The sequence below is a fragment of the Nonomuraea sp. NPDC050783 genome (assembly GCF_040802095.1).
Taxonomy (GTDB): domain Bacteria; phylum Actinomycetota; class Actinomycetes; order Streptosporangiales; family Streptosporangiaceae; genus Nonomuraea.
Genome location: NZ_JBFAHK010000003.1, coordinates 18,113 through 247,684, shown reverse-complemented (window position 1 = coordinate 247,684; position 229,572 = coordinate 18,113). Strand labels below are relative to the sequence as shown.

Genomic DNA, 229,572 nt, shown 5'->3' with positions numbered 1-229,572 from the left:
CGCCGTTCACTGGCTGGCCTTGGAGTTTGAGTGTTCCCCTGAGTCCCTGGCAGTTCGCCGGGTCCGCGTGGGCGGGTCCGGCGAGCAGGAAGACAAGTCCACCCAGGAAGGCCGTGAACGCGATCACGGCTCTGCGCAATGGTGCTCCCTCAAGTAGGTCAAGGCGGGGTTGTGCCCCTCCATCTCGACACGCGCGCATCGCAGGCACAACTGGGATGCAATGGCGGGAGCTTATTGCGGTGCCGCCCGTTTCAGTATCGTTCGTCACCAATTAGTGACACGTTGGTGTCACTCATGTGAGGAACCAATACGGCAGGTCAGGGGCTAAATGAGGGGAGACGCCTGGCGGCTGCCGGAAACGGAAAGGTAACGGATCACGGAGTGCGTGGACGAGCCCGCGGAGCGGCCTTTGGGGCCATGTAGGGCTTCCCCGGCCTTACACGTTATCTACCGGGCCTCCCCGCGGGCTCGCGTTCGGACCACCGTAGCGACCCGTGGGGGCGATGCGCAAAGAATCGGGCGAAGTGGCCGGTGGGACGGCGTGTTGCCAGTGCGGCGGGTTGCCGGTGCGGCGGGTGACCCGTGCGGCGGGTGGTCAGCGGTCGCGCAGCACGCAGGTTAGGCGCGAGGTGCACACGCGCCGCCCCTCCTCGTCGGTGATCTCGATCTGGTACGTCGCCAGCGTGCGCCCGCCGTGCAGCAGCGTCGCCACGCCCGTGACGTGCCCCGACCGCGCCGACCTGTGGTGCGTGGCGTTGATCTCGACGCCCAGCGCGATCCGCCCGGGACCGGCGTGGATGGCCGCCGCCACCGAGCCCAGCGTCTCGGCCAGCACCGCCGACGCGCCGCCGTGCAGCAGCCCGTACGGCTGCGTGTTGCCCTCGACCGGCATCCGGCCCACGACGCGGCCGGGCCCGGCCTCGACGAACTCGATGCCCATCCTGGAGGCCAGCGTGCCGTCGTGCATGCCGCTCAGGGCCGGGAGGTCCAGCGGGTTGGTCTGCGTCAAGGGGACGTCTCCACTCTTCCGGGCTCAGGTTTTCTGTCGCAGGGGCAGACTAGGCTGCGTACGTGCCGAAGAGTGAAGTGACCCCCAGCCGTCCGTGCCTGCTGCTGCTTGACGGGCACTCCCTGGCCTACCGCGCCTTCTACGCGCTCAAGGACGCCAACCTCATGACCACCGACGGTCAGCACACCGAGGCGGTCTACGGGTTCACCTCGATGCTGACCAACGTCCTGCGCGACGAGCAGCCGAGCCACGTGGCGGTGGCCTTCGACCGGTCGGAGCCGACGTTCCGGCACCAGGAGTACGCCGACTACAAGGCCAACAGGAGCGAGACGCCGGAGGACTTCCGCGGCCAGATGCAGCTCATCTACGAGCTGCTCGACACGCTGCGCATCCCGCGCCTGTCCAAGCCGGGCTTCGAGGCCGACGACATCATCGCCACGCTGGCCACCCGCGCCGCGGCCGAGGGGATGAACGTCCTGATCGTCACCGGCGACCGCGACGCGCTGCAGCTCGTCAGCGAGCACGTCACCGTCCTCATGACCCGGCGCGGCATCAGCGACATGACCCGGTTCACCCCGGAGGCCGTCGAGGAGAAATACGGCCTGACCCCGGCCCAATACCCCGACTTCGCGGCCCTGCGCGGCGACCCCAGCGACAACCTCCTGAGCATCCCCAGCGTGGGGGAGAAGACCGCGGCCAAGTGGGTGCGCGAGTTCGGCTCGCTGACCGCGCTGGTCGACCGGGTCGACGAGGTCAAGGGCAAGGTCGGCGACCGGCTGCGCGAGCACGTCGCCCAGGTGCTGATGAACCGCCGCCTCACCGAGCTGCTGCGCGACGTCGAGGTCGAGGTCGAGCTCGGCGACCTCAAGCAGGGCGCCTGGGACCGCGAGGAGGTCAACAAGCTCTTCGACAGCCTGCAGATCCGCGGCGAGCTGCGCGAGCGGGTGTTCAAGGTGCTCGGCACCGGCGAGCAGGAGCCCGACCAGGGCTTCGAGGTCGAGACCGTGCTCCTCGGCCCCGACCGGGTGGCCGGCTGGCTGTCCGCCATGCCCGAGGGCCGGGCCGGGCTCGCCTTCAAGTGCGTCCACGCCAGCGGCACCGGCCGCATCGACGGCCTCGCCGTCGCCTCGCCCGACGGCACCGCCGCCTACGTCGACCCCGTCAAGCTCACCGAGGCCGACGAGGCCGCCCTGCGGGCCTGGCTGGCCGACGAGGCCCGGCCCAAGGCCGTCCACGACGCCAAGGGGCCCCTGCTGGCCCTGTGGGCCCAGGGCATGGACCTGCGCGGCCTGAGCTGCGACACCGCGCTGGCCGCCTACCTCGCGCTGCCCGGCCAGCGCACCTTCGCCCTGGAAGACCTCGCCCGCCGCTACCTCCACCGCGACCTGCGGGCCGAGGCGGAGTCCGACGGGCAGGCCGCGCTGTTCGGCGACGACGAGGACGCCCCCGCCAAGGACCTCGCGCTGCGCGCCCACGTGGTGCGCGAGCTGGCCGAGAATCTGGAGCGCTTCCTGGAGGGGCGCGGCGGCACGCAGCTCCTCGGCGACGTCGAGCTGCCGCTGCTCACCGTGCTGGCCGAGATGGAGCGCGCGGGCATCGCGGTCGACCGGGAATACTTCGCCGGCCTGGAGGCCGAGTTCGGCGCGGCGGTCAAGCACGCGGTGGAGGAGGCCCACCGCTCCGTCGGCGAGCAGTTCAACCTGGGCTCGCCCAAGCAGCTCCAGGAGATCCTGTTCGGCCGCCTCAGCCTGCCCAAGACCAAGAAGATCAAGACCGGCTACAGCACCGACGCCGACCAGCTCGCCTGGCTCGCCACCCAGACCGAGCACGAGCTGCCGACGATCATGCTGCGCCACCGCGACCAGCAGAAGCTGCGCACCACGGTCGAGGGCCTGATCAAGGAGATCGCCGACGACGGGCGCATCCACACCACCTTCAACCAGATCATCGCCGCCACCGGCCGGCTGTCCTCCGAGAAGCCCAACCTCCAGAACATCCCGATCCGCACCGCCGAGGGCCGCCGCATCCGGCAGGGCTTCACGGTCGGCGAGGGCTACGAGACGCTGCTGACGGCCGACTACAGCCAGATCGAGCTGCGCATCATGGCCCACCTGTCGGGCGACGAGTCGCTGATCGCCGCCTTCGAGTCCGGCCACGACTTCCACCAGGCCACCGCGGCCCGGGTGTTCGACCTGCCGCCCGAGCAGATCGACGGCGAGCTGCGGGCCCGCATCAAGGCCATGAACTACGGGCTGGCCTACGGGTTGTCCGACTTCGGGCTGTCCGGGCAGCTCAACATCCCGGTGGCCGAGGCGCGGGCGCTGAAGGAGGAATACTTCCAGGAGTTCGGCGGCGTGCGCGACTTCCTGCAGGCCATCGTCGCCCAGGCGCGCTCCGACGGCTACACCGAGACGATCATGGGCCGCCGCCGCTACCTGCCCGACCTCACCAGCGACAACCGGCAGCGGCGCGAGATGGCCGAGCGGATGGCGCTCAACGCGCCGATCCAGGGCTCGGCCGCCGACATCATCAAGGTCGCCATGCTCCACGTCCACCAGGCGATCCGCGAGGAGGGGCTGGCCTCCCGGATGTTGCTGCAGGTCCACGACGAGCTGGTGTTCGAGGTGGCGCCGGGGGAGCTGGAGGCGCTGCGGCAGCTCGTGCGCGACCAGATGAACGCCGCCTACCACCTGCGGGTCCCGCTGGAGGTCACGGTGGGCGTCGGGCGCACCTGGGAGGACGCCGGCCACTGACGCGCGGGAGGGGCCGGGGCCGCGCAGGAACGGGAAGGGGGCCGGGGCCTCGCGGGAAGGGGGCCGGGGCGGTCCGGCATGTCGCCCGGGTCCCCGGTTTCCGTACAGATCTGGACTAGGCTGGAGTGTCGGTTTCCTCGGTCGACCCGGGAGTTCTGTGCGGTTACCAGCGTCCCTCACCCGGATCATCGGCATCGCGAACGTCGTTGTGATCACCGTGGCGGTCATCGGGCTCAGCCTCATGCCGCCGGCGGAGGGCCGCCCGCACGCCGGGCCGGCGGCGGCCGTCGGGATCGTGCGCAGCCCGGCCCCGCCCGCCGCGTCCCCGGCCGGCACCCCGCCCGGAGTGGTGGCCACGCCCGAGTTCGCCCGGCAGGTGAAGGCCAACGAGGCCGGGTTGGTGCCGGTCCTGATGTACCACCGCATCCTGCGCAAGCGGGTGGCCTCCATCGACCGCACGCCCGACCAGCTCAGGAAGGAGCTGGAACGGCTGGCGCGCGACGGCTACGTGCCGATCACGGCCGCCGAGTTCGCCGCCGGCGACATCCGGGTGCCCGCCGGCAGGTATCCGGTCGTGCTGACCTTCGACGACGGGCACTCCAGCCACTTCGCGCTGGACGCGAGCGGCAACCCCGCCCCGGACACCGCCGTGGCGATCATCCAGGAAGTGGCCGCCCGCTATCCCTCGTTCCGGCCGACCGCCACGTTCTGGATCATCCGGGAGCCGTTCGGGCTGCGGGACGAGGCCGCCCAGGCGGCCGCCGTGCGCTGGCTGACCGAGCACGGCTACGAGGTGGCCAACCACACCTGGAGCCACCCCAACCTGCGCACGCTGCGCAAGCGGAAGGTCAGCGAGCAGATCGTCCGCGTCGAGCGGCTGCTGCGCAAGCTCGGCGCGCCGCCGTCCCGGACCCTCGCCCTGCCGTACGGGTCGATGCCGCGCCCCAGGAAGGTCGCCAGGAGCGGGTCATGGGACGGCACCCGCTATGATTTCGCCGGCGTGTTCCTCGCCGGAGCCGAGCCGTCGCTTTCGCCCTACGCGAAAAAATTCGACAGGGGAGCGATCCAGCGCATCCAGAGCAACGGCAAGAAGGGCGAGTGCCGCAAGTGGTGCTCCCAATACTGGCTGGAGTGGCTGAACAAGCACCCTGGTGAGCGCTACGTCTCGGACGGGGATCCGGACCGGATCTCCATCCCCGCCTCACTTAGGGGTAATATCGGGGCAAAGCGAGGGCTCCAGCTCATCGCCTATTGACCTCGCCCCGGATTGACCCCGTGCCGATGGTCTCATATGCTGATCGCTGCGCTGTGGGCTCGCGCGCGCCTCAGACGGAGCGGGCTCGCGCTCGGTCACGTCGATGTCGTAATTCCTCGGCTTGATGCGGAAGAGGGCCTGCCGCGCGTCCGCCACATCGACATCCTGTCCGCGTTCGGAGCAATTCCACACATGACGTCCAGCACTGAGGCCACCTCGAGCACCCCGCAGGTAGCGGTCAACGACATCGGGTCCGAGGAAGCCTTCCTCGCCGCGATCGACGAGACCATCAAGTACTTCAACGACGGCGACATCGTCGAGGGCACCGTCGTCAAGGTCGATCGAGACGAGGTCCTTCTCGATATCGGCTACAAGACCGAGGGTGTCATCCCCTCGCGCGAGCTTTCGATCAAGCACGATGTCGACCCTGCTGACGTCGTGGAGGTCGGCGAACACGTCGAGGCCCTGGTTCTCCAGAAGGAGGACAAGGAGGGTCGCCTGATCCTGTCCAAGAAGCGCGCCCAGTACGAGCGCGCCTGGGGCACGATCGAGAAGATCAAGGACGAGGACGGCATCGTCACCGGCACCGTCATCGAGGTCGTCAAGGGTGGTCTCATCCTCGACATCGGCCTCCGTGGCTTCCTCCCGGCGTCCCTGGTCGAGATGCGCCGTGTCCGCGACCTGCAGCCGTACGTCGGCCGCGAGCTCGAGGCGAAGATCATCGAACTCGACAAGAACCGCAACAACGTGGTCCTGTCGCGCCGCGCCTGGCTTGAGCAGACGCAGTCCGAGGTTCGCCAGACGTTCCTCAACACCCTGCAGAAGGGCCAGGTCCGCAAGGGCGTCGTCTCCTCGATCGTCAACTTCGGCGCCTTCGTGGACCTCGGCGGCGTCGACGGTCTGGTCCACGTGTCCGAGCTGTCCTGGAAGCACATCGACCACCCCTCCGAGGTCGTCGAGGTCGGCCAGGAGGTCACGGTCGAGGTCCTCGACGTCGACATGGAGCGCGAGCGCGTCTCCCTGTCGCTCAAGGCCACCCAGGAAGACCCGTGGCAGCAGTTCGCCCGCACCCACCAGATCGGCCAGGTCGTGCCGGGCCGCGTCACCAAGCTGGTGCCGTTCGGCGCGTTCGTCCGGGTCGAGGAGGGCATCGAGGGCCTGGTCCACATCTCCGAGCTGGCCGAGCGCCACGTGGAGATCCCGGAGCAGGTCGTCCAGGTCGGCGACGAGATCTTCGTCAAGATCATCGACATCGACCTCGACCGTCGCCGGATCAGCCTGTCGCTGAAGCAGGCCAACGAGGGCGTGGGCGCCGAGGTCGAGTTCGACCCGACGCTCTACGGCATGGCCGCGACCTACGACGACCAGGGCAACTACATCTACCCCGAGGGCTTCGACCCCGAGACCGGCGAGTGGCTCGAGGGCTTCGACCGGCAGCGCGAGGAGTGGGAGCGGCAGTACGCCGAGGCCCAGCAGCGCTTCGAGGCCCACAGGAAGCAGATCGAGGAGGCCCGCAAGGCCGAGGCCGAGGCCGGTGAGGGCGGCGCCACGTCCTACAGCGGCGAGACCCAGGCCCAGCAGAGCTCCTCGTCGTCCTCCGCTCCCGTCGGCGGCGCGCTCGCCTCGGACGAGGCGCTCGCGGCCCTGCGCGAGAAGCTCGCGGGCGGCCAGAGCTGAGCAGGTAGGCAGCACAGCCGCGCAGAGATGAACGCGAAGGCCCCGCACGGTACGTGCGGGGCCTTCCGCGTGTCCGGACCGGCCTGGGGAGGACTGGCCCGAGGAGGACCGGCCCGGGCAGAAACGCGGAAGGGGGAGCGAACGCGGAACGATCCCTGCCGCATGGGCGCCTAGAGTCCGGTCCATGACCGAGCACATCACGCCGTTCCGCATCGCCGTCCCCCAGGAAGACCTCGACGACCTGCGCGACCGGTTGCGGCGCACCCGGTGGGCCCGCCGGCTCCCCGGCGGCTGGAGCCGCGGGGTTCCCGTGGCCTACCTGCGGGAGCTGGCCGACTACTGGGCCGGGGAGTTCGACTGGCGGGCCCAGGAGGCCAGGCTCAACGCCTTCCCCCAGTACACGACCGTCATCGACGGGCAGAGCGTGCACTTCCTGCACGTCCGCTCGCCGGAGCCGCACGCGCTGCCGCTGATCGTCACGCACGGCTGGCCCAGCTCCGTCGCCGAGCTGCTCGGCGTCCTCGGCCCGCTCGCCGACCCCCGAGCCCACGGGCTCGACCCGGAGCTCGCCTTCCACGTCGTGGCGCCGTCCCTGCCCGGCTTCGCCTTCTCGCCCTTCCCCGAGCCCGCCGACGAGCGGCCGTGGAGCGTCGAGCGAGTGGCCCGTACCTGGGCCGAGCTGATGCGCCGGCTCGGCCACGAGCGCTACGGCGCCCACGGCAACGACGCCGGAGCGCTGGTCACCGCGCGGCTCGCCGCCCTCGACCCCGAGCACGTCACCGGAGCCGTCATCACCGCGGGCCTCGGCATCCCCACCGGCGACCCGGCCGAGCTGGAGGGCGCGAGCGAGGAGGAGCTGGCCTGGCTGGGGACGGCGGGGGAGCGGATGGCCGGGGGCAGCGGGTACGCCCCCTACCTGGCGCACCGGCCGCAGACCCTCGCCCACGGGTTCGCCGACTCGCCGGTGGCGCAGCTGGCGTACCTGGTGGAGCGGTTCAAGGAGTTCGACGGCTGGCCGCGGGACGGCGGGCCGGTCGCGGAGCCCGTCGACCGGGACCTCGTGCTGACCAACGCCAGCCTGTACTGGTTCACCGGGACCGGCGGGTCGTCGTCATGGACGTACTACGAAGGGGCCGCCGGCATGCCGATCGACCAGCGTGCCGTCCCCACCGGGGCCACGCACGGCGGGCCCGCGCTGCTGCGCCGCCTCGCCGAGCGGCACAACGACATCGTGTACTGGGGGGACGGGAAGAGCCCCAGCCACATGGTCGCGATGGCGGCGCCGGAGTCGGTCGTGACCGGGGTGCGGGAGTTCTTCCGTGTTCTGAGCTGAGCGCGCGGGCCGCCGGTAAGGTGCTGATCATGACGATCGAACGGGCCGTGGCGGCGGACGCGGGAGAGATCCTCACCCTGCAACGGGCGGCCTACGTGAGCGAGGCCCAGCTCTACGGCGACCCCTACATCCCGCCGCTCGTCGAGTCCCTGGAACAGCTACGCAAGGTCATCGAGACGGGCGTCGTGCTCAAGGCGCTCGACGGCACCCGGATCGTCGGCGCGGTGCGCGGGCAGCTGTCCGGCGCCACCTGCCTCGTCGGCCGGCTGGTCGTGGCCCCCGACCGGCAGGGGCAGGGCCTCGGCACGGCGCTGCTGCACGCGCTGCACGAGCGGGTGCCGGAGGCCACGGCGTTCGACCTGTTCACCGGCCACCTGTCCGAGGGCAACCTCAGGCTGTACCGGCGCCTGGGCTACCGGGAGACCCACCGCGAGCGGATGGACGATCACCTGACCATGGTCCATCTGCGGCGGGAGCCGGATCGCTCCCCTCCGCTGTGACGACCGGCGCCGCCCGGCCGTGCGCGGCCCGCACGATCGTGGGTAGGCTGCTGCGGTGCTGAAGATTGGGCTCACCGGGGGCATCGGCTCCGGCAAGAGCGAGGTGTCCAGGCGGCTCTCGGCCCTCGGAGCCGTCGTGATCGACGCCGACAAGATCGCGCGCGAGGTGGTCGAGCCCGGCACGGTCGGGCTGGCCCGGGTGGTCGGGGTCTTCGGGGACGAGGTGCTCCGCCCCGACGGCACCCTCGACCGCGAGAAGCTGGGCTCGATCGTCTTCGCCGACTCCGAGAAGCTGGCCGCGCTCAACGGCATCGTGCACCCGCTGGTGGGGGAGCGGGTGGCGCAGCTCCAGAGCGAGGCCCCCGGCGACGCGATCGTGGTCTACGACGTGCCGCTACTGGCCGAGAACAAGCTCGCCCCCATGTACGACGTGGTGATCGTCGTGGACGCGGCCGACGAGGTGCGCGTCCGGCGGCTCGCCGAGCACCGGGGCATGGCGGAGGCCGACGCCAAGGCCCGCATCGCCGCCCAGGCCGGGCGGGAGGAGCGGCTGGCGGTCGCCGACGTCGTCATCCCCAACGAGGGGACGCTGGAGGAGCTGGACGCGCGGGTGCGCGAGGTCTGGCAGCACCTCCTGCGCCGCGCCGCCCACGGCTGACGCCCCGCCGCCGCCCCGCCCTTCGTGCCTCACTCAGGGGGTGGGTGATTCGGGAGCGGGTGGCCGTGTCTACCGGCGGGCGCGGGGGACGCCGGTGGTGGCCGTGCGGCCGGTGATCCTGCCCGGGACCCGCGGGGGCGGGGTGCGGGTCGCGGCGGAGCCCGGCGTGCCGTCCGTGGGGACGGTCGCCGAGTCGCCCTCCATGTGGCCCACGACCAGCGCGCTCCTCCTGGGACGGGCCGGCTGGGGGCGGATCGCGCGCGGGCGGGCGCTGCGCTCGCGTCCGGTGCGGGCGCCCTGCGGCCGTACCGTGCCCGGCGTGGTCGGGATGACGGGGGAGGAGGACGTACGGGACGTCGGCCGGGACTGGACCGGGGCGGCGGCGGCCGGGGACGGCGGGGCCCCGGGTGCGGCGGGTGCGGCGTTCGCGGTCACCGGGGCGGACGCGGGCACGGACGCGGGCACGGCCGGGGACATGGCGGGGGACACGGCGGGGGACCCGGTCCGGGGCGGGGTGGTGGCGGCCGGGCTGCGCCGCAGCGCGGCGGCGGGCGGTGTGGGCGGCACGAACCCCGGATGGGGGACGGGGTCCAGCGTGGTGCGGAACGCGGGGATGGCGATCAGCACCCCGGCCAGGGCCAGCAGGACCACGCCCATCACCACGGCCGCCGCCCGGACGGCCCGCGCGCGCCGCTCGCCGCCCCGCGTCTCGTCACCCTCCACCCCCGTCCCGGACGGCCACGCGGCGGCCTCCCGCCGCACCACCACCGGATACCCGCCACCGAAGCCCACCCCCGGGTCCCCACCCAGCCCCCCAGGCCCGCCCTCCAGGCCGGGAGCGGTCGTGGCCGCGGGACCCGCCGTCGAGCCGGAAGCGTCCGTGGCACCGAGACCCGCTTCCAAGTCGGGAGGGGCCGTGGCGCCGACGGCCGCCTGCGGGCCGGGAGGAGGCATGACGCCGAGGCCCGTCTCCAGGTCGGGAGGGGCCGTGGTGTCGGAGGTCGCCTGTGGGTCGGGAGGGGGCGCGGCACCGGGGGGCGCTTGCGGGCCGGGAGCGGCCGCTTGCGGGCCGGGAGCGGATGTGGCGGCCAGGGGCGCCTGGGGGTCGGAAGCGGGTGTGGAGCTCACGGGTGCCGGTGGGTTGCCGGGGGCCGGGTGCGGGTCGGTGGGGTGGGGTTGCGCGGGGGTGAGGGGGGCCGGGGCGGAGGCTGCCGGGTCCGGGGCGGGCCGGTCCGGCCGGGTGTGCCGTACGCCGGTCATGAGGCCAGCCTCCCGCAGGTAGCCATGCGCCATCCCTCCGCGATGCTCCGCGCCGCCGAAACGATCTAGCCCAGGATCCTCCCACAGTCCCGGGACCAGGAGCGGCAAACGTCGCAAATGACGCACGAGCCGGCCACCCAGGGGCAGAGCGGGACGGTCAGGGAAGGAGGTGACGGGTCAGATCGTACAGGCGGCGGGCGGCGGCGGGGTCGAGGGTGGGCAGCGACAGGTCCACCGGTTCGCGGCGGTCGTAGGCGAGCAGGCGCCCGGCGGGCGGGTTCTCGATCAGCTCGATGATCGGCTGGATGGCCCGCTCCACCGGCTGGGCGGCGAGCCTGGCGAGGATGCGGACGACGGTCCTGGCGGGCTGGGCGAGGCTGCGGGTGCCGCTGTCGGTGAAGCCCGGGTGGTGCAGGAGGAAGCGGGTGCGCCCGCCGGGGTGGGCGTCCGGGTAGGCGACGCCCAGCAGGTCCGTGGCGCGCCCGCCCTGGAGTATGGCCTTGATGGCGCCGTAGCCGTCCTTGAGCGACAGGTCGTCCCAGTGGATCGAGCCCTTGGTGATGCCGACGCCGCAGACGTTCACGATGATCGGCTCGCCGCCCCGCTCCAGCAGGCCGGTGAGGCCGTGGCTGAGCAGGAAGCGGCTGACGTAGTAGAGGGCGAAGACGGCCTCGAAGCCGTCCGGGGTCTCCACGCGGCGCGGGAAGGACCGCATGGCGGTGAGGATCAGGCCGTCCAGGGCGTCGTGGCGGGCCTTGATCTCCTCGATCACCCGGTGGTTCTCCGCCACCGACGTCAGGTCGGCCCGGACGAACGCCGCCCGCTCCCCGGCCCCCAGCCGGGCCGCCTCGTCGAGCAGGTCCTGCCCCCTGCCGGGGTCGCTGCCGACGACCGTCACCCGGTCGCCGGCCCGCAGGTAGTGCAGCGCCAGCCCGCGCCCCATGCCGGTCGTGCCGCCCGCCACCACGAAGGTCCGCATCCGTCGCTCCTCGGTTCGGAGAGTAAGTCATCGAACGATGACTTGGAGGACCGTAACACGCCGGGGCCGTAGGATGTCAACACCCGATGACTAGGAGTACGCATGCCGAAGAGGGACCGGGAGGCCACCAGGGCCCGCCTGCTGGAGACCGCCCGGCTGCGCTTCGCCCGCGAGGGCTACGACGCCACCAGCGTCCGCGACATCGCCGCCGACGCCGGCGTGGACGCCACCCTGATCTTCCGCTACTTCGGCTCGAAGAAGGCCCTGTTCGACGAGGCCACCGCCGAGATCCCGGCCGACCTCCTGGACGGCCCCCAGGACGAGCTGGTCGCCCGCATGGTCGAGGCCGTCGTCTTCCAGGACTGGACCCGCTACGGCGGCGAGCACCCGCTGGTCGCCATGCTGCGCTCCTCCCACCATGAGGACACCCGCCGCCGCATCCGCGAGGAGGTCTGCGCCACCTACGTCGAGGCCCTGGCCGGCCTGGCCGAGGGCGAGGACGCCGAGCTGCGCGCCGAGCTGCTCAGCGCCTGGCTGGTCGGCATCGGCATCCTGCGCTCGGTCGTCGCCACCCCGGCCCTGTCGGAGGTGGGGGCGGCCGGCCTGGCCCCGCACGTCGAGCGCGTGGCCACCGCGCTGCTCGGCCGCCCCATGCGGGGCGCGTCCTCAGAAGGGTGAGTCCAGCGGCACCTGCCGCACCCCCGGCAGGTACGGATCCAGCTCCCCCAGCTCGAACCGCGACATCCCGATCACGTGCCAGAACTGCCCGCCCGGCTCCCCCTGCACCTTGTAGCGGCCGTCGGGCGCCAGCGCCGCCCACCCCTCGGGCAGCCCGAGCAGCGTCGCCCGCCGCTCGCCGCCCGCCCAGAGGATCACCACGCCGTCATCGCCGGCGCTGGCCAGCAGGTCCTCGACGGGGCTGAAGGCGACCGACCAGACCCGCCGCGCGTGCCCGGGCAGCACGTGCAGCCGCCGCCCGCTCGCGGCCTCCCACACGCGTACGAACGTGTCGTCGCCCCCGGTGGCCAGCCGCTCGCCGGTGGCGTCGAAGGCCACGCTCCACAGCCGCCCGCCGTGCCCGCCGATCGTGTGCTCCAGGCGCGGCTGCCAGGGCTGCCCGGGGCGCAGCTCCCACACCAGGGCCCGCCCGTCGTTGCCGGCGCTGGCCAGCCGCCGCCCGTCGGGGGAGAAGGCCACGGAGTAGACCCGGTCGGTGTGCCCTTCGAGGGTGGCCACCCGGCCGCCGGAGGCCACGTGCCAGACGCGGACGAGCCGGTCGTCGCAGGCGGTGGCCACGTACGAGCCGTCGGGGCTGAACGCGATCGAGCGCACCCGCCCGCGGTGGTCGACCAGGTTGGCCGCCAGCCGGCCGGTGGGCCGGTACCAGATGCGGACGCTGTCGTCGTCGTTGGCCGTGGCCAGCAGGTCGCCGTCGGGGCTGAACGCCTCGGCCCACACGTGGTCGGTCTCGGCGTGCAGCTCGCGCTCGTAGTCGCCGGTGACGGCGTTCCAGAAGTGCACGCCGCCGTCGTTGCTGGCGGTGGCCAGCACCGGCCCCGCGGGCGAGAACAGCGCGGAGATCAGCCGGTCGGCGGTGCCCCTGAACTCGCGCAGCCGCTGCCCGGTGCGCGGCTCCCACACCCGGACGGTGCCGTCGTTGCCGCTGGTGGCCAGCATCGAGCCGTCGGCGCTGAAGCGCGCGGAGGAGATGCGCCTGCCGTGCCCGCGCAGCACCCGCTGGCACTGGCCGGTGGACGGGTCCCACAGCCGGACGGTGCCGTCGTTGCTGCTGGTGGCGAGCTGCTGCCCGTCGGGACGGAACGCGAACGGCCACACCGAGCTGCGGTGCCCGGTCAGCTCGATCCGCTGCCCGCCGCCCACCGGCTGCAGCCGTACCACGCCGCCGGAGTCGCCGGAGGCCAGGACGTGGCCGTCCGGGCTGAAGGCGACCTGGTAGACCGCGGCCGCGTGCGCGGTGTGCACGCCGAGCGCCTGCCCGGACGGGTCCCACAGACGCACGCCGCCCGCGGTGTCGCCGCTGGCCAGCAGCGAGCCGTCGGGGGAGAACGCCACGCAGTAGACGCTGCCGGCGTGCCCGGTGAGGGTGTGCAGGGGCCGCCAGGTGGAGGTGTCCCAGAGCCGGACCATCCCGGCCTCGTCGCCGGTGGCCAGCAGCCGGCCGTCGGGGCTGAGCACCGTACGGTAGACGCTGCCGCGGTGGCCGTCGAGGGTGTGCCGGACCTGGCCGGACTCCAGGTCCCAGACCCGCACCGCGCCCGCCGCGTCGCCGGTCACCAGCGCCGAGCGGCCGAACGCCATGGTGTAGACCGGCGCCTGGTGGCCCGCCAGCTCGTGCACGGCGCGCCCGGTGGTGCTCTCCCACACCCGCACGACGCCGTCGCCGCCCCCGGCCGCCACCAGCTCGCCGCCGGGGCCGGGGCGCACCGGCCAGACGCCGTCGGGGTGGCCGGTCAGCGTGCGCAGCCGCTCGCCGGTGAGGGCGTCCCACAGGATGACCTCGCCGTCGGCGGCCCCGGTGACCAGCAGGTCGCCGGCGAAGGCGACGGCGTAGACGCGGCCCCGGTGGCCCCGCAGCGTGCGCACCGGCGCGCCGCCCACGCACAGCAGCACGCCGCCGTCCTCGTTGCCGATGGCGACGGTGGCGCCGTCGGGGCTGTAGGCGATCGGCTCGGGCAGGCGGCTGGTCTGGAAGTGGTAGCCGTACGGGACGCCGATCCCGGCGGGGGCGAACTCCACCTCGACCGGCTGCCCCGGCACCACGGCCGCGCCGGGCAGGCGCGGCAGCGTGCCGGTGACGTTGATGAGCGTGGCCCGGTGCCAGCGGGCGCCCTCCACCGCCGCGTCGCTGAGGTCGGTCTGCGCCAGCCGCGCCCCCGACAGGTCGGCACCGGTGAGATCGGCCCCGGCCAGCACCGCGCCGTCCAGCCGCGCGCCGGTGAGCCGGGCGCCGCGCAGCACGGCACGCGACAGGTTGCTGCCCGCCAGCGTGGCCTCCGACAGGTCGGCGTCGGTGAGGTCCACCTCGCGCAGGTCGCGGGCCGACAGGTCCTCGCCCTTGAGGTTCGCGCCGCGCAGGTCGGCCCGGGCGGGGGTGCGCAGCCGGGCGGCGATCTTGACGGCGTTGGCCCGGGAGACGTCGTCGGCGGGCGGGGTGGCCACCCAGGCGCGCAGCGCCCGCACGTCCGCCAGGTCGCACAGGAACTCCACGGTCAGCGCCGACAGCGGGCGGCGGGCCAGCAGGGCGAGGTTGCCCCGCGCGAGGTGCCGGGCGATCAGCCACTCCATGACCGAGGTGTGGATGAACCCGAACATGCCCGCCTCGGTGCGGACCAGCAGGCTGCCCGAGCCCATCGCGTGCGCGGCGTGCGCGGCCGAGAGCTGGCCGCCGGCCAGGTCGGTCAGGGTCTCGCCGATCTCGGTCAGCTCGTCCACGCCGAGCAGCGCCTCGCCGGACTCCCACAGCCGCAGCGCCAGCGCCGTCACCGCCTGCCACAGCTCGTCGGCGGTCAGCGCCTCGGCCGAGCCGGGCACCCGCGCCCGGCGCTCCTCGAAGGCCAGCCACGAGCCGAGGATCTCCTCGTACAGCAGGGCCGGGCTGATCGTGTGGCGGGCCGAGGCCACGGTACGCAGCCGGTCGGCGTCGAGGTCGGCGATGAAGGAGAGCATGCGCGGGTTCTGGGCGAGCGCCAGGAGGTCCTGGATCTCGCTCATCAGCGACATGCGGGCGTGGGCCTCGTCGCCGTCGTCGAACCGGTTGGCCAGGTAGGAGCGGATCTGGTCGTGGGTGAAGTCCTCGACGCCGAGCACCCGGCGCTGCGGCAGCACCCCGACCATCTCGCCGAGCGAGGTCAGCACCTGGCTGTGCGACTTGAAGTGCTGGGTGCGGCTGGCCACCACGATCTTCGCCTTGTCCTCGGCCGCGGCCAGCAGCGTCGCCAGGTGGTCGGCCGCCCGGTCGTAGGTCAGCCGGGTCACCAGCTCGTCGAACCCGTCGAACAGCAGCACGATCCGCCCCTGCCGCAGCAGGTAGCGGAACGCCTTGAGGTCGATGACCTCCTCGCCGTGGGAGGCCAGATGGGCCGCCACCAGCGCGTCCACCGAGTGCGCCTTGTCGAGGGCGCGCAGCTCGATGAGGATCGGCGTCAGGTGCGGCAGCTCGGCCGGGATGCGCCGGGCCAGCTCGCGCAGTGCGAACGTCTTGCCGTGGCCGAAGTCGCCCAGCAGCAGCAGGAAGCGGCCGTGGTCGGTGGCCAGCAGCCGCATCAGCTCGTCCGTCAGGCCCTCCCTGACGTGGCTGCCGGGGCGGTCCAGCTCGCGGTAGCGCTGCGGGACGTACAGGTCGGGCGGGTAGCGGCGGTCGTCGGTCAGCCGGGCGGTCTGCTCGGCGACGTAGCCGGTGAGGTCGAGCAGGCCCTGGAACTCGGTGAAGCTGCGCAGCCGCACCCCCTGCCGCATCAGGTCGTCGCGGATCGAGCGCGGCGCGGGCGGGCCCTGGAAGACCAGCTCGGCGCTCAGCCCGGCGGCGTGCGCCCGCCGGGCGAAGGTCTCGGCGGCCTCCTCGGTCACCTCCCCGACGTGCGCGCCGATCATCGCCTGCCGCACGAAGCCGTCCTCGGGGTGGGTGACCACGAGGTGGGCCGGGAAGCGGCGGATCCTGGCCCGCTCGTGCCGCGCCTCGCACACCTCGGTGATGCGGTCGAGCAGCAGCTCGACGGGGCTCGGCTCGCGCTCCTCCGGCTTCGGCCGGGGCGGGGGCACGTCGGGGACGCGGCCGGTGAACGTGGCCTGCGCGCCCCGCCACCTGCCCGGCACGCGCTCGGGCACGTCCGCGTCGGGCCGCCAGACCCGCATGCCGTCCTTGGTGATCACGACGACCTGGTGCCGGCCGGCGCGCGGCGCGGCCACCCGGCCCTCGCCGCCGGGGTCGCCGGAGGGCGGGCCGCCGTGCAGGAGCAGGTTGAGCCGGTGGCCGAGCAGCCGCTCGTACGTCACCGCGTCCCGCAGCTCGGCCGGCGGGTGCCCCATCGCGCCCAGCCGCAGCCACCCGGCCTCCTCGTACGGCCGCAGCCGCTCGGCGAACCAGGCCGCCTGCCCCTCGCCCAGCAGCGCGTACGCGTCCCGCTCCAGGTGGCTCATCGCCATCGTCGAGTTGAGCCCCGCCACGACCACCCTCAGGTCGGGCACCTCGAACAGCGTCCACGGCTGCCCGCCGTCGAACACCCGGTCGTCCAGCCCCTGGTAGACCTCGCCGAACAGGCCGGCGAAGTGCCGCCACTTCGGCCAGTAGGGCGGCTGCGGGCTCACGTCGTCGGCCTCGCACGTCATGAAGTAGGCGCTGGCCGCCGCCTTGGTCACGTCGCGCGGCCCGGGCAGCAGCACCAGCCGGTGCGGCTCCAGCCCGAGCAGCAGCCGCAGGTCGGTCACGAACCTGGCGGCCTGCCCGAACTGCCGCAGGCTGCCCGACTCCGTCAGGTCGCCGCTGACGACCATGAGGTCGGGGCGGGGCATGCCCCGGTCGTACAGGGAGGTCAGGTCGGCCCAGATGCGCGCCTGCATGTCCTCCGGCGTGAACGGGTCTCCGGGGTCGGGCAGCGCCCGGCCGAACCGGGGGCCGCCGACGTGCAGCACGCTGATCGACTCCCGCCCGCCGCCGGGGCGCGCGGCCGGGGGGAAGGCGGGCGCGGTGACCGGCGTGCGGCGGGCCCTGGCCCGCTCGGCCGGCTCCGGCAGCGTCGGCACGGGCGCGGGCGCCTGCGTGCCGTCGGGGAAGGCGGGGGCCGACTCCGGCTTGGCCCGGCCGGCCAGCGCCTCCCGGACCCGGCCCAGCAGCAGCGCCCTGGCCTGGCCGGGGTCGGTGACGCCGAGCAGGTCGACCCAGGTGATCGTGGACAGCAGCCCTTCGAGCTGGACGTCCTCCAGCCGGATCGTGACGAGCTTGTTGGCGGGGTCGTCGGGGTCGGCCCGCAGCGCCGCCTGCCACTCCAGGCGGCCGTAGCGGGAGGTCAGGTAGTTGCGCGAGAGCACCGCGACGACGAGCTGGGCCTCGCTGACCCCGCGGTCCATGAAGTCGATGAAGTTGGTGCCGGGGACGAAGTCCCACGCCTGGATCATCGTCCGGTAGCCCGCCGCCTCCAGCTCCCAGGCGATCCAGGTCGCCCACGCGGTGTCGGCCGGGGAGTAGCTGACGAAGATGTCGGTCGGCCTGCCGTCACGTGCCATGCCGTTCAGTATCCCCCCGCGGGGTCGGGGTCTCGGAGCATCTATGCGATCATCGTACGGTGCTGCGGCGTCTTGGCGTGCTCGACTGGATCAGGATCGGGCTCCTGGTGCTCGGCCTGGTCTTCGTGGCGACCGGGCTGCTGCCACGGGAGGCCGCCGCCGAGAGCCTCGACGAGATCTGGCCGCTGCTGATCTTCCTGGTGGCGGTCATCGTGCTGGCCGAGCTGACCAAGGAAGCCCAGGTCTTCGACGCCATCGCCGCGCGGATGGCGGTGCTGGGCCGCGGCAACTACGCCGCCCTGTTCCTCCTCTGTACGGCTTTCGCGTCCTTCGTCACGATATTTCTGAACCTGGACACCACCGCCGTCCTGCTCACCCCCGTCATGCTCGCCCTGGCCCCCAAGGCCCGCATCGCCCCCCTGCCCCTGGCCATGACCACGATCTGGCTGGCCAACACCGCGAGCCTGCTGCTGCCGGTCTCCAACCTCACCAACCTCCTGGCCATGGGCAAGCTCCGCCTCGACGCCCAGGAGTTCGCGGCCCGCATGTGGGCGCCGCAGCTGGCCGCCATCGCGGTGACGATGGTGTTCCTGTGGGCGTTCTACTGGCGGCGCGGGGAGCGGCGTGACCTGCGCTACAGCCCGCCGGTGCTGGAGCCGGTGGCCGACCGGGTGCTGTTCGCCGCCGCGGCGGCCGGGTGCCTGCTGTTCATCGTCCTGCTGCTGCTCAACGCGCACGTGGCCGTGGCCGCGGGGGCGGCCGCCCTGATCGTCGTGGTGGCCTTCCTGCTGCGCGCCCGCGAGCGCCTGACCTGGGAGCTGTTCCCGTGGCAGCTCGTGGTCTTCGTGACCGGGCTGTTCCTGGTGGTGCCGACGCTGAGCCGGCACGGCCTGTCCGACCTGATGGCCTGGATGATCGGCACCGAGGGCGACCCCTACCGCACGGCCGCCGTGGGCGCCGGGCTGTCCAACGTGATCAACAACCTGCCCGCCTACAAGGCCGTCGAGGCCGTCATCCCGGCCGCCGACCAGGGCCGCCTGCTGTCGCTGCTGGCCGGCACCAACGTCGGGCCGGTCATCACCCCGTGGGCGTCGCTGGCGACGCTGCTGTGGTTCGAGTCGTGCCGCCGCCACGAGGTCCGGGTGCCGATGCGCCGCTTCCTGATCACCGGCGCGGGCCTGGCGGTGGCGGGGCTGGTGGCCACCGTGTGGGCTCTGACGTGGGCCCTCTGACGTGGGCCCTCTAAGTAGGCCCTCTGACGTGGCTCCTCTGAGCGAGGGTCAGGCGGCCGCGAGCTGGTAGGCGTCGGCCACCGCGCCGAGCGCCCAGCGCATGCGCCGCACGTACGTCTCGGGGTGGTCGCCGGCCTCCTGCGCCACCTGGGCCGCGCACCGCGCCGCGTCGCCGCCGCACGCGCACAGCCGCCGGTCCACGGCCTCGCGGACGGCGGACGGCGTGAGGGCGTCGGAGGGCTGCAGGGCGGTCGTGAAGAGCACCTGCGCCAGGTCGGTCGTGGTCATCATGTCGGGCTCCTCTTCCGTGTGCCGTCAACTAATAAGACGTCGAACGGCAGCGGAACTCATCGACATTCGACACACTTTCTCCGCGTATTTCTACGCACTGGAGCAGCCTCACCGGAGCAGGCCGAGCAGCCCCGGGATGGCCCGCGGGTGGGCGGCGACGAAGCTGCGCCGCTCGGCGGGGGCGTCGATGCACGCCTCGAACGGCCCGCCGTCGAGCGCCCTGATCTCGATGCCGGCCTCGCGCGCCAGCAGCACGCCGGCCGGCAGGTCGACCGCCTCGGCCCGGTAGCCCACGATGCCGTCGATGTCGCCGCGCGCCAGCATCGCCCACGACAGCAGCGGCGCCCAGAGCTGCAGGACGCGGCGGGCGGCCCGCTCGATGGCCTGCTTCAGCGCGTTGCCCCTGGCGTCGTCCCTGGCCACGTCGTACCCCTGGGTCCAGGCCAGCAGCGGGCCGTGCGGGCTCGGCGCGTAGCGCGGCGCGAGGCGCGCCCCCGTGGACCCCCTGGCCCCCCGCCCCAGGACGGCCGACCACGTCTGCCCCGACACCGGCTCGTGCACCACGCCCACCACCGGCCGCCCGTCGCGGCACAGCGCCACGCCCACCACGAACGCCGGCAGCCCGATCGCCACGTTGTTGGTGCCGTCGAGCGGGTCGACCAGCCACGTCCACTCGCCGCCCGCCGCGCCCACCAGCCCCGACTCCTCGGCGATCACCGAGTGGGACGGGTAGGCCGTCAGGATGCGCTCCAGCAGCAGCTTCTCCGAGGCCAGGTCGAGATCGGTGACCACGTCGCCGGCCGCGCCCTTGGCCCGGGTCCGGACCGCGGTCCTGGTGCCCTCCCTGAGCAGCGCCCCGGCGGCCTCGGCGGCCTCGACGGCGACCGTGCGAGCGTGGTCCAGGTCCATCGGGTACCTCTCAGGTCAGGTGCGCGGTGATGAGGCGGACGGCGAGCGCGGTCTCGCCGGGGTCGAGCGGCTGCCTGGACACGTGGTGCGGCCCGGCGTCGAGCGGCCCGAGCGACAGGTCGTGGCCGCCCGGCCGGCCCCGGCCGAGCGCGACCGTGGCGGCCTCGCCGCCCTCGGGCACCACGCTGCTGTGGAAGCGGCCGGCCGGCAGCGTGTAGGTGTCGCCGGGGCCGAAGACCTCCACCAGGCCGGTGGCGTGCCGCACGGTGCGGCGGGTGGGCGAGATGCGGTCGCCCCCGGCGTCGCTGACCACCTCGAACACCCGGTGCGTGGCCCGCGTGCCGGCGTCGGCCACCTCGACGTGCACGTTGCGCACCTGGCCGTAGAGCACGTGGCTGACGAGGTCCCAGCTGTGGCAGTGGATCTGGGAGGTGGTGCTCTCGGCGTGCGCGAACGCGTCGGACCACAGATGGACGCAAACGCCCTCCTCGCCCTCGCGCTCCAGCGGCAGGCAGACGAAGCCCAGCGGATGGCGTACGGCGCTCACCGGCCGCTCCAGCGCCTCCAGGGCCCATGTGCCGGCCTCACCGGCCAGCAGCCTGCGGTGCGCGTCGCGGTAGCTCATGATCCGTACGGGTCCACGGCCCGCAGCGCCTTGCGGGCGATGTCGACCACGTCGTGCCCGTTGTACGACTTGGGCAGGGGCAGCCCGACCCGCTCGAACAGCTCCTGCACCTCCTCGATCGTGGGCTCGTCGCTCAGCGGCACCTTCTTGTACATCTCCAGCGGCACCCGCCGCGCCTGCTCGAAGCTGAGCCGCAGCTCGGTGTCGCAGTTCTCGTAGTAGAACGTGCCCGACAGGGCCGTCATCGCCATGTTCGGGTCCTCGACCGTCATGATCAGCCGGGTGCTCGACAGGTCCCAGCGGAAGGTCGTCATCGTCCGCGACAGGCCCACGGCGATGTCGAGCAGGCCGTAGCGCTGGCGGTGCCAGAAGGCGGCCAGGATCGTCGCGTACGACTCCTTCCTGACCCGGTCGGTGGTCCACGTCTCGCCGGTGGCGTCGGGGGTGTCGGACAGCGAGCGGCGGTAGTGGGCGTAGCTCTCGCACACCTCGGCGTCGGCCGGATCGATGATCTCGATCCTGACCGTGAGGTGGCGTTTGTCCCGGCGGGCCGCCGCCACGCACGACGGCAGCGTGACCGCCCGCAGGTAGGTGCCGGTGCCGCCCTTGAAGCTCCAGCGTGAGGTGTCCTTGCGGGCCTCGGCGTGCGACTGGGCGATCTCCTGGCGGCTGCCCAGCACCCGGACGAGCTGCAGCGCGTCGAGGGCGCGGCGGGTGCTGTGGGCCAGGGTCTCGATCTGCTCCATGCGGGCCAGCCGGACCGGCAGCTCGGCCAGCGCGCCCGAGGTGATCGTCCGCTCGACCGGGGCCTGGCGCAGGCGGTCGCGCAGTAGCGCGGTGGCCACCAGGGCCAGGATGACCAGCGTCGCGGCGCTGACGAGCTGGTCCTGGATCTCCTTGCCGTCCTTGCCGAAGACCTCGTCGGGCATGACGCCGAGCACGCCCACCACGATGGCCAGGGTGAGCGCGATGGCGCCGTCGGCGTTGCGCGCCGCCCACGGGGCGGCCCGCTTGAACGCCCCCACCAACCGTGCCATCGCTCGCCCCGCCGTCCGACGATCAGTCAGTACCCGAGGTCATGGTAACGAGCGCGCCAGGAGACCACCAGAGAACGATCACCTGGCGAAAGATGCCGGGCAGGTCGCCCCGGACGGCACTCCCGCCCGGGGCGCGCCCGCCCAGAACCGGCCGCCCAGAACCGGCTTGCTCAGAACCAGCCGCGGTGGCGGGCCATCTGCTCCAGCCCGCGCTGCAGCGCCTCGTCCGCCGCGTGCGGCGGGCCGTCGTAGTGGACGGTGAAGCGGTTGTAGGCGTCGTGGCTGGAGGTCAGGAAGCCGCCGCGCTTGTCGGCCTCCAGGATGACGTCCATCTGCCGCGGCCCGGCGATGAACGTCAGCTCCAGCTCGTTGAAGTGGCGCCGCCACTGCCCGCCGGCGTAGTACTCGATCTCCTGGAAGAACGGCATCGTCGAGCCGTACAGCGTGCCGCGCTCCAGGTCGGCCTTCTTGAAGTGGAAGCCCATCCGGTCGAGCGCGGCGATCACGTACTCCTGGGCCGGCAGCGGGCTGACGAACAGCGGGTCGAGGTCGCCCTTGTCCAGCGCGCCCGCGAGGGCCAGCTCCGTCTGCACGCCCAGCCGCATCCCGTGCAGCGGGTGGCCGCCGATCGCGCTGATCGGCGTCTCCCACGGCATCGCGATCTCGAAGGGCTGTTGGTGCTGCGCCCCGGCGGCGAGCTGGAAGGTGCCCGCCACCTGCTGGCGCAGGAAGCTGTAGGTGGTCTTGTACTCGTTGTCGCCGGACTCCACCTCGACCACGGCGGTCAGGTCGATGTAGATGCCCTCGACCTTGTAGTCGGAGTTGCCGCCGCGGAAGTTGACGACGCCGCGCAGGATCTCGCCGGGCCGCACGTCCGTGCCGGCCAAAACCGTGTCTACCTCGACGCCCGCGCCGAACGCGGCCATCAGCTTGCGGAACACCATGGGGTTCTTCTCCTACGTGCTGGAGCTCTACTGAGTTCTACTGGGTTCTACTGAGTTCTAGGGAGCGGAAGGGGTGTGGCCGTTCTGGCCCGAGAGGCGGGGGAGCAGCTGGGCCAGGAGGAGGGTGGACAGCGCGGAGTCGGCCTGGCCCTGCTGCGTCCGCACGACCAGCGGCTGGGGGGCGTTCTCCGCGAGCTTGGCGCCCACGTCCAGGCGCCTGCGGGCCAGCTCGTACTGGAGCACGGCCCGGTTGTCACGATAGGACTCGGCCAGCCGGCGCAGCGCCTTGGCCTCGTTCTCGGCGGCGGTCAGCTCGGCCCGGCCGCGCGCCTCGATCTCCCATGTCACCCGCTGCGCCTCGGTCTCCTGCTCCTCCAGCATGCGCGCCACGTCCTTGCGCGCCTTGTTGTGGGCGGCCTTGACCTCGACCACGCGGGCGTCGCGGGTCTTCTTGGAGCGCTCGATCTCCATGAGCAGGGTGTCGATGCGGCGCTTGCGGGTCAGCTCCCACTCCCGCTCGTACGCCGACAGCTCCTTGGCCACCTTCTCCCGGGTGGCCAGGTGCTGCTGGTACTGGTCGGGGAGCTGGACGTCGGGGATGTTGGCGCCGGTGATGCGCACGCCGTAGCGGCCGAGCTGCCGGTTGAGCGCGTCCTGCATGTCGCCGACGTCGGAGCCGCGCAGGTCGTAGGCCTGCTCGGTGTTGACCCTGCGGCTGCGCTGGCGGATGGCGTCCTGCACGGCGCTGGACAGCACGAGGTCGAAGTTGCCCGCGCCGATCGTGCGGTGGAAGGCCACCGGGTCCACGATCCTGAACTTCAGGAAGAACTCGATCGACTTCAGCGGCACGTTCTCGGCGGTGGGGCAGGCCACGATCGGCGCCGAGTACGGGATCTCGGTGGAGGTGTCGACGACCGCGTCCACCCGGTCCCACGGCAGCCACAGGTAGTGGCGGCCCGGCGGGAGCGTGCCGGTGATGGCGCCCCAGCGGCTGCGCACGCCGGTGGTGCCCTCCTCGATCTCGATGATCGCCTTGCGCCACATCGTGACCAGCGCCAGCAGCAGGAACACCAGCGCCGCCAGCGCGGCGAGCAGCCTGAGGCCGGTCAGCGCGGCCATGCCGGCGAAGTAGACCGCCAGGAAGACCAGCGCCATCCAGGCGAAGCCGCGCCGGTCCTTGGGGATGACGACGGGCACGAGCTGGCCCTGCTCGCCGCCGCGCAGGAGCTGGCGGATCTCGCCCCAGGAGGCCAGGGACTCCTTGATCTTGGAGAACTCGCGGGTCATCGGATCTCCCCCTTGCCGGGCAGCAGGCGTTCGACGGTTCGCTCCAGGTCCTGGTCGGGCTCCGGCGGCTCCTGGGCCCCGCTCACGTCGGCGGCGGCCTTCCTGAGCAGGGCCGCGATCTCCGCCTCGCGGCCCTGGACGCGGGCGCCGATCTCGGCGAGGCGGGCGCGGATGGCGGCCATGTCCTCGGCGGAGAACAGCTGCGCGCCCTTGCCGCCCACGAGCTGCTGGGCGAGGGCCAGGAAGTCGATGTCGCTCTGCTCGCCCACCTGCACCACCTGCGGCAGCCGGGTGGCGACGGACTCCAGCTTGGCGAGCAGGTCCTGCTGGAAGCGGTAGTCGAGGATCTCGGGCGCCTCGGCGGCCGACAGCGCCCTGATGTCCAGCGCCTGCGCCTCCAGGAGCGCGGCGTTGGCGTTGGCCGTGGACTCGGCCTCGACCAGGCGCTGCCTGGCCTGCGCCTTGGCCTGGTGGGTGGCGCGCTCCAGCGCGGTGTCCATGCGGGCCTGGTAGCCGGCGATCTCCGCCTGGATGGCGCTCAGCGTCTCCTGCAGCCCGGCCAGCTCCTTGATCAGGTCGCCCTCGTTCTGCTCCTTGCGGAGCTGGAGCTCGTACTCGTAGGTGTAGGCCTCCTTGGCGACGCGGACCATCTCGGGGGCCGCCAGGTCCATGCGGTACTCCTGGCTGGACGGCTCGGCGTGGGTGATGTTCACGTCGGTGAGCCGGACGGCCGGCAGGAACTGCTGGTTGAGGCTCTCCAGCATGCCCAGGGTGCTCTCGCCCACCAGGTCGTAGATCTCCTCGGCGCGCTGGGCGTAGATGAGCGAGCGGGTGACCTCGCTGATGGCGTTCTGCAGCTTGGACTGGAAGCCGCTGACCGAGCCGAGCACGAAGATGAACTCCGCCGGGTTCTCGATCCTGAACTGCAGGAACAGGTCCACGCTGGCCTTGACGCCCTGCTGGGTCGGGGCCTCGCGGATGGGGGCGTTGAACGGGTACTCGCGAGTGGTGTTGACGATGTAGCTGACCCGCTTCCACGGGTTGAGCAGCGTCACCCGGCCCGGGTCGGCGATGTGCACCAGCTTGCCGAACTTGGTGATGAGCGCCTTGCAGCCCTCGGGCACCATCACCACGCTGCGCCGCCACCACAGGAACCCGGCCGCCAGGACCAACGTCACCCAGTAGTGCGGCCCGAAGAACAGGTCGGTGTTCGGGATGACGTTGCCGAGCGCGCCGATGAGGCCGAGCACGACCAGGATGCCCAGCGGCACGATCACCTTGGCGGTGCTGCCCTTGGGGATCACCACCGGGGAGATGACGTGCATGCCGTTCTCGGCGAAGCTGCGGTTGACGATCTCGCCGGCCTCGTTCAGCGAGGCCGACCGCGCCTCGATGAGCGTGCCGACGGACGCGCCGCCGTCGCGGGCGGCGGCGAAGTCGTGCGGGTTCAGCGTGAAACCGGGAGCCTGGCCCTGGCCCCCGAACTGGCCGCCCGCCTGCCCCGCGAGCTGGCCGGCCGCCTGTCCGACCGCCTGCCGTAGGTCACCCCCTTGGGCCACCGCTTGGGCTACGCCCTGACCTGCCTGGATGAGTGCCTCTCTGGGTCGTGACATCGAACCTCTCTTTTCCGCTACAGGCGAATCCGACCGTATCGGGTGTCACTTACTATTCGCTTGCAAAAGGAAGTCGCACCCCCTCTGCCGGTCGTAGCGGGCATGCATGGACGTAGCGGACCCGGCCGTCCACGACCGCGTCGCCCTGGGCCGATTCTGTCGGGCGGTCCGCCTACAGTGGCAGCATGCGTCCGGTCACAGATTTGCAGCGGAAGGTGGCGCCTTTCGAGGTCGTCACCGAGATGACTCCCTCCGGCGACCAGCCGACGGCCATCGCCGAGCTGGAGCGCCGCGTCAAGGCCGGGGAGAAGGACAGCGTCCTGCTCGGCGCCACCGGCACGGGCAAGACGGCCACGATCGCCTGGCTGATCGAGCGGCTGCAGCGGCCCGCGCTGGTCATGCAGCCCAACAAGACGCTCGCCGCGCAGTTCGCCAACGAGCTGCGCGAGATGCTGCCCAACAACGCGGTGGAATACTTCGTCTCCTACTACGACTACTACCAGCCCGAGGCGTACGTCCCGCAGAGCGACACCTACATCGAGAAGGACTCCTCGATCAACGACGAGGTCGAGCGGCTGCGCCACTCGGCCACCAACTCCCTGCTGACCCGGCGCGACACCATCGTCGTCGCCTCGGTGTCGTGCATCTACGGCCTGGGCACCCCGCAGGAATACGTCGACCGCATGACCCGGCTGCGCGTCGGCATGGAGATCGAGCGCGACCAGCTCCTGCGCCGCCTGGTCGAGATGCAGTACGCGCGCAACGACCTGGCCTTCACGCGCGGCACGTTCCGGGTGCGCGGCGACACCATCGAGATCATCCCCAAGTACGAAGAGCTGGCCGTCCGCATCGAGATGTTCGGCGACGAGATCGAGAAGCTGTCCACCATGCACCCGCTGACCGGCGAGGTCATCACCGAGGACGACGAGCTCTACATCTTCCCCGCCTCCCACTACGTCGCCGGCGAGGAGCGCATGTCCGCCGCGGTCGCGGGCATCGAGGCGGAGCTGGCCGAGCGGCTGTCGGAGCTGGAGCGGCAGGGCAAGCTGCTGGAGGCGCAGCGGCTGCGGATGCGCACGACGTACGACATCGAGATGATGCGCCAGATCGGCACCTGCTCCGGCATCGAGAACTACTCGCGCCACATGGACGGCCGCGCCCCCGGCAGCGCGCCCAACACGCTGCTCGACTACTTCCCCGAGGACTTCCTGCTGGTCCTCGACGAGTCCCACCAGACCGTGCCGCAGATCGGCGCCATGTACGAAGGCGACGCCTCGCGCAAGCGCACGCTGGTCGACCACGGCTTCCGGCTGCCGTCGGCGCTCGACAACCGGCCGCTGAAGTGGGAGGAGTTCCTGGAGCGCATCGGCCAGACGGTCTACCTGTCGGCCACGCCGGGGCCCTACGAGCTGGGGCGGGTCAAGGGCGAGGTCGTCGAGCAGGTCATCCGCCCGACCGGCCTGATCGACCCCGAGATCGTCGTCAAGCCCACCAAGGGCCAGATCGACGACCTGGTCCACGAGATCCGCGAGCGGGCCGAGCGCGACGAGCGCGTGCTGGTCACCACGCTGACCAAGAAGATGGCCGAAGACCTCACCGACTACCTCCTGGAGCTCGGCATCCGGGTCCGCTACCTGCACAGCGAGGTCGACACGCTGCGCCGCATCGAGCTGCTGCGCGAGCTGCGGATCGGCGAGTACGACGTGCTCGTCGGCATCAACCTGCTGCGCGAGGGCCTCGACCTGCCCGAGGTGTCGCTGGTGTCGATCCTTGACGCCGACAAGGAGGGCTTCCTGCGCTCCGAGACGTCCCTGATCCAGACCATCGGCCGGGCCGCCCGTAACGTGTCGGGCCAGGTCCACATGTACGCCGACAAGGTCACCCCGTCGATGGAGCGGGCGATCGACGAGACCAACCGGCGCCGGGCCAAGCAGGTCGCCTACAACGAGGCCAACGGCATCGACCCCCAGCCGCTGCGCAAGAAGATCGCCGACATCCTCGACTCGTTGCAGCGCGAGGACGCCGACACCGACAAGCTCCTCGGCGGAGGCGGGCGCCAGCAGTCGCGCGGCAAGGCCCCGGTGCCCGGCTTCGGCTCCCGGGCCGCCGGCCAGCACGCCAAGGCCATCGCCGGCGAGCTGCCGCGGGCGCAGATGGAGTCGCTGGTCGAGTCGCTGACCGAGCAGATGCACCAGGCCGCGGCCGACCTGCAGTTCGAGGTGGCGGCGCGGCTGCGTGACGAGGTCAAGGAGCTCAAGCGCGAGCTGCGCGACATGCGCGAGGCCGGCGTGCAGTAGGCCGGCGTGCAGGAGGGCGGCGTGCAGGAGGCCGGCGTGCAGGAGGGCGGCTCCGCTGACCTGCGCGAATGGACCGGGCTCCGGTGGGCAGCGGACCGGCATGAACAAGACGCTCACGGGGGTCCTGCTCGGCGCCGCGGTGCTCGCCGGCGGCTGCGGCCAGCACGCGGCGCACGAGGCGCACGGGATGGGGCGGCAGGCCGTCCAGCCGCCCTCCCCGACGGGAGGCGTCCCGTCCGGGGTGCCCACCGGCCCGTCCGGGCTGCCCACCGGCTCGCCGGGGGTGTCCACCGGCCCGTCCGGCACCGCTCCGGCCACCCCCACCAGTCCGCCGCCCGGCTCGCCCGGCTCCACCTCGCCCGGCGCGGGTGCGGGCGACCTGCGGCAAGCCGCCCGGGCCGCGCTCGCCGCCGTGCCCGGGGCCACCCTCGTCTCCATCGAGGCCGAGGGGAACGGCAGCCGGTGGGAGGCCCACGTCGTCGGCCGCGACGGCACCGAGCATCAGCTGGACGTGGCGGGCGGCAAGGTCGTCTCCGGCCCCCGCCGGGAGGACGACGACGCCGGCGACAAGGCCGAGCGCCAGCGGTTGCTGAGCGCCACGAAGATCGGCTACGACCAGGCCCTGGACAAGATCACCGCCGCCGTCCCCGGCGGCCGCGTCACCGAGCTCAACCTCGACACCGAGGGTGGCAAGCCCGTCTGGGAGGCCGACGTCCTCACTCCGGACGGCGCCAAGCGCGACGTCACCCTCGACGCCGTGACCGGCGCACCCGTCACCGCCACCCCGAGCTGACCCGCGCACCCCGCCCCGCCCCGCCCGGCCTCCGGCGCGGGGCCGGGCCGACAGTCAGGGGAGGCCGGGCGTCAGGGGAGGCCGGGAGTCAGGGGAGGAGGTCCCGGAGGGTCCGGGCGAAGGCGTCCGGGTTGTCGAGCATGATGGTGTGCCCCGACTCCGGGACGGCCACGACGCCGACGCCGGCCGCGCGCAGGCCGTCGGCGTCGTCCGGCACGTCGCCCTCCGGGTGCAGGAACGTGCGGGGCATCGGCAGCGACGTGAGCAGCTCGCGCGTCGTGGGCTCGGTGCCCCGGGCGAGCCCCACGGCCGTGCGGTGCAGGCCGCGCAGGTCGGCCAGCCGCATCGTGGACCACCAGTGCGGCCCCACCCGGTCGCGGACCTCCTTCCAGCCCTCCGCGACGAACTCCTCCTCGCCGTAGCCGGTGATCCCGCTGCCGCCCGGCGGCACCGGCACCAGGGGATAGGGGTCGAGGTCGGCGTCCACGAGGACCAGATCGGCGACGAGCCCCGGATGGCGGGCCGCCATGACGATGGCCACGGCCCCGCCCATGCTGTGGGCGATGAGGGCCGCGTCCGTGACCCCCGCCTTGCCCAGGGCCGCCGCCAGGGTGTCGGCGTGGGCCTCCAGCGTGTACGAGAAGTCGTGCGGCCGGTCGCTGATGCCGAAGCCGAGCAGGTCGATCAGGAGGGAGCGGCGGCGGGTCAGCAGCGGGTGGGTGGCGACCCCCGCGTAGTAGGGGGCCGAGGTGGCGCCGAGGCCGTGGACGTAGACGCGGGCCGGGCCCGGCCCCGGCAGCTCGACCCAGCGCATGCGGGCGCCGCTGGGGTGGACGATGGCATCGTGCATGGCGTTCTCCTCATATATCGGAGCCAATATACATCGGCACCGAGGTATGCTTCTGATCATGCTGGAGCTGGCGATACTCGGATTCCTGCGCGACCAGCCGCTGCACGGGTACGACCTGCGTAAACGGGTGGCGGCCCTGATGGGGCACGTACGCCCGGTGGCCGACGGCACGCTCTACCCGGCCATCAAGCGCATGGCCGCCGCCGGATGGGTGACCAGGAAGGACGAGCCGGGCGCCGCCGCCGCGCCCCGCCGGGTGCTCTACCTGACCGAGGAGGGGCACGCGGAGCTGGAGCGGCGGCTGGGGGAGCCGGCCGAGCCGGACATCAGCGACGAGAACCGGTGGTTCACGCTGCTGGCGTTCCTGCGTCACCTGGGCGATCCGCGCGCGCAGGCGGCCGTGCTGCGTAGGCGGCTGACGTTCCTGGAGGAGCCGACCAGCTTCTTCTACGAGGGCGACCGGCCGATGGCGGCCGAGGAGTTCGCGGATCCGTTCCGGCAGGGCCTGCTGGCCATCGCCCACGCCACCAGCCAGGCCGAGCTGGCCTGGCTGCGCGCCACCATCGCCGACCTGGACGGCCGATAATCCGGTGCGGGCGGCGGAGGCCGGCTTGTAGCGTACGGCTCATGCGGCGATGCGACGGGTGCGGGCACTGGGAGCCGGCCGGGGCGCACCGGTGCGAGCGGTGCGCGGCCCTGGTGGACGAGATCGTCGAGGAGGGCTGGCGGGCCTTCCTGGAGCGGGAGTTCGGCACGGCGGCGCCGCCCGGCGAGCGGCTCGTCGCCGAGATGGTGGTGGACGAGCCCGACCGGCACCCCTGGCGGGTGGTGGACGCCGCCTACGACCGGCTGACCTGCCCCGAGTGCGGCGGCCGGCTCAGCCGGGGCCCGGCCACGTGCGCCTCCTGCAACCTGGCCGACGGCTTCCGCTACTCGGCGATCGAGATCGACCGGCCGGGCGTGCCGCCGGGCAACGAGCACGCGCTGCGGGTGAACGTGGCGGTGACCCGCCGCCCCGGCGGCGTCTCGGCCGCGGAGGTCCTGCTGCGCCGCCTGTCCCTGCCGATCCTCCTGGACGGCCTGCTGCCCACGCGGGCCCAGGCCCAGGCCACGAAGGCGGCGGCCAACGACGGCGCGACGGAGGCCGAGCTGGCCGCCCTGGTCTACGGGGTGTGGGGGCGCGACTGACGGCGATGAGGGAAGCGAGCGCCCCGCCCTCTCTCCCGCGCGCCCCCGGTCACCAACGCGGGACCGCTCATCACTTCACCTTCCCGGACGCACCATGACGCGCCGGTCGGGCCGCCGAGCCGAACCGGCCGGCGAGAGGCGGGGCAGGGGGAGGCCGGGCAGGGGGAGGTCGGCTCTCGAACCCGCCGGCGCGTTCGTTCGAGGACGGGGTGCGGGCTGGGGAAGGGATCACGTCTGACTGCTGAGCGTGCCCGCGTCGCAGGGCCGGGTGTCGGGATCGCGGTAGTGGGCCAGCAGGCAATGGCCGAGCGCTTGCTGGCCGAAGGCGTTGGGGTGCATGGCCTCCTGCTGGTGTCCCTGGCTGATCTTCGCGCCGGCGGTGCCGTACCGCACCCACTCCATCGTGTCGCCGAGTTCGGCGGCGTCGTCCAGCGGGCCGGCATGTCTTGTGCCCCGCTCGCACAGCGCGTGGCCCTCCACGGCGCCCAGCATGCTCAGGAACTCCGCCCCGGTCGCGGTGGCGACCCGTCGCAGCATGGCGTCGATCGCGGGTGCCAGGGTGTCGTGCATCAGGTCGAAGTCGGCGTCCCACAGCGGGCAGCCGCCCACGAGCGTCCGCGTGGCGGTCTTGCCGCCACCGCCCTCGCCGTAGCGCACCTGGGCGGAAGAGGGCACCGGAGACGGATAGGACTGCAGGATCAGCCGGTAGCCGGCGGAACGAGCCGACGCCCGGCTCATCACCTGGCGGATCTTCTGAACGGCCAGGGCCACCTGCCGCTCCACCGCCGGTAGCGCGGCGAGGAATCGGTCGCCCTCGCCTGTGGAGGCGCAGGAGCGCTCGTCGCCCGCCATGTACATCTCGGCGCAGCGGCGCAGCATCCCGGACAGGTTCAGGTCGTTGCCGCCGATCGACAGTACGACCACCTCCACCTGCTGGGCGGCGGCGACCTGGGCGAGCAGATCGGCCTGGGAGACGGTGTTCTCCTTGAACGGCTCGTTGATGACGTGGCGGGTCTCCGCCCCTGAACAGGCGAGGTTGACCGGGGTGAGCCCGGCCTGGCGCAGCCCGGTGATCTCGGCCACATCGGAGCGGTGACATCCGGTGCCCTCTCCGTGCACGGCCGTGTTGCCATACACCCGCTGGGGGTCGTAGTGGCAGATCAGGTGCCTGCGGTAAGCGGCCCGGTCGCTCCCGCCGCGGGTGCAGCCCGCGGCGGCGGAGGCCGTGCTGTTGCCCCACCACCGGCCTGCCTCGCCGGAGATGAAGCTGTCTCCCAAGGAGACCGCCACCTGCTCGGCGGCCTGCGCCTGGACGGGTGCGGGAACGGTCAGGGCCGCGGCGCTCAGCGCCAGGATCGCCAGCACACGACCGGCGTGCCCGGCACGGCGCACGCGGCGGGGGAGGGCGGGAACGCTGGGGGAATGTTGTGGGACGGTGGCGCTCACTGCTGTTCCTTTCATGGTGCGTGGGAGACGCCTCTTGAGCCGGCCTTCGCTTGCTCGTCAGATGAGTGGGGTGATGCGAAGGCGTCCGGCCTCGCCGGAGCGTGTGGGACGAGCCGGGCCGGGGAGCAGGCGCACGACCTTTCTGCCGGACGATCACGTACACCCAGAGTAACGATCTGTAACCATGAGTTGATATACCGTTTGGGTGAGGAGACCCTGTTCTGTGACAGGGAACGTGTGATACCTGTCGTGCATGGCCTGCGCGGCCGGTGTCCGCCCAGCTCGCGCCGCGCCCTCCGGTCATCCCGGGAGCATGTGCCTTCCGTCTAGCCGGCGGCCCTGCTCAGGTCGAGGTCGAGGTCCACGTCGAAGCCGATGTCGGTGCGCAGCCGCTTGCGGTGGATGCCAGTGGGGACGTAGGCCCTGACGGTGGGTTCGAGTTCGAACGTGTGGACCACGGGCCGCGCCTCCTCCTGCTCGACTCGCCAGAAGTGCTTGATGCCCGCATCCGAGTACTTGATGGGCTTGGTGGTCCGGTCGCGCTCCTTGGACTCCTCGGAGACGACCTCGACGACCAGGTGGACGTCCTCAGGCCGGAAAGAGGTGGTCGCCGTGGTGAAGGCCGACCGCTTGACCAGGAGGATGTCGGGCTCGGGACGTTGCCGGAGGCCGAGCGTGACCGTCATCTCGCGTACGGTCATCAGCTCTTCCGGTGGGCGCAGGAACCGCTCGAACAGTCGGAGCGCCAGCATGTGGAAGCCCGTTTGGGGGGCCGTCACGACAAGTGACCCGTCGATCAGCTCGACGTGCCGAGGCGCGCCGGAGGGGAGGTGGTCGAGCATGTCGGCGGTCCAGCCGCCGGGTGGGCCGGGATGGAGCCACTCGGGAAGGGCCGTGGTCATCTGCGCCTCCTCGTGGCCATCGCGCGACGGATCCATGATGTCACGGAGAGTGGCCGCTAGGGGCGGTCGCGGCGCTCCTCCTCAAGGGAGCGGCGGTAGAGCTCGTCGATCTCGTCGAGCGGGTCCGGCGGGCGGCGGCGGGCCTCGATCTCCAGGTCCGTACGCGACGACAGGTCGGCGATGCCGGCGGCCGTGTGGTGGACCTGGTCGCCGAGCAGGTCGGCGCGGAGGCGGGCGCACATGGCGGTGAGCTTGGCCTGGTGCTCGCGCAGGCGGCCCAGCGTGACGTGGTCCACGTACGACGACACGCGGCGCTGCTGGGCGTACATGCCGAGCTGGTCGTCGTGGACGCGAGCCTGGGCCTCCAGGTCGGCGAGCAGGTGGGGCAGGTCGCCGAGACCCCAGCCCTGGCGCTGGGCCTGCTCCACGGCCTGGCGGGTGAGGGCGACCTCGCGGCGCAGGTCGAGGCGGAGGCGCTCGACCTCGGCGGCCTCGCCGGTGCCCATCGCGTTGACGTGCGTGCTCAGCCGCGTGGCGGCCTGCCTGGCCCTGCCGGCGGCCTTGCGGCCCAGCTTGACCAGCAGGTAGATGCCGGCGCCTCCGAGCAGCAGGAGGAACGCCAGGATCACCAGCACGACGACGAGGATTTCGCTGATCTTCGCCACCCCCTGTCGGTGTTGATGCCTAGAGGATAGTCGGCCCGGACGGCCCCGGCGCGCCATCGTCGTGGAGCCAAGCAAGCACTTGATCCAGATCGGGACTCGTGTTTCAGTGCACAGGGTCGGGGCTGATCGCGGCGGAAGGGCGGCGGGCGTGCTGGACGGCAAGGTTGTGATGATCACCGGGGGCGCGCGGGGCATGGGCGCGGCGACCGCCCGGCGCTGCGTCGCGGGCGGCGCGCGCGTCGTGCTCACGGACGTGCTGGAGGAGGAGGGCGCCGCCACCGCCAAGGAGCTCGGCGCCCGGTTCCTGCCGCACGACGTGACCGACCAGGAGCAGTGGGCGGCGGTGGTCGCCCGGGTGACGGAGGAGTTCGGGCGGCTGGACGGGCTGGTCAACAACGCCGGCATCGCCACCTTCCTGACCATCGAGCAGCAGTCTCCGGAGGAGTTCGAGCGGGTGCTGCGGGTCAACCTGGTGGGCGTCTTCCTCGGGCTCAAGGCCGTGGCCGGGGCCATGCGGGCGGCGGGCGGCGGGGCGATCGTGAACCTGTCGTCGGTCGCGGGGCTGTTCGCGCTGCCCGGGACGGGCGGGTACGGCGCGTCCAAGTGGGGCGTGCGCGGGCTCACCAAGATCGCGGCTCTGGAGTTCGGGCGGGACCGGATCCGCGTCAACTCGGTGCATCCCGGCATGATCGTCACCCCGATGACGCAGCCGCTCGGCGCCGTCTCCGGCGAGGGCACCTTCCCCCTGGCCCCGGCCGGTCGGTGGGGGGAGCCCGAGGAGGTCGCGGAGGCGATCGCGTTCCTGCTGTCGGACGCGGCGTCGTACGTGACGGGCGCCGAGCTGGCCGTGGACGGCGGCTGGACGGCGGGCGAGTCCGCCCTCCTCGGCTGGAGCCCGCCCCACCAGGACCCGGCCGGGAGCGGGACCGGGAGCGGGAGCGGGGCGGGCTGAGCCGTGCCGTACGCCGACGTGGCCGACGACGTCACGCTCTTCTACACGGACGACGGAACCGGCGACGGCGACCGGCCGCCGCTGCTGCTCGTCCACGGCTGGGGCACCGACTCCCACCAGTGGTCCTGGCACATCGACACCCTGACCGCCGCCGGTCACCGGGTGATCGCCCCCGACCTGCGCGGCCACGGCTACTCGTCGGTCCCGGCGGCGGGCAACACCCCGCGCGCGATGGCCGCCGACCTCAAGGCGCTCCTGGACCACCTGGGCGTCCGCCAGGCCGTCCCCGTCGGCCACTCCATGGGCGCCCAGGTGGTCTCCGTCCTGGCGGTCGAGCACCCCGAGCGGGTCCGCGCGCTGGTCGCCGTCGATCCCGGCTACGGCATGTCCGACGGGATCGCCCGGGGCTTCCCGCGCATGATCGAGGGCCTGCGCGGCCCGCGCCCGCACGAGGCCGCCGAGGCCATCGACGAGTGGTGCACGAACGCCGCCACCCCCGCCGTCGTCCGCCGCTGGCACAAGCGCCGCCTGCACGGCATGGCCCCGCACGTGCTGGCCGAGGCGTTCGAGGCCATGTTCACCGGCCCGCAGGCCATCGGGGTGCGCCCGGCGAGCGAGGCGTACCTGGCGCGCCGGCGCTGCCCGGTGCTGTCGATCTGGTCCGATCCCGGCCGGGCGGCCTGGGAGGCGGGGCTGCTGGAGGACCCGGCGTCCAAGGTGGTGTGCTGGGAGGGCTCCAGCCACCGGCTGCACGAGGAGCGGCCCGCCGAGTTCGCGCACCTCGTCCTCGGCTGGCTGCGCGGCCTGGGAGCGTGAAGGACCCGGCGGTACGCGTACCGCCGGGTCCTTCACCGCGTGGGCGCGACAGGGTCGGGGGGCCGCGATGCGCCCACACGCTGCGTTCGCTACGGCAAGGACTGTAGGGGGCGCGCGGAGGGCGGCGGATCAACCCGCAGGGGGATCGGGGATCAGCCTGGAGGCTGACTGCGGGCGGCCCTGCGGCGGGCGCGGAAGCGGCGTACCCGGCGGACGAGCCACCAGGCCAGCACGGCGAGCAGCGCCAGCGCGACGATCACCAGCACCGGCAGGAAGATCGCGATCAGGCTCATGCCGAGCGATCCGGCGTCCTCCACCGTGCTGACGACCGGGGCGCCCATCCCGGCGGTGCCGGCGTTGACGACGGGGCGGGCGGCGGCCTTCATCGCGTGCACGGCCAGCGCCACGCCGATGCCGAGCAGCCAGCCGGCCCACGGGTGCGAGGTCATCCAGGAGGACTTCTCCAGCTCGGCGGCGGCGCTCGTGGCGCTGAAGACCACACCGCCGGAGGCGGGGCGCACCACGGTCTGGATGACGTCGTTGACGCTGTCGACGGCGGGGACCTTGTCGAGGACCACCTCGGCGGCCAGCAGCACCGCGATGATCGAGATGACGCCCCAGTTCGACAGCCAGGCGTAGCCGTCGGGCAGCCGCACGGTGTCGGTGAGGTTCGACAGCACCCCGACGACCAGGAGGGGAATGTAGGCGTTGAGGCCGGCGGCCGTGGACAGGCCCAGGCCGGTCAATGCGGCGAGCATCCCTCCAGTCTGCCCACGCCTCAGTCGGTACGCGCGGCCTCGTCGAGAAGATCGGCGAGCCCGCCGCCGGTCAGCTCCGCCACGGCCCGCTCGTACTTCTCCATGCCCCACGACCAGAAGTCGAAGTCGATGGCGTCGCCGGCGCCGTCCCGGATGGAGGCCCACAACGTCCAGCCGTACTGCGCCACGAGGCCGAGCAGCCGGGCGCGGGCGATCTTGTGGCGCAGGCGGCGGCCGTAGTACGCGGTGACCAGCTCCTCCAGGTGGCCGGGCGGCAGGCCGCCCTCGCTCCAGATGTTGCCCAGCTCGAAGCAGGGGTCGTTGTTGCCGGCGTACTCGTAGTCGATGAGCCACAGGCGCTCGCCGTCGTCGAGGATGTTGCCCGGGAGCAGGTCGTTGTTGCAGGGGACGGTGCCTCCGGCACGCACCGCCAGACATTTCCGGATTTTCTCCATTTCGGGGATGAAATCCAGATACCGCGCGGGCAGCCGGAACCCCCGCTCCCGCACGATCCCCAGATACCGCCGCTGCACCTCGAACATGTCGAAGTCGCGCGGGAAACGCGGCCCCGCGTGCAGCCGCCGGCACGCCCGCGCCACGCGCGGCAGGTTCGCCGGGTCCCGCAGGTCCGCCTCCGTGAACGCCCGCGCCGGCAGGTACCCCACCACCAGCACCCCCAGCTCCGGCAGGTACGCGTGCACCGGCGCCCCCACCCCGGCGGCCGCCGCCGCGAGCGAGCTGGCGTGCTCGGCGTCCCTGTCGATGGCCAGCAGCGCGCTGTCGCGGGCCCAGACCCGCACCACGTACGCGCCGCCGGGCGTGACGACCTTGTAGTTGCGGTTGGTGAGCCCGCCGGGCAGCTCCTCGACGGCACGTGGCCCGCCGGACAGCAGCGGGATGCGATCCAGCAGGTCGAGCACCTCGGACGCGGCCATGGTCGATGCTAGGCCGCCCCCCGCTGAGCGGTCTAGACCTCTCGTGCCCCGGCGGCTAGCCTCCCGATCATGAGCGACTCGGCCCGCATCGTGATCGTCGGCGGGGGCGTCGGCGGCGCGTCCGTCGCCTACCACCTCACCCGGCTCGGCGAGCGCGACGTCGTCGTGCTGGAGCGGGACGAGCTGACCAGCGGCTCCACCTTCCACTCCGCCGGCCTGGTGGGCCAGCTCCGCGCCGATCCCACGCTCACCCGCATGAACCAGTACTCCGTCGAGCTCTACCGCACCCTCGACGCCGGCTGGACCGAGTGCGGCGGCGTCAAGCTGGCCTCCACGCCCGAGCGGATGGCCGAGATCCGCCGCCAGATCGGCTGGGCCCGCGCGGCGGGGCTGCCGCTGGAGGAGATCTCGGTGGCCGAGGCCGTGGAGCTGTTCCCGCTCATGGACCCGGCGGGCGTGGCCGGGGCCGCGTACCTGCCGACCGACGGCCGGATCGACCCCTCCCAGCTCTGCTACGCCCTGGCCGCCGGGGCCCGCGAGGGCGGCGCGACGATCAGGACCGGCGTCCGCGTCCTCGGCGTGCGCACCGCCGGCGGCCGGGTCACCGGCGTGCGCACCGACCACGGGGACCTCGACTGCGAGATCGTGGTCAACTGCGGCGGCATGTTCGCCGCCGAGATCGGGCGCATGGCCGGGGTGCGCGTCCCGATCATCCCGATGTCGCACCAGTACGTGGTGACCGACGCCTGCCACGACCACCCGCGCCTGCCCACCCTGCGCGACCCCGACCTGCTCGTCTACTACCGGCAGGAGGTGCGGGGCCTGGTCATGGGCGGCTACGAGCGCACCTGCGCCCCCTGGACGGCCGCCCCCGACGCCTACGACGCGGTGCCCGCCGACTTCAACGGCCGCCTGCTGCCCGAGGACTGGCCGCGCTTCGAGGAGATCTCTGCCAACTCCCGCGTCCGGGTGCCCGCGATGGCCGACGTCGGCATCCGCAAGCTGGTCAACGGCCCCGAGGCGTTCACCCCGGACAACGAGTTCTGCCTCGGCGAGAGCGAGGTCGCCGGGTTCTTCGTGGCCGCCGGGTTCTGCGCGCACGGCATCGCGGGCGCGGGCGGCGTCGGCAAGGTCATGGCCGAGTGGATCCTCGGCGGCGAGCCGCCGATGGACCTGCGGCACATGGACGTGCGCCGCTTCGGCCGCCACTACCGCTCCCCGTCGTACACGTTCAAGCGGGCCGTGGAGAACTACGAGACCTACTACGACATCCCCTACCCCGACCGGCAGCGGACGGCGGGCCGCCCGCTGCGCACCTCGCCCGCCTACCCCTGGCACGCCGCCCACGGCGCGGTCTTCGCCGAGAAGGCGGGCTGGGAGCGGGTCGAGCACTACGCGCGCAACGAGACCGGCGACGACGCCGGCGACGCGTCGGAGCGGCCCCGGGGATGGGCCGGGCGCGGCTGGTCGCCCGCGATCGGCGCCGAGCACCGCGCCACCCGGACGGCCGCCGGGCTGTTCGACGAGAGCTCCTTCGCCAAGATCGAGGTCACCGGCCCGGACGCGGCCGAGCTGCTGGAGCGGACGTGCGACAACCGGGTGGCCCGCGAGGTCGGCGCGGTCACCTACACCCAGGCGCTCAACCGGCGCGGCGGCATCGCGTGCGACTTCACCGTCACCCGGCGCGGCGAGGAGGAGTTCCTGGTCGTCACCGGCACCGCGGCCGGCCCGCACGACCTCGCCCTGCTGCGCCGGCGGGCCGCGTTGACCGGCGCCAGGGTCAGGATCGCCGACGTCACCGGCCAGTACGCCTGCTTCGCCCTGTGGGGGCCGCGCGCCCGCGACGTCGTCGCCGGCCTCACCCCGGACCCGATGGACCTGCCGGCCATGACCTCCCGCGAGACCACCGTCGGGGACGTGCCGGTGCTGGCGCTGGCGGTGACGTTCGTGGGCGAGCCGGGCTGGGAGCTGTACTGCTCCAGCGAGTACGGCCGCGCGCTGTGGGAGACTCTGTGGCGGGCCGGCCGGCCGCACGGCCTGGTCGCGGGCGGCTACCGGGCGATCGACAGCCTCCGGCTGGAGAAGGGCTACCGGGTGTGGGGCGCCGACGTCGGCCCCGAGACCACCCCGTACGAGGCCGGCCTCGGCTTCTGCGTCAGGCCGGACGGGGACTTCACCGGCCGCGACGCCCTGGACCCCGCCCCGGAGCGGCGGCTGCGCTGCCTCACCCTCGCCGACCCGCGCGCCGTGGCGCTCGGCCACGAGCCGGTCCGCCTGGACGGCCGGGTGGCGTCCCGGGTGACCTCCGGCGGTTACGGCTACACCGCCCGCGCCTCCATCGCCTACGCCTACCTCCCGGCCGGGGCGGGGCCGGGGACCTCGGTGGAGGTCGAGGTCGAGGGCGCCTGGGTGCCCGCCACGGTCGTCACGACCCCGCTGGTGCGGTGAGGCCGCCGCGCACTCATCCCGACAGCCGGGCCAGCCGCTCGACCGCCTCGCCGAACTCGGCGAGCATCTCGTAGACCACCTGCCGGGCGGGCTTGACCTGGTCGAGCTGGCCCACGACCTGCCCGACGAAGTAGTTGGCCAGCTCCAGCGCGCCCGGCTCGCCCCGCTCGGCCGCCGCGCCGATGCGGGCCATCGCCCCCTCGGCCAGCAACATCTGCAGCGGCATGTCCAGCGGCCCCGGGCTCTCCTGCGCGGAGTCCCACTCCTGCGTCCAGGCGGAGGCGAGCTGGCGGGCCGGCTTGCCGGTGCGGGAGCGGGAGCGGACGGTGTCCAGGGAGGAGGCGGCCAGCATCTTGCGCTTGACCGCGGGCGCCGTCTCGGCCTCCTCGGTGGTCAGCCAGACCGAGCCGCACCACACGCCCTGCGCGCCGAGCGCCAGGGCCGCCGCCATCTGCCGCCCGGTGGCGATGCCGCCGGCGGCCAGCACCGGCACCGGCGCGACGGCGTCCACGACCTGCGGCACCAGCACCATCGTGGAGATCTCGCCGGTGTGGCCGCCCGCCTCGGTGCCCTGCGCCACGATGAGGTCCGCGCCCGCGGCCACCTGCCGGCGGGCGTGCTCGACGGTGCCCACCAGCGCCGCCACCGGCACGCCCGCCTCCCTGGCCTTGGCGGTCATCTCCGGCGGGGGCGGGCCCAGGGCACTGGCGATCAGCCCGATCGGGTGCTTGAGCGCCACGTCCACCAGGCCCGTCGCGCCCGCCGCCGTCACCCGGCGGCCCAAGGAGTCGGCGGTCAGCGTCATCGGCTGCGCCGACCCGGTCACGCCGTACTTGGACATCAGGTGCGTGACGAAGTCGCGGTGCCGCTCGGGGACGAGGTCCATCAGGTGCCCGCCCTCCAGCGCGGCGGCGTCCACCCTGCCGGGGACGAGCACGTCCACCCCGTACGGCTTGCCGCCGACCCGCTCGTCGATCCAGGTCAGCTCGGTGTCGAGCTGCTCGGGCGAGTACGCGACCGCCCCCAGCACCCCGAACCCGCCCGCGTTGGTGACTGCGGCCACCACGTCCCGGCAGTGGCTGAAGGCGAACAGCGGGAACTCGACGCCCAGGCGCTCACAGACAGCGGTCCTCATGTCCAGACGCTAACCGACCGAAGGAAGTTCGGTCCATCCCTCAGGAGGCGGCGTCCACGGTGACGGGGGAGTGCCAGCCCAGCTCGGGCGTGTACCCGCGCACCCGGCGGGCCGGGACCCCGGCCACCACGCTGTGGTCGGGGAACGTCCCGCGCACCACCGCGCCGCCCGCCACCACGCACTGCCGGCCGAGCGTGGTGCCCGGCAGGATGATCGCGCCCGCGCCCAGCCACGAGCCCGAGCCGATCGAGACCGGGCTGTTGCGCGGCCACTGCCGGCCGATCGGCACGTCCGGGTCGTCGTAGACGTGGTTCTGGTCGGTGATGTAGACGTACGGGCCGGTGAAGACGTCGTCGCCGACGTCGATCGACTGGTGGGCCACGATGTGCGTGCCGCGGCCGATCGAGCAGCCGCGGCCGATCCGCAGGATGGAGCCGGTGCCGAGGTCCAGGCCGGGGTTCATGCCGCACGACAGCGACACGCGCTCGCCGATCAGCGTGTGCTCGCCGATCTCGATGTACGCCTCGCCGAAGATCGCGCCCGGCGGGAACGCGATGCTGGCCCCGTCGCCGAGCCGGCGGAACCGGTAGCCGCCGGGGGTCGCCGGGGTGATCGCGCCGGCGTGGCGGATCGCCGTGTAGGCGCGGTGGATCAACGCGTTCACGGCCCGCCGAACTAGTGACATAGGGACCAAAGTTACCGCTAGGTCATGCCGTTCGGGCATGTGAGGGGCGTTGTTTGATATCCTGAGAGCCCGTGGACACTTCGACCACACCTCGACCACGGGAGCCCCTTTGCGCAGCGCATCGCAAACCAAGCATCTGTTCGTCACCGGCGGTGTCGCCTCCAGTCTCGGCAAGGGGCTCACGGCATCCAGCCTCGGTCGCCTGCTCAAGGCACGCGGTCTCCGGGTCACCATGCAGAAGCTCGACCCGTACCTCAATGTCGACCCGGGGACGATGAACCCGTTCCAGCACGGCGAGGTGTTCGTCACCGACGACGGCGCGGAGACCGACCTCGACGTCGGCCACTACGAGCGGTTCCTCGACACCGACCTGCACGGCTCGGCCAACGTGACCACCGGCCAGATCTACTCCAACGTCATCGCCAAGGAGCGGCGGGGCGAGTACCTCGGCGACACCGTCCAGGTCATCCCGCACATCACCAACGAGATCAAGGACCGCATCAGGGGCATGGCCGGTCCCGAGGTCGACGTGGTCATCACCGAGGTCGGCGGCACGGTCGGCGACATCGAGTCGCTGCCGTTCCTGGAGGCCGTGCGGCAGATCCGGCACGAGGTGGGCCGCGACAACGTGTTCTTCCTGCACGTCTCGCTGCTGCCCTACATCGGCCCGTCCGGCGAGCTCAAGACCAAGCCCACCCAGCACAGCGTGGCCGCGCTGCGCAGCATCGGCATCCAGCCTGACGCCATCGTGCTGCGCTCCGACCGGCCCGTGCAGGCCGCGATCAAGCGCAAGATCAGCCTGATGTGCGACGTGGACGAGGACGCCGTGGTCTCCGCCGTGGACGCCGCCTCCATCTACGACATCCCCAAGGTGCTGCACGCCGAAGGGCTCGACGCCTACGTGGTGCGCCGGCTCGGCCTGCCCTTCCGCGACGTCGACTGGAAGGAGTGGGAGGAGCTGCTGCGCCGGGTGCACCGGCCGGCCAAGGAGGTCACGATCGCGCTGGTCGGCAAGTACATCGACCTGCCCGACGCCTACCTGTCGGTCACCGAGGCGCTGCGCGCCGGCGGCTTCGCCAACGACGCCAGGGTCAACATCCGCTGGGTCAAGAGCGACGACTGCGAGACCCCCGAGGGCGCCGAGCGCGAGCTGGACGGCGTGGACGGCGTGCTCATCCCCGGCGGCTTCGGCGTGCGCGGCATCGAGGGCAAGATCGGCGCCATCCGGCACGCCAGGGAGAACAAGATCCCGCTGCTCGGCATCTGCCTCGGCATGCAGGGCATGGTCATCGAGGCCGCCCGCAACCTGGCCGGCATCACCGGCGCCAACTCCACCGAGTTCGACCCCGACACCAAGCACCCGGTCATCTCCACCATGGCCGACCAGGAGGACGTCGTCGCGGGCGAGCGCGACATGGGCGGCACCATGCGCCTGGGCAGCTACACCGCCAAGCTCGGCGAGGACACCGTCGTGCGCCGCCTCTACGGCGGCAAGGCCAAGGCCGACGAGCGCCACCGCCACCGCTACGAGGTCAACAACGCCTACCGCGAGCAGCTCGAAGGCGTCGGCCTGGTCTTCTCCGGCCTGTCGCCCGACGGCCGCCTGGTCGAGTACACCGAGCTGCCGGCCGACGTCCACCCGTTCTTCGTCGGCACCCAGGCGCACCCGGAGTTCCGCTCCCGGCCCACCCGCGCCAACCCGATGTTCAAGGGCCTGGTCGGCGCCGCCCTCGCCTACGCCGACAGCCGGGTAGGGGCTAGGGTCGCCCAGTGATGATCGAAGACACGCCCGAGGCGTGGGACGTCGTGGAGAGCAAGGAACGGTTCAAGGGGTACGTCATCCGCGTGGTCACCGACACGGTGCGGATGCCGCGCGACGAGGTCGCCGACCGCGACTACGTGGTGCATCCCGGCTCGGTCGCCGTGCTGGCCCTCGACGACCGCGACCGCGTCCTGATGATCAGGCAGTACCGCCACCCGGCCCGGCGGCTCCTGTGGGAGCTGCCCGCCGGGATCCGCGACGTGGAGGGCGAGGCGCTGGTCGACGGGGCCGCCCGCGAGCTGGCCGAGGAGGCCGGCTACCGGGCCGCCACCTGGCACACGCTCGTCGACCTGCGCCCCTCGCCCGGCATGAGCGACGAGCGCATCCGGGTCTTCCTCGCCCGCGACCTGACCCCCATCCCGGAGGAGGAGAACGGCTTCGTCCACCGGCACGAGGAGATCGACATGCCGGTGGAATGGGTGCCCCTGACCGACGCGGTCGAAAAGGCGCTCATGGGAATGATCCACAATTCCCCGACCGTGGCCGGTATCCTCGCCGCATATGCGGCTTCGGTCGAGGGTTTCGCTTCGCTGCGCCCGGCCGACGCCCCGGAGGCGTGACGTTCGCGGGAAGGACCGTTTCGTGGAGGCAGTGCTCTCCAGCTACCTCGCCCATCTGGCGGTGGAGCGGGGCCTGGCCGCCAACACGCTCGCGTCCTACCGCCGCGACCTGCGCCGCTACGTCGAGCACCTGCAGGCGCGCGGCCGCGCCGACCTCGGCGAGGTGGGGGAGGCCGACGTCCAGGCCTTCCTCGCCGCGCTGCGCGAGGGCGACGGCGAGCATCCGGCGCTCGTCGCCAGCTCGGCCGCGCGCGCGGTCTCGGCGGTGCGCGGCCTGCACCGCTTCGCGCTGCGCGAGGGCGTCACCGCTCACGACCCCGCCCATCAGGTGCGCCCGCCGCGCCAGCTCCGCAAGCTGCCCAAGCCCATCACGGTGGACGAGGTCGAACGCCTCATCGCCGCCTCCGGCCCCGACGGCGCGCCGCTGACGCTGCGCAACCGCGCCCTGCTGGAGGTCCTGTACGGCACCGGCGCCCGCATCTCCGAGGCGGTCGGCCTGGCCGTGGACGACCTGGAGGACGACCAGGTGCGCCTGCGCGGCAAGGGCGGCCGCACCCGCGTCGTCCCCCTCGGCCGCTACGCCCGCGCCGCCCTGGACGCCTACCTCGTCCGCGCCCGCCCCGGCCTGCTGGCCCACGGGCACGGCACGCCCGCCGTGTTCCTCAACGCCCGGGGTGGCCCCCTGACCAGGCAGGGAGCCTGGGAGGTGCTCCAGGCCGCCGCCGAACGCGCCGGACTCCGCGGGATAAGCCCCCACGTTCTGCGCCATTCATTCGCAACCCATCTCATCGACGGTGGCGCTGACGTTAGGGTGGTCCAGGAGCTGCTCGGCCACGCCTCGGTGACCACCACCCAGGTCTACACCCTGGTCACGGTCGACAAGCTCCGTGAGGTCTATGCCGCGGCGCACCCACGTGCCCGGCAGTGATCTATAGTCGTTGCGTCGTGTGGCCGCCACGGCGTGCCGCCTTGCCGCGTTAAGTGGTGACGCCATAGTGTCCGTCCGGACGGTCCGGTTCGGGACCGTCAGGGAGGTTCAAGCTGGTGACTGTGGAGACCAAGGGTTCGACCCCGGGGACCCCCGACAACCCCTGGGGCGACACGAAGACCAACGCGCCCTCCAACGGCGTCAACCTGGGGCCCACGCAGCGGCCCCGGCCGGTGTTCCCGGAGCCGGTGCCGCCCGCGGTGCACGGCCCCGCGCGCGTGGTCGCGATGGTCAATCAGAAGGGCGGGGTCGGCAAGACCACGACCACCATCAACCTGGGCGCCGCGCTCGTCGAGTACGGCCTCAAGGTGCTGCTGGTCGACTTCGACCCCCAGGGCGCGCTCTCCGTCGGCCTGGGCATCAACCCGCTCCAGCTCGACCTGACCGTCTACAACCTCCTCATGGAGCGCGGCGTCACCGCCGAGGAGGTGCTGCTGCAGACCGGCGTCGAGGGCCTCGACCTGCTGCCCAGCAACATCGACCTGTCGGCCGCCGAGGTCCAGCTCGTCACCGAGGTCGCCCGCGAGCAGGTGCTCGGCCGCGTGATCAAGCCGCTGCTGCCGCACTACGACGTCTGCCTCATCGACTGCCAGCCGTCGCTCGGCCTGCTCACCATCAACGCCCTGACCTGCGCCCACGGCGTCATGGTGCCGCTGGAGTGCGAGTTCTTCGCCCTGCGCGGCGTCGCGCTGCTCATGGACACCATCTCCAAGGTCCAGGAGCGCCTCAACGAAGACCTGGAGATCGAGGGCCTGCTGGCCACCATGTACGACGCCCGCACCCTGCACGGCCGCGAGGTGCTGGCCCGCGTGGTCGAGGCGTTCGGCGACAAGGTGTTCCACACCGTCATCAACCGGACGGTGCGGTTCCCCGACGCCACCGTCGCCGGCGAGCCGATCACCACCTTCGACCCGTCCTCGCTCGGCGCCAACGCCTACCGCGAGCTGGCCCGCGAAGTGCTCTCGCGCTGGCCGGCACCTGCCACAATGGCCAGGTGACCACCGCCGAGCAGACCGACCCCCCGGGATTCCAGGTCCACCTGGACGTCTTCGAGGGCCCCTTCGATCTGCTCCTCGGCCTCATCGCCAAGCACAAGCTCGACATCACCGAGGTCTCGCTCTCCACGGTCACCGACGAGTTCATCGCCTACATCCGCGCCCGGGGCCCCGAGTGGGACCTCGACCAGACCAGCCACTTCCTGCTGGTCGCCGCCACGCTGCTCGACCTCAAGGCGGCCCGCCTGCTGCCCTCGGGCGAGGTGGAGGACGAGGAGGACCTGGCGCTGCTGGAGGCCAGAGACCTGCTGTTCGCGCGGCTGCTGCAGTACAAGGCGTACAAAGAGGTGGCGAAGATCTTCTCCGGGCTCATGGCGGAGGAGGCGTTGCGCTTCCCGCGTACCGTGCCGATGGAGCCCCAGTTCGCGAACCTGCTGCCCGAGCTGGTGCTCGGCATCGGTCCCGACCAGCTCGCCAGGATCGCCGCCCGGGCCTTCACCCCCAAAGCCCCGCCCACCGTCAGCATCGGGCACATCTACCAGCCGCTGGCCAGCGTGAAGGAGCAGGCCGCGATCCTGGTCATGCACCTGCGCCGGCTGCGCAGGGCCACCTTCCGCGCGCTGGTGGCCGACTGCTCCGGGACCTTCGAGGTCATCGCGCGGTTCCTGGCCGTGCTGGAGCTGTTCCGGGAGTCGGCGGTGACGTTCGACCAGGTGGAGCCGCTGGGCGACCTGCACGTCACCTGGACCGGGGCCGACGACGGGGACGTGGCGGTGGGCGACGACTACGAGGAACCCGCGGAGAGACCACGCCATGACTGACCACCCCGCCCCGCCCTCCGACGAGGAGGGCCGGCACGCGCTGCCCGCCTGGATGACCCTTCCCGGCTCCCTCGTCCAGCCGGAGGACGACCCGCCCCTCCCGCGCGACCCGCCCCTCCCGCCCGGCCCGCCCGGCCCCGCGCCTCGGGCGGAGGAGGACGAGGAGCCGGTCAGGAAGGAAGGGCCGACGCTCCAGGCGGCTCTGGAGGCCATCCTGCTCGTCGTGGACGAGCCCGTCGCCGAGGTGACGCTGGCACAGGTGCTGGAACGGCCCACCCACGAGGTCGCCACGGCGCTGCGCGAGCTGGCGGCGGAATACACCGCCCTCGGACGGGGTTTTGATCTGCGAGAGGTCGCAGGCGGCTGGCGGTTCTACACCCGGGCCGACTGCGCGCCCCTGGTCGAGCGGTTCGTCCGCGACGGCCAGCAGACGCGGCTGACCCAGGCCGCGCTGGAGACCCTCGCGGTCGTGGCCTACCGGCAACCGGTGAGCCGCGCCCGCGTCGCCGCCGTGCGCGGCGTCAACAGCGACGGCGTCATGCGGACGCTCGTCGCCAGGGGGCTGGTCGAGGAGGCCGGCACCGACCCGGAGAGCCAGGCAGTGCTCTACCGGACAAGCTCATACTTCCTTGAACGTCTGGGACTACGGGACCTGAGCGAGCTCCCTGAGCTCGCGCCCTTCCTCCCGGACGACGTGGAAAACCTCGAGGAGACGACAAAGTGATCAACAGGCGAAGCACCCCGTCCGGTGATGGACGCGGTCGTGGACGCACCGGCGGCTCGGACCGTAGTGCCGGCCGCGGCGGGCGTCCCGCCTTCCGCACGGAACGCGACGACCGCGGATACGGCGGCCGCACCGGCGGCGGCCGCGGCGAGCGGTCCTACGGCGACCGCGACCGCGGGTTCGGCGGCGACCGCGACCGCGGGTACGCGAGCGACGGCCGTTCCTCCCGCGACTCCCTCCGCGCCGACCGCTCGGGCGCCCGTTCCCGGTACGGCAGGCGCGACGGCGACGGCGAGGGCCGCTATACCCGCGAGAACCGCCCCGCGAGCCGTCCCGAGGGCCGCTACGGCAACCGTTCCGAGGGCCGTTCCGAGGGCCGCTACGGGAACCGTTCCGAGGGCCGTTCCGAGAGCCGCTACGAGGGCCGTTCCGAGGGCCGTTCCGGGAGCCGCTACGAGGGCCGTTCCGGCAGTCGCTACGCGAGCGGCGACCGCGAGCGCGGCTCCTGGTCGCGCGGTGACCGCGACACTAGGGACGCCCGCGGCGACCGGCCCGCCCGCCCCGCCCGTGACGACAGGTACGGCCGCGACGACCGGCCCGCCCGCGGCGACCGCTACGACCGCGGCCCCCGCCCCGAGTACACCCGTTCCGAGTACGACCGCGGCACCCGCTCCGAGCGCCCGCGCGGCGAGGGCTTCGGCCGCCCGCGCGGCGACCGCGACGCTGACCGCGGCGGCTACCGCTCCGACCGCTACGAGCGCTCCGACCGCCGCGACGACCGCGCCGGCTCGCGTCCCGAGCGCCGCGACGACCGGGGCGATTACCGTTCCGACCGCCGTGACGACCGCCGTGACGACCGCCGTGGCCACGGCTCCGACCGCCGCGACGACCGGGGCGGCTTCCGGGCCGACCGCGGTGGGCGCAGGGAGGACGCCGCCTCGCGGGACACGTCCGCCACGCGCTCGCGTTACGGCAGGCGCGACGGCGACGCCCCCCGGGCCGCCGTCCGGGCCACCGGCCGTGGCACCAGGCGCGACGACGTCCAGACGGTCGGCAGGATCGGCCGGCCCGACAGGCCCGACAGGCCGGCGCGGCCGGCCGGCACCGCCACGAGCAGGGGCCCCGGCAGCCCCCAGCAGGACCGCATCAAGGCGGCCCGCCAGCCCATCCGCGACCGCGACCTCTACCCCGAGGGCTACACCGACGAGCGCGACACCACCGAGGTCCCCGACGGCGTCCGGCTGCAGAAGGTGCTCGCCCAGGCGGGCGTGGCCAGCCGCCGGGCGTGCGAGGAGATGATCGGTGACGGCCGGGTCACCGTGGACGGCCAGGTCGTCCGCCGCTTCGGCGCCAAGGTGGACCCTGCCAAGCAGGTCATCCACGTCGACGGCAAGCGCGTCCCGACCGCCCCCGACCTGGTGTACTACGCGCTCAACAAGCCCATCGGCGTCGTGTCCACCATGGACGACCCGCAGGGCCGCCCGTGCCTGGCCGACTACGTCCAGGAGCTGGCCCCGAGGCTGTTCCACGTGGGCCGGCTCGACACCGAGACCGAGGGCCTGCTGCTGCTCACCAACGACGGCGAGCTGGCCAACCGGCTGACCCACCCCAGCTACGGCGTGCAGAAGAAGTACTGGGCGAAGGTCCCCGGCCCGATCCCCAAGGACCTCGGGCGCCGGCTCAAGCAGGGCATCGAGCTGGAGGACGGCATCGTCAGGGCCGACAGCTTCACCATCGTGCAGGAGCACGGCCAGCAGGCGCTGGTCGAGGTCGTCCTGCACGAGGGCCGCAAGCACATCGTCCGGCGCATGCTGGAGGAGGCCGGGCACCGGGTCATCGACCTGGCCAGGATCGAGTTCGGCCCGGTCAAGCTGGGCCGCACCAAGCCGGGCACGTTCCGCGCGCTGACCCTGAAGGAAGTCGGCGAGCTGTACGCGGCCGTGAAGCTGTAATCTGTCCCAACGCAGGAGCCCGTGCGTGGTTCGTCCCGCACGGGCTCTCCCGCTCTCTCAGAAGGGGACGAGACCACATGGTGCGGGCGGTCCGCGGGGCGATCCAGGTGGACGCCAATGATCGTGCCTCCATCATCGAGGGCACGACCGAGCTGGTCAGCACCCTCATGGAGCGCAACCGGCTGACCACGGACGACGTGATCAGCGTGCTGTTCACGGCCACGCCCGACCTGACGGCCGAGTTCCCCGCGCTCGCGGCCCGCAAGCTGGGCTTCCACGAGGTGCCGCTGATCTGCTGCACCGAGATCGACGTGCCGGGCGCGCTGCCGCGCGTGGTGCGCCTCATGGCCCACATCGAGACCGAGCGCCCGCGTTCGGAGATCCACCACGTCTACCTGCGCGGCGCGGTGGCGTTGCGGCAGGACATCGCGCAGTAGGGGCAGCAGGGCGCGCCTCACCAGGACCTCGACACTCCAGGACATCGAGATGGAACTTCGCACCGTGCTCGTCGTCGGCACCGGTCTCATCGGCACCAGCGCGGCGCTGGCGCTGCGCAGGCACGACGTGCGGGTCCTGCTCGCCGACCGCGACCCGGGAGCCGTGCGGCTGGCCCGGGAGCTGGGCGCGGGCGAGGAGTGGACGCCGGACGACCCGCCCGCCGAGGGCGTGGACCTGGCGGTGATCGCGGTGCCGCCGGCGTTCGTGGCGAGCGAGCTGCTGGAGCTGCAGCGGCACGGGGTGGCGCGGTTCTACACGGACGTGGCCAGCGTCAAGGCCGAGCCCATCGCCCGCGCCCGGCAGCTCGGCTGCGACCTGGCGTCCTACGTCGCCTCCCACCCGCTGGCCGGGCGCGAGAGGTCCGGTCCCGGCGCCGCCCGCGAGGACCTGTTCCTGGGCCGCCCGTGGGCGCTGTGCCCCACCGAGCAGGCCGGCCCCGAGGCGAAGGCCGCCGTGCTGCGGCTGGTCGAGCTGTGCGGGGCCAACCCGGTCGAGGTGGACGCCGGCGAGCACGACCGCGCGGTGGCCGTCGTCTCCCACGCGCCGCACGTCACCGCCTCCGCCGTGGCCGCGCGCCTGGCCGACGCCACGGACGTCGCGCTCGGCCTGGCCGGCCAGGGCGTCCGGGACGTCACCAGGATCGCCGGCAGCGACCCGGGGCTGTGGCTGGGCATCCTGTCCGGCAACGCCACGCCGGTCGCCGAGGTGCTGGAGGCCGTCGCGCGGGACCTGACCGAGGCCGCCGGCGCGCTGCGCGCCCTGGCCGAGGGCGACGGCACCGCCACCCAGGAGATCACCCAGCTGCTCAAGCGGGGCGTGGCCGGGCACGACCGCATCCCCGGCAAGCACGGCGGGCCGGCCTCCGCCTACGTGGCCGTCCAGGTCGTCATCGGCGACCGTCCCGGCCAGCTCGCGCGGCTGTTCCAGGTGTGCGACGAGGTCGGCGTCAACGTCGAGGACGTCCGCCTGGAGCACGCGCCCGGGCTGCCGCTGGGCATCGCCGAGCTGTCCGTGCAGCCCGACGCCGCCACCGCGCTCACCGCGGCCCTGCGCGAGCGGGGCTGGCAACTGCCCTGACGGCGACGCCGGGCGCCCGAGCCCGGCGACGGCGGCCGTTGGGCGCCCAGGCCCGGCGACGGCGGCCGTTGGGCGCACGGGCCCGGCGGCCTCAGCCCGGCGGTGGCGCGCGCGGCGGGTGTCGGTGGCCCGCCGCCGCGCGGGTCTCAGCTCACTTCTTGGTGACCGCCTGGCTGACGGCGTTCGGGCCGTCGTACTCGCGGTCCGGCATGCCCTCCAGGGCCTTGATGATGTCGTCGTCCGCGCCGTGCTCGCGGGCGGTCCTGACCAGGTCGTCCTTGCTGGCCGGATAGTCCACCCCGCTCAGGTGCTTCTGGAGCTGGATCGGATTCGGTGCTGTAGTCATACCGGCCTGCTGCCCGTCGTTCACGAGACGTAACGGCGGGCCTTGGAAGCCGCCTGCGCCGCCTCCAGGCTGGCCAGCCTGGCCTCCACCCGTGGCGGGACGCGCCGCCGCTCGGCCAGCACCCACGGCAGGCCGCGCAGCGCGTCCAGGGCGGCCAGGGCCGAGACGCGGTCGCGCGGCACCGTCCTGGCCAGGTGCGCCGTCCGGCGCAGCGCCGCGCGCACCGGCCGGCGCAGCCAGGTGAACCACAGCGTGTTGCGGATGCCGACGCGGCGCCGGTGGTGGGCGTCCCTGTTGCGCGAGGCGCGGTGGTGGACGGTCAGCTCCTCCAGGTAGCACAGCTCCCAGCCGGCGGTGGCCAGGTCCACGGCCAGCAGCTCCTCCTCGCCGCCCAGCCACAACCGGCGGCTGAAGCCGCCGCACCCCAGGAACGCCTCCCGGCGCAGCACCGACGCGCCGGCCAGGAAGCTGCCCAGCGCCGGGCCGGGCAGCCAGGCGGGGCCGGGGACGGGGGAGTCGCGCAGCTCCGCCACGATCGGGTCCTCGCGGGCGCCGGGCTCGGCCAGGATCCTGGCCGTGATGACGGCCAGGCGGGGATGGGCGTCGAGCACGTCGGCGGCCCGGGACAGCGAGCCGGGCTCCCACCAGGTGTCGTCGTCGGCGAAGGCCACGTACGGGGTGCTCAGGCGCTCCGCGCCCACGTTGCGGCCGACCGCGCCCAGGTTCTCCCGCAGCGCGACCACCTCCGCCTCCGGGTACGCCGCCGCGACCGCGCGGGCGGTGCCGTCGGTGGAGCCGTTGTCCACGAGCACGACGTGCGGGCGCTCGGGCAGGGCGAGCAGCCGGCCGACCGACTCCAGCGCCTCCTCCCGGCGGTTCCACGTGATGACGACCGCCCCGACCCGCCGGTCACCCATGACCCCATCCCCACGCCCGGGCCCCGGCCACCCGCTCCAGGCCGGTCGTGCCGGCCTGCCACACCGGGCCGGTCGCGTCGGAGCGCCATCCCGGGCCGGGCATCCCGGCCTGCCACGTCAGGTCGGTGGCGCGGGCCTGCCGCTTGAGACAGACGGCGGGCACGTGCGGCCCCACCGGCCGGGCCGCCTGCGCGTGCCGCGCCGTGCAACCGGCTCGCGCCCGCCCCCGGCCGGTCGCGCGGCCCGTCGCGTGGGCGGGCGTCCAGGAAGGGTCGGCGTGCGGGGGTCGTCGCGGTGGGTCGGGATGCGGGCTCCGGTCAGCCATCGATGCGCTCCAGCAGGCGGCGGTCACGTTCCACGGACGGTGGGAGGGCACGGCGGGCGGCCAGCGCCCGGGGCAGTCGGGGGACGGCGGCACGCAGGCCCTTCCAGCCCGCGGGCCCCCGGCGCAGGGCGTCGAGGAGGCGGCGGGCCACCACCGGCCACGGGCGGCGCAGCACGGCGGTCAGGAACGCGTTGCGGGCGGCCAGCGCCTGCCGTCCCCGCCGGTCCCGGGAAGGGGAGGGGTGGTGGTGGGCCACGACGTCGTCCACGTACGCCAGCCCCCATCCCCGCGCCGCCAGGTCCACGGCCAGCCGTTCCTCCTCCCCGAAGAAGAAGATCACCTCGTCGAACCCGCCCGCCTCCAGGAACGCCTCCCGCCGCACCACGACCCCGCACGCCAGGAACCCCAGCACGCTCGGCCCCGGCAGGTCCGGCTCGACGCCGAGCGGCGAGCGGGCCATCTGCTCCGACACCGGGTCCAGCCGCTCCTCCGGCCCGACCAGCACGCGCGCGCCCAGCAGGGCCAGCCGGGGATGGGCGTCGAGTACGTCGGCCGCGCGCGTCAGCGCCCCCGGCGCCCACCAGGAGTCGTCGTCGGCGAAGGCCACGTACGGTGTCTCGGCCAGGCGGACGCCGAGGTTGCGCGCGGGCGCGCCCAGGTTCTCGCCCGCCTCGACCACCCGCACGTCCGGGAAGTGCTTGCGGACGAAGCCCACCGTCCCGTCGCGGGAGCCGTTGTCGATGAGGATCACCGGGCGCGGGTGCAGGGGCAGCGAGCGGGCCAGCGCCCGCAGCCTGTCCTTGCTCGCCACCACGACGGTGACCCGAGCTTCGCTCACAACAGAGCACTTACCGCCCGTGCCGTCCTTAGTCATGGGCCGCGGGGTTGAAAGGTGGCGGGCGGAGGCGTACAAAGGAGGGTAACAACGTTACCGAGAAGAAACGGTGTTACCCGGCATGGCGGCTACCGCGTACCAGCAGGCCCAACGGGAAGGGCAGGACGTCGTGCGGACGGCGATCCTCGACGCCGCCAAGCACCTCCTCGTCACCGAGGGCCCGGGCGCGCTGACCGTGCGGCGCATCGCCGGCGAGGTCGGCTGCTCGACCAAGGTCATTTACACCCTGTTCGGCGGCAAGGACGGGCTCAGCGAGGCGTTGTGGCTGGAGGGGTTCGCCCGCTTCGAGCGGCGGCTGCGCGCCGTGCCCGGCGGCGGCGGCGACCCGCTGGCGAGCCTGCGCGCCGGCCTCGACGCCTACCGCGACTACGCGCTCGCCGAGCCCGACTACTACCGGGTCATGTTCCAGAGCGCCATGTCCGGCTTTCGTCCCGGGCCCGACGCCGTGACGGCCGCCCGCCGGTCGTTCGACCTGCTGGTCAGCAGCGTGCGGGCCTGCACGGAGCCGGGCCTGCTGCGCGGCGGCACCGCCGAGGAGATCGCCGACCTGCTGTGGATGGCCGTGCACGGCGCGGTGAGCCTGGAGATCACCGGCTTCTTCCGCGAGCCCGAGTCCGGCCGGCGCTACCGCGCCCTGTACTCCGCCGTCCTCGCCCCCTTCCTGCTGCCTCCCGACCTGCCCGACGACCTGCCCGACGACCTGCCCCCTGAGCCGCCCCGCGACCTGCCCCGCGATCTGCCTTCCGAGCTGCCCGGCACTGGATCCGGCACCGGGCCCGGCACCGGGCCCGGCGAAGTGCCCGGCGAAGTGCCCGGCGAAGTGCCCGGCATCCAGCCCGGGGCCCGGTTCGGCGGTCGGCCCGCCCTGGAACCCGAGGAAAGGACCACGCCATGACCACCACTCCCTACCGGGGCGGTTTCGCGCCCGTCGCCGAGGAGATCACCGCCTTCGACCTGGAGGTCACCGGCCGCATCCCGGCCGAGCTGGCCGGCCGCTTCCTGCGCAACGGCCCCAACCCGCTCAGCCTGGACGACCCGGGCGCGAGCCACCTGTTCATGGGCGACGGCATGGTCCACGGGGTGCGGCTGCGCGACGGCCGCGCCGAGTGGTACCGCAACCGCTGGGTACGCAGCGACGAGGTCGCCCGGCGGCTCGGCGAGCCGGCCCGGCCCGGGCCCACGCACGGCGGTATGGACTTCGCCGCCAACACCCACGTCATCGGCCTGGCCGGGCGGACGTTCGCGACCGTCGAGGCGGGCGCGCTGCCGTACGAGCTGAGCTACGAGCTCGACACGGTCGGCCGTTGCGATTTCGGCGGCGGCCTGCCCGGCGGGTTCGCCGCCCACACCCACGCCGACCCGGCCACGGGCGAGCTGCACGCCGTGGCGTACTTCTTCGGCTGGGACCACCACCAGCACCTCGTCCTCGGCCCCGACGGCACGGTGCGGCAGGTGCGCGACATCCCGATCGCCGACGCGCCGATGTTGCACGACTTCGCCCTCACCGAGCGGTACGTCGTGCTCTACGACCTGCCCGTCACCTTCAGCGCGGAGCACGCCGAGAAGGGCGCCCCGCTGCCGTACGCCTGGAACGAGGACCACGGCGCCCGGCTCGGCCTGCTGCCCCGCGACGGCGGCGAGGTGCGCTGGCTCGACGTGGAGCCGTGCTGGGTCTTCCACACGCTCAACGCCTACGACGACGGCGACGAGGTGGTGGTGGACGTCGTCCGCTACCCCAAGCGCTTCGTGGACGCCCGGCTCGACCTGGGCGGCATCCCCACGCTCGACCGCTGGCGCCTCGACCCGGCGACCGGCAAGGTCACCGCCACCCGGCTCGACGACCGCGCCCAGGAGTTCCCGCGCATCGACGAGCGGCGCACCGGCCGCCCCCACCGCTACGGCTACACCGCCGTCGCCCGCGACATCAACGACGTGGTGAGCCCCGCCGAGACCGAGCTGGAGGACCTGCCTGACGAGGCGTTCGACAACACGCTCATCAAGCACGACCTCGTGCGCGGCACGCAGGAGACCCGGCGGTTCGGACGAGGGGCGTACGTGGGCGAGCCGGTCTTCGTCCCGGCGGGCGAGGCCGAGGACGACGGCTACGTGATGACGTTCGTCAACAACCCCGACCGGGGAGCGGCCGACCTGGTCATCGTCTCCGCGCAGGACTTCACCGGCGCGCCGGTCGCCACCGTGCACCTGCCCGCCCGCGTCCCGCTCGGCTTCCACGGGAGCTGGCTCGCCGACTGAACCGGCTCCCTGACTGAACCGGCTCCCTGACCGGGCCGGATCGCCGACCGGGCCGGAAGCGGTAGCCTCTTCACGTCGAAACACACGTGCAGAGGGAGAGGCCGTGACCGGTCTGGTCGTCGCCATGGACGGTCCTTCGGGGTCGGGCAAGTCGAGCGTGTCGCGCGGGGTCGCCCGCGCGCTGGGCCTGCGTTATCTCGACACCGGGGCCATGTACCGCGCGATGACCTGGTGGATGCTCCGGCAGGGCGTCGATCTCGCCGACCCGGCCGCGATCGCCGCCCGCTGCGGCGAGCCCGGCATCGTCTCCGGCACCGACCCCGACGGCCCGGCCATCCACGTCGACGGCGTCGACGTCGCGGGCCCGATCAGGGAGGGCGAGGTGACCGGGGCGGTCTCCGTCGTCGCCGCCGTGCCCGAGGTGCGGGCGCGGATGGTCGCGCTCCAGCGCGAGATCATCGGCGCCGGCGGCATCGTCGTCGAGGGCCGCGACATCGGCTCCGTCGTCTGCCCCGAAGCCCCCGTCAAGATCTACCTGACGGCCAGCGCGGAGGCCCGCGCCCGCCGGCGCACCGCCGAGCTGGCGGGCACGACGGTGGAGGCGCAGCAGGAGGCGATGGCCAGGCGTGACACCCTGGACTCAACACGTAAGACCGACCCGCTCTCGATGGCGGCTGGCGCCGTCGAGCTCGACACCACCGCGCTGACCCTCGACGAGGTGATCGCGGAGGTGCTGAGGCTGGTCAAGGAGCGCACCTGATGACCATGTCAGGCGCGGTACTCACACAAAGGACGAAATATCGTGTCAACGGGGGACTGGGTCGAGGCTGAGTTCGACGACCTTGAGATCACCGAGCACGGCGACAACACGCCGCTGCCCGTCGTCGCCATCGTAGGACGCCCGAACGTCGGCAAGTCCACGCTGGTCAACCGCATCATCGGCCGCCGCGAGGCGGTCGTCGAGGACGTGCCGGGCGTCACCCGCGACCGCGTCACGTACGAGGCCAACTGGAGGGGCCGCCGCTTCACCGTCGTCGACACCGGCGGCTGGGATCCCGACGCCACCGGCATGGGCCTGCGCATCGCCGAGCAGGCCCAGGTCGCCGTCGAGCTGGCCGACGTGATCGTGTTCGTGGTGGACGCCACCGTGGGCGCGACCGACGCCGACGAGATCGTCGGCTCCGTGCTGCGCCAGTCGGGCAAGCCGGTCGTCCTGGCCGCCAACAAGGTCGACAACCAGCAGCTCGAACTGGAGGCGGCCGCGCTGTGGGCGCTCGGTCTCGGCGAGCCCTACCCCGTCTCGGCCCTGCACGGCCGGGCCAGCGGCGACCTGCTCGACATCGTGCTCGACCTGCTGCCCGAGACGCCGCGCGTCACCTTCGAGGCCGAGCGCGGCCCGGCCCGCGTCGCGCTGCTCGGCAAGCCCAACGTCGGCAAGTCCTCGCTGCTCAACAAGCTCGCCGGCGAGGAGCGGGTCCTGGTCGACCCGATGGCGGGCACCACCCGCGACCCGGTGGACGAGCTGGTCGAGCTGGGCGGGCGCACCTGGCGCTTCATCGACACCGCCGGCATCCGCAGGCGCGACCGCGAGCTGCAGGGCGCCGACTTCTACGCCGCCATGCGCACCCGCGCCGCGCTGGAGCGCTCGGAGGTGGCGATCGTGCTCATCGACGCCAGCCAGCCGCTCACCGAGCAGGACCTCCGCATCATCGGCCTGGTCATCGAGTCCGGGCGGGCCATGGTGGTCGCCTTCAACAAGTGGGACCTCGTCGACGAGGACCGCCGCTACTACCTGGAGAAGGAGATCGACCGGCAGCTCGTACGCACCCCGTGGGCGCTGCGGGTCAACATCTCGGCCAAGACCGGGCGGCACGTCGACCGGCTGGTCCCGGCGCTGGAGAAGGCGCTCGACTCGTGGTCCACGCGGGTGCCGACGGCGCGGCTCAACGCCTTCCTCACCGAGCTGGTGCAGCAGACGCCGCCGCCGGTGCGGGGCGGCAAGCAGCCGAAGATCCTGTTCGCCACGCAGGCGTCGACCGAGCCGCCCAAGTTCGTGCTGTTCACCTCCGGCTGGCTGGAGGACACCTACCGGCGTTTCGTCGAGCGGCGCATCCGCGAGGAGTTCGGCTTCGCGGGCTCGCCCATCGAGGTCACCATGAAGATCAGGGAGAAGCGCCCGAAGAAGGACAAATAACGTTTGCGCCGCGGGGGGCCGGCTCCTAAGATCGGCGGCAACGCGTTGAGGGAGACGAGTAGCCGCGGACCCGCACGGGTCCAGAGAGCCGCCGGTAGCTGGAAAGGCGGCCCCGCGCCCCGCGGCGAAGACACTCCTGAGCGCGGGGAGGAAATGCCCCGCCGGCCTGACCCCCGTCATCGGGTCCTCACGAGGCCGCCTCGCTCCGGCGGGGCGGCGAAAGTGCGGTGGCACCGGGAGCTCCCTTCTCCCCCGCACTCCCAAGGGATCACGCATATTCCGCAGAGGAGTTGTGATGATCTCTCGTGTCCTGTCCGCGGAGCTCGCCGAGCACGCGGGACGACGAGTGACGATCGCCGGCTGGGTCCATCGCCGCCGGCACCTGAAATCCGTGTCCTTCCTCGTGGTCCGGGACCGCGCCGGGCTCGCCCAGGTCGTCCACGGCCACCCCGGTCCCGCCCGGACGGCCGGGGACCACACCGGAAACCACACCGGGGGCTACGCCGAGAGCCACGTCGAGAGCCACGTCGAGGGCGCCCCGGCGGCCGGTGGCGGGTTGCCGGGGGAGGAGAGCGTCGTCCGGGTCACCGGCACCGTGACGCTCCAGCCCCAGGCGCCCGGCGGCGTCGAGCTGACCGAGCCGGAGATCGAGGTGCTGGCCGAGCCCGGCACGCCGCCCCCGTTCGACCTCTACCGGCCGGTGGTGCCCGCCTCGCTGCCGACGATCCTCGACCACGCGCCGGTCGCGCTGCGCCATCCGCGGCTGCGGGCGCCGCTGGAGATCTCGGCCGCGAGCGTGGCCGGGTTCCGCGAGGCGCTCGACCGGCTCGGCTTCACCGAGATCCACACCCCGAAGATCGTCGGCTCGGCCACCGAGTCGGGGGCGAACGTCTTCGGCATCGACTACTTCGGCCGGCCCGCCTACCTCGCCCAGTCGCCGCAGTTCTACAAGCAGGCCATGGTGGGGGTGTTCGAGCGGGTCTACGAGGTCGGGCCGGTCTTCCGGGCCGAGCCGCACGACACCGTACGCCACCTCGCCCAGTACACCAGCCTCGACGCCGAGCTGGGCTTCGTCACCGACCACCGGGACGTCATGGCCGTGCTGCGGCAGGCGGTGGCGGGCATGATCGAGTCCGTACGCCACCGGGCCGCGCCCGCCGTCGGCCTGCTCGGCGTCGCGCTGCCCGAGGTGCCCGCCGAGATCCCGGCCGTGCACTTCACCGAGGCGCAGCGGCTCACCTCCTCCGACGAGCCGGACCTGGCTCCGGCGCAGGAGCGGTGGCTGTCGGAGTGGGCGCTGCGGGAGCACGGGTCGGAGTTCCTGTTCGTCACCGGCTACCCCATGGCCAAGCGGCCCTTCTACACCCACCCCGACCCCGCGAGGCCCGGCTACTCCAACGGCTTCGACCTGCTGTTCCGCGGGCTGGAGCTGGTGACGGGCGGGCAGCGGCTGCACCGGTACGAGGACTACACGGCGGCGCTGGCCGCCCGCGGGGAGCCGGCCGCGGCGTACGAGGGTTACCTCCAGGCGTTCCGGTACGGGATGCCGCCGCACGGCGGGTTCGCGCTGGGCCTGGAGCGGTGGACGGCACGGCTGACGGGCGCGGCCAACATCCGCGAGACCACGGCCTTCCCCCGCGACCTCCACCGCCTGTCTCCCTGACGGAAGCACTCGGCCCGCCCCGGCCCGAGGGAAGGGGCGGGCCGGTCAGCGGGTCTCGGCGGCCGGGTCCGGGGCCTGGACGGCGGCCGGCACGCGGGGCGGGCGGCGCGGCATGAGGACGGCGACCGCCCCGCCCGCCAGGCAGACGAACGCGGTGACGAGGAACATCTCGGTGTACTCCACGTGCAACGCCGCCTGCACCCGGGCGGTGTACTCGGCGAGCTGCCGCTGGTAGGTCGCCGCGTCCACCCCGAAGGGCAGCGGCGTGTCCAGGTGGGCCGTCAGCGACTGGAACCGGTGGAACCCCCACGCCGACACCGTCGCGATGCCGATCAGCATGCCCATCATCCTGGCCACCACGACCGCCGCCGAGGCCACGCCGTGCTGGGCCGCCCGGCTCGCCCGCAGCACCGCCGACGACACCGGGGCGACCACCAGGCCCAGGCCGAGCCCGGCCACCACCAGGTCGGCGTCCACGACCAGCCCCGCGCCGGCCGGCTCCAGGGGCCAGCGGCTCATCAGCCAGTAACCGGCGGCCGCCAGCACCATGCCGGCCACCGCCACGCCCCGCTCGCCCAGCCGCCGGGCCAGGAGCCCGCCGAGCAGCGCCCCCACGGTCAGCGCGACCAGGAACCTGGCCAGCACGAACGCCGCCCCCAGCTCGTCCCGCCCCATGAGGGTCTGCGCGGTGAGCGGCACGAACACCATCGTGACCAGCAGCGCCGCCCCCGCCAGGAAGCTCACGCCCAGCGTCGCCAGCAGCGGGCCCTTGCGGACGCCGGTCAGGTCGAGGAGCCGGACCGGGGAGCGGATCTCCCACCACACGAACACCCCGGCCGCCAGCGCGCCCGCCGCGATCAGCGGCGCCCCCCAGGGCGGCAGGAACGCCTTGGCCGGGTCGGGGTTGTAGAGCCCGGCGACGAGCAGCGCCAGCGCCAGCGCCAGCAGGGCCGCACCGGCCCCGTCCACCCGCCGCCCTGCCGCGCCGGCCCCGTCCACCCGCTGCTCCGTCGCGCCGGCCCCGTCCACCAGTCGTCCTGCCGCGCCGGCCGGGCCCGCCGGCGGGCGTTCGCCGTCGGACGGGGACAGCCCGGGGCCAGAGCGGCCCCCAGCGCCCGCCCGGCCGGGGAGCGCGAGCTGGACCGCCAGGGCCGCGAGCGCCGCCAGCGGCACGTTGATCCAGAAGATGGCGTGCCAGCCGCCCAGCTCCACCCCCGCCACCACGACCGCCGGCACCTGCGCCAGCAGCCCGCCGTACAGCGGCCCGACCGCCGAGCCCAGCTCCTGCGCCGCGCCCACCGCGCCCAGCGCCACGGGCCGTTCCCGCTCGTCCCACAGGTCGCCGATGAGCGCCATCGTGATCGGCAGCAGCGCCCCGCCGGCGATGCCCTGCACGGTACGCCCGGCCACCACCATCACCTCGCCGGCCGCCAGCGCCGTCAGCACCGAGCCGAGCGCGAACGCCGCCAGGCAGGCATGGATCAGCGGCCGCCGCCCGAACCGGTCGGACAACTGCCCGAGCAGCGGCATCGCCGCGATGTAGCCCAGCAGGAACCCGGTGACGATCGGCGTGGCCCGCTCCAGGCGGTTGAGCGGCACGCCGACGTCCCCGGCGATCTCGACGAGCACGGTCACCACGACGTACGCGTCGAGCGCGGCCAGCAGCACCACCGCGCCGCCCGCGCCGAGCACGACCCGCCGGGCGGCGCTCATGAGCCGGCGGGCGGCGTGATCGTCACCGGCGCGTCGTAGTCGCTGAAGGACACCGTCACCGTGCCGCCCCGCAGCGGCAGGCTCGCCCTGGTGAGCCTGCTGGTGGCCTGGTCGATCCAGACCTTGCCGTTCACGTCCTGCGAGACCCCGGGCACGATGTCCTTGACCACCTGCGCGGGGAAGGTCGTGGCGACCCGGTACGCGCCGTCCTCGACGCCCTCCACCTTGGGGTTGACCGCCGAGGACAGCAGCTTCGCGATGCCCTTCGTGGGCTCCAGGATCACCGACGGATCGTAGAACTGCGCGAGCTGCTGCCGGGTCATCTTCTGGAAGCCGCCCGTCGGCCCCTTGAAGTGCACGGTGTCGCCGACGAGGGCGAAGGTGACCTCCTGCAGGTTGCCCAGGATGTCGATCGTGAGCGTGCCGTCGGCGTCACCGCCGGCGGTGAGCCGGCCGTCGGCCTTGCGCAGCGGCACGTTGGGCTTGCCCTCGGTGGCGATCGAGAAGGCGGCCGACTTGACCGCCTTCATGGCCCCGGCGGCCTTCGTCATGAGGTCGGGGCCGGCGGGCAGCTCGTCCCCGCCCCCGCCCCCACCGCCCGACGAGCAGGCCGCCGAGCAGGCCGAGAAAAGCGCGAGAACCGCCACGATCAGAAATCTTCTGAGCATGAGCGGATCGTAGCGACCGGGGGTCGAGGCCGCGCGCCGTCGCGGATATCGGTCGGGTATCGGGCCCCGCCGCGCTCAGCGCAGCTTCTTGAGCTGCTCCACGAGCGGCGCGTACGCCGCCTCGATCGCCTGGAGCTGGTCGTCGCTGAGCCGGTCCACGAAGTGCTCGCGCACGCTCGCCACGTGGAACGGGGCCACCCGCTGGATGGTCTCCCAGCCCTCGTCGGTCAGCACGGCGAAGGTGCCCCGCCGATCGTCGCGGCAGTCCTCCCGTTTGACCAGGCCCTTGGCCTCCATGCGGGAGATCTGGTGGGACAGGCGGCTGCGCGACTGGATCGTGGCGTCGGCCAGGTCGCTCATGCGCATGCGGCGCCCCGGGTTCTCCGACAGGTTGACCAGGATCTCGTAGTCGTTCAGCGACAGGGAGTGCTCCTGCAGCTCGCGGTCGAGCCGGTGCATGAGCAGCTTGTGCAGCGCCAGATGCGTGCGCCAGGCACGCTGTTCGGCGGATGAAAGCCAGCGAGGCGCGCTCATGATCTCCAATGTAGCGCACGTAGAGTGAACGTCATGGCGGACAGCTCGACTGACAAGAACGGAGACAGTCTCGGCACCGTGCTCGTGGCGGGCGCGGCCAACCTGACCATCGCCCTGGCCAAGCTGGTCGCGGGCCTGCTCAGCGGCTCGGCGGCGATGCTGTCGGAGGCCGCGCACTCGGCCGCCGACACCGTGACCGAGCTGCTGCTGCTGGTCGCGGTGCGCCGCTCCGGCCGGCCCGCCGACCGGCGCCACCCGTTCGGGCACGGCAAGGCCGGGTTCTTCTGGGCCATGATGGCGGCGGTGGCCACGCTCGTGGGCGGCGCGGGCTTCTCGATCACCCACGGCGTGCACGAGATCAGCCACGGCGAGCGGCTCGGCGCCCTGGGCCTGTCCTACATCGTGCTGGCCGTCTCCTTCGTCATCGAGTCCGTCTCGTTCGCCAAGGCGTACGCGCAGGTACGCTCCGAGGCCGCCCGCCACCAGATCAGACCGCTGCGGCTGGTGCGCGTCACCTCCGACACCGCGCTCAAGGCCGTGGTGTTCGAGGACGCGGCCGCGCTGGTCGGGCTGGTGATCGCGGGCGGCGGGCTGCTCGGCTCGCAGCTCACCGGCTCGGCCCTGTGGGACGGCCTGGCCTCGGTCGCGATCGGCGTGCTGCTGCTGCTCGTCGCGCTCACCCTGATCCAGTCGAACCTGTCGCTGCTCATCGGCCAGGCCGCGCCGCCGGGCATGGAGACCGGCATCCGCGCGGTGCTGCTCGCCCAGCCGGAGGTCGAGGACGTCGTCCAGCTCCTCACCATGATGATCGGCCCCGGCGACGTGCTGGTCGCCGCCAAGATCGACTTCAGGGACGAGGCCAGCGCGGCCGGCGTGGAGGTCGCCTGCGACGAGGTGGACCGGCGGCTGCGCGAGCAGTTCCCCGCCGTCAGCCTGGTCTTCCTCGACCCGACCCCGACCCGCCGCTCCCCGGCCTGACCTCTCACCCCGGCCCGGGGACCGGCACCCGGCGGGCGGGGAAGTCGGTGACCACCGCCACCCTGATGTCCGGGGCGGCGCTCCACTCCAGCAGGTGGCGGCCGGTCAGGTCGTCGCCGCCGGAGCCGATCCGGTCCAGCGACAGCTCGCCCCGCTTGATCAGCGCCTCCTTGCGGGTCCAGCGGCGGATCAGCTCGTCGTTGCCGGTGACCAGGGCGCGCTCGCGCGGCGTGAGCACCCGCTCGGCCAGCGCCTCGTCCATCGGGCCCGGCGGCACGCGCTCGGCGTCCGCGCCGACCCTGCCGGGGCCCGCGGCGGCGCAGACGTACCCGCGGGTGTGGCTGAGGCTCAGCCCCAGCTCGGGGGCCTGCTCGATGTACGGCCTGCCGTGGCCGGGGCCGTGCACCTCGCAGACCTGCAGCAGCGTCAGGCCGGCCGGGTCGGTGCCGTCGCCGAGCGCGGCGGCCGCGCAGAGCCGCGCCAGCAGGTGGGCGGCCACGAACGTGGCGCGGTCCGCCTCGAACCGGAACCGCGCGGCGCGTTCCCGTTCCACCTCGGTGAGCCAGTGTTCGGGCGCGCGCACCTCGTCCGGGTGGCCGCCCATCGCCAGAGGGCCGATCGTCAGTCCTTCTTCTCGCCGTCGTTCTTGCTGTCGTTGTTCTTGCCGTCGAGGGCGTACTGGTCGTCCGAGGCCGCGCCGAGCACGGTCACGTCCCGGACCTTCCAGACGCCCTTCTCCTTCACAAGAGCGATCTTAAGGTGCGAATCCTTCACCGAGCGGATCGCCTCGGAGGTGTTCACCTGCTGGTCCACGACGACGATCGCGTGCGCGGTGGCCTCGTCCACGTCGGCCAGGTACACCTCGCGGACCGTGGCCTGGGCGACGGCCTTGAGCTTGACGATGACCTGCGCCATCGCGCCGCCGAACGCCGAGTCGTAGGTGGCCAGGAAGTCGCCCGTGGCCTGGGCGCTCAGCGTGGCGCGGGTGGTCTGGAGGTCGCGGTAGTCGTAGCTGAGCAGGGACGTGCTGAACGCGCTCGCCGCCCCCGACACCTCCAGGCGCAGCGCCCGCTCGGCCGCCAGCGACTCCCGCGCCTGGTCGGCCCGGCTCGCGGCCACCCACTGCAGGACGGCGGTCGCGGCGAGCGCGGCCACCAGCATCGCCGCCACCGCGCCCATGACCTTGACCCGGGTGACCCGCCTCCGGCCCGCGCCGCCCGCGGCAGCCGGACCCGAGGGGGCGGGCCCGGAAGGGGAGGGGGAGGCCGCCTCCTCGGGGGTCTCAGGCGCCTCGGAGGTCTCGGAGGTCTCGGATGCCTCCCCGCTCTCAGATGCCTCCGCGGTCTCAGGCGCCTCCGGGGCCTCAGATGCCTTCGGGGGCTCGGAGGAGGTGGGGGCGAGGTCCTGTCCGGCAGTCATTCCGACTCCTCACGGCGGCGGGCCGCCCGGCCCGCCGCGGTCCAGCCCACGATGCCACCACTTGCCACCACGGCGAGAAAGATCGCGACAATCAGCGGGACGGTGTTCGTTGGGGTACGGGACGACGGGGCGGCCGCCCCGCTGGGGGACGTCCCGGGTTCGAGCTCGCCCACCTCGGAGGAGGAGGGTGACGGCGACGGCGAGGCGGGCCCGGTTTCCGCCGGGGAGGGCGACGCCGCCCCCGCCCGGCGACCGGGCTCGCCGCCGTCGTCCCGGCCGCCGCCGGGGTGCCGCGCGTCGGTGGTGGCGGCGGCGGCCCGCCGGGGGCAGGAACGCAGGGCGGGAACGGCCGGAGGCCCGATCGGCCCCGCGTACTCCTCGGCCGGCACCGGCCCGCCCGGCACGCTGAAGACGAACGTCGCCTTCCCGTACACCGTATCCCCCCGCCGGTCGCTGATGTCGTCGGACAGGCTGAGCGCCGTCGGCACGATGCCGAGCAGGTGACGGGTGTTGCGCTCGGTCGCGGCGGAGAACGCGGGCCGGTGCGGCAGCCCGAACGCCGTCAGCAGGCACGAGAACCCCGGCCGCGATCGCTTGATGGCGGTGTCGAGCTGCGCGAACACCCCGGGCCCCCGGTCGAGGAAGGCGTTCAGGTCGGTCCGCGAGGCCCGCAGCGCCGCCGTGACCGTGCTCAGGTCGCCGATCCCGGCGGCGAGGGCGTCCTTGCGCCCGGCCAGGGTGTGCGTGAGCCGGGTGAGCTGCACCGACAGGTCGTCGAGCAGGTCGGCGTTGTCGGCCAGGGTCCCGGTCAGGGAGTGGGCGTCGTCGATGAGGCCGCGGATCGCCGGTGCCCGCCCGTCCAGGGCGACGGCCAGCTCGTGGGTGATGGTCCTGGCGTCGCGGGGCGGGACCGCGTTCAGCAGCTTGCCGACGCCCTCGAACAGCTTCTTGTAGTCGAGCGGCACCGACGTCCTGGCCAGCGGGATCACGTCCCCGGCCGCCAGGGACGGCCCGCGCACGCCGCCCGGGGGCGGCGACAGCTCCACGTACGGCTCCCCGACGGCCGACTTGCGTCGCACCTCGGCCGTCACGCCCCTCGGCAGCCGTACCTCCCGGTCGAGGTCCAGCCCCACGACGATGCGGCCGGGCGCCAGCCGTACGTCGCCGATCCTGCCGACCCGCACCCCCAGGTACGCCACGTCGAACCCGCGCGTCAGCCCCGGCGAGGAGACGAACTCGGCCGACACCCGGTAGGGCCGCTCGATGGCGTCCAGCCGGATGATGGTGCTGAACGCCCAGATCGTCATGACGATCCCCAGCACCACGAAGAACCCCAGGTTGAGGTAGATCCGGTTCCTCATCGCGGCGGCTCCAGCAGCAGACGGAAGTCCCCGCGCCGGCCGGCCGGGGGCGGGTCGCCGGCCGGCGCGGGCAGCAGCAGGCCCTTGAGCCAGATGTAGGACAACATCTGGCCGTTGACCACGATCGGCGGCGCGTCGATGAACTCCTGGATCTCGGCCACCAGCCGCTTGAGGTCCTCCCTGCCCCGCTGCATCGACGACGAGATGGCCTCCAGCTCGCGCAGCAGCGTGCGCAGCCGGGCCGCGTGCCGCGGGTAGACGGTGAGGTTGGCCTCCTTGGCCAGGCCCGTCAGCGCGATCACGGCGGTCTTGATGTGCCGGCGCCCGTGCGCGAGCCGGGAGGTGGCCGCGGCGAGCGTGCCGGGCAGCCGGTCCAGCTCGCCGCTGCCCTCGGCCAGGTCGTCGCCCAGCTCGGCGAGCGCGTCGATGGTGGTGGCCAGGTCGGCGCGGGCGGCGGCGTAGGCGTCGGTGACCTCGGCGGTCTGCTCGATCAGCTTGTTGACCTCGTCGCCCTGCCCGGCGAACGCGGTCGCGGCGGCGTCCAGGACGGCGTTGACGTCCTGCGCGCCCAGCGCCTCGATGAGCGGCCCGGCCCTGGCGGTGACCTGCTCGATGTCCGGCTCGACGGAGGTCTCGGCGATGGTGTCGCCGTCGGCCAGGTACGGCCCCGTGGACAGGTCCCTGCCCGGCGGCGGCGTGAGCAGCACGTAGTTCTCGCCCAGCACCGACGTCTTGGCGACGGTGGCCGTGCTGCCCCGCGGCACCCGGTGCCCGTCCTGCACCGCCATCGTGACCCGGGCCCGGTAGCCCTGCAACCGGATGTCGGTGACCGTGCCCACCCGCACGTCGGCGATCTGCACGCTGTGCCCGGCCACCAGGCTCTGCACGTCGTCGAAGACGGCGTGCAGAGTCAGCTCGCCGCTCGTGGCGCCCAGCGTCCGCAGCGAGCAGGACGTGGTCATGGACGCGGCCACCGCCAGCGCGAGCAGCGCGGCCAGCAGGCGGGCCCGCGCCAGCAGGCGGGCCCGCACCGCCGCCCTCGCCCGCACCACCGCCCTCGCCCTCACCGCCGCCCGCCCCGCTGCTGGAAGGGGCAGTTGCTCAGCCCGGCGGGCAGGCACGGCACCGGCCCCAGGTTCAGCGCGTCGAACAGCGGTTGCAGCCAGGCCCTGGTCATCGCGTTGAGCACCACCCGGATCTTCAGCACGTGGTGCTTCCTGTCCCAGGAGTCGATCAGCACGTCGGCGAAGTCGGCGGCGCCCTTGACGGCCCGCGCGACCGACGCGCTGTTGGCCCGCAGCGTCAGCACCAGCTCGGCCAGCGTCGCCGTGGCCCGCGGCAGCCGCGCCGAGTACTGCTCGATGAGCACGTCGCCGCGCCGCACGAAGTCCGCCATGCCGGAGATGAAGCCGCGCAGCCGCCGCCGCTCCTCGGCGAGGATCGCACTGGCCTCGGCGAAGGAGTCGATGGCGCCGGTCACCTGGCGCTCGCGCCCGTTGAGCGTCGTGGCGAGCTTGTCGAGGCCCCTGGCCAGGTCGATGAGCTGCTGGTCCTGCCTGGCGAGGGTGCCGGTCAGCTCGGCGGTGTCGGCGATCGCGTTGTTGATCGTCTTGCCGCGGCCCCTGACGCTCGTGGCCAGGTCGCCCGCGACCTCGCCCAGCTTGTCGGAGTCGAGGGCGTCGGTCAGCTTGGTGAACGCGTCGAGCGCCTCGTCGATCTCGACCGGCAGCTCGGTGCGCTCCAGCGGGATGGTCGCCCCGGGCGCGGCCCGCCGGTCGCCGGGCTTCCACGGCGGGTAGAGGACGACGTTCCGCTCGCCCAGGGTGTTCTGCGGCGCGACCACGGCCCGCACGTCCGCCGGGAGCGGCACCTGCCGGTCCACCAGCAGCCCGACGCGCACCCGGTCGCCGTCGATGCGGATGCTGTCGACGTAGCCGGCGTCCAGGCCCATCACCTTGACCCGCGCCTGCTCGTACAGGGAGGGCGTGGCGCTGAAGATCGCCGTCAGCCGGTACGGCTGCGCGCCGAGCGCCGAGCACCCGGACGCGAGCAGCGCCCACACCGCCAGGACCGCCGCGAGCCGCCTCACCGCTCGTCCTTCCTGTCGCGCGCGACGGCGGCCAGCACCTCGGGGTTGATGGGGCCGAGGCCCGTGGCGATGGCCTCCAGCCACGGGCCCTGGCCGCCCATCGTGGACAGGCCCGTGAAGGTCGGGCCCGCCCAGGCCAGGAGCGCGTTGAACCGCTGGTTGCTGCCGCTGAGCCGGGTCGTGATGGCCGCGTTGTCGTCCAGCACCTGCACGAGCGAGCGCTCGTGCTCGCCGATCAGCCGGGTGGTGCTCCGCACGAGGTCGCTGCCGTCGCCGAGCAGCACGCGCAGCTCGTCGCGCCGCCTGCGCAGCTCGGTGAGCATGATCTCGATGGCGTCGATGAGCCGGACGAGCTGCTTGTCCTTCTTCTCCAGCACGTCCATGATCTTGTTACCGTTGTCGAGCAGCCGCTGGAGCTGCGGCTCGCTCCTGCTGATCGTGTCCGACAGGTCGCCGATGTCGCGCAGCAGCCGGGTGAGGCGGCCGTGCTTGGACAGGTCCACCTTGTCCAGCTCGCCGAGCAGGTCGTCCACGGCATCGGTGTCGAGGCGCTGGACCAGCCGGGTGGCGTCGTTGATGGCGTCGTTGACGAGCGTGGGCACGCCGGTGCGCTCCAGGGGGATGCGCCGCCGCGCCTCGGGGAGCTGGTCCAGGTACGGGGGCGACACGGCGCCGGTGAGCCTGACGTAGCGGCCGCCGAGCAGGTTCGACAGGGCGATGTCGGCGCGGGTGCCGCGGCCGAGCCGCACGCCGTCGTCCACCCGCCAGGTGACGACGACCTGGCCGTGCGCGTAGTCGGCGCGCACCTCGGTCACCTCGCCGACCCGCACCCCGGCCACCCGCACGTCGTTGCCGGTACGCAGCCCGCCGGAGTCGGCGAACACGCCCGAGACGGTGTAGCCGCCCTCCAGCAGGCCGAGGTTGCCGACCAGGAACGTGGCGAGCAGGATCGCGGCGACCGTGCCCATCGACACCAGGCCGACGGCGTACTTGTTGCGGTCCCTGAAGGATCTGCTCACCGGCCCACCACCAGCTTCCGCAGGTCCTCGCCGCTGCGGACCCGCGTGTTGCGCAGCGGCGGCGGCGTGCTCATCCCGTACGGGCACGGCGCCGGCCCCAGCGCCAGGCAGGGGACCGCGGTGACGAAGTAGTGGCCGCGGTCCACGGTCGAGTACGCCCGCGCGAACAGCGGCTGCAACGTGCTCACCATGCGGTCGATCTCGCCCACGTGCCGCCGGACGCCGCCGGTCAGCCCCCGCAGGTTGTCCACGAGCGCGCCCAGCTCGCCGGCGTTCCTCCCCAGCACCTGGTCGCCGGTGTGGACGGTGGCCGACAGCTCCACCAGCGCGTCGTCGATCAGCTCGCGGTTGCCGGCGAACGCCTCCGACAGCGTGACGAGGTTGTCGACGAGCTGCTCGATCTGCTTGTCGCGGCGGGCGACCACGCCGCTGACGGTCGCGTAGTCGGCCAGCAGCCGCTCGATGGTCTCGCGGCGCTCGCTGACGGTGGTGGTGATGGCGTTGACGTTGTCCAGCAGCCGCGGCAGGTTGCGCTCGTTGCCCTTGAGCGAGGTCGCGGCGGCGGTGAGGAGCTGGTTGATCTGGTCGGGGTCCAGGCTGCGGGTCAGCGGGCCGAGGTCGCTGACGAGCTGGCCGATGTCCACCACGGACGAGGTGCGGGCGATGCGGCCGCCCGGCGGCAGCCGCCCGGGCGCGGTGCCGGGCAGCAGGTAGACCACGCGCTGGCCGATCGCGTTGCGCCAGCGGACGGCCGCCTCGGTGTCGGCCGGCACCCGGACGGCGTCCTGCACCTCCAGGGTGACCTCGGCGCGGCCGTCCACCACCCTGATGCCCGCCACCTGGCCGACCGGCGCGCCGGCGATCTTGACCTGGTCGCCCTCGGCCAGCCCGGACACGTCGTCGAACCTGGCGGTGATCCGGTAGCCGCCACCCCCGCCGACCCGGGCGACCTGCACGGCGATCAGCACGATCAGCGCCACGGTCAGCCCGACGAACAGCGCGAAGCGCAGGAACGTCCAGCGGCGGCGGGCGCGCTCGGCGGAGGCGGCCATCTCAGCGCCTCCCGTCGGTGGGGCCGCAGACGCCGACGATCAGCTCGCAGACGTCGGTGGCGACGAACGCCTCCACCTGGAGCTGGTTCCTGCCGTCCGGGCCGGGCGCCTCGATCAGCTCGTTGAGCAGGCCGAGCAGCCGGTTCAGGCCGCGTACGCCGTCGCCGGCCAGGCCGAGCTGGGCGTAGACGAGCGCGGCCACCCGCTCGCCGGAGTGCACCCCGGCCCGCAGGTCCTGGCGGTGCTCGCGCAGGCCGTGGGCGCCCAGGTCGCTGATCGAGGTGACCTCCTGCAGCAGGGCGCGTACCTTGTCGGCGCGGCGCAGCAGGTCGGGGGTGATGGTGTTGACGTCGGCGGAGATCGAGACCAGCTCGTCGCCCTTGTCCGCCAGGGCCGTGCCGAGCGCGGCGGTGTCGTGCAGGAACCGGCGGGCGCGGGCGCGCTGCCGGTGGGCGACGCCGACGACGGTGCCGGCGTCGGCGATCAGCTCCCGCAGGTGCTCGCCCTCGCCGTCCAGGCCCTGGGCGAGGGTGTGGACGATGACGGTGACCTCGCGCGGGTCCACGGCGTTCAGGCCGCGGTAGGCGTCGCCGAGCGTGTCGGACAGGTCGAGCGGGCCGGAGGTGTCGGTGATGACCGCGCCGGAGGCCAGGAACGGGCCGGTGGTCTCGCCCGCCCCCGGGGTGAGCGCGACGTACTTGGGGCCGAACACCGAGCTGGGCTCGATGGAGGCGGTGGTGGTGGCGGGCAGCCGCAGGCCGGGCTGGAGGTGCATGGTGACCACGGCCCGGCCCCTGGCGTCGAGCGAGACGCCGGTGACGTCGCCGACCGTGATGCCGCGCACCCTGACCGGCGAGTTGGTGTCCAGGCCCTGCCCGGCGCGGACGAACACCGCCTCGATCCGCGTCCCGCGTAACTCGGTGACGCCGCGCACGACGTAGACCGTCGCCGCGGCCAGGACGGCGAGCGTCGCGAGGGCGATGCCCATCCGGGCGGCGAGGGGAAGGTCGAATCGGGCCAACGGCTCACCCCGTCATGTCAGCGGTATGTTGCCGCCGCCGCCCCAGAACAGGTACGACAGCAGCAGATTGAGCAGCACGATCGTGACGATCGACTGGCGGATGGCGCGGCCCGCCGCCACCCCCACGCCCACCGGGCCGCCCGTGGCGTGGAAGCCGTGGTAGCAGTGGATCACGATGACCGCGAAGGCGAACACGCCCACCTTGGCGACGCTGAACAGGATGTCGCTGACCGGCAGGTACAGGTAGAAGTAGTAGTCGTAGACGCCGGGCGCCAGCCCGAACAACGCCGTGCACATGAGCCGGGTGGCGAAGAAGCTGGCGAACAACGCGATCAGGTAGATCGGCACGAGCGCCAGCAGCGCCGCCACCACCCGGGTGCAGATGAGGTAGGTGAAGGCGTTGATGCCCATCACCTCCAGCGCGTCGATCTCCTCGGAGATCCGCATCGCGCCCAGCTCGGCCGTGAACGACGAGCCGACCTGCGCCGCCAGCGCCGTGGCCGCGATGATCGGGGTGATCTCGCGGACGTTGGCGAAGCTGCCGACCAGGCCCATGAACGACTCCGCGCCGATGGCCTGCAACCCCTGGTAGCCCTGCAGGCCGACGGTCGCGCCCACGACGAAGGCCATGGTGAACACCACGAACACCATGCCGCCGCCGATGACGGTCGCGCCGACCCCCACCACGACGTCGCTGACCTGCCGGACGACGACCTTGGCATACCGCAGCCGCAGCACGACGTCGCGGACGGAGTAGAACAGCACCTTCCACACGAACAGCGGCCAGTCGGACAACGACGCGAACCGCTCGGCGAGGTCCCGCCCCCGCAGGGCGAGCCGCAGGCCGGCCGTCCGCGTCGCCATCAGAGCGACCTCGGGGGATAGGCCAGGAAGTACACCGCGGAGATCACGTAGTTGAACGCGAACACCAGCATGAACGTCACCACGGTCGCCTGGTTGACCGCCCGCCCCACGCCGACCGGGCTGGTGGCGCACGTCATGCCCTTGTAGCAGGCCACGGCGGCGGCGATGAAACCGAAGATCCACGCCTTGAACAGCGTGACGTACAGGTCGGAGGGGACGACCAGGGACAGCGCGCCGTCGAAGTACGCGCCCGGCGTGACGCCCTGCACGACGACGTTGAAGAAGTAGCCGCCGCTCGCGCCCGCCAGGATGACCAGCGGGCACAGGCAGACCGCGATCGTGCTGGCCGCCCACATGCGCGGCGTGACCAGGCGGTGGATCGGGTTGACCGACATGACCTCCATCGCCGACAGCTCGTCGCGGATGTGCCGCGCGCCGATGTCGGAGGTCATGGCGCTGCCGCCGGCCCCGGCGATGAGCAGCGCGCTGGCCAGCGGCGCCACCTCGCGGATGAGGCCGACGAACACCGCGCTGCCGGTGGCCGAGCCGGCGCCGAGCTGCCAGGCCAGCTCGCCCACCTGCAACGCCACGGTCGCGCCCAGCGGCAGGGAGACCAGCAGCACCGGGACGCTGGTCACCCGGGCCAGGAACCAGCACTGGTCGACGAACTCCCACCACCAGCTCTTGACGTCCCAGCTACGCCGCAGCCCCTCCAGGGCGATGACGAACAGATCACCGACCTGCCCGAGCATCGACCGGGCCTTGCGCCCCACGAATCCGGACGCGGATCCGGGTACGGCCATGAGCTGACCACCTCCGCCGCCTACGGATCAGTCACCCTACTGACGCCCTGTCCAGTAGTCGACGCCTTCCTCGGAATTTGAGGAAAAGGTATGAGGCGCGGTCCGCGCCTTGTCAGCCCGGCACGAAACGTGATCGCTTCGTTACGGCCGGCCGCCCGCCAGGGCGCCCATCCAGGACTCCACCTCGTCCGGGTGCCGGGGGAGGGCGGCCGACATCAGGGTGGCGCCGTCGGCGGTGACGGTGAGGTCGTCCTCGATGCGGATGCCGATGCCGCGCAGCTCCTCGGGCAGCGTCAGGTCGTCCGGCTGGAAGTACAGGCCCGGCTCGACGGTGAGCACGTGGCCCTCCTCCAGGACGCCGTCCAGGTAGACCTCGGCGCGGGAGCGGGCGCAGTCGTGCACGTCCAGGCCGAGCATGTGGCCGCTGCTGCACAACGTGTAGCGGCGGTAGAGGCCGGTCTCCATCAGCTCGTCCACCGAGCCCTTGAGCAGGCCCCAGTCGAGCAGCCCCGCGCAGATCACCCGCATGGCCGCCTGGTGGAAGTCGCGGAAGCGGGCGCCCGGCCGCAGCGTGGCGATGGCCGCCGTCTGGGCCTCGTACACCAGCTCGTACGCCTGCCGCTGCACCGGCGTGAACCGCCCCGACAGCGGGAGCGTGCGGGTCACGTCGGCGGTGTAGAGCGTGTCGGACTCGACGCCCGCGTCCAGCAGCAGCAGGTCGCCGGCGGCGAGCGGGCCGTCGTTGCGGATCCAGTGCAGCACGCAGGCGTGCGCGCCGGCCGCCACGATGCTCTCGTAGCCGGTCGCGTTGCCCTCCAGCCGGGCCCGCAGCCCGAACACGCCCTCCAGGTACCGCTCGCCGCGCGGGTGGGCCAGCGCGTGCGGCAGGGCGCGCACGACGTCCTCGAAGCCGCGAGCGGTGGCGTCCACGGCCGACTGCAGCTCGCCGACCTCCCACTCGTCCTTGACCAGGCGCATCTCCGACAGGAACGTCTCCAGCTCGGCGTCCCCGTCCCCGCGCGGCACGCGGGCGTCCACCGACGGGTCCACGCCGCGCAGCACCCGGGCCGGGCGGTCCAGATCCAGGTCGCGGATGTGGGCGCACTCCACCTGGTACAGCTCGGCGGCCTCGGCCAGGTCGGGGCGGCGGCCCGCCCAGAACTCGCCGTAGCGGCGGTCGCGGTAGAACTCCTGGCCCTCGGCGCGCGGCGAACGCGGCCGCAGGTACAGCACGGCCTCCCCGGACGGCTCGATCACCAGCACGTCGTCCGGCTCGCCGGCGCCCGTCAGGTACGCGTACGCGCTGTGCGGCCGGAACCGGTAGTCACTGTCGTTGCTGCGGACCTTCAGCGTGCCCGCCGGGACCATCAGCCGCTCGCCGGGGAAGCGGGCGGCCAGGACGGCGCGGCGCTTGGCGGCCCAGGGGGCGATCGGCAGCGCCGTCACGCCGGTGCGGCGGGTGTCGGCCCAGCCCGTGCGCATGAAGGCGGCCAGCTCGTCGGTGATGGGCAGGTCATGGCTGCCGATGTTCAGCGGCTCGGTCATCTCACAGTGTCCCTGGTCAGGTGATTTCTTCGGGTCCGTCCGGCAAGCAGCCTACGGGACGCCTTGACGGGCTCCCCGCCGGCTTGTTTGCCTGGTCTCAGTTGGAAGACCGCCGAGGCAGGGGTGTGGTGCAACATGCTCATCCGGACGATCCTGCGCGCCAAGGGCAGCCAAGTGACGACCGTGGCGCCGACGGCGTCCGTCCGTGAGCTGCTCGCCCGGCTCGCCCAGCACAACATCGGGGCCGTCGTGGTCTCCACCGACGGCCACACGATCGAGGGCATCGTCTCCGAGCGCGACGTGGTGCGCCACCTGAACGAGCGCGGCGCCGGCGTGCTGGAGGAGCCGGTCTCCGCCATCATGACCGCCGGCGTGCGCACCGTCGGCCCCGACGACAACGTGGAGGCGCTGCGGCGCATCATGACGGACGGGCGGTTCCGGCACATGCCGGTCGTCGAGGACGGCCGCCTGGCCGGCATCGTCAGCATCGGCGACGTGGTCAAGAGCGCCATCGAGGAGCTGGAGACGGAGAAGGCGTCGCTCGTCGACTACCTGCACCGTTGACAGGGGTGGCACGCTGGGGAGCGTGATGTACGGGCCGCCGCCTCCTTCCGGATACCCGCCTGACTATCCGCGGGCGACGAGCAGCCCGCCGATCATCGTGCTGGTGGCGGGGCTCGCCGCGCTGCTGGGGTTCCTGCTGGGCGTCTTCGTGGGGTACGGCGCGGTGGGCGAGGAGTCGGCGGGCGCCGGGGGCGAGGCGGATCCGCGGGTGACGGTGACCGTCGAGGACACCGGCCCGCCGCTCCCCGGCGACCAGTCCACCCCTGGCCCGTCCTCCGCCGCCTCACCGGGAACGACCGACCCGGCCGCGACCCAGCCGGGCACCACGAACCCGGGCGCCACAGAACCAGGTGCCACGAATCCGGGTGCCACGAACCCGGGTGCCACGAATCCGGGCGTGGCCGACCCGGGCGCGACGCAGCCCGGGAACGGCCAGAACCCGCCGCCCACTGGCACCGCCCCGACCTCCGGCACCGCCCCGACGTCCGGCACCGCTCCCACTTCCGGCACCGCTCTGGGCTCCGGCGCCGGCATCGACCCGGCCTCCCTCCGCACCCTCGTCGTCGGCAGGGACATCCAGCCCGGCACCTACCGCACCACCGGCCCGACGTCCGGCTTCTCCATGTGTTTCTGGGCGCGGATGAAGAGCGCCTCGGCCGACCTCGACGCCGTCATCACCTCCGGCATGCCGTCCGGCCCCGCCACCGTCACCATCGAGGCGACCGACAAGGCGTTCTCCACGGGCGGCTGCGCGGAGTGGACCCGCGCCTGATCCTTCTGCGCCGCGAAGCCCGGACAAGAAGAGCGGAACGCGCAACTCCAGGCGCATCCAGGAGGGGCACGTCCGAGCGCGCAGGCGGAGAGCGGGGAACAGCGCGCGTCGCCACTTGTCCGAACCACCTGGACGCCCTGACCGGGCCTGGCCTGGCCTGGCCCGCCACGTCCACGTGCCGCCCTTCTTCCCGCAACCGGCCTTCCCGCAACCGGCGCCGGCCTCCTCGGGGATCGAGCGTGTTTGCACTGGTGGGGCGGGGCGTAGGAGGATGCGCTCAGCCACCCGAGGAGGATGACATGCCGGTCCTGAAGAGCTTCCTGGACAGCGTACGCAGCGGCGCCATCGAGGTGATCGACCTCACCGCGCCCCTCTCGTCCGACACGCCGATCCTCCAGCTCCCCGAGCCGTTCGGCAACACGATCCCGTTCCGGCTGGAGGAGATCAGCCGCTACGACGACCGCGGCCCCGCCTGGTACTGGAACGACATCCACACGGGCGAGCACACCGGCACCCACTTCGACGCGCCCGTCCACTGGGCCACCGGCCGCGACGGCGAGGACGTCTCCCAGGTCCCCGCCGCCCGGCTCATCGCCCCCGCCGTCGTGCTCGACCTCGCCGACGAGGCGTCCAAGGACCCCGACTTCCTCCTCCAGATCGACCACGTCAAGGAGTGGGAACGCGCCAACGGCCCGCTGCCCGACGGCGGCTGGCTGCTCTACCGGACCGGCTGGGACGCCCGCTCCGGCGACCAGGCCGCCTTCCTCAACGCCGACGAGACCGGCCCCCACACGCCCGGCATCTCGGTCGAGTGCGCCTCCTGGCTGGCCACCGAGACCCCGATCCTCGGCCTCGGCGTCGAGACCGTCGGCACCGACGCCGGCGCCGCCCACTCCTTCGACCCGGCCTTCCCCTGCCACTCCTTCCTTCTCGGCGCCGGCAAGTACGGCCTGACCCAGCTCCGCAACCTCGACCGCCTGCCGGTGACCGGCGCCGCCGTGGTCGCCCCGCCGCTGCCCATCGTCGGCGGCTCGGGCAGCCCCGTCCGCGTCCTGGCCCTGGTGGAGCGTTGATCGTCGCCGAGGCGGTCGGCCGCGCCCTGGCGGGTCGCGGCGCCCGCGTCGTGTTCGGCGTGGTCGGCAGCGGCAACTTCCACGTCACCAACGCGCTGGTCGCGGCCGGCGCGCGGTTCGTCGCCGCCCGGCACGAGGGCGGCGCGGCGACCATGGCCGACGCCTACGCGCGCGTGAGCGGGCGGGCCGGCGTCCTGTCCGTCCACCAGGGGCCCGGCCTGACCAACGCGCTGACCGGGATCGCCGAGGCCGCCAAGAGCCGTACCCCGCTCGTCGTCCTGGCCGGCGAGGCCACCGACCGCCGCTCCAACTTCCACGTCGACCAGCACGCGCTGGCCGAGGCGGTGGGAGCCGTCGCCATGCGGGTCACCTCGGGGGAGGAGGCGTGGGCGCGGGCCGAGGAAGCCCACAGGACGGCGACCGCGGAACGCCGTACCGTCCTGCTGAGCCTGCCCCTCGACGTCCAGGCCCTGCCCTGCCCGGACGTCGCGCTCGCCGCCGCGCTCGCTGCCGGGCCCGCCGCCGGGCCCGCCGTCGCGCCCGCCGACCTTGCCGCCGACCCTCCCGACGAGAGCCTGCCGCTCGCCGCCGAGCTCGACGCCCTCGCCGGCCTGCTGGCCGGGTCGTCCCGCCCGGTGTTCATCGCCGGCCGGGGCGCCCGGCACGCGCGGGGGGAGCTGGAGGCGCTGGCCGACCGGGCGGGAGCCCTGCTCGCCACCTCGGCCGTCGCCCGCGGCCTGTTCCGGGGCAGCCCGTGGGACCTGGACGTCTCCGGCGGCTTCGCCACCCCGCTGGCCGCCGAGCTGATCACCGGGGCCGACCTCGTCATCGCCTGGGGCTGCGCGCTCACCATGTGGACCACCCGCCACGGCTCGCTGGTCCCGGCCGACGGCCAGATCGCGCAGGTGGACCTCGACCCCGCCGCCCTGGGCGCCCACCTGCCCGTGGACCTCGGCGTGACGGGCGACGTGGCCGCCGTCGCCACGGCCCTGGCCGCCCGCGTCCCGGCCGTCCCCGGCTACCGCTCGCCCGCCGTCGAGCGCCGGATCCGCGCCGAGGGCCGCTGGCGCGACGTCCCGTACGAGGACGGCGGCGCCGCCGGCCGCATCGACCCGCGCACCCTCACCATCGGCCTGGACGACCTGCTGCCCGCCGAGCGGATCCTGGCCGTCGACAGCGGCAACTTCATGGGGTACCCGGCGGTGTTCCTCGACGTGCCCGACGAGAACGGGTTCTGCTTCACCCAGGCGTTCCAGTCGGTCGGCCTCGGCCTGGCCACCGCGATCGGCGCCGCCGTGGCCCGTCCCGACCGGCTGCCGGTGGCCGCGCTCGGCGACGGCGGGGCGTTCATGAGCGCCGCCGAGCTGGAGACCGTCGTCCGGCTGGGCCTGCCGATGGTGGTCGTCGTCTACGACGACGAGGCGTACGGCGCCGAGGTCCACCACTTCGGGCCGCACGGCCACCCGCTGGACACCGTCCGCTTCCCGCCCGCGGACCTGGCCGCCGTCGCCCGGGGGCACGGCTTCGCCGCCGTGACCGTCGGCGGGGAGGCCGACCTGGCGGGGGTGGCCGACTGGCTCAAGGGGCCGCGCGACCGGCCGCTGCTCGTCCACGCCAAGGTCACCAGGGAACGCGGCTCCTGGTGGCTGGAGGAGGCGTTCAAGGGCCACTGACGTGCGGCGTCACAGCTTGTGGAAGACGCGCGACTCCTCGGCGGCGGCCACCACCTGGGACAGGGGTAAGCCCGCTCCCGCCGCGACCGCCGCCGCGATCGCGCCCTCCACGAACGGCGCGTCCGCCACGACGACCCGCCCCGGCTCGGCCACGAGCCGGGCGGTCAGCACCGAGCTGCCCAGGTCGGGCACGAGCAGCACGCCGTCGCCCTGGTCGGCGGCGCGCACGGCCGCCTCGATGAGGTCCAGGCTGGTGCCCAGCCCGCCGTCCTCGGTGCCGCCGGCCGCCGCCACGGGCACCTCCGGGCCCGCGATGCCGCGCACCAGCACCACCGCCTCCCGCGCCAGCCCTGCACTGTGCGACACCAGCACCACCCCCACCGTCATCACCCACCCCCCGCCGTCACCTGACCGCCCGTCACCTGGCTCCCCGTCACTTGGCCGCTCGTCACTGGGCCGCTTGTCACCTGGCCGCCTGTCACCTGGCTCCCCGTGGCTTGGCCGCCCGTGGCTTGGCCGCCCGTGACTTGGCCGCCCCTCACCTGGCCGCCGCCACTGTCGCCAGGGCGGACATGAGCAGGGCCGAGGACGCCGCGCCCGGGTCCTCGTGCCCGGCGCTGCGCTCGCCCAGGTAGCTGGCCCGCCCCTTGCGCGCCTGCAACGGGATCGTCGCCTCGGCCCCCTCGGCGGCCGCCCGCGCCGCCAGCGCGAACGCCTCCCGCGCCCCCACGCCGTCCCGCAGCGCCAGCGCCAGCGCCCGCGAGGCGGGCACCAGCGCGTCCACCATCGTCTTGTCGCCGAGGGCCGCCTTGCCGAGCCGTTCCAGCGCCACCACTCCCGCCTCGAACGCCGCCGCGAACCGCGCCAGCGTCACCGGCTCCTCGATGGTCCGGCCCATCTGCCGGAACACCGACCCGTACAGCGGCCCGGACGCCCCGCCCACCTTCCGGATCAGCGTCGCCCCCGCCGCCGTGAGGGCCTGGCCCGGCGAGCCCGGCGGCGACCCGGCGAAGGCCGCGACCACCTCGCTGAGCCCCCGATCCAGGTTCGCGCCGTGGTCGGCGTCCCCGATCGCGGCGTCCAGCGCGGTCAGCCGCTCGTGATCCCGCCGGACCAGCCTGGCCGCCTCCTCGAACCACGCCACGAAGAACCCGGCGTCCATCACCGGACCGTCCCCGCCCGCGCTCCTGCCCGCGTCCATGCCCGTGCCCCTGCCCGAGTCCATGTCCGGGCTCCTGCCCGCGCCCGTCCCCGCGATGCCCATCACCGCCCCCAGCGCAGCCCCGGCGTCTCGACCGGCGCGTCCCACAACCGGGCCAGCCTGTCGTCGAGACGGCACACGCTGACGGAGAAACCCTGCATGTCCAGGCTCGTCACGTAGTTGCCGACCAGCGAGCGCGCCACCCGCGCCCCCTTCCCCTCCACGAACGCCGCCACCTCGGCGAACACCACGTACAGCTCCATGAGCGGCGTCCCGCCCATGCCGTTCACCATGACCAGCAGCTCCCCGCCCAGCGGCAGGTCGCCGTGGACCGCCTCCATCGCGATCCCCGCCAGCTCGCGCGCCGGGCCCAGCGGCGCCCGGGCGCGGCCCGGCTCGCCGTGGATGCCGATGCCCAGCTCCACCTGGTCCTCGGGCAGGTCGAAGGTGGGCTTGCCGGCGTGCGGCGTCGTACAGGAGGTCAGGGCGATCCCGAAGGAGCGGCTGCGCTCGTCCACCTCGCGTGCCACCGCCGCCACCTCGGCCAGCGGCGCGCCCTCCTCGGCGAGCGCCCCGGCGATCTTCTCCACGAACAGCGTCGCGCCCGTGCCGCGCCGGCCGGCTGTGTACAAGGAGTCCTGGACGGCCACGTCGTCGTCCACCAGCACGCTCGCCACCTCGACGTCCTCGGCCAGCTCGGCGGCCATCTCGAAGTTGAGCACGTCGCCGGTGTAGTTCTTCACGATGTGCAGGACGCCCACGCCGCCGTCCACGGCCTTCGTGGCGTCGATGATCTGGTCGGGCACGGGGGAGGTGAAGACCTCGCCGGGACAGGCCGCGTCCAGCATGCCGTACCCGACGAACCCGGCGTGCAGCGGCTCGTGCCCGGAGCCGCCGCCCGAGACCAGGCCGACCTTGCCGGGACGCGGGCCCTGAGCCCGGTAGACCACCCGGTCGCGGATCCGCAGCGACGGGTGGGCCGCCGCCATGCCGTTCAGCGCATCCTCAACGACGGAGCCTGCCGTGTTGATGAGCTTTTTCATGGTCACAACATCTGCCCGTTCCCGGCGGGACGCAAGCGTCGTAGCGTGGAAGGGGTGGAAGTCGTCTACACCCCGTACGACCCGTCGGTCAACGACGACCCGTACCCGGTCTACGCCCGGCTGCGCCGCGAGGCCCCGCTCTACCACAACCCCGAAGCCGGCTTCTGGGCACTGTCCCGGCACGCCGACGTCACCGCCGCGCTGACCGACAGCGCGCGCTTCTCCAGCGACCACGGCCCCATGATCGACCCTGGCGCCTGGACCCCGAGGGCCCGGGCGTACCTGTCCTTCATCGCCATGGACCCGCCCGACCACACCCGCATGCGGGCGGTCGTCTCCCGGGCGTTCACCCCGCGCCGGATCGCCGCGCTCGAACCCATGATCCGCGAGATCGCGCGCTCCTACATCCATGAGGGCCTGGCGCGGGGCACCTTCGACTTCACCGCCGACCTCGCCGCCAAGCTGCCGCTCGACGTGATCTCCGAGCTGATGGGCGTCCCGTCGTCCAGGCGGATCAAGGTCCGGCGCAGCCAGAGCGTCCTGCTCAAGCACGACCTCGCCGGCACCCTCACCGAGGCCGGGCTCGCGAGCCTGCTGACCCTCGGCGACTACTACGCCTCCGTCGTCGCCGAACGCCGCCGGGAACCGCGCGACGACCTCGTCTCCGCGCTCGTCGCCGACGGCGACCTGACCGACGAGGAGATCGTGGCGTTCCTGTTCCTGCTCATCGGCGCGGGGTCGGAGACCACGACCCACCTGCTCGGCGCCGCCTGGTACTGGGCCTGGCGCAACCCCGGCCAGCGCGACCTCGCCTTCGGCGGGGACATCACGCGGTGGGTGGAGGAGTCGCTGCGCTACGACACCCCGGCGCACGGCACCGCCCGCCGCCTGGCCGAGCCGGCCGAGCTGCACGGCACGCCGGTGCCGAAGGACGCCAAGATGTGGCTCCTCATCGGCTCCGCCAACCGCGACGAGGAGGTCTTCCCCGACCCCGACGTCTACGACCTCGGCCGCGACACCTCCCGCACCCTCAGCTTCGGCGTCGGCCGCCACTACTGCCTCGGCGCCGCCCTGGCCCGCCTGGAGGCCCGGATCACCCTGGAGGAGCTAACCGACGCCGTCGCGCCCGGCTACCACGTCCACGAGGAGGGCATCCGCCGGACCTCGCACGGCAACTTCCGCGGCCTGGTCTCCCTCCCGACCACCGTCAGACCTGCCTGAACCGTCGGAGCAGCCCGGAGAGGCTGCTACCTTCTGCACATGGCTGAGATCGTGTACCCGCCGGTGATCGCCGCCGCGCGGACCCTCTTTCGCGCGCTCGACATCCGCTTCCACATGGAAGGGACCGAGAACGTGCCGCGGAGCGGCGGAGCGGTGCTGGTGAGCAACCACATCAGCTACCTCGACTTCATCTTCGCCGGGTTCGCCGCGCACCCGGCGGGGCGGCTGGTGCGCTTCATGGCCAAGCAGGACGTGTTCGAGCACCGGATCTCGGGGCCGCTCATGCGGGGGATGCACCACATCCCGGTCGACCGGGGGGCGGGCGCGGGCTCGTACGCGACGGCGCTGCGCATGCTCAAGGCCGGCGAGGTGGTGGGCGTCTTCGCCGAGGCCACGATCAGCCGCTCGTTCACCGTCAAGGAGATCAAGAACGGCGCCATCCGGATGGCCCAGGCCACCAACGTGCCGGTCATCCCGCTGGCGCTGTGGGGCAGCCAGCGCTTCTGGACCAAGGGCCGCCCCCGCAAGCTGCTCCAGCGGCACATCCCCCTGACCGTCCTGGTGGGCGAGCCGATGTACCCCAAGCGCGGCGATGACGTCACCAAGCACGTGACGGACCTGCACGAGCGGCTCTCGGGGCTGGTGGACCGGGCACAGCGGACGTACCCGGAGATCCCGCCGGGCGTGTGGTGGCAGCCCGCCCACCTGGGCGGCACCGCCCCGACCCCGGAAGAGGCCGCCGCCCTCGACGCCGCCGAAGCCGCCGCCCGCGCCCAGAAGGACTGACCCGGCCTCCACAGCCCCTCGCCGCCACGGGTCACGCGCGGCGCCGGAGCAGCCGCGGAACCCCGGCGAGCAGCCGCGAAATCCCGGCGAGCAGCCGCGGAACCCCGGCAGCGGCCTGGCGGGGGCCCGGCGTGCTCCCGTGCGTTCCCGCCCGTTCCCGCGCGTTCTCGCGTGTTCGCGGTGTGCCGGGGCTCCGCTCGCGCCATCATGCCGTATGTCGAACGCGCAGGTCACGGGCGGTTTTCTGGCGGAACTAGGACGCAACGGGCTGCTGGTCATCGCGGCGCGGTCGTTGCGGACCTTCGGTTACGGGTGCACCAGCGTGCTCCTGGCCGACCTGCTCGCCCAGGACGGTGACGCGCCCTGGCAGACCGGCCTGCTGCTGGCCGTCGCCTCAGCCGGCTCGGTGCTCGCGAGCCTGCTGCTGGGCCTGTTCGCCGACGTCTGGGGACGGCGGCGAACGCTGATGGTGTGCGGCTGCCTGATGGCGGTGACCGGCACCGTGTTCGCGCTCAGCGAGTCCTATCCCGTCCTGGTCGCCGCCGCCTTCATCGGCACGATCTCGCCCTCCACCAACGACAACACCCCCTTCTCGGGAGTGGAGCAGGCCATCCTCGCCCAGACCTGCCCCGAGGCCCGCCACACGTTCGCCTTCACCTGCTACAACGTCAGCGCCATGGCATCCGGCGCGCTGGGCGCTCTGGTCGCCGCCGCCCTCGGGCTCCAGCCGTGGACCTCGGCCCCCGACGCCGCCTTCGCCCTGTACGCGGCCCTCGCGGCCGGCACCGTGACGCTGTTCCGGCACTTGACGCCGTGCGCCGAGGCGCCCGGGACCGCGCGCCCCGCCCGGGGCGGGCACCGCCGCCCGCGCGTCCCCGGCCAGGTGCGCCTGCTGGCCGGCCTGTCCGCCCTGGACGCCCTGTCCGGAGGGCTGGCCGTCCAGGCCGTGCTGGCCTGGTGGTTCGCCCACCGCTACGGCGCCACCACCGCGCAACTGGGCCTGGTGTTCTTCGCCGCCAACCTGCTGCCGGCCCTGGCTCAGCTCACGGCGCCGCTGCTGGCCGCCAGACGCGGGCTGCTGGCCACCATGCTCCTTCCGCACGCCGCGGCGAACCTGCTGCTGGCCTGCGTCCCGTTCGCGCCGAACCTCGCCACCGCCGTCGCCCTGCTGCTGCTCCGCCAGACACTCTCCAAGATCGACGTGCCGGCGCGGCAGGCGTTCGCGACCGCGATCGTCCCCTGCGCCCACCGCACGGCCGCCGCCAGCCTGACCAGCCTGGCCCGCGGCGTCGCCGTCTCGGCCGCCCCCATCGCCGCCACCACGTTGCTGACCGGCACCCTCGCCGCAGTGGGCGCCCCGATGCTGCTCGGCGCGGCCCTGGGACTGGGCTACGACCTCGCGCTGTGGCGCACCTACCGCGACGTCCCCCTGACCGGAGGCTGAACGCCCGACACGAACACCACCACCACGACCATGACCACCGGCACCGCCACCGCCACGGGCACCGCCACGGGCACCGCCACCGGCACCAGCACCGCCACCGGCGCTGGACCGCGAACCCTTCCCCGCCGGGCTCGGCTCTCAGCCCCGCCGGGCTCGGCTCTCAGTCGGGCTCTCAGCCCGGCGATGCCGTCCGGCTGTCAGATGGCCGCCTGGTACGCGCTCGCGCGCATGCCCGCCAGCAGCCCCGCCGTCTGCTCCAGCGTGAACCGGCGGATCGGGTCGTGATGGAGCAGCCCTTCGAGCAGGGGCCGCATGACACCGGCGCGGCGCGGCGGCGGGTACGGCCCGCTGCGGGCCATGCCGAGCACCGTGGCCGCGTCCTGCCCCGGGTAGGGAGGCTGCCCCTCGACGGCGCTGTAGAGCGTGGCGCCGAAGGACCACATGTCGGCCTCCTTGCTGGCCGGCCCGCCGTGCAGGCGCTCGGGCGCCATGAAGGCGGGTGTGCCGCGCAGCCGCCGCGACGTCGTCATGCGGATGTCGCCTTCGGCCGTGGCGATGCCGAAGTCGGTCAGCACCACCCGGTCGCCGGTCAGCATGACGTTGGCGGGCTTGACGTCGCGGTGCAGCACCCCGGCCTGGTGGGCCGTGCGCAGCGCGGCGAGCAGGTGCTGCCCGATGGCCGCGACCGACTGCGCCGGCAGCGTGCCGACCTGCGACAGCAACTGGTGCAGTGAGAGCCCGTCGAGGTACTCCATCACGATCCAGAGCTTGCCGCCCTCCTCGATGAGGTCGTGGACCGTGACGATGTTGGGATGCGTCAGCCCAGCAGCCATCCTGGCCTCACGCAGCACCCGGCGGCGTACCATCTCGACCTCACCGGCCAAGGTCAGCTCCTTGAGCGCCACCGTACGGTGGAGGAGCTGATCGAACGCACGCCAGACGACTCCCATACCCCCACGACCGGCCTCCTCGTGCAGGAGGTACCGTCCGCCGATCTTCCGCATACCATCCCCTCAGACTCGGGGATAATCATGTCACTTCAGCACAGCTCATAGGGTGCCTAAGATGATCCGGGTATGTCAGAAAGTGCGGCTTGGCTGGTCAAGGCCCCAGAAATTCGATCCGACAGGGCGTGCCGCACCAGCCAGACAGCGGCCACACATACCCCCGCAGCCCCCAACAAAACGGCCGGAAGCCCTGCGAACTCCGCCACAACACCTCCAAGCGCCGCCCCTAACGGCATTCCCCCCATCCCGACGAGCCGGTACGCCGAGTTGACCCGCCCCAGCAGCTCCGACGGGATCAGCCGCTGCCGCGTGGAGATCACGAGCACGTTGGCGGCCGCCCCGGTGATGCCCCACAACACGGCGACCGGGTAGAGCGCCCACGGGGACGGCACGACGACCGGCACCACGAGCAGCAGGCTGGAGGCCAGCCAGCAGCCCATCAGCGTGCGGGACTCGCCGAAGACGCCGCTGGCCCGCTCCGACGACAACGACCCGAGCACGGCACCGGCCGCGAACGCCGACATCATCAGGCCGTACGCCGCCGGCTCCAGGCCCATCGCCGACCCGTCGCCCACGACCCACAGGACGAAGACGGCGAAGTAGGCGGAGTTGGCGAGGTTGAGCAGGCCCGCCGAGATCGCCAGGCCGCGCAGCACCCGGTGGGCGACCAGGTAGCGCAGCGCCTCGCCGATCTCCTGCCGTAACGGGCGCCGCGCCGGGTGCTGCGCCGGGAGGCCCGGCGGGTCAGGCGGCGAATCGTGCGTACCTGCCGGGATCGGCCGGTACGTGCCGCGCATGCCGCGCAGGAGCAGCGCCCCGGCGGCGTACAGCAGGGCGGGGGCGCCGAAGACGGCGGCGGGCGCCAGGCCGACGAGCAGGCCGGCCACGGGCGCGCCGGCGAACTCGTTGCCGATCATCTGGGCGCTGGAGACCCGGCCGTTGGCCCGCGTGAGCTGCGCGGACGGCACGGTCATGGGCAGGATGGACTGCGCCGAGGTGTCGGCGAAGACCTCGGCCACCCCGGCCGCCAGGACGGCCGCGAGCAGCACCCACAGGTCGAGCCACCCGAGCACGCCCAGCAGCGCCGCGCCGGCCAGGACCACGGCCCGGCCGGCCCCGGCGACGGCCATGATCCGGCGGCGGTCGGCGCGGTCGGCGACGGCCCCCGCGGGCAGCGCCAGCAGCAGCCAGGGCACCGTGGCGGCCGCGCCCACCAGGGAGACCAGGGTGGGCGACCGGGTCATCGACACCGCCAGCAGGGGCGCGCCGGTCTTGAGCACGCCGTCGGCCAGGTTGGACAGCGCGGTGGAGGACCACAGGAACGCGAAGGACCGCCCGAGACCTTGGCCTGCCACGGCTCACCCCCGTTAGTGTGTAGGCGTACAAGGAAAAGTGTGCATGGATTTCTTTGCAAAGATAGGCTTGCACGTGACGAGAGGCAAGAGGTTTTCCGCTCATACGCTCGACGCGAACGCGCTGAAGTCGTTCGCGCACCCGCTGCGACTGCGCATCTACGAGCTGCTCGACGAGCGCGGCCCGTCCACGGCGACCGGCCTGGCCGCGTTGCTCGGGCAGAACAGCGGGGCGACCAGCTACCACCTGAGGGAGCTGTCCAGGCACGGGATGATCGAGACCGTGCCGGGGATGGGGCGGGGGAAGGAGAAGTACTGGCGGGTCGTGCCCGGCGGCTTCACCTACGGCGACACGTCGCAGGACGGGGAGACGGCCAGCGCCCTGGAGCTCCTGCTCGACGACCTCGTCCGCCAGCGGGGGGAGGAGCTGGCCAGGTGGCGGGAGGGCACGTCACGGGCGCCGGCGGAGTGGGTGGCGGCCAGCGGGTTCGGACGGCGGTCGCTGCGGCTCACCGCCGAGGAGACGGCCGGGCTGCGGGACGAGGTGCTGGAGGTGCTGGAGCGCTACCGGACGGAGTCGGACCGCAGGGAACGCGAGTCCGCCGAGGGGCGCGATCCGTCCACCGGGCACGTGGTCATCCACTTCGACGTCCTTCCGCTGGGGGTCCTGCGGGACGACGGCGCACCGGACGACAGCGCAATGGACGACGGCGCAATGGACGACGGCGCAATGGACGACGGCGCAATGGACGACGGCGCACCCGACGATCCGGCCGGTCCGGCCTGACGCGCGGCCGTCACCGGGCAGGCGGGCAGGCGGGCAGGCGTGTGGCGGGTGGGTGGACGTGTGGTGGGTGGACGTGTGGTGGGTGGGCGTGGCGGGAAGGCGCGTCGGCGAGGACCCGCGAGGCCGGGCCCGCGAGGGTCGGCATCCTAGGGATTTCCCTAGGTCCCGCCCTGACGTCAGAGGCGCGCCGCGGCCGTAGTCTCCGACATCACACCGGCCTTTCCGGGCACCGAGCACCACCGCACCCGGCGGAGGAGCGTTCGTGACACGAGCGGACGCCGGACGGTCCCGGCATGGTGGAACGCTCCAGCCGGTCGGCGTCATCGGGCTTCCGGGCGGGGAGGCCGGGCGCGGCGGCGCCGGCTGAGCGGGCATCGCCCGGCGGCGCCGCGCCCTCCCCGGCGCCCGCGGGCCGTACGGAGCTCCGGGCTGCCGGACACCGAGCCCGGACGGCGGCGCCCCCGTCCCGAGCTGGAGGGACGGGGGCGCTCGCCGTGCCCGTGGCCGCGCTCCCACCGGCCGCGGTTCAGGTGATGAGGTGCAGGGCACGGTCGGCCAGACCGGCCGGAGCGGTACGGAGGGAACCGGCGTCGAAGGGCGGCTGCGGGTCGTACTCGATGGCCAGTTGCACCGCCTGCGCCGCCTCCTCGCCCCCGGCCCGCCCCAGCAGCTCCAGCGCCATGTCGATCCCCGCCGACACCCCGGCCGCCGTCACCACGCGGCCCTGGACGACGACGCGCTCGTCCACCGGCTCGGCCCCGTACTGCCGCAACATCCCGGCCACGGCCCAGTGGCTGGTGGCCCGCAGGCCGTCCAGCAGCCCGGCCGCGCCCAGCAGCAGCGAGCCGCTGCACACGGAGGTCGTCCAGCTCGCGTGCTCGTGGGCGTGGCGGATCCAGCCGAGCAGGGCCTCGTCGGCCAGCACGTCGAAGGTGCCGATCCCGCCGGGCACGACGACCACGTCGGGCTCGGGCAGGTCGGCGTAGGAGGCGGTGGCGGTCAGGGCGAGGCTGCCCCGGTCGTCGGCGACCGGACCCGGCTCGGCGGCCACGAACGTCGCCGTCCACCCGGGCGCGAAGGCCAGCACCGTGTACGGCCCCACCGCGTCCAGCGCGGTGAAGCGGGGATAGAGGGGAATGGCCACGTGCATCGTCAAAGCTCCTTGGGCGGTGAGAACCGGCGGCGGTGCTCGCCGGGCGAGACCCGCCAGTGGCGGCGGAAGACGCGGTAGAGCGTCTCGGCGGTCCCGAGCCCCGACTCCCTGGCCACGGTCTCCAGGGGCTGGTCGGTGGCCTCCAGGAGCCGCCGGGCGGTGTCGGCGCGGCTGCGCTCGACGTAACGGCCGGGGGAGAGCCCGGTCTGGCGGGTGAAGACGCGGGAGAAGTGCCGCTCGCTCATCCCCGCCCGCGCGGCGAGGGCGGGCACGCTCAGGTCGGCGCGGGGATGGGCGTCGATGTAGGCCTGCAGCTCCCGCAGCGGCTCGCTGCGCGGCGTCAGCGCCCGCATCGGCAGGCTGAACTGGCTCTGCCCGCCGGGCCGGTGCAGGTACACCACGAGCGCCCGCGCCACCCGTCCCGCCACCTCGTGCCCGAGGTCCCTGGCCACCAGCGCCAGCGCCAGGTCCACCCCGGACAGCACCCCGGCCGACGTCCACACGCCGCCGTCCTCGACGTAGAGCGGGTCGGCGTCCACCTCGACGCACGGGTAGCGCTCGCGCAGCTCGCTGGCCGACAGCCAGTGGGTGGTGGCCCGCCGCCGGTCCAGCAGCCCGGCCTCGGCCAGCAGGAACGCCCCGTTGCACACCGACGCGGTACGCCGGGCGGCCCCGGCCAGCGCCGCGATGCCGCCGACCAGCTCCGCGTCGGCCAGTTGCTCCGGCACCGACAGGCCGCCCGCGACCATCAGCGTGTCGACCGGCCCGGCGACCTCGCCCAGCGTGCCCGCCGCGACCACGACGCCGTTGCCCGCGGGCACGAGCCCGCCGCGCGGCGCCACCGTCTCGACCCGGTAGGAGCCGGGCACGAGCAGCTCCGCCGTCCCGAACACGTCGGCCGGCCCGGCCAGGTCGAGGAGCTGGAACCCGGGGAAGACGACGACCACGACCCGCCGCTGCATGCCTTCATGCTGGTCGCGGCGGCCTCGTGGCGTCAACGACACGAACCTTGCACATTACGCCAGGAGTACGGGCGAGGTCCGGCGGTAACGGCTGGCGCGTCCATCGCCGGCCCGGCACTCTATCTTGAGATCATCCGCTCCGCCGGAGCCGCGACGAGGTAGGGGGAAGGCATCTCATGATCCAAGCCATCGCCAAGGTACGTGGCCTGCCCACGGCATTGGTCGCGTGCTCGTACGGGGCGGCGGTGCTGACGCTGACGGGGCTCACTCGGGACGGTCATCTCGGCGACGCGATGTACGGGGTGGTGCGCATGATGCTCATGGCCTTCCCGCTTTCTCTCGCCGGCGGCTCCTTGTACGGGACACTCGAGCAGCTGATCTACAAGAAGAAGCATGACGACCCCACCTATGGGATGGACTACCCATACGGCTTGGATCACTTTCTCATGGCGTGGCCGGGGATCGTCATGGCGATCGTGCTGGCGTTCCTGCTGGCGTGGCGGCGCACTCGTACGGCGGGACACGTCATGGGGTGGTTCCTGGCCGCCGCTGTCATCGTGGTGGGAGTGACGACCACCTTCGACGGCTGGGGGCCACGCCGGCCCTACGGCTGGCCGTTCCTCGTCTACGGGCTGATCATGATCACCGGGTTGGTCGCCGCGAGAGGACCGGCCATGAAGGAAGCCGTCACCCCGACCGTCTAGTTCGCCGGCCGCCGACGGCCGGCAGCCGAGCCGGACACTCGGCCGGGGTGTTCTCGTTCGAGCCGCGCTGCCAGGGGCCGGCCGGATCGCGGATTGGGCTTGTTCGGCTTCCAGCCCCGGAAGGAAGGGTCCTTCCGGGGCTCCTGGCGTCGAGCGGGCTCAGCCCATGTGCGGGTAACGGTGGTCGGTCGGCGGGACGAACAGCTCCTTGATCGTGCGGGCGTTCACCCAGCGGATCAGGTTGAAGATCGACCCGGCCTTGTCGTTGGTGCCCGAGGCCCGCGCGCCGCCGAACGGCTGCTGGCCCACGACCGCGCCCGTCGGCTTGTCGTTGACGTAGAAGTTGCCCGCCGCGAAGCGCAGCCGCTCCGAGGCCGCCGCGATGGCGTAACGGTCCTGGGCGATGAGCGAGCCGGTCAGCGCGTACGGCGCCACGCCCTCCATCTGGTCCAGCACCCGGTCGAAGTCGCCGTCCTCGTAGACGTGCACGCCGAGGATCGGCCCGAAGTACTCCTTGACGAAGATCTCGTCCGTCGGGTCGGCGCACTCCAGGATCGTCGGCCGCACGAACCAGCCCACGCTGTCGTCGTAGGAGCCGGTGAGCACGTCGATGTCCGCCGCGTCCCGCGCCCGGTCGATGGCCGCCTTGTGCTTGGCGAAGGCCCGCCCGTCGATGACCGCGCCCATGAACGTGGACAGGTCGGCGGTCACGTCCCCGACGGTCAGCGACTCGGCCGTGGCCACGAAGTCGTCGCGCATGCGGTTCCAGACCGAGCGCGGCACGTACGCCCGCGACGCCGCCGAGCACTTCTGCCCCTGGTACTCGAACGCGCCCCTGATCAGCGCCGTCGAGAGCACGGCCGGGTCGGCGGAGGGGTGGGCGAGCACGAAGTCCTTGCCGCCGGTCTCGCCGACCAGGCGCGGGTAGGAGTGGTAGGAGGCGATGTTCTGGCCCACCGTGGCCCACAGGTGCTGGAACGTCGCGGTGGAGCCGGTGAAGTGGATGCCCGCCAGCGCCGGGTGGGTCAGGGCGGCCTCGGAGACGGCCTGGCCGTTGCCGGTGACCAGGTTGATGACGCCCGGCGGCAGCCCGGCCTCCTCCAGCAGCCGCATCGTGAAGTGCGCGGCGAACTGCTGGGTCGGCGACGGCTTCCATACCACGACGTTGCCCATCAGCGCGGCCGAGGCCGGCAGGTTCCCGGCGATGGCCGTGAAGTTGAACGGCGTGATCGCCAGCACGAACCCTTCGAGCGGCCGGTACTCCATCCGGTTCCACACGCCGGGGGAGGAGATCGGCTGGTCGGCGTAGAGCTGGCGCGCGTAGGAGACGTTGAAGCGCAGGAAGTCGATCAGCTCGCAGGCCGAGTCGATCTCCGCCTGCTGCACCGACTTCGACTGGCCGAGCATGGTGGCGGCGTTCAGCGTGGCCCGCCACGGCCCGGCCAGCAGGTCGGCCGCCTTGAGGAAGATCGCCGCCCGCTCGTCGAACGACAGCGCCCGCCAGGCGGGGGCGGCCCGCAGCGCGCTGTCCACGGCGTCCCGCACGTCCTGGGCCGTAGCGTCGTTGGTACGGCCCAGGACGGAGGCATGGTTGTGCGGCTGCACCACGTCGATGGGGGCGCCGCCGCCCATCCGCTGCTCGCCGCCGATGGTCATGGTCAGGTCGAGGGAGGCGCCGGCCAGCTCCTTGATGCGGTCCTCCAGCGCGGAGCGCTCGGCGCTGCCCGGCGCGTAGCCGAGGATGCGCTCGTTCGCGGGCGCGGGGACGTTGCTGATGGCATCCATTTACTTACCCCCAAGGGCACGAAGGAAGAAGGCGACGTTGGCCGGGCGCTCCGCCAGGCGGCGCATGAAGTAGCCGTACCAGTCGTCGCCGTAGGGGACGTAGACGCGGACCGTGTGACCGGCGCCCGCCAGGGACTCCTGCCGGTCGGTCCTGATCCCGTAGAGCATCTGGAACTCGTGGTCGCCGATCGCCCGCCCGTACCGGTCGGCCAGCGTCTCAGTGATCGTGATCAGGCGGTCGTCGTGCGTCGCCACCATGGGGTATCCCTTCCCCGCCATGAGGATCCGCAGGCATCGCACGTACGCCTTGTCCACCTCGGTCTTGTCCTGGTGGGCGACCGAGGCGGGCTCGCGGTAGGCGCCCTTGACCAGCCGCACCCGGGAGCCCTCCGCCGCCAGGTCGCGGCAGTCGTCCTCGCTGCGGAACAGGTACGCCTGGATCGCCACGCCCGTCGCCGGGTGGTCCTCGCGCAGCTTGCGCAGGATGCCGAGGGTGGAGTCGACGGTGGTGTGGTCCTCCATGTCGAGGGTGACGGTCGAGCCGCCGGCCGCGGCGGCCGCGCAGATCTCGCGGGCGTGCTCCAGCGCCATCGCGTCGTCGAGCCGCTGGCCCACGGCCGACAGCTTCACCGACACCTCGCCCCGCGAGCCCAGCTCCAGCGGGCGCAGCGCCTCCAGCAGCGTGATGTACGCCCGGGCGGTGGCCTCGGCGGCCCGCGCGTCGAGCGTCTCCTCGCCGAGGTGGTCGATGGTGACGGCCAGGTTCGCGTCGCGCAGGCGCTCGACGGCGGCGCGGGCCTCCGCGACGCTCTCGCCCGCGACGAACCGCTCGACCACCTTCTTGGTGAGCGGGAAGCCTGACACGGAGCGGCGTACGAGGTCGCTCCTGGAAGCGGCGAGCAACAGTTGACCGAGCATGCTTCCCAGTCTAGAAACCGCAGGTCAGCGGGGGCTATCGACGGGCGTAACGGGAGGTGTGGCAGGCTGTCGTACAAATGTATGACCCGGCAGACCTACAAGAGACCGTCGACGAGATCGCCGCCCGGCTGGGCGCGTCCGCGACGCTGGAGGACCGCTCCTTCCGCCTGCTCGCCTACGGGGCGCAGCACGGCGACATCGACACGGTCCGCCAGGAGTCCATCCTGCGCCGGCGGGCCAGCGGCGAGGTGCGCGACTACTTCGAACGCTACGGCATCGCCAGGGCCGACGGGCCGGTACGCATCCCGGCCGACGCCGCGCTCAAGGTCCTGGCCAGGGTGTGCTGGCCGCTGCGGCACGGCGAGGTCACCTACGGCTACCTGTGGCTGCTCGACTCCGGCGCGCTCACCGACGAGCGGCTGGCCTCGGCCGCGCCGCTGGTGGCCAGGGCCGCCGCCGCGCTCGCCCAGGAGGCCAGGAGCCGCAGCGACCTCGGGCGGGGGCTGCTCGCGCTGCTCTCGCCCGACCCCGAGGAGCGCGCCGGGGCCGCCATCGACGCGGCCGGCCCGGTCACGGCCGTCGCGGTACGCGAGTCGCCGGAGCGGGTGGCCGCCCTGTGGACGCTGCCGCGCGGGGTCCTGGCCCGCCCGGGCTCGCCGGTCGCGCTGCTCGCCCCCGCGCACCTGGCGGGGGAGGTGGCGCAGACCGTGCAGAGCGCGTACGGCACCGCCGCCGGCGTGGGCGGGCCCCGTCCCGACCCGGCCGACGCCTGGCTGAGCTGGCGCGAGGCCCGCCAGGCGCTGCGCATCGCCGAGCACTTCCCCCGCTACGCCCCGGTCGCCCGCTGGGAGGACCTCGGCGTGCACCGCCTGCTGGCCCGGCTCGGCCTGCCGGACCTGCGCGAGCTGGCGGCCGAGACCGCGGCGCTGGACGCCGAGCTGGCCCAGACCGTCGAGGTCTACCTCGATCTCGGCGGCCACGCCCAGAAGACCGCCGCCGAGCTGGGCATCCACCGCCAGACGTTGTACTACCGGCTGGGCAAGGCCGAGCGCCTGACCGGCCGCGACCTGGCCGACGGCGACGACCGCCTGGCCGTCCACCTGGGGCTCAAGGCGGCCCGGCTGTGCCGGTAGCTCCTCGTACGGCCGGGAGCCGGTAACTCCTCGTACGGCCCGGAGCCGGTAGCTCCTCGTACGGCCGGGAAAGCGGACGGCCCCGGCAGGAGGTCCTGCCGGGGCCGGATGGCGTCTCGCGCGATGGTCGGTCGTCGGGGTCAGGCGCAGGCCGCCTCGTACACCCGGACGAGCTCCTGGCTGACGCGCTCCCAGGAGTAGCGCGAGCGCGCCCGGTCGGCGCCCGCGTACCCGAGCGCGGTGCGCAGCGTCGGGTCCTGCAGCAGCTCGCGGGCGAGCCGCGCGGTACGGGCGGGGCGGTCCGGCGGCACCAGCAGGCCGGTGACGCCGTCGATGACGGAGTCGAGGTGCGCGCCGACGGCCGAGGCGATGACCGGCACGCCGCAGGCCATGGCCTCCAGCGCGACGATCCCGGTCGTGGCCTCGCGCGGCACCGACACCACGGCGTCCGCGCCGCGCATGAGCTTCGGCACCGCCGCGCGCTTGACCTGGCCCAGCAGGGTCACCCGGTCGGCGACGCCGAGCTGCTCGGCCAGCACCCGCAGGCGGCGGGCGTCGCGGTCGGCGTCCAGGTCCTCGGGCTCGGGGCCGCCGGCGATGACCAGCTCCACGTCCTGAAGGCCCTGCAGCGCCCGCACGATGGTGTGCGCGCCGCGGTCCGGGGTGAGCGGGCCGACGTGCAGCAGCCGCTTGCGCGAGCCGCGCGTGACGGCCGGGCCGCGCCGCTGGAAGCGCTCGGTGTCGACGCCGTGGGGCACGATCGCGATGTTGTTGCGCGGCACGCCGAGCCGGATCAGCGCGGACTCCTCGTCGCCCGAGCCGGCGATGACGGCGCGGGCGCGGCGCCCGAGCGCCCGCTCCACGTCCTTGTGCGCGGTGTCCACGGTGTGGAAGGTCTGCGTCACGGGCACCGACAGGCCCTGCGCGCCGGCCACGGCGGCCAGGCCCCAGGTCCAGGAGTGCGCGTGGATCACGTCGGGACGGTCCTGGCTCCACCGCTTCGACAGGTGGTCGCCGATGTCGTTGAGGTACGGCAGCACGGCGTCGGCGGGCAGGTCCTTGGCCGGGCCCACGTCCAGGTGCTCCAGCGTGACGCCCGGGGCCACCCGCGTCTTGGGCTTGCTCTCGGTGTTGTCACGGCGGGAGTAGATGGTGACGTGGTGCTCGCGGCCCAGCTCGCGGGCGACGGCGAGAAGGCGGTGGCGCTGGCTGCCTCCGGCGGAAGCGACGATCGCGATATTCATGGCACACCTCAGCAACGTGAAAGAGCGTCAGAAGGTGTGCCTGCGTCTTAGGCACGGAAGTCTGTGAGAGAGAGGATACCCAGGTTTGCCGCGATCGCAAACCCCCACTAATCAGACACCCCGCAGCGCGAACACCACGATCTCATCCCATACCTGCCCACCGGAGAAGAGATTACGATCCTCCTCCACCGCCTTCACCACCGCGGAGGGCGCCTGACCTGCGCATCTGCCGAGAACATCGGCCAGCCGCTCCTCGCCGTACGGCTCGCCGCGCTCGTTCCTGGAGGAGATCAGGCCCTCCGAGTACAGCACCAGCGTCTCCCCGGGGCCGACCGTCAGCGTCTCCACGCCGGTCTCCGCCTCGGGCGCGATGCCCAGCGGTACGCCGCCGCCGGCCGCGTACCGCACGCCGCCGTCGGGCTGCAGCAGCACCGCCGGATGGTGCCCGGCCGACGACATGCGGATCGTGCGCCCCTTGACGAAGCCCGCCGCGGCCATCACGAACATGCCCGTGCCCTGCGCCACCAGCGCCTCGTTGACCTTGCGCATCACCAGGCCGGGGTCGGACTCCCAGACGCTGAGCACGCGCAGCCCGCCGCGCACCATGGCGCTGACCGAGGCCGCCTCCTCGCCCTTGCCGGCCGCGCCGCCCAGGGCGAAGCCCCAGCCGTTCGCGATCGGGAACACGTCGTAGAACTCCGCGCCCACCGACGAGCCCGGGTGGTAGACGGCCGCCGCCTCGTAGCCGGGGATGTCGGGCAGGTTGCGCGGCGCCACGCTCGCCGACAGCGCGTCCGCCGCCCGCGAGCGGCTCTGGTAGCTGGTCTGGGCGCGTACCGCGAGGCCGAGCTGAAGCCCCACCTCCTGCAGCACCGCCAGGTCCGCCAGCGTGAACGGCGGCCGGTCGTGCCCGCGCACCAGCGTCAGCGCCCCGTCGCCGACCCCGATCGGCACGCACACCATCGAGCCCGCGCCCATCACCGTCAGCAACGGCCCGTCGGGACAGAAACCCAGCAACGTCTCGTCGTCCACCATCTCCTGCACCACGCCGCTGCGCCGCTCCAGCACCTGCAGCACCACCTGGCTGCCGGCCGGGTCGGCCCCCTCGACCTGGCGGATCACCCCGGCCACCGGCTGGTTCTTCGGCCCCATCACCACCGAGCGCCGCGGCAGCCCGTCGCGCAGGATGTCGGCGATGACCCAGTCGGCCCACTCGGCCGCCAGCAGGCGCGTGGCCCGCGCCACCGCCACCGGCTGCAGCAGCGCCTGCTCGTCCAGCAGCAGCTTGCCCATCTTGACCAGCAGGTCCTGGCGCTTGGCCGCGGCGATGAGCAGCGCGCCGTCGGACTGCTCCGGCCGCGCGCCCGGCTCGGGAAGCTGCACCTCGGTCGGCAGCGCCACCGCCGCCACCATCTGCTGCGGCTCGCCCGGCATGGTCAGCCTGGTCAGCGCCACCTGCACCGTGTGGGTGCGCCCCTGGTGCGCCAGCCGGGTCTCGAACGCCGACGGCTGCCCCGTCTGCAGCACCGACGTCAGGTGCGAGCGGAACGCCGCCCGCCGCGAGACGTCCACCAGCAGCGGGAACGAGCGGCCCACCAGGTAGCCGTCCGGGCTGCCCAGCATGCGCGAGGTCTCGGGGTTGATCCGCCGGACCACGCCGCCGCCGTCGAGCACGATCACCGGCACCGGGAACGCCCGGAACACCTGCCGCAGCAGCTTCAGCTCGCGCTGCGCGCCGTCCTTCCTGCTCGCGGTCCGCTTGGGGGCCTTGCGCAGCTGCTCGCGCGCCTCGGCGAGCAGCTCGGTTGCGGTGTCGAGCTCGGCGAGGGCGGCATCGAGGGTTGGCGCCAGGTCGTCCGGGTAGGCGGTCCTCGCCTCACGCAGTGAGGAGACGCGCCCGGCCAGCGCGTCCAGCGCATGTTCGAGGTCCGGCATGGTCATCCTCTGACGCTACGCTACCCAGGATATTGGTTGCCATATGGGGTAGAGCCTTATCGCTATGGAATCCACCACGTTGATCACTCCCGGGCTCGCTCGCGACCTCGCCACGCTGGGCCGTCTCGGCGAGGACACCTCCATGGAGAGCGTGCTCCGAGGTCTCACCACGGCCCTGGCCGCCGGCGTGCCCGGCTGCTCAGGAGCCTCCGCCGAGCACCGGCGCGACCAGCGGGTGCTGGTCGCCGGCTCGCACAGCGAGCTGATCCTGCTCGTCGAGAGCGAGCGCGAGCTCGGCGAGGGCCCGTCCGTCGAAGCCAGGAAGAGCGGCGCCCGAGCCTCGGTGTCCGACGTGCTCACCGACGGCCGCTGGCCCCGCTACGACGCCCTGGCCACCCGCTGGGGCGTGCGCTCGGCCCTGCTGGTGCCCATCGACGTGGCCCAGGCCCAGCTCGTCATCGGCCTCTACTCGGTGCGCCCGGGCGCGTTCTCGCCCCAGGGCGCCCACTCGCTCGCCGACATGCTCACCGAGCAGCTCGGCGTCGCCATGGCCAACATGTGGGAGTTCGAGGAGGTGCGCACCGACGCCGCCCAGCTCCAGGAGGCGCTGGCCGGCCGCGCCCTCATCGACCAGGCCAAGGGCATCATCATGCAGACCAGCGGAGTCTCCGCCGAGGCCGCCTTCGAGGAGCTGCGCAGGATCTCGCAGCACCACCAGGTCAAGGTGGCCGACCTGGCCAGGCTCCTGGTGGAGGAGCACCAGCGCAAGTCGCGCCGCGGATCCGGCGCCGGCCGCCCTGGCGGCGCCATCGGGTAGCGGGGTGCTATCCGATGGCGGCCAGGGCGTCGTCCAGCGTGTCGTACAGCGGCAGGCGCTGCGCCAGGCCCGTGATCCACATCACCTTCGACTTGGAGTACTCCACGCCGACCAGCGCGAACCTGGAACCAGAGGCCAGGCTCGTCTGCCAGTGATGCACGATCAGGCCGAGCGCCCGCGAGTCCATGAACGTCACTCCGGCGAGATCGAGGATCACGTCGGAGCCTGCCATCGACAGGTAATCGGCGAATTGCTCGCGCGTGGTCGCGTCGAGCACGCCGTCGACGCGGATCACGGTGATCCCGTCGACGGCTGACGACGTCAGGCTCAGGGCCGCCGCGGTCCCGTCGCCGTTTTCCGGCATTGTCACGCAGCAACCCTACTGTCACCACACGAGGGAGGAATACTTCCGGCGCGATGGGGGACACTGGAGCCGAAGTCCAGCAGCGGGCTTTCGTCTCGAGAGTTGAGCGAGGCGTGCCTCTGCATGGGCTTTTTCTCTGTCCCGCGCGAGGCCGCCTGCATCCATAAGAGGAGCAGCGATGGCTGTGCAGGAATACGTCCTCGAGGAGATGTCAGCAGAAGAGCTCCTGGCCGAGATGGTCCGGGAGGACACCCCCGACAGCCTCAGAGAGCGGTTGCGCGAGCGCATCGTCGAGATGCACCGGCCGCTCGCCATGGAGATCGCCCGCCGCTACCGCTACCGGGGCGAGCCTTTGGAGGATCTCCTCCAGGCCGCGTATGTTGGCCTGATGAAAGCGGTCAACGGCTTCGACGCGAGCCTCGGGCACGCGTTCAGGGGCTACGCGGTCGTCACGATGACAGGGGAGGTCAAGCGCCACTTCCGCGACCGCACCTGGGCCATCAGGGTGCCGCGCCTCTACCAGGAGCGCCGCTCCGAGCTCAACAGGCTCGTCGCCGACCTCAGCCAGGACCTCGGCAGGTCGCCCACCGTCGCCGAGCTCGCCGCGAAGATGAACATCACAGAGGAGGACGTCCTGCTCACGCTCGACGCCTCCGCCGCCTACAGCACGCTCTCGCTCGACGCGCCCCTCGGCACCGACGACGACGCCGCCTCGCTCGGCGACGTCATCCCCGAGGACGACGACACGCTGAGTACGATGGTCGACAGGGAAGCGGTCAAACCGCTCATCGACGCCCTCCCCTCGCGCGAGAAGCACATCTTGCTGCTACGGTTCTTCGGCAACATGACGCAGGCGGAGATAGCCGCCGAGTTCGGCATCTCCCAGATGCACGTCTCGCGCATCCTCAGGAAGGTACTGGACCAGCTACGCACCGAGCTGGTGGGTTGAGAAGAAGGACGCCGGGTGAACGAGGAGGTCGAGCCTCAGTCGGGCTACACGAGCCCGCCGCCCGGCGCGCCCGTGCGACGACTCCGGTTCGGGCTGGGGGACCTGCCGCGGGTCCGGCAGTTCGCCGAGGACGGCGCCCGTGACGCCGGCATGCCGGAGGAGGCCATCGGCGACTTCGTGATCGCCGTCAACGAGGTGGCCACCAACGCCGTCACCCACGGCGCCGACCGGGCCGTCATGCGCACCTGGACGGTGGGCGGTGACCTGATCGTCGAGGTTCACGACGAGGGCACCTGGAAGCCGGGGCCGATGCCCGGCGCGGTGGGCGGCATGGGGTTGTGGGTGGCCCGGCTGCTGTCGTCCGACCTGACCCTGCGGGTGGGCAGCGGCGGCAGCACGGTGATCATGCGATTTCCCGGCAAGTAGCAAGACGCGGGCCCGGTCTTCGGGACGTCCGCATGTCTCGGGACGTCCGCGTGCCTTTCGGGACATCCCCATGCTTTTCGGGACGTCCGCATGGAACAGCCCCCCGCCGGATCGCATGCGGTGCGATCGGTGCGGAGGGCCGTTCCGTCGGGCGGGTCGACCGGTCAGCGCCGGGCGCGGCCTCGCCAGTTGCTGTATCCGCTACGGATGCTGGCCGTGCCGACGCCTGCCTGATGCAGAGCCAGCAGGCACAGCCCCAGCAACGCGAAGGTCATGCCCGAGATCCCGCCGGGGATCCGTGCGCCTACCAGGTCGAGCAGGAATCCCAGCCCGAATATGATCGCCGCGACTACCGCGAGCATCTCATCCTCACCTCATCCCTGATCCGGGGAGCCGTACGTGGAGCCGTACGTGGAGCCGTGGGTACCGCCTGGGGTGGAGCCGTACGTGGACGCCTGCGGGCCGCCGGCCCCCGAGGCGGGCGCCGAGGCCGACGACAGGGCCAGCAGGCGCTCCAGGACGTTCCTGTACTCGCGCAGAGCCTGCCTGAGCTGCTCGGTGTCCGGCGCCTCGACATCCTTCCAGCGCTCGCGCAGGGCCGCCGTACGGCTGGTGAGGCTGCTGGTCAGCGACTCCACCACCTCGCCCAGCAGGCCGTCGGCCCGCTGCACGGCGTCGCTCGGGTCGTCCACGAACCCGGCCTGCAGGTCGCGCCAGCGGGCCTGCACCTCGGCCGGGTCCTGGTCGAACAGGGTGACGTCGCTGGGAGCGGCGTGCGCCGGCGTCTCGGCCGGAACCTCACCGGCCGCCGCCGGGGTCAGCCCGTCACGCTCGTCACGCTCGTCGTGCTCGTTGCGTTCGTCGTGCTCGTCGGCCTGGGTGCCGTCGCCGCCGGTCCCGGGGTAGGGCTCCCGGTAAGGGACGTCGTCGCCCCCCGCGGTCACGGCGCCGGGAACCGCGGTCGCGTACGCGTCGTCGCTCCGCGGGGGCGGCGACGGGACGGTGGCCTGCTCGCTGCGGGCGAACTCGTCGTCGTCCACGTCCACCGCGCCGGCGTCCCGCCGGCGCTCGTCCGCGGAGTCCCGCTCGTCCAGGTGATCCCGCTCGTCCGCGGGCTCCTGCCCGCGCGGGTAGACCCGCTCGTCGGCCGGAACCCCCGAAGCCCGCACATCCGAGGCACCCGTAGCGTCCCGGGTGTCGGCGGTGTCAGTGATGTCGGTGGTCTCGGTGGTGTCCCTGGTGTCCGTCCGGCCGGCCTGGGCCTGCCGCTCGTCCTCGTGACCGCGCTCGTAGCCGTGCTCGTAAGCCTCGCGCGGGCCGTCCTCGGCCCGCTGTTCCTCATCGGGCCGCCGCGCCGGCACCTTCAGCTCGTCGCTGCTGCTCATATGTCTTCACCGTCCTTGGGCGGTTTCCTGGAGCAGCTCCTCGAACAGAGCGCGATAGTGCACCATGGCCTGGCGGAGCTCCTCGGTGGAGGCCTCCTTCCTGGCCGCGCGCCCGCTGATCTCGTGAGCGGCCCGGTAGTGGTCGAGGGTCGAGGCGTGCCGTACCGACAGGTCGGACAGCCGCTGCTCGAAGTCCTCGGTGGGATAACCCCGCTCGGCCATGACGGACGTGACCAGCTGGTCGGCCTCCGTCACCGCCGCCATGGGGGCGTCCACGAAACGCTCCTGCACCGTGGTCCACCGGTTCGCGTATGCGTCACGGGCCTCCGGGGCGAGCGGGCGGATGTCGAGCTCGTTGAGCCGCTCCTCACGGGCGAGCAGCTCCTGCTCGGCCTCGCGCCGGTTCTCGCGTTCGGAGACCACGCGTTCGTACTCCGGGCCGAAACGTTCGCGGAGGTGGTTGCGGCGCTTCTGCCGCTGACCCACGAAGTAACCCACAGCGGCGAGCGCCACCACCGCGACCACGACGACGGCCACCCATACAGAGGTGGTCATGATGTTCGCCTCCGGTCTCTTTTCTTGAGACCAGCGACTTCCCTGGGGAGGGTACATAAAACTCGTCCCACCCCACTAAAAGGCCCAAATTTCCCCGCCGGACCCCCGCCGGACTCCCGGCGGAACCACCCGCCCGGAACGGCCATCTGCGCGGCTCATCCGGGACGGCCCGCCCGCGACCACCGCGACGCCACCTCCCCGCCACCACCGCGGTACTACCTGCCTGCGACCGCCCCGGCACTACTCACCTTCGAACGCCGCGGCGTCACCTGCTTCGAGCGCCGCCCGCGCCTCGGCCAGCACACCCGCGACATGAGACCCGGAGCCCGCGGCCGGAACCTCACTGAACCCTTCAACGGCGTCGTACCGGACGTCCAGCCCGGCGTCCACCAGCCGCTGCGCCCACCGCAACGCCGTATTGAGCCGCTCGGCCGCCGGTGGCCGCCCTTGCGCCGCCGCCGACAGGTTCCGCAGATTGGTCGCCGGCCCCGACTGGGCATGCGCCCGCGCCAGCTTCCACGGCACCGCCCGGCTGTGGTCCATCATCGGCTTGGCCAGCCCCGCCGCCCGCTTGGCTTGCAAGATCCCCGACTCGCTCACGCCGAAATGCTCCGCCAGCTCCTGCACGCTCATGCCCCGGCCGACCAGCCTGGCCAACTCAGCCCGGTCGATCGTCGCCCTACGCCCCACCAGGCGCCCTCCGCTCCCGTTCTCCGTGTGCGCGTGTACCTCCGATGTGCGCTAAGGTTATGACGTCCCGCCCCGCAGGGGGCGGCCGACACAACCGGGACGTAGCGCAGCTTGGTAGCGCACTTGACTGGGGGTCAAGGGGTCGCAGGTTCAAATCCTGTCGTCCCGACCAGGTTTTCGCTGGTCGATGAGGGTGTCACTCGGAAGGGTGGCACCCTTTCGCATGAGTGAGTGACCAACTGAGTGACTGCGGGGGCGAAGATCGCGTCCATTGCCGCAGCTCCTTGCAGCAGTACGGGGCGGATCTGCTTGCGGTAGACGGCCTCGGTGACCGCCGTCCCGCTGTGGCCGACGAGCCGGGCGATGTCCTCCAAAGGGACGCCGGAGTCGGAGAGCAGTGAGACGAAGCTGTGCCGCATCTCGCGAGGGGTCCAGTAGGACGCGGGCATCCCCGCGTCCTTGACGATCCGCCGGAAGACGCGGCGCACGTTGGGCGCGTCGAGCGGCGTGCCGACGAGCGAGGCGAAGACGAGCCCGTGCTCCTGCCACTTCTCGCCCGCCGCCTTCTTGTCCTTCCGCTGCTGCTCGCGATGCTCCTTCAGCGCTTCTACGCAGCGCTGGGGCAGGGCCAGGGAGCGCCGTGAGCGCCGGGTCTCGGTGTCTGCGCCTGCCGACAATTCCATCCACGCAGGTCACGCCGCTTGTGAGTACTCATGGAGGACGCCGCCGAGCCGGTCTCGCCGGCGTACATTCATGTCGATTTGCTCTGGGGCCGTGATCGGACCGGGGACGGTGCGCAGCGGGGCGGCTTGGTTCAGGGTTTGATGTGCTCGGTGCTGGTTGTAGAAGTGTTCATATTCGCGCAGGGCGTGCCGTAGGTGGTGTTCGTTCCAGGTCAGACAGCGGTCGAGAAGCTCGTGACGGCATGACTGCACCCACCGCCCCATGATTGAGTTCATCCGTGGCATCCGGATGCCGGTGAGCACCTTCTTGATTCGGGAGATGAACTGCGTTCTGCCGACGAACTGGCGGGCGCGCTCGGCGATGAGCGTGCCGAACGCGGAGGGGGAGTGGCCGGCTCCCCGCGTGCGCTCTTCGATGGCCCCCAGGAGCGCCAGGGTCTCGTCGATCTTGCCCAGGAGCGGCTCAAGGCGGGTGAGTGCGGCGACCGGAGTGCGCGCTGAGCTCGAAGATCCGGCTGAAATGGGCGTAGGCGGCGAGGGGAGCGAGTTCGCCGCCGTCCATCGCATCCCTGGCGACCCCGTCGGTGATCCAGAACGTGAGCGCGTCGGCGAGCTGTGCACGATCCACGGGGAACGCGTCGAGTTCGGTGGCGGTGTCGATCAATGCGTGCACCAACTCGCCGATCTCCAGGAAGCCAGGTCACGGCGGCTGTGGGAAGGGGGTAAGAATGAGGCGTGAAGGCTCCGACGATCTACGACGTCGCACGGCATGCCGGCGTCTCCCACCAGACGGTGACCAGGTTCCTCAAGGGCTTCCAGGGGATCCGGCCGGAGACGCGTAAGCGGGTGGAGGAAGCGCTCATCGCGCTCGACTACCGCCCGAACTCGGCGGCGCGGCTGCTGCGCTCGCAGCGGACGAACCGCATCGGGGTGCTCGCCGACAGGATCGATCAGAGCGGGCCCGCGCGCATCCTCACCGGGGCGGGGGAGCGCGCGCACGAGCTGGGGTATGTCCTGGACGTGGTGGTCGCCGACGGCACCAGCGCGGGTTCGGTCGCAACGTCGCTGGCCACGATCACCGAGCACCAGGTGGCCGGGATCCTCGCCACCGCGCAGACCGAGATCGTGCTTGAGGAGCTGCGCAGGCAGGCGACCGCGGCTCCGCTGATCATCAGTCCGCAGCCCGATGCAGGGACGGACGAGCCCGGGGTCAACGAGCTGGCCGGGCGGTGCGCGGCGGACCACCTGATCGACCTGGGGCATCGCGTCATCGGTTACCTGGCGGGGCCTGACATGTGGCTGGCCGCGCGGGGGCGCATGTCAGGGTTCACGCAGCGGGTGGCCGAGCGTGGCGGGCGGGTGGCCTGGGTGCGGCACGGTGACTGGTCCGCAGCGTCGGGGTACGCCGCCTACGGCAGCCTGAGCGAGGACGAGCGCGCCGTGACGGCGATCGGCGTGGCGAACGACAGCATGGCCATCGGGGTGGTCTGCGCCGCGGTCGAGTCGGGCGTACGGGTTCCCGAGCAGCTCAGTGTCATCGGCACCGACGATCTGCCGGAAGCCCGCTACGTGCTGCCGTCGCTGTCGACCGTGGCGATGGACTTCGAGGGCGAGGGCCGCTTCCTGATCGAGGAACTCATCGCCAAGATCGAGGGCGCGCAGGCCCAGGAGCAGGCACTTCCGGCCCTGCCGCACCTCATCGCCCGCGCTTCCACCTCGCAGCTCGTTACCAGGCCGTAACTGACGGGACGTTGCGGCCGATCTTCTACCCGGAGTACGGTCGCGAACAAATGTTGTCGACAACATAGAGACGACATCGAACGAGATTGGATCACGAATGGCTGTTGCTCCCCGGTTCTCCGGCGTCCTGTTCGGCGCCGCCTACTACACGGAGTACCAGCTGGAAGACCGTCTCGACCGCGACCTGGACCTGATGCGCGAGGCGGGCTTCACCGTCATCCGGGTGGGTGAGTCGGTGTGGTCGACGTGGGAGCCGCGTGAGGGCGAGTTCGAGCTGGACTGGCTACAGCCGGTGCTCGACGGGGCGCACGCGCGCGGCATCGGCGTCATCCTCGGGACGCCGACCTACGCGGTGCCGCCGTGGCTGCAGCGCCTGCACCCGGAGATCGCGGTGGAGGCCGAGACCGGCCGCCGCAACGGCTTCGGCGCCCGCCAGGAGATGGACCAGAGCCACCCGGCCTACCGGTTCTACGCCGAGCGGATTGTGCGCAAGGTCGTCGAGCGGTACGCCGGCCACCCGGCCGTCATCGGCTACCAGGTCGACAACGAGCCGGGCCTGCACCTGCCGCGCAACGAGCACACCTTCCAGCGGTTCGTGAACTGGCTCAAGGACCGTTACGGCACCGTCGAGGCGATCAACGAGGCGTGGGGCCTGGTGTACTGGTCGCACCGGTTGTCCGACTGGGCCGACCTGTGGCGGCCGGACGGCAACCTGATGCCGCAGTACCAGCTGGAGTGGCGGCGCTTCCAGTCCACGCTGGCGACGGAGCTGATCGCCTGGCAGGCGGACGTGGTGCGGAAGTACGCCCGCAACGACCAGTTCGTCACCACCTGCCTGTCCTACTCGCGGCCGCAGGTGGCCGACGACGAGCTGGTGCGCTCGCTCGACGTCGTGGCCGGGAACCCGTACTACCGGATGCAGGCCGGCCTGGACTGGCACCGGGAGTTTCCGGCCGAGGCGCTGTGGTGGCATTCCGGGGTGTGGGCGCTGTTCGCGTGGGGGGACCGGGCCTGGTCCTCGGCGCAGGCGCCGTACCTGGTCACGGAGACCAACGCGCAGTCGATCGGTGACGCCTGGCAGAACCTGCCGCCGTATCCGGGGCAGCTCAGGCAGGCGGCGTTCGCGCTGCTGGCCCGCGGCGGCCGCATGATCGAGTACTGGCACTGGCACACGCTGCACTTCGGCGCGGAGACGTACTGGGGCGGGGTGATCCCGCACAGCGGGCAGCCCGGCCGCATCTACCGGGAGGTGGCCGAGCTGGGCGGCGCGCTCAAGGCGCTCGGCACCGCGCTGGACGATTACATGCCGGACGCTGACGTGCTGCTGCTGTACTCGACGGACACGAAGTGGACGTTCGAGTTCGCCCCGCCGCTGGCGAACCAGGACGGGTCGCCCAACACCGGCGCCTACCTGGACATCTTCAATGCGTTCTACCGGGGCTTCTTCGAGGCCGGCGCGCAGATCCGCGTGCAGCACCTGAGCCAGTTCGTCACCACGGACCCGGCGGAGCTGGCCCGCCGCTTCCCGGTCCTCGTGGCGCCGGCGGTGTACGTGGCCGATGACGCCGTGCTGAACCACCTGCGTGCGTACGCCGCCGCGGGCGGCCATCTCATCGTCGGGATTCGTACCGGTTACGGCGACGAGCTGGCCCGAGCGCGGGCGGCGGTGGCCCCGGCGATCCTGGGCGACGCCGCCGGCGTGCACTACGACGAGTTCAGCAACCTCCTGGAGCCGCTGCCGGTGACGGCGACCGCTCTCGCGCTGGAGCCGGGTTCGGCGGGGATCGGGTGGGCCGACGTTCTGCAGGTCGACGACGCGGAGGTGCTGGCCGCGTACGCGCCGAACGAGATCGGCGCGTCGGCGGCCCTGACCACCAAGGCGTTCGGGGCAGGCCGGATCAGCTACCTGGGCACCGTTCCGAACACGCCGTTGTCCCGCAGCATCGCCCACTGGGCCGTCCCCGAGACGGCCAAGCAACAGTGGCAGGCCCCCGAGGCCGTCACCGTCGCCACCGGCTCCGGCAATCTCGCCTTCATCTCCAACTGGTCGTCCGAACCGGCCGGCGTGGTGGCTCCCGCCAAGGCCGTCGATCTCCTCTCCGGCGCCGGCTACGCCGCCGGCGACCGCCTTCCTCTCGCGGCACGCGCCGCGATCGTACTCAAGCTCCAGTGAAAGAAGACCCATGAGAACACTACGCACGGCGTTCGGAGCGATCACCCTGAGCGGCGTCCTGGCCCTGTCCGGATGCGGCTCACCCAGCACCACGCAGTCCACCGCCCCGGCCACCGCCAAGGCCGTCACCCAGGCCGAGATCGACAAGGCGATGAACACGCCGACCACGCTGGACTTCTGGGCATGGGTGCCGGACATCCAGAAAGAGATCGACCTGTTCCAGCAGAAGTACCCGAACATCAAGGTCAACCTCATCAACAACGCCGGGGCGACCCAGCAGTACGTCAAGCTGCGCGCCGCCTTGAAGGCCGGCAAGGGCATCCCCGATGTCGCGCAGATTGGCTACGACCGCATCCCCTCCTTCACCCAGACCAAGAGCCTGCTCGACCTCACCCCGTATGGGGCCGCCAAGCTCAAGCCGGACTTCGTCGAGAGCGCCTGGACCCAGGTCGAGCAGAACGGGGGAGTGTGGGCCATCCCGCAGGACTCCGGCCCGCTCGGCACGCTGTACCGCACCGACCTGTTCAAGAAGGCAGGCGTCGAGGCCCCGAAGACGTGGGCGGACTTCGCCACCGCCGCCCAGGCGGTCAAGTCGAAGACCGGGGCCTACATCACGAACCTGCCCGGCAACGACATGCCCCAGATCCTCGGCTTCTTCTCCCAGGCCGGCGCCACGCCCTTCTCCTACGACGGCAAGACGACCGTCAGCGTGAACCTGGACACCGAGATCACCCAGAAGGTCGTCGGCTACTGGCAGGACCTCATCGGCAAGGACCTGGTGTCCACCGACCCCGACTTCACCGACGAGTGGTACCAGGGCCTGTCCCGCGGCAAGTACGCCTCCTGGCTCACCGCGGCCTGGGGCCCGACGTTCCTGCAGGGCACCGCGAAGAACACCAGCGGCAAGTGGGCGGCCGCCGCGCTGCCGCAGTGGGAGGCCGGGCAGAGCATCTCGGCCAACTGGGGCGGCTCCTCCAACGCCGTCATGGCCGCCTCGGACAACCCCATCGCGGCGTACATGCTGGCCGAGTTCATCAACCACGACCCGTCCTCGACGCTGAAGCTGGCCAACGAGCAGTTCCTGTTCCCCACCACGAAGGCCATCCTGACCGACCCGAAGTTCACCGGGCAGAAGTCGGAGTTCTACGGCGGCCAGCAGGTCAACCAGTTCTTCGCCGACGTGGCCGGCACCGTCGCGCAGAACCAGCAGTGGCTGCCGTTCATGGACTACGTCAACTCCAGCCACGACGAGACGCTCGGCAAGGCGATCTCCGACCACGGTGACCTCAAGGCCGCCCTCACCGCCTGGCAGCAGCAGGTCGTCGACTACGCCAAGCAGCAGGGCTTCACCGTCAAGTGACCGACCGGGGGCGGGCGGACGTCCCCGCCCCACCGCACCATGAGAGCAGTCATGACAGCCCAACTCACACGCCGGCGTCGCAGCGGCGTCCGCGCCGGCCAGACCCGGACGGCGTGGCTCCTCGTCGTTCCCTTCCTCGTGGTCTTCGCGGCGTTCTTCATCGTGCCGCTGGCCTACTCGGCCTACCTCAGCACGTTCACCTCGAAACTCGTCGGCGGCGAGGTGTTCAGCGGGCTGGCCAACTACGCCAGAGCCCTTGAGGACCCGAGCTTCTGGAGCGGCCTGCGCCGCGTCGCGCTGTTCCTGCTCGTGCAGGTGCCGATCATGCTTGTCGCCTCCATCTTCTTCGCCCTCGCCCTCGACAGCGGCAGGGTCCGCGGCGGCAAGGCCGTCCGGCTGCTCATCTTCGTGCCGTACGCGGTGCCCAGCGTCGTGGCGACCCTGATGTGGGGCTACATCTACGGGGCCGACTCCGGGCTCATCACCCAGCTCTTCCACGCGGTCGGGCTGGACGCCCCGAACCTGCTGACGGCCGACACCGTGCTCGGCTCCACGATGAACATCGTCTGGTGGGAGTTCATCGGCTACAACATGATCGTCCTGTACGCGGCGCTGCGCTCGATCCCCGAGAGCCTCTACGAGGCGGCCGAGATCGACGGAGCCGGCCAGTGGCGGGTGGCGTGGAGCATCAAGCTGCCGGCGCTACGGCCCACCATCCTGCTCATGGTGATCTTCTCGATCATCGGATCGTTCCAGCTCTTCAACGAGCCCAGCCTGCTGTTCAACATCGCGCCCAACGCGATCGGGACCGACTTCACCCCGAACCTGTACGCCTACAACCTCGCCTTCCGCAGCCAGGACATCAACTACGCGGCCGCCATCGCGTTCCTCCTTGGCCTCGTCATCATGATCGTCTCGTTCGTCGTGCAGATGGCGGCGAACCGTAAGGAGCGGCAGGCATGAGCGCGACCCCCGTGAGAGCCACCACGAACAGGACGCGTCACCGCCGCCCCGTCGCGCGCGGCAAACGCCGCAGCTCGGTGCTCACCGTCCTGGTCTGGGTGACGGTGCTGTACTTCATCGTGCCGCTGCTGTGGCTGGTGCTGTCGACCACCAAGGACAACGCCGGCCTGTTCACCTCCTTCGGGCTGTGGTTCGGCGAATCCTTCGCGTTCTTCGACAACCTCGCCGCGCTGTTCCGGTTCCAGGACGGCATCTTCGCGCAGTGGCTGCTGAACACCGTCGGGTACGCGGTGATCGGCTCCGTGGGCGCGGCGGCGCTCGCGACGATGTGCGGCTACGCGCTCGCCAAGTACCGCTTCCGCGGCTCCGGCCTCGTCTTCAACGTCATCCTCGGCTCCATCATGGTGCCGTTGACCGCGCTGGCGATCCCCACGTACCTGCTGTTCGCGGCCGGCAACCTCACCGACACCCCGCTCGCGATCATCCTGCCCTCCCTGGTCAGCCCCTTCGGCGTGTACCTCATGCGGGTCTACGCCGCCGACGCCGTGGACGACAGCCTGCTGGAGGCGGCCCGGATCGACGGGGCGGGGGAGTTCCGCATCTTCCGTACCGTTGCGCTGCGGTTGCTCGGCCCCGGCATCGTGACCGTCCTGTTGTTCCAGCTCGTGGCTACCTGGAACAACTACTTCCTGCCGCTGATCATGCTGAACACGCCGTCGTACTTCCCGGTGACGGTGGGCCTGGCGCACTGGCAGAACGCCGCCGCGGCCGGCGGCGGCGGGCAGGTGCTGTTCTCCACCGTGCTCACCGGGTCGTTCGTGTCCATCGTCCCGCTGATGATCGCCTTCCTGTTCCTGCAGCGGTACTGGCAGTCCGGGCTCGCCACCGGAGGGGTGAAGGGCTGATCCTCCTCATCCGTGATCCCGTCGCATCCCCCAGATTCACATCCGACACCTCGAAAGGACAGCGGATGAAGAGTAGGTACAGAGCAGCGCGTATTCTCGCAGGGGCGCTTGTCGCCGCCATGGGAATCAGCCTCGCGATAGTGTCGCCCGTGTCGGCAACCTCATCGACGGCCCCGCCCGTGACAATCCCGGCCCTGCGCACGTGGACCGCGGGAACGGGGCAGTTCACCTTCACCGGCAAGGGCCGGGTGATCGTCCATCCTCGCGATCTGCCCAAGCTCAAGCCGGTCGCCGCCCTCCTCGCCTCCGAGCTCGGCAACCGGTTCGGCTCAACTGTCGAGGTCGTGTGCAGCGACGACGGCCCCCGCCCGGGCGACATCGTCCTGAGGCTGCAGACCGGCATCCCCGGCATCGGGGACCAGGGCTACCGGCTGGCCGTGGCCAGGAGCGCCACGGTGACGGCGGGCACCGTGGACGGAGCCTTCAACGGCACCCGCACGATCCTGCAAGCGCTGATGAACGGGGACACGATCCCCGCCGGCACCGCCGACGACTGGCCGACCTATCCCGAGCGCGGCGTCATGATCGACCTCGGGCGCATGTACTTCTCGCTGGACTGGCTCAAGGCCCGCGTCCGCGACATGGCCTACCTCAAGCTCAACACGCTGCACCTCCACCTGACCGATGACGAGGGCTGGCGCGTCGAGAGCGACCTCGGTGTGCAGTCGGCCCAGCATCTCACCAAGAACGAGATCAAGAGCCTGGTGGACTATGCGGTGAAATATCGCATCACGGTGATCCCGGAGATCGACATGCCCGCCCACCTCGGCGCGCTGCTGCAGAAGTACCCGCAGTACCGGCTCGTCGACAAGGACGGCAACGTCTCGCCAACCAAGATCGACTTCACGATTCCGGCAGCGTGGGACCTGCTGAAGAGCGTCATCATCGAGTACCTGCCGCTGTTCCCCGGCAAGTACTGGCACCTGGGTCAGGACGAGTACCTGGCCAACAGCCAGTACGCGCACTACCCGCAGCTGGAGCAGTACGCCAAGGCCACCGTCGGCCCCGACGCCACCGCCAAGGACGCAGTGATTCAGTTCGCGAACGAGATGAACGCGTTCGTCCGGAGCAAGGGCAAGATCGGGCGCGCGTGGAACGACAACGTCGGTCCCGGCACCACGATCGAGGTCGACACGAACGTCGTCATCCAGTACTGGACCGACTCCGACAGCGAGGACCTCTTCGGCCCGAACGGCCCCTACACGCCGCAGACGCTGCTCGACAAGGGCTACCAGATCGTCAACGACAGCTTCCTGCCCACCTACGCCTACCCGTCGGGCGGCCGGACGCCGCAGATCCGCGTCGGCTACCTGTACGACTCCTGGTCGGCCGAGCAGTTCTACGGCTACCTGTACCGCGACCAGGACGGCACCTACGTCAAGTACCTGCCGACCAAGACGACGGCCGTCGGAGCCCCGGGCCACCGCGGCTCCATGCTGAACGTCTGGAACAGCGGCGGAACCTGGACTCAGGACGAGGCCGCCGCGGACATCTACCCGCGCATGCGGATCATGGCGCAGAAGACATGGAACTCCCCGCAGCCCGCGGCCGACTACGCGGGCTTCCAGTCGATCACCGACCAGGTCGGCTCGCCCGGCAACTGAGTGAACGAGCCGAGGCCGCCCGCTACGGCGGGCGGCCTCCGACCAGAAGGACTTCGATGCAGCGCTTGCCCTTCAACGACGGCTGGCAGTTTCGGCAGAAGGTGAACCCCTTCGACGAACTGAGCGGCGCGGTGCCGCCCTACGTCGACGTCTACGTCCCGCACGACGCGATGATCGAACGCGAGCGCGATCCGCAGGGGGACCGGGCGGCGGCCTACTTCCCCGGGGGCACCTACGAGTACCGCAAGACGTTCACGCCTCCCGAGGGGGAGCGGATCGTCCTCGAGTTCGAGGGCGTCTACCGGGACGCGGCGGTCTTCATCAACGGCGCCTTCGCGGGGCATCGTCCTTATGGATACTCCCTGTTCACCATCGACGCCGACGAGTTCCTGCGCCCCGGCGAAGAAAACGTCATCCGGGTGGAATGTCGCAACGGACAGGATTCCCGCTGGTACACCGGCGCCGGCATCTACCGCGACGTCTGGCTGCACGTCGGCCCGCCGATCCACATTCCCCCGCACGGGCTGCGCGCGAGCGCGCCGGACATCGACGAGGCCGGCGCCGTCGTGGAGGTGGCGGTACAGGTCGCGAACGCGACCAATCGCCGCGCCACCGTGGACGTCGCCGTCAGCGTCGCAGACCCGAGCGGAGCCGAGGTCGTGTCCGGGACGGTGCCCGTCACCGTGCCTCCGCACGGCAGCTCGCTGAGCAGGCAACGCCTCTACGTCCGAACGCCCGAGCTCTGGAGCGCGGAAAACCCTGCGCTCTACACGGCCGTGGCCCGGATCGAAGGCGACAGCACAACGACGACGTTCGGCATCCGCAAGCTCCAGGTCGACCCGGTCAACGGGCTGCGCGTCAACGGCGAGACCGTCAAGTTGCGCGGCGCGTGCATCCACCACGACAACGGCATCCTCGGCGCCGCCACGATCCCCGAGGCGGAGGAACGCCGCGTCCGGCTGCTCAAGCAGGCGGGCTTCAACGCCATCCGTTCCGCTCACAACCCCATCAGCGTCGCCCTCCTCGAAGCCTGCGACCGGCTCGGCATGTACGTCATCGACGAGACCTTCGACATGTGGGCCGCCCCCAAGATGGACCACGACTACTCCCTCGTCTTCCCCGAATGGTGGGAACGCGACGTCGAGGTGCTGGTCGCCAAGGACTACAACCACCCCAGCGTGCTCATGTACTCGATCGGCAACGAGGTGACCGAGACCGGCTCACCCGCGGGCGGCCTGATCGGCCGCGCGCTCGCGGAGAAGGTGCGTGCACTCGACCCGACGCGTTTCGTGACGAACGCCATCAACGGGCTGCTCGCCGTGATGGACGACGCCAAGGCCATCGCCGCCCAGCGCGGCACCGACGCCGACGACGCCACCGGCATCAACACCCTCATGGCCGGGCCGCTCGACATCATGAACGAGATCAGCGCCTCCCCGCTCGTCACCGAGAAGACCGCCGAGTCGTTCGGCCTGCTCGACATCGCGGGCATGAACTACGTCGACTCGCGCTACGTCCTGGACAAGGAGCTGTTCCCCAACCGGGTCATCGTCGGCACGGAGACCTTCCCCACCAACATCGACCGCACCTGGGCCCTCGTGGCCGAGCACGCCCACGTGATCGGCGACTTCACCTGGACGGGCTTCGACTACCTCGGCGAGGTGGGTCTCGGCCGCGCCCAGTACCTGGCCGAGGGCGAGGAACCGTCCCACGCCCCCTACCCGTGGATCGCGGGCTGGTGCGGCGACCTCGACCTGATCGGCGAACGCCGCCCGGCCTCCTACTACCGCGAGATCGTCTTCGGCCTGCGGCGCGAGCCCTACCTCGCGGTACGGCGCCCAATCAAGGACGGCAAGGTCCTCTCCGCCGGGCCGTGGGCGTGGAGCGACAGCATCGGAAGCTGGACCTGGCCCGGACAGGAAGGCCGCACGCTCGCCGTGGAGGTGTACAGCGACGCGGATGAGGTGGAACTCTCCCAGAACGGCAAGGTGGTCGGCTCTGCGGCAGCGGGCCGAGCGAACCGCTACACCGCAGTGTTCGACGTTCCCTTCGAGCCCGGCACGTTGACGGCGACGGCCATCAGGGAAGGCGTCCGGGCGGAGACCTTCAGCCTCACGACGGCCACCGGACAACCGCGCCTGGCGGTCACGGTCGAGGACATGGCACTACACCTGTTCGCCCGCATCGCGATCGTCGACCCGTCAGGGGCCGTCTTCACGGGCGCGGACCGCGACGTGCAGGTCGAGATCGCCGGACCTGCCGAGCTTGTGGCGCTGGGCAGCGGAAACCCCGCTCCTCACCAGACCTACAAGTCCGCCCGGCACGAGACGTTCGACGGGCGGGCGCTCGCGATCGTGCGACGCACCGGTTTGGAAACGGTCGCCATCCGGGTGACGGCCGAGGGCTGCGAGCCGGCAGAGGTCCGTCTCGACGGCGGCGCTTGAGCGATGCGCGGCCCTGCTCGCCGCTCACCGGTCATGGCCGACGTGGCCGAGGCCGCCGGCGTCTCCCATCAGACGGTCTCGCGCGTGCTCAACGGTCACCCACACGTGCGCGAGGAGACGCGGGCCAGGGTGCTGCAGGCGGTCGAACGGCTCGGCTACCGCCGCAACATGCAGGCCCGTGCCCTGGTCACCCGGCGTTCGCGGACGCTCGGCGCCGTCGTGTTCGGTACGACGCTCCACGGGCCCGCAAGCACGCTCTACGGCATCGAGCAGGCGGCCCGGGCAGCCGGCTACTTCCTCAGCATCGTCACCCTGAAGACCCCAGATCGACAGGAGACGCAGGAGGCGCTGAGTCACCTGGCCGACCAGGGCGTGGGCGGGATCATCGTGGCGAGCCCGCAGCTACTGGCCGGTGCGGCGCCTGCGGGCATGCCGGTGGTCGTCATCGAGGGCGGGCACGTGGCGGAGGCGCCGGTGGCCTGCGTGGATCAGGCGGCGGGCGCGCGCTCGGTGACCGAGCACCTGCTCGCGCTGGGACACGAGACGGTGTGGCACGTCAGCGGACCACCGGACTGGTCGGAGGCGGCGAGCCGGGCGGCGGGCTGGCGGACGGCCCTCGCCGCAGCCGGCCGCACGACGCCCGAGCCGGTGCCGGGAGACTGGAGCCCGCGTTCGGGCTACGAAGCAGGACGCCGCCTGCTGCGCGAGCCGGGGGTGACCGCCGTGTTCGCGGCCAACGACCAGATGGCGCTGGGCCTGCTCCGAGCTTTCGCGGAGGTGGGAGTGAGGGTCCCCGCGCACATCAGTGTCGCGGGTTACGACGACATTCCCGAGGCCGCGTTCTTCTCGCCTCCCTTGACCACTGTCCGGCCGGACTTCGAGTCGGTCGGCCGGCAGGGCTTCGAGCTTCTGCTGGAGCTGATGGAGGGGAGACAGGCGGAGGCGCCGGAGCGTCGCGTCATCGAGCCACTGCTGATCACGAGGCAGAGTACGGCCGGTCCGGCCACTCATCGACGAGAAGAAGTCCGCTGCGATGGCTGAGGATCATCGTCAGGCGCGCCCCTGCCTCGGCACGGAGCACGTTCAGGCGGGGATCCGATCGCTGGGTGTGGTCGCGAGGTGGTCGATGATGTCGGCGAACGCTTGGGCGACGGGGGCCAGGTCGGATTTGTGGACCTTGTCGAGGGTGTCGGCCTTGTCGTAGAGGTAGAGGGGGCCGCTGATGAAGCTGATGGTCGGGATTCCGGCGTCGTAGACGAATCCCGCGTCGGTGGGGAGTTCACCGATCAGGGGGACCAGCTTGTCGCTGGGCAGGCGGATGGTCCGCTGGAGGTCATGACGGGTGATGGCGTCGTCGATGACGGTCTTCAACGGCGCGCTCACGTTCTCGAAGACGGCGCGGTATTCGGGAAGGTCGTGGATCTCAAGCTGTCCGTCCGGCCCGATCTCGGCTTGCTTGGCGATGTGTTCGAGGGTGACGTTGGCGACGATCCGATGAGGGGTGGCCGGGCGGGTGACGAAGGTCTCGACGAAGTGCTCGTGGGCCTGGTAGCCGGTCCAGTGGCTGTCCATCAGGACGAACATCAGGGTCTTGGGCCGGTGTTCTTGCGGGATCCGGCTGTAGTAGCGGGCCAGCGCCAGCACTTCGGCGGTGCCTGAGGCGTCTTCGACGCCGCCGTCCCAGGCGGCGTCGTGGTGGGACTGAATCATGATCGTGTCGGTGCTGCGGCCGGGCAGGTACCCGATCACGGTGCGGGCTGTGGTCGGAACGCGCGCGCCTTCCAGGTGCATGGTCGCATGAGCGGCGCCGGAGGCGGTCAGGGCGCGGATCCGGGCACCGGCGCGCTTGGTGACCCACAAGCCCGGGATGGTGATGCCCTCGGTGTATTCGGGGCAGATGTCGTGAGAGTCGAAGTAGTCGGCCAGGACGCCGACGAAACCGGCCGCGCCCGCGTTGATCGCCCGCTGCAGAACGTCTTCGAAGTTGGTGAGGTAGGGGTTGGCCGTGTCCAGGTCGGTTGCGTTCACGCTGTCGTGGGGGTCATGGATGAACTCGCCACCGGCCAGCAGCAAGCTCCTGGGGACGAGGAATCGCAGGTTGAACAGCACGATTCTGCCGGTGACGTCGACCTGGGCGAAGTCGTCCTCCTTTCCGTCCCCTACGTCGGCGAGCGGCGTGGACAGGCCGTCCCGGCCGGTGGAGAAGGGGCCGTTGCCGTCGTGGGCGTTGAAGGAGAACACGGCGGGAGAGTGCGGGATCGGCGTGGCACCGACGATCAGCTTCGACCGGGAGGCCCGCCAGTGGAAGGACTCGCTCTCCTGCACCTGGATGCCGGTGAGTCCGAAGTCCTTGAAGGCGCCGAGGAGGTAGTCGACGGACCGGCGGTCGTCCAGGGCGTTGGTGCCGCGCCTGCCGAAAGCCGCCAGGTCACTGACCCACGCGAAGATCGTCTCGTTGTTCGGCATGATCGCTTCCTGCGCCGTGCCGCCGGGCTGAAGGCCCTGCTTCTCCAAGGTCAGTTCCTCGTCTCTCTCCACGCCGTCCCTGTTGAGAACTGGCGATGTAGCCCTGTGCGGGGATCCGTATTGCGAGCGCTCAGCCGTTCGCCGTAAGGTTGCGACACGCTCATTATATATAACGTTCGTTACATGTAGGCGGGTGGGATGAGTAACTTGTCTGTGCCCGGTGGCCGGTTGGTGGGCCGCGTCCGGGCCGGGGGCCCGGCCGCTTGCGAGAGAAGGTGCCAGATGTCCGAGCAGTGGCCCCAGCCGGGGTCCGGCGTTCTCCTCGCCCCGGCCGCCGGACGTGAGAGAGGCCGATGAGCCGCACGTCGCCGGTCCGGGTGATCGGCGTCGGGGTGTGCGCGGCCCTGGTGGCGGGGGCCACGCTGGGCAATGTCGGCGCCAATGTGATGCCCGTCCTGCTGCCGGGGATGGCCGAGCGGTTCGACCTGTCCCACACCGCCTCGGGGGTGGTCGCGACGGTGCAGTTGCTCGCCACGGCAGTGGCGGCGCTCGTGCTGGCGCCCAGGGCGGCCCGTCCCGGCCGTACCCGCCTGGCCAGGGCCGGGCTCGTCGCCACCGTGGCGGGCTTCGTCCTGGCATCCACCGCGCCGGGCCTCGGCCTGCTCATCGCGGGCAACGCGATCGCCGGCGCCGGACTCGGCGCGGTCTGTGCCGCCGCCATGGCGGCGATCGCCGCGACCGGCGACACCGATGCGGCCTCGACCGTCACGGTGCTGGGCGGGACCGTCGTCATCGCGATCCTCATCATCGTCATCCCCATGGCCAACGACGCCTGGGGCGGTGCCGCCGCCTTCGCGTGCCTGGCGGCTTTGTGTCTCCCGGCGTACTGGCTGGTCCGTGCGTTGCCTGAGGCGGCCGAACCCGGTCGCGGTGCTTCTTCCGGCAGGCCGGTGCCGCTGGTGTTCCTGCTGGCGCTGGTGCTGCTAGGGGCGACCGAACAGGGCGCCTGGTCCTACGGTGAGGTCCTGGGCGAACACCACGCGGGCATGTCGGCTGACGCCGTCTCGATCGTGCTGTCGGTCGTCGCCGTGGTGTCGCTGGCGGGTGCCGTCCTCTGCCCGGTCGCGTGCCGCCGATTCGGGCGGCCTACGGTCATGGTGGCGTTCGTCGCGGTCGAGATCGCGGCCAAACTGGTGATCGCCGTCGTGCCCTGGGCCGTCTCCTACACCGTTGCGGCGATCATCTGGCAGGTCAGTTATATGGCGCTACTGGTCCTGGTGCTCACGGTCGCGGCTTCCGCCGATCCCAGCGGACGGTGGATCGCCGCCGCGAGCGGGGCGTCGGCGCTCGGCGCCGGTCTCGGACCGGCTCCCGTGGGCTGGATCCTGGACACCTGGGGAGCCCTCGGGCTCGGCGTGGTCCTCGCTGCGGCCACCCTGCTGGCCGCGATCCCCATCGTGCGCACGATCAGGGCCGTGAGCACCGGTCTCGCCGAGCCGCTCAAGCTCGCGGAGGCGGGGGAGTGATCTTCAGAGGGCGGCGACCGGCAGATCGATCAAGTTCATGAAGTGACGCAGGGCCTCGATCTGGCGTTCGGGGGTCCACAGTTCGGGGTGTTCGACGGTGGAGAGCACGACCCCGCTGGTCCACAGGCGGATCAGGTCGACGGTGGCATCGAGCCGGTGCCGGCCGATGAAGTCCTGGATGGCGGTCCGGATCAGCTCTCGCATCACCGGCTCGACGAGATCCAGGTAGTGCTGGATGAAGGGCTCGACGTCGCGGTGGCTGGCCAGGGCGACGCGGGCGCGTTCGATGGCCAGCGCTTCTTCGTCGATGGGCAGGAAGTACCGCACGGCGGCCTCCAGCCGATCATGCGGATCCTCGATCGCCGCCAGTTCCTCCTGGGTTGAGCGGGCGTCGTCCAGCGTCTGCTCGAGCATCTTGGTCAGTAGCGCTTCGCGGCTGGGGAAGTAGTGGGTGACCAGCGTGACCGAGCCTCCGAGCCGGTCGCTGACCGCGCGCAGGGAGAAGTTGGCGAAACCGCGCTCCCCGAGAACGCGCATGGCCGCGTTGACGATCTTCCCGCGCCGCTCGTCGTGATCGACCTGGATCGGCACCGGCACCTCCTGACGGATTCTGTTATACAACGAAGATTACATCCTCGGGCGATCAGAGGATGCCGGTCCCGTGGCGGACGACCTCAGTACACGTCCGTCGCGTAGCGTCCGGCCTTGCGGAGCTCCTCCAGCCACGCAGTGCCGTCCTGGCCATCCGCGATGGTCGCGCCGATGCGCCGGAGCGTCTCTTCGACGGCGTGTCCCATGCCCGCCGCATCGCCGCAGACGTAGATGTGCGCCCTCTCGCTGATCAGCGCGCGCACGTGCTCGCGCTGTTCCCAAAGCCGGTCCTGAACGTAGCGGCGGTCGCCGTCACCTGGTTGGGAGTAAGCCCGGTGGACCTCAAGACGACCGGCTTCCTCGTACGGGGCGAACTCGGCGGCATACAGGTCGTCCTCTTCGGGGTGCCGGCAGCCGAAGAAGAGCACGGTCTGCCCGGCTGCGGCGGCGGTCATGCGCGCCCGGATGAAGCCGCGGAACGGCGCGATGCCCGTACCGGCGGCGATCATGACGATCGGGGTGCCGGCGTCAGCCGGGGGCCGGAAGGTGTCCGGAGGGGAGGCGACGGTGGCGACGATGCGATCACCGGGGCGAACGCGCTGCAGGTAGCTCGATGCCGTGCCGCGGAACGTGCCTGCTCCCGACCGGGCCGGGCCTTCCAGCACCGACACGGTCAGCGCCGCCTCGCGCTGCTCTTCGGCGGCGGAGCTGATGGAGTACTGGCGCGGCCGGGGCGCCGGCAGCAGTTCGAGGGCGAGGGCGAGGTCCACCTGGCACGAGGCGAACCGCTCAAGTAGGTCGAGCAGCGTCACTCGGGGGCGGAGGACGTGCTCGGTATGGTCGTCGCCGGCGAGGCGTTCGAGCTCCAGCCGTTCCGGCGGGCAGCCGGTCGTCCGGGCCAGCCGGGCCACGACGCCTGGAGAGGCCGGGGCAGCCAGGTCGGTGTGCCGGGTCAGCAGGTCGTCCACGCGCAGTGCCCGTCCGATCGGGATCGATCCTTGTGGTACGTCCGACTCGATGGTGATGAGCCGGTCCGCGCGCGTGCCGAGGCGTTCGATCATCCTGGTGACCAGGCCGGGGTCGTTGCAGGGCAGGATCGAGAGGTAGTCGCCAGTGCGGTAGCGCATGCCGTCGGGCAGGCGGAGCTCCAGATGCCGCTTGGACCCGCGGCCGGGAGGGCGGACGAGCTCGCGGTTCTCCAGCACGACCGCGGTCGGGTGGCTCGCCTCCTGCTCGCCTTCCGCCTCGATGACGCGGAAGCGGGGACCGCTCTGCGCGATCGCTTCGACGCGGTACTCGGCGGACAGGAGGGGCCACAGCGGTTCGTACCAGCGTTCCCAGTCGCCGAAGAAGTCGGTACGGGCGTCGATCGCGCCGCGGTCCCGGATCCGGCGCGCCCCCGCGGCGGCCATCGCGTCGTCGACGAGGGTGGGAACGCGCTGGTAGGTGGCCGCCCAGTCCAGGCTGCCGCAGCCGAGGACGAGGTAGTGAACGCCGCTCAGGTCAGGTTCTTCCGTGGTGAGCCAGGTGAGGAAGCGGCGTGCGTTGTCGGGCGGGGTGCCGTTGTAGGAGGAGGTGACGATGGCCACCGGCCCGGTCGTGGGCAGGCGTCCGGCGTATTCGTCCAGCGGCGCCACGGTCGTGCTCCAGCCGCGCAGGGTCCCGTCGGCGGCGATCGTGCGGGCCAGGCTCTCGCCGCTTCCGCCGTTCGAGCCGTACAACACCAGCAGCGGGGTGCCGTGGCCGGGGATGTCCGTGTTCGCCGGGGAGGGTGGTGCCGGCCTGCGCGGGCGGGCGCGACGGGGGGTGGCACGGATGGCGAAGTTCTTGGGTTTGATCGTCAAGGACTCTTGGATGACCAGGTCGTAATCGGGGTCGGCGAGTTCGAGGTCGAAGCGCTGCAGCATCATGGCCAGAACCAGCGTGGCCTCCTGGAGCGCGAAGGGGCGGCCGATGCAGGCGCGGGCGCCGTGGCCGAACGGCATCCACGCGTACTCGGGGATCTCGGTCATCCGCTCGGGGGCGAAGCGATCGGGGTCGAAGCGGTCGGGGGAGTGCCAGACGGCGGGGTCGCGGTGGAGCGTGGGGAGCATGATGAGCACGTCCTCGCCCTTGCGCACGGTGTACCCGCCCAGGGTGGTGTCCTGGCCGGGGGTGAGCGCGAAGGCGGGCGCGGTGGGGTGCAGGCGCAGCGTCTCGCGGAGGATCTGGCCGAGGTATCCGAGGTTCGCGAGGTCGTCGAAGCGGGGGGTGCGCTCGCCCAGGACCTCGTCCACGGTCTGCTGGGCCCTGCGCAGCACGTGGGGGTGGGTGAGCAGCTCGTATGTGACGAAGGAGAGCAGGCCGGAGGTCGTCTCGTGACCCGCGATCAGGAAGGTCGCCAGCTGGTACTGGATGTTGTCCGCCGGCAGCTTCGCACCGGTGACGGGATCTACCGCGGTGAGCATGCGTTCGAGCAGGTCGTCGGGGCGGGCGTGGGAGGGTTGCGCGGTGCGTGCCGCGACGATCTCCTCGGTGATGCGGCGCATGGTCGCGATGTCGTCCCGGTAGCGGCGGTTGGTCCTGAACAGCAGCGGCTGCAGGGCGGCCGGCCGTTCGCTGCGGGCGCCGGCTTCGACGAGGCTGCGCACCATGGCCCCGACGAACGGGTGCAGCTTCTCGGAGTAGAAGGAGTTGAGCCGGAGGTCGAAGGCGCACAGCGCGATCGTGTCCAGGGTCAGGCGGGTCATGTCGTCGGGGACGTCGATGCGGGTGTCCGGCCCGAAGCGCTCCCAGCGGGTGAACAGCTGCTCGGCGATGTCGAGCATGGCGGGGAAGTAGTCCTTCATCGCGACCGGCCCGAAGGCGGGCATGAGGAGGCGGTGGGCGATCGCCCAGTTCGGCTCATGGTTGTAGGCCGTGAACAGGCCGTCGCCACCGAAGGCGCGCACCTCCTCCAGCGCCGCGTGGACCGACTTGGCCCACAGCGGGCTGGAGCACATCTCCGCGACCAGCTCGTAGCTCGATGCGAAGATCATGCGTTCACCGGCGACGGTCAGCGCGAAGATCGCGCCGTACCTGCTGTGGTACTCCTCGGCGAAGTCGACGCTCGTCTCGGCGGACGTGGTCAGCACGTCGGCCAGGTTGCCCAGCAGCGGCAGGGCCTTCGGCCCGGGGATCTCGACCGCGGACATGGGGAGCTCCTTTCAGTGGCGGTGGCGCCGGAGGGTGACGATCGCGGCGACGGCGGTGGCGCCCACGATGAGCGCGGCGGTCGTGAAGGTCTGAGCCATGGCGTCGACGAAGGCGCCGTTGACGACGGAGAGGAAAGGGCCGGCCTGCTCGGGTGGTAGCTGGGCGGCGGCCTGGTTCGCGGCGCCGAGGGTCTGCGTGGCGGCGTCGGTGATCGCGCGCGGCGTCCCGGCGGGCAGGCTCTGGAGGGCCTGGTCGCGGTAGAGGCCGGCGCCGATGCTGCCCAGGACGGCGGTGCCCAGGGCGCCGCCGATCTCGTACGCCGTCTCGCTGATGCCCGCCGCGGCCCCGGCTTTCGCCTCGGGCGCGGTGCCGATGATGACGTCGTTGGTGAGCGTGTCGGCCAGTCCGACCCCGACGCCGAGCAGCGCCCCGCCGGCGAAGGCGAGAGCCATGACCTCGTCGGCGCCCAGCAGGCTCAGCAGCAGGTATCCGCCGGCCGCGGCGGCCAGCCCCAGGCCGATCACCCAGCCCGCGGGAACGCGGCGGGCGACGGCCGGGACGGTGAGCGCGCCGAGGATGGCCCCTGCGGCCAGTGGCAGTGACCACAGCCCGGCCTCCAGCGGCGAGTGCCCCAGAACGAGCTGGACGTACTGCGGGAAGAAGTACATGACGCCCGTCATGGCGAACACTCCGGCGATGTTGGCGAACACCGCGACGGTGAACGGCAGCGACCGGAAAAGCCCCACGTCGATCAGGGGATGAGTCAGGCGCCGCTGCCGGACGACGAAAAGCGCCGCGAGCAGCACCCCGCCAAGCAGCGCGGCGATCGGAGCGAGGCCCCAGCCGTGCTCGCCCGCCCGTTTGAAGCCGAAGATCAGCGCGAGGACGGCGGCGATCAGCATGAACGCCGAGACGACGTCGAACGGGCCCGGGTTCGGGTCCTTGGACTCGGGCAGCAGGAACGGCCCCGCGAGGAGCAGCAACGCCATGACCGGCAGGTTGATCAGGAACACCGATCCCCACCAGAAGTGCTCCAGGAGCAGGCCACCCACGATCGGCCCGAGCCCGGCGCCGCCGGCGAAGGCGGCGGCCCAGACCGAGATGGCACGGCGGCGTTGAGCGGGGTCGGGGAAGATGTTGCGGATCAGCGACAGCGTGGACGGCATCAGGGTGGCGCCGCCGAGCCCCAGCAGCGCGCGGGCCAGGATGAGCACCTCCGCGCTCCAGGCGAAGGCCGCCAGCGCCGAGGCGGCGCCGAACGCCAGCGCACCGGTCAGCAGCAGGCGGCGGCGCCCGATCCGGTCGCCGAGCGACCCCATGAGGATCAGCAGCCCGGCCAGGAACACGCCGTACACATCGATGATCCACAGCAGCTGCGTCGCCGTCGGGGCCAGCTCCTCGCTGAGCACGGGCACCGCCATCGACAGCACGGTCAGGTCGATGCTCATCAGCAGCACCGGCACGGTCAGCGCGGCCAGGGCCCAACACTGGCGAGCCCTGACCGGTCTCGAATTCTTGGTCACGGTCATGTGAATGCGCTCCTTCGCGATGACCCTGACCATAAGTTGGCCAGATGGCCAAGTCAAACGGCCGAGTCGTGTGGCCAAGTTCCTGGCTATCCTGAAGGCATGGCTACGGCACCGGTGGACAAGGCGACGAAGAAGCACGTCAGCGCGGACGTCCGGCGCGAGTTGCTGGTGGCCGCGGCGCTACGGGTGATGAAACGCGACGGCATCGCCGCCGCCACGACGCGGGCGATCTGCGCGGAGGCGGGCATGCCGCACGGCGCCTTTCACTACTGCTTCCGCGGCAAGCACGAGCTCTACGCCGCCCTGCTGTCCACCGACATCAACATCGGCCTGGACGCCGCCTGGCCGGCCATCACGCCCGAAGCCGAGCCCGTCGAGAACATCCGGACTCTGCTACGCGCCTACTGGGCAGTCGTGGAGACCGATCCTGAGGCGCAGCTCGTTCTGAGCGAACTGGTCAATTTGGCTTTGCGGGATCCGGAACTGAGCGAACTGCCGGCTTGGGAGCACCGGGCGTACCTCGACAAGACCGTGTCCTACCTGGAGCGCTTCGCGGACGAGGCGCGCCTGGAGCCGACCGTCGACACGCGGCTCCTCGCCGAGATGATCAACTCGATGGTGAGCGGCGTGATCTCCTCCTGGGCCTCCCACCGTGACAACGCCCTCGCCTTGGAGACCCTCGACACCTTCGCCGCCCTCCTCGCGACCCTCACTCGCCCGCGCCGATGAGCGGAGAACGACGAAAGGCCGGGATCTGAGGTGGGATCCCGGCCGTTGTCCGCCTCTCAGAGGGCGGGGTGGCGAGTGTGCCAGCCGGTCGCGCGCTGGTAGCGGGCGGCCACCGAGATCACGTCGGCGTCGGCCCACAGGCGGCCGATGAACTGCAGGCCGATCGGCAGGCCGTCGGCGTCGAAGCCGCCGGGCACGGAGATCGCGGGAAGCCCGGCGTGGCTGGGCGGCTCGGTCATCGAGTGGATCAGCAGGCCGAGCGGCGGAACCTCCTGCCCGTCGACCAGGCGGGTCGGGCCGGCGGCTCCGTCGTGTGGGAAGGCCGGGACGGGGGTCGTGGGGGTCACCAGGACGTCGGCGCCGGTCATCGCGGCGGCGAAGGCGTTGTAGATCTCGGTCTTGCCGCGCCGGAAGGCGGCGCTGACCTGCCGCCCCGTGACACTCTTGGCTCGCTCGGCCACTTCCGCGATCATCGGCCACAGCTCGACGCCGCCGGCCCGCATCTCCTCGGCGAACTCCAGGTACTCGTATCCGTTGAGGTGGTCGAAGAACAGCATCGTGTCGGGCAGTTCGATGCCGACTTCCTCGACGGTGGCGCCAGCGGCGCGCATGTCGTCCAGTGCCTGGGTGAAGAGCCTGCGCACATCGGGGTCGAGGACCTTTTGTCCGAGGTCGTAGCAGGCGGCGACGCGCACCCCGGTCAGGTCGCCGGGGGTCAGGGCGGCCTCGACGTAACTGCGGGTGTCGCGGGGCACGGAGAACCGGTCGGAGGGGTGGTGGCCCGCGGTCGCCTCGAACACCATCGCCGCGTCCAGCACGGTCCGGGCGATGGGGCCGTCGGTGCTGTCGCCGTCGGTGTTGTCGGCGGTGGGGATGCGGCCGATGGACGGCTTGATGCCCACGGCGCCGCACAGCGACGACGGCACGCGGATGGACCCGCCGCCGTCCGAACCCCAGGCGACCGGGCCGACGCCCGCGACGACGGCAGCGGCCGCACCGCCGCTGGAGCCGCCCGCGTTGTAGCCCGGCCGCCAGGGAGTGCTGGTCGAGCCCGTCAGCTTGCTCTCGGTCACCCCGAGCAGCCCGAACTCCGGGGTCGTGGTCTTGCCCAGCAGGATCACGCCCTGTTCCTTCAGTCGCGCCCAGCCGATCGCGTCCTCCTCCGGCACGTAATCGGCGAAGGCCGCGCAGCCGTAGGTGGTGCGCACTCCGGCCGTCTCGGCGAGGTCCTTGACCGTCATCGGCACCCCGAACAGCGGCGGCAGGTCCTCGCCTGACCGCAGCCTTTCCTCGGCCGCCTTGGCCTGCTCGCGGGCCTGGTCGGCGGTCACGGTCACCATCGCGTTGATCTTCGGGTTGACGCTCTCCAGCCGCTCCAGCACGGCCTCGACGACCTCCACCGGTGACACCTGGCGGGCCCGGTAGAGCTCGCCGAGCTCCCGGGCGCTCTTCCAGAACAACTCCTCCGACATGGGGTGCATCTCCTTCAGACGGGCTTGTGTGACGTAGCGAACAACACATCGCTGTGGTTTAGCAAGAGATGTCTTGTGGGTTATACGACAACCGTTATATGTTCACGGTCATGTCACCGGCATGACCTAGGTCACATGCAGGAAGTCAGGAGATGCCATGGACCTTGCCCAGAGCGCCGGGAGCCGTCTCATGTTCGCGGCCATGGCCCTGATCGTGAGCACCACGGTGGCCGCTTGCGGCGGAAGCCCTACCGAGGTCCCCGCCGCCCCCACGATCGATCCCGCGAAGCTCATCTCCTCCCTCCCGGCCGCCAAGGGGGACGTCGACAATGTCGTCTGGAATCTCACGGCAGGCGAACCCGACACCCTGGACCCGCGCAACGCCGCGAACTACAGCTCCGGGCAGATCGTCAAGAACGTGTGCGACTCGCTGCTCGCCGTGAAACCCGACTTCAGCACCGGCCCCGGCCTGGCCACCCTGGATCAGCGCTCGCCCACGGAGCTGGTCTTCACCCTCCGCGACGGCATCACCTTCTCCGACGGAACCCCGGTGACGGCCGACGACGTCGTCTACAGCCTGAAACGCTCGGCCGACCCCGCCTCCGTCGTGAGCTTCGTCTTCCTCTATGTCGAGGCGATCAAGAAGACCGGTGACAAGGAGGTCACGGTCACCTTCAAGCAGCCCGACGCGCTGTTCGCCGGCGGCATGGCGACGATCTCGGGGGCCGTCGTCAAGAAGGAGTGGGCAGAACGGGCCAGGGAGAACGTGGGCACGCCATCGGGCGGGCTGGTGTGCAGCGGCCCGTTCACCCTGGGGGAGTGGCGAAGCGGCAGCGGCCTCACCCTCAAGCGCAACGACTCCTACTGGAACAAGGAGCTGCGGCCGTTCGCCAAACAGGTCGCCTTCACGTTCGTCACCGACGCGACCGCCGTGGCCCGGGCACTGGACGCGGGAGAGATCGACGGCGCCTACGAACTGCCCGTCACCGCCGTGCCGAGCCTGCGCAAGTCGCAGAAGGGCCGGCTGGTCTTCGGGCCGTCCACGCAGAGCGTCTCGCTCGGCGTCGCCCGCCCCGACGGTCCGCTGGCCGACAACAAGCTCCGCCAGGCGCTGCAGCGGGCCGTCGATCGCGAGGGCCTGGCCAAGGTGGTCTTCCAGGGCGCCGCCGAGGCGAACTACACCCTGCTTCCCCCGGCCACGTGGCCGAACGCCCAGCGTGATCTCTACCGTGCGGCCTACGACAAGTACGTCAAGGAACGCGCCTACGACATCAACGCGGCCAAGACCCTGGTTCAGGGGTCGTCGTACAAGGGCGAGCCGGTCGTCCTCGCCACGATGGCCGGTGACGAGACGATGTCCAGAACGGCCCAGCTCGTGCAGCAGCAGGCCAAGGCCATCGGAGTGACCATCAAGATCCAGACCATGCAGCCCCTGGTCTGGGCCGAGGCCGGCTACGACGCGTCCAAGCGCCAAGGCGTGGACCTGATGCTGAGCAGCAACTTCAACGCCGGTCAGAATCCCCTCGAACCGCTGGGCTTCGACCTGCTGCCGGGCCAGCCGTACAACTACACCGAATACGACAATGCCGAGGTCACCAAGCTGCTGACGGAAGCCAGGCAGACGCTCGACCCGGTGGAGAGCGCCCAGAAGATCATCAAGGCGCAGGAGATCTACGAACCGAACGCGAGCACCGTCCCGTTGTTGTCGACCAACACCATCACCTTCCTGAACCACCGACTGACGGGCGCGGTGACGTCCTTCGCCTACTGGTCGATGCCGCAGATGGCCTACGTCGGAGCCGCAGGATGAGGCGGACCATCGGCGCGGTGTCCGGCGCTCTGGCCACGATCGTGGCCGCTTCCTTCGTGATCTACGCCGGGCTGTCCGTGGCACCGGGCGACCCTGTCGCCAGGATCCTCGGCCCGCGGGCGACCGACGAGGCGCGGGCGGCCGTGCGAGCACAGCTGGGGCTGGACGACCCGCTGCTGGAGCGCTACTGGCACTGGCTGACCGCCGCCCTGCAGGGTGACCTGGGCAGGTCGTTGACCTACCGGCAGGAGGTGGCCGGGCTGCTGGGGCCGCGCCTTGAGACCACGCTGATGCTCGTCGCCATGGCGGCGTCGCTGGTGCTGGTCGTCGGGGTCGCCGTCGGGGTGGCGGGTGGTGTCGCCCGCCGGGGGCGGCCGGTCGTGGCGGGGCTCGTCGCCCTGGGCGTCGCTGTGCCGAGCTTCGTCGCGGCCAACCTCCTCATCGGGGTGTTCGCCGTCCAGCTCGGCTGGTTCCCGACGTACGGGGCCGGTGACGGTTTCTGGGACAAGATGTGGCATCTGACGCTGCCGGCCGTCGCCCTGTCGATCGGGTACGGCGCCTACGTCGCCCAGCTCACCTCCGCCGCGGTCGAGGAGGAGTCGGGCAAGGAGTACGTGGAGACGAGCCGGGGCCGCGGCATCCCCGCCGGGATCATCGTGCGCCGGCACGTGCTGCGCAACGCCGCGCTGCCCGTGCTGACGGCCTCCGGCCTGGCCGTCGCGGGCCTGGTCTCCGGGACGCTGATCGTGGAGCAGGCGTTCGGCGTGGACGGCATCGGGGCGCTGCTGGTGCAGAGCGTCTCCAGCAAGGACTACGACGTGGTCACCGCGGTCAGCCTCCTCATCGTCATCGTCTTCGTCGTCATGACCACGATGATCGACGTGGTGCAGGTGGCGCTCGACCCGCGCGAGAGAGCGGGTACGTGATGGCGCTCGCCTGGAGCAGAGTGGTGCCGCGCGCGGCCGGTGCGGGCAGCCCGCTGCTGCTGGTCTCCGGCGCCGCGGCGGGCCTGCTCACCCTGCTGGCCGTCGTGGGTCCCTGGCTCACGCCGTACGAGGCCGACGCCACCGACGTGCTGGCCGCGAGCCAGGGACCGGGCGCGCAGCACTGGCTCGGCACCGACTCCCTGGGCCGGGACATCTTGTCCCGCGCGCTGGCCGGCGCCCGGCTCAGCTTCGCGGGGCCGGCCCTGGTCGTGCTGATCAGCGCGGTGCTCGGCACCGCGCTGGCCCTGTTCAGCGCCTGGCACGGCGGCTGGGTGGACCGGGCCTGCAACCGGCTGCTGAACGTCATGTTCGCCGTGCCCGGCATCCTGGTGGCCGTGCTGTCCTCGGCGGTGTTCGGCGCCGGGTTCTGGGCGCCGGTGCTCGCACTCGGCCTCGTGTACGCGCCGTACATGGCCCGGGTGGTACGCAGCGTGGCCGTGCGGGAGCGGCACCGCGGCTACGTGGAGAGCCTCCAGCTCGCCGGCATGTCGCCGCTGCGGATCGGGCTGCGGCACCTGCTGCCCAACGTGTTCCCCATCCTGCTGGCCCAGGCCACCTACGGGTTCGGCACCGCGCTGGCCGACTTCGCCGCCGTCTCCTTCCTCGGGCTGGGCATCCAGCCGCCCGAGGCCGAATGGGGAGTCATGGTCGCCGAGGGTCGGTCGGAACTGCTGGACGGAGCCGTGCAGCAGAGCCTGGTCGCCGGGACGTTGATCGTCGTGACCGTGGTGGCGTTCAACGTCCTCGGCGCGCAACTGGCAGGAGGCCGTCGATGAGCAGTCTGCTGGCCGTGCGCGAGCTGTATGTCAAGGTGGCGGATCGCGTTCTGGTCGACGGGGTGAGCGTCACGGTCGGCGCCGCCGAGTCGGTCGGGCTCGTGGGGGAGTCCGGGTCGGGCAAGTCGTTGACGATCAAGGCGGCCATGCGTCTGCTGCCCCGCGGGCTGAAGGCGTCCGGCGAGATCGTCTTCGACGGCCAGGATGTCCTCACCTCCTCCCGCAAGGAGCTGGCCCGCTACCGTGCCGGTGACGTGGGCCTGATCCACCAGGACCCCCGCGCGCACATCAACCCGAGCCGGACCATCGGCCAGTTCGTCACCGAAGGCGTGGTCGACACCGGGCAGATGACGGCGGCGCAGGCACGGGAGGCGGCCTGCGCCCTCATGCGGGACGTCGGCATCGGCGACGCGGAACGGCGCATGCACCAGTACCCGCACCAGCTCTCCGGCGGACTGCTGCAACGGGTCATGATCGTCGCGGCGCTGCTGCCGGGCCCACGGCTCATCTTCGCCGACGAGCCGACCACCGCTCTGGACGTCACGGTGCAGTCGGAGGTCATGGCCATCCTGCTGGAGCAGATCCAGGACCAGGGCCGCAGCCTGCTGTTCGTCACCCACGACCTCGACCTCGCCGCCGCCGTCACCGATCGGCTCGCCGTGATGTACGCCGGGACGATCGTCGAGACCGGCCGCTCCGAAGAGCTCTGCGCCCGGCCGCTGCATCCCTACACGGCCGGCCTGCTGCGCTCTCGCCCGTCGACCACGCAGGTCCGCCGCCTTGAGGCGATTCCCGGACGGCCGATCGCCGCCTACGAAGTAGGCACCGGTTGCCCCTTCTCCGGCAGGTGTGCCTTCACCGAGGACCGCTGCCGGATCGAACGTCCGGCGCGGCGGGAGCTGGAAGGGCGGGAAGTGGCCTGCCATCGGGCCGAAGAGCTGCGGGAGTGTGTCTCATGAGCGCGCTGCCACGTGACGAGGACTGCACGGTCAGCCCGGCAGGGATCGACGGCGCGCCGGTGCTGGAGGTGCGCGGCCTGTCGAAGACCTTTCCTGTGCGCCGGGCACCCTCGCACGTCGCCCTGCGGGACGTGAGCTTCTCGATCGCCCGCGGCACCTGCCTGGCACTGGTCGGAGAGTCGGGCTCGGGCAAGACGACCGCCGCCCGGATCATCGCGGGCCTGGAGCGGGCGACCTCGGGAACGGTGGTGCTCAACGCGGCACGACGGGTCCAGATGGTCTTCCAGGACCCGTACGGCTCGCTCGACCCTCGCCAGACGATCGGCGCCGGCCTGCACGAGCTGCTGTCGCTGCACGGCGTGCGCCGCCGCGAACGCGCCGAGCGAGTGACCAAGCTGCTGCACGACGTGGGGCTGGACGAACGGCACGCCGGGCAGCGGCCGAAGTCGTTGTCGGGCGGCCAGCGCCAGCGTGCGGCCATCGCGCGCGCCCTCGCCCTGGAGCCGGCGCTACTCATCCTCGACGAAGCCGTCTCGGCTCTGGACGTCAGCGTGCAGGCCCAGGTGCTCAACCTGCTGGCCGACATCCGCGAACGCAGCGACATCAGCTACCTGTTCGTCTCCCACGACCTGGCGGTCGTCCGGCAGGTGAGCGACACCTGCGTGGTGCTCCAGCACGGTCGCGTGGTGGAGCAAGGACCGACGGCCGACGTCCTGGACCGCCCGGAACAGCCCTACACCCGGGCGCTCATCGACGCGATCCCACGACCGGGCTGGCGCCCTGGCCGCCGGACGGATAGATAATACAACGCTTGTTATGTAACATAGACAACATAAAGGAGGTGTGATGGGCGTCGACATGACCGACACGTCCGAGGTCGTCATCCTGACGGTCCCGCGACCGAGCGACCTGCCCAAAGCGGTCGGCAGGACCTTCACCACGCCGTGGTTCACCATGGACGCCGACCGCTCGGAGCAGTTCGAGTTCGCCACGTACCTGGACAGCTACCCCCACCCCTACGGCGTGGCGGGCGACGACGGGTACGGCGAGGGCCTCGTCGAGGGCTACCACCTGCTCGGCATGCTGGACTACCTGCTCAACCACGTACTGGTCTCGCAGGTCCCGTGCACGCCGTGGAACTACGGTCTCGACCGGGTGCGCTTCGTGTCCGTGGTCCGGCTGACCGACCGGTTCCGGATCACCGGGACCCTGCGCGAGGTCGTCGACCGCGGAGAGCAGGGCTACCTCGTCGTTCTGGACCTCGTCGGCGAGGTCGAAGGTCGCGACAAGCCCGGCTTCGTGGCCACCCAGCGAGTCCTGTGGACCCCGGCCGCCCCTGAGGAGAAGCCCCATGTCTGACGCTGCCCTCGCAGGCCTCACCGAGCACCAGCGTGCGCTGCTCGGCAAGACCATGCCCGACGCCTTGGACGCCGCCGCCGACCGCTGGGGCGATCGGCTCGCCCTGCACGAGATCGAGGGGCTGCGGCGCTCACGCACCTGGGGGGACTTCCGGGCTGAGGTGAGCGCGCTGCGCTCGGGGCTGGAGGCCGCCGGCCTGGAGCCCGGCGCCAAGGTCGGCGTGCTGATCCGCAACCGGATCGAGTTCCCCGTCACCTGGTTCGCCGTCGTTGAAGCGGGCGCCGCCATCGTGCCGCTGAACCCCAAGTACACCGCCCGTGAGATCGACTTCGTGCTGTCCGACGCCGGGGCGACCTGGCTGATCGGCGAGGGTGACCTCGTCGACGAACACCTGGCCGACGGGAAGATCGGGCCGGTCGCGGCGGAGCGCGTCGTCGCCATCGGTTCGGGCGCGGGCCTGGACTACACGGGGCTGCTCGCCACGCCGGTCACCGAACGGCGCCACCTGGCCGACCCCCTGGACGTGGTGAACATCCAGTTCACCTCCGGCACCACCGGCCTGCCCAAGGGCTGCCTGCTCACCCACGAATACTGGCTGGAGCTGGGCGTCTACGGGGCGGCCGCCTCCGCGGAGCCGCAGCGCATGCTGGCCGACCACCCGTTCTACTACATGCAGAACCAGGCGTACCTGATGGCGGCCATCACGTGCGGCGCGGCCCTGTACATCACGCCCGGGCTGAGCCGGCGCAAGTTCATGAACTGGCTGCACGACTACCAGATCGACTTCGCCTGGATCGACGAGGACATGCTGGAGTACCCGCCGAGCGACCTCGACCGGAAGCTGGCCCTCACCGGGGCGCCGGTCGCCGGGCTGCCGAGCCAGGCGTACCCGCTGCTCGAGGAGCGCTTCGGCATCAAGGCCCGCGAGTGCTACGCCAGCACCGAGATCGGGACCGGGACGACGGTGCCCCGTGACCGCGACGACCTCGCCGGCAACGGTTCGATGGGCCTGTGCGCGCCCAACCGGGAATCGAAGATCATCGACGAGCACCTCAACGAAGTGCCGCCCGGCACGCCCGGCGAGCTGTGCTTCCGGGGCCGCGGCATGATGCTCGGCTATCACAACCGCCCCGAGGCCAACGCGGAGCTCTTCCTGCCGGGCGGCTGGTTCCGTACGGGCGACCTGGCGATCAAGACTGAGGACGGCCAGCACTTCTTTCTCGGCCGGCTCCGGGACATGATCCGCCGCAGCGGGGAGAACATCTCCGCCGCCGAGGTCGAGTACTACTTGAGCGCGATGCCGGAGATCGCCGTCGCGGCCGCCGTGCCCGTGCCGGACCCCGATCGGGAGGAGGAGGTCAAGGCCATCGTGGTGCCCGCCGAAGGCGTGACGCTGACGGCCTCGCAGGTCGTCGAGTGGGCCGCGACCGGGCTGGCCCCGTTCAAGGTGCCGCGGTACGTGGAGTTCCGGGGCGAACTGCCGTACACGCCCAGCGGGAAGATCCACAAAGCGGCGCTGCGCGCCGAGGAACCGCTGCACGACGGGGTCATCGACACCAAGGCGTGAGAAAGATCAATGACCGGAAGGGTGCACCCCTATGATGTGATCGACGTTATATAACCAAGGTGGAGGAGGGACTGTGCCGATCTACGTCGACCACGACGCGCGGCGTAAGCAGATCATGGACGCCGCGGTACGGGTCCTCGGCGACGAGGGACTCGACCAGTTCACGCTGCGCAAAGTGGGCCGGCGGCTCGGCGGGTCGGTCACCCTGGTGACCCACTACTTTCCCAGCCGGGGCGCCCTGATGAAGGCCATGCTGGAGCGGACACTGGAGGACGCGCACGCCATGCGCGACGAGCTGACCGCGATCGAGGACCAGCACGACCGCCTCGAAGCGGTGCTGCGAGGCTTCCTCCCCGACAACGAAGAGGCGCTCGCGCAGGAACGTGCGCGAGTCGCCCTGGTCAGCCACCGGAATGTGGATCCCGACGTGGACGAGTTCTTCGCGCGGATCGAGCCCAGCATGCGGGACGTCATCAGGAGCGGCATCGAGGGCTTCGTCGATCCGGACGAGCTCGACGCCATGGTGGACCTGGTGCGGGTCTGGGCCAGCGGCATGGTCCTGTCCGTGATCGAACACCCCGAGATGTGGACGCCCGAACGCCAGCGTCAGGCGTTGCGGCACTTCGTGCGCGTGCTCGAACTGCCGGAGCGCCAGCGCACGGCCTGAACTCGCATTCCGGACTTGGCGCGCTCGACATCAGCACTTCGCACCAAGGACGTGACAACGGTGACGTGGCCCGAAGGGTCATTCGATGACTCCGTACTGAAACCCCTATGGCTCGACAACCCGGACAGGCCGCCGGCCAGGGAATCGCTCGACCAGCCGGCCGAGGTGGATCTGCTGATCGTCGGCGGCGGCTTCACCGGGCTGTGGAGCGCCCTGCGCGCGGTCGAACGCGACCCCGCCGCCCAGGTGCTGCTCATCGAGGCGGACCGCATCGCGGACCACGCCTCGGGGCGCAACGGCGGCTTCTGCGAGGCCAGCATCACGCACGGCGCCGCCAACGGCCGGGCGCGCTGGCCCGACGAATACGCCACCCTGCACGAGCTGGGAGTGCGCAACCTCAGCGAGATCGTGACCACCGTCGAGCGTTACGGCATCGACTGCGGCCTGGCCCGCGGCGGCGTCCTCACGGTCGCCACCCGCGAGCACGAGATCGCCGACCTGCATCCGGGGACGGCGGGGTTCCTCGACGCGGCGGCGGTCCGGCAACTGGTCGACTCGCCGACCTACCTCGCCGGCCGTTACACCCCGGACACCGGCGTGCTGGTCGACCCCGCCAGGCTCGCCTGGGGGCTGGCCGGCGCCGCCGAGCGGCTGGGGGTACGGCTGGCCGAACACACGCGGCTCGTCTCACTCGACGACCGGGGCAGCCACGTCGAAGCCGCCACGGACCGGGTGGTCATCCGAGCCAAGAAGGTGATCATCGCCACCAACGCGTTCCGTAACCCGCTGCGCCGCCTGCGCCTGCCCGTCGTGCCGGTATACGACTACGTCCTGGCCACCGAGCCGCTGACCGACGAGCAACTGGAAGCGATCCGGTGGAACCCCGCCATGGGCGTGACCGACTCCGGCACCCGCTTCCACTACTACCGCATCACCCCCGATCGGCGGATCCTGTGGGGCGGCTACGACGCCGTCTACCACTTCGGCCGCTCCATCAGGGCCCGGCACTACGACCGCCGGGAGACCTTCGCCAAGCTGGCCCGGCACTTCGCGCGGACCTTTCCGCAACTGGCCGGCATCCGCTTCACCCACCGCTGGTCCGGCGTCATCGACACCTCCTCACGCTTCTGCGCGTTCTTCGGCACCGCCCACCACGGGCGGACGGCGTACGCGACGGGCTTCACCGGACTCGGCGTCGGCGCCTCACGCTTCGCCGCCGACGTCATGCTCGACCTGCTCGATGGCCGGCCGACCGAGCGGACCCGGCTGAAGATGGTACGCAGGAAACCGATGCCGTTCCCGCCCGAACCGCTGGCCTGGATCGCCATCCAGATCACCCAGTGGGCCATGCGCCGGCAGGACCGCACCGGCAAACGCAACCTGTGGCTGCGCGTGCTCGACCGCTTCGGCCTGGGCTTCGACTCGTGAACGCACCTTCGATCGCCTCGGCGCGGCTGATCAGCGCGAACGTGCTGGCGGAGGTGACGACGCCGGACGGCGCCTCGGAGCCGCTCGCGACTGCCCACGTGGTGCTCCGGCAGAGCTGGACCTCTGACGTCGGCCTCTGGGAGGCGGGCCCCGGGACCGACGTCGACGTCGAGAGCGACGAGCTGTTCCTTGTCCTGAGCGGGGCGGGCACCGTCACGTTCGCCGACGGCAGCCGGATCGACCTGCGGCCGGGCGTCCTGGTCCAGCTTCGCTCCGGGGACCGCACCACCTGGGAGATCACCGACCGTATGCGCAAGCTGTATCTATCTGGAGGTGAGCGGCGATGACCGAACGGTTCAGCTTCGCCGACATCCCGCAGCGAACCGGCAGCACGTTCACCAGCCCCTGGATCACTGTCGATCAACGCCGGATGGCACTGTTCGACGAGTCGACGTTCTACGATCCGGCGGAGTACGGCTGGGACGTCGACAGCTTCCCCGACGACATGCTGGAGGGTTTCCACCTCCTCTCCCTGGTGCCCTACCTCGTCAACCTCGCGGCCAGGCTCGACGACCCGAGCGCGTTCACGCTGAACTACGGGCTGGACCGGGTACGGTTCGTGACGCCCGTCTTCGCCGGCGAGCGGCTGCGCGCCCACGGAGTCGTCGCGGAGGTCCGATCGAAGCGCGATGGCTACCTGGTCCTCAACCGGATCACCGTGGAGGTCGAAGGACGCGAACGGCCGGGCTTCACCGCAGACCTGTGGGCACTCGTGCTGCCGCGCATCCCAGAGAACCTGTCCACGACATGACTACGACATCCGAGAACGCGAAGGCGGGCAGCACCGCCTGGCTCCCGCAGCGGCTGCGCTTCACCCCGGGAAGCGCGCGGGGCGAGTACGTCGGCGCCTCCGACAGGGTGACGTGGCTCGACTCCGGCCGCAGCTCCGCCATCGAGGGCTGGTGCTCCGAGCCCAGCGTGCGCGCCGGCGAGCGGCTGGCCGTCCACGTCAGCACCGCTCCCGCCGCCGAGTTCACGCTCGACGTCTTCCGCATGGGGTACTACGGCGGGCTCGGCGCGCGCCACCTGGCGACCTTCGGCCCGCTGCGCGGCTTCGAGCAGCCCGGCCCCCTACCTGGGGAAGGCCGCCTGATCGAGTGCGCGTGGGAGCCGTCGCACGCGTTCACCGTGCCGGACGACTGGCCGAGCGGCGTCTACCTGGGCAAGCTCACCCGGCTCGACAGCGGGATCGAGTCGTACGTCATCTTCGTCGTACGCGACGAGCGCGTGGCCGACCTCGTCGCGCAGACCTCCGACTTCACCTGGCAGGCCTACAACCGCTGGCCGCACGCCCACTCCCTCTACTCCAACGGAGCCGACGACCTCACCGCCTATTACGGCACCGACGTCGCGGTCAGCTTCGATCGGCCTTACCTGTCCACCACGTACTTCACCTCGCCGCTGCCGGGCACGGGGGAGTTCTTCGTCTTCGAGTACCCCTTCGTGTTCTGGCTGGAACGCCTGGGCTACGACGTCACGTACTGCTCCAACCTCGACACCCACCGGGGCACGGCCGCCTTCTCGCGGGCCAGGGCGTTCCTGTCGATCGGTCACGACGAGTACGTGACCCTCCCCATGTACGACAACCTGATGACGGCCCGGGACGCCGGAGTGAGCCTCGGGTTCTTCACCGGCAACAGCTACTGCTTCCAGATAGACCTGCGCGCCGGAACCGGCGGAAGGCCCGACCGCGTCTTCTCACGGTTGGACGCCTTCGGCCCCGACCGTTCCCCCGAGTCCGGATATGTCCCCCACCCCGACGAGGCGGCCTACGGCGACTTCTACCCGTTCCCGCTCACCGCTCCCGACGAGGGCCTGCTGATGGGCGCCCGCAACCACTGGCCCATGGAAGGGGTGGGCGACTGGGTGTGCAGCCTGCCCGACCACTGGATCTTCGAGGGCACGGGCATGCGCGAGGGAGAGTCGATCCCGAACCTCGTCGGTCACGAATGGCACGGCAACCCCGCCGCCATCCCGGGCCTGGAGGCCGTGTCGCGGGGCCGTACCTGGGAACCGGGCCTCGGCGACGGGGAGTACACCGCCACCGTGTACCCGGGGCCCGCCGGCAACGTCGTGTTCAACGCGGCCACCTGCTGGTGGGGGAGCGGCTTGTCGCACCCGCCCGGCTTCCAGCGCCCCACCTGGCACGGCATGCCGTGCGGCCTGCCCGACGACCGGGTGCAGCGGATCACCCAGAACATATTGGATCGGATGATCGCATGACGGACGGACTCCAGGTGTTCTGGGACGACCGGGTGCTGCTGAACGACACCGGCCTGGCCTTCGGAGAGGTGCCGGTCTCACCCCTGATCGACGTCCAGGCGAAACACGTCGAGAACGCCGACCGGGTCGTCAACATGCGATCGGTGCTCCAGCGGGGCCAGATCCGGGACCACCTCGTCTGGCGCGACGGCCGCCTCGCCACCATCGACGAGATCGCGGCCTCACACCCGCGGGGCTACATCGACGCGGTCCGCGCCTTCGTCGACGCCGGAGGCGGATACATCGAGGAGAACACCGTCCTGTCGGCCGGCGCCTGGGAGGCGCTGCTGGCCGCCGCGGGCACCTCGATCGAGGCGGCCGACGCCGTCCTCCGTAGCGATACTCTCCGGGCGTACGCGCTGGTGCGCCCGCCGGGGCACCACGCCCAGCCCGAGCAGGCCGAGGGGTACGGCGTCTTCAACCACGCGGCCCTCATGGCCGAGCGGGCCCTCGCCTCGGGCATGCGCCGGGTCGCGATCGTCGACTGGGACGTCCACCACGGCAACGGCACCCAGCAGTTCTTCTACGAACGCGACGACGTCCTCTACCTCTCTCTCCACATGCGCCACGGCACCTGGAGCCCGACCCACCCGCAGACCGGCTCGCCGGCCGAGATCGGCGTCGGCCCCGGCATGGGTTACAACGTCAACATCGAACTGCCCCTCGGTTGCGGAGACGCCGCTTACGCAGCGGCCTGGCGCGCGATCGTCGAGCCGATCATGGAGCAGTACGGGCCCGAGCTCATCATCGTCTCCTCCGGGCAGGACGCCTCCGCCTACGATCCGAACGGCCGCCAGTGCCTCACCATGAAGGGCTTCCACCGGCTCGGCAGGCTCACCCGTGACCTGGCCGACCGGCTCACCGGCGGGCGGTTCGCCGCCGTGCAGGAGGGCGGCTACCACCTGTCCTACGCCGCCTACTGCCTGCACGCCACCTGCGAGGGCTTCCTCGCCCGGCAACCCGAGCTGGACGATCCGATCGGCTACCTCCCGGACGACCCCAGGCACGGCGACGCCGGGATCGCCCTCGTCCAGACCTACCTCTCACGCTTCTGGGAGTTCCCCCGATGACCTCTCACGCCGACCAGTTCCTCGCCGCCGCCTACCCGGAGCAGGAGCTCGGCTTCTCCATCGGCGAGTACCGGGCACGGCACGCCCGCCTGCGCCAGGCCATGTCCGAGGCCGGCCTGGACCTGCTGTACCTCTCCTCACCCGAGGCGATCTGCTGGCTGACGGGCTACCAGGCGGAGTGGTACCACGGCCAGTCCTCCACCCAGTGGCCGGCGTTCTCGGGCGTCGCGGTACACGTCGATCACGATCACTGGCTGCACTTCGAGACACGGGACGAACTGCTCCTGACCCGCATCACGTCCGTGTCCGAGCACGTTCACCTCGGGGGCGACACCGACCTGCTCGAATCCGTCATCGGCGGGCTCACCGGCGAGAGCTGGCTGCGCCCAGGAACCCGGGTCGGCCTCGAAATGGGCAGCTACCGGCCCAACCGCAACCAGAGCCAGGAGTTCCAGGCCGCGATCGAGTCCGCCGGCGGCGTCGTCGCGGACGCGACGAAACCGGTGCGCGCCGCGCGCCGGGTGAAGAGCCACCAAGAGCTCGCCCACGTACGCACCGCCCAGCGCATTGCCGACCTCGGCATGGCCGCCGCCCGGGCGGCGCTCGCGCCCGGGGTGACCGAGCTCGACGTGTACGCCGAGATCGTCTACGCCATGGCGAAGGCCGGAGGAGAGAACCCTGGCATCACCATGCCCGTCGCCTCCGGCACCAAGAACGCCTGCGTGCACGCCCTGGCCTCCCGCCGCAAGATCATGCCGGGCGACATCGTGAACGTCGACGTCAGCGGCGTGTACTTCCGCTACCACGCCAACCTGGCCCGCACCTTCTCCGTCGGCGAGCCGGATCCGCGCGTCGCCGACTACATCGACCGCACGTTCGGCGCCCTCGACGTGGTCCGGGAACACCTGAAGCCGGGCGCCACGATCCGGGACGTTCTCCGGCCTCTCGAGGAGTTCTACCGCGAGATCGGCGCCTGGGAGAACCGCTGGTGGGTCGGTGGCTACGAACTCGGCATCGCGTTCCCGCCGGACTGGGTCGGCGAGTTCGTCTACGACGAGGACTCCCCGCCCGATCAGACGTTCGTCGAGAACGAGGTGCTCAACTTCGAGGCGAACTTCTACCTGCCCCAGCACGCGGGCCTGACGATGGGCGTCAACACCCTCATCGTGACCCCCGGCGGCGCCGAATTCCTCCACTCGACCCCGGACGAGTTCTTCATCGTCAACGACAGGACCACTTCGTGAGCATCACTCCCGCCGGCTCGCTCTGGAACGACACCCCCGCACCGATCGACGCCCGCGCCGACGCCACCACGCTGCCCTCGCACGACGGGACACGGCTGGCCACGGACGTCTACCTGCCCGACTCCCAGCGCAGCGACCTGCAGACCGTCCTGATACGCCTGCCCTACGACAAGTGCGGCCGCTACACCTTCATCCCGGCGATCGCCGCCTACCTCAACGCCCACGGCTTCGCGGTCGTCGCCCAGGATATCCGCGGCAAGTTCCGCTCCGAGGGCGAGCGCTTCCCCTTCGTCAACGAGGCCGCCGACGGTCACCGGACGATCGACTGGATCGTCGCGCAGCCGTGGAGCGACGGCACGGTCGGCATGCTGGGCGACTCCTACTACGGCTTCACCCAGTGGGCCGCGGCGGCGAGCGGCCACCCCGCATTGCGCGCCATCGTGCCGCGCGTCACCGGCTCGCGGTTCATGGACATGTTCTCGCCTGCCGTCGTGCCCAAGCTCCCGCTGTACGAGTGGGTCCTGCACACGTTCACCACGCCCGGCATGCTCGACGGAGCCGTCCTGCCGCGCGAACCGCTGGCCGGGTTCGACGCGTTGCCCGGCTACGCGGCGCACATGGCTCCGCTGCTCACCGGCCTCGTCCGCGGCTGCGGCGACGGCACGCTGCTGCGGCGCTCGTTCCCCACCGGCCCGCCCGCCCCGGCCATGCGGCTCCCCGCCCTGCACATGGGCGGCTGGTGGGACAACCTCCAGCGCAGCCAGCTCGACGACTGGCACTGGACCGGCGCGTCACCGGCCGCCGCGCACCAGTTCCTCCGCATGAACGCGACCGATCACGAAGACTTCGAGCTGCGCGAGGACGGCCTCCCGCACGAGGACCACGAGGCCGACGACGACGCGCTGGCCCGCTACCTGCCCAGGATGCTGGATGAGCCCATCCAGTTCCTGGACCACTACCTGTCGGGCCGCCCGGGCCGGTGGCGGGCTCCCCGGGTGCGCTATCGGGTCGCGAACTCCGGCTGGCACGTCGCCGACCGCTGGCCCACCGGGGACACCGGCCTGGTGGAACTGCACCTGACACGGGGAGACCGCGCGCTCTCCAGCGCCGACGGCGGCGCGCTGCGCCGGGCGGCGGACGGCCCGGCCTCGTGCGTCTCCTGGACGCACGACCCGCTCAACCCGGTCCCCTACCTGGTCGAGGACGAGTGGAGCCAGCTCTCAGGCCTTCCGGACGAGCAGCTCGTCCACGCCCGCGACGACGTGGCGACCTTCACGGGCGAAGCGCAGGACACGCCGTTCGACATCGTGGGGCCGGCCGAGGTCGTGTTGCGCGTGGACACCGACGCGCCGTCCACCCATGTGATCGTCAGGCTGCTCGACGTCTACCCCTCCGGCCGGGCGCGCGTGGTGTTGGAGGGGGCTGAGCTGGTATCCGGCTCGGCGCAGGTACGCGTGCGGCTCGGCGACACCGCCTACCGGGTACGCCCTGGGCACCGACTGCGCCTGGCGATCAGCAGCTCCTGCTTCCCGCTCTATCTTGTGCATCCAGGCAACGACGAGGACCCGTGGCACGTGTCGCGCTTCCGACCGGCGCGGCAGACCTTGCGTCTCGGCGGATCGCACGGCGCGGTCCTCCGCCTTCCCATCAGAGGGCGGCTGGGGTGACCGGCCCGCCCGTACGGCAACGCGACCTCGGCACCCTTCGTGTGCAGTGGCCGTCCCGACCGGGAGGCTGCCATTCGCCTGCGTTCCGCCACCCGGAATGGTCAACCGTGCATGCCCCGGCGCAGGAGCGACCACGCCCGGGCGGCGGTGCCCCGCCGCGCCGGCGCGGGCCTCTTGGCGAGCACCCCGGTGAGCATGGTGACCAACGAATACCACCTGCGGCACGCCCCGCGCGAGTACGAACACTTCTACGACCAGCACCGAGCCCATCAAGCCCTGCACCAAGCAGCCCCGCTGCGCACCGCCCCCGATCCAATCACGGATCCCGAGCAATTCACCGACCTGAACATATGCCGACGAGACCGGCTCGGCGGCGTCCTCCACGAGTACTCGCAAGCGGCTTGACCTGCATGGATGGAATTTTCGGCAGGCGCAACCCTGGGCGCGCCGTGACACCTCCCACAGACATGGCTGAGTGTCGCTCTGGCGTACCGGATGTCTCTGTACGCAGAGGAGTCAAATTTCTGGCTGGCACCGACTCGGGGGCTGCACTTCCAGGTGACCATCCAGAACAGCAGGGGCAGCGGGGGCACCAAGGGACAGAGCGTGTTCCCGTGGGTGCCCTGACCCCCGATGACAGCCTCTCGTCTCCTGCCCGCCCCACCTTCATGGAGGGCGTGGTTGATCGACATGACCGGACGTGTCTTCCTCTTCCGAGGAACGATCAGCGCGAGCATCCTTGGACGAGCCGACAGAGGACAGGGCATGATCAAGGTCCTGGTGGTGGACGATCAGGTGCTGGTCCGCGCCGGCCTGGCCGCGCTGCTGCGCAGCGCGGGGCTTCAGGTGGTGGGCGAGGCCGCCGACGGTGAGCAGGCCGTGCGGATGGCGGCGGACCTCGAACCCGAGGTCGTCCTCATGGACATCAGCATGCCCCGCATGGACGGCATCACCGCCATGGAACGCATCCTCGCCACGGCCCAGGGCGCGCCGCCCAAGGTGCTCATCCTGACCACGTTCCTTGCAGCAGTACGGGGCGGATCTGCTTGCGGTAGACGGCCTCGGTGACCGCCGTCCCGCTGTGGCCGACGAGCCGGGCGATATCTCGCGACGGCCTCGGCGGCCTGACGATCGGACAGGTCGAGCAGGAACTGCAGCACGCAGACGGTGGCCGGCTGAGCCGGTGACAGCCTGGGCCGCCCGTCCCGTGGATACCACTGCGTGAAGTCCTCGTCTTTCCACAGCCCGTCCAGCCGGTCGCGGATCCACATCGCCGGCGTGCCGGCAGGGTTGCTCGCGCGGGCTACCTGCGCAGTCAACAGCGGGATCTGGGCCTCAGTACGAGGACGGACGGACATGTGACACCTCGGGGAGAAGGCCGACTTCACCGACTCTCCGGAGTTTGTCGGATACCTACCGTCAAACGATCGGCTTCTCAAGATTCCCCACAGAGTCAAGCTTAGATCTTCCTTTCTGCGAGCTGATGTCCCAGGAGCTGTGCTAGTCAGGCCCGGCGGGAACAGGCTGTTCCGGCTCCCCGGCGGAGGCATGCTCGCATCATCCGCCCCCGGCCAGACGGCTGCAGCGGTGCGCGAGGTGGCCGTAGCCAGGTGGTTGGATACCAATGACGTGCCCGCGTCACCTCCAAAGGTGGCGCGATCGAGTATGTGCACTGGAACACGCCGTGGCCCGGCTGCTGGCCGGCCGCACGAGCGGGCCGGTGTTCCCGGCTGAACGGCGCGCTCCTACCTCAGAGTGCCGGCGGACGGCTGGTCCTGGAGGTCCATTTTCGGGATCGTCGGTGCGGTGATCGGGCTGGCGGCCACGCCGGCGCTGCCCGACCGGTCGAAGATCGACATCTCGCACGACGCGGCCTACCGCGCCGGCCGGGCCTGAACGAGGCGCCCGCCGGGGCAACCATTGCGGCGGAGGAGGCGGCGGCTTCCGTGCGCGGCGTCCTCCCGCGATACGCGTCACTGCGCGGCGTTCTCCCGGAGGCGTCTCAGAGCGGTGGCCTGTGACGGACACTGCGACGGGTCAACCCTGAGGTTGATGATCGTCCGCGGTCAACCCGCGGGAGCATCCGCAGTTCGTTCCGGCGCACGAGCCGTCCGGCGAAGATCGCTGGAAGGCTCCTCGTAGGACTTCGACCCCTGACGAGGAGACCCTTCATGTCAGCGTTCACGCGCGTGCACAGATACCGAGCCGCCGGGCTGGGGCTCGCCGCCGCCCTGCTGGCCGCGCCTGCGACCCCGGCGTCGGCAGCCCGTACCACGGGCCCGGCGACGGCGACGGCGACAGCCGCGACGGCGGCCTCCGCCATCAGGTTCAGGCTGCCCGCCCCCACCCTGCGGCGCCCGATCGGCACCGTCGCCCTGCGCCTCGTGGACCGTTCCCGGCCCGACCCGCTCGTCACCTCGCAGTCGTACCGGGAGCTCATGGTGAGCGTCTGGTACCCCGCCCGCCGCTCGGACGGCCTCCCCCTGGCGCCGCAGATGCCGCCGCTCGCCGCGGCCGACTTCGACCGGGACACCGCCGCCGACCTCGGCGTCAAGCCGGGACAGGCGGACTGGGCCGCGACCAGGACCCACGCCCGCGCCGGAGCCGCCGCTGACCGGAGCGCGGGCAAGCTGCCGGTGGTGCTGTTCTCGCCCGGTTACCAGGCGCCGCGCGCGCTCAGCACCGTCCTGGCCGAGGAGCTGGCCGCCCGCGGCTATGCCGTCGTCACCGTGGACCACACCCACGAGCCGGACCAGGTCGAGTTCCCCGGCGGCCGGGTCGAGCACTCCAAGCTGCCGCCCGTGAAGACGGAGGAGGACCAGGCGAAGCTCTTCAAAGTCCTCCTGGAGGCCAGGGTGGCGGACCTGAGGTTCGTCCTCGACGAGCTGGCCCGCCTGAACCGCGGGAGCGGGCCAGGCGCCGGACGCGGGCCGCTGCCGGCCGGGTTGCCCGGCGCGCTGGACCTGTCGCATGTCGGCGCGTTCGGCCACTCCATGGGCGGCGCCACGGCCGCCCAGCTCCTGCGCGACGACCCGCGCGTCGACGCGGGCGCCAACCTCGACGGCATCCTCCTCGGGCCGGCCGCGACGCTTGGCGTCACCCGGCCGTTCCTCCAGGTGGCGGGAGGGACGACCACCCGCGACAGCGAGCCCACCTGGAAGTCGTTCTGGAACGCCTCCACCGGCTGGAAGCGCGAGGCGCGTTTCACCGGTGCCCAGCACTTCTCCTTCTTCGACTTGCAGGCGATCTACCCGCAGCTCGCCGGCCGGCTGAAGGGCCTCCCGATCGCCGAGACCATCGGCACCATCGACCCGGAACGCTCCATCGCCGCCCAGCGCGCCTACCTCACCGCGTTCTTCGACCTACACCTGAAGGGGCGGCGCACCCCGCTCTTCGACGGGCCGAGCCGGGTGTACCCGGAGGTCACACTTATCCCCTGACCTCTCCACCCTGGGTTGTACGCAGATCTCCGACCGGGGGCGGAACCGGGCCGGGCGGCCGATCCCTATCGTTGGTCGGGTGCTCGCCCGAATCCGCGCTCGCGTCCACGCCTCCACGGCGCGCCCCAGCGTGTCGAAAGACGTCATCCTGCTCGCGCCGCTGCTGCCGCTGTGCGTGATCCAGGTGGCGTACGCCGGCTCGTCGGCGCCGCTGTGGGCGGTGCTTGCTCTGCACGCTGCCCTGCTCGCGCCGCTGCTGCGACTGCGGCGCGACCCGCTCGCCGTCTTCGCGGTCACGGCGGCGGTGAGCTTCGCGCAGTGGGCCGCGGGCATCGACCTGCTGGCCGCCAACCTGAGCGTGCTCATCGCGATGTACCGGGTCGCCGCGTGGCGTCGGCTGCCCTGGGCCGTCGCCGCGGGCGCGGTCGCCGAGCTGGGCGTCCTGCTCCTGGTGGCGCGGCCGGGCGCGCCGCTGGGGGTGCTGGTCAAGGAGTACGCGGCGTTCTCCGTGTTCGTGGTCGCGATCTGGATCGCCGGGATCCACGCCGCCACGCGCCGCCAGTACGTGGCGAGCCTGGTGGAGCGGGCCGAGCAGGCCGAGCGGGAACGGGGCCAGCAGGCCGTCATCACGGCCGCCGCCGAGCGGACGCGCATCGCGCGCGAGCTGCACGACGTGGTCGCCCACCACGTGAGCGTCATCGTGCTGCACGCCGAGGGCGCCGGGTACGCGGTTGCGAGCGAGCCCGCGCTGGCCCAGGACGCGCTGGCGACCATCGCCACGACCGGCCGACAGGCGCTGGCCGAGATGCGGCGGCTGGTGAGCGTGCTGCGCGACGAGTCCGGCGCGGGTGAGCCGCGTACTCCCCAGCCCGGCCTGTCGCGGCTCGGCGAGCTCGTCGAACGCTCCCGCGCGTCCGGGCTGCCGGCCGTCCTCACCGTTCACGGGACGCCCCAGGATCTGTCCCAGGGGCAGGAGCTGGCGGTCTATCGGATCGTCCAGGAGGCGTTGACCAACGCGCTCAAGCACGGCGGGCCCGGCACGCGCGCCCAGGTCGAGCTCCGCTTCGGCCCCGGCGAGGTCGCGCTCGACGTCACCGACGACGGCCGGGGCGCGGCCACGCTGACGACCGGGAGCGGCCACGGGCTGACCGGCATGCGCGAGAGGGCGGCGATGTATGGCGGGACGGTCGAGGCGGCGCCCCTGCCCGGCGGCGGCTTCCGCGTGTCGGCCCGCCTCCCTGCCGCGCGGGACGATGTCTCGGAGAGGGGCGGGGAGGGCGCGCGGGCTCGCGACTTCGGAGGTGTCCGGGAGGGCGCGGGGCCTCTGAGCGGCGTGTGCGAGGCGGCGTCGTGATTCGGATCGTGCTGGTGGACGACCAGGAGCTCGTCCGGGCCGGGTTGCGGCTCATCCTGCGCTCCCAGCCGGAGGTCGAGCTGGTCGGTGAGGCCGCGGACGGCGCGGCGGCGGTCGAGAAGGTGCGCGCGGTCGAGGCCGACGTGGTGCTCATGGACGTGCGCATGCCGGGGATGGACGGCGTCGAGGCGACTCGCCGCATCCGCTCCGGCGCCACGGCGGCGACGCCGAAGGTGCTCATCCTGACGACGTTCGACCTGGACGAGTACGCCTTCGCCGCGATCAGGGCGGGCGCCTCGGGCTTCCTGCTCAAGGATGCTCCGGCGGCGGACCTGTTCAGCGCCGTCCGGTCGGTGCACGCGGGCGATGCCGTGGTGGCGCCCAGCACGACGCGCCGCATGCTGGAGCGGTTCGCCGTGCATCTGCCGGACGGCACACCGCGGCCGGACGCGGACGGGCTCACCGCGCGCGAACGCGAGGTGCTCCTCCACGTGGCGCGCGGCCTGTCCAACCCGGAGATCGCCGCGGAGCTCGGCTTGGCCGAGGCGACGGTGAAGACGCACGTCAACCGGATCCTGGCCAAGCTAGAGCTGCGCGGGCGCGCCCAGGCCGTCGTCTACGCCTACGAGAGCGGATTCGTCACCCCGGACCGCCCGCCGGGCTGACGCGCCTGGCTGTCACGGGCGGCGGGATCGGCCGTGCCACCGCCTGTTGGGTGAGCGGTAACGCCCAGGATGTGCACGCGTCGCGTTTCCATCTCCATCACGAACAACACGCACAGGCGCTTCAAGAAGACCGTGTCGACGTGGAAGAAGTCGCAGGCGAGCGATCCTTTCGCCTGCAGTCGCAGAAACGTCCGCCAAGAGGTGTCGAAGCTTCGTGGCGCCGACCGGTGCCTGCGTGAACGTAGGATCCGATACACGGTCGCTTCACCCACATGCACGCCGAGTCGAACCAGCTCACCATGTACTCGCCGGTACCCCACCTCGGGTTCTCGCGCGCCAGGCGGAGAACCAGATCCCGAACCTCTTTGCTTGTTCCGGGACGGCCGGCGCGGTGTGGGTAGGCCCACGAGCGTTTGATCAAACGACGATGCCAGGCCAGGAGGGTGCGGGGGTTACGAGCCGATGTGTTCGCAGCACCGACGGCAGGAAGCGGGCCAACGCCGCCAAGAGCGCCCGGTCGGTCCGGTCCGGCCTTGGCCGAACGACCTGACGCTCTAACACGGCAACCTCATGTCGGAGGACCATGATCTCGACATCCTTGGACGCCTGACCACGCCCCAGCAACACCAACCAGCCGAACACCCGAATCAAGGTCAGATACAGCAGACGAACCGGCACGGACCCGCGATCTTGCCCTTGGGGCCTACGGAGGTCAAAGCCGCAGATCAAGCACCACGCGATGAGTTATGAACCAGTACAGGTCTCCTCGCCGGCGTGGGCGGTGAGGAGGATGACCGGCAGTGCGGCGAGGTTCGGGTCGGCGCGGACGGTGCGCAGCAGCGCGAAACCATCCAGGCCGGGCATCCTCACATCGGAGAGCAGCAGGTCGGGCTGCTGGTGGCGGATCAGCGCCAGGGCCTGAGCCACGTCGGCGGTGGTGGTCACCCGCCGGCCGGGGCGGGCAGCCGGGGCTGGTAACCGGGCCTCGACCAGGGGCGGGGCCATCCCCGCGTGCGCGGGAGCACAGGACGGCAGCGGCGGCCGGCATGAGCGATCCGGCCGAGGGGAAGCGAGAGCCTGCGTGGTGGCAGGCCGGCCGTAGTCGTAGCCTGCCCTCCGCCCTGCACCTGGCAGTTCGGGGGTCTGCGCACCCGCGCAGGACGGGGGCAACTGGTGCCACGTTCGTTGACGGCACCCCTATGTGTCTGGACCGGCGTGATCGTGTCAGCTCGCGGCCAGGAACGCGGCGAGGTCGGCGGCGATCTCGTCCGGGTGTTCGCCGTTGATCGCGTGCGAGGCGCCGGGGTAGACCTTCACCGTCCCCGATCGCAGCACGCGCTCGGCGACCCCTCGGGAGGACCCGGCATCGTGCATCACCGAGTCGCCCGCCAGGATCGCCAGCACCGGGATCTTCAGCTCGCCCAGCGCGTCCTCGCCGATGCGCGCGGGTTGCGGCAGACGCAGGGTGTAGTTCCTCATCCCGGACTCGATCATGTCCGCCACCGGCACGTCCGCCACCGGCGCGCCGCCCGCCGTGTAGGAGTTGAACGAGTCGCGCCAGGACTTCGGCAGCCACGGCACGGAGGCGGGGATCGCGCGGATCGCCGTGCCGGCGGGGATGTCGGAGAAGGTGTACACCGGGTCGATCAGCGTCAGGGTGGCGACGTGCGCCGGTCGGCGGACGGCCAGGTTGGCCGCCGTCCATCCGCCGATCGACAGGCCGACCACGTGGAAGGACTTCTCGGGCAGCTGTGCGAGCACCTCGTCCAGCCATGCCGCCTGGTCCGCGTCGGAGGTGATCGGCACCTCCTGCACGCTCCTGCCCGGCTCGCCCAGCAGGTCGATCGTGTAGACGTCGCCGACCTTGAGCAGGGAGGGAAGGTTGCCGGCCCAGACCGGTGACGCCGATGCCCTGCCGGGCAGGAGTACCAGCGGCTCGGCGCGCTCCGGTTGGCCCTCGTACCGGTAGACGCGCACGATGCCGAAGCCGGTGCGTACGTCGATCGTGCTCGCCGCCCGGGGCATGGCCGCCATCGCCTTGTCGTACGCGGCCAGGTAGTCCGCCTGGCCCTGGGTGCTGTTCCAATGCCCGACGGGCGACGGCGCGCGCAGGGCGAAGGTGAGGGCCACGGCGGCGACGGCGACGGCACCGCCCGCGATCTTCAGCACCCGGCGGCGACGTGCCTTGCGCCGGTGCCTGACCTCTGCCTGCTCGATGTCATCACTCATCGGAACCTCCGCACTGAACACAGGTCAATTTTTTGACCGATGTTCAGAAGCATACGCGGCGATGCGGTACGGTCGGGACCATGGCAGCACGGCGTACCGCATCGGACAGCAGCGACAGGCAGCTCAGCCTCATCGAACGGGCGCGTCGCGATCAGATCATCCAGATCACGATCGACCTCGTCGCCGAGCACGGATACGCCGCCGCCTCGCTGACGCGCATCGCGCAGACCGCCGGGATCACCAAGGGTGCCGTGCTGTACCACTTCGCCTCCAAGGACGCGGTCGTGGCGGCGGCCCACGAACGCGTCCTCGGCGAACTCGTGGCCGCCGTCGGCGCGGCGGTCGACACGGTTCCGGCCGAACAGGCCCCGGCCGCGTACGTACGACGGATGGTCGGGCACCTCACCGAACGCCCCGACCACATCCGCATGATCATGGGTTCGGTGATCATCGGCGACGTCTCCGACGCGTCGGCCCGCTGGAAACCCCTCGCGTCCCTCCTCCATGACGCCCGCCAGGCCCGCGGCCTGCCCCCGGGCCCCGACCTGCGCACGCTCGCCGTCCTCACAGGCGGGGCGATCGACGGCATCATCGGAGCGCACATGCAGGATGGCGACTTCGACGCCCGGGACGCGGCGGAAACGCTCATTGCGATGCTGGAAGGCGCGCTGTTCGCATGAGGCGGGCTGGTCCACGGTGCTGTCATGGCCGATGATCGGCTGGTCGTCACGTTCGCCGGGTACGAGGAGGAGGCCACGCGGCCAGGACGTCAGCGCCGTTGGATCCAGCCATGTCGATCACCGTTCCTCCCTCCTGATGGGGACGGCGTGAGAACAGCGGCGGAGTCGTCGGCTGCTACGGCACGAAGGGCAGGGCCACGTCAAAGGGTGCCTCATCACCCTGCTCGCCGCCCCGGCCATCGGTGTGCTCAACCCGCCTTCCGGCAGGCGGAGCCCGGCACGCGGTCGAGGACGGGACTGGGTGGACAGCGGATTCGTCTTCACCGATGAGATGAGGCGACCGCTGCTCTCCCGATGGGGTCTCGTGTCGAGATGGTCACGTTCGCGTTCAGGAGCATGGCTGGTCGTCGCTCGGCGGAAGTGGCAGCAGGCAGGTCAGTACGGTGGTCAACGCTCGTTCGACGGTCTCGGCGTCGACCGCGTCGGGATCGGCGATGTGCTCGTTGACCAGGCCGTTGGTCAGGCAGTGCATGATGAGCGCGGCTTGGTCGAGATCGACGGCGGGGTGGACGCCGGTACGCTCGGCGATCTCGGCGATCTCGGCGATCTCGGCGATCTCGGCGATCGAGCGGGCGGCCCCTTCGCGCTGGGCCCGGCGCGTCGGGGTGAGAACCTGTCTGGTCTGCTCGTCGCGGGCCGCGCGGGCCGCGAACTCCAGGCCGAGGTGCCCGCGGCCACTGTCCGCCACGATTCGCCGGGTGACCAGCGACGCCACCCGGCCGATCACCGCGGGAAGGTCGTCGAGGTCGTGGATCTCCTCCCGTACGGCGGCCAGCTCGGTTTCGGCGCCGCCGCCGAGGATGGCGCCGAACAGTTCCTGCTTGCCGCCGAAGTTGGAGCAGACGGCCCCCTTGGTGAAACCGGCGCTGGCCGCGATGTCCTCGATGCGGGCGTCGTCCTCGATGCGGGCGTCGGCGTAGCCGCGTTCGGCGAACACCCGTGCCGCCTCGGCCGGCAGCCGGCGGCGTACCTCCTCGCGCGGCGGGCGCCAGAACTACATCGACTGGTTGCGCGACCTGGGCATCCTGTTCCTGTTCCCGTACCACACCGCGCGGGTGTTCAACGACGGTGCCTCGTTCTACGTCAAGGGCGGGGGTGAACACCTCTTCCACCGTGCTGGTAATCGTGCCGCCGCAGGCGTACTACGTCCTGCGGTTCCACCGTGGCTACGAGGGGTCCTACGCCGGTTTCCTGTGGAGGTACTTCACTGACTTCTCCGACTGGTCGGAGTACGCGGGCGGGATCTCGCCGGCGCATCTGCGGTTCATCCTGTTCCTCTTCCTCATCTCGGCCGCGCTCGCCCGGCCGATGCTGGCCCTGGCCCTGGTCAGGCGGGGATACGCGCCAAGATGGCTGCGGCAGCCCCTGCCGGCTCTGCTGCCCGTCGCGTTGCTGACCGCCTTGTCGTACCTGCCGGAGGTGGGCGGCAAGAACATCCTCGTCTTCGCGGCCTACTTCATGCTGGGTTTCCTCGTCGCCACCGACGATTCGATCATGGAGATGGTCGAGCGGTGGCGGGGACTGTTCCTGGCGCCGGCGGTATGCGGGGCCGCGAGGTTCTTCTGCTCGGCTACGGCAGGCGGTGCCTCAAAGGCGGGTCGTTCGCGCTGAGCCTGATCACCTACGAGCCCGCGAGGCGCTGGGGCCTCACCAGATTCGGCCTCGGCCTCGGCCGCCGGAAGCCATCGGTCGTCGCCGGATCCGGCTCAGCGGACGGCGGCTGGGTGGGCAGAAGCGTCAACTGATCAGGGGGCCGTCCAAGGCCGTTCCGTAGAGGTGTGCCACTCGGAGCCTGATGATCAGGCGCCGGTCTCGCACCATCTGCTCGAAGAACTCCGTTTCGTCCGTCGAGCTGATGGTCCCGAACAGTGACAGCAGCTCCTGGCCGATGGCGTCGCCTGGCCGCGTGGTGACTTCGGAGACCTCGGCCTCGCCCTCGGCTACGGCATAGGAGAGAACGGTCTCGCCCTGCACCTGGAACGTCGCGCGCGGGTCCTTGAGGAGGTGGCGCGCCTTGATCCGGCCGGCGACCGACGGGATCCGGATGATCCGCTCCTGCGGGTCCCACGCGTAGACCATCGAGGCCAGGTGCGGCTGACCGTTGCGCTTCAGAGTGGCCAGCACGCCGAATCGCTGCCCGCCGAGCAGCCGAGTCGCCTCCTCCTCGGTGAGCGCGCGGGGGCTGGGTCCCTGGCCGGGACGGAATCCGGCGGTGTTGTCGGTCATGTTCGATCAAGCCCTCTCTGTGATCAATAGAATGGATGATAGCAGATGATACCGTTGTAGATAATCTTTTTATGATCTAATGCCGGTCGGCGGCGGAGGCGCTTGCAGGGTCGTTCCACCCGATCTCGCCGACCCGTCCGATCCACGACTTCGAGCCGATCTTCAACGCGCCCTCGCCGGGATCCACCGCTCCCTCGTCAGGCAATCGGCGGGGCGCGTCGAGCACAGCCCCCGAGGACGAGGTCCTGACCCTCATGGCGCGACGGACCGGCACCGTTCTGGCGCGAACGTCGCGATCGCGGTCGAGAGGACAAAGGGGCTCGCCAAGGGGACGTTCATGAATGATCAGGCTTGGGCGCCTGAAACGGGCTGGACCAGCGCTCTATGGTGTGGCCAGGGCTTCTGCCGGGGACAGCCGGGAGGCGCGGATGGCCGGGTGGAGGCCGGCGATGGCGCCGATGAGCAGGGTCGCCGTGAGCCCGCCGATTGTGGCCCAGGCCGGGACGATCGGCGGCCAGCGCATCGGACGGGCGGGAGACGTCCACCTCATTCGGCGCCTCCGGGTTGGCCGTGCCCGCCAGCACTTGGCGAACGTCCTCCAGCTTGGCCTCCTCCGAGCGGGTGTAGAGGGTGGTGGGGTGGCCGTCGAAACCGAGCCGTGACTCCGCCACCGGCCAGCCGACCAGGACACCGCTGTCCAGCTCGGTGGCCGGCGCCACGGGCTCCAGGATGCCGATGACCGTGAAGCGGATGCCGCCGACGACGATCTGGGTGTCCGGGTCCGCCGTGCCGATGCCGAGCCGCCGCGCGGTGGAGGCCCCGATCACGGCGGCCGGGTAACGCTTGGTGGCCGCGTTCAGCCAGGTGCCGCTGCTCAGGATCGCGCCGACGGTGGCGGGCAGGTCGAGGCGGGCGGCGTAGGCGTTGAGCCCGTTCGTCGCGGCCTTCGGGATCTGCTCGGAGCGGTAGACCCTGGCCTCGCCGACCTTGCCGATGGACGAGACCGCCTCCACCGGCCCGATCCGCTCGACCACGGCCTTCGGCGTCCACGGACAGCTGGGCCGCCTCGCCCGAGCTCGTGGAACCGGCCGAAAGGGTGAGCAGGTTCGTGCCCAGCGCCGACGACTGGCGGTCGAGCCCGGCGCCCGACGACGAGGAGAGGCCGACCACGCCGACCATGGCCGCGATGCCGATGGCGAGCCCAGCGCGGACAGAAGCGCCCGCAGCGGACGCGTCCGCAGGCCGACCGCGCCGACGCGTATGACGTCGCGTGGCCGCATTCTGGCCGGGGCCGGCCGAGGCCGCTGGACTGTCGTCATCCCGTCACCCCTGAGTTCATCGGCCCAGACACAGGATGGTGGTGCCGGCCGCGCTCAGCTCGTGCAGCAGCTCCATCACGCCGGCGCCGGAGACGGAGTCGAGGGCGCCGGCGGGCTCGTCGGCCAGCGGCAGCGGTGGGTCGCCCGCCACGGCTCTGGCGATGGCGGCGCGCTGGCGTTCCCCGCCCGACAGCTCGTGCGGCTCGTGGTCCATGCGGTGCTCCAGCCCCACCCGTTTGAGCGCGGCGGCGGCGTGGCGGCGGCGCTCGGGCCTGCTGATGCCGGTGTAGACGAGGCCGCCGGCCACGTTGTCCAGCGCCGAGACCCTTGGCCGCCAGGTGGAAGGACTGGAACACGAACCCGATCGTGGTCGCGCGCAGCGCCGAGAGCTGGTTGTCCGACAGCTTCGACACGTCGTACCCATCGATCTGGACGGTCCCCGACGACGGCCGGTCGAGCGTGCCGACCACGTCGAGCATGGTGGACTTGCCGGACCCGGACGGGCCGACGATCGCGATCAGCTCGCCGTGGTCGATCCGCAGCGACGGAGACCTCGACCTTGCCCCCGGCGAACAGCCCCGTCTTGACGGCGATGTGGCGGGACGTGCCGCCCTCGACGACCTGCAGGCCGAACCCGCCCTCCCGCAGCGCCACCAGCGCCGCCACCGGCATCGGCACCGGCACCGTCAGCACGTTCTTGCGCGGCGACGCCGTGAACGTCACGTCCACCGAAGCCTTGTCCAGGCCCTTGGCCGGCCTGGCGTTCCCGATGGAGACCAGTGCCTCCACCCGCGTGTCCGGCTCGTCCTGGCCCTCGCCGGGCACGATGACCGTGGCCATCTCGGTGACCTTGCCGGTCACGCGCCTGCCGTCCGGCAGGATGACCTGGACCTCGGCGCCCTTCCTGGCCATCCGCTGGTCCTCGGCCTCGACGTCCACCGTGAAGCCGTCGTAGCCGAGCTTGCGCAGGTTGTGCTCCAGGTTCTCGACGTCCTTGCCCTCCACACCGATCTTCAGGTCGCGGTAGGCGGGCGTGTCGCCGTACAGGAGCGTGATGGGGCTGTTGTCGAGCCGGTACAGCGATCTGCCGCGGGTGACCGTTGCGCCGCTGCCGGGCAGCCACGTGATCGTGCCGGGCTGACGGGCCACGGCCCCGAGGTCACCGGGCCGTAGCCGAGCTCGCCGTCGGCGTCCCTGGTGCCGTTCAGGGTCTGCCCGGTCACCGTCGTGGTGGCCGGGGGCATGACCGCGGCCGATCGGGTGGCGCCACCGGCTCTGTCGTGCCGTCGATGGTGACCCTGTCCACCACTGGCGCCATCATGAGCCTCCCGGGCTGGCGGCGGCCGACTCCTTCTGGCACTTCTCCTCGCCGGACTTGAGGTCCGGGTCCTCGGCGGCCTCCTGGGTGATGCGCATCATGCTGCCCTCGGGGTCGGAGTAGGACTCCACGCCGTTGTCGCGCATGCACGGGGCGAACTTCAGCGCCTTGTCCTGCGCATCCGCGCTCGGCGGCGCGCCTGCCGCGGTCTGCTTGCCGGGGCCGGAGCCGCAGCCGGTCAACATCAGGGGGAACGTGATCGGCGCCGTGAGCAGCACGCCGAGGATCCGTCGTCTCATGGACGCTCTCCTTGCCGGATGAAAGGGCGGATGACCTGCGGTCATCGGCCGGGGCAGAGGACGGCTCCGGCGGCCTGCTTCATGGCGTCGCCGACGGCCATGGCCTGCTCGTTGTCGATCTTCAGCGTGGCGGCCATCGCGAGCTGGGTCCGGCCGTCGGCCGAGGAGAAGGTGACGGAGCTGATCCCGGGCAGGCCGCCCGAGGCCGAGGAGACCGTTCCGCCGCACAGCTCGGGGAAGGGCCGCGGCAGCTGCTTCGACAGCTCCGACGGCACCAGCTTGCCCTGGTTGAGCGCGCGGAAGAAGGCGCTGACGTCGTGCGCGGTGGAGATCGCTCCTTCGACGCCGTAGCTGGTGGCGTTGAGCCGGTCGACGTCGCGCGGCCTGCCGTTGGCGTCGGGGTAGTAGCCGTGCCCGTGCGGGCCCTTGATCTGGTCGGACACCTTGGTGGCCAGATAGGTGTGCTTCATGCCGAGCGGGGCGAACAACCGCCGCTCGAACTCGGCGGCCCGGTCGTGGCCGGTCACCTTCTCGATGATCATGCCGAGGAGCACGTAGTTGGTGGTGGCGTAGCGGTATTGCCCGAGTTCGCCCTGAGGAAGGGCGCGCGCGGCCTTGACCAGGTCGATGGGCTTGTAGGGGGTGGTGAAGTCGAAGACGTCGAACTTCCCGGCTTCGCCGGAGTCGGGGATGCCGGAGGTGTGCCGGATCAGGTCCCGCACGGTGATCTTGTCATCCCCCTCCCCGTACACCCCGGGCAGGACGTCGCCGAGCTTGTCGTCCAGGCCGAGCCTGCCCTCCCCGGCCAGTTGCAGGACGACTGCGGCCTCCATGAGCTTGGTCTGTGACGCGATCCGGTAACGCGAACCCGGGGGGATGCGCCCGCCCCTGCCGCCGATCAGGCGTGTCCCCGCGCTCGCCTGGCCCTTCCGCCTGCCGTCGACGTACAGCTCGCCGACGACGCCCACCACGCCGTCGGTCCTGGCCACGTTGTCGATCGCCTGCTGGATGTCTGCGGGCTTCACCTGGCCGGCGGCGTTGGCCGGCGTCTGGAGGCTCGACGCCAGCAAGGCGAAGGCCAGCCCGGTCATGCCGGCCGCTCGTGCAAGGCTCATTTCCTGCGATCCTCTCTACGGGAACGACGAGGTGATCACATCTATCGACCGGCACGTATCGGCGGGCGATCGGCGCGCCATATGTGGTCCATATGCGGGTGCCTGCGACACTCCCCGCGGGCAGGTCGTCCCGGGCCGGGACCCGCCGCACGGGCGCGACGACCAAGCGGTGCCGCCGAGCGCACGCCCACTTCATCAACGAAGTGACGCAACCTCCTGGGGAGCTTGTGCATGTAGGTGATATGAAATCCGAGATCATCCATCCCCCACCCGGTGTTCCGGGCGGCGAGGCCTCGGCCGACGCGGTCGTCACCGAGTTGTTCCTCGCCCACCGCCTCGCGCTCGTGCGCCTGGCGTTCCTGCTGGTGGGTGACCAGGAGAGCGCCGAGGACGTGGTGCAGGACGCGTTCGCCGCGGTGTATCGCAGGTGGAGCCGGTTGTCCGACCGCGGGCAGGTGTTGCCGTACCTGCGGGCGGCCGTGGTCAACGGATGCCGGATGGTGCTGCGCCGCAGGACGATCATCGGGCGGTTCCGCGGCCATCGCGAGGTGCCCTTCTGGTCGGCGGAGGCGGCGGCGCTGCTGGGGGAGACCCGCCGGCAGGTGTTCCTGGCCGTGCGGGCTCTGCCGCGACGCCAGCGCGAGGTGCTGGTGCTGCGGTTCTACCTCGACCTGCCGGAGGCGGAGATCGCCCAGGTGATGGGGGTCAGCCGCGGAACGGTCAAATCGACGGCATCGCGGGCGCTGAAGGCGCTCGCCGCGACACTGCAGGAGGAGCGATGACCCGCGACGTTGAAGACCGGCTCCGTGACGCCTTTGCCGCAGGAGCGGAACTGGTGTCCCCACAGAGCCTGAAAGCCACCGGAACTCCTGCCGCCGTCCGACCGCGCAGAGGCGTGCGAGGGCTGCCGGTGCTGGCGGCCGCCTCCGTCGCGGTGGTACTCGGGGCGGTCGCGATCGTCCCCTCACTGCTGGGTTCCTCCGCAGCCCCGCCTGGGGGCTCCGCCGAGGCTCCGACGAGGTTCACCGCGGTCGTGGACGCGCTGGCGCGGCGGGCCGAGCAGCCGCGTGCGTACTGGCGCAGCGAGTCGGAGACGCTGACGTGGGGGCGGCCGGCCAAGCAGGCGTACAACATCGAGGACAGCGTCCGCCGGGTCTTCTGGTCGACTCCCCGCGGCCCCGCCGTGGAGACCACGCCGCTCTACACCCGGCCCGACACGGCCGCCGACGAGCGGAAATGGCGTGCCGCGGGCGCGCCCGACCTGTGCGGCTTCCAGGTGGGCTGCGAAGGCGTACGGGACCGGCGCGGCCGGGCGGACTACCACTTCCCGAAGGGCTTCGAGATCGGCGGTGTGTCCCTGACCCGTGCCCAGTTCCTCGCGCTGCCGCAGGACCCGCGGCGGCTGGAAGCGGAGCTGCTGCGGCTGCAGGCCCCCACGCACCAGGAATCCACCGGTCCCAGCGGTTCCTTCGTCAAGCAGTACTCGGAGCAGGACACGCTGTGGCTGATGGGCGAGGGAATACTCATGAACACGCCTGCACCGCCCGCCGTGCGGGCCGCCGCCTTGCGCATGATGGCCGCGTTGCCGGGCGCGCGGACCGTGGACCAGGCCAGGGACGCCGACGGGCGAACCGGCATGGCCATCGTCCGTAAGGTCGATCGGGACCCGCTGGAACGGCGGCTGGTGATCGATCGCTCCAGCGGCGACGTGCTCGGCACGACGACCCTGGTGGCCGGGCCACTGCCCGAGAGCGCCGGCCTGGAGGTCGGGGACATGGCGGCCGCGCAGGTGGTCAGGGCACTCGGCTGGACCGGCGACGGGCCCCGGCTGCCCGAAGGATGCGTCCAGCAGGCCGGGAAGACCTGTGTCGGCTCTTAGCGGGCCGTCCGCGTGAGGGGTGTCGAGTCGTGCGTGCGTTCACGTGCGGCCAGGTCGATGGTGATGTCGAGGCCGCCGCCCGGGCGGGCGGTGATCGCGAGGTTCCCCTGATGGGCTTGGGTGATCGCGCGCACGATGGACAGCCCCAGGCCCAGGCCGGGGCTGTCGGCGCGGACACGGGTCAGGTGCCCGCGCACGAACGGTTCCAGCAGCGTCCGCACCGCCTCGGGCACGATCTCCCGGCCGGTGTTGCCGATCCGCAGCACGGCGCGCGCGCCCGCTGTGCACGTCTCGACGACGATGTGCCCGCCGGTGTGGTTGTGGCGCAGCGCGTTGTCGACCAGGTTGCCGACCAGGCGTTCCAGCAGGACGGGCTCGCCGGTCACCGGTGCCGGCCGCAGCCTCGCGCGTACGGCGATGCCGGCGGCCGCCGCTCGCTCCTGGGCGGCGTCGAGGGCTTCGGCCGTGATGGCGGCCAGGTCGGCCGCCTCTCGCGGGCCGGCTCCGGCCTGGCTGCGGGCCAGCAGCAGCAGCCCGTCCAGGACGCGCTGCATGTGCTCGACGGCGTCGCGCACGTCGCCGGCCATCGCCAGCAACTCCTCCCGGCTGGGCCGGCCGTCCAGGGTGACGTCGATCGCGGTACGCGCGGTGGTCAGCGGCGTGCGCAGCTCGTGGGCGGCGTTGGCGGTGAACAGCCGCTGGCCGTCCAGGGCGCGGTCGCGCTCGGCGACGCCGCGCTGGATGCGGTCCAGCATGTCGTTGACCGTGCCGGCCAGCGCCGACAGCTCGTCGGCCGGGGCGGTGACCGGCACTCGTTCGGTGAGGTTCTCGGCCGACAGCCGCCGGGCGGCCGAGGAGATCACCCGGATCGGCCGCAGCACCCGGCCGGCCACCAGCCAGGCCAGCACGGCGGCCAGGGCGGTCACCACGGCGAGCGCCAGCCCAGCCTGGGGGAGCAGCGCGGATAGGGTGTCGGCCTGCACCCGGTCGGCCAGCTCGCGCAGGTCCTGCGGCTGCGGCACCAGCCGCAGGGTGCCCTGCGCGTCGGGGCCGTCCGGGTCCAGGTGGGTGACCAGCGCGGGACGCCGCTTCATCAGCAGGTAGGTCAGCCCGGTCAGCGCGGCGCCGGCGGCCAGGACGAGGGCGGTCTGCAGGACGGCGAGCCGGGCGCGGGCGGTCAGCCGCACGGGCCGATCCGGTAGCCGGCGCCGGTGACGGTCTCGATCAGCGGCGGGTCGCCGAGCTTGCGGCGCAGCGTGCCGACGGTGATCCGGACCGCGTTGGTGAACGGGTCGGCGTACTCGTCCCACACCTTCTCCAGCAACGTCTCCGCACTGACCACGTCGCCGCCGGCGGCCAGCAACTGCCGCAGCACGCCGAACTCCTTGGGCGTCAGCCGCAGCAGCCGGCCGTCCCGCTCGGCGCTGCGACGGGCCGGGTCCAGCATCACGCCGCCCGCGCGCAGCACCGGCGGGCGGGCCGGCGCGCTGCGCCTGATGAGCGCGTGCACGCGGGCGACCAGCTCGGAGAAGGCGAACGGCTTGCCCAGGTAGTCGTCGGCGCCCAGCATCAGCCCGCCGACCCGGTCCTCCACGGCGTCGGACGCGGTCAGCATCAGCACCCGCGACTCGCCCCGCTGGACGAGGCGGCGACAGACCTGGTCACCGTGCACCTCCGGCAGATCCCGGTCCAGCACGACCACCTCGTACGGGGTCAGCTCGCACTTGTCCAGCGCGCTGCGGCCGTCGAGGGCGACGTCCACGGTGAAACCGTGCTTGCGCAGCCCGGCCTCGACGTAACGGGCGAGGGGCTGCTCGTCTTCGACCAGGAGCACACGCATCCGCGCAGTATCGCAACGTCCACATATGGACCACGTATGGTCCACCGATCGCCCGCCGATACGCGCCGACCGGTAGATGTGATCAGCCTCGCCATTCCCCTAGAGAGGATCACAGGAAATGAGCCGTGCACGAGCGGCCGGCATGACCGGCCTGGCCTCGGCCATGCTGGCGCTGGGTCTCCCCACCTCCGCCACCGCCGCTGTCGAGACCAGGCCGGCAGACGTCCAGCAGGCGATGCAGCGCCTCGCGAAGATCGACGGCGTGGTGGGGGCCATCGGCGAGTTGTACGCCGACGGCCGGCGCAAGGGCCAGGGCAGCGCGGGGACCCGCCTGCTCGACGGCAAGGGCGGACACATTCCCGCGGCTTCCCGTTACCGGGCCGGGTCCCAGACCAAGCTCATGACGGCCACCGTGGTCCTGCAACTGGTCAAGGAGGGCAAACTCCGCCTGGAGGACACGCTGGCCGCCGTTCTGCCCCAGGTGGCGCGGCAGGATCTGGTCGAGCGGGCCGGCGAGATCACCGTCCAGCAGCTGCTTCGCCACAGCTCCGGCGTCCCCGACTTCTTCACCTCCGGGAAGTTCGACGACGCCTTCGACTTCACGACCTACTACGCCCCGATCGACCTGGTGAAGGCATCCCGCGAGGTCCCCCGCACCGGCGAGCCGGGCGCGGGGTTCGCCTACTCCAACACCAACTACGTGCTCCTCGGCCTGATCGTCGAGAAGGTGACCGGCCGCAGCCTGTCCGCCGAGCTGGAACGGCGTCTTTTCGTACCGCTGGGGATGAAACACACCTATCTGACCACCAAACCTCCTCAGGGAATCAAGGGCCCGCACGGGCACGGCTACCACCCCGACGCCAAGGGCAGGCCGCGCGACGTCGACCGGCAGAACGCGAGCTTCGGCGGCGCGGCCGGAGGAGTGGTCTCCACCTCCGGCGACCTCAGCTCCTTCTATCGCGCGCTCAACCAGGGCCGACTGCTGCCGGCAGACCTGCAGAAGGCGGTCGGACAGCTGCGGCCCGATCTGTGCGGCGGGACGGTCGCGGCGGCCGCGGGCAGCGGCCCCGGCTTCCTGGCCGTGACCTACACCTCCGCCGACGGCCGGACCCAGCTCGCGGTATCCACCACCTTGAAGATCGACAACCGGCAGGCCATGCCCGTCAACGACGCCATGAACAAGGCCGCCGCGAGCGTGCTCTGTCCCTAGCAGGGCCGCGGTGGCGACAGCGCGATGCAGCCCCCTGTCCAGGCACTATCGAAAGGAACATCCCCGTGGATGTCAGCCGCAGGACTTTTGCCGGCGGAGCGTTGCTGGCGGCGCTCGCCGCCACGGGACGGCCGGTCGCGCAGGCGGCCGCTGCTCCCTCACGAGAAGACTGGCGTGCCTTTCATGCCTACCTGAAGGACCTGACCGCAGCCGGGAAGTTCTCGGGAGCCGTCCTGGTGGCCAAGAACGGCCGGACGATCATGTACAACGCCTACGGCATGGCCGACAAGGCCAGGAAGGAGATCAACACCACGCGGACGCGGTTCTGCATCGGCTCCATGGGCAAGATGATCACCGGCGTCGCCGTCGCCCAGCTCGTCCAGCAAGGCAAGGTCGCCTTCCAGGACACGATCGGCACACACGTCAAGGGGTTCCCGGACGAGATCGCCGACACGGTGACCGTCCACCACCTCCTCACCCACACCTCGGGTCTGGGTGAGATTCCGGGAAACGACCATGCGCAGACCGACGTGGACGTCCTGATGAAGGAGATCGTCAAGCAGCCGCTGACGTCGAAGCCCGGCACGAAGATGCAGTACAGCAACGCCGGCTACATCGTCCTGGGCGCGATCATCGAGCAGGTGAGCAAGCAGGACTACGCCGGCTACGTCCGCAAGCACATCCTGACGCCCGCGCGGATGCACGAGACCTCCCTCGGCCCCTGGACGCCCGCCAAGGTCAGGCACATGGCTCATCCCTACGCGCTGTTCGACGCGAGCGGCCGGTGGGTCGGCATGCCGACGATGGACGGCACCACACCGAAGGGCGAGCTACGCGACCTCGGCGACCAGCCCGACGGGGCGTCGCCCGCCGGCGGCGCCATCTCCACCGTGGGCGACATGCTCAACTTCGCCCAGGCCCTGCAAGGACACCGGCTGCTCAACGCCAAGCTCACCCGGACCGTCATGGAAGGCAAGGTGCAAGGCCTGAACAAGGACAGCAAGTACGCCTACGGCTTCAGCGACGAACTGCGGGACGGCGTGCGCGTGGTCGGCCACAACGGCGGCATCCCCGGCTACTGGAGCGAGCTGGACATGTTTCCCACCAAGGGTTACACCATCGTCATCCTCACCAACCAGGACCTCGCCCTCTTCGAGCCACTCAGGAAGGCCAGAACCCTCATAACGGGCTGACGCCACCGAATTTCGCCACCACTCCTATGCAAGTGACTCATCCACCCTTGCCGAGGAGGCACGATGCCCAAGGTACGTAAGCTGTTCATCGCCCTGACGACCGCAGTCAGCCTGGCGGTGCTTCAAGCCGTTCTGCTCAACAACTCCTCCTCCTGATCAGGGTCACATCCACGGATGTGGTGGACGAATCGACGTCGACGTCGCCGCCGAATTGAACGCCAGACCAAGAAAACGCTCGACTGGGATACCCCAGCCGAGCGTCTCGCCATGCTTCTCGCAACCAGTAACTAAAACCCGCTTTCAAGGGCGAGAACTGGGTTCTGGCCCACCTTTCGTGATCGGCATGGCTCTGCCGGACAGATGATCACAATTTGCTCGTTTCTCCAGGCAGGGCGGCCTGCCTGGAGATCGCTGACGTCCCGAAGGGCACGTCAGCGAGGGTTGTGGTAGCGGCTGAGCACCCCCACGGCATTCAGCCGATCGACGATCTCGGTTCTGGTGGGGTTGTAAGAGATCCCCACGTCGGGGAGCCCGAGCAGCAGGTGTTCGGTGCCGAGCGCGCTGCGCCCGTGGGATCGGGCATGCTCGCGTGCCAGATCGACGACGTCGCGCGCCTGGCCGCTGAACCCGTCTCGACCACGGTCTCATCCTCCCGGGCGGCGTCCTACGCACCCCGCCGGGAACCGTGTCCGCCGAGGAAGACTCTCATGAGGAACAGGAACGCTGATCCGGTGGACCTTGTCCTCTTCGCCGGGTGGCGCAGGCACCTGCGGCTCGGAGCGGGCGGGACGTCGACCGCCTCTGGTCTGGGGCCTATGCGCTGTCGGCGGTCTGCGCGGGCACAGTTGTCGCCTTGAAACCACCCCGGTCGGCTTCATGTCCGCCCACGTGGGCCGATCCTCTGGCTTCGGCTGGGGTTCCGTACTTCCTGCAACTCGAGGAACAGGAAACCCCAGTCGGCTCGCTCTGCTGGGCGTGCTGTGACGATCACCTCCCCCGCTACCTCGCCTCCCGGCCCCGGCGCTGAATCATTGCCAGGATGGCAGTCCGGGTTTCTTGGAGGCCCTGGTTTGTCGGTGTCGGATGCGAGACTCCGCACATGAATGTCCTTCTTTCAGGCGGCCGGCGTGAACACCTTTGAGCGGTTCACCCTCGAGCCGACGCACGAGGAGTGGCGAAGCGCGAGGGTCGCTCGCGGGCAGCTCCGTGACCAGCGCTTCCAGTTGCCCACCGGTGTGACCGATGTGATCTTCGACCGCGCGCGGCTGGTGAACGTCGACTTCACCGAGACGCGGTTCGTCGGCTTCAACGCCTACGGCAGCGATTTCGACGGATGCGACTTCTCCGGCACCGCCTTCGAGCAGCCGTTGATGGGCAGCACCGGCACGGGCATCGGCGGACAGGAGTGGGACGGCGCCACGTGGCCGCAGACCGTCTTTCGCGACTGCACCTTCCGCCGTACCCGTTTTGCGCAGCAGACCTTCTTCGGCAACGTGCGGTTCGAGCGGTGTGTGTTCGATCGATCCCGGCTGCGGAACCAGACGTCCACCTTCGAGGCCGAGTTCGTCGAGTGCGTCTTTCTCGGTCGCGTGCGGAGCATGAACTTCTGGGGCCGCCCGGCGGGCCGCGACCAGGCCGTGCTCGGCAGGGATCACAACGACTTCACCGGCAACGACTTCACCGATGCCGAGCTCGATGACGTCTCCTTCCGCCACATCGACCTGCGGGCCCAGCGCTTTCCCGGCCTGCCCGGCTGTGCGCTTCTCGACCGGATCATCGAACGGGTAAGGGCGGTGCTGCCGCTGGTCGACAGCTGGCCGGAGGCACGGCACCGCGAGGAGGCCCGCTCCGCGCTGGAGTTCCTCGCCGGCACGGCCCGCGAATGGAACGACGATCAGGCCCTGGTGAGCCCGGCGCGGTTGGGCCGCAAGCTGCCGCCCGCGCTGCGGGAAGAGCTGTTCGCCGCGTTCAGACGCACGACCAGCGATACATCCCCTGATCGAGCCGCCTCGCCTCGCGGGCCAGGTCCCGCAGGGCGGTGATCCGTTGGACCTCGTACTCCTCGAGCAGTTCGTCATCGGCGTATTCGCGCAGCCGCGCATCGTCCACATCGGCGAGCGCGGCGACGGTCTCCGGCGCCATCCGCTCCACGCCCGCCGTCTCGCCGTCGTCCACGACGTCCTCGCTGTCGCCGAACTCGCTGAGGTCACGCCCGCTGATCTCAGCGACCAGCGTGTCGAGCTCGTCGATCCAGCCCTTGCAGTCGACATAGGGCAAGTTGATGGCTTCTGGCCCGCCGAGCAGAGCCTGCCGGGCCAGCTGCTCGGATTCCGCGGTGAAGTAATCGACCAAGACACCCATGGCCGATCACCTTATCGATCAAGCCCGTATCGGCACAGAGGCCATTCCCGGCCTGCTCGAGTTCCGTTTCGAGCTGCTGACTGCCGGTCGCTTCGGTACAGGTGGCGGACCTTTCCGGATGACAGCGGCCACGACATACTGGCTCCAAAGGCCATGGACGAACGTCTGCCCGCTCAGGCCCACCACCAGCCCGGCCGCCTGCGTCCTGGCTCAGGTGTCCTTGATCTGCTGGTGCAACAGCCCGGTGGAGGCGTGATCGAGCTCGCCGGCCGCGCGCGCGACGACGAAGTCCTCATGCAGACCGATCGAAACGGTGAACCGCTCGGCAGCTCCGCCGTCATCGTCACTCATGGATCATCATCCTTGAGCCTCACCCCGCAGCACGCAACCCGAGACCGCCCTGAAGGCAGACCGGAACCCCATGATCACGGCGACCCGGTCCCGCTGGACGGATGTCGCACGTGGGCGTTCTGACGCGCCGCACCGTCGGGTTCATCGGCGTCAGGCAGGGAAGAGCACAGCGGCTCATCCGCGGCCCGGTCCTGGTCGAGGCGTCCGCACAGCACCTCGGGCGCCGCGCGATCCCGCACCCTCATCATGGCGATCGCCTTGTCCAGAGGGATATGAGGCTCCGCGGCCGAGAACCTGAGCACGCCACCGGATCCGGTCAGCTTGGGTGCTCGCGAGGGGCGGGCAAGCTGGTACAGGACGTCACCGCGGTTGGGCAGCACTTCTTGCTCTCCGTCAACGCCATCGATCCAGTAGGCGGCGCTGGCTGCCTGGTAGACGACGTTGGCGGCGTCGTAGGTGAGGATGAGCTTGTCATCGGGGAGGCCGTCGTAGGCGGCGCTGCGCTGCAGCTTGCTGATGAAGCCGGTGGCCGAGGCGGGCGACCACCAATGCCGGCTCGCCAGCGACACGTAGTAGACCTCGACCTGTCGCAGGTCGTTGATGTCGTTGTGGTGACCGCTGACCATGTTGACGACGTCGTCGGAGGCGATGACTTTCACCTTGCCGCAGGCATGGCTCTCGAGCGCGAGCAGGAAGGGGCGGAACTCCAGTGCCCGGCCCGCGTAGATGATCACGCCCGGGTGTAAGTCGCATGCCTGCCGCGCGGCGGTGGACAGGCCGCCCGCCTGATTGGAGTAGCGGATTCGCGCCTTGACCTCGATGTTCTGCTGCTGGAGCGCGCGATCGAAGTCGTTGGCGAGGTTGCGGGTGTAATTGTCGGAGGCCGACCCGTCCTCGATGATGACCGAGGATGGGTGGGCGGCGTCGTGCAGGAGCTTGAGGCGGGCGTAACGGGCGCCCAGCGCCGCCTCGCGGCGGTTCTTCGGGGCCACGGTGAAGTAGTAGGGCGACGGGCTGACACTCTCGCCGGGCTTGCCGGGGTTGTTGATGTGGCCCAGCGTGTCGGCGGTCGCGGTACTGGTCACCATCGGGATCTTCGCCCGGTGCAGCACGTCGATGGCTTGGCTGACACCGACCACGCTGGCATGCATGCCCACGACGGCCAGCACGTGCGGGTCCTGTTCGGCCAATTCGGTGACGAGCCGGGCCGCCTTCTGCGCATGCTCGAAATTGTCGCCGGCGTTCGCCAACAGCACGCGCAACCGGGGGGTGGCGGCGACCCCCGCCTGCACTTCCTTGATCGCCATGAGCTCGGCCAGTGCAATGGAGACATGGGGATCGTCGGCGCCCCGATCCTTGAACGAGAACTCGCCGATCAGGACCACGCTGACGTACCGTCCGAAACTGGTCGCGGAATCATTGTTCCTGCCGATGTCCTCCATCAGCGTCCTCACCCCACCGGTGAACGAGGGGTCGAGCTCGGCGTCGGTCGCGTTCACGATGCCGACGCACTCGCCTTCCACCCGCTCGACCCACGGCAGGCCGCCGCAGTGCAGCTCCATGTCCCATTGGACACCGAAGACCGCCGCGATCGGGGCGGCCACCAGCAGCATGATCACTGCCCAGTACGCCCAGGCCCGCATACCGCGCGGTGGAGGCGGGCGGTACTGCGGGCCGTACGACGGAGGATCAGACGCCTCGACGACCAGGCGCAGGTCAGGAACCGCCCTCCTGACCGTGCTCCGCCAGCCGTCGACCGCTTCGTCCAGCCGGCCAAGCCGCTCCGGCACCGCCTGCGGCCGAGGAGGAATCTCCAGCACGGACGCCAGCACCACGACCGGGGCGAGCAGGTGAGCCTGCTGGGTAACTTCCTCGACCAGCTGCAGGAATCGCGCGTTGGTCCCGGAGGGGTTGTTCACTTCGAGGGCCAGGAGCGCGTAGCGCCCCCGTCCCCAGCTCGGCCACGGGATGAGCCACTTCTTGTACGCGTCCCGCAGGTCCTGCATCAACGCCTGCACCAGCACACGCTCGAACACGGCTACCGGTGCATCCGCCAGGCGCAGTGCATACTGCGCGAGCCTCTCGAACCGCTTCCGGCGCAACGCGGACGTCGTACGCAGCCAGCGCATGAACAGCGAACCCCGGATCGACAACACGCCTTGGGCCCCGGTGCCGGCCAGCGCCACTAGGGCGCCCAGCAGCCAGGGCAGCACGCCCACCAGATCAGAGGCACCGCCCACCCACCAGACCGCCAAGGTGCCCACTGGAACCCAGGTGGTGGCCGCGCGCGTGAGAAAATCGGCCGTGGTCCACACACCGCGCCCGCTGCCGCTGGTGCGCCTGTGCCAGCTTCTCAGCCGGATCTTGAACTCCCGGTATCCGGTGTGCGACCGCGGCTCGGGCGGCCACACACCACCGCTCTCCGGCGGCAGGTTGCGCTGCTCTCTGGCCCACAGCACGAACTGGGCGACCGGAAAACGTGGCGGCGGCAGGAGCGACCCGCCGACCGGCTTGCCGAGTTGGCCGTGCTCACCGGCCAGCGACTCGACCAGGTCCTGGATGGACTCGTGTTCGCCGTCCTGGACGAAGGCGTAGGGAAGACTGTCCGCGAACGGTTCGGCAAGCGCCTTGACCGCGGCGAGCGCATGCTCGCCGGTCACCAGCACCATGGGGAGCGGCGGATCGGCGCGCCAGAACGCGGGCCGACGGACCAACCTTTCGATGACATCTCTCAGATCGGCCACCCGAACGCCCCTTCCGCCGTCCGCCCGGCACGTGGCAGGGGCGCCCATATCCACGGTAACTTCAAAGCGTACTTGTCCCGCTACTTTTGGTGCCCGCTGTCTGGCATGAAATCTGGTCGCCCGAGGAGCTCGGGCATCGACATCCACCGGGCGCCACCCGGGTCCGGCACGCCTGGCTGCGGCTGGCGGTCGGGCAGCACCTCGATCTCGGGCGGGTCCAGCCGCGCGCCGGTGTGCTCCGGAGTTGAGACCGGCAGGAGTCGTTGATCGAGTGATCGGTATTCGTTGGGTTGCTCGTTCAGGCGATCACTGTCAGGGGCACCTGCCGGGCGCGTTTGCCCTTCGTCCCCTGGTCCATCAGGCCGCCCGGCCCGGGCGTCGTCTGCCGGCGCACCGTCCAGGTCCAGGTGCCGAGGTCGAGGTCGCCGGCCCGTACGCCGGAGACCTCCCCGATACGGGCAGCGGTGCAGGCGGCGAACGATGAGGCCGTCCCGGAGCGCCTGCTCGATGACCCGGGCCAGGATGGCGAGGCTGTTCTTGATCGTTGGGCGGCTGCACCCGTCGGCTGATGACAGGGCCGCCGAGGCCGCGGACACGATCCATGCCGCCACGGTCGAGCTGTTGCGGTGACGTCATGCCATCCCTGATCACCTGGCCTGCGCCCGGCCCGGGCGGGGAAGCGGATCGCGTCAGCTCCGGCGCGAGAAGCGGACGGCGTCCGCGACGACGTAGCCGCTCGCGGTGTCGCTGAGCTCGACCGCGCCGCCGATGCCCGCCGCGAAGTCGAACGTGCCCAGCGACACCCACTCGCCGCCGCGGGCGTCGGGCGTGCCGCGGACGGTCTGGTCCACCGCGACGGGGGTGCTGCCTCCGGCGTGGTGGACGACGTACGTGGCGGTGCGGGAGCGGTTCGAGGCGGCGGTGTAGGAGACCTTCACCTCGTAGCGGGCGGCGGCCGGAAGGGCCGGGCGCCAGCGGACCGTGGCGGTGCCGTCGCCGGGCGCGTGGGAGGCGTAGTTGCCGCCGTAGAAACCGGCCACGCCGGTGCCCAAGGCCCAGGTGCCGGAGACCACCGTGTAGCCGAGCGCCCCGTTGTCGACGGTGATGTCGTCGTTGACGTCGGCCCGGGCCGGGGCCTGGATGAGGCTCAGCTCGTCCAGGGAGACGGCCTGCCCGCCGCCGCGGCCCGCGCCGGCCAAGGTGAACCGCACGGTGTGCCGGCCGGGGGCCAGCCGCATCGTGCCGAGAAGCAGGACGTCGTAGCCTTCCGCGTGCTCCGAGGTCGTGTCGATGACGTGGTTGCGGGGGTTCGTGCCGTCCACGGTCACGTCGACCAGGCCGCCGTCGGGGGAGCGGTAGTAGCGCAGGAGGAGGTCGTACTCCGCGCGCCGGGGGACGGCGACCCGGTACTCCAGGTGGTCGCCCACGGCGGCCGGGGTGAAGACCACGCGGGCGCCGCCGCGGGCCGTCGCTTCCTTGACGACCGCGACAGAGCCGTTCGAGGGCCGCACGCCGGCCAGGCGGGCGAGGTCGACGGCCTGCTCGCTGATGCGCGGGCCGCTCGCCGTGCTGTCGCGTCCCTGGGTGAGCCATTCCAGGTTGAAGCGGCAGACGTTCACCTTGAGCGGGAAGCTGGCGATGTCGCCGTCGCAGCCGTAGATGAGGAGGATGGTGCCGTCGGACAGCCGGGCGAGGTCGGAGTAGTAGGAGCGACCGGGGTTGACGACCCGGTTGTAGCGGAAGGAGTGGCCGTCGTCGTAGCTGACCGAGACGGTCATGTTGGCGCGCACCGGCGCGTCCGGGCGGCTGAACAGGACGCGGTCCCTGGAGTAGCCGAGCAGGCCCGCGTCCACCGCGTTGAACTGCCCGGTCGAGCCGTCCAGCTTCGGCGGCGACCAGGTGAGGCCGCGGTCGTGGCTGACCGAGATGATCCGCTGCCGGTTGCCGCCTGCGGCCGCCCGGCCGTTGACGAGCACGGACCCGTCGGCGCGCTGCACGAGCCGGGCCTCGTTGACGGGGTAGTCGGCGGAGACCGGCACCGCGCCGGTGGCCTGCCAGGTGCGTCCGTGGTCGTCGCTGTAGACGGACGCGATCCCGTACATCCGCTCGGCCACGCTGTTGCCGACGATGACGCGCCGGTGGGCGACGTTCATCAGCAGCCGCCCGTTGTCGAGCTGGATGCCGTGGCCGGGGCCGGGGGAGTGCAGCGCCCACTCGTAGCCGAAGCGGGCGAACAGGTCGTCGAGCACGCGCGGCCGGCCCCAGGTGAGGCCGCCGTCGGTGCTGGAGATCACGTGCAGGCTGCCGGTGTCGCCGGAGCAGGAGGTGTTCTCCGGCAGGCGCGCCGACAGGTTGTAGAACAGGAACACCTCGCCCGTGGTGCGGTCGTGGACGAGCGCGGGGTTGCCCCACGACTGCCCGTCGACCGACGGCACCACGACCTGCGTCGGGCTCCACGTCCTGCCCTGGTCGGTGCTGCGGCGCAGCAGCAGGTCACGCGGGCCCGCGTCGCAGACCTCGTGGCGGCCTTCGCAGAAGGCGAGGACCGTGTCGTCCCGCAGCACGGTGAACCCGTGCACGTGGTAGTTGGCCAGCGTTCCCGTCGAGGAGTCCCACAGGGTGGTCTCCTCGAAGAACGGCTCGGCGCGTCCGGTCGCGGCGGCCGGCGCGGCGGTGCCGGCCAGGGTGGCGCCGGCGACGATTCCCAGCGTGAAGGCCCTGCGGCCGATGACGGGGTCGATCATGTGGTGCTCCCGGGGTCGGTGAGGAGGTGGGGGGCCAGCGGTTCCACGACGCGGGCGAGCTCCTCGATCTCGTCCGGCGTGCAGGCAGCCAGGGGCGGGGCGGAGTGCGGCGGGCACAGCCCGCGTGTCGCCAGGAGTGCTTTGACGGACGGCACGCCGGGGCGTACCGCGTGGATGCGGGTGAGGCGGGTGGTGAGGTCCTGCAGCCGGTCGAGCTCGGCACCGTCGTCGCGAGCGGCGAGCAGGTCCAGGGCCAGGCGCGGCGCGAGGTTGGCGGTGCCGGGCGTGATGCCGTGGGCGCCGGCCCGCAGCGCGTCGGCCAGGCGCCGCTCGTCGCCCTGGCTCACCTGGAAGCCGGGCCGGCGGCGGGCCGCCGCGATCAGCTGGGCCAGCAGGCCCGGATCGCCGGACGAGTCCTTGATGCCGACCACGTGCGGCAGGCCGGTCAGGGCCGCCACGACCGCCGGGGTGAGCGGCGTGGCGTAGCGCGGCGCGTTGTACGCCACGACGGGCAGTCCCTGCCCGGCCATGGCCGCGTAGTGGGCGACGACCTCGTCGTCACGGTGCCGGAAGTACGTCGGCGGGCTGAGCACGAGCGCGTCGGCCCCGGCCGCGGCGGCGTCCTCGGCCCGCCGCCGGGCCTCGTCGGTGCCCGCGGCGGTGACGTTCACCAGGATCGACCCGCCGGGCACGAGATCACGCCAGCGGCCGGTCACTCCGGCGACGAACGCGCCCGCCCGCTCCGCCGGGATCAGCGGGCCCTCGCCGTTGCTGCCGAGCAGCATCAGCCGCCGCACCCCGGCGCGTGCCATGGCCCGGAGCAGCGGCTCCCCGGCGTCCGCCGACGGCAGGCCGGGCTCGCTCATGGGGGTGACCAGCGGGACGACGAGCCCGTCGAGCAGTCCTGCCACGGTCAGTACCCCCGCACCCGGGGCCAGGCCAGCTCGAAGCCGTCGGCGATCAGCTCGCTCTGGAAACGTTCGAGTGCCACGGGGTCCTCGTGCACCTGCTCGGGCTCCAGCCCGTGCTCAAGGCAGTGCGCCGCCAGCGCGCCGGCCGCCTCGCCGACGTTCCACTCGACCGGGTGCAGGCGGTAGCAGCCGTTGGTGATGTGCGTGGTGCCGAGGTTCTTGCCGGCGGCCAGCACGTTGCGCACCCGCTGGGGCAACAACGCTCCCAGGGGGATCTGGAAGGGACAGCTGGCCACGTCGATGTAGTTGTCGCCGCCGGTCGAGGGGTGCAGGTCGATGCGGTACATGCCGATCCCCACGCTGTCGGGACAGGCGACCGCGCCGTGCTCGCCGCGCACCGCGAGCGACAGGTCGTGCTCCACGATCGTGCGGCGGGCCCGGATGCGCCGCGACTCGCGGATGTAGGGGGCCTTGGCCAGGCCGTCGGGGGTGCCCATGACGTCGGGCCGCAGCCGCAGTCCCGGCCAGCCGGTGCCGCCGTCGGGCCGGGGCGCCTCCGTCTGCAGCCAGTACAGCATGCTGAGGGACTGGTCTCTCGCCCCCGCCAGGTGCGCGTCCCGCTCCTCGTCGGTCACCCCGATCAGCGGGCCGGGCAGGTAGTCGATCTGCGGCCAGTTGACGATGACGACATCGCTGGCGGCGAAGCCGGGCTCGAACACCTCGCGGCACACGATCCGCCGGAACACCCACAGGTCCGTGTCGCCGGGGTCGCGGCTCTGGTCGGCGACGACCGGACCCGCGGGGGCGTTCGGCACGAACCTGCGCGGTTTCGGCTCCAGCGTGCGCGGGTCGGGCGCGACCAGGCTGAGCAGCCGGTCGGGCCAGAACGGCGGCCGGTAGTCGCGCCAGAAGGCGTAGTCGTGCGGCCGGTCGACGGTGTGGTCCTCCCCGTCGCGGTGCTCCACGGCGAACACCCAGGAGAATGCCTGCATGTTGGCCGGCTGCGCCTCGCCGGGGGCGCTGGGCTCGCCCGTCTCCTTGCCGGACTCGAAGCCGGTGACGTGCTCGATCGCGGCCAGCGGCAGCAGGTCGCCCAGCTCGGTGGCGTCCAGCACGTACGGCGCCCGCACGTGGAACCGCTCCCCGTCCGGGCCCGCGAAGGTCACGCCGGTGACCCGGTCGCCGTCCACGTCCGCCGCCACCGGCCGGTGCCGGTAGCGGATCGTCAGCCGGCCCGCCGCGAGGTAGGGGCCGACCATGGCGGCCAGCACCGAGGCCGCCACCCGGGGCTCGCAGCAGAGCCTGCTGACCGTGCCGCGGCCGGGGTTCAGGTCGGGCGCGGCCAGGGACTCCCTGGTCAGGGGATACCAGGTGCGGTAGTGCTCGCGGATGGAGTCGCGCAGCCGGCGGTAGGAGCGGGTCGCGCCGAACTGCTCGATCCACGGATGCTCGTCCGGCGGTACGCCCTGGCTGGTGAGCTGCCCGCCCAGCCAGTCGCTCTCCTCGGTGAGCAGCACGGTCCGGCCGCGCCGCAGCGCGGCCAGCGCCGCGGCGACCCCGCCCATGCCGCCCCCGGCCACCAGGACGTCGGCCCGAGCCTCCCTCATGCCGCGCCGCCCTTCGAGAAGAAGCCGATCTCGCCGCGTTCCATGAGGACGATGAGGCTGAGCAGGGCCCCCCAGGTCTGGAACGGCTCGCTGTTCGGCTTGTCGCACGCGCCGCCGTGGATGCTGGAGTAGTTCTCGTGCACGTGGCGGTGCTGGTTCCACTCCTTCAGCACCAGCCGCGAGCTGCCTTCGGCCAGCCATCCGGCCGCGCCGCGCTCCCCGGCCCGCAGCAGTCCCAGGTAGACCAGGAAGTTCACCGGCGGCCAGGCCCGGCCCGACCAGTAGCTGCCGTCGCTGAGGTCGACCGGCTCATGGCGCGGGGAGGACGGCAGGATCCACTCGCCGCCGAACCCGTCCTCGGTCAGCAGATGCTCGGACACCATCCGGGCGGCCCGCTCGCCCAGGCCGACACCGGCCAGGAGCGGGTAGAAGCTCATCGTGGACAGCCGCTCGGTGTGCAGGCCGGTGTCGGTGCGCCTGCTGCGGTAGATGCCGCTCGGCTCGTCCCACAGCGACTCCATGGCCGCGGTCACGGTCGCGTGCCGCTCGCGCAGCTCCGATGCGGCCTCCCGCTCGCCGAGGACGTCGGCGATGGCCGCCAGCGCCTCGCAGTCGGCCGCGTAGAGGCTGTTCAGGCCCACGTCGTGGGCGGCGAGCAGGCTCTTGGAGGTGTCGAAGGGCACGTCGTCGAAGACCGGGTGCCCGTCCCAGCCCGTCTCGCACGTCGCGCCGAAGTGCTGGTGAATGCGGGGGATGTCCTGCGGCGAGGGGAACTCGGGGTCGAAGTACGTGGAGCCCGCGCACAGCAGGTCGCCGTCCCGGCGTACTCGCCACCACCAGCGGTTCCAGGCCAGCAGCGGAGCGAAGGTCTCCTCCAGGAACCACCTGTCGCCGAAGCGGCGGTAGAGCTCCAGGACCACCAGCGAGCCCACCGGCGGCTGCGACCCGTCGTAGGTCTTGCGGCCCGTGCCCTGCTCGACGTTCGGGACGAAACCCTCGGGCGTGAGCGCCCTGAGCATCTCGATCGTGTTGACGTAGGCCAGCTCCCTGCTCGACACGGCCGCCAGCAGCGCGTTGAAGAACGCGTCCCAGCAGAACAGCGCGTAGCCGCCGCGCTTGCCGACGTTCCAGAGCCGGCTGACGGTGGTGATCACCCTGGATCTGGCCGGCTCGAAGATGGTGTTCCAGGAGATGGCGTCCCTGACGATCTCGCGGTGCTGGGCCAGCGGGTCCGCGCCGGCCTCGCCGAGAGCGGCGGAGGCCCGCGCGACGATCCGCGCGATCTCCGGCAGGTCGCGGGCGCGGCCGGTGCTGATCCCGAGCGCGCCGGTCAGCTCCATCGCCAGGTACGGGCCGTCGATGTCGGCGTAGGGGTCGTCCACGTGCGTGGCCGTGCCGTGGACGGTGACGATCCCGCCGGGACCCTCGGCGGTCAGCCGCCCGCCCTCGCGGCTGACGGTGCCCGGCCGGTTCCACAGGTAGCCGGCGGCCACGGTCAGCAGCGCGCTCTTGGGCTGATTGGCGGTGGGGGTCACCAGCACGACCAGGTCGTCGCCCGCGTGCGCGGTCTGGACGCGGATCGTGATGCCCGCCCAGCTCACGGTCGTCTCGGTGTAGCTGCCGTCGTAGGCGTGGCGGCCCAGGGTGACGGTCTCGGCGCCGTCGGCGCGGCGGCCGATCTGCGCGGTGCGCAGGGACGTGCCCCGGTAGTACTCCTTCAGTCCGAGCGACAGACTCAGCGCGTCGGGGAGGCGGACCTGCGTGAGCACGCTGCGCGTGTCCCAGGTGTTCCAGCCCCGGGCGAGCGAGGACTGGACGGTGGCGTAGTGCGTCATGTCATCCCTATGTCGTTCAGTTCCAGGGCCGCGTCGAGCAGCGCCCGGGTGTACTCGTGCCGTGGGTCCGCGAACACCGTGCCGGCGGGGCCCTGCTCGACGATCCGGCCGGCCCGCATGACCACCACGCGGTCGGCGATCTGGTGGACGACGCCGAGGTCATGGCTGATGAACAGCATCGACAACCGCCGCGTCTCGCGCAGCTCGACCAGCAGCCGCAGCACCTGCGACTGCACCGACACGTCCAGCGCGGACACGGCCTCGTCGCAGACGAGCAGCCGCGGTGACAGCGCCAGCGCGCGGGCCAGGCTGACCCGCTGGCACTGGCCGCCCGACAGCTGGGCCGGGTAGCGGTCGGCGGCCTCGCCGTCCAGGCCGACGCCCGCGAGCGCGGCCTCGACGGTGTCCGCGCGCGGCCCCGGCGGCGCGACCGACGGGTGCGTGAGCCAGGCCTCCTCGATGATCGCGCCGACCTTCATGCGGGGGTTGAGCGACGACCGCGGGTCCTGGAACACCATCTGGATCGCCCGCTTCAGCTCGGGCGGGCGGCGGGCGGGCAGCGGGGCGCCCTCGAACGTCATCGCCCCCGCGTCGGGACGCCGCAGGCCGACCACGCACCGGGCGAGCGTGGTCTTGCCCGACCCCGACTCGCCGACCACGGCGACGATCTCGTTCTCGCCGACGGTGAAGGCCGCGTCATCCACGGCGGTGAACCGGGCCCTGCGCAGCAGGGAGCCCCGTACGGGAAACGTGACGCGCAGGCCCTCCACGGCCAATACCGTCATGACAGCACCTTCTCGGCCTCGTGGCAGGCGCTCCACCGCCCGGGGGCGACCTCGCGCGGCCGGGGGATCTCGGAGCGGCAGCGGCCGGTCGCGAGGGGGCAGCGCGGATGGAAGGCGCAGCCGGACGGCCGCCGGGCGGGCACGGCGGCCGTGCCGGGCAGCGGGTCGGCGATCGCGGTCCTGGTGCGGACCGCGGGCACGCTGCGGACCAGCGCCCTGGTGTAGGGGTGCGCGGGGCGGCCGAGCACGGAGGCGGCGCTGCCGCGCTCGGCGACGCGGCCGGCGTACAGGACGACGAGGTCCTGCGCGACGTGCGACATCACCCGCAGGTCGTGGCTGACCAGCAGCATCGCCGCGCCCTCCTCGACCTGCAGCTTGCGCAGCAGCCCGAGGACGCGGGCCTGCACGGTCACGTCGAGCGCGGTCGTCGGCTCGTCGGCGAGGACGAGGGACGGGTGCGCGATCATCGCCATGGCGATCATGGCGCGCTGCCGCAGCCCGCCGGAGAACTCGTGCGGGTAGTCGCGGGCGCGGCGAGCCGGATCGGGGACGCCGACCCGGTCGAGCATCTCGACGACCCTGTCACGCACCTCGGCCCGCGGTACCCCGGAGCGCCGCAGCACCTCGCCGACCTGGCGGCCGATGCGCTGGGTGGGGTTCAGCGACGCCATCGGGTCCTGGAAGATCATGGAGATCTCGTGGCCGCGCAGGGCACGCAGCCGTTCCGGACCGCAGGTGACCAGGTCCGTGCCGGCGAACGAGATCGACCCGCCGACAGCCGCCCCCTCGGGCAGGAGGCCGATGACGGACATCGCGATCATCGTCTTGCCGCTGCCGGTCTCGCCGATCAGGCCGACGGTGACGCCCGCCGGGACGTCGAACGACACCTCGTCGATGACCCGCACCGGGCCGCCCTGGCCCGGAAGGTCCACCGACAGGCCGGTGATCCTGAGCAGGTCGTTCATCAGTTTCCCGACCCGGTGGCCTTGGAGAAGTCCGGGTAGCCCAGGGCGTCGAGGGTGAAGCCGGACACGTTCTCGTTCCACACGTAGGAGACCTTCGACGTCATCGGGAACATGCCGACCGCGTCATCCCAGATGATCCTGGATGCCTGGGCGTACAGCCCCTTCCGCTCGTCCTGGTCGGTCGCGGAGCCCGCCTTGGCCAGCAGCTCGTCCAGGTCGGGGTTGCAGTAACCGGTGCGCTTGGCGGCGCACGGGTACAGGCGGCCGAGGTTGGTGGCGGCGTCGTAGCCGGCGGTGCCGAGGAGCTGGAAGTTGACGTCCCACTTCATCGCCAGCAGGTCCTCGATGAAGACCGCCTGCTCCTTCTGCAGCAGGTCGGCCCTGACCCCGATCTTCGCCCAGGAGGAGACCACCGCCTGCAGGAACGGCTTGAACTGGGCCTGCCCGAACTGCAGGCGCAGGGGCTTGTCGAAGGGGTAGCCCGCCTCTTCGAGCGCCTTCTTGGCGGCGCCGGGGTCGTAGGCGATGGGCGTCTGCGGCGCGTACCCGAAGACCGTCGGCGCCAGCGGCGAGTCGGCCGGCTGGCCGGTCACCGGGTAGAGCTGCTTGATGATCGTGCCGAAGTCGACCGCCTGCCACAGAGCCCTGCGGACCTTCGCCTCCTTCAGCGCCGGGGTGCCGGAGTTGAACCACATGGTGAAGTTGCCGTTGCTGGGCACCGCCTCCACCTTGAGCGAGGCGTCGGAGCGCAGTGCCGGGATCTGGTCGTCGGGCACGCCCCAGACCACGTCCACCTCGCCGGTCCGCAGCGCGGCGAGCTTGGCGGCCACGTCGGGGATGCTGCGGATCGTCAGGGACTTCACCGTGGGCGCGCCGCCCCAGTAGTTGGGGTTGGGCACCATCTTGAGCTCGGCGCTCGGCTTGAACGACTCCACCATGAACGGCCCCGAGGCGACCGGCTTGGCGAAGTACGACGCGGCGTCCGCCGGAACCCCCGACGGCAGCACGAACAGCGTCGTCAGCTTGCCCGGCAGGGCGGGATCCGGGGCCGGCGAGGTGAAGGTGACCGTGGTGTCCGAGCCCGCCTTGGCGGTGACGCCCTTGTAGTTGGCGGCGTACGGGCCGTTGATCTGGATCAGCCGGTCGAACGAGGCGACGACGTCCTCGGCGGTCAGTGGACTGCCGTCGGAGAACTTCAGCCCGCCGCGCAGGGTGAAGTCCCAGCTCCTGGCGTCGGCGCTCGGCTTCCACGCCTCGGCGAGGTCGGGCACGAGCTTGCCGGAGGCGTCCGGCTTGGCCAGCCGGCCGTAGATCTGCTGGCCGGCCAGCTCCTTGCCGGCCGAGCCGCCCTGCGCCGAGCCGGGGTCGATGTTGTCGATGACGAACGTGCCGCTGGCGACGATCGCCTGACCGGCGGCGTTCCGCCCGGCTCCGCCGCCGCTGCCGATCGAGCAGGCGGACAGGGCCAGAGCGATCGTGAGGAGCCCGGCGGCTCGCAGGCATGGGGTGATGGACATGAGCTTGCTCCAGGAATCCGGGGGTTTCGTGCACTACCGGGATCGGGCGCGGCCGTACCGGGCGGTCAGGGTGTCGCCGAGCAGGCCCACGCTGATGACCAGCACGGACAGGGCCAGGCCAGGCGCCGCGGAGATCCACCACGCCGAGTTGAGATACTCCTTGCCGTTCGCGACGGTCTGGCCCCACGACACCGAGGACGCGGGCAGCCCGATCCCCAGGAAGCTCAGGCCGGCCTCGGCCAGGACGACGAGGGCGAACTCGAGGGTGGCCATCGCCACCAGCGGGCCCACCGTGAAGGGCATGATGTGCCGCCCGAGCAGGCGCCGGGGACGCACGCCGAGGAGCCTGGCCGCGTCGACCCAGTACCGCTCGCGCACGCTCAGCACGACGCTCCTGGCCACCCGCGCGAAGGAGATCCAGCCGGTGACCGACAACGCCAGGATGATCACCCACAGGCTCGGCGTGAACACCCCCGCGATGACGATGGCCAGCAGGATCCCGGGAAAGGCCTGCAGGATGTCGACCAGCCGGGTCAGCACCGAGTCCACCCAGCCCCGGTAGTAGCCCGCGACGCAGCCGATCGCCACGCCGACCAGCAGGCACACCGTGACCGTGGTCAGGCCGATCAGGACCGAGGTGCGGGCGCCGTAGACGACCTGGGCGAACACGTCGCGGCCGAGCGCGTCCGTGCCGAGCGGGGCCGTGCCGCCGGAGGAGGTGACCGCCCCGGGGGACAGCAGCCGGTCCTCCAGCGGCGTCCGCACGGGGTCGTAGGAGATGAGCAACGGACCGGCCACGGCCACGAGCAGGTACAGGCCGATGACGACCGCCGGGACGAGCCCGCTTCGCCGCCGCGCGCGCCGGGCCGCGACGAGACCGGAGAGGAAGGCGGGCACGACCGTCATGACGCCGCCCTGATCCGCGGGTCCAGCTGCGCGTACAGCAGGTCCGCGAGGAGGTTGAGCAGCACGATGATCGCGGCGATGGTGAGCGTCGCCGCCTGCACGACCGCGTAGTCGCGGTTGCCCACCGACTCGACGACGAGCGTGCCCAGGCCCGGCCAGGCGAAGACGTTCTCCACCACGACCGCGCCGCCGAGCAGCGCGCCGATCTGCAGCCCGACCACCGTGGTCACCGGGATGAGCGCGTTGCGCAGCACGTGCCCGGTCAGGACCTCGCGCGGCGTGAGCCCCTTCGACAGGGCCGTCTGCACGTACGGCTCCGCCATCGCCTCCGCGATGCCGCTGCGCGCCACCCTGGCCACGATCGCCGTGAAGGGGAACGACAACGTCACCGCGGGCAGCACGAGGCTGCTGAGGCTCTGCGCCCCCGACGTCGGCAGCAGCCGCAGCCCCAGGGCGAAGACGAGGATCAGCATGATGCCGATCCAGAACGTCGGGAACGATTGCAGCACGATGGTCAGCGTCGTGACGATCCGGTCCTGGCCGGAGCCGGCCCGGATGCCCGCGGCCGAGCCCAGCAGCAGCCCGGCGAGGACGGAGATCACCGCCGAGGTGAGGGTCAGGTCGACCGTGGCGGGCAGCCGGGACACCACCGCGTCCATCGCCGAGGTCGCCAGGCGGTAGGAATCGCCGAAGTCGAGGTGCAGGGTCCTGCCGAGGTAGTCCCCGTACTGCAGCAGGATCGGCCGGTCCAGCCCGAGCCTGGTACGCAGGGCCGCCATCTGGGCCGGCTCGGCGTCCGGGCCCAGCAGCACCGTGGCCGGGTCGCCGGGGGCCACGCGTACGATCAGGAAGATCAGCGTGGCGGCGCCCCACAACACGACCACCCCGGCCAGCAGGCGGCGGATGACGAGGGTCAGCATCGCGTGACCCGTGCGGGACAATGGATGATCACGTCGGAAATCTCCCGTCCACGTGAGCGGAATAGGGCCGGTCGAGCAGCGCGCCGCCGGTTTCCAGCGCGGTGCGGAGCTCGGCCACGTCGATGTCGGCGGGCGGCCGGCCGGACCCGGCCGCGATGGCCGCGGCCGTCCCCGCCGCCTGTCCCATGGCCATGCACTGCGCCATCGACCGGACCGAGGCGTGCGCGTCGTGGGTGGCCGACAGGCACCGCCCCGCGACGAGCAGCCCCACGACGTCCTGGGGCAGCAGGGACCGGTACGGCACGCCGTAGGTCAGCCCGGCCGGCTCGCCGCCGACGTAGCGCCAGATCGTCGAGGAGCCGGCGGCGTGGTCCTCGATGGGCGCGCCGCACTGGGCGATCTCGTCCGGGAAGCGGCGGCCGGACAGCACGTCGTCGCGGGTCAGCACGTGGCGGCCGATCAGCCGGCGGCTCTCGCGCACGCCGATGCGGGTGGAGACGCCCATCAGGTACGCCCGCTCGTAGCCGGGGACGCGTTCGCGCAGGAAGCGCACGTATTCGCGGACCTGGCGACGGCCCTCCCGCTCGGCCTCGGACAACTCCCAGGGGTCCAGCGGGTTGACGTCGCTGACGCGGGTCATGTTCGTGTGCACCACGCCCGGCGACACCGTGCGGTGGGCCGAGCCCTCGGTCCGCGGCAACGCGTACGCGCCGGACTCCGCGGCCTCGCGCATCAGCCGGTGCAACTCCGCCGTGGGCGTCGCCGTCAGGTCCACGCCGCCCAGCCGGAAGGTGGCGGTCAGCGGCTGCACCCGCTGCTCGCCGTCGGGCCGCTCCACCGCGGCGCCGGCCCGCCAGGCGATCTCGGCGTCGCCGCTGGCGTCCACGAACACGGTGGCGGTGATCCGCCCGCTGCCCGCCTTGGTCTCGGCGACGAGCCCGGCGATCCGGTCGCCGTCCATGACGACCCGGCAGGCCGTGGCGTGCAGGAGCGTCTCGACGCCCGCCTCGCCGGTCAGCTCGTCCCAGGCCAGCTTGAGCGCCTCCGGCTCGTACGTCACGCCGGTGCCCGCGCCGTAGGTGTTGGGCCGCTCGAACGCCTGCTCCCAGCCCAGCAGCCGCTCGCACAGCTCCCAGCCGATCCCGCCGACCACCCGGTCGGCGCGACCGGGGGCATAGAAGCCGTAGAACGTGTCGAGCACGGCCGCGCCGGTGCCGCCGAGGAACCCGGCGGCCTCCACGAGCAGGGTACGCGCGCCGGAACGCGCCGCGGCGACCGCGGCGGCGCACCCGGCCGACCCGCCGCCGACGACCACGACGTCGCCCTCCCAGAGCTCCCTCATCGCAGATGCCACCCCCCGTCCACGGGGACGACCGCGCCGGTCGTCCGGCCGGCCGCGGGCGACAGCAGCCAGGTCACGGCGTCCGCGACCTCCTGCGGCGTGCACGGCGTGCCGCCGAGCGGCATCAGCTCGGCCATCCGCGCCACGATCCGCTCGGACTCCAGCGCGCGCCTGGCCATGGGGGTGTCCACCAGCCCGGCGGCCACCAGGTTCACCCGGACCCCCGCCGGCGCGGCGTCATAGGCCGCCGAGCGCACCAGAGGGATCAGCGCGCCCTTCGCGCTGGCGTACGCCACGGTGCGGAAATCCCGGTCCAGGGACGTGGCCAGCGCCGAGCCCACGATCACGACGGAGCCGCCGCGCCCCAGCCTCGGGATCGAGGCCCGCAGCAGGCGGAAGACGGATTCGTGGTTGACCCGGTGAGTCTCCGCCCACGCCTCGTCGGTGCACTCGGCGACGCGGCCGTCACCGAGCCGGCGGCCCGACATGCCGATCGCGTGGACGACGCCGTCGAGCCCGCCGAGCGCTTCGCGCGCCTGCTCGACGGCCGCCTCCGCACCGCCGGGAAGGGTGACGTCCGTCGTGCCGGCGTCCACGCCGTACACCCGGCCGCCCGACTCCCGGACGGACTCGGCGCACGCCCTGCCGATGCCCCCCTGGTCACCGGCCACGAGAACCCGCATCGCCCACCTCCTCACCGGCTCCGCGCAGCGCCGCGGCCGCGCGCCGGGCGAAGTCGTGATAGGCCGCCTCGAACAGCTCGGAGCTGCGCGCGTCACCCACCAGCCGGGAACTGGTGATGACCGGCGGGACGCCGCCGTCGGCGGCCAGCAGGCGGGCCGAGCGCACCTTGATCTCGTTGACGACCGCCACGGCGGTGAGCGTGCTGACCGGGCCGATCGGCTCGGCCACCCCGTCCACGGGGCACAGCGCGTCGCCGACCGGCGAGCACAGGTCGATCACGACGTCCGCGTGGTCGGCCAGACGGGTCCCGCTCGGGTGGCGGGCCGGGCTCGCGTGCGTCTCGGCGAGGGAGGTCACGGCGATCACGGGAAGGCCGGCCTGCCTGGCGCCCATCGCCATCTCGATCGGGACGGCGTTCAGGCCGCTGACGCTGAAGACCATCAGGCTGTCCTGCGGCCGGAGCCGGAAGTTGGCCAGGATCTGGCCGGCGAGCCCCTCGACGCGCTCGATGAACATGGCCTGGCGCTGCCCGTTGGCGCCGACGACCTGGTTGTGGAAGGTCATCGACAGCTCGACGATGGGATGGAATCCCGGGAACGATCCGTAGCGAGGGAAGATCTCCTCCACGGGCATCCGGGAGTGGCCGGTGCCGAAGGCGTACACGACCCCGTCACGGGCGATCGAGCGCGCCGCCAACTCCGCCGCCCGCGCGAGGGCGTCCTCCTGCGTGCGTTGGACCTCCTCCAGCACCTTCATGGCCGCGGAAATCCAGCTCAAAGTCATCAGATGTCTCCGTTGGTCGAGTGAGGCGCACGGGGCGCCGCGGCAAGGGCGGCTCCGAGTGCGCCGGCTCCGGAGCCCAGCTCGGCCAGGCGAAGATCCACCCGTCCCACCAGCCGCACGCGGGTGGCCAGCTCCGCCTCGACGGCCGGCCTCATGAACGTGAAGGCAGGCGCCACTCCACCGCCGATGACGACGGCCGAGACGCCCGAGTAGGCGACGACGTTGCCCAGGACCAGCGCGAGCGCGCTGCCGGCGGTCTCCAGGACCGACCGCTCCAGACCGTCGGATCGCTCGGCTTCGCGGACCACCTCCTCCGGGGTCCCGGCCCGGCCGCCGCCGGCGCGTACCGCGGTGACCAGCGCGGAGCCGCCCGCGACGGCCTCCAGGCAGCCCTGGGAGCCGCAGCCGCACGCGGGCCCGCCAGGGCGGCAGATCATGTGCCCCAGCTCGCCCACACGGTCGCCGCCGGCCCGCAGGACGCGCCCGCCGAGCGCGAGCGCGCCGCCGATGCCCGTGCCCATCGTCACGAACAGGACGTCCTGCCACCCCCTCGCCGCCCCGAGCTTGAGCTCGGCCAGCGCGAAGGCCCGCGCGTCGTTGACGAGCCGCACGCGCACACCGGTCCTGGACTCCAGCTCCGCTGCGAAGGGCAGCCCTTCCCACGGGCCGGGCAGGTTCGGCAGGAGGCGGACGGCACGCAGATCGTCGGTCAGGTGCCCGGGCACCGCCACTCCGGCGGTCCCGGCCTTGCCGCCGCCGACCAGCTCGGCGACCGCGGACAGCACGGCGGGCGGGCCCGAGCGCGGCGTCGGCAGCTCGCCGTGGTCGAGCACTCCCGCGCCGGGGGACCAGAGCACCCACTTGATCTGAGTGCCGCCGACGTCCACGCCGAGAACAGCGCTTTCTTCGTCCACGCTCAAGCTCCCGTATCGACCGGTATAACCTGTCTAGACTGGTGCCTGAAGGTAGCTTTCGGATCCGGGCTTCGTCAAGGGGTCTTGTGGCCACGGCAACCCGTCTAGACTGGCCCGCATGATTCGTGGACGAGCAGCTATGGGGCGGCCATGACGCGCAAATCGATTCCTCGGCATCAGGCCGTCGAGCGACACCTGCGTAGTCGCATCGCCAACCTCCGCCCCGGCGACGCCGTCGAGTCCGACTCCGAGCTGTCCGCCCTGTTCAACGTCAGCAGGATGACCGTGCGGCAGGCCGCGCAGCGCCTGGTCGACGAGGGGCTCATCTACCGGGTGCCCGGCGTCGGCACCTTCGTCGCCGAGCCGAAGGTGCACCGCGACATGGCGCGGCTGCGCTCGTTCACCGAGGAGATGGCGCGGCGCGGCGCGGTCGCGGGCTCCCGCGTGCTGTCGGCCGAGCTGCGCGCCGGCACGGCCGACGAGCTGGCCGCGCTTCATCTGGCCCCGCGTTCGACGGTGACGCACGTCCGCCGGCTGCGGCTGGCCGACGGCAGACCCGTGGCCATCGAGAACGTCGTCCTGCCCATGTCCTGCAGCGCCGTGCTGAACGAGGACCTCGAGCACAGCTCGCTGCACGAGGCGCTGCGCACCCTCGGCGAGATCCCCACCAGCGCCACCGGCACCCTCGTCGCCGTCAACGCCGGCGCGGAGGACGCCGAGCTGCTCCAGGTCGAGCCGGGCGCGGCGCTGCTCGTCGAGGAACGGCTGATCGTCAACCAGAACGGCCAGCCCCTGGAGAAGACCCAGACGCGTTACCTGGGAGACGAGTTCGTCTTCCACGTCACGCTGGCGCGCTAGCGAGCGGAGGATCTGACGTGAGCGAGGTCATGACGGTCCTCGGACCGGTGGCCGCCGCGGAACTCGGCTACGTCGACGCGCACGAGCACCTGTTCCTGCGCACCCCGGCGCTGCCCGGCGACGAGTTCATGGACGCGGCGAGGTCCACGGCCGAGGCGACGCGGGTCCGGGCCAGCGGCATCGGCACCGTCGTGGACCTGACGCCCATCGGCCTGGGCCGCCGCCCGGCCGAGCTGGCCGAGCTGTCCGTCGCGTCGGGGCTGCACGTCGTGGCGGCCACGGGCTACCACCGCTCGGCCCACTACCCCGCCTCCCACTGGGCCCGCGAGGTCCCCGACGACCTGCTCCTCGACATCGTGCTCACCGACCTCACCAGCGGCATCGACGGGCGTGACTGGGCGGGCCCGCGCCCCGTGCCGACGACCGTCCGTGCCGGGATCGTGAAGCTCGGCGCCTCCTATCAGCGCATCACGGCCGACGAGGACCGCTGGTTCCGGGCGGGCGCGCAGGCCGCCGTGCGAACCGGGGTGCCGGTGGCCGTGCACTGCGAGACGGGCACGGCGGGCCACGAGATCCTCGACAGGCTGGCCGAACTGGGCGTCGCCGCCCCACGAGTCCTGCTGTGCCATCTCGACCGCAACCCGGACCTGGAGCTGCACCGCGAGCTGGTCTCGCGCGGCGCCTACCTCGTCTACGACACCGTGGGCCGGATCAAGTACGGGCCGGACACGCGCATCCTCGACCTCGTCGAAGGCATGGCGGGCGCTGGGCTGGCCGATCACCTCTGCCTGGGCACGGACGTCGGCCGCCGCTCCATGCTCCGCGCCTATGGGGGAGCGCCTGGGATGGACGTGCTCGGCCGGTCCTTCCTGCCGCGTCTCGAACGTCGGCTGGGACGCGACGTCGTCGACCTGATCATGCGGGAGGCGCCGGCCGCCCTGCTCGGGTCGCCCGGACCGCCGGGATGAGCACGCGACCACGCCCGGCATGGTGTCGGCCTGGCGGTCGGCGAGCGCGTCACGGTGGGCGGGTACCCCGGGCTGAGCGCGGTGCTGCCGGCGGGGGTCGAGCCGTCGAGCACCCGCCGTTGCACACCGGCGGCGTCCAGCGCGGCGGCCACCGCGTCGTCGGCCGGGCCGTGCACGACGCGTACCTGGCATCCCGCCGACGCCGGCGCCGCGAGCCGGTCCACGATCGCGATTGTTCCAGTAGCTGGTGGAGTTGACGTCGGTGAGGTTGTCCGAGGCCTGGACGACGACGTCGCGCCGGCCGCCGGTCTGCGAGAAGAGCGAGAACTTGTTGTGCATGCCCTTGGTGCCCTGGCAGGAGGTGGTGCTGCCTTCCGGGCTCATGTGGCCGCAGACGTGCACCCACGACGTGGCCGACTCGTCGGCGCCGGTCTCGACCGGTACGTCGGCGGCGTTGCGGCAGGCGCTGCGGGCGGGCTCCGGCAGGGCGGTGGCCTGCGCGGCGGAAACGTTGATCGTCTGCGCGGACAAGGGGGTCAAGGCGGCAAGGCCGGCCAGTACGGCAGGGCGGAGGGGACGGATTCGAGGCATGGGGTGGTTCCTTGTGCCGAGGGTGGGTGGAGGGCGCTATCCGACGGACACCTGCGAGAAGTCCGGCCGTCCGCTGACCGGCATCTCCAGTCCCTTGACGTTGTCGCGGACGGCGTAGTTGTTCTTCAGATCCACCGGGAAGATGCCGACCGCGTCCTCCCAGATGATCTTGTCGGCCTGGGCGTACAGCGCCTTGCGCTCGTCCTGGTCCAGCGATCCGCGCGCCTTCGCCAGGATCGAGTCCAGCTCCTTGTTGCAGTAGCCCATCCGCTTGGCCTCACAGGTGTACAGCCGGTTCAGGGTGAAGTCGGCGTCACCGGTGCCCGTGGTGTTGGTCTGCAGGTTCATGTCCCACTTGAGCGCGCCGAAGTCCTTGAGCCAGGTCGCCCGCTCCTTCTCCTGTGGCCGCACCTTGATGCCGGCCTTTTCCCAGGCCGAGATGAACGCCTGCGCCAGGGCCCTGATGTTCGGCCCGCCCGCCAGCGGCCACTGGATCGTGGTGGTGATGCCGTCGGGGTACCCGGCCTCGGCGAGCAGCTTCCTGGCCAGGGCGGGATCGTAGGAGTACGGTTCGAGCTCGGCCGATCCGAAGACCGCCTGGGTGACCGGCGACCGGGCCACCGTGCCGAGGTCCCCGAACAGGTCGCCGACGATGCTCCTGACGTCGATCGCGTGCACCATGGCCTGGCGGACTCTGACGTCGTCGAACGGCTTGTTGTTCTGGTTGAACCAGATGAAGTAGTAGTTGAAGCTCGGGCCGGTCCCGTACCTGATCCCGTCCACGCCCGACACCTCGGCCACCTGGTCCGGCGGGATCGAGGCGAGCACGTCCACCTCGTCGTTGTTCAGCGCGGTGATCCGGGCCGAGATCTCCGGCATGTTGAGGATCTCCAGCTTCGCCACCTTGGCCTTGGCGCCCCAGTACGTGTCGTTGCGGCTGAACTCCACCTTGTCGTCGGGGCTGAACGAGTCGAACGTGAACGGCCCGGTGCCGATCGGTTTCCGCCAGTACGCGTCGCTGGTGACCTTGTCGCCCTGGCCGATGAACACCAGGGACAGGGTGCTGGGCAGGGTGCCCAGCGGCGCCGAGGTGTGGAACGTCACCGTGTGGTCGTCGGTGGCGTCGATGCCGGTGATGGAGGCCAGCAACGGGGCCAGCGGCCCCTTGAGGCTGACCAGCCGTTCCACGGACCCCTTGACGTCCCTGGCGGTGAAGGGCCTGCCGTCGCTGAAGGTCACCCCGTCGCGAAGGTGGAACACCCACGTCTTCGGGTCGGGGCTTTCCCACGACGTGGCCAGCTTCGGGGCCGGCTGCCCGTCCTTCATGGCCGTGAGCGTCTCCAGCCCCTGCTGGACGGCGGTCTGGACGGCCTCCTCCGCCGGGTACTGCTGGACGTCGAGCGACACGGGGAACAACTGCGGCGCGTAACGCAGCACCCGCTCCTCGCCCGCGGAGCCGCCGGAGCCGCCGGGGCCGCCGCAGGCCGTGAGGCCGATCACCAGGGCGACCGCGACGAGGCAGCCCCTGGCCCGGGATCGTGCGAACATTGCCAATCTCCTTCTGATCTCAGGCCGTCTCGGCCGGAAGGGTGAAGGTCGCCGCGACGGGCTTATGGTCCGACGGGGCGTTGCCTGCCGAGAAGAAGTCGACGACCTCGCTGGCCCGGGTCGTGACGGGGCCACGGGAGAAGATCCAGTCGATGGCCTTGGACGGGGATCCCAGCGGCGACAGGCGCGTCCCGCGTCCGGTGACGAACGGCAGCGGCGACACCGGGTGCGTGACCGGCGACGTGCGCCCCAACGCGGTGAACGAGTCGAGGAAGCCGCTGTTGCCGAGCACCCACAACGGCTGCCCGATGTCGTTGATGTCCACCGTGAACAGGCACGCCTGGTCGCCGGCGATCTCGTCCAGCGCCGCGGCCACCCGCTCCGCCTGCCCGGTGCGCAGGTTGCGGCCATCGGCCTGCTCCCGCGCGTGGCCCGGCCACGTCAGGTGCGCGGTGGAGAACACCAGGGGCGCCACGCCACCGGCGCGCGGCCGCAGCCGCACCCAGAACAACCGGGCGCCCGCGTCGAGGATGCCGACGTCGTGCGCTCCGTACTCCACGAGGTCGAACAGCTCCCGCCGCCACCACAGGTTGCTCTGCGCCGCCCACCCGGGGAAGTCGTCGTGCACCCGCGCGTGTCCGGACAGCGTCTCGTCCACCACGGCGCGCGAGCGGGGGCGAAGCTCCTGGGTCGCCAGGAGATCGGGCGGCCGGGTCTGGAACAGGTCGCGGATCGCCGGCTCCCGCTGCTCCAGATGCCAGTCGCCCCACAGGTTGTAGGTCATCGCCACGAAGGTGAACGATCCGGTCAGCATGCTGGTCCTTCCGATTCAGTCGGCGCGCGCGGCCCGCGCGGCCCATGCGGTCGGCGCGTTGTACTCGACCACCGAGTTGGCGCACCGCTCGCCCGCGTAGCCGATGACCGTCAGCGAGGCGTTCACCGGTGGGGCGAAGCCGAGGTGGCCGGGCACCGGCAGGCGCAGTGCCGCGGCGGCGGCCACCCGGATGGGGCCGCCGTGGGTGAACACGACGACGGTCGCGCCGCCGGCCACCGTGCCCGCGGCGTCGACGAGTGCCTGCCACACCCGGCGGCGCAGCTCGGCGAACGTCTCGCCACCGCCGCGCCGCACGTCCTCCCCGCGGGCGGCCGACGCGAGCACGTCCGGGTGCTCCCCGGCGATCTCGGTGAAGGGCCGGCCGGCCCAGGTGCCGACGTCGGCCTCGCGCAACCGGGCATCCTGCCGGGCCTCGATGCCGAGGTGGCGCAGGTACGCCTGCGCCGTGTCCCCGGCCCGCGGCAGGTCGCTCGCGACGACCAGATCGGGCGTCCCGAAACGGGCCAGGAGTGCGGCCGCGGCCGCCTCGGCCTGCTCGCGACCGGCGGCGGTCAGCCCCGAGTCGGCCTGCCCCTGATAGCGCTCCTCGACGTTCCACACCGACTCGCCGTGCCGGACGAGGACGAGCCGGACCCGGCCGCTCACCGCGGCACCGCCGACGAGGCGGGCAGCTCGGGAAAGTGGCACGCGGAAGCGTGCCCGCCCAGCCGGTCGGCCAGAGCGGGCTCCTCCGTGGCGCACCGATCCTGCGCCTTCCAGCACCGGGTCCTGAACCGGCAGCCCGACGGCGGCGACACGGGCGACGGGATGTCGCCGGTGAGGATGATCTGCCGCCGCCGCGGCGCCGCCCAGGGGCGCGGCACCGGCACCGCGGACAACAACGCCTGGGTGTACGGGTGCACGGGAGCGGCGAAGATCTGCGCCGTCGTTCCCGTCTCCACGACCTTTCCGAGGTACATCACCGCCACCTCGTCGCTGATGTGCCGCACCACGGACAGGTCGTGGGCGATGAACAGGAAGCTGAGCCCCAGCTCCTCCTGCAGGTCCACGAGCAGGTTCAGCACCTGCGCCTGCACCGAGACGTCCAGCGCCGACACCGCCTCGTCGCAGATCACCAGCCGCGGCCGCAGCGCCAGGGCTCGCGCGATGCCGACCCTCTGGCGCTGCCCGCCGGAGAACTGGTGCGGGTACCGGCCGGCGTGGTCGGGGTTCAGCCCGACCCTGGCCAGCAGGTCCCTGACCTCGGCGGCCCACCGGTCGCGGGGGACCACGCCGGGGTTGACGAGCCAGGCCTCGCTGATGATCTGCTCGACGGTGAGCCGGGGATTGAGCGAGGCGTACGGATCCTGGAAGACCATCTGGATCTGCCGGCGCGCCTGCCGCAGGTCGGCCCCGGGCAGGGTCAGCAGGTCCTGGCCGTCGAGAAGCACCTGGCCGGACTCCGGCGGCGCCAGCCCGATGACGGTCCGCGCCAGCGTCGTCTTCCCCGATCCCGACTCGCCGACCAGGCCCAGCGTCCGGCCCGCGGGCAGGTCGAACGAGACGCCCGAGACGGCCTGGACGGCGCCCACCCTGCGCCGCAGCAGGGTGGAGCGGACCGGGAAGCTGGTGTGCAGGTCTCTGACCGACAGCAGCGGCTCAGCCGGGGACGACATCGGCGGCGACCTCCTTCGCGTGGTGGCAGGCGGCCCGATGCGACCCGGGCCGGGCGGGCACCGGCAGCAGTTCGGGCCGCTCGGCGCCGCAGATGTCGGTGGCGAAGTCACACCGGGGCTGGAACGGGCAGCTCGCGGGCTGCCGCGTCAGGTCCGGCGGCGAGCCCTTGATGGGCGTCAGCCGTTCCCGCGGGCCGTCCAGCGCCGGGATCGAGGCCATCAGGCCGCGCGTGTACGGATGCCCGGTCCTCTCGTAGACCTCGCGCAGCCCGCCGGTCTCCACCACCCGGCCGGCGTACATGAGCATGACCCGGTCGGCGACGCCCGCCACCACGCCGAGGTCGTGGCTGATGAGGATCATCGCCATGCGGTGCTCCGCCTTGAGCTCGGCGAGCAACGCCAGGACCTGCGCCTGGACCGTGACGTCCAGAGCGGTGGTGGGTTCGTCGGCGATGAGCACGCGGGGCTGGAGGGCGATCGCCATCGCGATCATCACCCGCTGCCGCATGCCGCCGGAGAACTGGTGCGGATAGTCGTCGACCCTGCGGGCGGCCGCGGGGATGCCCACCCGGTCCATCAGCTCGATCGTCCTGCGCCGCGCCTCGGGACGGGAGACGCCACGGCGGCGCCGGAACAGCTCGCCGATCTGCGCGCCGACCCGGAAGACCGGGTTGAGGGAGCTGAGCGGGTCCTGGAAGACCATGGCCAGGTCGGTCCCGTTGAGCCGGCGGGTCTCGGATCGCGGCCGGGACAGCAGATCCGTGCCGTCATAGACGATCCGGCCGCCGCTCACCTGTCCCGCCGGTCGCGGGACCAGCCCCATCAGGGCCTGGGCGGTGACGCTCTTGCCGCTGCCGGTCTCGCCCAGGATGGCCAGGGTCTCCCCTTCGGCCAGATCGAAGCTCACCCGATCGACGGCGGTCACGGTCCCCGCCCGGGTCCGGAACCGTACCGTGAGGTCCTGTACTGACAACAGCGGGCCGCCCATCACATGCTCCTCAGCCGCGGGTCGAACCGGTCGCGCAGCGCGTCGCCCAGCACGCCGAAACCGATCACCAGGGCGGCCAGGCCGATGCCGGGGATCGTCGAGATCCACCACGCGTTGGACAGGTAGTCCCGTCCGTTGGCGATGGTCAGGCCCCAGCTCGGCGTGCTGGACGGGGTGCCGAGACCGAGGAAGCTCAAGGACGCCTCGGCCAGGATCACGTGCCCCAGCTCCACGGTCGCGACCACCAGGATCGGAGCCGCCATGGAAGGCAGGATGCCGCGGATCAGCAGGTGCCAGGTCCGTGCGCCGAGCGTGCGGGTGGCGTCGACGAAGTCCCGGCTCTTGAGCCCGAGCACCTGGCTGCGGGTGACCCGGGCGAACGTCACCCAGTTGGAGATGGAAAGGACGATGACGACGTTCACCACGCTGGGCCCGAGGATCGAGGCGATGAAGACGGCCAGCAGGATCGACGGGAAGGTGAGCTGGATGTCCGCCAGCCGCATGAGGACCATGTCCGGCCATCCGCCGAAGTACCCCGCCGCGACACCGGCGGCGACGCCGATGACACCCGCCAGCACCAGGGTCGCCACGCCGACGGTGATCGACACCCGCGCGCCCTGCGTCATCTGGGCGAGCACGTCCTGACCGACCTGGTCCGTGCCGAAGATCGCGGTGTGCCCGTTCGGCAACAGGGTGCCGGGCGGTTTCAGCCGGGAGCCGAGGTCGGTGGCGACCGGGTCGTACGTCAGCAGGATCGGCCCGATGATCGCGGCGGCCACGTAGAGGGCGATCACCGACAACGAGGCGATGATGCGCACCCGCCCGATCCTGATCCTGGTCCTGCCCGCCGCCGGGCGGACGGCGTCGCCGGCCGGGGGTGCGGCGGTCTTTGTCAGGACGTTCTCCGTCGGCGTGTCCATCGTCACCGTCCCAGCCGGATGCGCGGGTCGAGGTAGCCGTACAGGACGTCCACGACCAGGTTGATCAGCACGAAACCGCCGGCGATCAGCAGGATCGCGGCCTGGACCACGTTGTAGTCACGGGCCGAGATGGAGTCGATGAGCAGCCGCCCGACGCCGGGCCAGGAGAAGACCGTCTCGACGATCACCGCGCCGCCGAGCAGCTTGCCGAACTCCAGACCGGCCACCGTCACGATCGGGATGAGCGCGTTGCGGATGGCGTGCACGAAGATGACCAGCCGCTCGGGCAGGCCCTTGGCCCGCGCGGTCTGCACGTAGTTCTCGTGCACGACGTCGAGCAGGCCGCTGCGGGTCAGCCGGATCAGGACGGCGATCAGCGGCAGGGCGAGGGTGACCCCGGGCAGGATCAGCCGGTCCAGGCTGCCGTGCCCCCCGCTGGCCAGCCAGTGCAGCTGCCTGGCGAACACCAGGATGAACATGATCCCGATCCAGAACGACGGCATGGACTGCGAGAGCAGCGCGAACACCGACACCACACGGTCGGCCAGGCGGTTCACCCGCAGCGCGCCGACCACGCCGAGCGAGATCCCGAGCACCAGCCCGATCACCATCGCCACGACGGCGAGCTGGAGGGTGAGCGGAAACCTGTCCACCACCAGCCCCAGGGCGTCACCGTGATAGCGGTAGGAAGCGCCGAAATCAAACCGGACCACATCGCTGAGATAGATCCCGTACTGCACCATGACGGGGCGGTTCAGGCCCATCTGGTCGCGTAGCCGGGCGATCTCCTCCTGGGTGGCGTCGGAGCCGAGAATGAGCTGGGCCGGATCGCCGGGGACCAGCCGGAGCACCAGGAACACCAGGGTCACGGCGCCCCACAGCACGAAGACGGCGAACAGTGCGCGTCGAATGAAGTACGCGGTCATGGCCGATCCGATCGTGGTCGGTCGGCGTCCCGTTTCAGCATCGCCAGGCAACTCCTGGATGAGCCATGACGCCGTGAACGTCTGGCGGTGACGGCTTGAGGGTGGAGAAGGGCCGACATCCGGGCCGGCCCTGGAGAGGCGATTTCCGGAGGAGGCGGGCCGCGTCAGCCGCTGGCGAGCGGTGTGCCGGCGGCCTGCGACATTAACGTTAATGTGACTGTTCGCTGATGCTAGGGGCGGGGGTCCTGGCCGTCAAGCTCCGGCCGGCGAATTTTGCCGGAAGGCTCGCTCGGTGGCTCGTACACACTGGGCTTGAACTGGGAAAACTACGTGTCGAAGCGGCTCGGCCCGAGGCGGGGTCCGCCCGCACCGGCTGCCGGACGGTTGACGGTGGCCTTGCATTAACGTTAATGTCCGAATTTGACGCGCGACTCACTCCAGCGGATGGGTCAGGCGTGGACATTCGCCGTTCTGTATTGCCTCCACCTTTCTCGGGAGCCTTTCGGTATGACCATGATGGAGCGGCCCGATCTGGCCGCGGAACTTCGCGCCGCAATTCTGGCGGCGGATCCGAGATTGTCGAAGTTCGCACCGCTTCGGCGTATTCTGGCCTACGACGACTTCAACTCCGGAAGCCACGGCTGGACCGAGCTGCTCGGCAACTACAACGGCAATGGCGATCTGTCCACGGTCGATGACCACATGCGGGACTTCCGCCCGCCCCAGCTCTCGAACTGCACGTTCTTCGATGTCGGCACCCACGGCGCGATGACGGGGTCGTACGCGCTCAAACTGGCCACCCGCGCCTACCGGGGACACACCGCCACCGCCATCCGGCGGCTCACCATGAGCGGGCGCGGCCTGCTGCAGATCGAGGCGTACTTCACCTACAAGGCCGAGGCGACCATCGACGGCAGCGCCGGCGACCGGTTCGGGGACATCACCTGGGACGGCAACCTGCACCCGTCGGAAGCGCAGTTCGGCTGCTTCACCGTGGCGACCGACCTGTGCGGCGACGGCGGCCTGCGCTACCACACGGTGGCCCGCTACCTGAACACCACGCTGGACAACACGTTGTCCCGGCAGTGGGTGTACCCGATCGTGCCAGAACCGACGCCGCGTGAGCACCTCGAAGGCAAGGTCGAACTGGCCTACGGGGCCGACTTCACCGCACCCGACCCCAAGGACTGGCGCCCGTTCGGCGAGCCCCAGGAACTCTGCTACAACGAGGTGCCCACCAAGGTCAACTGGCACTACCTGCGCTGGGTCATCGACACCGCCGCCAGACGTAACGTCGAGCTGCAGGTCAACGACCGGATCATGGACATGTCCGAAGTGCCGGTCCCGCCGTACAAGGAGCGCTACGACTCCCTGGAGAACCTGCTGAACTTTTACTTCTCGGTACGGACCCATTCGACGGTCCGCAATTTCCTGTTCCTCGATTCGGTACTCATTTCCACGGAGTGGTGACGTTTATGCGGCAGGTGCAGACGGCGGTTCTCGAACGGGACACGACGTTCGTCTCCGACTTCGCGACAGAGCCGTACGAGGTGGCGTGGGCCGGTGAGGCGCGGTGGTTCGTGCACATCCTTGCGGCGTCCGGCGACGGCGTCTCGGTGCGGCTGGTCACCCAGATCTCACCCGACGGCCTGACCTGGTGCGACCTCGACGGCGACGAGCAGGTCGTCACCGGCCCCGGCCTGGTGACCTGGCCGGTCGGCCAGTTCGGTCAATGGCTGCGGTTGCGTGGCACGGTGACGGGCGTGAATCCGTCGGCGAAACTGCGCATCTATCTCACCGTCAAGAGCTGAAACCCGGCCGAGGCCGGGCTTGCCGCTCGCCGGCTGAGGTCCCGCGCCTGAAGATCTCTTCGGTTGTCTTAAGGCTCGCTTCAGGTGCGGCGGGTCATTCTCGAGACTGTTCAATCGTCTCGGGAGGAAACCCATGTTGAAGCGACGTCTCGCGATAGTCGTCACCACCGTTACGCTCGGGCTCGGCGGCGTGCTCGCCGGCACGGCCGGCGCCGCGCAGGCCGCCGGCGGTCCGGTTCCGGGGCCCGGCCGGCCCGGCGACGTGCACGTCAAGCCGCACGAGAAGCATGTCGTGTTCCAGGGCAGGCTGACGTGCCGGACGAGCGACGGCAGGCTCGTGAAGCTGTCCAAGGCCAAGGTGGCCGAGCTGATCGAGGAGGGAGTCATCGCGCGCGAGCAGGCGGAGACCGTCGTCGAGGACGGCGTCGTCGTCGTGCCGGAGAACCAGTTGTCGATCAACGTCCCGCCCAGGAGGCTGCCCGCCCAGGTGCTGAAGGCCAAGGGCAAGCACGCGAAGAACCGCGCCGTCCACCTCACCTGCGTGTGGAGCCGGTAGGAGAGATCGCGCGTCCCCGGCCTGCGGGGGCGCGGCCCGCGCTGCGATTCCTCGCCGTGCGGGCGAAGGATGCGGGAGGCCGGCCTCAGCCCGGCCTCCCGCCACGCACAGTGCGGGCTCCGGCGATCCGCGGGCGATCACCCGGCGCAACGCGAACTTGCGCCTTACGCCTCGTGCCTTGCGCCTTACGCCTCGTGCAGGGGGAACCGGGCGACGAACCCGCGGTCGTCGTAGACGAGTGACCCGTCGTGCAGGTGCGCGATGTCGCGTGCGATGGGCAGGCCGAGCCCGGCGCCGCCCGCGTCCCTGGCGCGGGCCTCGTCGAGCCGGGTGAACCGGCCGAAGACCGCCTCGCGCTGATCGGGCGGGATGCCGGGCCCGTCGTCCGACACCTCCAGCACGGCGTGCCCGTCCTCGGCGGCCACGCGCACGCGTACGGTGGAGGCGGCGTGCCGGACGGCGTTGTCGGCCAGGTTCGTCACCAGGCGGTAGAGGTGGGCGCTCGACCCCTGCATCACGACGTCGGGCTCGACGTCCAGCTCCACCCGCACCTCGGGCCGGCGCCTGGCGCGCAGCGCCGCTTCGGCGGCCACCTGGCCCAGGTCCAGCTCGGCCGTGCGCAGCGGCTCGCCGGCGTCCAGCTTGGCCAGCATGAGCAGATCGGCGGCCAGTGACTGCAGCCGCCCGACGTCGGCCAGCGCCTCCTTGGTCAGCTTGCTCGATTCGGCCAGCTCCAGCCGGGCCCGCAGGGTCGCGATGGGGCTGCGCAGCTCGTGCGCGGCGTCGGCGACGAACCGCTTGTGCCGCTCCACGGCCGTCTCCAGCCGGTCGAGCGTGGCGTTCACGGTGGTCGCGAGCGCGGCGATCTCATCCTTGGAGCGCGGTACGGGCACCCGCTGGTGCAGGTCGCGGGCCGTGATGTCGGCCACCTTGGCCCTGATCGCCGCCACCGGCCCGAGCGCCCGCCCCACGGACAGCCACGTCATCCCGGCGACCACGGCGAGCAGCGCCGGCACCCCGGGCAGCAGGGTCTGATACAGCGTCCGCAACGCCCGCTGCACGCCGTCGAGCGACACGCGCGACACCAGGGTGGTGGGGCCGTTCGCGGTCTCCACCGTGAGCTGGAGGACCGCGTACTGGCTGGGTTCGGCCCATGCCGAGACCTCGCCCTTGCCCTTGCCCTGGATCAGGGCGACGTCGGGATCGATGACCTGGGCGACCGCTCCGTTGCGCAGGAGCACCGAGCTCTCCTTGTAGGCGGCCACCGCCGGTGCGGATCTCTTAGGGGAGCTCCCCATCGACTTGGCGTACGGTATCGCGGCCGCGGCCTTCCTGGCCGCCTCGGCGGTCGCGTTGTCCTCCAGCGTGCTGCGCAGTGCCAGTACCAGGATCAGCGTCGCCAGCCCGAGGGCCAGCGCCACCACGAGCGTGGCGGCGGCGGTGGCCCGCACCCGTACGGAGGACAGCCCGGTCACCACCCGATTCCACCGGCTCACACGGCCTCCAGCCGGTACCCGGCGCCCCGCACCGTGATCAGCGTCGCCCTGCCGAACGGCACGTCCAGCACCACGCACGGGAACGGCTTGGCCGGGGAGCCCTCGGCCCCGGCGCGGAGGCCCCCTTCGGTGGTGAGCAACACGTCCACCGCGAAACCCTCGTCCGCCGGCCCGCCCTTGACCAGACCGTCCAGCCGTTCCTCGTTCTCTGTCAGGAGTACTCGCACACCGTCCAGCCTGCCCTGGTGCACCTGAAGCGATCCTGAAGACGCGTTGAGCTCTCTTCAGCGTCGCTTCAGGTACGGCGGGGCACTCTTGGCGGCATCTGGCTGATCACGGTCTTGTTCTCGGTAGGGAGATCGCATGTCCCAACGACGTCTCGCGGTGCTCGGCACGGTCGCCGTCCTCACCATCGCCGGCCTGGCCGGCACCGCGATGGCCGACGACCACACACCGGCCGTCGGCACGCAGGTCACCTGCCCGACGCCCGGTGCCACGTCCGGTGCCACGCCCGATGTCACGTCCTATGCCACGCCCAGTGCCACGCCCAGTGCCACGTCCTATGTCACGCCCGGCGCCACGCCCTCCGCGATCCCAGAGGGCTTCAAGAAGGGCGCCAAGCAGGGAGTCTTCATCTCGCCCGACGGCAAGGTGACGCGCATCAGCCCCGACGAGGGGACCGACGTGATCCAGAGCGAGGACGGCGTGCTCACGACCGAGTCGCTCACGCCCGCCACGCCTCAGGGCACGGCCCCGTCCGACGCGCCCACGCTGACGTCTCAGGATGGGGAGCCGTCCGACGCGCCCACGCTGACGTCTCAGGATGGGGAGCCGTCGGACGCGCCCACGCTGACGTCTCAGGATGGGGAGCCGTCCGATGCGCCCACGCTGACGCCTTCGTCGGGAGCGTCCGACCTGACGGTCCCGTCCGAAGTTGACGCGCCCACGCTGACGAACCCCTCCAAGGACGCCCACATCTGCATGATGGTCACCGAATAGGCCCACCAGAACCCACACCCACACCGCAGCGGCGCGGTCAGGCAGCCGACATGCCATGCCCTGCACCGGAGATCCTCCACTCCGGTGCAGGGCATGATGCCGTTCCGGCCCCGCCCGGCGCTCCTCGGCCGGGCGTCATCGCGTGTCAACGCGTGGAGCAGAGCACTGCCTGGGGAGTCTCGGTGTCGCGCAGCTCGCCCTGCTCATCGGGGTGGTAGCCGTGCCCGTGCGGTCCCTTGATGGTCGGGGTGGGCTTGGCGGGCAGGTAGGTGCCGTCATCTTCAAGGGCATGAACAGGCGCCGTTCCAGCCGTTCCAGCCGTTCCAGCCGTTCCAGCCGTTCCCCGGCTCTTCTGTCCCGCCGACGGTCGGCAGCAGGCCACTCCGCTGGGTCGTCCAGGGAGAGCTCGCCCTCCTGCACGGGCTGCATGATGACGGCGCCGGGGCCGGCGCATGTCTTCCTGCTTGTTTCCCGCGGACCCCACAGGAGGCCGACGCTCCCCACGGCCGGTGACGGCCTCCTGTGGGCGCACTCGGTCCGACGCCCGATGGGCTCGTTGTCAGAAGCTCGCTTCAGGTGCCTTCAGGCTGCTTTCAGGTTCGGCCCACGAAGCTCTGCGATCAAGAGATCTGCCCTCTCGGCATGGCCGAGGTAAGGGACGGCCTCTGGACGGTCGCGTGCGCACAGGATGCGGGCGCCGTCGGGCAATATGACTCTGCCGGGAAGCGGAGTCGCCGAGGCGTTTGCCGACCGTCTCCTGTTGTTCCCGAGAAAAGAAGGAAAACCCACCCATGTTGGTCAATGCCCTGCTGGCGGTCGCTGTGACCGTCGCCCCCACTGCCCCGTCGGCCGAGTACGAGCTGGCCTACAGCAACGCGGTGAAGCTGGAGCAGGCACAGGCGTCGTGCATGAAGGCGGCCGGTCTTCAGTACCTGCCGGACAACATCGTCAAGTCGGTGCGGACGGAGACGGAGCGCAAGGCGCTCAACGGCGATGTCAAGGCCATGCGGCAGTTGCGGGCCGAGGAGGGCTTCGGCATCTGGTCGGAGGTGAAGGAGGCCGAGACGAAGGAGCACCCGAACGACAAGATCGTCGACAGCCTGCCCGCGGCGAAGCTGAAGGCGTACAAGGCCGCTCAGGAGCAGTGCTTCGTCAAGGCGGTCAAGACCGTCCTCAACAAGGACGTGTCCTCCAAGGAGGACTATGAGCAGCAGGTCGACCTCGCCATCGCCGAGGCGGAGGAGGAGCTGAACAAGGACGTCAAGCTCGCGAAGCTGAGCAAGTCCTTCGCCTCCTGCCTCAAGATCAAGAAGGCCGCCAAGCCGACGGACGTGGCCGAGGCCAAGCGGAAGGAGATCATCGAGGCGCGTACGGACATGGCCGAGAAGCAGGGGGTGACCACTTCGGACCAGCAGCGCGTGACCGCTGCGGGCGAGGAGGAGCTCCCGCTCCCGAAGGTGTCCGAGGCGCAGGTCAAGCCGCTGCTGAAGAAGGAGATCAAGGCCGCGCTCGATGACCTCGAGTGCGGCAAGGACTTCTACGCCGCCTACGAGCCTGCGGCGTGGAAGCTCAAGCAGAAGGTCTACGCCGAGTACGGCGTGCCCTTCGCCTGGTAAGACCTGGTGAGGGCCGCCCCACCAGAGGTGGCCCTCACCAGCTCGGACGCGGGACTCCAGTAGGGGACGAAGACCGCCCGCGCCAGGCCGGGCGTGACGGAAGGACGCCATCGCCATCGGAGGGCATCCGGCCGACCCGAGTCCCGTTCCACCGCATGACCGTCGTGGCGCGAAGCAGGTCTCCGCGGTGTCGGCCGGCGATAGGCACTGTGATCACCATGCGGACGCCGAGAACCGATGTACTGAGAGGAACCGTATGTGGCTGATGTGATCCTCAAAGTCCTGGGACCGGTGCAGGTGTGCGGGACCGATGGGCGGCAGGTTCATCTCAGCGGCAAGCCACGCGCGGTGCTCGCCAGTCTGCTTCTCAACGTCAACACGCCGGTGTCGAAGGAGCGCCTGGTAGCGGCGCTGTGGGAGATCCCGCCCGCCTCGGCCGTCAAGAACCTGCACACGTATGTCGCCCAGGTACGCAGGGCACTGCCCTCCGGTCCCCGGCTGCTCACCCACGAGACGGGATACGTCCTCGAGTGCGACGCCGAGCGGGTGGATCTGCTCCAGTTCCAGGCCGCGACACGGGATGCCCGTGACCACGTCGTCCAAGGCCGGCTCCATGCTGCGAACGGGCAGTTCCGGCGAGCTCTTGACATGTGGCGTGGCACGCCCGCGGAAGGCACCAGGCTCGCCGGCCCGATGCTCGTCCAGGTCGCCGAGCTCGAAGAGCGGTTCGCCGCGGTGAAACTCGACTGGGCCAAGGTGGAGCTCGCTCTCGGCCAGTCCGCAGAAGTGATCGAAGAGCTCCGCCCGTTCGTCGCCGAGCACCCGCTGAACGAACACGCCTGGCGACTTCTCATGCTCGCGTACGCACGAGCCGGCCAACGCGACAGAGCCTTGGAGTCCTTCCGGCGCGCTCGCTCGGTGCTCGTCGCGGAGCTGGGGGTGGAGCCCGGTGAGGAGTTGCAACGGCTCCATGCCGCCCTCCTGTCCGGCGCCATGCCGGCGGATGAGCCGGCGCCGGCGAACGGCCTGAGACGCGTGGAAGACCTGGGCCACCCGCGGCGGGAGGGTGAAGTCGTGCCGATGCCGGAGCCCGTGGCGGCCGAGCCGGGCCCTGGCCGTGGGCGAGAGGCGGCCGGCGATTGCCCGGGGCAGGGGTCGTCCCCTGCCGGCGGGGGTGGCGGCGTGTGCCAGTTGCCGCCGGACATCGCTGAGCTGGTCGGCCGGCGGGCAGAGGTGGCGGCGATGGTCGAGGCGCTCCGCCCGGCTTCGGGGCAGAAGGCTGTTCCCGCGTGCGTTGTCTCCGGCCAGGGCGGTGTCGGAAAGACGGCTCTCGCCGTGCATGTCGCCCATCAGGTCCGGCAGGTGTTCTCCGATGGGCAGCTCTACGTCGACTTGCACGGCGCGGGTGATCGCCCCACGGACCCGCGGGAGGTACTGGGGCGGTTCCTGCGTGCCCTCGGCATGGACGGCGCGGCCGTTCCCGCAGGTCTCGACGAGCGTGCGGAGTTGTATCGGGGCATGCTGGCGAACGGCCGCTACCTGGTCGTGCTCGATGACGCCGCCGACGAGGGGCAGATACAGCCACTGCTGCCGGGCACGCCGGAGTGCGCGGTGCTGGTCACATCCCGGTACCGGCTGACCTTCCCGCCCGGGGCGCGGCTGATCGAGCTGCCCGTGATGTCCCCCGGCGAGTCACTGGAACTCCTACGGCGCCTGATCGGGGCCGACCGCGCGGACAGGGCGCCCCGGGACGCCGACGTGCTGGTGCGGCTGTGCGGTGGCCTGCCCTTGGCGATGCGCATCGCCGGTGCCCGGCTCGCCGCGCGGCCGCACTGGGACCTGGCGCGGCTCGTCACCCGGCTGAGCGACCCCCGGGCCCGCCTGGACCAGCTCCGCCACGGCTCCCAGGCGGTGCGGGCCAGTCTCGCGGTGAGCTACCGCCGCCTCCGGGCTCCAGCCCGGCGGCTGTTCCGGCTGCTCGGGATGCTGGACGCGCCGGACTTCGCCACCTGGGCGGCTGCCGCCCTGCTCGACGTGTCCTGCACCGAGGCCGAGGATCTCATGGCCGAGCTGGTGGACGTCCGGCTGCTCGACGTCGCCCGGCGCTCCCCGCACGGGCGGGCACGGTTCCGCTTCCATGACCTGACCCGTGTCTACGCCCGGGAGTGCGCCGAGCGTGACGAGGCCGAGGACGATCGCCGTGCCGCCCTGCTCCGCGCCTTGAGAGGCTGGCTGGCCCTGGCCCGTCAGGCGCACATCCAGTTGTGCCGGGATGAACGCCGTCCGCAGGACGGCCACAGCCCATGCGGGTGGCCCAAGGCTCAGGGTGTCGATGGCGACGTTCGTCACGATCCGCTGGCCTGGGTGGATGCCGAACACGCGGCGATCCTCGCCGCCGTGCGTCAGAGCGCCGCACTGGGGGCCGACTGGCTGAGCTGGGAGCTGGCAGCCACCGCCATGCACCTCTTCGAGACGCGCACGTTGTATGACGACCGGCATCAGACCTCAGAGATCTCCCTGCGCTGAGCTGCGCTCGATCAGTTCAGCGGGGAGCCGGATGCAGGCCCGGGGACCGTCCGGGTCGACGATCCGGCGCAGCAGGAGGTCGACCGCGGCGGTGCCCACCTCGTCGGCCGGCAACCGGATCGTGGTCAGGGCCGGCTCGAGGTAGGCGGCGAACGGATGGTCGCCGTACCCGAGGACGCGCACGTCGCCGGGTACGGCCAGGCCGCACTCACGGAGGGCACGGTAGACGCCCAGGGCGAAGTAGTCGTTGGCGGTGATCACCAGGTCCGGGTGGTTGCCGGGGGTGATCAGGCCGGCGGCCAGGGCGTAGGCGTCGTCGGGCCGCCAGGGCAGGCTGGCGCCGTTCGTCCGGCGAGTGGGCACCTTCAGCACGGGAGAGCGGTCGTGGGCGATCCCGAGGTCGTCGAGCGCGCGCCGGAAACCGGCGATCCTGGCGGAGACCGTACTGACGCGCAGATCCTCCTCCAGCAGCCAGATCCGGCGAGTGCCGGACGAGGCGACCCGGACCACCGCGTCGCGGATGGCGGACTCCACGTCGATGCCGACGAAGTCCAGCCCGCGGCCGGGGATGTCACGGCTGAGCTGCACCACTGGGATGTTGGCCTCCTTGAGCCCGTCCCACACGTCGCTCCTGGACTCGGTGGCGACGCCCAGCACGCCGTCCACGCCGAACCGGAGGAGCTCCTGCACCGCGCGTTGCTCGTTCTCCGCGGAGTCCTCGGTCACCAGGAGCAGCACGGAGTAGCCGCCCGCGCGGCACTGCCGCTCGACGGCGGAGATGAGCGCGGCGTAGAACGGGTTGGACGGGTTGGTGATGACCAGGCCGACGACCATGGTCCGGCCGGACACGAGCGAGCGGGCGTGGCTGTTCGGGACGTACCCGAGCCGCTTGGCCTCGGCTGCCACCCGCGCCCTGGTGCTCTCGCTGACCTGGTCCTTCCCGGCCAGTGCCCGGGAGACGGTGTTCGCCGACAGGCCCAGCTGGTCGGCGACGTCCCGTAGCGTCACCCGTTGCGAACGTGTCATCCCGTCAGCCCTCCGGCTCAGCTCTTGCCCGCCACGTGGATCCGCAGTCTGGCAGCCGATCCGGCCTCGCCGGAAACGCGCGGCGTACCCGCGACCATTGGCCGGAACCGGTGACCAGCCGGCTCGGCGGTGAGCCCGTCGAGCGCGTCGCGCACCAGCGCGACGCGTTCCAGTGCCGCGGCCACGGTCGATCGTATCGTCGTCACCGATCCACCGAGATCAGTACGGAGTCCACGAAGAGGAAGCCGCGGGCGCCGGTCGCCGCGGGTCGGCATCCGCTGTCGGCGCTGCTGTCCCATACCTGTTCCTCATTCGTTAGCGCTCACGTAAGCACCTGATTGCCGAAACCCTTGACCCGCTGAGCAGGCCACTCGTAGTGTGTCCGCCACATTAACGTTAATGGTCCGACTATCGGGGCGCAAACGCCAAGAGGGGATGAGGAGTCACCGATGACGCTGCGGCTGAGCCGGGCCACGATCGCTTCCACCGTCGGCACCGCACTGGAGTGGTACGACTTCTCGCTGTACGGCACAGCCGCCGCACTGGTGCTGCCCGCGGTGTTCTTCCCTTCCGGCGACCCGGTGGCGGCGACGCTGTCGTCGCTGGCGACCTTCGCCGTCGGGTTCTTCGCCCGGCCCGTCGGCGGCATCGTCATCGGCGTCCTCGGCGACCGCATCGGGCGCCGTACGATGTTGTTCGTCACCCTGCTGCTGATGGCGGCGGCCTCCACGCTGATCGGCCTGCTGCCCTCCTACGCCGCCATCGGACCGGCCGCGCCGGTCATGCTCGTGGCGCTGCGCGTGGTGCAGGGGCTCGGCGCGGGCGGTGAGTACGCGGGCGCCATGCTGATGTCCGCCGAACACGCCGAAACCCGGGCCCGAGGGCTGAACGCCAGCGCGCCGACCCTCGGTAACGCCGTCGGCTCGCTGGTCGCCACGGGGGTCTTCTTCCTCGTCTCCGCCGTCATGTCGCACGAGGCCTTCGTCGAGTACGGCTGGCGCATCCCGTTCCTGCTCAGCGTCTTCGTCGGCGTGGCCGGCGTGATCGTGCGGCTGAAGGTCTCCGACAGCCCGGAGTTCCGCGCGGCCAAGGACCGCGGCGAGCAGGAGCAGGCACCGCTGCGGGCGCTGTTCGCCTCCTCCCGCCACAAGATCGTGCCGGGCATGCTCATCAGCGTGGCGCCGAACGTGATCAGCTATCTGCCGTCCGTCTACGCCCTGACCTACCTGACCACGCACGTGCGCGCCGAGCCGTGGGTCGGTCTGATCGGCGTGGTGATCGCCAACCTGGTCAAGCTGGTCACCGTGCCGACCGCCGGCTGGCTGTGCGACCGGTACGGGCGGCGCCCGGTGATGGTCGCCGGGTCGGTCGCGGCGGCGGTGCTGTTCTACCCCTTCTTCTTCATGCTCGACACCGGCACCCCTGTCGTGATCTGGGCCGCCTTCGTGATGATCTTCACGCTCTGCAACGACCTGACGCTCGCCTCGCAGGCCACGATGATGTCGGAGCTGTTCGACGTTCGGTACCGCTACACCGGCGTCACCTTCACCCGGGAGATCACCGGAGCCGTCGTCGGCGGCTGCATCCCCTTCGTGGCCGCCTGGCTCGACGGCTGGTCCGGTGGTCGCGTCTGGCCCATCGTCGCGATATCCGCCCTGCTGTGCCTGCTCTCGGCGGCCGGCACCCGCTTCATCAGCGAACCCGCCCACCTGCGGCAGCCCTCACCGGCGGCTGAGGTCGCGGGCCGGTAGGGTCGTCGGCTCGCGAGCGCAGGAAGCCGGCCCGTGTGAAACGTTCGCAAAACCGGCACCTTTGCATATCTGTTGTATGAAACGTCAGCCGAAGGGGAGCGAAGCCGCTGCCCGACGGGGTGTCGGCCGGCAGGGGCCGCAAGGCTGATCACGATGTGTCATGCGCGGCCGCCGCTCAGCCAAGATCGTTCCGACGCCACAAGCGGCGACTCGCGGTGCTCAGGTGCGGCCGCCGTGTTCGCCATCGCCGGTCCGGCCGGCCGGCCGGCTCCGCGCCGGCCGCCGACGGTCCGGTTCCAGGGCGGACTGACGTGCCGGACGAGCGACGGCAGGCTCGTGAAGCTGTCCAAGGCCAAGGTGGCCGAGCCGATCGAAGGCTGAGCTGATCGAAGGCTGAGCTGATCGAAAGCCGAGCTGATCGAAGAGAGAGTCATCGACCCTGAGCAGGCCGAGACCGTCGTCGAGGACGACGTCGTGGTCGTGCCGGAGAACGGCTGTCGATCGGCGTCCCCGGCAAGAAACCGCCCGCCCACGTGGCCAAGGTCAAGGGCAAGCGCTGGAAGGACCGCATCGTTCGCCTCACCTGCGTGTGGAGCCGGCAGCAGTGAGCACGCCCTCGGAAACAGCGGGGGCGCGCGAGCGTTCGAGGGTCCGGTCGCTTGCCGCGGCCGCAGAAATCAGGACGCCGGCTCCCGAGTGATCCGGCGCGGCGAGGTGGTCGTGTTCCGGGTGGCGGACGAGCACCTGCCGTACCGGATCACACGGGTCGCCGCCGTGGCCGGAGACCCGCTGCCGGACTGGCTCGTCCCGGCACTGCCGGAGGTGTCACACGTGCCGTCCGGCCACGTCGCGATGGCCGGGGACGGCCGTCCTCGTCGCCGGACGGGTGCCTCCGAAGCGGCGTCGCGTACAGGAGCCGTCCTTCCGTCGGCATCGGCTCACCACAGGGCCGCCACAAACCTGACATAGGGCGCGCCGCGCGCCGGATTCCCGATCGCTCGTCAGGCGCGTCGCATCCTGGCTCGGTGAACGCCATCCCGGCGCTGTGACCTGCACCGTCTCCATCGCGGAACGGCTTCGCGCCGCTGCCGGCCACTGATTGTGCCGCTTCGCGGCGAGCTTGTCCTGAGGTGTCAGAGGCCGTCAGACCCACTGTCGAATCCATCCACCTCCCCCTAAGATCACCGCCATGTCGCTTCACCGAACTTTACGGACGGTCTCCGTCCTGGCCGCGGCCTTCACCGTCGCGCTGTCCGGGACGGTCGCCGCGCAGGCGAGCGCCGCGCAGGCCGACCGCCAGTTGCTCTTCTTCAACCACGCCTACAGCGTCGTCGACAAGGAGACCGCCGACGCGATCGAGAACTCCGCCTACCTGCGGGAATTCGCCAATTTCGAGGTCCGCACCACGACCGGCGGCGGGTTCAGCTGGAAGGGCCGCTACCTCAAGGGCCGCGAGACCTACCTGGAGCTGTTCTCGGAAGGCGACCTGCCGGGCCAGGACGCCGAGTACGGATCCGCAGGGCTGGCCACGTCGGTCGAGGTCGCCGGAGACCTCGCCACCGTGACCGAGCGGCTCAAGGCCGAGGGGGTCGCCGAGCCGGTTCCCTACCGCCAGACCCGCGACTTCGGTGACGGCGTCAAGGTGCCGTGGTTCGACACCATCCGCACCACCGCCGAGCAGTACGACGCCTTCGACCCGTGGGGGCTGGAGTACCTGCCCGAATACTTCGCCGACCCACGCAGCCGGACCGAGCCGGCGAGCTTCCCCGGTGACGTCGGCCGGGAGCGTTACCTGCCCGACGACTACGCCGCCCACCTGATGCGTGACGTGACCTACATCCGCATCGGCGTTCCCGCCCGCGACCTGGCCAACACGCTGCCGCTGCTGCGCGCCGGCGGCTTCTCCGTCGAGACGCGCACCGACGGCACGGTGGTGGCCGAAGGCGGCGGCACCCGCATCCAGCTGGACTCCGTCGACCGCGCGAAAGCCGGCCTGAAGCAGGTCCAGATGTCGCTCAACAAGTCGCTGCCGGTCATGACCGAGGAGCGGATCGGCCGCTCCACCCTGGCGGTCGGGCCCGGCGCGCGTGCGGTGTGGACCTTCGACGCACCTGCCGCGTAACGCAGGTCCTTGAGATCCAGGCCCCGGCAGGCCGGCGAGGACCTGCCGGGGCAGTGGCGCGTCACCGTGCCGGATCGTCCAGCCGGCGCGGCGCGCCGCGTGACGGTGTCGAGATCCTGTCGCTCCCGACCAAGTCCGCCACCGTGAACGGTCAGCAGCGGACGTTGACCAGGTGAACGCCGGACATCGCGAAATTTTGTCCATTATGTCCGGTTCATGATGAGGTCATGGCGCGGTGGTGATCGCCTCTCTGCCGGGAGGAGGCGCCGATCGACAGGCTTGGTCCCATGACAGATGCGGTGCGTTTGGACGCGGTGAGCAAGGTGTACGGCAGGGGCCGGAGCGCGGTGGCGGCCCTGCGCGAGGTGTCGGTGGGTATCCCCCGGGGCACCTTCACCGCCGTGATGGGCCCGTCCGGTTCGGGCAAGAGCACGTTCCTGCAGTGCGCGGCCGGGCTGGACGTGCCCAGCTCGGGAGCGGTGCGGCTGGGCGGCACCGAGCTGACCGGCATGGACGAGAACGCGCTGACCGAGCTGCGGCGGCGCCGGGTCGGCTTCGTCTTCCAGGCCTACAACCTGGTTTCGGCGCTGAGCGTGATCGAGAACATCACGCTGCCGCTCAGACTGGCCGGCGCCCGGGTCGACCGGGCCTGGCTGGAGGAGGTCGTGCGGCGGGTGGGCCTCGACGGGCGCGCTTCCCACCGCCCGGCCGAGCTGTCCGGGGGCCAGCAGCAGCGCGTGGCGCTCGCCAGGGCGCTGGTGACCAGGCCGGAGGTGGTGTTCGGTGACGAGCCGACCGGCGCGTTGGACACCATGACCGCCCGCGACGTGCTGATGCTGCTGCGCGAGGTGGTCTCCACGCTCGGTCAGAGCGTGGTGATGGTCACGCACGACCCGGTCGCGGCCTCGTACGCCGACACCGTGCTCTTCCTGGCCGACGGTCGGATCGTGGACGCGATGACGGCCCCGGACGCCCAGAAGGTGGCCGAGCGGATGACCCGGCTGGGGGCATGGAAGTGATGATCTCTCTTGCGTTGAAGACGCTCGCGCACCGCAAGGCCGGCTTCGCCGGCGCCTTCGTGGCCCTGCTGTGCGCGGCCGCGCTGGTGACGGCGTGCGGGATGGTGCTGGAGACGGGCCTTCGCGGCAGCCTGGCGCCCGAGCGGTACGCCGGCGCCCCCGTCATCGTGGCGGGCGACCAGTACGTCAGGCAGACCAAGGACAGCGGCAAGGAGAAGGCAAAGCTGCTGTCCGAGCGCAGGTGGATCCCCGCCGCGCTGGCCGAGCAGATCCGGCGGGTGCCGGGCGTGAAGAAGGTGGTGAGCGAGGTGACCTTCCCCCATGCCGGGTTCACCGCCCACGGATGGGAGTCGGCCGCGCTCACCCCGTTCACCCTCGCCCAGGGCCGCGCTCCCGCGGCCGCGGACGAGGTGGTCGTGGACGCCCGCCACGCCGGCCGGACGATCGCGGGCTATCGGGTGGTGGGAGTGACCGCTCAGGCGCTGCCCGGCCAGGACACCCTCTTCTTCGCCACCGCTCAGGCCCGCCGCCTGGCCGGGCGCGATGGCCTGGTGACGGCGATCGGCGTCTGGCCTGCGGTGCGAGTCGGCGTCAAGGGCGCGATGACCTACACCGGTGACGCGCGCGGCGCCGTGGAGTTCCCCGAAGGAGAAGGAGCCCGGGTCGGGCTCATCAGCCTGGGCGGCGCGCTCGGCGGCACCTCGCTGCTGGTGACGATCCTCGTCGTGGTGGGCACGTTCGCGCTGTTCATGCAGCAGCGCCGGCGTGAGATCGCCCTGCTGCGGGCCGTGGGCGCCCTGCCGCGGCAGGTTCGCGGGCTCATCGGCGGCGAGGCACTGCTGATCGGCGTGGCCGCCGGGCTGCCGGGAGCCGGAGCCGGGATCGTGCTGGGATTCTGGTTGCGGGACAGGTTCGTCGATCTGGGCGCGATGCCCGCGAACCTGCGACTGGTTCTCAGCCCGTTCCCCGCGGCCCTGGCGGTGCTGACCACGCTGGCGGCCGCGTGGGTGGCGGCCCGGGTCTCGGCCCGCCGCACCGCGCGGATCAGACCGGTGGAGGCGCTGGGAGAAAGCGCGATGCCCGCCGCCGGACTGGGGCCGGTGCGGCTGATCGCAGGCCTGCTCGCGCTGGCCGGCGGGGTGGTGCTGACGGTCGTGCTGTCCGGCCTGTCCACCGAGGCGGCCTCCAGCCCGGTCACCATGCTCACCGCGCTGGTGTGGACGATCGCGGTCGCACTGCTCGGCCCCTCGGCCGCGCGCGCGGTGACGGCACTGCCGCTGCGAGCGCCCGGCGTGAGCGGCCACCTGGCGCGGGCGAACCTGCGGGCCGAACCCGGACGCCTGGCCTCGCTGATCACACCGGTGACCCTGATGACGGCGATGACGTGCACGATCCTGTTCGTGCAGACCACCATGGGCCATGCCGCCCAGAGCGAGCTGAACGCGGGCATCACGGCCGATCACGTGCTGGCCCCGGGCACCTCGGCGGCCGCCGTGCGCCGGGTGCCCGGCGTTCAGGCCGTGACCGAGGTGCTGCATACCTCGGTCAGGATCGACCTGGACAAGTACGACGCCCAGGCCGTCACCCTCGACGGCCTGGCACAGACGATGGACCTGGGGCTGGTGGCGGGCTCGCTGGACGGCTTCGGCACGACGTCGGCGGCGATCAGCCGCACTGCCGCCGCCCGGCTGGAGGCCGGCCTGGGCGACCGGATCGCGCTGGTGCTCGGGGACGGCACGCCCGCCGTGGTGCGGGTGGCCGCCATCTACTCACGCGGCCTGGGCTTCGGTGATCTGACCCTGGCACGCGGGCTCGTCGCCGATCACGTGGACGATCCGCGCGGCACCGTCCTGGTGGCCGGCGGGGCGCGGGAAGCGCTTCCCGCCGGAAGCGTGCTCGATCAGGCGACCACGGCTCCGGCAGGCTCGGCGAATGCGGCGGTGGCCTGGGTCGCCCTGGGCCTGATCGTCGCCTTCTGCGCCATAGCCCTGGTCAACACCCTGGCGATGGCCACCCTGGCCCGCTCGCGCGAGCTCGCTCTGCTGCGGGTCGTCGGCACGACGCGGCGGCAGGCCGCCCGCATGCTGCGCACCGAGACGCTGACGGCGCTGCTCGTCGCCGTGACCCTCGGAACGGTCATCTCGCTCGTCACGCTGGCGGCCTTCAGCGCGGGGATGACCGGCTCGGCGCTTCCGCACGTGCCGCCGCTCGCCTACGGCGCGGTCATCGCCGCCGTCGCCGCCCTGGCACTGGCGGCCACAGCCATCCCGGCCGGATTCGTCCTGAGAAGACGGTGACGCGGGCTCCCGCCTGGCCGCGGACCGCCTCCCTCGTGGACGCCGGAGTGTTTCCGCCCTGTCCCCGTACGGGCCGGTGCGCGAGCCGATCGAGGACTGGGCCGAGGAGGCGGTGCTGGTGACGGCCGGTGGTGGCATCCAGGATGAGACGCACGTCGTGTTCTCGTCCTCCTCCGGGCTGATGCGCCTCAGCGTCACGCGCGTGGACGATCGCGGGTTCGACCGCGACCCGGCCTGTTCCTTCGCGGGGCACTGGTGACGAGCGGCTGCCAGTGACGGCTCTCCGTGGACGTAGGAACTCCTGCGGCGGCACATGCTCACCGAAGCCGCGCTACTGGTCCCGGATCGAGGGACTTCAGCGGATCGTCACCCGGTTCGGCACAGATTGTGGACCCGCCAGGGTGGCCGTAGTGGTCCACGCCGTCCCCGTACAGGACGAACTCCAGCTTGATCATGATTCTCCGGCGGGATCACGACCCGCTGCCGATGTGGCGCATCACGCGCTCGTCGCCGGACAGCCGGATCAGATCGGCGGTGCCGCACAGGCGATCCCAGGGGCAGAAGCTTGCGGATGTCCTCACCGATCGGCGTCAGCGCCGGTGGCGTGGGCGGTCCCCGGCAGGCGGTTGATCACCACAATCATGTCCGGCATCGCCAGAGCCCTCGGCTGCTCTCTCATCTGACGGTTGCTCGGCCTGTCGTACTTCTCCGGCAAGCGCCGCGTGCACGGCCTGAACGGCTTGTCAGGTCAAGGGGAGCCTTGCTGAGGTGTCCTGTCCGGTTCGTGATGAGGTCATGGGTCCTCGGTGACGCGGTCTCTGGGGCGGGGCCGGGCGGTCCGGCAGAGTCGGTGACGTCAGCAGACGATCACTGAGAAGGACACTTTGATGCGCGACCTCGTACGACTTTCCGCAGCCGGAGCGACCACCGCGATCCTGGCCGCAGCCCTGGTGAGCCCTGCCCAAGCGGCGGCGTTGTCGTGGACGACCTGCCCCGCGGGTCCGGGGGTGGACGCCCGCCAGGAGTGTGCCACCCTCCAAGTGCCCATGGACTATCGGAAGCCGGACGGGCCGGAGATCACGCTGGCGGTGTCGCGGATCAGGACCTCCAAGCCCGCGTCGCGCCGCGGCGTGCTGCTGCTCATCCCCGGCGGGCCGGGCAGCCCCGGCCTGAACCGCCCCAGCACGCTGGTCGGCAAGCTGCCGCAGGACGTGCTCGACCGTTACGACCTCATCGGGTTCGACCCGCGCGGCGTGGGCCGCAGCTCGCCCGTCTCCTGCGGCCTGGAGGACCGCGACGTGTCGCTCATCCGGCTCAAGCCCTATCCTGGCGCCGACGGTGACATCGCCGGGAACCTCGCCTGGTCCCGCCGGATCGCCGAGGCCTGCGCCCGCAACGGCGGCCCGCTCATCCGGCACATCAGCACCCGCAACGAGGCCCGCGACCTCGACGCCATCCGCGAGGCGCTGGGTGAGAGGAAGCTCTCCTCCTGGGGCGTCTCCTACGGCACCTACGCCGGCGCCGTCTACGCCACCATGTTCCCGCAGCGCACCGACCGGGTCGTGCTGGACAGCAACGACGACCCCGACCCGCGCCGCGTGGCGCGCCAGTGGCTGGCCAACTACAGTCGCGGCGTAGAAGACCGCTTCCCCGACTTCGCCGCCTGGGCCGCCGCCCGCCACGACGAGTACGGTCTCGGCACCGACGCGGCGGCCGTCCGCCGCACCTTCCTCGACCTGGCCGCAGAGCTGGACCGCGAGCCCCTGCCCTGGCCGGGCGCCAACCCGGCGGAGCTGGACGGCAACCTGCTGCGCGAGACCATGCTCAACGCCCTCTACTCCGACGCGGGCTTCCCGGCGCTGGCCGCCCTCATGCGCGCCGCCCGTACCACCGGCGAGCTGCCCCCCTCCAACACGCCCCCGCCCGCCGCGCTGCAGAACACCGCGGCCGCCGCCGGCGCCACCATGTGCAACGACGTCACCTGGCGCGACTCCGTCAACGGCTACCAGCGGCAGGTGACCGCCGACCGGGCCGCCTTCCCGCTGACCGGCGGCATGCCCGTCAACGTGGGGCCGTGCCAGTTCTGGCCGTTCCAGCCGGCCGAGCCCCCGGTGCGCGTCACCTCGCGCGGGCCCGCCAACGTGCTGCTCATCCAGAACCTGCGCGACCCGTCCACGCCCTACAGCGGCGCCCTGAAGATGCGTCAGGCGTTCGGGCAGCGGGCCCGCATGGTGGCCGTCGACTCCGGCGGCCACGGCGTCTACCTCGCCAACGGCAACGCCTGCGGCGACCGGACCGTCACCGCCTTCCTGACCACCGGACAGTTGCCCCGGCACGACAAGACTTGCTGACCGGCTCCCACGGGATGGAGCGCTGGCAGCAGGTCTCGCCGAGGGCGCCTTGACCAACGGGCTGACCAGCCTCGCGCTCCGTGGCCACCCCACCCACACGGCCGGCCGTGCAGAGATGTCTCCTAAGCTGCACGGGTGCGTAAAAGGGCGAGACTGATCGTGGCCGTGGTGTTCGCGGGCTTCGCCGGCGTCTACGTGATCGGTGGGTCACCCCTGGCGCTGGGCGTGTTCGGGGTGCAGATCCTGTTCTCCAGGCGGCGTTCGCCGTGGCTGATCCCGTTGCAGGCAGCGCTGGCGTACGGGTCGGTGTGGTTGTCCGGCACCTCGGTGGGCATCCTGGGCTTCGTCGGCGGGTCGTTGCTGCTGACCCGGTTCTGGCCGCTGGCCCCGGCGGTGGCCGTCAGCGCGGCCCTGCTGGGCCCCGCCGACCCGGCGATCAGCATGGTGCTGATCAGCCTGGTCGTGTACGGCCTGACCCGGATGCTCGACCGCATCGAGGAGGTGAACGCCGCCCGGTTGTCGCTGGCGATGACGGCGGCGGCCGAGGAGCGGCTGCGCATCGCCGCCGAGCTGAGCGCGGGCCTGGGCCGGGCGCTGTCGGTGATCGCCGACAGCGCCCGCGCCGGGAGTCCTGATGTGGAGACCGCGCGCACCTCGCTGGCCGAGGCCCGGGCGGCGGCGGCGAGCTACCGGGCGATGTCCCTGGCTCCCGAGGTCACCACCGCCAAGGCGATGCTGACCGCTGCGGGCCTCACCGTGGAGGTGCGCATGGGGCACGCCGAACCGCTCGGCCCGGCCGGGGCACTGCTGGCCACGGTGCTCAGACAGATCGTGACGGAGATCGTCCGGCGCCGCGACGCCACCACCTGCCGCATCGAGACCTCCTCGGACGGCGCGGAGGTACGGCTACGCGTCCTGCACGACGGCGTGCCGACGGCCGGCGACGAGGGCCTGGGCGAGCTGCCGAGCCAGGTCGAGGCGGCCGGTGGCGCGCTCACCGCCGGCCTCACCCAGGACGCCCTGGCGGTGGTGGAGGTGCGGTTGCCCGCCCTCCGGCCGCCCGTCCGGTCTTCGGCCGACAGCACGTTGTCCATGGCGTTGCTGGCGGCCGTGTTGGTCGGGTCGTCGGCCAAGACGCTGCTGATGGCCGGCTCCCTGTGGCCGGCGGCGCTGCTGGCCGTCATCGTCTTCATGCAGCTGCGCTCGGTCGAGGGGCGGCACTTCGTGGCGCTGTCGATCATGGCGGTGCTCACGTTCGCGCCGATCCCGCTGCTCGGGCAGTCCTGGCTGGGAGTGGCGGGCTTCCTGGCCGGGCCGGTCCTGCTGGCCTTTCCGTGGGCGCTGGCGCTGCCGCTGGCGGCGGCCATCGTGGCGGTGGTGACGATCTCGGCCGTGCTGCTCGGCCTGCCCGTCGCGCTGACCGTGAACTACGCCATCAGCACGGTGGTGACCGGCCTGCTCGTGTACGGGCTGTTCACGCTGGCCCAGCTGAGCAGGCAGCTGGCCGAGTCCCGCGACGGCCTGGTGCGCGCGGCCGTCGTGGAGGAGCGGCTGCGGGCCGCCCGCGACCTGCACGACCTGCTCGGGCACAGCCTGGCGGCGATCCTGCTCAAGTGTGAGCTGGCCCGCAGGCTCGATGCCGGGCGGGCGCGCAAGGAGCTCGAGGAGGTGCTGGAGATGACCGGCAGGGCCATGCGGGACCTGCGGATGGTCTCCGGCGAGCCGGGCGAGCTGTCGCTGACGGCGGAGGCGCGCTCGGCCCGCTCGCTGCTGTCGGCGGCGGGCATCGACGCCGAAGTGGTCCTGGAGCACGGCACCCTGGGCCGGCAGGCCGACACCACGCTCGCCATCGTGCTGCGCGAGGCGGTCACCAACGTCCTGCGCCACAGCTCGGCCCGCCGCTGCCTGATCACGACGGCGGCGCGGGACGGAATCGTGCGATTGCGCGTGCGTAACGACGGCGTGCGCGCCTCGGCGGCCCGCCGCGGCTCGTCCGGGATCGGCAACCTCACCACCCGCCTGGCGGCGCTCGACGGGCGGCTGACGACAGGCGCCGAGGACGGCTGGTTCGAGCTGACGGCCACCGTCCCGACGCTCACCTGGGCGCCCGCACCCCGTTCGCCCGTCTAGATCCAGCCCGCTTCGGTGGCGATGCGGACGGCGTCGGTGCGGTTACGGGCGTTGAGCTTGGCCAGGATCGCGGTGATGTAGTTGCGGACGGTCCCGGCGGTCAGGAAGAGCCGGCCGGCGATCTCGGGCGGCTCCTCGCCCGCCGCGACCAGCCGCAGGACGTCGGCCTCACGCGGAGTGAGCGGGTTGTCGGCCAGGTTCCACGCGGTGGCGGCCAGGGCGGCGTCCAGGACCCGCTCGCCCCGCGCCACCTTCCTGATGGCGCAGGCCAGCTCCTGCGGCGAGGCGGTCTTCAGCAGGAAGCCGTCCACCTGCGACGACAGCGCCCGGCGCAGGTGCGCCGGCTTGCCGTGGCTGGTGAGCATGAGCGTGCGGCACCCGGGCAGCCTGGCACGCAGCCGGGCCGCCGCTTCGAGACCGTCGATCCCGCCGGGCATGTCGATGTCCAGGACGGCCACGTCGGGCCGGTGCACCAGCGCCGCGGCCACGGCGGCGTCGCCGGAGGCTACCGTCTGCACGACCTCGATGTCGGGTTCGAGGCCGAGCAGGGTCGCGAGCGCTTCTCTGATGACGTGCTGGTCCTCGGCCAGGAGCATGCGAATCACCCGGCCATTATGTCGGGATCGACACGGTCGTCCGCGCACCCGTCCTCACATCCAGGCCGGCGATCACGCCGAACGCGGCAGCGGGTGGCGATCTCGCCGTGACTCGCGTGGTGACGGCGAAGCGGTGCAGCCATTCGTTCTTGAGCGCGCTGCGGAGCGACCAGGCCCTCGGGCCGGCCCTCCTGTTCGGCCATCATGACGTCCGGCCCGGTGGCCGGCGTCTGGTTCGTGACGACATCATGCTCCGCCGGTGATCACATCTCTGGGACGGACGACTCCTGAACAGCAGAGTTGTGCTCAGTCGAAGTTTCGGAGGAGCCATCATGGTCGCCCTGCTCGAGCGCCGGGAACAGCAGAAGACAACCACCACAGGCTGGCACGGCCCGCTCACCTACGGCGCCGCCGCCATGGCGGTGCTCGCCGTCGTCAGCGGGATCGGGCTCCTGGCCGACGGGCGAACGGTGATGGGGGAGGGGGTGTGGCTCAAGCCGTTGAAGTTCGCGGCCTCGTTCGGCCTGTACGCCGTGACGCTGGCCTGGATGATCGCCCAGGTGGGGCGGTGGCGGCGGACGTTGTGGTGGCTGGGCACGGTCACGGTGGCCGGGTTCATGACGCCGGAGATCGGCGCGATCGTGTTCCAGGCGGTGCGGGGGGTGCGGAGCCACTTCAACTTCTCCACGCCGTTGGACGAGACGGTGTTCATGGTCATGGGCGGCGCCGCCTACCTGGGCTGGCTGATGACGTTCGCGCTAGGGGTGTTCCTGGTGCTGCAGCGGCGGGTGGACCGGGCCATGGCATGGGCCGTGCCGCTGGGGCTGATCGTCTCGCTGGCGGGAATGTCCGTCGGGTACCTGATGACGGCCCCCACCGCCGGCCAGGCGCAGGCGCTCGCGGATGGGCTCGACCTGGCCACCATCGGCGCGCACAGTGTCGGCGCGCCCGACGGCGGCGCCGGCATGCCGATCACCGGATGGGCGACCGGCGCGGGCGACCTGCGGGTGGCGCACTTCGTCGGCCTGCATGCCCTGCAGGTGTTGCCTCTGGTGGCGATCGGGCTGCGCCTGCTGGCTCGGCGGTGGCCCGTCCTGGTGGGCGCCGCCACGCGCAGCGCTCTGGTGATCGTCGTCGCGTCCGGGTACGCGGGGCTCACCGGGCTGCTGGTGTGGCAGGCCCAGCGGGGTCAGGCGCTCGTCCACCCCGACGGCACCACCCTGCTCGCCGCCGCCGGACTGGCCGCCCTGGTGGCGACGGGCATCGGGCTGGTCCTGATGGTCTCGGCACGGCGTGCCCGGACGGCGCGTTCCCCAAGGTGAACGAAACCTGACCGATCGGACGTACGGGCGTTCTGCAACCGCGCTGTCGATACACGGCGGCCACACGGTCACCATGTCCGGCCTGCAGCGGGGTGATGCGGCGCGATGAAGCCGCAAGAAGCGGAGCCTCGGGACCATGCTCGCTTCCGGCGACCGCAGGACCTGTGATCTGGTCGTCAGTGACACAGGCGATCACGGAGGCCGTCCTCGTCCTGCCCCGTGATCTTTTCTGGCGGTCGGTCCGACAGGCCGTGGCGTTCTCGACTGGTGAGACTGCTCTACCCCTGAGCCGGGTGGGCGGGTAGGGCACCCCGGCACGGAGATGACGAATGCGACCCCCATGATCATCGGTGTCTAACCAGTCGATCAAGAACAGGGGCCGCGTTCGCGTGTCACCATCCACGATCGACGTGCTCTCCCGCCACTCGGAGCACGTCACCATCGACGATCATGACACCCAGACCGTGCTCGCCCAGCGGCAGGTCAAGGCCAACCAGCCCACGCTCGCCCCGGCATCCTTGAGCTCGTCCCGCGCGGGCGGTCATGGCTGGAGGGTGAAAGCCGGGGGTGACAGCAGCGCTGCCGCGGGAATGAGCGGACGCGCCCGGTGCAACAGGTCCCCGGGGCTGATGAAGCCGCGGTCATGGAGGGCGGGAGCGATCACCGGCACCGCCCATCGCCGCCGGCAGTGGTCCAGGACCGTGGTGTCGGTGACCCGTTCGACGGGGTGGCCGCGCCGGGCGAGGCTCTCGTTGAGCCGCCGCACCCTGCGGAGGAGGTCGCGCAGCAGGTCCGCGGCCGGGGTTCGCATGACGGCGTCGTGCAGCAGCGTCAGGGGTGGCTGATGCGGCCCCCACCGGTAACTGCGCACCAGCACCCGGGCCAGCAGCTCGCTCGCGGTGGCGGGATGCTCGTCGGGACCGAGCCAATAGGCGAAGCGGCGGCGCGGCGCGATGAGGTCCTCGGGGATCAGCAGGGCACGCTCGTACGCGGCGCGCACGGCCGCCTCCTGCAGCGCTTCCACGTCGGCGTCCGGCGGCACCGGGGCGTGCTCGCTCGCGATGGCACGCAGCACCACGCGGTAGTGCAGCGACGGATAGTCGGCGGCCCACAGTTGCGCGGCGGTCAGCAGCATCGACGTATCGCTCTGGGGATGCGTCCGCCATCGGGCCAGATAGCCGGTGACCGGCCACCTGGCGGGTTCCGTCGGCTGAACGGGAGGGTCTGCGGTCAGCGCGCGGACGGCGTCCTGGCTCTTCACATCCCAGGTGGTGGCCGGTCGCCGGACGATGGCGCGGAGCCGGTCGATCACCGGTTCGGGCAGCCCGTCCTGTCGCGCGTGTGCCAGCAGGGCCGTCCAGGTGCGGGTGGTGAAGTGCAGCCGCCGGGCCGCTTCCACCAGGCTTTTCCGCTGGTCGTGGGTCAATCGGCCGCGTACGCGCAGACGGTGCGCGAGGATGCGCACCGACACCAGCGCTACGGTCCTCGGCCGGGGGTCGTTGTGTTCGCCATCGTGGACGAGGGCGACCTCGTCATCGGCGTTCAGCATGCCGAGGGCGTAGAGCCGGTAGACGATGCCGGCCCCGCGCATCCCGAACGGCGCGAGCTCCGCCGCGCGCAGCGCGCCCATGCTGGCAGCCCCGGTCACCCTCACACCCCGGTCCAGCAGATCGAGGATCTCCTTGTGCCGCACCGCGGCGGTCTGCTGGAACACGCCGTCGATGAGGACGACGTGATCGCCCGGTCGCGGTCGCAGCCGTAGCAGGTCGCCATGCGCCACCGGCGGATGCAGGTGCGCTTCCGGCAGCAGCTTGCTCGCGATGTCCCGGGCCAGCGAGGGCCCGAGAAAGACGTGGGTACGGCCCGTCATCGTCGGGACGTGCCGAGGGGCACCCGAAGGCCCGGCGCGACGACCTTCACCACCGGGATGTCGGTCGGGCTCGGCAGGAGCACTCGAATAGGTTCGTGCCCCGTGGCGCGTCGCACACGATCGGCGAGGAAGTCCAGGTCGGCGTCCAGCGTCGCCGCCGAGTGGTCCTCCAGGGCCTGCCAGGGCATCGTGCGCGCGCACGACATCGGCGCGGGCCGGTTTCCTCGCGGTGCTGCCGGGTACGGCCGCTCGTCATCATCACGGCTGCCGGCGATGCCGGTGAGCCTGCTCTGCGCGGCCTCCGTGAGCGCCCGGCTCAGCGCCACCCGGTGATCGGGATGGCATCCGTATCCGGCGAACGCGTGCGGTGGCGTGTCCGCCGTACCGCGAACCTCGAAATACGGGATGCCGGTGCGGCCGGTGCCGGCCACCACGTCGAGCCCGACGCCGGCCTCGCGCAGACGCTCCAGCAGCTCGCCGCAGCCCTGGTCATCGACCGTGGCGAGGTCGAGACGGACCAGGTCACGGCCGGGGACATCGCCGAGCCGGGCCATGGTGTCACGCTCGATCACCTCGCACAGGGCGTGGACGGTCGCCTCGGTCACGGTGTTGCCGCTGGCGAGTCCGTTGCTGCTCGGTTCGAACAGGTGGGGTACCCATCGCGGGGCATAGGTGGCATCCAGCCGCACAATGTCCAGGGGCACCGGTGCGATGTCCCCCGTGAGCAGGCCGCGCCCTTGCAGCCAATACATCGGCAGATCGTCATGGACGAACGACGCGGCGCCACAACCGATGTCGTCCCACCGGTAGGACAGGCCGCCCAGTGATCGTGCCGTACGGACGTCATCGACCGCGGTCAGGTGCTCGGCGTGCCAGAGCTCGATCGCCTCCATCACGGCGGACACCTTGGCGAGAGTGTGGTCGGCCCCCTTGCCCTGCGACACCGACAATGTCGTCGCCGCAGGCCGGATCGCTTGGTACACAGGAATGCCGATCACGTCGAGACCCGTGATGTCCGCGACCCGCGTGATGCCGTACTCCCGGAGGTGCGGTGCGATCCATTCCCACGTCCGCTCCGGCGTCCGGGCCCGATGGGTGCCGTCCAGCTGTTGCTTGTCGGCCGGCCCGCGTTCCGCGGACGCCACGGCCGGGCTCAACGCGGCGCGTCGCCTGCCGGCACGAAAATGATGTGCTCGGCCACGAGGAGATCGCGGTGCGGCTCCTGCCCGTCAGTGCCGAAGACCTGCGCGAGGTCACTACCGCTCAACGCGGCCACCATCGTGTCGATCTGGTCGAGCGCTGGTTCCGAGATGACCTCTGCCATGCCGGCCTCCTTGCCTGAGGTGTCGTTCATGATCGTAGAGCGCTGATCCTCTGAGCGCAAAGATCGCACCGGCCAACCCTTTCGGCTAGCTTGTCCCCCATGTACGTGGATGGGCAGCGCAGCCAGGCCGAGGAGCGGCCGGAGCTTGCGATCGTCCTGCAGCCCGTCCGTGGCCTGGTCCGCCACCTGCCGGGTGTCACGGTGCACCGGGACCCCTACACCGGTCCGTTCGCGGCGTATCACCGCATGGTCGCCGCGGGCCAGACCTGGGACGTCGACGCGCTGCTGGCGGCCGCCGGCCGGTGCGGCGGGCCCGTGCTCGACGTCGGATGCGGCCACGGCAGGATCGCCCTGGCGCTCGCCCGCGCCGGACACCCGGTCACCGCCATCGACACGTCCGCGCCCGCCATCGCCCACCTGCGGAACACCGTCGCTGAGGACCCCGCCCTCACGGACATGATCGACGTCGTCCACGGCGACATCACCACACCGGGCGTGGTCCCTCCCGGCTCCCACGCTCTGGCCGTGCTGGGGAACCTCAGCGTGAACATGTTCGCCACACCCGCCGAGGCGACCGCCGTGCTTGCGGCGATGCGCCGCGCGGTGCGTCCCGACGGGCTGGTGTGCTTCCCGGTCCTGCACGCCGACGCGCTGGAGCAGTTCGCGGGCATGCGGGGCATGTCCGCAGTACCGTTCGTGGACGACCACGGCCGACAGCGGCTGCTCTGGTTCGTCCTGGACCACGAGTCCGCCGGACCCCACACCTGGCGCACCCTGTTCACCCTTGACGACAACGCCTCGGACGGCTCGCTCGTCGGTCATGTCGCCGCCGTGCGGGAACGCCTGTGGACCCAGCACTCACTCTCGCCGTCCATCGCCGCCGCAGGGCTCCACGTGGTCGATTCCCACCCTCTTTCCGTGCCCGCCGGTCGCGGTACGTGCCCCGGGACGCTTCTCGTGACCGCGTGCCGGCAGACGCTCCCGGATGGTGAGTAAGCCGGTGCCGGCGCGTTATCGGTCGCGTTCGCCCCGGTGAGGCCGAGGTGCCGCTGCAACTCATCATGGGCAGGACCGGGCACAAGAACTCCGCACCGCCATGCGCTCCGTCACACCCAGCCCTGAGGCCAACGCCAAGGCCGCCGAAGTCCTGACACCCCAGGGCGGCCGGATGCCCCGGCTCCCTATCTCCGGACCTGACCGACTCGCATCCGCGCCGGGAGATCGTGAACGCGATCCTGCACGTGTTCGCCCACCGGCGCGGTTCGACGCCGGCTCCCGCAGGTGAAGGGTAGAGAGGACGCTCGCCCGGCCGGCCGCCTGCGTTGTCGACGACCCTTCCATCAGGTCCATCAGGGCTCTTCCACCTGTCGATCAAGCCCTCCCGCGCGGCGTGCCCGCGATCGGCGGGTTCAGGCTGGAAACCCCACTCAGTCCTTCTGCCGGCCCGCGCGAGAGCCCGCCGCACCATCACGTCTGCCCGGTGTCGTCAGGCGGCCTCGAAGTCGGCTCGGTGATCGGCGGCCCACTCCGCCAGAGTACGGCCCGGCCGCCCGGTCACCACGGTGACCGGACGCGGGACGTCGGGGACGGTGAGGGTGTCGTGCCAGTAGTCGAGCAGCATCTTCGTCACCGGCTCGGGGATGAACCGCGCGGTCTCGGCGCGGAACTCCTCGGGTGTGATCTCCACCAGCGGGATCTCCCGTCCCAGGGCCTCGCTGAGGATGGCCACCTGCTCGGAGCGGGTCAGAGCCTGCGGACCGGTGAGCGGGATCACCTCACCCAGATGATCGTCGGACAGCAGGGTCTCGGCGGCGGCCTCGGCGACGTCGTACTCGTGGATCGGGGCCTGCGCCGATGCCAGGTACGGCGCCCGGATCGGCGCGCCGGACCGGATCTGCCAGGCCCAGGAGAGCAGGTTGTTGGCGAAGGTGCCGGGCCGCACGATCGTCCAGGCATCGGTGCGGCCGGTCACGACGGCCTCGACCGCGCTGTGGTGAAGCTGGCTCGCCGACCCGTGGTCACGCGGGAACTCCTTCGCGGCAGCCAAGGAGGACAACACGGTGAAGCGGTGGACGCCATGCGCGACGGCCGCGGTGACGAACGCCTCGACGCCCTCGGCGGGGAAGACGAAGGCGCGATCGACACCGTCGAACACCTGCGGCCCGAGCGTGCCGCCATCGGCCAGGTCACCGGCGACGACCTCGACCCCAGCGGGCAGGTTCGCGTCGTCGGGCTTGCGGCTCAGCGCGCGTACGGCGGCGCCGCGGGCGAGCAGGGTCGTGACGAGATGACGGCCGACGGCACCGGTCGCTCCGGTAACAAGGATGGTCACGATTGTTCTCCTCAGGGAAGCAGCCGGTCCGTCCGGCTTCAACGGCAATCTAGAGCGGGTTTAGGTCATTTTCTGTCCCTATTTCGCCTAGACTCACGGATCATGCCGGGACAGACCACCACCGAACGGGCCCTGCGCCTGCTGGAGCTGCTGCAGGCCCGCCGGTCCTGGAGCGGCGGCGAGCTCGCCGAACGCCTCGGCGTCGGCGGCCGCACCCTACGGCGGGACGTGGAGCGGCTGCGCGGCCTGGGCTATCACATCGAGGCACGCCGCGGCCCCGACGGCAGCTACCGGCTGACCACGGGCAGCGACCTGCCGCCGCTGGTGTTCACCCCGGACGAGGCGCTCGCCGTGGCCGCGGCCCTCGCTTCGTCGGCCGCGAACGGCGCCGCCGGCGGGGGCGAGGTCGCGCTCACCGCTCTGGCCAAGATGGAGCAGGTGATGCCCCAGGCGGTGCGCCGGCGGGTCCGGGCGCTGCGCTCCTCGATCGCCCTCGGCGACACACCGAACGCAGCGGCCGGCGCGTATCCGGCTCCGCTGAACGCCGAGGTGCTGGCGGTCCTGGCGCTGGCGTGCCGGGACGCGGAGCGGGTCCACCTGCGCGTGATGAGCACCGAGGGCGCAGAACCCGGACAGGAGTACTCCCGCCACGTCGAACCCGCCGCCCTGGTGCCCCGGCAGACTCGATGGTTCCTCGTGTGCCGCGACCTCGACCGCGGCTGGCGGGTGCTGCGCGTCGACCGGATCACGCGGGCATCGGCGACGGGCGTGCGTTTCGAGCCGCGCGAGGTCCCCGGAGGCGACCCGGTCGCGTTCGTCACCAGCCGGCTCGGCGCCCCGCCTCGCGAACATACGGCGACGATCCTGATCCACGCCCCGATTGAACAGGTACAGGCGTACATGGGCGGCTTCGCCGCGGACTTCGCTCCGACGACAACCGCCACCGGTCAGGCGGCGACCCACTGGCGCATCGCCGACGTACGTCTGGAGGTCCTGGCCGGCGGCCTGCTCTGGGTGCGATGGCCCTTCGAGGTGATCGACTCCCCCGAACTCGCCGCCCTGCTGCGGGACCGAGCCGCGGCCTTCGCCTTCGCCGCCGGCCCGCGCTGACGCCGGCTCGCCAGGCCCCTCCCGGCCGGTCCGGCGAGGCCCGGTGGCTCAGGACGGTGCGCACACCGTCTGGAAGGGCTCGCCGGGCAGGTACTGCTCCCACTCCTCGGCGCTGAGCGTACGGCCGGCGCGAGCACAGGCGGCGGCCACCAGGTCCGCGGGTTCGGCCACGCCCCACACCCGGAAGGTGTCGTCATCGTTCACCGTGGCCAGCACACCATCGCCGAACTCCACCTGCGAGACCCTGCTACGGCCAGGAAGAGCGGCGCCGACCTGCTCGTGCGTGGCCACGTCCCACAGCCGGACGCTCTTGTCGTCGCTCGCGGTGGCGAGAGTGCCGCCGTCGGCGCTGAAGGCCACGGCGGTGATCACGCCGGAGTGCCCGCCCAGGTCCCGGCCGAGCTGCTTGCGGGACGCCAGGTCGATCAGCCGCGTTCCCGCGTTGCCGGCCACGGCCAGGGTCCTGACGTCGGGGGAGAAGGCGACGCTCTTCGCCCTGCTGATGGGCGGGCCGGCCTTGACCTGGGTGGCCAGCTCCCACAGCTGGGCGTTCTCCCCGATGTCCACCGCGGTCAGGTATCTGCCGTCGGGGCTGATGACCAGCTGCGTGATGTTCTCGGGGCGGACGATCCGGCCGATCCGGCGATGGGTGCGCGTGTCGAAGAGCCACACCTCGGGCTTCGCATCGGTCTGCGGGTCCGGCGTGAGCGCGATGGCCAGGATCCGCCCGTCCGGGCTGTAGGCCGCCGGCCCGATGACGTGGCGAGGGGTTCGCACCGAGCTCACCTGGCGTCGGCCGGCGACGTCCCACCAGGTCAGCTCGGACTCCAGGCCGATCGCCAGCGTGCCGCCGTCCGGGCTGCGCACCGCGGTGTTGATGGGCTGCCCCGGCCTGATGGTGAAGATCGGCGTTCGCGAGCCGAGGTCCCAGAGCCTGACCTGCCGCGCGTCGGAGGTCAGGATGCTGCGCCGATCGCCGCTGAACGTCGCGGCGCGCGCGGTGGTGCCCGCCGTGGGCAAGGGAGCTCCCAGCTGCCGGTGTGTGAACGGGTTCCACAGCCGCAGCCCGTCGAAGCCGCCGGCGGCCAGCAGTTTCCCGTCGGGGCTGAAGGCCACGCTGTACAGGGCGGTCGTGTGACCGGCGAGACCGGGAGCGAGCTCCTGGCGCGTGGCCAGGTCCCACAGCCGGACTCGGCCGCCGTCGCTCGTGGTCGCCAGGACCGAGCCGTCCGGGCTGAACGCCACGCGGATGCCGCCGATCTGCCGGTTCATGAGCGGCTTGCCGATGGGCCGCCACGTGGCGACGTCCCACAGGCGCAACGCGTGGGTGCTGGTGACCAGCCGCTTCCCGTCGGGGCTGAAGGCGAGGTGGCTGATGCCGGCGGGGGAGAGGTGCGCTTCGAGCGAGGCGACCTGCCTGCGCGAGGTCACGTCCCAGACCTGGGCCCTGGTCTCGCGGGCGGAGTGGACCGCCAGCAGCTTCCCGTCCGGGCTGAAGGCGACGGCGTTGGCCCCGGGAAGCGCGTCACCGACCTGTGCGCGCGTGGCCACGTCCCACAGCCGCACCCTGTCGCCGCCGGTGGCCAGCAGCTTGCCGTCCGGGCTGAACGCCACGGTGCCGCCGCCCCGGAGCGGTTTCCCGAGCTGCTCGTGCGTGGTGGCGTCCCAGATCCGCACGTCCTCCTCCGCCGCCGCCGCGACGAGCCGGCCGTCGCTGCTGAACGCCACCTCGGTGGCCATCTGCTTCTGGCCGGTCAGGGAGCCGGTCGGACGGTGCGTGACAGGGTCGCGGAGCGTCACGACGCCCTCGTGGTCCCCGTTGGTCGCCAGGACCTTGCCGTCAGGGCTGAAGGCCAGCGCGAGCGCGGGGCCTGGGCTGGTGAAGACGGCGGGTCCGGCGAGCGCGTTACGGAGGCTGTGGCGGGCCTCCTTGGTCGGCGCGAGCCGCCAGGCGGCGACAGCGAGCAGGTGTGCGACCGTCGGCTCGGTGCCGACGAGCCGGACGCTCTGCGTCGCCAGTTGCCGGGACAACGCCTGCCGCTTCTGCGCCTCCGCCCGCTCCCGTTCCCTGTTGGCCTCGCCCGCGGCGGACACGGCCGAGACCGCGGCGGCGAGAGCGACGACGAGCAACGTGACGAGCGTGACCAGCGCGCCGCGCCGCATCTTCCTGGATCGGGCCAGCGCTCGGCGGCTGGAGTCGAGGAAGTCCCGCTCCAGCCTGGTGAGCGTCATGTGGCGGCGCTCGGAGACGGCCCAGTTCTCGACCGCCTGCAGCCGGCTGCCGCGCAGCAGGTCGCCGTCGCCGCGACCGTTGTCGTCCCAGTGGCGGGCGGCCTGGCCGAGCTGCCCGACGACCGCCAGGCCCGGTCTCTCCGCGCTCACCCAGCCGCGCAGGCGAGGCCACGCGCGCAGGACGGCGGGACGGGTCAGGACCATCTGGCCCTCACGCTCGGAGAGCACGTAGGAGAACGCCCGGAGGATGGCCCGCAGGTCCTGCCCGCCGTACTCCAGCTCGGCCATGGGCACCGGGCGGGTCGTCTCCATGTCGTACTCGTCCAGGGCGAGCAGCCGCAGGAACACTCCAGGCACCAGCCGCCGCTGCTCCTCCGGGAGCGCGGTGTAGGCGTCCTCGGCGATCGTCCCCAGCCCCGGATCCAGGCCGTCGTCCGAGGCGATCTGCCGCGCCCGCTCGCTGCCCGCACGTAACAGCCCGGCCGTCTCGCCGTTCCCGCTGACCAGGGCGAGGAGCAACTCCCGGGCCGTCGGCCGCGCCTGCGGCTCCTTGGCCAGCGCCGCCGCCACCAGCGGGCGCAGCGCCGGCGGCAACCCGTCCACGTCGGGCATGGCCGACAGGACCTGGTGGATCACCGCGGCGGCGTTGTCCCCGGAGAAGGCGTCCGTTCCCCGTGCGGCGAAGAGCATCACGGCGCCCCACGCGAACACGTCGCCCGGCGCGCCCGCCCGCCGCCCGCTGAACGACTCGGGTGGCATGTAGGCGGGCGTGCCGGCGATCAGTCCGGTGGACGTCACTGACATCTCCTCGGTACGCGCGATACCGAAGTCGATCACCCGCGGGCCGTCCGGACCGAGCAGGACGTTGTCGGGCTTCAGATCACGGTGGATCACCCCCGCCTCGTGTACCGCGGCCAGCGCGGTGGCGATCGCCGTGGCCAGCCGGTGCAGGTCGTCCCCCGCGAACGACCGCCCGTCCCGTACGGCTGTGCGCAGGCTGGGCCCGCTGACGTACTCACTGACGATGTACGGCCGCGGGCCCGCCAGATCGGCGTCCAGCACCCGAGCCGTGCAGAAGGAGGCCACCCTTCGCGCCGCCTCGACCTCCCGGGCGAATCGGTCCAGTTGCGTGCGACCGCCGTCGGCGTGCAGGAGCTTGAGCGCCACCCGAGTGCCCTCACCGTCGTACGCCTCGTAGACGACACCCTGGCCTCCCTGCCCCAGGCGGCCGGCCAGCCAGTAGCCGCCGACCGTGTGCGGGTCCTCCGCCAGCAACGCTCTCGTTGCCGCCGGGACGCGCGCATGGGGCCAAGGGCTCAGGCGCCCGGAGGCCGCCGGCGGCGGCGTGGCCCCTGCCCGGGAACCCGGGCCGGCGCCGGCTGTGGTGGAACGGACATCTCTCTTGCGCATATGGGGTCATCCGTATGATCTGCTGGGAACACGGCTCAGTGGTCGGTGACCGAGACCTTCACGCGGACGGCGCCGTCGTGGTCGATCCTCGCGGTCATGGCACCCGGCTCGACGTGAACGCCCGCGTTCTGCCGGCCGCTCTCGGGGCTGATCCATTCGCTTTGCCGTGGTGCGTCGTGGCCGAGGCGGGCGCGGCGCCGGCGAGGACGCGGCTGTCGGCGGTGAGAGCAGCGAAGAGCAGGGTGACCAGCTTCGATTGCATATAAGGAATGTCTTTCCTGTCTGTTCCGGCTCGCCGTACATGGAGGTTGGACAGCGCCCGGGGGAGGAAGGTTCGCAGCCTCGCGATCTTTTTCGCCCCGCTCAACGCGCTCAACCGCACGGCCGCGCGTCAGCTGGTCGTACGGGCCGTGCCGCCACGGACTCCTCATGCGCACGGGCCGGAAGCGCATTCACGATCCAGTGCTCCGGCTCGGTGCTCCACCTGCCGGGCCCGCGTGACGGCGCAGGACGACCGTGCGGTGGGCGACACACTGACCACCGCCGAGATCCCTGCACCGCATGGTGGCCGGCGAGATCGTCGTGACCGTCTCCGCGAAGCTCCTCCGCGGGGCCGTCCGAGGATTAAAAGCGTTCCATTAACCAAGCGTCTTGAAACGGCCAAACAGTGCGTGATCCCCGCCAAAACCTCGGTATCTCTGGGACGTCAGGGTTTCTGCTGTCACGCTGATTGCCGGTCGGTATTCATGCTATCGCGTGCGGATATCCCGGTGCAGTTGTCATCGGGCATGCCGTGCCGGCATACGGTCACTCGTGGCCGCTGCTTCTTTCGTGCTCGCGCGTGGTCGTTCCCATCCGCACGGCTTTCGCCGAGCTGTGCCATTAGGAGCTCGATGAACGTAAGAAGGCGCTGTTCCGTCAGCGCTGTCGCCCTGTTATCGCTGATCCTGTCGATCCTTGTCGCCGCGCCGCCGTCACCGGCTCACGCGGACCCGGGGTCGTTGACGCTCACCTGGAAGTTCGGCGGGTACGACGACGGTCCGAACTGCATGATCTCGGCGAGTGTCGCCTCGCAGGTGAGCAACGGCCGCGTCCGCGTCAACGGCCGCTTCTACGGCTGTGACGGCGGCACGGAATACGGCGTGGGTGACGGCGATCTCACTGTCATCGGGTGGGGGCCGACCGAGGGTCCGAACGCGCGCCCGTACAACAAGGCCGTCGGCGGGAGCGTCGGAACCGGCTGGTGCCCTGATACATGCGCCAATGTCGCGGACGTACCGTTCGCTGGTCCCGGTACGTACTGCGGCATGGTGACGTACGGGGACACCGGCTACCTGATCCGGAACCTGCGTGACCCGAACCTTCAGCCGTGCCGCTACGTCTCGGGGCAGCCGCCGGTCTTCCCCTCCGATCAGATCCCGCCGCCGCCCGCGCCCCCGGTTGATCCGCCGCCGGTGACGCAACCGCCGGAGCCGATCCCTTGTCCGCAGATCTCCTCGATCAGCGCGGTGCCGGACGGCACCGTGCTGCAGACCTGTGACACCGGCCGGGTGTACAAGGTGGTGGGCGGAGCGCCCTTGTGGATGACCAGTTGCGCGTCGGGCATGTGCCCGGGGACACCGCTGAAGGTCACTCAGGCCATCGTCGACGCGGGTCGCCCGTATCCGCGGGACGCCGCGACCGCGCGCGACGAGGGCGGCAACATCTTCAAGTTCGTGGGCGGCGCACCTGTCCACCTGTCAAGTTGCACCGTCGGCTGCGGCAACCCCCTCTCGGTGCCGGCGGGCACCTTGCAGCTGGTCCATCCGGCCAACCACCTGCGGCAGCGGCCGATCGACGCGGCGACCGCGCGGGACGAGGCCGGGCACGTCTTCAAGTTCGTGGGTGGCGCGCCGGTTCATCTGTCCAGTTGCAGCGTGGGCTGCGGGAATCCCGTGCCGGTCAACGGGTGGAGCGTGGCCAACCTCGACCACATGAATCCGCAGCCTTCCGACGGTTCGACCGCCAAGGACGAGGCGGGCAACGTCTTCAAGTTCGTGGGCGGCGCGCCGGTTCATCTGTCCAGTTGCAGCGTCGGCTGCGGCAGCCCCGTGCCGATCACGGCGTGGAGCGTCGTCTACTACGAACACATGAATCCCCGCCCTTCCGACGGCTCGACCGCCAAGGACGAGTCGGGGAATATCTTCAAGTTCGTGGGCGGTGCGCCGATTCATCTGTCCGATTGCAATGTCGGTTGTGGGAATCCCGTGCTGATCAACGGGTGGAGCGTCGCGACGCTGGAGCACATGAATCCGCAGCCTTCTGATGGTTCGACCGCCAAGGACGAGTCGGGGAATATCTTCAAGTTCGTGGGCGGTGCGCCGATTCATCTGTCCGATTGCAATGTCGGTTGTGGGAATCCCGTGC

General features: G+C 71.7%; 207 protein-coding genes, 1 tRNA gene and 1 pseudogene. 103 read left to right on the top strand and 106 right to left on the bottom strand.

Annotated features, from left to right (window positions below; translation table 11 throughout):
• Positions 1-595: 595 nt before the first annotated feature.
• Entirely contained in the window at positions 596-967 is a 372-nt protein-coding gene (locus tag AB0H75_RS09280; protein ID WP_367794195.1) for a PaaI family thioesterase, read from the bottom strand.
• Between the two features lie 104 nt (positions 968-1,071).
• Here AB0H75_RS09280 and polA point away from each other — a divergent pair, with 104 nt between their 5' ends.
• From polA to coaE, 6 genes are all read left to right on the top strand, one after another.
• Positions 1,072-3,762: a DNA polymerase I gene (polA, locus tag AB0H75_RS09275; protein ID WP_367793033.1), complete on the top strand. Its 2,691-nt coding sequence runs from the start codon at positions 1,072-1,074 to the stop codon at positions 3,760-3,762.
• A gap of 157 nt (positions 3,763-3,919) precedes the next feature.
• On the top strand, positions 3,920-5,017 hold the full coding sequence (locus tag AB0H75_RS09270; RefSeq protein ID WP_367793030.1) for a polysaccharide deacetylase family protein: 1,098 nt from the start codon (positions 3,920-3,922) through the stop codon (positions 5,015-5,017).
• 192 nt (positions 5,018-5,209) lie between these two features.
• Positions 5,210-6,694 (top strand): 30S ribosomal protein S1, encoded by a 1,485-nt coding sequence (gene rpsA, locus AB0H75_RS09265; protein ID WP_367793027.1) that lies wholly within the window; start codon positions 5,210-5,212, stop codon positions 6,692-6,694.
• Positions 6,695-6,878: 184 nt separating this feature from the next.
• Entirely contained in the window at positions 6,879-8,027 is a 1,149-nt protein-coding gene (locus tag AB0H75_RS09260) for an epoxide hydrolase family protein (protein WP_367793024.1), read from the top strand.
• A 29-nt stretch (positions 8,028-8,056) separates the two neighbouring features.
• Positions 8,057-8,527, top strand: coding sequence for a GNAT family N-acetyltransferase (locus tag AB0H75_RS09255; protein ID WP_367793021.1), 471 nt, complete (start codon positions 8,057-8,059; stop codon positions 8,525-8,527).
• A 55-nt stretch (positions 8,528-8,582) separates the two neighbouring features.
• Positions 8,583-9,185, top strand: coding sequence for a dephospho-CoA kinase (gene coaE, locus AB0H75_RS09250; RefSeq protein ID WP_367793018.1), 603 nt, complete (start codon positions 8,583-8,585; stop codon positions 9,183-9,185).
• 69 nt (positions 9,186-9,254) lie between these two features.
• On the opposite strand, the gene AB0H75_RS09245 is transcribed toward coaE, so the two are convergent.
• Together AB0H75_RS09245 and AB0H75_RS09240 are read right to left on the bottom strand one after the other, a co-directional pair.
• A complete protein-coding gene (locus tag AB0H75_RS09245; RefSeq protein ID WP_367793016.1) occupies positions 9,255-9,977 on the bottom strand; it encodes a hypothetical protein in 723 nt (240 codons plus the stop codon).
• A gap of 625 nt (positions 9,978-10,602) precedes the next feature.
• Complete coding sequence (locus AB0H75_RS09240) at positions 10,603-11,424, bottom strand: SDR family NAD(P)-dependent oxidoreductase (protein WP_367793013.1); 822 nt, start codon at positions 11,422-11,424, stop codon at positions 10,603-10,605.
• 102 nt (positions 11,425-11,526) lie between these two features.
• Here AB0H75_RS09240 and AB0H75_RS09235 point away from each other — a divergent pair, with 102 nt between their 5' ends.
• Positions 11,527-12,102, top strand: coding sequence for a TetR family transcriptional regulator (locus tag AB0H75_RS09235; protein ID WP_367793010.1), 576 nt, complete (start codon positions 11,527-11,529; stop codon positions 12,100-12,102).
• Here the strand turns inward: AB0H75_RS09235 and AB0H75_RS09230 are convergent.
• A complete protein-coding gene (locus AB0H75_RS09230; protein WP_367793007.1) occupies positions 12,091-17,664 on the bottom strand; it encodes a TIR domain-containing protein in 5,574 nt (1,857 codons plus the stop codon). The genes AB0H75_RS09235 and AB0H75_RS09230 overlap by 12 nt on opposite strands.
• A 59-nt stretch (positions 17,665-17,723) precedes the next feature.
• Here AB0H75_RS09230 and AB0H75_RS09225 point away from each other — a divergent pair, with 59 nt between their 5' ends.
• Positions 17,724-18,896, top strand: coding sequence for an SLC13 family permease (locus AB0H75_RS09225; RefSeq protein WP_367793004.1), 1,173 nt, complete (start codon positions 17,724-17,726; stop codon positions 18,894-18,896).
• Positions 18,897-18,944: 48 nt separating this feature from the next.
• Here AB0H75_RS09225 and AB0H75_RS09220 read toward each other — a convergent pair whose 3' ends face one another.
• The 7 genes from AB0H75_RS09220 to AB0H75_RS09190 all read right to left on the bottom strand — a co-directional run bounded on the left by AB0H75_RS09220 (position 18,945) and on the right by AB0H75_RS09190 (position 25,602).
• Positions 18,945-19,187 (bottom strand): hypothetical protein, encoded by a 243-nt coding sequence (locus tag AB0H75_RS09220; RefSeq protein WP_367793002.1) that lies wholly within the window; start codon positions 19,185-19,187, stop codon positions 18,945-18,947.
• A 108-nt stretch (positions 19,188-19,295) separates the two neighbouring features.
• Positions 19,296-20,096: an inositol monophosphatase gene (locus tag AB0H75_RS09215; RefSeq protein ID WP_367792999.1), complete on the bottom strand. Its 801-nt coding sequence runs from the start codon at positions 20,094-20,096 to the stop codon at positions 19,296-19,298.
• Between the two features lie 10 nt (positions 20,097-20,106).
• Positions 20,107-20,721: a hypothetical protein gene (locus AB0H75_RS09210; RefSeq protein ID WP_367792996.1), complete on the bottom strand. Its 615-nt coding sequence runs from the start codon at positions 20,719-20,721 to the stop codon at positions 20,107-20,109.
• Positions 20,718-21,758: a hypothetical protein gene (locus AB0H75_RS09205; protein ID WP_367792993.1), complete on the bottom strand. Its 1,041-nt coding sequence runs from the start codon at positions 21,756-21,758 to the stop codon at positions 20,718-20,720. The genes AB0H75_RS09210 and AB0H75_RS09205 overlap by 4 nt, the downstream gene beginning before the upstream one ends.
• Before the next feature lie 170 nt (positions 21,759-21,928).
• Positions 21,929-22,702: a sporulation protein gene (locus tag AB0H75_RS09200; protein ID WP_367792990.1), complete on the bottom strand. Its 774-nt coding sequence runs from the start codon at positions 22,700-22,702 to the stop codon at positions 21,929-21,931.
• Positions 22,703-22,759: 57 nt separating this feature from the next.
• Positions 22,760-23,989, bottom strand: coding sequence for an SPFH domain-containing protein (locus tag AB0H75_RS09195; RefSeq protein ID WP_367792987.1), 1,230 nt, complete (start codon positions 23,987-23,989; stop codon positions 22,760-22,762).
• The gene (locus AB0H75_RS09190) at positions 23,986-25,602 is read right to left on the bottom strand and encodes an SPFH domain-containing protein (protein ID WP_367792984.1); all 1,617 of its coding nucleotides are present in this window, start codon (positions 25,600-25,602) and stop codon (positions 23,986-23,988) included. The genes AB0H75_RS09195 and AB0H75_RS09190 overlap by 4 nt, the downstream gene beginning before the upstream one ends.
• 185 nt (positions 25,603-25,787) lie before the next feature.
• Here AB0H75_RS09190 and uvrB point away from each other — a divergent pair, with 185 nt between their 5' ends.
• Together uvrB and AB0H75_RS09180 are read left to right on the top strand one after the other, a co-directional pair.
• Complete coding sequence (gene uvrB / locus AB0H75_RS09185; protein WP_367792981.1) at positions 25,788-27,899, top strand: excinuclease ABC subunit UvrB; 2,112 nt, start codon at positions 25,788-25,790, stop codon at positions 27,897-27,899.
• 100 nt (positions 27,900-27,999) lie between these two features.
• Positions 28,000-28,692, top strand: coding sequence for a PepSY domain-containing protein (locus tag AB0H75_RS09180; protein WP_367792978.1), 693 nt, complete (start codon positions 28,000-28,002; stop codon positions 28,690-28,692).
• 88 nt (positions 28,693-28,780) lie between these two features.
• Here the strand turns inward: AB0H75_RS09180 and AB0H75_RS09175 are convergent, their stop codons facing one another.
• Entirely contained in the window at positions 28,781-29,542 is a 762-nt protein-coding gene (locus AB0H75_RS09175; protein WP_367792976.1) for an alpha/beta fold hydrolase, read from the bottom strand.
• Positions 29,543-29,600: 58 nt separating this feature from the next.
• On the opposite strand from AB0H75_RS09175, the gene AB0H75_RS09170 reads away from it, so the two are divergent.
• Positions 29,601-30,128 carry a PadR family transcriptional regulator gene (locus AB0H75_RS09170; RefSeq protein ID WP_367792973.1) on the top strand — a complete coding sequence of 176 codons (528 nt, stop codon included), beginning with the start codon at positions 29,601-29,603 and terminating at the stop codon, positions 30,126-30,128.
• Between the two features lie 41 nt (positions 30,129-30,169).
• Complete coding sequence (locus tag AB0H75_RS09165; RefSeq protein WP_367792970.1) at positions 30,170-30,730, top strand: hypothetical protein; 561 nt, start codon at positions 30,170-30,172, stop codon at positions 30,728-30,730.
• A gap of 228 nt (positions 30,731-30,958) precedes the next feature.
• On the opposite strand, the gene AB0H75_RS09160 is transcribed toward AB0H75_RS09165, so the two are convergent.
• From AB0H75_RS09160 to AB0H75_RS09150, 3 genes are all read right to left on the bottom strand, one after another.
• On the bottom strand, positions 30,959-32,176 hold the full coding sequence (locus AB0H75_RS09160; protein ID WP_367792967.1) for a GDSL-type esterase/lipase family protein: 1,218 nt from the start codon (positions 32,174-32,176) through the stop codon (positions 30,959-30,961).
• A 326-nt stretch (positions 32,177-32,502) separates the two neighbouring features.
• On the bottom strand, positions 32,503-33,078 hold the full coding sequence (locus tag AB0H75_RS09155) for a Uma2 family endonuclease (RefSeq protein WP_367792964.1): 576 nt from the start codon (positions 33,076-33,078) through the stop codon (positions 32,503-32,505).
• A 56-nt stretch (positions 33,079-33,134) separates the two neighbouring features.
• Entirely contained in the window at positions 33,135-33,743 is a 609-nt protein-coding gene (locus AB0H75_RS09150) for a hypothetical protein (RefSeq protein ID WP_367792962.1), read from the bottom strand.
• Between the two features lie 148 nt (positions 33,744-33,891).
• On the opposite strand from AB0H75_RS09150, the gene AB0H75_RS09145 reads away from it, so the two are divergent.
• Together AB0H75_RS09145 and AB0H75_RS09140 are read left to right on the top strand one after the other, a co-directional pair.
• Positions 33,892-34,695, top strand: coding sequence for a glucose 1-dehydrogenase (locus tag AB0H75_RS09145; RefSeq protein WP_367792960.1), 804 nt, complete (start codon positions 33,892-33,894; stop codon positions 34,693-34,695).
• A gap of 3 nt (positions 34,696-34,698) precedes the next feature.
• On the top strand, positions 34,699-35,511 hold the full coding sequence (locus AB0H75_RS09140; protein ID WP_367792957.1) for an alpha/beta fold hydrolase: 813 nt from the start codon (positions 34,699-34,701) through the stop codon (positions 35,509-35,511).
• Positions 35,512-35,663: 152 nt separating this feature from the next.
• Here AB0H75_RS09140 and AB0H75_RS09135 read toward each other — a convergent pair whose 3' ends face one another.
• Complete coding sequence (locus tag AB0H75_RS09135) at positions 35,664-36,269, bottom strand: DUF4126 domain-containing protein (protein WP_367792954.1); 606 nt, start codon at positions 36,267-36,269, stop codon at positions 35,664-35,666.
• 20 nt (positions 36,270-36,289) lie between these two features.
• Positions 36,290-37,204, bottom strand: coding sequence for a phosphotransferase (locus AB0H75_RS09130; protein WP_367792951.1), 915 nt, complete (start codon positions 37,202-37,204; stop codon positions 36,290-36,292).
• Positions 37,205-37,273: 69 nt separating this feature from the next.
• Between AB0H75_RS09130 and AB0H75_RS09125 the strand changes: the two genes are divergently transcribed.
• Positions 37,274-39,652 carry an FAD-dependent oxidoreductase gene (locus tag AB0H75_RS09125; protein ID WP_367792948.1) on the top strand — a complete coding sequence of 793 codons (2,379 nt, stop codon included), beginning with the start codon at positions 37,274-37,276 and terminating at the stop codon, positions 39,650-39,652.
• A 13-nt stretch (positions 39,653-39,665) separates the two neighbouring features.
• Here the strand turns inward: AB0H75_RS09125 and AB0H75_RS09120 are convergent, their stop codons facing one another.
• The gene (locus AB0H75_RS09120; protein WP_367792946.1) at positions 39,666-40,787 is read right to left on the bottom strand and encodes an NAD(P)H-dependent flavin oxidoreductase; all 1,122 of its coding nucleotides are present in this window, start codon (positions 40,785-40,787) and stop codon (positions 39,666-39,668) included.
• Between the two features lie 40 nt (positions 40,788-40,827).
• Positions 40,828-41,451, bottom strand: a complete 624-nt coding sequence (locus AB0H75_RS09115) for a DapH/DapD/GlmU-related protein (RefSeq protein WP_367792943.1) — start codon at positions 41,449-41,451, stop codon at positions 40,828-40,830.
• 130 nt (positions 41,452-41,581) lie between these two features.
• On the opposite strand from AB0H75_RS09115, the gene AB0H75_RS09110 reads away from it, so the two are divergent.
• The 9 genes from AB0H75_RS09110 (at position 41,582) to AB0H75_RS09070 (ending at position 50,909) form a co-directional block, all read left to right on the top strand.
• Entirely contained in the window at positions 41,582-43,246 is a 1,665-nt protein-coding gene (locus AB0H75_RS09110) for a CTP synthase (RefSeq protein WP_367792941.1), read from the top strand.
• On the top strand, positions 43,246-43,854 hold the full coding sequence (locus AB0H75_RS09105) for an NUDIX domain-containing protein (protein ID WP_367794193.1): 609 nt from the start codon (positions 43,246-43,248) through the stop codon (positions 43,852-43,854). The genes AB0H75_RS09110 and AB0H75_RS09105 overlap by 1 nt, the downstream gene beginning before the upstream one ends.
• A gap of 22 nt (positions 43,855-43,876) precedes the next feature.
• Complete coding sequence (locus AB0H75_RS09100; RefSeq protein WP_367792939.1) at positions 43,877-44,782, top strand: site-specific tyrosine recombinase XerD; 906 nt, start codon at positions 43,877-43,879, stop codon at positions 44,780-44,782.
• A gap of 116 nt (positions 44,783-44,898) precedes the next feature.
• Complete coding sequence (locus AB0H75_RS09095; protein WP_242370833.1) at positions 44,899-45,840, top strand: ParA family protein; 942 nt, start codon at positions 44,899-44,901, stop codon at positions 45,838-45,840.
• Entirely contained in the window at positions 45,837-46,658 is an 822-nt protein-coding gene (locus tag AB0H75_RS09090; protein ID WP_367792936.1) for a ScpA family protein, read from the top strand. The genes AB0H75_RS09095 and AB0H75_RS09090 overlap by 4 nt, the downstream gene beginning before the upstream one ends.
• Positions 46,651-47,382 (top strand): SMC-Scp complex subunit ScpB, encoded by a 732-nt coding sequence (scpB, locus tag AB0H75_RS09085; RefSeq protein ID WP_367792933.1) that lies wholly within the window; start codon positions 46,651-46,653, stop codon positions 47,380-47,382. The genes AB0H75_RS09090 and scpB overlap by 8 nt, the downstream gene beginning before the upstream one ends.
• Complete coding sequence (locus tag AB0H75_RS09080) at positions 47,379-49,334, top strand: pseudouridine synthase (RefSeq protein ID WP_367792930.1); 1,956 nt, start codon at positions 47,379-47,381, stop codon at positions 49,332-49,334. Before scpB ends, AB0H75_RS09080 begins: the two co-directional genes overlap by 4 nt.
• A gap of 77 nt (positions 49,335-49,411) precedes the next feature.
• Entirely contained in the window at positions 49,412-49,771 is a 360-nt protein-coding gene (gene aroH / locus AB0H75_RS09075; RefSeq protein ID WP_367792927.1) for a chorismate mutase, read from the top strand.
• A 49-nt stretch (positions 49,772-49,820) separates the two neighbouring features.
• On the top strand, positions 49,821-50,909 hold the full coding sequence (locus AB0H75_RS09070; protein WP_367792924.1) for a prephenate dehydrogenase: 1,089 nt from the start codon (positions 49,821-49,823) through the stop codon (positions 50,907-50,909).
• Positions 50,910-51,060: 151 nt separating this feature from the next.
• On the opposite strand, the gene AB0H75_RS09065 is transcribed toward AB0H75_RS09070, so the two are convergent.
• The 4 genes from AB0H75_RS09065 to AB0H75_RS09050 are packed head-to-tail and all read right to left on the bottom strand — an operon-like array spanning position 51,061 to position 53,335.
• Positions 51,061-51,255 (bottom strand): DUF2795 domain-containing protein, encoded by a 195-nt coding sequence (locus AB0H75_RS09065; RefSeq protein WP_367792921.1) that lies wholly within the window; start codon positions 51,253-51,255, stop codon positions 51,061-51,063.
• Positions 51,256-51,275: 20 nt separating this feature from the next.
• Entirely contained in the window at positions 51,276-52,172 is an 897-nt protein-coding gene (locus tag AB0H75_RS09060) for a glycosyltransferase family 2 protein (RefSeq protein ID WP_367792918.1), read from the bottom strand.
• Positions 52,165-52,497, bottom strand: a complete 333-nt coding sequence (locus AB0H75_RS09055; protein ID WP_367792915.1) for a hypothetical protein — start codon at positions 52,495-52,497, stop codon at positions 52,165-52,167. Before AB0H75_RS09055 ends, AB0H75_RS09060 begins: the two co-directional genes overlap by 8 nt.
• Positions 52,490-53,335, bottom strand: a complete 846-nt coding sequence (locus AB0H75_RS09050; RefSeq protein WP_367792912.1) for a glycosyltransferase family 2 protein — start codon at positions 53,333-53,335, stop codon at positions 52,490-52,492. Before AB0H75_RS09050 ends, AB0H75_RS09055 begins: the two co-directional genes overlap by 8 nt.
• 118 nt (positions 53,336-53,453) lie before the next feature.
• Between AB0H75_RS09050 and AB0H75_RS09045 the strand changes: the two genes are divergently transcribed.
• From AB0H75_RS09045 to aspS, 5 genes are all read left to right on the top strand, one after another.
• Positions 53,454-54,287 carry a TetR/AcrR family transcriptional regulator gene (locus AB0H75_RS09045; RefSeq protein WP_367792909.1) on the top strand — a complete coding sequence of 278 codons (834 nt, stop codon included), beginning with the start codon at positions 53,454-53,456 and terminating at the stop codon, positions 54,285-54,287.
• A complete protein-coding gene (locus tag AB0H75_RS09040) occupies positions 54,284-55,645 on the top strand; it encodes a carotenoid oxygenase family protein (RefSeq protein WP_367792906.1) in 1,362 nt (453 codons plus the stop codon). Before AB0H75_RS09045 ends, AB0H75_RS09040 begins: the two co-directional genes overlap by 4 nt.
• Positions 55,646-55,748: 103 nt before the next feature.
• Complete coding sequence (gene cmk / locus AB0H75_RS09035) at positions 55,749-56,405, top strand: (d)CMP kinase (protein WP_367792903.1); 657 nt, start codon at positions 55,749-55,751, stop codon at positions 56,403-56,405.
• 42 nt (positions 56,406-56,447) lie between these two features.
• On the top strand, positions 56,448-57,839 hold the full coding sequence (der, locus tag AB0H75_RS09030; RefSeq protein WP_367792900.1) for a ribosome biogenesis GTPase Der: 1,392 nt from the start codon (positions 56,448-56,450) through the stop codon (positions 57,837-57,839).
• Positions 57,840-58,134: 295 nt separating this feature from the next.
• Positions 58,135-59,502 carry an aspartate--tRNA(Asn) ligase gene (aspS, locus tag AB0H75_RS09025; RefSeq protein ID WP_367792897.1) on the top strand — a complete coding sequence of 456 codons (1,368 nt, stop codon included), beginning with the start codon at positions 58,135-58,137 and terminating at the stop codon, positions 59,500-59,502.
• 45 nt (positions 59,503-59,547) lie between these two features.
• Here aspS and AB0H75_RS09020 read toward each other — a convergent pair whose 3' ends face one another.
• From AB0H75_RS09020 to AB0H75_RS09010, 3 genes are all read right to left on the bottom strand, one after another.
• Positions 59,548-61,215, bottom strand: coding sequence for an MFS transporter (locus AB0H75_RS09020; protein WP_367792894.1), 1,668 nt, complete (start codon positions 61,213-61,215; stop codon positions 59,548-59,550).
• A complete protein-coding gene (locus tag AB0H75_RS09015) occupies positions 61,212-61,883 on the bottom strand; it encodes an LppX_LprAFG lipoprotein (protein ID WP_367792891.1) in 672 nt (223 codons plus the stop codon). The genes AB0H75_RS09020 and AB0H75_RS09015 overlap by 4 nt, the downstream gene beginning before the upstream one ends.
• A gap of 75 nt (positions 61,884-61,958) precedes the next feature.
• Positions 61,959-62,417, bottom strand: a complete 459-nt coding sequence (locus AB0H75_RS09010; protein WP_367792888.1) for a MarR family winged helix-turn-helix transcriptional regulator — start codon at positions 62,415-62,417, stop codon at positions 61,959-61,961.
• A 33-nt stretch (positions 62,418-62,450) separates the two neighbouring features.
• On the opposite strand from AB0H75_RS09010, the gene AB0H75_RS09005 reads away from it, so the two are divergent.
• On the top strand, positions 62,451-63,395 hold the full coding sequence (locus AB0H75_RS09005; protein ID WP_367792885.1) for a cation diffusion facilitator family transporter: 945 nt from the start codon (positions 62,451-62,453) through the stop codon (positions 63,393-63,395).
• A gap of 4 nt (positions 63,396-63,399) precedes the next feature.
• Here AB0H75_RS09005 and AB0H75_RS09000 read toward each other — a convergent pair whose 3' ends face one another.
• The 11 genes from AB0H75_RS09000 to AB0H75_RS08950 all read right to left on the bottom strand — a co-directional run bounded on the left by AB0H75_RS09000 (position 63,400) and on the right by AB0H75_RS08950 (position 74,568).
• Positions 63,400-63,999, bottom strand: coding sequence for a 4'-phosphopantetheinyl transferase superfamily protein (locus AB0H75_RS09000; RefSeq protein ID WP_367792882.1), 600 nt, complete (start codon positions 63,997-63,999; stop codon positions 63,400-63,402).
• A gap of 17 nt (positions 64,000-64,016) precedes the next feature.
• Complete coding sequence (locus tag AB0H75_RS08995; RefSeq protein WP_367792879.1) at positions 64,017-64,814, bottom strand: hypothetical protein; 798 nt, start codon at positions 64,812-64,814, stop codon at positions 64,017-64,019.
• Entirely contained in the window at positions 64,811-66,175 is a 1,365-nt protein-coding gene (locus tag AB0H75_RS08990; RefSeq protein WP_367792876.1) for an MCE family protein, read from the bottom strand. Before AB0H75_RS08990 ends, AB0H75_RS08995 begins: the two co-directional genes overlap by 4 nt.
• On the bottom strand, positions 66,172-67,242 hold the full coding sequence (locus tag AB0H75_RS08985; protein WP_367792873.1) for an MCE family protein: 1,071 nt from the start codon (positions 67,240-67,242) through the stop codon (positions 66,172-66,174). The genes AB0H75_RS08990 and AB0H75_RS08985 overlap by 4 nt, the downstream gene beginning before the upstream one ends.
• Positions 67,239-68,264, bottom strand: coding sequence for an MCE family protein (locus AB0H75_RS08980; protein ID WP_367792870.1), 1,026 nt, complete (start codon positions 68,262-68,264; stop codon positions 67,239-67,241). Before AB0H75_RS08980 ends, AB0H75_RS08985 begins: the two co-directional genes overlap by 4 nt.
• The gene (locus AB0H75_RS08975) at positions 68,261-69,283 is read right to left on the bottom strand and encodes an MlaD family protein (protein WP_367792867.1); all 1,023 of its coding nucleotides are present in this window, start codon (positions 69,281-69,283) and stop codon (positions 68,261-68,263) included. The genes AB0H75_RS08980 and AB0H75_RS08975 overlap by 4 nt, the downstream gene beginning before the upstream one ends.
• Positions 69,280-70,335 (bottom strand): MCE family protein, encoded by a 1,056-nt coding sequence (locus AB0H75_RS08970; RefSeq protein WP_367792865.1) that lies wholly within the window; start codon positions 70,333-70,335, stop codon positions 69,280-69,282. The genes AB0H75_RS08975 and AB0H75_RS08970 overlap by 4 nt, the downstream gene beginning before the upstream one ends.
• Position 70,336: 1 nt before the next feature.
• Positions 70,337-71,356 carry an MCE family protein gene (locus AB0H75_RS08965; protein ID WP_367792862.1) on the bottom strand — a complete coding sequence of 340 codons (1,020 nt, stop codon included), beginning with the start codon at positions 71,354-71,356 and terminating at the stop codon, positions 70,337-70,339.
• A gap of 12 nt (positions 71,357-71,368) precedes the next feature.
• The gene (locus tag AB0H75_RS08960) at positions 71,369-72,220 is read right to left on the bottom strand and encodes an ABC transporter permease (RefSeq protein ID WP_367792859.1); all 852 of its coding nucleotides are present in this window, start codon (positions 72,218-72,220) and stop codon (positions 71,369-71,371) included.
• Positions 72,220-73,023 carry an MlaE family ABC transporter permease gene (locus tag AB0H75_RS08955; protein ID WP_367792856.1) on the bottom strand — a complete coding sequence of 268 codons (804 nt, stop codon included), beginning with the start codon at positions 73,021-73,023 and terminating at the stop codon, positions 72,220-72,222. Before AB0H75_RS08955 ends, AB0H75_RS08960 begins: the two co-directional genes overlap by 1 nt.
• 141 nt (positions 73,024-73,164) lie before the next feature.
• A complete protein-coding gene (locus tag AB0H75_RS08950; RefSeq protein ID WP_367792853.1) occupies positions 73,165-74,568 on the bottom strand; it encodes an aminopeptidase P family protein in 1,404 nt (467 codons plus the stop codon).
• A 135-nt stretch (positions 74,569-74,703) separates the two neighbouring features.
• Between AB0H75_RS08950 and AB0H75_RS08945 the strand changes: the two genes are divergently transcribed.
• From AB0H75_RS08945 to AB0H75_RS08930, 4 genes are all read left to right on the top strand, one after another.
• On the top strand, positions 74,704-75,132 hold the full coding sequence (locus AB0H75_RS08945; RefSeq protein ID WP_367792851.1) for a CBS domain-containing protein: 429 nt from the start codon (positions 74,704-74,706) through the stop codon (positions 75,130-75,132).
• 22 nt (positions 75,133-75,154) lie between these two features.
• Positions 75,155-75,904, top strand: a complete 750-nt coding sequence (locus tag AB0H75_RS08940; RefSeq protein WP_367792848.1) for a hypothetical protein — start codon at positions 75,155-75,157, stop codon at positions 75,902-75,904.
• Between the two features lie 299 nt (positions 75,905-76,203).
• On the top strand, positions 76,204-76,977 hold the full coding sequence (locus AB0H75_RS08935; RefSeq protein WP_367792845.1) for a cyclase family protein: 774 nt from the start codon (positions 76,204-76,206) through the stop codon (positions 76,975-76,977).
• Positions 76,974-78,650, top strand: a complete 1,677-nt coding sequence (locus tag AB0H75_RS08930) for a thiamine pyrophosphate-binding protein (RefSeq protein WP_367792842.1) — start codon at positions 76,974-76,976, stop codon at positions 78,648-78,650. Before AB0H75_RS08935 ends, AB0H75_RS08930 begins: the two co-directional genes overlap by 4 nt.
• A 9-nt stretch (positions 78,651-78,659) precedes the next feature.
• Here AB0H75_RS08930 and AB0H75_RS08925 read toward each other — a convergent pair whose 3' ends face one another.
• The 3 genes from AB0H75_RS08925 to dhaK form a co-directional block, all read right to left on the bottom strand.
• On the bottom strand, positions 78,660-79,037 hold the full coding sequence (locus AB0H75_RS08925; RefSeq protein ID WP_367792839.1) for a PTS-dependent dihydroxyacetone kinase phosphotransferase subunit DhaM: 378 nt from the start codon (positions 79,035-79,037) through the stop codon (positions 78,660-78,662).
• A 151-nt stretch (positions 79,038-79,188) separates the two neighbouring features.
• A complete protein-coding gene (gene dhaL, locus AB0H75_RS08920; RefSeq protein WP_367792836.1) occupies positions 79,189-79,875 on the bottom strand; it encodes a dihydroxyacetone kinase subunit DhaL in 687 nt (228 codons plus the stop codon).
• Between the two features lie 38 nt (positions 79,876-79,913).
• Entirely contained in the window at positions 79,914-80,894 is a 981-nt protein-coding gene (dhaK, locus tag AB0H75_RS08915) for a dihydroxyacetone kinase subunit DhaK (protein ID WP_367792833.1), read from the bottom strand.
• A gap of 54 nt (positions 80,895-80,948) precedes the next feature.
• Between dhaK and AB0H75_RS08910 the strand changes: the two genes are divergently transcribed.
• From AB0H75_RS08910 to AB0H75_RS08900, 3 genes are all read left to right on the top strand, one after another.
• Entirely contained in the window at positions 80,949-82,115 is a 1,167-nt protein-coding gene (locus AB0H75_RS08910) for a cytochrome P450 (protein ID WP_367792830.1), read from the top strand.
• Positions 82,116-82,154: 39 nt separating this feature from the next.
• Positions 82,155-82,901, top strand: a complete 747-nt coding sequence (locus tag AB0H75_RS08905) for a lysophospholipid acyltransferase family protein (RefSeq protein WP_367792827.1) — start codon at positions 82,155-82,157, stop codon at positions 82,899-82,901.
• A gap of 214 nt (positions 82,902-83,115) precedes the next feature.
• Complete coding sequence (locus AB0H75_RS08900) at positions 83,116-84,345, top strand: MFS transporter (protein WP_367792825.1); 1,230 nt, start codon at positions 83,116-83,118, stop codon at positions 84,343-84,345.
• On the opposite strand, the gene AB0H75_RS08895 is transcribed toward AB0H75_RS08900, so the two are convergent.
• The 3 genes from AB0H75_RS08895 to AB0H75_RS08885 all read right to left on the bottom strand — a co-directional run bounded on the left by AB0H75_RS08895 (position 84,315) and on the right by AB0H75_RS08885 (position 86,707).
• Entirely contained in the window at positions 84,315-84,443 is a 129-nt protein-coding gene (locus tag AB0H75_RS08895; protein ID WP_367792822.1) for a hypothetical protein, read from the bottom strand. The two genes, AB0H75_RS08900 and AB0H75_RS08895, sit on opposite strands and share 31 nt — an antisense overlap.
• Before the next feature lie 99 nt (positions 84,444-84,542).
• Positions 84,543-85,349, bottom strand: coding sequence for a serine/threonine-protein kinase (locus AB0H75_RS08890; RefSeq protein WP_367792819.1), 807 nt, complete (start codon positions 85,347-85,349; stop codon positions 84,543-84,545).
• Positions 85,350-85,405: 56 nt separating this feature from the next.
• The gene (locus AB0H75_RS08885) at positions 85,406-86,707 is read right to left on the bottom strand and encodes an MFS transporter (RefSeq protein WP_367792816.1); all 1,302 of its coding nucleotides are present in this window, start codon (positions 86,705-86,707) and stop codon (positions 85,406-85,408) included.
• Between the two features lie 73 nt (positions 86,708-86,780).
• On the opposite strand from AB0H75_RS08885, the gene AB0H75_RS08880 reads away from it, so the two are divergent.
• Positions 86,781-87,491: a helix-turn-helix domain-containing protein gene (locus AB0H75_RS08880; protein WP_367792813.1), complete on the top strand. Its 711-nt coding sequence runs from the start codon at positions 86,781-86,783 to the stop codon at positions 87,489-87,491.
• Between the two features lie 526 nt (positions 87,492-88,017).
• Here AB0H75_RS08880 and AB0H75_RS08875 read toward each other — a convergent pair.
• Together AB0H75_RS08875 and AB0H75_RS08870 are read right to left on the bottom strand one after the other, a co-directional pair.
• A complete protein-coding gene (locus AB0H75_RS08875; protein ID WP_367792810.1) occupies positions 88,018-88,641 on the bottom strand; it encodes a DJ-1/PfpI family protein in 624 nt (207 codons plus the stop codon).
• Between the two features lie 2 nt (positions 88,642-88,643).
• Positions 88,644-89,606: a GlxA family transcriptional regulator gene (locus tag AB0H75_RS08870; protein WP_367792807.1), complete on the bottom strand. Its 963-nt coding sequence runs from the start codon at positions 89,604-89,606 to the stop codon at positions 88,644-88,646.
• Positions 89,607-89,782: 176 nt separating this feature from the next.
• Here AB0H75_RS08870 and AB0H75_RS08865 point away from each other — a divergent pair, with 176 nt between their 5' ends.
• Positions 89,783-90,310: a hypothetical protein gene (locus AB0H75_RS08865; RefSeq protein WP_367792803.1), complete on the top strand. Its 528-nt coding sequence runs from the start codon at positions 89,783-89,785 to the stop codon at positions 90,308-90,310.
• A 159-nt stretch (positions 90,311-90,469) separates the two neighbouring features.
• On the opposite strand, the gene pruA is transcribed toward AB0H75_RS08865, so the two are convergent.
• Together pruA and AB0H75_RS08855 are read right to left on the bottom strand one after the other, a co-directional pair.
• Positions 90,470-92,095 (bottom strand): L-glutamate gamma-semialdehyde dehydrogenase, encoded by a 1,626-nt coding sequence (pruA, locus tag AB0H75_RS08860; RefSeq protein ID WP_367792800.1) that lies wholly within the window; start codon positions 92,093-92,095, stop codon positions 90,470-90,472.
• On the bottom strand, positions 92,096-93,013 hold the full coding sequence (locus AB0H75_RS08855; protein WP_367792797.1) for a proline dehydrogenase family protein: 918 nt from the start codon (positions 93,011-93,013) through the stop codon (positions 92,096-92,098). It lies immediately after the preceding gene.
• A gap of 77 nt (positions 93,014-93,090) precedes the next feature.
• Here AB0H75_RS08855 and AB0H75_RS08850 point away from each other — a divergent pair, with 77 nt between their 5' ends.
• On the top strand, positions 93,091-94,146 hold the full coding sequence (locus tag AB0H75_RS08850) for a PucR family transcriptional regulator (RefSeq protein ID WP_367792794.1): 1,056 nt from the start codon (positions 93,091-93,093) through the stop codon (positions 94,144-94,146).
• A 140-nt stretch (positions 94,147-94,286) separates the two neighbouring features.
• Here the strand turns inward: AB0H75_RS08850 and AB0H75_RS08845 are convergent, their stop codons facing one another.
• Both AB0H75_RS08845 and AB0H75_RS08840 read right to left on the bottom strand, forming a co-directional pair.
• Positions 94,287-95,390 carry a glycosyltransferase gene (locus AB0H75_RS08845; protein ID WP_367792790.1) on the bottom strand — a complete coding sequence of 368 codons (1,104 nt, stop codon included), beginning with the start codon at positions 95,388-95,390 and terminating at the stop codon, positions 94,287-94,289.
• A gap of 111 nt (positions 95,391-95,501) precedes the next feature.
• Positions 95,502-97,331 carry a SpoIIE family protein phosphatase gene (locus tag AB0H75_RS08840; RefSeq protein WP_367792787.1) on the bottom strand — a complete coding sequence of 610 codons (1,830 nt, stop codon included), beginning with the start codon at positions 97,329-97,331 and terminating at the stop codon, positions 95,502-95,504.
• 58 nt (positions 97,332-97,389) lie between these two features.
• On the opposite strand from AB0H75_RS08840, the gene AB0H75_RS08835 reads away from it, so the two are divergent.
• Positions 97,390-98,142, top strand: coding sequence for an ANTAR domain-containing protein (locus AB0H75_RS08835; RefSeq protein WP_367792785.1), 753 nt, complete (start codon positions 97,390-97,392; stop codon positions 98,140-98,142).
• A gap of 7 nt (positions 98,143-98,149) precedes the next feature.
• On the opposite strand, the gene AB0H75_RS08830 is transcribed toward AB0H75_RS08835, so the two are convergent.
• Entirely contained in the window at positions 98,150-98,506 is a 357-nt protein-coding gene (locus tag AB0H75_RS08830; RefSeq protein ID WP_367794190.1) for an STAS domain-containing protein, read from the bottom strand.
• 178 nt (positions 98,507-98,684) lie between these two features.
• Here AB0H75_RS08830 and AB0H75_RS08825 point away from each other — a divergent pair, with 178 nt between their 5' ends.
• Complete coding sequence (locus AB0H75_RS08825) at positions 98,685-99,455, top strand: SigB/SigF/SigG family RNA polymerase sigma factor (RefSeq protein ID WP_367792782.1); 771 nt, start codon at positions 98,685-98,687, stop codon at positions 99,453-99,455.
• Positions 99,456-99,470: 15 nt separating this feature from the next.
• Positions 99,471-99,881, top strand: a complete 411-nt coding sequence (locus AB0H75_RS08820; RefSeq protein ID WP_367792779.1) for an ATP-binding protein — start codon at positions 99,471-99,473, stop codon at positions 99,879-99,881.
• A 164-nt stretch (positions 99,882-100,045) separates the two neighbouring features.
• Here AB0H75_RS08820 and AB0H75_RS08815 read toward each other — a convergent pair whose 3' ends face one another.
• The 4 genes from AB0H75_RS08815 to AB0H75_RS08800 all read right to left on the bottom strand — a co-directional run bounded on the left by AB0H75_RS08815 (position 100,046) and on the right by AB0H75_RS08800 (position 102,454).
• Positions 100,046-100,243, bottom strand: coding sequence for a hypothetical protein (locus AB0H75_RS08815; RefSeq protein WP_367792776.1), 198 nt, complete (start codon positions 100,241-100,243; stop codon positions 100,046-100,048).
• A gap of 12 nt (positions 100,244-100,255) precedes the next feature.
• Positions 100,256-101,266, bottom strand: a complete 1,011-nt coding sequence (locus AB0H75_RS08810) for a hypothetical protein (protein WP_367792773.1) — start codon at positions 101,264-101,266, stop codon at positions 100,256-100,258.
• Positions 101,267-101,272: 6 nt separating this feature from the next.
• Positions 101,273-101,821, bottom strand: a complete 549-nt coding sequence (locus tag AB0H75_RS08805; RefSeq protein ID WP_367792770.1) for a hypothetical protein — start codon at positions 101,819-101,821, stop codon at positions 101,273-101,275.
• 240 nt (positions 101,822-102,061) lie between these two features.
• Entirely contained in the window at positions 102,062-102,454 is a 393-nt protein-coding gene (locus AB0H75_RS08800; RefSeq protein WP_367792766.1) for a hypothetical protein, read from the bottom strand.
• A 152-nt stretch (positions 102,455-102,606) separates the two neighbouring features.
• On the opposite strand from AB0H75_RS08800, the gene AB0H75_RS08795 reads away from it, so the two are divergent.
• Positions 102,607-102,683: transfer RNA gene (locus tag AB0H75_RS08795), tRNA-Pro, on the top strand.
• Here the strand turns inward: AB0H75_RS08795 and AB0H75_RS08790 are convergent.
• The 3 genes from AB0H75_RS08790 to AB0H75_RS08780 form a co-directional block, all read right to left on the bottom strand.
• Complete coding sequence (locus AB0H75_RS08790) at positions 102,646-103,194, bottom strand: tyrosine-type recombinase/integrase (protein WP_367792763.1); 549 nt, start codon at positions 103,192-103,194, stop codon at positions 102,646-102,648. The genes AB0H75_RS08795 and AB0H75_RS08790 overlap by 38 nt on opposite strands.
• 9 nt (positions 103,195-103,203) lie before the next feature.
• Complete coding sequence (locus tag AB0H75_RS08785) at positions 103,204-103,497, bottom strand: integrase core domain-containing protein (RefSeq protein ID WP_367792760.1); 294 nt, start codon at positions 103,495-103,497, stop codon at positions 103,204-103,206.
• Between the two features lie 160 nt (positions 103,498-103,657).
• Complete coding sequence (locus AB0H75_RS08780; protein ID WP_367792757.1) at positions 103,658-103,858, bottom strand: hypothetical protein; 201 nt, start codon at positions 103,856-103,858, stop codon at positions 103,658-103,660.
• A 71-nt stretch (positions 103,859-103,929) separates the two neighbouring features.
• Here AB0H75_RS08780 and AB0H75_RS08775 point away from each other — a divergent pair, with 71 nt between their 5' ends.
• The 8 genes from AB0H75_RS08775 to AB0H75_RS08740 all read left to right on the top strand — a co-directional run bounded on the left by AB0H75_RS08775 (position 103,930) and on the right by AB0H75_RS08740 (position 115,484).
• Entirely contained in the window at positions 103,930-104,934 is a 1,005-nt protein-coding gene (locus AB0H75_RS08775) for a LacI family DNA-binding transcriptional regulator (RefSeq protein WP_367792755.1), read from the top strand.
• Between the two features lie 97 nt (positions 104,935-105,031).
• Positions 105,032-107,107: a beta-galactosidase gene (locus AB0H75_RS08770; RefSeq protein ID WP_367792752.1), complete on the top strand. Its 2,076-nt coding sequence runs from the start codon at positions 105,032-105,034 to the stop codon at positions 107,105-107,107.
• A 10-nt stretch (positions 107,108-107,117) separates the two neighbouring features.
• On the top strand, positions 107,118-108,467 hold the full coding sequence (locus AB0H75_RS08765) for an ABC transporter substrate-binding protein (protein ID WP_367792749.1): 1,350 nt from the start codon (positions 107,118-107,120) through the stop codon (positions 108,465-108,467).
• Between the two features lie 51 nt (positions 108,468-108,518).
• Positions 108,519-109,430, top strand: a complete 912-nt coding sequence (locus tag AB0H75_RS08760) for a carbohydrate ABC transporter permease (protein WP_367792746.1) — start codon at positions 108,519-108,521, stop codon at positions 109,428-109,430.
• On the top strand, positions 109,427-110,335 hold the full coding sequence (locus AB0H75_RS08755) for a carbohydrate ABC transporter permease (protein ID WP_367792743.1): 909 nt from the start codon (positions 109,427-109,429) through the stop codon (positions 110,333-110,335). Before AB0H75_RS08760 ends, AB0H75_RS08755 begins: the two co-directional genes overlap by 4 nt.
• A gap of 179 nt (positions 110,336-110,514) precedes the next feature.
• Positions 110,515-111,999, top strand: coding sequence for a family 20 glycosylhydrolase (locus AB0H75_RS08750; RefSeq protein ID WP_367792740.1), 1,485 nt, complete (start codon positions 110,515-110,517; stop codon positions 111,997-111,999).
• 56 nt (positions 112,000-112,055) lie between these two features.
• Positions 112,056-114,443 carry a glycoside hydrolase family 2 TIM barrel-domain containing protein gene (locus AB0H75_RS08745; RefSeq protein ID WP_367792737.1) on the top strand — a complete coding sequence of 796 codons (2,388 nt, stop codon included), beginning with the start codon at positions 112,056-112,058 and terminating at the stop codon, positions 114,441-114,443.
• A gap of 33 nt (positions 114,444-114,476) precedes the next feature.
• Positions 114,477-115,484, top strand: a complete 1,008-nt coding sequence (locus AB0H75_RS08740) for a LacI family DNA-binding transcriptional regulator (RefSeq protein ID WP_367792734.1) — start codon at positions 114,477-114,479, stop codon at positions 115,482-115,484.
• A gap of 42 nt (positions 115,485-115,526) precedes the next feature.
• Here the strand turns inward: AB0H75_RS08740 and AB0H75_RS08735 are convergent, their stop codons facing one another.
• Positions 115,527-116,957: a M28 family peptidase gene (locus tag AB0H75_RS08735; protein WP_367792731.1), complete on the bottom strand. Its 1,431-nt coding sequence runs from the start codon at positions 116,955-116,957 to the stop codon at positions 115,527-115,529.
• A gap of 305 nt (positions 116,958-117,262) precedes the next feature.
• Between AB0H75_RS08735 and AB0H75_RS08730 the strand changes: the two genes are divergently transcribed.
• Complete coding sequence (locus AB0H75_RS08730) at positions 117,263-118,435, top strand: MFS transporter (protein ID WP_367792729.1); 1,173 nt, start codon at positions 117,263-117,265, stop codon at positions 118,433-118,435.
• A gap of 3 nt (positions 118,436-118,438) precedes the next feature.
• Here AB0H75_RS08730 and AB0H75_RS08725 read toward each other — a convergent pair whose 3' ends face one another.
• The 3 genes from AB0H75_RS08725 to AB0H75_RS08715 all read right to left on the bottom strand — a co-directional run bounded on the left by AB0H75_RS08725 (position 118,439) and on the right by AB0H75_RS08715 (position 123,729).
• A complete protein-coding gene (locus tag AB0H75_RS08725; RefSeq protein WP_367792726.1) occupies positions 118,439-119,026 on the bottom strand; it encodes a TetR/AcrR family transcriptional regulator in 588 nt (195 codons plus the stop codon).
• Positions 119,027-119,109: 83 nt separating this feature from the next.
• Entirely contained in the window at positions 119,110-122,199 is a 3,090-nt protein-coding gene (locus AB0H75_RS08720) for a bifunctional cytochrome P450/NADPH--P450 reductase (RefSeq protein WP_367792723.1), read from the bottom strand.
• A gap of 12 nt (positions 122,200-122,211) precedes the next feature.
• Positions 122,212-123,729 carry an MFS transporter gene (locus tag AB0H75_RS08715; protein WP_367792721.1) on the bottom strand — a complete coding sequence of 506 codons (1,518 nt, stop codon included), beginning with the start codon at positions 123,727-123,729 and terminating at the stop codon, positions 122,212-122,214.
• Between the two features lie 99 nt (positions 123,730-123,828).
• Here AB0H75_RS08715 and AB0H75_RS08710 point away from each other — a divergent pair, with 99 nt between their 5' ends.
• Positions 123,829-124,458 carry a TetR/AcrR family transcriptional regulator gene (locus AB0H75_RS08710; RefSeq protein WP_367792718.1) on the top strand — a complete coding sequence of 210 codons (630 nt, stop codon included), beginning with the start codon at positions 123,829-123,831 and terminating at the stop codon, positions 124,456-124,458.
• Positions 124,459-124,514: 56 nt separating this feature from the next.
• Here AB0H75_RS08710 and AB0H75_RS08705 read toward each other — a convergent pair whose 3' ends face one another.
• On the bottom strand, positions 124,515-125,930 hold the full coding sequence (locus tag AB0H75_RS08705) for an amidase (RefSeq protein ID WP_367792715.1): 1,416 nt from the start codon (positions 125,928-125,930) through the stop codon (positions 124,515-124,517).
• A 157-nt stretch (positions 125,931-126,087) separates the two neighbouring features.
• Here AB0H75_RS08705 and AB0H75_RS08700 point away from each other — a divergent pair, with 157 nt between their 5' ends.
• The 21 genes from AB0H75_RS08700 to AB0H75_RS08600 all read left to right on the top strand — a co-directional run bounded on the left by AB0H75_RS08700 (position 126,088) and on the right by AB0H75_RS08600 (position 147,244).
• On the top strand, positions 126,088-127,740 hold the full coding sequence (locus AB0H75_RS08700; protein ID WP_367792712.1) for an ABC transporter substrate-binding protein: 1,653 nt from the start codon (positions 126,088-126,090) through the stop codon (positions 127,738-127,740).
• Entirely contained in the window at positions 127,737-128,666 is a 930-nt protein-coding gene (locus tag AB0H75_RS08695; protein WP_367792709.1) for an ABC transporter permease, read from the top strand. Before AB0H75_RS08700 ends, AB0H75_RS08695 begins: the two co-directional genes overlap by 4 nt.
• Complete coding sequence (locus AB0H75_RS08690; RefSeq protein WP_367794187.1) at positions 128,666-129,502, top strand: ABC transporter permease; 837 nt, start codon at positions 128,666-128,668, stop codon at positions 129,500-129,502. The genes AB0H75_RS08695 and AB0H75_RS08690 overlap by 1 nt, the downstream gene beginning before the upstream one ends.
• Complete coding sequence (locus AB0H75_RS08685; RefSeq protein WP_367792706.1) at positions 129,499-130,461, top strand: ABC transporter ATP-binding protein; 963 nt, start codon at positions 129,499-129,501, stop codon at positions 130,459-130,461. The genes AB0H75_RS08690 and AB0H75_RS08685 overlap by 4 nt, the downstream gene beginning before the upstream one ends.
• Complete coding sequence (locus AB0H75_RS08680; RefSeq protein ID WP_367792703.1) at positions 130,458-131,264, top strand: ABC transporter ATP-binding protein; 807 nt, start codon at positions 130,458-130,460, stop codon at positions 131,262-131,264. Before AB0H75_RS08685 ends, AB0H75_RS08680 begins: the two co-directional genes overlap by 4 nt.
• Positions 131,265-131,307: 43 nt before the next feature.
• Entirely contained in the window at positions 131,308-131,820 is a 513-nt protein-coding gene (locus tag AB0H75_RS08675) for a hypothetical protein (RefSeq protein ID WP_367792700.1), read from the top strand.
• Positions 131,813-133,387, top strand: a complete 1,575-nt coding sequence (locus AB0H75_RS08670) for a class I adenylate-forming enzyme family protein (protein ID WP_367792697.1) — start codon at positions 131,813-131,815, stop codon at positions 133,385-133,387. The genes AB0H75_RS08675 and AB0H75_RS08670 overlap by 8 nt, the downstream gene beginning before the upstream one ends.
• A gap of 73 nt (positions 133,388-133,460) precedes the next feature.
• Positions 133,461-134,054: a TetR/AcrR family transcriptional regulator gene (locus tag AB0H75_RS08665; RefSeq protein WP_367792694.1), complete on the top strand. Its 594-nt coding sequence runs from the start codon at positions 133,461-133,463 to the stop codon at positions 134,052-134,054.
• A gap of 165 nt (positions 134,055-134,219) precedes the next feature.
• Positions 134,220-135,482 carry an NAD(P)/FAD-dependent oxidoreductase gene (locus tag AB0H75_RS08660; RefSeq protein ID WP_367792691.1) on the top strand — a complete coding sequence of 421 codons (1,263 nt, stop codon included), beginning with the start codon at positions 134,220-134,222 and terminating at the stop codon, positions 135,480-135,482.
• Positions 135,479-135,829: a cupin domain-containing protein gene (locus tag AB0H75_RS08655; RefSeq protein ID WP_367792688.1), complete on the top strand. Its 351-nt coding sequence runs from the start codon at positions 135,479-135,481 to the stop codon at positions 135,827-135,829. Before AB0H75_RS08660 ends, AB0H75_RS08655 begins: the two co-directional genes overlap by 4 nt.
• A complete protein-coding gene (locus AB0H75_RS08650) occupies positions 135,826-136,293 on the top strand; it encodes a hypothetical protein (RefSeq protein WP_367792685.1) in 468 nt (155 codons plus the stop codon). Before AB0H75_RS08655 ends, AB0H75_RS08650 begins: the two co-directional genes overlap by 4 nt.
• The gene (locus tag AB0H75_RS08645; protein WP_367792682.1) at positions 136,290-137,765 is read left to right on the top strand and encodes a N,N-dimethylformamidase beta subunit family domain-containing protein; all 1,476 of its coding nucleotides are present in this window, start codon (positions 136,290-136,292) and stop codon (positions 137,763-137,765) included. Before AB0H75_RS08650 ends, AB0H75_RS08645 begins: the two co-directional genes overlap by 4 nt.
• Positions 137,762-138,874 carry a hypothetical protein gene (locus AB0H75_RS08640; RefSeq protein ID WP_367792679.1) on the top strand — a complete coding sequence of 371 codons (1,113 nt, stop codon included), beginning with the start codon at positions 137,762-137,764 and terminating at the stop codon, positions 138,872-138,874. Before AB0H75_RS08645 ends, AB0H75_RS08640 begins: the two co-directional genes overlap by 4 nt.
• Positions 138,871-140,118, top strand: a complete 1,248-nt coding sequence (locus AB0H75_RS08635) for a M24 family metallopeptidase (protein ID WP_367792676.1) — start codon at positions 138,871-138,873, stop codon at positions 140,116-140,118. Before AB0H75_RS08640 ends, AB0H75_RS08635 begins: the two co-directional genes overlap by 4 nt.
• A complete protein-coding gene (locus tag AB0H75_RS08630) occupies positions 140,115-141,785 on the top strand; it encodes a CocE/NonD family hydrolase (RefSeq protein ID WP_367792674.1) in 1,671 nt (556 codons plus the stop codon). The genes AB0H75_RS08635 and AB0H75_RS08630 overlap by 4 nt, the downstream gene beginning before the upstream one ends.
• A gap of 195 nt (positions 141,786-141,980) precedes the next feature.
• Positions 141,981-142,190, top strand: coding sequence for a hypothetical protein (locus tag AB0H75_RS08625; protein WP_367792671.1), 210 nt, complete (start codon positions 141,981-141,983; stop codon positions 142,188-142,190).
• Between the two features lie 90 nt (positions 142,191-142,280).
• Positions 142,281-142,412, top strand: a complete 132-nt coding sequence (locus AB0H75_RS08620; protein WP_367792668.1) for a hypothetical protein — start codon at positions 142,281-142,283, stop codon at positions 142,410-142,412.
• Between the two features lie 63 nt (positions 142,413-142,475).
• Positions 142,476-142,853 (top strand): response regulator transcription factor, encoded by a 378-nt coding sequence (locus tag AB0H75_RS08615; protein WP_367794184.1) that lies wholly within the window; start codon positions 142,476-142,478, stop codon positions 142,851-142,853.
• A 1,121-nt stretch (positions 142,854-143,974) separates the two neighbouring features.
• Complete coding sequence (locus tag AB0H75_RS08610; RefSeq protein WP_367792665.1) at positions 143,975-145,225, top strand: alpha/beta hydrolase family protein; 1,251 nt, start codon at positions 143,975-143,977, stop codon at positions 145,223-145,225.
• 79 nt (positions 145,226-145,304) lie between these two features.
• Positions 145,305-146,579, top strand: coding sequence for a sensor histidine kinase (locus tag AB0H75_RS08605; RefSeq protein ID WP_367792662.1), 1,275 nt, complete (start codon positions 145,305-145,307; stop codon positions 146,577-146,579).
• The gene (locus AB0H75_RS08600; protein WP_367792659.1) at positions 146,576-147,244 is read left to right on the top strand and encodes a response regulator; all 669 of its coding nucleotides are present in this window, start codon (positions 146,576-146,578) and stop codon (positions 147,242-147,244) included. Before AB0H75_RS08605 ends, AB0H75_RS08600 begins: the two co-directional genes overlap by 4 nt.
• 744 nt (positions 147,245-147,988) lie before the next feature.
• Here the strand turns inward: AB0H75_RS08600 and AB0H75_RS08595 are convergent.
• Both AB0H75_RS08595 and AB0H75_RS08590 read right to left on the bottom strand, forming a co-directional pair.
• Complete coding sequence (locus AB0H75_RS08595) at positions 147,989-148,189, bottom strand: response regulator (RefSeq protein ID WP_367792657.1); 201 nt, start codon at positions 148,187-148,189, stop codon at positions 147,989-147,991.
• Positions 148,190-148,468: 279 nt separating this feature from the next.
• Positions 148,469-149,473 carry an alpha/beta fold hydrolase gene (locus AB0H75_RS08590; RefSeq protein ID WP_367792654.1) on the bottom strand — a complete coding sequence of 335 codons (1,005 nt, stop codon included), beginning with the start codon at positions 149,471-149,473 and terminating at the stop codon, positions 148,469-148,471.
• A gap of 80 nt (positions 149,474-149,553) precedes the next feature.
• On the opposite strand from AB0H75_RS08590, the gene AB0H75_RS08585 reads away from it, so the two are divergent.
• A complete protein-coding gene (locus AB0H75_RS08585) occupies positions 149,554-150,153 on the top strand; it encodes a TetR/AcrR family transcriptional regulator (protein ID WP_367792651.1) in 600 nt (199 codons plus the stop codon).
• A 388-nt stretch (positions 150,154-150,541) separates the two neighbouring features.
• Here AB0H75_RS08585 and AB0H75_RS08580 read toward each other — a convergent pair whose 3' ends face one another.
• On the bottom strand, positions 150,542-151,150 hold the full coding sequence (locus tag AB0H75_RS08580; RefSeq protein WP_367792648.1) for a TetR/AcrR family transcriptional regulator: 609 nt from the start codon (positions 151,148-151,150) through the stop codon (positions 150,542-150,544).
• A gap of 158 nt (positions 151,151-151,308) precedes the next feature.
• Between AB0H75_RS08580 and AB0H75_RS08575 the strand changes: the two genes are divergently transcribed.
• Entirely contained in the window at positions 151,309-151,824 is a 516-nt protein-coding gene (locus tag AB0H75_RS08575) for a hypothetical protein (RefSeq protein WP_367792645.1), read from the top strand.
• A 126-nt stretch (positions 151,825-151,950) separates the two neighbouring features.
• On the opposite strand, the gene AB0H75_RS08570 is transcribed toward AB0H75_RS08575, so the two are convergent.
• The 3 genes and pseudogenes from AB0H75_RS08570 to AB0H75_RS08560 all read right to left on the bottom strand — a co-directional run.
• Positions 151,951-152,439, bottom strand: a complete 489-nt coding sequence (locus AB0H75_RS08570; RefSeq protein WP_367792642.1) for a pyridoxamine 5'-phosphate oxidase family protein — start codon at positions 152,437-152,439, stop codon at positions 151,951-151,953.
• Between the two features lie 335 nt (positions 152,440-152,774).
• Positions 152,775-153,473 (bottom strand): ABC transporter permease, encoded by a 699-nt coding sequence (locus tag AB0H75_RS08565; protein WP_367792639.1) that lies wholly within the window; start codon positions 153,471-153,473, stop codon positions 152,775-152,777.
• Between the two features lie 310 nt (positions 153,474-153,783).
• Positions 153,784-154,300 (bottom strand): annotated as a pseudogene (locus AB0H75_RS08560) (ABC transporter ATP-binding protein); the annotation flags it as partial.
• 62 nt (positions 154,301-154,362) lie between these two features.
• On the opposite strand from AB0H75_RS08560, the gene AB0H75_RS08555 reads away from it, so the two are divergent.
• A complete protein-coding gene (locus tag AB0H75_RS08555; RefSeq protein ID WP_367792636.1) occupies positions 154,363-154,713 on the top strand; it encodes a hypothetical protein in 351 nt (116 codons plus the stop codon).
• 362 nt (positions 154,714-155,075) lie between these two features.
• On the opposite strand, the gene AB0H75_RS08550 is transcribed toward AB0H75_RS08555, so the two are convergent.
• Positions 155,076-155,375 (bottom strand): hypothetical protein, encoded by a 300-nt coding sequence (locus AB0H75_RS08550; protein ID WP_367792634.1) that lies wholly within the window; start codon positions 155,373-155,375, stop codon positions 155,076-155,078.
• A gap of 41 nt (positions 155,376-155,416) precedes the next feature.
• Positions 155,417-156,490 carry a serine hydrolase domain-containing protein gene (locus tag AB0H75_RS08545; protein WP_367792631.1) on the bottom strand — a complete coding sequence of 358 codons (1,074 nt, stop codon included), beginning with the start codon at positions 156,488-156,490 and terminating at the stop codon, positions 155,417-155,419.
• A gap of 242 nt (positions 156,491-156,732) precedes the next feature.
• On the opposite strand from AB0H75_RS08545, the gene AB0H75_RS08540 reads away from it, so the two are divergent.
• Positions 156,733-157,272, top strand: a complete 540-nt coding sequence (locus AB0H75_RS08540; RefSeq protein WP_367792628.1) for a SigE family RNA polymerase sigma factor — start codon at positions 156,733-156,735, stop codon at positions 157,270-157,272.
• The gene (locus AB0H75_RS08535; protein ID WP_367792624.1) at positions 157,269-158,369 is read left to right on the top strand and encodes a CU044_5270 family protein; all 1,101 of its coding nucleotides are present in this window, start codon (positions 157,269-157,271) and stop codon (positions 158,367-158,369) included. Before AB0H75_RS08540 ends, AB0H75_RS08535 begins: the two co-directional genes overlap by 4 nt.
• Here the strand turns inward: AB0H75_RS08535 and AB0H75_RS08530 are convergent.
• Both AB0H75_RS08530 and AB0H75_RS08525 read right to left on the bottom strand, forming a co-directional pair.
• Positions 158,366-159,556 (bottom strand): sensor histidine kinase, encoded by a 1,191-nt coding sequence (locus AB0H75_RS08530; protein WP_367792621.1) that lies wholly within the window; start codon positions 159,554-159,556, stop codon positions 158,366-158,368. The two genes, AB0H75_RS08535 and AB0H75_RS08530, sit on opposite strands and share 4 nt — an antisense overlap.
• The gene (locus AB0H75_RS08525; RefSeq protein ID WP_367792619.1) at positions 159,547-160,209 is read right to left on the bottom strand and encodes a response regulator transcription factor; all 663 of its coding nucleotides are present in this window, start codon (positions 160,207-160,209) and stop codon (positions 159,547-159,549) included. The genes AB0H75_RS08530 and AB0H75_RS08525 overlap by 10 nt, the downstream gene beginning before the upstream one ends.
• A 118-nt stretch (positions 160,210-160,327) precedes the next feature.
• Here AB0H75_RS08525 and AB0H75_RS08520 point away from each other — a divergent pair, with 118 nt between their 5' ends.
• Positions 160,328-161,419 carry a serine hydrolase domain-containing protein gene (locus AB0H75_RS08520; protein WP_367792616.1) on the top strand — a complete coding sequence of 364 codons (1,092 nt, stop codon included), beginning with the start codon at positions 160,328-160,330 and terminating at the stop codon, positions 161,417-161,419.
• A 65-nt stretch (positions 161,420-161,484) separates the two neighbouring features.
• Positions 161,485-162,612, top strand: coding sequence for a serine hydrolase domain-containing protein (locus AB0H75_RS08515; RefSeq protein WP_367792613.1), 1,128 nt, complete (start codon positions 161,485-161,487; stop codon positions 162,610-162,612).
• A gap of 431 nt (positions 162,613-163,043) precedes the next feature.
• On the opposite strand, the gene AB0H75_RS08510 is transcribed toward AB0H75_RS08515, so the two are convergent.
• Positions 163,044-163,208, bottom strand: a complete 165-nt coding sequence (locus tag AB0H75_RS08510; RefSeq protein WP_367794182.1) for a Clp protease N-terminal domain-containing protein — start codon at positions 163,206-163,208, stop codon at positions 163,044-163,046.
• Positions 163,209-163,715: 507 nt separating this feature from the next.
• On the opposite strand from AB0H75_RS08510, the gene AB0H75_RS08505 reads away from it, so the two are divergent.
• The gene (locus AB0H75_RS08505) at positions 163,716-164,654 is read left to right on the top strand and encodes a pentapeptide repeat-containing protein (protein WP_367792610.1); all 939 of its coding nucleotides are present in this window, start codon (positions 163,716-163,718) and stop codon (positions 164,652-164,654) included.
• Here AB0H75_RS08505 and AB0H75_RS08500 read toward each other — a convergent pair.
• The 16 genes from AB0H75_RS08500 to AB0H75_RS08425 form a co-directional block, all read right to left on the bottom strand.
• Complete coding sequence (locus AB0H75_RS08500; RefSeq protein WP_367792607.1) at positions 164,581-164,973, bottom strand: hypothetical protein; 393 nt, start codon at positions 164,971-164,973, stop codon at positions 164,581-164,583. The two genes, AB0H75_RS08505 and AB0H75_RS08500, sit on opposite strands and share 74 nt — an antisense overlap.
• Before the next feature lie 210 nt (positions 164,974-165,183).
• Positions 165,184-165,324 (bottom strand): hypothetical protein, encoded by a 141-nt coding sequence (locus tag AB0H75_RS08495; protein ID WP_367792604.1) that lies wholly within the window; start codon positions 165,322-165,324, stop codon positions 165,184-165,186.
• Positions 165,325-165,398: 74 nt separating this feature from the next.
• Entirely contained in the window at positions 165,399-168,068 is a 2,670-nt protein-coding gene (locus AB0H75_RS08490) for an ABC transporter substrate-binding protein (RefSeq protein ID WP_367792601.1), read from the bottom strand.
• 689 nt (positions 168,069-168,757) lie between these two features.
• Positions 168,758-170,812: an exo-alpha-sialidase gene (locus tag AB0H75_RS08485; protein WP_367792598.1), complete on the bottom strand. Its 2,055-nt coding sequence runs from the start codon at positions 170,810-170,812 to the stop codon at positions 168,758-168,760.
• Complete coding sequence (locus AB0H75_RS08480) at positions 170,809-171,723, bottom strand: dihydrodipicolinate synthase family protein (RefSeq protein WP_367792595.1); 915 nt, start codon at positions 171,721-171,723, stop codon at positions 170,809-170,811. The genes AB0H75_RS08485 and AB0H75_RS08480 overlap by 4 nt, the downstream gene beginning before the upstream one ends.
• Before the next feature lie 2 nt (positions 171,724-171,725).
• Positions 171,726-173,330, bottom strand: coding sequence for an FAD-dependent oxidoreductase (locus AB0H75_RS08475; RefSeq protein ID WP_367792592.1), 1,605 nt, complete (start codon positions 173,328-173,330; stop codon positions 171,726-171,728).
• Positions 173,327-175,165 carry a trehalase family glycosidase gene (locus AB0H75_RS08470; protein ID WP_367792589.1) on the bottom strand — a complete coding sequence of 613 codons (1,839 nt, stop codon included), beginning with the start codon at positions 175,163-175,165 and terminating at the stop codon, positions 173,327-173,329. Before AB0H75_RS08470 ends, AB0H75_RS08475 begins: the two co-directional genes overlap by 4 nt.
• Positions 175,162-175,950, bottom strand: a complete 789-nt coding sequence (locus tag AB0H75_RS08465; protein WP_367792586.1) for an ATP-binding cassette domain-containing protein — start codon at positions 175,948-175,950, stop codon at positions 175,162-175,164. The genes AB0H75_RS08470 and AB0H75_RS08465 overlap by 4 nt, the downstream gene beginning before the upstream one ends.
• The gene (locus tag AB0H75_RS08460) at positions 175,947-176,915 is read right to left on the bottom strand and encodes an ABC transporter ATP-binding protein (RefSeq protein WP_367792583.1); all 969 of its coding nucleotides are present in this window, start codon (positions 176,913-176,915) and stop codon (positions 175,947-175,949) included. Before AB0H75_RS08460 ends, AB0H75_RS08465 begins: the two co-directional genes overlap by 4 nt.
• Positions 176,915-178,432, bottom strand: coding sequence for an ABC transporter substrate-binding protein (locus tag AB0H75_RS08455; RefSeq protein WP_367792580.1), 1,518 nt, complete (start codon positions 178,430-178,432; stop codon positions 176,915-176,917). The genes AB0H75_RS08460 and AB0H75_RS08455 overlap by 1 nt, the downstream gene beginning before the upstream one ends.
• A gap of 33 nt (positions 178,433-178,465) precedes the next feature.
• Complete coding sequence (locus AB0H75_RS08450; RefSeq protein WP_367792577.1) at positions 178,466-179,338, bottom strand: ABC transporter permease; 873 nt, start codon at positions 179,336-179,338, stop codon at positions 178,466-178,468.
• Complete coding sequence (locus tag AB0H75_RS08445; protein WP_367792574.1) at positions 179,335-180,258, bottom strand: ABC transporter permease; 924 nt, start codon at positions 180,256-180,258, stop codon at positions 179,335-179,337. Before AB0H75_RS08445 ends, AB0H75_RS08450 begins: the two co-directional genes overlap by 4 nt.
• 28 nt (positions 180,259-180,286) lie before the next feature.
• Positions 180,287-181,600, bottom strand: a complete 1,314-nt coding sequence (locus AB0H75_RS08440) for an FAD-dependent oxidoreductase (RefSeq protein ID WP_367792571.1) — start codon at positions 181,598-181,600, stop codon at positions 180,287-180,289.
• Positions 181,597-182,283, bottom strand: coding sequence for an SDR family oxidoreductase (locus tag AB0H75_RS08435; protein WP_367792568.1), 687 nt, complete (start codon positions 182,281-182,283; stop codon positions 181,597-181,599). The genes AB0H75_RS08440 and AB0H75_RS08435 overlap by 4 nt, the downstream gene beginning before the upstream one ends.
• Entirely contained in the window at positions 182,261-183,067 is an 807-nt protein-coding gene (locus AB0H75_RS08430; protein WP_367792565.1) for a sugar isomerase domain-containing protein, read from the bottom strand. The genes AB0H75_RS08435 and AB0H75_RS08430 overlap by 23 nt, the downstream gene beginning before the upstream one ends.
• Positions 183,067-183,981, bottom strand: coding sequence for an ROK family protein (locus AB0H75_RS08425; protein WP_367792562.1), 915 nt, complete (start codon positions 183,979-183,981; stop codon positions 183,067-183,069). Before AB0H75_RS08425 ends, AB0H75_RS08430 begins: the two co-directional genes overlap by 1 nt.
• 150 nt (positions 183,982-184,131) lie before the next feature.
• Between AB0H75_RS08425 and AB0H75_RS08420 the strand changes: the two genes are divergently transcribed.
• Together AB0H75_RS08420 and AB0H75_RS08415 are read left to right on the top strand one after the other, a co-directional pair.
• Complete coding sequence (locus AB0H75_RS08420; RefSeq protein ID WP_367792559.1) at positions 184,132-184,839, top strand: GntR family transcriptional regulator; 708 nt, start codon at positions 184,132-184,134, stop codon at positions 184,837-184,839.
• Between the two features lie 17 nt (positions 184,840-184,856).
• The gene (locus AB0H75_RS08415; protein ID WP_367792557.1) at positions 184,857-185,807 is read left to right on the top strand and encodes a phosphotriesterase; all 951 of its coding nucleotides are present in this window, start codon (positions 184,857-184,859) and stop codon (positions 185,805-185,807) included.
• A gap of 627 nt (positions 185,808-186,434) precedes the next feature.
• On the opposite strand, the gene AB0H75_RS08410 is transcribed toward AB0H75_RS08415, so the two are convergent.
• The 7 genes from AB0H75_RS08410 to nikB are packed head-to-tail and all read right to left on the bottom strand — an operon-like array spanning position 186,435 to position 193,270.
• Positions 186,435-187,946 (bottom strand): ABC transporter substrate-binding protein, encoded by a 1,512-nt coding sequence (locus tag AB0H75_RS08410; protein WP_367792554.1) that lies wholly within the window; start codon positions 187,944-187,946, stop codon positions 186,435-186,437.
• Between the two features lie 19 nt (positions 187,947-187,965).
• Complete coding sequence (locus AB0H75_RS08405) at positions 187,966-188,760, bottom strand: hypothetical protein (protein ID WP_367792552.1); 795 nt, start codon at positions 188,758-188,760, stop codon at positions 187,966-187,968.
• A gap of 15 nt (positions 188,761-188,775) precedes the next feature.
• Positions 188,776-189,426: a histidine phosphatase family protein gene (locus tag AB0H75_RS08400; RefSeq protein WP_367792549.1), complete on the bottom strand. Its 651-nt coding sequence runs from the start codon at positions 189,424-189,426 to the stop codon at positions 188,776-188,778.
• Complete coding sequence (locus tag AB0H75_RS08395) at positions 189,423-190,436, bottom strand: ABC transporter ATP-binding protein (protein WP_367792546.1); 1,014 nt, start codon at positions 190,434-190,436, stop codon at positions 189,423-189,425. The genes AB0H75_RS08400 and AB0H75_RS08395 overlap by 4 nt, the downstream gene beginning before the upstream one ends.
• On the bottom strand, positions 190,420-191,424 hold the full coding sequence (locus AB0H75_RS08390; protein ID WP_367792543.1) for an ABC transporter ATP-binding protein: 1,005 nt from the start codon (positions 191,422-191,424) through the stop codon (positions 190,420-190,422). The genes AB0H75_RS08395 and AB0H75_RS08390 overlap by 17 nt, the downstream gene beginning before the upstream one ends.
• The gene (locus AB0H75_RS08385; RefSeq protein WP_367792540.1) at positions 191,424-192,344 is read right to left on the bottom strand and encodes an ABC transporter permease; all 921 of its coding nucleotides are present in this window, start codon (positions 192,342-192,344) and stop codon (positions 191,424-191,426) included. The genes AB0H75_RS08390 and AB0H75_RS08385 overlap by 1 nt, the downstream gene beginning before the upstream one ends.
• 2 nt (positions 192,345-192,346) lie before the next feature.
• Entirely contained in the window at positions 192,347-193,270 is a 924-nt protein-coding gene (gene nikB, locus AB0H75_RS08380) for a nickel ABC transporter permease (RefSeq protein WP_367792537.1), read from the bottom strand.
• Between the two features lie 507 nt (positions 193,271-193,777).
• Here nikB and AB0H75_RS08375 point away from each other — a divergent pair.
• From AB0H75_RS08375 to AB0H75_RS08365, 3 genes are all read left to right on the top strand, one after another.
• Positions 193,778-194,740 carry a DUF6772 family protein gene (locus tag AB0H75_RS08375; protein WP_367792534.1) on the top strand — a complete coding sequence of 321 codons (963 nt, stop codon included), beginning with the start codon at positions 193,778-193,780 and terminating at the stop codon, positions 194,738-194,740.
• A gap of 5 nt (positions 194,741-194,745) precedes the next feature.
• A complete protein-coding gene (locus AB0H75_RS08370) occupies positions 194,746-195,081 on the top strand; it encodes a hypothetical protein (protein WP_367792531.1) in 336 nt (111 codons plus the stop codon).
• A gap of 133 nt (positions 195,082-195,214) precedes the next feature.
• Positions 195,215-195,637, top strand: a complete 423-nt coding sequence (locus tag AB0H75_RS08365) for a hypothetical protein (protein WP_367792529.1) — start codon at positions 195,215-195,217, stop codon at positions 195,635-195,637.
• Between the two features lie 185 nt (positions 195,638-195,822).
• Here AB0H75_RS08365 and AB0H75_RS08360 read toward each other — a convergent pair whose 3' ends face one another.
• Both AB0H75_RS08360 and AB0H75_RS08355 read right to left on the bottom strand, forming a co-directional pair.
• Complete coding sequence (locus tag AB0H75_RS08360) at positions 195,823-197,133, bottom strand: ATP-binding protein (RefSeq protein ID WP_367792526.1); 1,311 nt, start codon at positions 197,131-197,133, stop codon at positions 195,823-195,825.
• Positions 197,130-197,360, bottom strand: coding sequence for a hypothetical protein (locus AB0H75_RS08355; protein WP_367792524.1), 231 nt, complete (start codon positions 197,358-197,360; stop codon positions 197,130-197,132). Before AB0H75_RS08355 ends, AB0H75_RS08360 begins: the two co-directional genes overlap by 4 nt.
• Before the next feature lie 136 nt (positions 197,361-197,496).
• Here AB0H75_RS08355 and AB0H75_RS08350 point away from each other — a divergent pair, with 136 nt between their 5' ends.
• The 3 genes from AB0H75_RS08350 (at position 197,497) to AB0H75_RS08340 (ending at position 202,274) form a co-directional block, all read left to right on the top strand.
• The gene (locus AB0H75_RS08350; RefSeq protein ID WP_367792521.1) at positions 197,497-198,132 is read left to right on the top strand and encodes a hypothetical protein; all 636 of its coding nucleotides are present in this window, start codon (positions 197,497-197,499) and stop codon (positions 198,130-198,132) included.
• Between the two features lie 791 nt (positions 198,133-198,923).
• Positions 198,924-199,748 carry a hypothetical protein gene (locus AB0H75_RS08345; protein WP_367792518.1) on the top strand — a complete coding sequence of 275 codons (825 nt, stop codon included), beginning with the start codon at positions 198,924-198,926 and terminating at the stop codon, positions 199,746-199,748.
• A gap of 258 nt (positions 199,749-200,006) precedes the next feature.
• Positions 200,007-202,274: a BTAD domain-containing putative transcriptional regulator gene (locus AB0H75_RS08340; protein ID WP_367792515.1), complete on the top strand. Its 2,268-nt coding sequence runs from the start codon at positions 200,007-200,009 to the stop codon at positions 202,272-202,274.
• Here AB0H75_RS08340 and AB0H75_RS08335 read toward each other — a convergent pair.
• Positions 202,254-203,282 (bottom strand): LacI family DNA-binding transcriptional regulator, encoded by a 1,029-nt coding sequence (locus tag AB0H75_RS08335; protein WP_367792512.1) that lies wholly within the window; start codon positions 203,280-203,282, stop codon positions 202,254-202,256. The two genes, AB0H75_RS08340 and AB0H75_RS08335, sit on opposite strands and share 21 nt — an antisense overlap.
• Before the next feature lie 35 nt (positions 203,283-203,317).
• Positions 203,318-203,506, bottom strand: a complete 189-nt coding sequence (locus AB0H75_RS08330; RefSeq protein WP_367792509.1) for a hypothetical protein — start codon at positions 203,504-203,506, stop codon at positions 203,318-203,320.
• Positions 203,507-203,749: 243 nt separating this feature from the next.
• Here AB0H75_RS08330 and AB0H75_RS08325 point away from each other — a divergent pair, with 243 nt between their 5' ends.
• The 8 genes from AB0H75_RS08325 to AB0H75_RS08290 all read left to right on the top strand — a co-directional run bounded on the left by AB0H75_RS08325 (position 203,750) and on the right by AB0H75_RS08290 (position 214,970).
• Positions 203,750-205,051: an MFS transporter gene (locus AB0H75_RS08325; RefSeq protein WP_367792506.1), complete on the top strand. Its 1,302-nt coding sequence runs from the start codon at positions 203,750-203,752 to the stop codon at positions 205,049-205,051.
• Positions 205,052-205,285: 234 nt separating this feature from the next.
• Positions 205,286-205,432: a hypothetical protein gene (locus AB0H75_RS08320; protein ID WP_367792503.1), complete on the top strand. Its 147-nt coding sequence runs from the start codon at positions 205,286-205,288 to the stop codon at positions 205,430-205,432.
• 808 nt (positions 205,433-206,240) lie between these two features.
• The gene (locus tag AB0H75_RS08315; RefSeq protein WP_367792501.1) at positions 206,241-207,173 is read left to right on the top strand and encodes a DUF5829 family protein; all 933 of its coding nucleotides are present in this window, start codon (positions 206,241-206,243) and stop codon (positions 207,171-207,173) included.
• Positions 207,174-207,460: 287 nt separating this feature from the next.
• Positions 207,461-208,192, top strand: a complete 732-nt coding sequence (locus AB0H75_RS08310; protein WP_367792498.1) for an ABC transporter ATP-binding protein — start codon at positions 207,461-207,463, stop codon at positions 208,190-208,192.
• Positions 208,193-208,206: 14 nt separating this feature from the next.
• The gene (locus tag AB0H75_RS08305) at positions 208,207-210,489 is read left to right on the top strand and encodes an FtsX-like permease family protein (RefSeq protein WP_367792495.1); all 2,283 of its coding nucleotides are present in this window, start codon (positions 208,207-208,209) and stop codon (positions 210,487-210,489) included.
• 76 nt (positions 210,490-210,565) lie between these two features.
• Positions 210,566-210,748: a hypothetical protein gene (locus AB0H75_RS08300; protein ID WP_367792492.1), complete on the top strand. Its 183-nt coding sequence runs from the start codon at positions 210,566-210,568 to the stop codon at positions 210,746-210,748.
• A gap of 787 nt (positions 210,749-211,535) precedes the next feature.
• Positions 211,536-212,840 carry an alpha/beta hydrolase gene (locus AB0H75_RS08295; protein ID WP_367792489.1) on the top strand — a complete coding sequence of 435 codons (1,305 nt, stop codon included), beginning with the start codon at positions 211,536-211,538 and terminating at the stop codon, positions 212,838-212,840.
• A 135-nt stretch (positions 212,841-212,975) separates the two neighbouring features.
• On the top strand, positions 212,976-214,970 hold the full coding sequence (locus AB0H75_RS08290; RefSeq protein ID WP_367792486.1) for a histidine kinase: 1,995 nt from the start codon (positions 212,976-212,978) through the stop codon (positions 214,968-214,970).
• Here AB0H75_RS08290 and AB0H75_RS08285 read toward each other — a convergent pair.
• A complete protein-coding gene (locus tag AB0H75_RS08285) occupies positions 214,967-215,575 on the bottom strand; it encodes a DNA-binding response regulator (protein ID WP_367792483.1) in 609 nt (202 codons plus the stop codon). The genes AB0H75_RS08290 and AB0H75_RS08285 overlap by 4 nt on opposite strands.
• Before the next feature lie 323 nt (positions 215,576-215,898).
• Between AB0H75_RS08285 and AB0H75_RS08280 the strand changes: the two genes are divergently transcribed.
• The gene (locus tag AB0H75_RS08280) at positions 215,899-216,888 is read left to right on the top strand and encodes a hypothetical protein (RefSeq protein WP_367792481.1); all 990 of its coding nucleotides are present in this window, start codon (positions 215,899-215,901) and stop codon (positions 216,886-216,888) included.
• 541 nt (positions 216,889-217,429) lie between these two features.
• Here the strand turns inward: AB0H75_RS08280 and AB0H75_RS08275 are convergent.
• Genes AB0H75_RS08275 through AB0H75_RS08265 form a run of 3 tightly spaced genes read right to left on the bottom strand, consistent with a single transcriptional unit; the run spans position 217,430 to position 220,082 of the window.
• Positions 217,430-218,758: a TfuA-like protein gene (locus tag AB0H75_RS08275; RefSeq protein ID WP_367792478.1), complete on the bottom strand. Its 1,329-nt coding sequence runs from the start codon at positions 218,756-218,758 to the stop codon at positions 217,430-217,432.
• On the bottom strand, positions 218,755-219,903 hold the full coding sequence (locus AB0H75_RS08270) for a YcaO-like family protein (RefSeq protein ID WP_367792475.1): 1,149 nt from the start codon (positions 219,901-219,903) through the stop codon (positions 218,755-218,757). Before AB0H75_RS08270 ends, AB0H75_RS08275 begins: the two co-directional genes overlap by 4 nt.
• Before the next feature lie 8 nt (positions 219,904-219,911).
• The gene (locus AB0H75_RS08265; RefSeq protein WP_367792472.1) at positions 219,912-220,082 is read right to left on the bottom strand and encodes a hypothetical protein; all 171 of its coding nucleotides are present in this window, start codon (positions 220,080-220,082) and stop codon (positions 219,912-219,914) included.
• Between the two features lie 99 nt (positions 220,083-220,181).
• Between AB0H75_RS08265 and AB0H75_RS08260 the strand changes: the two genes are divergently transcribed.
• On the top strand, positions 220,182-221,078 hold the full coding sequence (locus AB0H75_RS08260; protein WP_367792469.1) for a class I SAM-dependent methyltransferase: 897 nt from the start codon (positions 220,182-220,184) through the stop codon (positions 221,076-221,078).
• Positions 221,079-221,568: 490 nt separating this feature from the next.
• Here AB0H75_RS08260 and AB0H75_RS08255 read toward each other — a convergent pair whose 3' ends face one another.
• A complete protein-coding gene (locus AB0H75_RS08255) occupies positions 221,569-222,414 on the bottom strand; it encodes an SDR family oxidoreductase (protein WP_367792467.1) in 846 nt (281 codons plus the stop codon).
• Positions 222,415-222,516: 102 nt separating this feature from the next.
• Here AB0H75_RS08255 and AB0H75_RS08250 point away from each other — a divergent pair, with 102 nt between their 5' ends.
• On the top strand, positions 222,517-223,524 hold the full coding sequence (locus AB0H75_RS08250; protein ID WP_367792464.1) for a helix-turn-helix transcriptional regulator: 1,008 nt from the start codon (positions 222,517-222,519) through the stop codon (positions 223,522-223,524).
• A gap of 48 nt (positions 223,525-223,572) precedes the next feature.
• Here the strand turns inward: AB0H75_RS08250 and AB0H75_RS08245 are convergent, their stop codons facing one another.
• On the bottom strand, positions 223,573-227,031 hold the full coding sequence (locus AB0H75_RS08245) for a WD40 repeat domain-containing serine/threonine protein kinase (RefSeq protein WP_367792461.1): 3,459 nt from the start codon (positions 227,029-227,031) through the stop codon (positions 223,573-223,575).
• 1,028 nt (positions 227,032-228,059) lie between these two features.
• Between AB0H75_RS08245 and AB0H75_RS08240 the strand changes: the two genes are divergently transcribed.
• Positions 228,060-229,572 (top strand): hypothetical protein (locus AB0H75_RS08240; protein WP_367792458.1); only part of this gene is annotated, 1,513 nt, incomplete at its 3' end.

Coding starts and splice junctions, on each gene's coding strand:
- AB0H75_RS09280 (WP_367794195.1), bottom strand. CDS start 967: ATGCACGACGGCACGCTGGCCTCCAGGATGGGCATCGAGTTCGTCGAG.
- rpsA (WP_367793027.1), top strand. CDS start 5,210: ATGACGTCCAGCACTGAGGCCACCTCGAGCACCCCGCAGGTAGCGGTC.
- AB0H75_RS09260 (WP_367793024.1), top strand. CDS start 6,879: ATGACCGAGCACATCACGCCGTTCCGCATCGCCGTCCCCCAGGAAGAC.
- AB0H75_RS09255 (WP_367793021.1), top strand. CDS start 8,057: ATGACGATCGAACGGGCCGTGGCGGCGGACGCGGGAGAGATCCTCACC.
- AB0H75_RS09240 (WP_367793013.1), bottom strand. CDS start 11,424: ATGCGGACCTTCGTGGTGGCGGGCGGCACGACCGGCATGGGGCGCGGG.
- AB0H75_RS09235 (WP_367793010.1), top strand. CDS start 11,527: ATGCCGAAGAGGGACCGGGAGGCCACCAGGGCCCGCCTGCTGGAGACC.
- AB0H75_RS09230 (WP_367793007.1), bottom strand. CDS start 17,664: ATGGCACGTGACGGCAGGCCGACCGACATCTTCGTCAGCTACTCCCCG.
- AB0H75_RS09220 (WP_367793002.1), bottom strand. CDS start 19,187: ATGATGACCACGACCGACCTGGCGCAGGTGCTCTTCACGACCGCCCTG.
- AB0H75_RS09215 (WP_367792999.1), bottom strand. CDS start 20,096: ATGGACCTGGACCACGCTCGCACGGTCGCCGTCGAGGCCGCCGAGGCC.
- AB0H75_RS09210 (WP_367792996.1), bottom strand. CDS start 20,721: ATGAGCTACCGCGACGCGCACCGCAGGCTGCTGGCCGGTGAGGCCGGC.
- AB0H75_RS09205 (WP_367792993.1), bottom strand. CDS start 21,758: ATGGCACGGTTGGTGGGGGCGTTCAAGCGGGCCGCCCCGTGGGCGGCG.
- AB0H75_RS09200 (WP_367792990.1), bottom strand. CDS start 22,702: ATGGTGTTCCGCAAGCTGATGGCCGCGTTCGGCGCGGGCGTCGAGGTA.
- AB0H75_RS09195 (WP_367792987.1), bottom strand. CDS start 23,989: ATGACCCGCGAGTTCTCCAAGATCAAGGAGTCCCTGGCCTCCTGGGGC.
- AB0H75_RS09190 (WP_367792984.1), bottom strand. CDS start 25,602: ATGTCACGACCCAGAGAGGCACTCATCCAGGCAGGTCAGGGCGTAGCC.
- uvrB (WP_367792981.1), top strand. CDS start 25,788: ATGCGTCCGGTCACAGATTTGCAGCGGAAGGTGGCGCCTTTCGAGGTC.
- AB0H75_RS09180 (WP_367792978.1), top strand. CDS start 28,000: ATGAACAAGACGCTCACGGGGGTCCTGCTCGGCGCCGCGGTGCTCGCC.
- AB0H75_RS09175 (WP_367792976.1), bottom strand. CDS start 29,542: ATGCACGATGCCATCGTCCACCCCAGCGGCGCCCGCATGCGCTGGGTC.
- AB0H75_RS09170 (WP_367792973.1), top strand. CDS start 29,601: ATGCTGGAGCTGGCGATACTCGGATTCCTGCGCGACCAGCCGCTGCAC.
- AB0H75_RS09165 (WP_367792970.1), top strand. CDS start 30,170: ATGCGGCGATGCGACGGGTGCGGGCACTGGGAGCCGGCCGGGGCGCAC.
- AB0H75_RS09155 (WP_367792964.1), bottom strand. CDS start 33,078: ATGACCACGGCCCTTCCCGAGTGGCTCCATCCCGGCCCACCCGGCGGC.
- AB0H75_RS09135 (WP_367792954.1), bottom strand. CDS start 36,269: ATGCTCGCCGCATTGACCGGCCTGGGCCTGTCCACGGCCGCCGGCCTC.
- AB0H75_RS09130 (WP_367792951.1), bottom strand. CDS start 37,204: ATGGCCGCGTCCGAGGTGCTCGACCTGCTGGATCGCATCCCGCTGCTG.
- AB0H75_RS09125 (WP_367792948.1), top strand. CDS start 37,274: ATGAGCGACTCGGCCCGCATCGTGATCGTCGGCGGGGGCGTCGGCGGC.
- AB0H75_RS09120 (WP_367792946.1), bottom strand. CDS start 40,787: ATGAGGACCGCTGTCTGTGAGCGCCTGGGCGTCGAGTTCCCGCTGTTC.
- AB0H75_RS09105 (WP_367794193.1), top strand. CDS start 43,246: ATGATCGAAGACACGCCCGAGGCGTGGGACGTCGTGGAGAGCAAGGAA.
- scpB (WP_367792933.1), top strand. CDS start 46,651: ATGACTGACCACCCCGCCCCGCCCTCCGACGAGGAGGGCCGGCACGCG.
- aroH (WP_367792927.1), top strand. CDS start 49,412: ATGGTGCGGGCGGTCCGCGGGGCGATCCAGGTGGACGCCAATGATCGT.
- AB0H75_RS09070 (WP_367792924.1), top strand. CDS start 49,821: ATGGAACTTCGCACCGTGCTCGTCGTCGGCACCGGTCTCATCGGCACC.
- AB0H75_RS09065 (WP_367792921.1), bottom strand. CDS start 51,255: ATGACTACAGCACCGAATCCGATCCAGCTCCAGAAGCACCTGAGCGGG.
- AB0H75_RS09060 (WP_367792918.1), bottom strand. CDS start 52,172: ATGGGTGACCGGCGGGTCGGGGCGGTCGTCATCACGTGGAACCGCCGG.
- AB0H75_RS09055 (WP_367792915.1), bottom strand. CDS start 52,497: ATGGCTGACCGGAGCCCGCATCCCGACCCACCGCGACGACCCCCGCAC.
- AB0H75_RS09045 (WP_367792909.1), top strand. CDS start 53,454: ATGGCGGCTACCGCGTACCAGCAGGCCCAACGGGAAGGGCAGGACGTC.
- AB0H75_RS09040 (WP_367792906.1), top strand. CDS start 54,284: ATGACCACCACTCCCTACCGGGGCGGTTTCGCGCCCGTCGCCGAGGAG.
- aspS (WP_367792897.1), top strand. CDS start 58,135: ATGATCTCTCGTGTCCTGTCCGCGGAGCTCGCCGAGCACGCGGGACGA.
- AB0H75_RS09020 (WP_367792894.1), bottom strand. CDS start 61,215: ATGAGCGCCGCCCGGCGGGTCGTGCTCGGCGCGGGCGGCGCGGTGGTG.
- AB0H75_RS09015 (WP_367792891.1), bottom strand. CDS start 61,883: ATGCTCAGAAGATTTCTGATCGTGGCGGTTCTCGCGCTTTTCTCGGCC.
- AB0H75_RS09010 (WP_367792888.1), bottom strand. CDS start 62,417: ATGAGCGCGCCTCGCTGGCTTTCATCCGCCGAACAGCGTGCCTGGCGC.
- AB0H75_RS09005 (WP_367792885.1), top strand. CDS start 62,451: ATGGCGGACAGCTCGACTGACAAGAACGGAGACAGTCTCGGCACCGTG.
- AB0H75_RS09000 (WP_367792882.1), bottom strand. CDS start 63,999: ATGGGCGGCCACCCGGACGAGGTGCGCGCGCCCGAACACTGGCTCACC.
- AB0H75_RS08995 (WP_367792879.1), bottom strand. CDS start 64,814: ATGACTGCCGGACAGGACCTCGCCCCCACCTCCTCCGAGCCCCCGAAG.
- AB0H75_RS08990 (WP_367792876.1), bottom strand. CDS start 66,175: ATGAGGAACCGGATCTACCTCAACCTGGGGTTCTTCGTGGTGCTGGGG.
- AB0H75_RS08970 (WP_367792865.1), bottom strand. CDS start 70,335: ATGGCCGCCTCCGCCGAGCGCGCCCGCCGCCGCTGGACGTTCCTGCGC.
- AB0H75_RS08960 (WP_367792859.1), bottom strand. CDS start 72,220: ATGGCGACGCGGACGGCCGGCCTGCGGCTCGCCCTGCGGGGGCGGGAC.
- AB0H75_RS08955 (WP_367792856.1), bottom strand. CDS start 73,023: ATGGCCGTACCCGGATCCGCGTCCGGATTCGTGGGGCGCAAGGCCCGG.
- AB0H75_RS08950 (WP_367792853.1), bottom strand. CDS start 74,568: ATGACCGAGCCGCTGAACATCGGCAGCCATGACCTGCCCATCACCGAC.
- AB0H75_RS08945 (WP_367792851.1), top strand. CDS start 74,704: ATGCTCATCCGGACGATCCTGCGCGCCAAGGGCAGCCAAGTGACGACC.
- AB0H75_RS08935 (WP_367792845.1), top strand. CDS start 76,204: ATGCCGGTCCTGAAGAGCTTCCTGGACAGCGTACGCAGCGGCGCCATC.
- AB0H75_RS08925 (WP_367792839.1), bottom strand. CDS start 79,037: ATGACGGTGGGGGTGGTGCTGGTGTCGCACAGTGCAGGGCTGGCGCGG.
- dhaL (WP_367792836.1), bottom strand. CDS start 79,875: ATGGACTCGGGCAGGGGCACGGGCATGGACGCGGGCAGGAGCGCGGGC.
- dhaK (WP_367792833.1), bottom strand. CDS start 80,894: ATGAAAAAGCTCATCAACACGGCAGGCTCCGTCGTTGAGGATGCGCTG.
- AB0H75_RS08905 (WP_367792827.1), top strand. CDS start 82,155: ATGGCTGAGATCGTGTACCCGCCGGTGATCGCCGCCGCGCGGACCCTC.
- AB0H75_RS08900 (WP_367792825.1), top strand. CDS start 83,116: ATGTCGAACGCGCAGGTCACGGGCGGTTTTCTGGCGGAACTAGGACGC.
- AB0H75_RS08890 (WP_367792819.1), bottom strand. CDS start 85,349: ATGCGGAAGATCGGCGGACGGTACCTCCTGCACGAGGAGGCCGGTCGT.
- AB0H75_RS08875 (WP_367792810.1), bottom strand. CDS start 88,641: ATGCACGTGGCCATTCCCCTCTATCCCCGCTTCACCGCGCTGGACGCG.
- AB0H75_RS08870 (WP_367792807.1), bottom strand. CDS start 89,606: ATGCAGCGGCGGGTCGTGGTCGTCGTCTTCCCCGGGTTCCAGCTCCTC.
- AB0H75_RS08865 (WP_367792803.1), top strand. CDS start 89,783: ATGATCCAAGCCATCGCCAAGGTACGTGGCCTGCCCACGGCATTGGTC.
- pruA (WP_367792800.1), bottom strand. CDS start 92,095: ATGGATGCCATCAGCAACGTCCCCGCGCCCGCGAACGAGCGCATCCTC.
- AB0H75_RS08855 (WP_367792797.1), bottom strand. CDS start 93,013: ATGCTCGGTCAACTGTTGCTCGCCGCTTCCAGGAGCGACCTCGTACGC.
- AB0H75_RS08850 (WP_367792794.1), top strand. CDS start 93,091: ATGTATGACCCGGCAGACCTACAAGAGACCGTCGACGAGATCGCCGCC.
- AB0H75_RS08845 (WP_367792790.1), bottom strand. CDS start 95,390: ATGAATATCGCGATCGTCGCTTCCGCCGGAGGCAGCCAGCGCCACCGC.
- AB0H75_RS08840 (WP_367792787.1), bottom strand. CDS start 97,331: ATGACCATGCCGGACCTCGAACATGCGCTGGACGCGCTGGCCGGGCGC.
- AB0H75_RS08835 (WP_367792785.1), top strand. CDS start 97,390: ATGGAATCCACCACGTTGATCACTCCCGGGCTCGCTCGCGACCTCGCC.
- AB0H75_RS08830 (WP_367794190.1), bottom strand. CDS start 98,506: ATGCCGGAAAACGGCGACGGGACCGCGGCGGCCCTGAGCCTGACGTCG.
- AB0H75_RS08825 (WP_367792782.1), top strand. CDS start 98,685: ATGGCTGTGCAGGAATACGTCCTCGAGGAGATGTCAGCAGAAGAGCTC.
- AB0H75_RS08815 (WP_367792776.1), bottom strand. CDS start 100,243: ATGCTCGCGGTAGTCGCGGCGATCATATTCGGGCTGGGATTCCTGCTC.
- AB0H75_RS08810 (WP_367792773.1), bottom strand. CDS start 101,266: ATGAGCAGCAGCGACGAGCTGAAGGTGCCGGCGCGGCGGCCCGATGAG.
- AB0H75_RS08805 (WP_367792770.1), bottom strand. CDS start 101,821: ATGACCACCTCTGTATGGGTGGCCGTCGTCGTGGTCGCGGTGGTGGCG.
- AB0H75_RS08800 (WP_367792766.1), bottom strand. CDS start 102,454: ATGAGCGTGCAGGAGCTGGCGGAGCATTTCGGCGTGAGCGAGTCGGGG.
- AB0H75_RS08790 (WP_367792763.1), bottom strand. CDS start 103,194: ATGGAATTGTCGGCAGGCGCAGACACCGAGACCCGGCGCTCACGGCGC.
- AB0H75_RS08770 (WP_367792752.1), top strand. CDS start 105,032: ATGGCTGTTGCTCCCCGGTTCTCCGGCGTCCTGTTCGGCGCCGCCTAC.
- AB0H75_RS08765 (WP_367792749.1), top strand. CDS start 107,118: ATGAGAACACTACGCACGGCGTTCGGAGCGATCACCCTGAGCGGCGTC.
- AB0H75_RS08760 (WP_367792746.1), top strand. CDS start 108,519: ATGACAGCCCAACTCACACGCCGGCGTCGCAGCGGCGTCCGCGCCGGC.
- AB0H75_RS08755 (WP_367792743.1), top strand. CDS start 109,427: ATGAGCGCGACCCCCGTGAGAGCCACCACGAACAGGACGCGTCACCGC.
- AB0H75_RS08745 (WP_367792737.1), top strand. CDS start 112,056: ATGCAGCGCTTGCCCTTCAACGACGGCTGGCAGTTTCGGCAGAAGGTG.
- AB0H75_RS08740 (WP_367792734.1), top strand. CDS start 114,477: ATGGCCGACGTGGCCGAGGCCGCCGGCGTCTCCCATCAGACGGTCTCG.
- AB0H75_RS08730 (WP_367792729.1), top strand. CDS start 117,263: ATGAGCCGCACGTCGCCGGTCCGGGTGATCGGCGTCGGGGTGTGCGCG.
- AB0H75_RS08720 (WP_367792723.1), bottom strand. CDS start 122,199: ATGTCCGCGGTCGAGATCCCCGGGCCGAAGGCCCTGCCGCTGCTGGGC.
- AB0H75_RS08715 (WP_367792721.1), bottom strand. CDS start 123,729: ATGACCGTGACCAAGAATTCGAGACCGGTCAGGGCTCGCCAGTGTTGG.
- AB0H75_RS08710 (WP_367792718.1), top strand. CDS start 123,829: ATGGCTACGGCACCGGTGGACAAGGCGACGAAGAAGCACGTCAGCGCG.
- AB0H75_RS08705 (WP_367792715.1), bottom strand. CDS start 125,930: ATGTCGGAGGAGTTGTTCTGGAAGAGCGCCCGGGAGCTCGGCGAGCTC.
- AB0H75_RS08700 (WP_367792712.1), top strand. CDS start 126,088: ATGGACCTTGCCCAGAGCGCCGGGAGCCGTCTCATGTTCGCGGCCATG.
- AB0H75_RS08695 (WP_367792709.1), top strand. CDS start 127,737: ATGAGGCGGACCATCGGCGCGGTGTCCGGCGCTCTGGCCACGATCGTG.
- AB0H75_RS08690 (WP_367794187.1), top strand. CDS start 128,666: ATGGCGCTCGCCTGGAGCAGAGTGGTGCCGCGCGCGGCCGGTGCGGGC.
- AB0H75_RS08685 (WP_367792706.1), top strand. CDS start 129,499: ATGAGCAGTCTGCTGGCCGTGCGCGAGCTGTATGTCAAGGTGGCGGAT.
- AB0H75_RS08680 (WP_367792703.1), top strand. CDS start 130,458: ATGAGCGCGCTGCCACGTGACGAGGACTGCACGGTCAGCCCGGCAGGG.
- AB0H75_RS08675 (WP_367792700.1), top strand. CDS start 131,308: ATGGGCGTCGACATGACCGACACGTCCGAGGTCGTCATCCTGACGGTC.
- AB0H75_RS08670 (WP_367792697.1), top strand. CDS start 131,813: ATGTCTGACGCTGCCCTCGCAGGCCTCACCGAGCACCAGCGTGCGCTG.
- AB0H75_RS08650 (WP_367792685.1), top strand. CDS start 135,826: ATGACCGAACGGTTCAGCTTCGCCGACATCCCGCAGCGAACCGGCAGC.
- AB0H75_RS08645 (WP_367792682.1), top strand. CDS start 136,290: ATGACTACGACATCCGAGAACGCGAAGGCGGGCAGCACCGCCTGGCTC.
- AB0H75_RS08640 (WP_367792679.1), top strand. CDS start 137,762: ATGACGGACGGACTCCAGGTGTTCTGGGACGACCGGGTGCTGCTGAAC.
- AB0H75_RS08635 (WP_367792676.1), top strand. CDS start 138,871: ATGACCTCTCACGCCGACCAGTTCCTCGCCGCCGCCTACCCGGAGCAG.
- AB0H75_RS08625 (WP_367792671.1), top strand. CDS start 141,981: ATGGTGACCAACGAATACCACCTGCGGCACGCCCCGCGCGAGTACGAA.
- AB0H75_RS08620 (WP_367792668.1), top strand. CDS start 142,281: ATGTCTCTGTACGCAGAGGAGTCAAATTTCTGGCTGGCACCGACTCGG.
- AB0H75_RS08615 (WP_367794184.1), top strand. CDS start 142,476: ATGACCGGACGTGTCTTCCTCTTCCGAGGAACGATCAGCGCGAGCATC.
- AB0H75_RS08590 (WP_367792654.1), bottom strand. CDS start 149,473: ATGAGTGATGACATCGAGCAGGCAGAGGTCAGGCACCGGCGCAAGGCA.
- AB0H75_RS08585 (WP_367792651.1), top strand. CDS start 149,554: ATGGCAGCACGGCGTACCGCATCGGACAGCAGCGACAGGCAGCTCAGC.
- AB0H75_RS08570 (WP_367792642.1), bottom strand. CDS start 152,439: ATGACCGACAACACCGCCGGATTCCGTCCCGGCCAGGGACCCAGCCCC.
- AB0H75_RS08550 (WP_367792634.1), bottom strand. CDS start 155,375: ATGAGACGACGGATCCTCGGCGTGCTGCTCACGGCGCCGATCACGTTC.
- AB0H75_RS08545 (WP_367792631.1), bottom strand. CDS start 156,490: ATGAGCCTTGCACGAGCGGCCGGCATGACCGGGCTGGCCTTCGCCTTG.
- AB0H75_RS08540 (WP_367792628.1), top strand. CDS start 156,733: ATGAAATCCGAGATCATCCATCCCCCACCCGGTGTTCCGGGCGGCGAG.
- AB0H75_RS08535 (WP_367792624.1), top strand. CDS start 157,269: ATGACCCGCGACGTTGAAGACCGGCTCCGTGACGCCTTTGCCGCAGGA.
- AB0H75_RS08525 (WP_367792619.1), bottom strand. CDS start 160,209: ATGCGTGTGCTCCTGGTCGAAGACGAGCAGCCCCTCGCCCGTTACGTC.
- AB0H75_RS08520 (WP_367792616.1), top strand. CDS start 160,328: ATGAGCCGTGCACGAGCGGCCGGCATGACCGGCCTGGCCTCGGCCATG.
- AB0H75_RS08505 (WP_367792610.1), top strand. CDS start 163,716: ATGTCCTTCTTTCAGGCGGCCGGCGTGAACACCTTTGAGCGGTTCACC.
- AB0H75_RS08500 (WP_367792607.1), bottom strand. CDS start 164,973: ATGGGTGTCTTGGTCGATTACTTCACCGCGGAATCCGAGCAGCTGGCC.
- AB0H75_RS08495 (WP_367792604.1), bottom strand. CDS start 165,324: ATGAGTGACGATGACGGCGGAGCTGCCGAGCGGTTCACCGTTTCGATC.
- AB0H75_RS08485 (WP_367792598.1), bottom strand. CDS start 170,812: ATGATCGACCCCGTCATCGGCCGCAGGGCCTTCACGCTGGGAATCGTC.
- AB0H75_RS08475 (WP_367792592.1), bottom strand. CDS start 173,330: ATGAGGGAGGCTCGGGCCGACGTCCTGGTGGCCGGGGGCGGCATGGGC.
- AB0H75_RS08470 (WP_367792589.1), bottom strand. CDS start 175,165: ATGACGCACTACGCCACCGTCCAGTCCTCGCTCGCCCGGGGCTGGAAC.
- AB0H75_RS08465 (WP_367792586.1), bottom strand. CDS start 175,950: ATGACGGTATTGGCCGTGGAGGGCCTGCGCGTCACGTTTCCCGTACGG.
- AB0H75_RS08460 (WP_367792583.1), bottom strand. CDS start 176,915: ATGAACGACCTGCTCAGGATCACCGGCCTGTCGGTGGACCTTCCGGGC.
- AB0H75_RS08455 (WP_367792580.1), bottom strand. CDS start 178,432: ATGTCCATCACCCCATGCCTGCGAGCCGCCGGGCTCCTCACGATCGCT.
- AB0H75_RS08450 (WP_367792577.1), bottom strand. CDS start 179,338: ATGACGGTCGTGCCCGCCTTCCTCTCCGGTCTCGTCGCGGCCCGGCGC.
- AB0H75_RS08445 (WP_367792574.1), bottom strand. CDS start 180,258: ATGCTGACCCTCGTCATCCGCCGCCTGCTGGCCGGGGTGGTCGTGTTG.
- AB0H75_RS08440 (WP_367792571.1), bottom strand. CDS start 181,600: ATGAGGGAGCTCTGGGAGGGCGACGTCGTGGTCGTCGGCGGCGGGTCG.
- AB0H75_RS08435 (WP_367792568.1), bottom strand. CDS start 182,283: ATGCGGGTTCTCGTGGCCGGTGACCAGGGGGGCATCGGCAGGGCGTGC.
- AB0H75_RS08430 (WP_367792565.1), bottom strand. CDS start 183,067: ATGACTTTGAGCTGGATTTCCGCGGCCATGAAGGTGCTGGAGGAGGTC.
- AB0H75_RS08420 (WP_367792559.1), top strand. CDS start 184,132: ATGACGCGCAAATCGATTCCTCGGCATCAGGCCGTCGAGCGACACCTG.
- AB0H75_RS08410 (WP_367792554.1), bottom strand. CDS start 187,946: ATGTTCGCACGATCCCGGGCCAGGGGCTGCCTCGTCGCGGTCGCCCTG.
- AB0H75_RS08405 (WP_367792552.1), bottom strand. CDS start 188,760: ATGCTGACCGGATCGTTCACCTTCGTGGCGATGACCTACAACCTGTGG.
- AB0H75_RS08395 (WP_367792546.1), bottom strand. CDS start 190,436: ATGTCGTCCCCGGCTGAGCCGCTGCTGTCGGTCAGAGACCTGCACACC.
- AB0H75_RS08390 (WP_367792543.1), bottom strand. CDS start 191,424: ATGGGCGGCCCGCTGTTGTCAGTACAGGACCTCACGGTACGGTTCCGG.
- AB0H75_RS08385 (WP_367792540.1), bottom strand. CDS start 192,344: ATGGACACGCCGACGGAGAACGTCCTGACAAAGACCGCCGCACCCCCG.
- nikB (WP_367792537.1), bottom strand. CDS start 193,270: ATGACCGCGTACTTCATTCGACGCGCACTGTTCGCCGTCTTCGTGCTG.
- AB0H75_RS08375 (WP_367792534.1), top strand. CDS start 193,778: ATGACCATGATGGAGCGGCCCGATCTGGCCGCGGAACTTCGCGCCGCA.
- AB0H75_RS08370 (WP_367792531.1), top strand. CDS start 194,746: ATGCGGCAGGTGCAGACGGCGGTTCTCGAACGGGACACGACGTTCGTC.
- AB0H75_RS08365 (WP_367792529.1), top strand. CDS start 195,215: ATGTTGAAGCGACGTCTCGCGATAGTCGTCACCACCGTTACGCTCGGG.
- AB0H75_RS08350 (WP_367792521.1), top strand. CDS start 197,497: ATGTCCCAACGACGTCTCGCGGTGCTCGGCACGGTCGCCGTCCTCACC.
- AB0H75_RS08345 (WP_367792518.1), top strand. CDS start 198,924: ATGTTGGTCAATGCCCTGCTGGCGGTCGCTGTGACCGTCGCCCCCACT.
- AB0H75_RS08325 (WP_367792506.1), top strand. CDS start 203,750: ATGACGCTGCGGCTGAGCCGGGCCACGATCGCTTCCACCGTCGGCACC.
- AB0H75_RS08315 (WP_367792501.1), top strand. CDS start 206,241: ATGTCGCTTCACCGAACTTTACGGACGGTCTCCGTCCTGGCCGCGGCC.
- AB0H75_RS08310 (WP_367792498.1), top strand. CDS start 207,461: ATGACAGATGCGGTGCGTTTGGACGCGGTGAGCAAGGTGTACGGCAGG.
- AB0H75_RS08295 (WP_367792489.1), top strand. CDS start 211,536: ATGGACTATCGGAAGCCGGACGGGCCGGAGATCACGCTGGCGGTGTCG.
- AB0H75_RS08280 (WP_367792481.1), top strand. CDS start 215,899: ATGGTCGCCCTGCTCGAGCGCCGGGAACAGCAGAAGACAACCACCACA.
- AB0H75_RS08275 (WP_367792478.1), bottom strand. CDS start 218,758: ATGACGGGCCGTACCCACGTCTTTCTCGGGCCCTCGCTGGCCCGGGAC.
- AB0H75_RS08265 (WP_367792472.1), bottom strand. CDS start 220,082: ATGGCAGAGGTCATCTCGGAACCAGCGCTCGACCAGATCGACACGATG.
- AB0H75_RS08260 (WP_367792469.1), top strand. CDS start 220,182: ATGTACGTGGATGGGCAGCGCAGCCAGGCCGAGGAGCGGCCGGAGCTT.
- AB0H75_RS08250 (WP_367792464.1), top strand. CDS start 222,517: ATGCCGGGACAGACCACCACCGAACGGGCCCTGCGCCTGCTGGAGCTG.